General features: G+C 54.9%; 172 protein-coding genes, 6 tRNA genes and 3 pseudogenes. 80 read left to right on the top strand and 101 right to left on the bottom strand.

Going from position 1 to position 205,311, the window contains the following annotated elements; genetic code table 11:
- A pseudogene (locus G491_RS0112895) lies at positions 1-323 on the top strand (IS4 family transposase); the annotation flags it as partial.
- 120 nt (positions 324-443) lie between these two features.
- Here G491_RS0112895 and G491_RS33880 read toward each other — a convergent pair.
- Together G491_RS33880 and G491_RS0112885 are read right to left on the bottom strand one after the other, a co-directional pair.
- On the bottom strand, positions 444-1,703 hold the full coding sequence (locus G491_RS33880; protein ID WP_084511508.1) for a S1C family serine protease: 1,260 nt from the start codon (positions 1,701-1,703) through the stop codon (positions 444-446).
- A gap of 332 nt (positions 1,704-2,035) precedes the next feature.
- A tRNA-Arg gene (locus G491_RS0112885) sits at positions 2,036-2,112 on the bottom strand.
- A 348-nt stretch (positions 2,113-2,460) separates the two neighbouring features.
- Here G491_RS0112885 and clpS point away from each other — a divergent pair.
- The 7 genes from clpS to G491_RS0112845 all read left to right on the top strand — a co-directional run bounded on the left by clpS (position 2,461) and on the right by G491_RS0112845 (position 9,543).
- Complete coding sequence (gene clpS / locus G491_RS0112880) at positions 2,461-2,775, top strand: ATP-dependent Clp protease adapter ClpS (protein WP_015946860.1); 315 nt, start codon at positions 2,461-2,463, stop codon at positions 2,773-2,775.
- Positions 2,776-2,817: 42 nt separating this feature from the next.
- Entirely contained in the window at positions 2,818-5,052 is a 2,235-nt protein-coding gene (gene clpA, locus G491_RS0112875) for an ATP-dependent Clp protease ATP-binding subunit ClpA (RefSeq protein ID WP_028314893.1), read from the top strand.
- 2 nt (positions 5,053-5,054) lie between these two features.
- Positions 5,055-5,756, top strand: coding sequence for a leucyl/phenylalanyl-tRNA--protein transferase (aat, locus tag G491_RS0112870; protein WP_028314892.1), 702 nt, complete (start codon positions 5,055-5,057; stop codon positions 5,754-5,756).
- Between the two features lie 395 nt (positions 5,757-6,151).
- The gene (locus G491_RS0112865) at positions 6,152-6,439 is read left to right on the top strand and encodes a GIY-YIG nuclease family protein (RefSeq protein WP_028314891.1); all 288 of its coding nucleotides are present in this window, start codon (positions 6,152-6,154) and stop codon (positions 6,437-6,439) included.
- Positions 6,440-6,743: 304 nt separating this feature from the next.
- Positions 6,744-7,076 carry a histidine triad nucleotide-binding protein gene (locus tag G491_RS0112860; RefSeq protein ID WP_028314890.1) on the top strand — a complete coding sequence of 111 codons (333 nt, stop codon included), beginning with the start codon at positions 6,744-6,746 and terminating at the stop codon, positions 7,074-7,076.
- Positions 7,064-7,699 (top strand): DUF3786 domain-containing protein, encoded by a 636-nt coding sequence (locus tag G491_RS33875; protein ID WP_051327229.1) that lies wholly within the window; start codon positions 7,064-7,066, stop codon positions 7,697-7,699. Before G491_RS0112860 ends, G491_RS33875 begins: the two co-directional genes overlap by 13 nt.
- Before the next feature lie 812 nt (positions 7,700-8,511).
- Positions 8,512-9,543, top strand: coding sequence for an SAM-dependent methyltransferase (locus tag G491_RS0112845; RefSeq protein ID WP_028314888.1), 1,032 nt, complete (start codon positions 8,512-8,514; stop codon positions 9,541-9,543).
- A 695-nt stretch (positions 9,544-10,238) separates the two neighbouring features.
- Here G491_RS0112845 and G491_RS0112830 read toward each other — a convergent pair.
- The 4 genes from G491_RS0112830 to G491_RS0112815 form a co-directional block, all read right to left on the bottom strand.
- Positions 10,239-10,481, bottom strand: coding sequence for a hypothetical protein (locus G491_RS0112830; RefSeq protein ID WP_028314887.1), 243 nt, complete (start codon positions 10,479-10,481; stop codon positions 10,239-10,241).
- A gap of 118 nt (positions 10,482-10,599) precedes the next feature.
- Entirely contained in the window at positions 10,600-10,929 is a 330-nt protein-coding gene (locus tag G491_RS0112825) for a GGDEF domain-containing protein (protein ID WP_028314886.1), read from the bottom strand.
- Positions 10,930-11,448: 519 nt separating this feature from the next.
- Positions 11,449-12,471: a Fic family protein gene (locus G491_RS0112820; RefSeq protein ID WP_028314885.1), complete on the bottom strand. Its 1,023-nt coding sequence runs from the start codon at positions 12,469-12,471 to the stop codon at positions 11,449-11,451.
- Positions 12,472-12,531: 60 nt separating this feature from the next.
- Positions 12,532-12,617: transfer RNA gene (locus tag G491_RS0112815), tRNA-Ser, on the bottom strand.
- Positions 12,618-12,907: 290 nt separating this feature from the next.
- Between G491_RS0112815 and G491_RS0112805 the strand changes: the two genes are divergently transcribed.
- The 5 genes from G491_RS0112805 to G491_RS33870 all read left to right on the top strand — a co-directional run bounded on the left by G491_RS0112805 (position 12,908) and on the right by G491_RS33870 (position 18,622).
- Positions 12,908-13,585: an START domain-containing protein gene (locus G491_RS0112805; RefSeq protein ID WP_015946850.1), complete on the top strand. Its 678-nt coding sequence runs from the start codon at positions 12,908-12,910 to the stop codon at positions 13,583-13,585.
- Between the two features lie 269 nt (positions 13,586-13,854).
- Positions 13,855-14,853: a potassium channel family protein gene (locus G491_RS0112800; protein WP_028314884.1), complete on the top strand. Its 999-nt coding sequence runs from the start codon at positions 13,855-13,857 to the stop codon at positions 14,851-14,853.
- 35 nt (positions 14,854-14,888) lie between these two features.
- Positions 14,889-15,437, top strand: coding sequence for a P-loop nucleotide/nucleoside kinase family protein (locus tag G491_RS0112795; RefSeq protein ID WP_028314883.1), 549 nt, complete (start codon positions 14,889-14,891; stop codon positions 15,435-15,437).
- The gene (locus G491_RS30670) at positions 15,415-16,341 is read left to right on the top strand and encodes an alpha/beta fold hydrolase (RefSeq protein WP_051327227.1); all 927 of its coding nucleotides are present in this window, start codon (positions 15,415-15,417) and stop codon (positions 16,339-16,341) included. The genes G491_RS0112795 and G491_RS30670 overlap by 23 nt, the downstream gene beginning before the upstream one ends.
- A 40-nt stretch (positions 16,342-16,381) precedes the next feature.
- Complete coding sequence (locus G491_RS33870) at positions 16,382-18,622, top strand: response regulator (RefSeq protein WP_051327226.1); 2,241 nt, start codon at positions 16,382-16,384, stop codon at positions 18,620-18,622.
- 260 nt (positions 18,623-18,882) lie between these two features.
- Here the strand turns inward: G491_RS33870 and G491_RS35465 are convergent, their stop codons facing one another.
- Positions 18,883-19,050, bottom strand: a complete 168-nt coding sequence (locus G491_RS35465) for a hypothetical protein (RefSeq protein ID WP_157468251.1) — start codon at positions 19,048-19,050, stop codon at positions 18,883-18,885.
- Between the two features lie 215 nt (positions 19,051-19,265).
- Here G491_RS35465 and G491_RS0112770 point away from each other — a divergent pair, with 215 nt between their 5' ends.
- The 11 genes from G491_RS0112770 to G491_RS0112720 all read left to right on the top strand — a co-directional run bounded on the left by G491_RS0112770 (position 19,266) and on the right by G491_RS0112720 (position 29,331).
- Complete coding sequence (locus tag G491_RS0112770) at positions 19,266-20,045, top strand: enoyl-CoA hydratase/isomerase family protein (RefSeq protein WP_028314882.1); 780 nt, start codon at positions 19,266-19,268, stop codon at positions 20,043-20,045.
- Positions 20,046-20,083: 38 nt separating this feature from the next.
- Entirely contained in the window at positions 20,084-21,235 is a 1,152-nt protein-coding gene (locus G491_RS0112765) for an acyl-CoA dehydrogenase family protein (protein WP_084511506.1), read from the top strand.
- 142 nt (positions 21,236-21,377) lie between these two features.
- Positions 21,378-22,247, top strand: a complete 870-nt coding sequence (locus G491_RS0112760) for a 4Fe-4S binding protein (protein WP_028314880.1) — start codon at positions 21,378-21,380, stop codon at positions 22,245-22,247.
- Positions 22,248-22,269: 22 nt separating this feature from the next.
- Positions 22,270-23,187: a cache domain-containing protein gene (locus G491_RS30660; protein WP_051327225.1), complete on the top strand. Its 918-nt coding sequence runs from the start codon at positions 22,270-22,272 to the stop codon at positions 23,185-23,187.
- A 1-nt stretch (position 23,188) separates the two neighbouring features.
- Entirely contained in the window at positions 23,189-24,535 is a 1,347-nt protein-coding gene (locus G491_RS0112750) for a uracil-xanthine permease family protein (RefSeq protein WP_028314879.1), read from the top strand.
- Between the two features lie 81 nt (positions 24,536-24,616).
- A complete protein-coding gene (locus G491_RS0112745; RefSeq protein WP_028314878.1) occupies positions 24,617-25,387 on the top strand; it encodes an enoyl-CoA hydratase/isomerase family protein in 771 nt (256 codons plus the stop codon).
- Positions 25,388-25,400: 13 nt separating this feature from the next.
- Positions 25,401-25,799 carry a NifB/NifX family molybdenum-iron cluster-binding protein gene (locus tag G491_RS0112740; RefSeq protein WP_028314877.1) on the top strand — a complete coding sequence of 133 codons (399 nt, stop codon included), beginning with the start codon at positions 25,401-25,403 and terminating at the stop codon, positions 25,797-25,799.
- 26 nt (positions 25,800-25,825) lie between these two features.
- Complete coding sequence (locus G491_RS0112735) at positions 25,826-26,917, top strand: 4Fe-4S dicluster domain-containing protein (RefSeq protein WP_028314876.1); 1,092 nt, start codon at positions 25,826-25,828, stop codon at positions 26,915-26,917.
- A gap of 8 nt (positions 26,918-26,925) precedes the next feature.
- Positions 26,926-27,705: an enoyl-CoA hydratase/isomerase family protein gene (locus tag G491_RS0112730; protein WP_028314875.1), complete on the top strand. Its 780-nt coding sequence runs from the start codon at positions 26,926-26,928 to the stop codon at positions 27,703-27,705.
- A 169-nt stretch (positions 27,706-27,874) separates the two neighbouring features.
- Positions 27,875-28,543 (top strand): TetR/AcrR family transcriptional regulator, encoded by a 669-nt coding sequence (locus G491_RS0112725; protein WP_015946836.1) that lies wholly within the window; start codon positions 27,875-27,877, stop codon positions 28,541-28,543.
- A complete protein-coding gene (locus G491_RS0112720) occupies positions 28,540-29,331 on the top strand; it encodes a TIGR03084 family metal-binding protein (RefSeq protein ID WP_028314874.1) in 792 nt (263 codons plus the stop codon). The genes G491_RS0112725 and G491_RS0112720 overlap by 4 nt, the downstream gene beginning before the upstream one ends.
- A gap of 83 nt (positions 29,332-29,414) precedes the next feature.
- On the opposite strand, the gene G491_RS0112715 is transcribed toward G491_RS0112720, so the two are convergent.
- The 6 genes from G491_RS0112715 to purD form a co-directional block, all read right to left on the bottom strand.
- On the bottom strand, positions 29,415-31,925 hold the full coding sequence (locus G491_RS0112715) for an FG-GAP repeat domain-containing protein (RefSeq protein ID WP_028314873.1): 2,511 nt from the start codon (positions 31,923-31,925) through the stop codon (positions 29,415-29,417).
- A gap of 366 nt (positions 31,926-32,291) precedes the next feature.
- Complete coding sequence (locus G491_RS0112710) at positions 32,292-34,922, bottom strand: FG-GAP repeat domain-containing protein (protein WP_028314872.1); 2,631 nt, start codon at positions 34,920-34,922, stop codon at positions 32,292-32,294.
- Positions 34,923-35,289: 367 nt separating this feature from the next.
- The gene (locus tag G491_RS0112700; protein ID WP_028314871.1) at positions 35,290-37,845 is read right to left on the bottom strand and encodes an FG-GAP repeat domain-containing protein; all 2,556 of its coding nucleotides are present in this window, start codon (positions 37,843-37,845) and stop codon (positions 35,290-35,292) included.
- Positions 37,846-38,323: 478 nt separating this feature from the next.
- Positions 38,324-40,336, bottom strand: coding sequence for a TIGR03032 family protein (locus tag G491_RS35880; protein WP_169829429.1), 2,013 nt, complete (start codon positions 40,334-40,336; stop codon positions 38,324-38,326).
- A 25-nt stretch (positions 40,337-40,361) separates the two neighbouring features.
- Positions 40,362-41,006, bottom strand: a complete 645-nt coding sequence (locus tag G491_RS0112690; protein ID WP_035218770.1) for an L-threonylcarbamoyladenylate synthase — start codon at positions 41,004-41,006, stop codon at positions 40,362-40,364.
- Positions 41,007-41,067: 61 nt separating this feature from the next.
- Positions 41,068-42,837: a phosphoribosylamine--glycine ligase gene (gene purD, locus G491_RS0112685; protein ID WP_028314869.1), complete on the bottom strand. Its 1,770-nt coding sequence runs from the start codon at positions 42,835-42,837 to the stop codon at positions 41,068-41,070.
- Positions 42,838-43,718: 881 nt separating this feature from the next.
- Here purD and G491_RS0112675 point away from each other — a divergent pair.
- Entirely contained in the window at positions 43,719-44,636 is a 918-nt protein-coding gene (locus tag G491_RS0112675; protein WP_028314868.1) for an alpha/beta hydrolase, read from the top strand.
- Positions 44,637-44,698: 62 nt separating this feature from the next.
- Here G491_RS0112675 and G491_RS0112670 read toward each other — a convergent pair whose 3' ends face one another.
- The 3 genes from G491_RS0112670 to G491_RS0112660 are packed head-to-tail and all read right to left on the bottom strand — an operon-like array spanning position 44,699 to position 47,620.
- The gene (locus G491_RS0112670; RefSeq protein ID WP_028314867.1) at positions 44,699-46,096 is read right to left on the bottom strand and encodes a vWA domain-containing protein; all 1,398 of its coding nucleotides are present in this window, start codon (positions 46,094-46,096) and stop codon (positions 44,699-44,701) included.
- Entirely contained in the window at positions 46,093-47,016 is a 924-nt protein-coding gene (locus tag G491_RS0112665) for an AAA family ATPase (RefSeq protein WP_015946826.1), read from the bottom strand. Before G491_RS0112665 ends, G491_RS0112670 begins: the two co-directional genes overlap by 4 nt.
- A 34-nt stretch (positions 47,017-47,050) precedes the next feature.
- The gene (locus tag G491_RS0112660) at positions 47,051-47,620 is read right to left on the bottom strand and encodes a DUF4124 domain-containing protein (protein WP_015946825.1); all 570 of its coding nucleotides are present in this window, start codon (positions 47,618-47,620) and stop codon (positions 47,051-47,053) included.
- A 336-nt stretch (positions 47,621-47,956) separates the two neighbouring features.
- Between G491_RS0112660 and G491_RS0112655 the strand changes: the two genes are divergently transcribed.
- The 3 genes from G491_RS0112655 (at position 47,957) to htpX (ending at position 50,253) form a co-directional block, all read left to right on the top strand.
- Positions 47,957-48,409 carry a MarR family winged helix-turn-helix transcriptional regulator gene (locus G491_RS0112655; protein WP_169829428.1) on the top strand — a complete coding sequence of 151 codons (453 nt, stop codon included), beginning with the start codon at positions 47,957-47,959 and terminating at the stop codon, positions 48,407-48,409.
- 79 nt (positions 48,410-48,488) lie between these two features.
- Positions 48,489-49,208: an enoyl-CoA hydratase/isomerase family protein gene (locus G491_RS0112650; protein ID WP_028314865.1), complete on the top strand. Its 720-nt coding sequence runs from the start codon at positions 48,489-48,491 to the stop codon at positions 49,206-49,208.
- Positions 49,209-49,320: 112 nt separating this feature from the next.
- Positions 49,321-50,253, top strand: a complete 933-nt coding sequence (gene htpX / locus G491_RS0112645; protein WP_028314864.1) for a zinc metalloprotease HtpX — start codon at positions 49,321-49,323, stop codon at positions 50,251-50,253.
- Positions 50,254-50,620: 367 nt separating this feature from the next.
- Here the strand turns inward: htpX and G491_RS33865 are convergent, their stop codons facing one another.
- From G491_RS33865 to G491_RS0112630, 3 genes are all read right to left on the bottom strand, one after another.
- A complete protein-coding gene (locus tag G491_RS33865) occupies positions 50,621-51,793 on the bottom strand; it encodes a glycosyltransferase family 4 protein (RefSeq protein WP_051327223.1) in 1,173 nt (390 codons plus the stop codon).
- 349 nt (positions 51,794-52,142) lie between these two features.
- Positions 52,143-53,180: an ABC transporter permease gene (locus G491_RS0112635; protein WP_028314863.1), complete on the bottom strand. Its 1,038-nt coding sequence runs from the start codon at positions 53,178-53,180 to the stop codon at positions 52,143-52,145.
- Entirely contained in the window at positions 53,177-54,067 is an 891-nt protein-coding gene (locus G491_RS0112630; protein ID WP_028314862.1) for an ABC transporter ATP-binding protein, read from the bottom strand. The genes G491_RS0112635 and G491_RS0112630 overlap by 4 nt, the downstream gene beginning before the upstream one ends.
- Before the next feature lie 298 nt (positions 54,068-54,365).
- On the opposite strand from G491_RS0112630, the gene G491_RS33860 reads away from it, so the two are divergent.
- Positions 54,366-56,903 (top strand): PAS domain-containing hybrid sensor histidine kinase/response regulator, encoded by a 2,538-nt coding sequence (locus tag G491_RS33860; protein ID WP_169829427.1) that lies wholly within the window; start codon positions 54,366-54,368, stop codon positions 56,901-56,903.
- A gap of 659 nt (positions 56,904-57,562) precedes the next feature.
- Here G491_RS33860 and G491_RS0112620 read toward each other — a convergent pair.
- The 3 genes from G491_RS0112620 to G491_RS0112610 are packed head-to-tail and all read right to left on the bottom strand — an operon-like array spanning position 57,563 to position 59,201.
- A complete protein-coding gene (locus G491_RS0112620) occupies positions 57,563-58,177 on the bottom strand; it encodes a hypothetical protein (protein WP_028314861.1) in 615 nt (204 codons plus the stop codon).
- A 13-nt stretch (positions 58,178-58,190) separates the two neighbouring features.
- Positions 58,191-58,520, bottom strand: a complete 330-nt coding sequence (locus G491_RS0112615; protein ID WP_012611168.1) for a hypothetical protein — start codon at positions 58,518-58,520, stop codon at positions 58,191-58,193.
- A 12-nt stretch (positions 58,521-58,532) separates the two neighbouring features.
- Positions 58,533-59,201 carry an RNA polymerase sigma factor gene (locus G491_RS0112610; protein ID WP_028314860.1) on the bottom strand — a complete coding sequence of 223 codons (669 nt, stop codon included), beginning with the start codon at positions 59,199-59,201 and terminating at the stop codon, positions 58,533-58,535.
- A 441-nt stretch (positions 59,202-59,642) separates the two neighbouring features.
- Here G491_RS0112610 and G491_RS36305 point away from each other — a divergent pair.
- Positions 59,643-59,950: pseudogene (locus G491_RS36305) on the top strand (transposase); the annotation flags it as partial.
- A gap of 176 nt (positions 59,951-60,126) precedes the next feature.
- On the opposite strand, the gene G491_RS33855 reads toward G491_RS36305, so the two are convergent.
- The 7 genes from G491_RS33855 to G491_RS0112570 form a co-directional block, all read right to left on the bottom strand.
- Positions 60,127-62,007 carry an ATP-binding protein gene (locus G491_RS33855; RefSeq protein WP_051327221.1) on the bottom strand — a complete coding sequence of 627 codons (1,881 nt, stop codon included), beginning with the start codon at positions 62,005-62,007 and terminating at the stop codon, positions 60,127-60,129.
- A gap of 178 nt (positions 62,008-62,185) precedes the next feature.
- Positions 62,186-63,184 carry a hypothetical protein gene (locus G491_RS0112595; protein ID WP_028314858.1) on the bottom strand — a complete coding sequence of 333 codons (999 nt, stop codon included), beginning with the start codon at positions 63,182-63,184 and terminating at the stop codon, positions 62,186-62,188.
- 32 nt (positions 63,185-63,216) lie between these two features.
- Complete coding sequence (locus tag G491_RS0112590) at positions 63,217-64,038, bottom strand: SDR family oxidoreductase (protein ID WP_028314857.1); 822 nt, start codon at positions 64,036-64,038, stop codon at positions 63,217-63,219.
- Between the two features lie 24 nt (positions 64,039-64,062).
- Complete coding sequence (locus G491_RS0112585; RefSeq protein WP_028314856.1) at positions 64,063-64,911, bottom strand: GNAT family N-acetyltransferase; 849 nt, start codon at positions 64,909-64,911, stop codon at positions 64,063-64,065.
- 22 nt (positions 64,912-64,933) lie between these two features.
- A complete protein-coding gene (locus tag G491_RS0112580) occupies positions 64,934-65,941 on the bottom strand; it encodes an NAD-dependent epimerase/dehydratase family protein (RefSeq protein ID WP_028314855.1) in 1,008 nt (335 codons plus the stop codon).
- Between the two features lie 28 nt (positions 65,942-65,969).
- A complete protein-coding gene (locus tag G491_RS0112575; protein ID WP_028314854.1) occupies positions 65,970-67,694 on the bottom strand; it encodes a long-chain-fatty-acid--CoA ligase in 1,725 nt (574 codons plus the stop codon).
- Positions 67,695-68,041: 347 nt separating this feature from the next.
- On the bottom strand, positions 68,042-69,025 hold the full coding sequence (locus G491_RS0112570) for a peptidylprolyl isomerase (RefSeq protein WP_028314853.1): 984 nt from the start codon (positions 69,023-69,025) through the stop codon (positions 68,042-68,044).
- A gap of 298 nt (positions 69,026-69,323) precedes the next feature.
- Between G491_RS0112570 and G491_RS0112565 the strand changes: the two genes are divergently transcribed.
- Positions 69,324-69,770, top strand: coding sequence for a hypothetical protein (locus tag G491_RS0112565; RefSeq protein WP_028314852.1), 447 nt, complete (start codon positions 69,324-69,326; stop codon positions 69,768-69,770).
- A gap of 43 nt (positions 69,771-69,813) precedes the next feature.
- The gene (locus G491_RS0112560; RefSeq protein ID WP_157468248.1) at positions 69,814-70,158 is read left to right on the top strand and encodes a hypothetical protein; all 345 of its coding nucleotides are present in this window, start codon (positions 69,814-69,816) and stop codon (positions 70,156-70,158) included.
- Between the two features lie 621 nt (positions 70,159-70,779).
- Here the strand turns inward: G491_RS0112560 and G491_RS0112555 are convergent.
- Both G491_RS0112555 and G491_RS0112550 read right to left on the bottom strand, forming a co-directional pair.
- Positions 70,780-71,187 carry a DUF2177 family protein gene (locus G491_RS0112555; RefSeq protein WP_012611159.1) on the bottom strand — a complete coding sequence of 136 codons (408 nt, stop codon included), beginning with the start codon at positions 71,185-71,187 and terminating at the stop codon, positions 70,780-70,782.
- Between the two features lie 81 nt (positions 71,188-71,268).
- Positions 71,269-71,454, bottom strand: a complete 186-nt coding sequence (locus G491_RS0112550; RefSeq protein WP_012611158.1) for a hypothetical protein — start codon at positions 71,452-71,454, stop codon at positions 71,269-71,271.
- A 359-nt stretch (positions 71,455-71,813) separates the two neighbouring features.
- On the opposite strand from G491_RS0112550, the gene G491_RS0112545 reads away from it, so the two are divergent.
- Positions 71,814-72,950, top strand: a complete 1,137-nt coding sequence (locus G491_RS0112545; RefSeq protein WP_028314850.1) for an alpha/beta hydrolase family protein — start codon at positions 71,814-71,816, stop codon at positions 72,948-72,950.
- Between the two features lie 148 nt (positions 72,951-73,098).
- Positions 73,099-73,599 (top strand): thiol peroxidase, encoded by a 501-nt coding sequence (tpx, locus tag G491_RS0112540; RefSeq protein WP_012611156.1) that lies wholly within the window; start codon positions 73,099-73,101, stop codon positions 73,597-73,599.
- Between the two features lie 104 nt (positions 73,600-73,703).
- On the opposite strand, the gene hcp is transcribed toward tpx, so the two are convergent.
- The 5 genes from hcp to G491_RS0112515 form a co-directional block, all read right to left on the bottom strand.
- Complete coding sequence (gene hcp / locus G491_RS0112535) at positions 73,704-75,350, bottom strand: hydroxylamine reductase (RefSeq protein ID WP_028314849.1); 1,647 nt, start codon at positions 75,348-75,350, stop codon at positions 73,704-73,706.
- Positions 75,351-75,411: 61 nt separating this feature from the next.
- Positions 75,412-76,581 (bottom strand): FprA family A-type flavoprotein, encoded by a 1,170-nt coding sequence (locus G491_RS0112530; RefSeq protein WP_028314848.1) that lies wholly within the window; start codon positions 76,579-76,581, stop codon positions 75,412-75,414.
- A gap of 214 nt (positions 76,582-76,795) precedes the next feature.
- Positions 76,796-77,332 (bottom strand): HPP family protein, encoded by a 537-nt coding sequence (locus G491_RS0112525; protein WP_028314847.1) that lies wholly within the window; start codon positions 77,330-77,332, stop codon positions 76,796-76,798.
- Positions 77,333-77,344: 12 nt separating this feature from the next.
- Positions 77,345-77,887 (bottom strand): CBS domain-containing protein, encoded by a 543-nt coding sequence (locus G491_RS0112520; protein WP_248635387.1) that lies wholly within the window; start codon positions 77,885-77,887, stop codon positions 77,345-77,347.
- Positions 77,888-78,005: 118 nt separating this feature from the next.
- Positions 78,006-78,323, bottom strand: a complete 318-nt coding sequence (locus tag G491_RS0112515) for a cupin domain-containing protein (RefSeq protein WP_028314845.1) — start codon at positions 78,321-78,323, stop codon at positions 78,006-78,008.
- A gap of 249 nt (positions 78,324-78,572) precedes the next feature.
- Between G491_RS0112515 and G491_RS0112510 the strand changes: the two genes are divergently transcribed.
- On the top strand, positions 78,573-79,106 hold the full coding sequence (locus G491_RS0112510; protein ID WP_012611153.1) for an FKBP-type peptidyl-prolyl cis-trans isomerase: 534 nt from the start codon (positions 78,573-78,575) through the stop codon (positions 79,104-79,106).
- Between the two features lie 65 nt (positions 79,107-79,171).
- On the opposite strand, the gene G491_RS0112505 is transcribed toward G491_RS0112510, so the two are convergent.
- From G491_RS0112505 to G491_RS30635, 5 genes are read right to left on the bottom strand one after another with little or no spacing between them, the layout of a single operon-like run.
- On the bottom strand, positions 79,172-80,284 hold the full coding sequence (locus G491_RS0112505) for an ABC transporter permease (protein ID WP_028314844.1): 1,113 nt from the start codon (positions 80,282-80,284) through the stop codon (positions 79,172-79,174).
- A gap of 19 nt (positions 80,285-80,303) precedes the next feature.
- A complete protein-coding gene (locus G491_RS0112500; RefSeq protein ID WP_028314843.1) occupies positions 80,304-81,446 on the bottom strand; it encodes an ABC transporter permease in 1,143 nt (380 codons plus the stop codon).
- Positions 81,443-83,386, bottom strand: coding sequence for an ATP-binding cassette domain-containing protein (locus G491_RS0112495; RefSeq protein WP_028314842.1), 1,944 nt, complete (start codon positions 83,384-83,386; stop codon positions 81,443-81,445). Before G491_RS0112495 ends, G491_RS0112500 begins: the two co-directional genes overlap by 4 nt.
- Complete coding sequence (locus G491_RS0112490) at positions 83,383-84,567, bottom strand: beta-barrel domain-containing protein (protein WP_028314841.1); 1,185 nt, start codon at positions 84,565-84,567, stop codon at positions 83,383-83,385. Before G491_RS0112490 ends, G491_RS0112495 begins: the two co-directional genes overlap by 4 nt.
- 6 nt (positions 84,568-84,573) lie before the next feature.
- Positions 84,574-85,257, bottom strand: a complete 684-nt coding sequence (locus tag G491_RS30635) for a TetR/AcrR family transcriptional regulator (protein WP_051327219.1) — start codon at positions 85,255-85,257, stop codon at positions 84,574-84,576.
- 210 nt (positions 85,258-85,467) lie between these two features.
- Between G491_RS30635 and G491_RS0112480 the strand changes: the two genes are divergently transcribed.
- From G491_RS0112480 to G491_RS30625, 7 genes are all read left to right on the top strand, one after another.
- Complete coding sequence (locus tag G491_RS0112480; RefSeq protein ID WP_028314840.1) at positions 85,468-87,030, top strand: acyl-CoA carboxylase subunit beta; 1,563 nt, start codon at positions 85,468-85,470, stop codon at positions 87,028-87,030.
- 1,237 nt (positions 87,031-88,267) lie between these two features.
- Positions 88,268-88,555 (top strand): type II toxin-antitoxin system RelE family toxin, encoded by a 288-nt coding sequence (locus G491_RS0112470; protein WP_028314839.1) that lies wholly within the window; start codon positions 88,268-88,270, stop codon positions 88,553-88,555.
- A complete protein-coding gene (locus G491_RS0112465) occupies positions 88,527-88,883 on the top strand; it encodes a helix-turn-helix domain-containing protein (RefSeq protein WP_028314838.1) in 357 nt (118 codons plus the stop codon). The genes G491_RS0112470 and G491_RS0112465 overlap by 29 nt, the downstream gene beginning before the upstream one ends.
- A 228-nt stretch (positions 88,884-89,111) precedes the next feature.
- Complete coding sequence (gene corA, locus G491_RS0112460; RefSeq protein WP_028314837.1) at positions 89,112-90,152, top strand: magnesium/cobalt transporter CorA; 1,041 nt, start codon at positions 89,112-89,114, stop codon at positions 90,150-90,152.
- Between the two features lie 23 nt (positions 90,153-90,175).
- A complete protein-coding gene (locus G491_RS36300; protein WP_248635385.1) occupies positions 90,176-92,785 on the top strand; it encodes a mechanosensitive ion channel domain-containing protein in 2,610 nt (869 codons plus the stop codon).
- A gap of 84 nt (positions 92,786-92,869) precedes the next feature.
- Positions 92,870-93,772, top strand: a complete 903-nt coding sequence (locus G491_RS0112450; RefSeq protein WP_028314836.1) for a phosphoribosyltransferase — start codon at positions 92,870-92,872, stop codon at positions 93,770-93,772.
- Positions 93,769-94,731: a DNA-processing protein DprA gene (locus tag G491_RS30625; RefSeq protein WP_051327218.1), complete on the top strand. Its 963-nt coding sequence runs from the start codon at positions 93,769-93,771 to the stop codon at positions 94,729-94,731. The genes G491_RS0112450 and G491_RS30625 overlap by 4 nt, the downstream gene beginning before the upstream one ends.
- 23 nt (positions 94,732-94,754) lie before the next feature.
- On the opposite strand, the gene G491_RS33850 is transcribed toward G491_RS30625, so the two are convergent.
- Positions 94,755-98,288 carry a response regulator gene (locus G491_RS33850; protein WP_051327217.1) on the bottom strand — a complete coding sequence of 1,178 codons (3,534 nt, stop codon included), beginning with the start codon at positions 98,286-98,288 and terminating at the stop codon, positions 94,755-94,757.
- 135 nt (positions 98,289-98,423) lie between these two features.
- Entirely contained in the window at positions 98,424-99,473 is a 1,050-nt protein-coding gene (locus G491_RS0112435) for a TRAP transporter substrate-binding protein (protein WP_028314835.1), read from the bottom strand.
- A gap of 475 nt (positions 99,474-99,948) precedes the next feature.
- On the opposite strand from G491_RS0112435, the gene G491_RS0112430 reads away from it, so the two are divergent.
- Positions 99,949-101,265: a hypothetical protein gene (locus tag G491_RS0112430; RefSeq protein ID WP_028314834.1), complete on the top strand. Its 1,317-nt coding sequence runs from the start codon at positions 99,949-99,951 to the stop codon at positions 101,263-101,265.
- A gap of 467 nt (positions 101,266-101,732) precedes the next feature.
- Here G491_RS0112430 and G491_RS30615 read toward each other — a convergent pair whose 3' ends face one another.
- Positions 101,733-102,125, bottom strand: coding sequence for a tetratricopeptide repeat protein (locus G491_RS30615; RefSeq protein ID WP_051327216.1), 393 nt, complete (start codon positions 102,123-102,125; stop codon positions 101,733-101,735).
- Positions 102,126-102,515: 390 nt separating this feature from the next.
- Here G491_RS30615 and G491_RS0112415 point away from each other — a divergent pair, with 390 nt between their 5' ends.
- The 6 genes from G491_RS0112415 (at position 102,516) to G491_RS30610 (ending at position 109,537) form a co-directional block, all read left to right on the top strand.
- Positions 102,516-102,746: a HypC/HybG/HupF family hydrogenase formation chaperone gene (locus G491_RS0112415; RefSeq protein WP_012611138.1), complete on the top strand. Its 231-nt coding sequence runs from the start codon at positions 102,516-102,518 to the stop codon at positions 102,744-102,746.
- An 18-nt stretch (positions 102,747-102,764) separates the two neighbouring features.
- Complete coding sequence (gene hypF / locus G491_RS0112410; protein ID WP_028314833.1) at positions 102,765-105,038, top strand: carbamoyltransferase HypF; 2,274 nt, start codon at positions 102,765-102,767, stop codon at positions 105,036-105,038.
- A 51-nt stretch (positions 105,039-105,089) separates the two neighbouring features.
- Positions 105,090-106,193: a hydrogenase formation protein HypD gene (gene hypD, locus G491_RS0112405; protein ID WP_028314832.1), complete on the top strand. Its 1,104-nt coding sequence runs from the start codon at positions 105,090-105,092 to the stop codon at positions 106,191-106,193.
- Between the two features lie 70 nt (positions 106,194-106,263).
- Positions 106,264-107,274 carry a hydrogenase expression/formation protein HypE gene (gene hypE / locus G491_RS0112400; RefSeq protein WP_028314831.1) on the top strand — a complete coding sequence of 337 codons (1,011 nt, stop codon included), beginning with the start codon at positions 106,264-106,266 and terminating at the stop codon, positions 107,272-107,274.
- A 25-nt stretch (positions 107,275-107,299) separates the two neighbouring features.
- On the top strand, positions 107,300-108,544 hold the full coding sequence (locus G491_RS0112395) for a M48 family metallopeptidase (protein ID WP_248635383.1): 1,245 nt from the start codon (positions 107,300-107,302) through the stop codon (positions 108,542-108,544).
- A gap of 96 nt (positions 108,545-108,640) precedes the next feature.
- Positions 108,641-109,537 (top strand): alpha/beta hydrolase, encoded by an 897-nt coding sequence (locus G491_RS30610; protein WP_051327215.1) that lies wholly within the window; start codon positions 108,641-108,643, stop codon positions 109,535-109,537.
- 571 nt (positions 109,538-110,108) lie between these two features.
- Here G491_RS30610 and G491_RS0112385 read toward each other — a convergent pair.
- The 6 genes from G491_RS0112385 to G491_RS0112360 all read right to left on the bottom strand — a co-directional run bounded on the left by G491_RS0112385 (position 110,109) and on the right by G491_RS0112360 (position 114,971).
- Positions 110,109-111,203 (bottom strand): SGNH/GDSL hydrolase family protein, encoded by a 1,095-nt coding sequence (locus G491_RS0112385; RefSeq protein ID WP_028314829.1) that lies wholly within the window; start codon positions 111,201-111,203, stop codon positions 110,109-110,111.
- Positions 111,204-111,252: 49 nt separating this feature from the next.
- The gene (locus G491_RS0112380) at positions 111,253-112,065 is read right to left on the bottom strand and encodes an energy-coupling factor ABC transporter ATP-binding protein (protein ID WP_028314828.1); all 813 of its coding nucleotides are present in this window, start codon (positions 112,063-112,065) and stop codon (positions 111,253-111,255) included.
- A gap of 58 nt (positions 112,066-112,123) precedes the next feature.
- The gene (cbiQ, locus tag G491_RS0112375; RefSeq protein ID WP_028314827.1) at positions 112,124-112,876 is read right to left on the bottom strand and encodes a cobalt ECF transporter T component CbiQ; all 753 of its coding nucleotides are present in this window, start codon (positions 112,874-112,876) and stop codon (positions 112,124-112,126) included.
- Complete coding sequence (locus G491_RS0112370) at positions 112,873-113,508, bottom strand: hypothetical protein (protein ID WP_051327214.1); 636 nt, start codon at positions 113,506-113,508, stop codon at positions 112,873-112,875. Before G491_RS0112370 ends, cbiQ begins: the two co-directional genes overlap by 4 nt.
- 14 nt (positions 113,509-113,522) lie before the next feature.
- Positions 113,523-114,125: a cobalt transporter CbiM gene (cbiM, locus tag G491_RS0112365; RefSeq protein ID WP_012611128.1), complete on the bottom strand. Its 603-nt coding sequence runs from the start codon at positions 114,123-114,125 to the stop codon at positions 113,523-113,525.
- Between the two features lie 81 nt (positions 114,126-114,206).
- Positions 114,207-114,971, bottom strand: coding sequence for a DUF4198 domain-containing protein (locus G491_RS0112360; protein WP_028314825.1), 765 nt, complete (start codon positions 114,969-114,971; stop codon positions 114,207-114,209).
- A 45-nt stretch (positions 114,972-115,016) separates the two neighbouring features.
- Here G491_RS0112360 and G491_RS35455 point away from each other — a divergent pair, with 45 nt between their 5' ends.
- Complete coding sequence (locus G491_RS35455) at positions 115,017-115,259, top strand: hypothetical protein (RefSeq protein WP_157468242.1); 243 nt, start codon at positions 115,017-115,019, stop codon at positions 115,257-115,259.
- Positions 115,260-115,742: 483 nt separating this feature from the next.
- Here G491_RS35455 and G491_RS30605 read toward each other — a convergent pair whose 3' ends face one another.
- The 11 genes from G491_RS30605 to G491_RS0112300 all read right to left on the bottom strand — a co-directional run bounded on the left by G491_RS30605 (position 115,743) and on the right by G491_RS0112300 (position 133,843).
- A complete protein-coding gene (locus G491_RS30605; protein ID WP_035218744.1) occupies positions 115,743-116,153 on the bottom strand; it encodes a YkgJ family cysteine cluster protein in 411 nt (136 codons plus the stop codon).
- Between the two features lie 29 nt (positions 116,154-116,182).
- Positions 116,183-116,782, bottom strand: a complete 600-nt coding sequence (gene recR, locus G491_RS0112350; RefSeq protein WP_012611125.1) for a recombination mediator RecR — start codon at positions 116,780-116,782, stop codon at positions 116,183-116,185.
- Positions 116,783-116,806: 24 nt separating this feature from the next.
- Positions 116,807-117,121, bottom strand: coding sequence for a YbaB/EbfC family nucleoid-associated protein (locus G491_RS0112345; protein WP_012611124.1), 315 nt, complete (start codon positions 117,119-117,121; stop codon positions 116,807-116,809).
- Between the two features lie 102 nt (positions 117,122-117,223).
- Positions 117,224-119,368, bottom strand: coding sequence for a DNA polymerase III subunit gamma/tau (gene dnaX / locus G491_RS33845; protein ID WP_051327213.1), 2,145 nt, complete (start codon positions 119,366-119,368; stop codon positions 117,224-117,226).
- Positions 119,369-120,293: 925 nt separating this feature from the next.
- On the bottom strand, positions 120,294-121,934 hold the full coding sequence (locus G491_RS0112335) for a tetratricopeptide repeat protein (RefSeq protein ID WP_028314824.1): 1,641 nt from the start codon (positions 121,932-121,934) through the stop codon (positions 120,294-120,296).
- Between the two features lie 792 nt (positions 121,935-122,726).
- On the bottom strand, positions 122,727-124,949 hold the full coding sequence (locus G491_RS0112325) for a tetratricopeptide repeat protein (protein ID WP_028314823.1): 2,223 nt from the start codon (positions 124,947-124,949) through the stop codon (positions 122,727-122,729).
- Between the two features lie 171 nt (positions 124,950-125,120).
- A complete protein-coding gene (locus G491_RS0112320; protein ID WP_028314822.1) occupies positions 125,121-126,077 on the bottom strand; it encodes a metalloregulator ArsR/SmtB family transcription factor in 957 nt (318 codons plus the stop codon).
- A 155-nt stretch (positions 126,078-126,232) separates the two neighbouring features.
- A complete protein-coding gene (locus G491_RS33840; protein WP_051327212.1) occupies positions 126,233-129,562 on the bottom strand; it encodes a hybrid sensor histidine kinase/response regulator in 3,330 nt (1,109 codons plus the stop codon).
- The gene (locus G491_RS0112310; protein WP_169829426.1) at positions 129,559-130,362 is read right to left on the bottom strand and encodes a substrate-binding periplasmic protein; all 804 of its coding nucleotides are present in this window, start codon (positions 130,360-130,362) and stop codon (positions 129,559-129,561) included. Before G491_RS0112310 ends, G491_RS33840 begins: the two co-directional genes overlap by 4 nt.
- Before the next feature lie 334 nt (positions 130,363-130,696).
- Complete coding sequence (locus G491_RS0112305) at positions 130,697-131,944, bottom strand: cation:proton antiporter (protein WP_028314820.1); 1,248 nt, start codon at positions 131,942-131,944, stop codon at positions 130,697-130,699.
- A 378-nt stretch (positions 131,945-132,322) separates the two neighbouring features.
- Positions 132,323-133,843, bottom strand: a complete 1,521-nt coding sequence (locus tag G491_RS0112300; protein WP_028314819.1) for a B12-binding domain-containing radical SAM protein — start codon at positions 133,841-133,843, stop codon at positions 132,323-132,325.
- Positions 133,844-134,285: 442 nt separating this feature from the next.
- On the opposite strand from G491_RS0112300, the gene G491_RS33835 reads away from it, so the two are divergent.
- The 13 genes and pseudogenes from G491_RS33835 (at position 134,286) to G491_RS30575 (ending at position 144,881) form a co-directional block, all read left to right on the top strand.
- On the top strand, positions 134,286-135,002 hold the full coding sequence (locus G491_RS33835) for a MerR family transcriptional regulator (protein ID WP_012611118.1): 717 nt from the start codon (positions 134,286-134,288) through the stop codon (positions 135,000-135,002).
- 266 nt (positions 135,003-135,268) lie between these two features.
- A complete protein-coding gene (locus G491_RS0112290; protein WP_028314818.1) occupies positions 135,269-136,606 on the top strand; it encodes an ABC transporter substrate-binding protein in 1,338 nt (445 codons plus the stop codon).
- A 155-nt stretch (positions 136,607-136,761) separates the two neighbouring features.
- Positions 136,762-137,643: a branched-chain amino acid ABC transporter permease gene (locus G491_RS0112285; protein ID WP_028314817.1), complete on the top strand. Its 882-nt coding sequence runs from the start codon at positions 136,762-136,764 to the stop codon at positions 137,641-137,643.
- Positions 137,636-138,634 carry a branched-chain amino acid ABC transporter permease gene (locus G491_RS30585; RefSeq protein ID WP_012611115.1) on the top strand — a complete coding sequence of 333 codons (999 nt, stop codon included), beginning with the start codon at positions 137,636-137,638 and terminating at the stop codon, positions 138,632-138,634. The genes G491_RS0112285 and G491_RS30585 overlap by 8 nt, the downstream gene beginning before the upstream one ends.
- The gene (locus tag G491_RS0112275) at positions 138,631-139,386 is read left to right on the top strand and encodes an ABC transporter ATP-binding protein (protein ID WP_028314816.1); all 756 of its coding nucleotides are present in this window, start codon (positions 138,631-138,633) and stop codon (positions 139,384-139,386) included. Before G491_RS30585 ends, G491_RS0112275 begins: the two co-directional genes overlap by 4 nt.
- A gap of 1 nt (position 139,387) precedes the next feature.
- Positions 139,388-140,101 carry an ABC transporter ATP-binding protein gene (locus G491_RS0112270; RefSeq protein WP_028314815.1) on the top strand — a complete coding sequence of 238 codons (714 nt, stop codon included), beginning with the start codon at positions 139,388-139,390 and terminating at the stop codon, positions 140,099-140,101.
- A 24-nt stretch (positions 140,102-140,125) separates the two neighbouring features.
- Positions 140,126-141,682, top strand: a complete 1,557-nt coding sequence (locus G491_RS0112265) for a class I adenylate-forming enzyme family protein (RefSeq protein ID WP_028314814.1) — start codon at positions 140,126-140,128, stop codon at positions 141,680-141,682.
- Between the two features lie 98 nt (positions 141,683-141,780).
- The gene (locus G491_RS0112260; protein WP_028314813.1) at positions 141,781-142,299 is read left to right on the top strand and encodes a hypothetical protein; all 519 of its coding nucleotides are present in this window, start codon (positions 141,781-141,783) and stop codon (positions 142,297-142,299) included.
- An 84-nt stretch (positions 142,300-142,383) separates the two neighbouring features.
- A complete protein-coding gene (locus G491_RS0112255) occupies positions 142,384-143,007 on the top strand; it encodes a hypothetical protein (protein ID WP_028314812.1) in 624 nt (207 codons plus the stop codon).
- A gap of 36 nt (positions 143,008-143,043) precedes the next feature.
- Positions 143,044-143,334: pseudogene (locus tag G491_RS36710) on the top strand (MBL fold metallo-hydrolase); the annotation flags it as partial.
- Between the two features lie 70 nt (positions 143,335-143,404).
- Positions 143,405-143,710 (top strand): MBL fold metallo-hydrolase, encoded by a 306-nt coding sequence (locus G491_RS35870; protein ID WP_051327210.1) that lies wholly within the window; start codon positions 143,405-143,407, stop codon positions 143,708-143,710.
- A gap of 83 nt (positions 143,711-143,793) precedes the next feature.
- Complete coding sequence (locus G491_RS0112245) at positions 143,794-144,027, top strand: MoaD/ThiS family protein (protein WP_211239141.1); 234 nt, start codon at positions 143,794-143,796, stop codon at positions 144,025-144,027.
- Positions 144,024-144,881: a HesA/MoeB/ThiF family protein gene (locus G491_RS30575; protein WP_035218703.1), complete on the top strand. Its 858-nt coding sequence runs from the start codon at positions 144,024-144,026 to the stop codon at positions 144,879-144,881. Before G491_RS0112245 ends, G491_RS30575 begins: the two co-directional genes overlap by 4 nt.
- A gap of 129 nt (positions 144,882-145,010) precedes the next feature.
- On the opposite strand, the gene G491_RS0112235 is transcribed toward G491_RS30575, so the two are convergent.
- Positions 145,011-145,958, bottom strand: coding sequence for a 1-acylglycerol-3-phosphate O-acyltransferase, YihG family (locus G491_RS0112235; protein ID WP_028314809.1), 948 nt, complete (start codon positions 145,956-145,958; stop codon positions 145,011-145,013).
- A gap of 106 nt (positions 145,959-146,064) precedes the next feature.
- Positions 146,065-146,835 (bottom strand): SDR family NAD(P)-dependent oxidoreductase, encoded by a 771-nt coding sequence (locus G491_RS0112230; protein ID WP_012611106.1) that lies wholly within the window; start codon positions 146,833-146,835, stop codon positions 146,065-146,067.
- A gap of 239 nt (positions 146,836-147,074) precedes the next feature.
- Here G491_RS0112230 and G491_RS0112225 point away from each other — a divergent pair, with 239 nt between their 5' ends.
- Positions 147,075-147,527 (top strand): Hsp20/alpha crystallin family protein, encoded by a 453-nt coding sequence (locus G491_RS0112225; protein ID WP_012611105.1) that lies wholly within the window; start codon positions 147,075-147,077, stop codon positions 147,525-147,527.
- A 455-nt stretch (positions 147,528-147,982) separates the two neighbouring features.
- On the opposite strand, the gene G491_RS0112220 is transcribed toward G491_RS0112225, so the two are convergent.
- The 10 genes from G491_RS0112220 to G491_RS0112165 all read right to left on the bottom strand — a co-directional run bounded on the left by G491_RS0112220 (position 147,983) and on the right by G491_RS0112165 (position 158,331).
- Positions 147,983-148,711: a hypothetical protein gene (locus tag G491_RS0112220; protein WP_028314807.1), complete on the bottom strand. Its 729-nt coding sequence runs from the start codon at positions 148,709-148,711 to the stop codon at positions 147,983-147,985.
- Between the two features lie 99 nt (positions 148,712-148,810).
- Positions 148,811-149,875 (bottom strand): hypothetical protein, encoded by a 1,065-nt coding sequence (locus tag G491_RS0112215; RefSeq protein WP_028314806.1) that lies wholly within the window; start codon positions 149,873-149,875, stop codon positions 148,811-148,813.
- Positions 149,876-149,929: 54 nt separating this feature from the next.
- Positions 149,930-150,583, bottom strand: coding sequence for a TetR family transcriptional regulator (locus G491_RS30570; RefSeq protein ID WP_051327208.1), 654 nt, complete (start codon positions 150,581-150,583; stop codon positions 149,930-149,932).
- Positions 150,584-150,695: 112 nt separating this feature from the next.
- Positions 150,696-151,559 carry a hypothetical protein gene (locus tag G491_RS0112205; protein ID WP_028314805.1) on the bottom strand — a complete coding sequence of 288 codons (864 nt, stop codon included), beginning with the start codon at positions 151,557-151,559 and terminating at the stop codon, positions 150,696-150,698.
- A 48-nt stretch (positions 151,560-151,607) separates the two neighbouring features.
- Positions 151,608-152,576, bottom strand: a complete 969-nt coding sequence (locus G491_RS0112200) for an alpha/beta fold hydrolase (RefSeq protein ID WP_012611100.1) — start codon at positions 152,574-152,576, stop codon at positions 151,608-151,610.
- Positions 152,573-152,938, bottom strand: a complete 366-nt coding sequence (locus G491_RS0112195; RefSeq protein ID WP_028314804.1) for a hypothetical protein — start codon at positions 152,936-152,938, stop codon at positions 152,573-152,575. Before G491_RS0112195 ends, G491_RS0112200 begins: the two co-directional genes overlap by 4 nt.
- A gap of 773 nt (positions 152,939-153,711) precedes the next feature.
- Positions 153,712-154,590, bottom strand: a complete 879-nt coding sequence (locus G491_RS30565; protein ID WP_035218699.1) for a glycosyltransferase family 2 protein — start codon at positions 154,588-154,590, stop codon at positions 153,712-153,714.
- Positions 154,591-154,619: 29 nt separating this feature from the next.
- Positions 154,620-154,799, bottom strand: coding sequence for a hypothetical protein (locus tag G491_RS0112180; protein ID WP_028314802.1), 180 nt, complete (start codon positions 154,797-154,799; stop codon positions 154,620-154,622).
- A gap of 178 nt (positions 154,800-154,977) precedes the next feature.
- Positions 154,978-156,414: a coniferyl aldehyde dehydrogenase gene (locus G491_RS0112170; protein WP_028314801.1), complete on the bottom strand. Its 1,437-nt coding sequence runs from the start codon at positions 156,412-156,414 to the stop codon at positions 154,978-154,980.
- Between the two features lie 591 nt (positions 156,415-157,005).
- A complete protein-coding gene (locus tag G491_RS0112165; protein WP_028314800.1) occupies positions 157,006-158,331 on the bottom strand; it encodes a GMC family oxidoreductase N-terminal domain-containing protein in 1,326 nt (441 codons plus the stop codon).
- 565 nt (positions 158,332-158,896) lie between these two features.
- Between G491_RS0112165 and purN the strand changes: the two genes are divergently transcribed.
- The 6 genes from purN (at position 158,897) to G491_RS0112125 (ending at position 168,004) form a co-directional block, all read left to right on the top strand.
- A complete protein-coding gene (purN, locus tag G491_RS0112160; RefSeq protein WP_028314799.1) occupies positions 158,897-159,652 on the top strand; it encodes a phosphoribosylglycinamide formyltransferase in 756 nt (251 codons plus the stop codon).
- A 410-nt stretch (positions 159,653-160,062) separates the two neighbouring features.
- A complete protein-coding gene (gene pgm / locus G491_RS0112150) occupies positions 160,063-161,715 on the top strand; it encodes a phosphoglucomutase (alpha-D-glucose-1,6-bisphosphate-dependent) (RefSeq protein WP_028314797.1) in 1,653 nt (550 codons plus the stop codon).
- A gap of 246 nt (positions 161,716-161,961) precedes the next feature.
- Positions 161,962-163,299: an SPOR domain-containing protein gene (locus G491_RS0112145; protein WP_028314796.1), complete on the top strand. Its 1,338-nt coding sequence runs from the start codon at positions 161,962-161,964 to the stop codon at positions 163,297-163,299.
- A 291-nt stretch (positions 163,300-163,590) separates the two neighbouring features.
- Entirely contained in the window at positions 163,591-165,102 is a 1,512-nt protein-coding gene (locus G491_RS0112135) for a sigma-54-dependent Fis family transcriptional regulator (RefSeq protein ID WP_012611091.1), read from the top strand.
- Between the two features lie 54 nt (positions 165,103-165,156).
- Positions 165,157-166,644, top strand: coding sequence for a sensor histidine kinase (locus G491_RS0112130; protein ID WP_084511495.1), 1,488 nt, complete (start codon positions 165,157-165,159; stop codon positions 166,642-166,644).
- Positions 166,622-168,004 carry a sigma-54-dependent transcriptional regulator gene (locus G491_RS0112125; RefSeq protein ID WP_028314793.1) on the top strand — a complete coding sequence of 461 codons (1,383 nt, stop codon included), beginning with the start codon at positions 166,622-166,624 and terminating at the stop codon, positions 168,002-168,004. Before G491_RS0112130 ends, G491_RS0112125 begins: the two co-directional genes overlap by 23 nt.
- A 419-nt stretch (positions 168,005-168,423) precedes the next feature.
- On the opposite strand, the gene G491_RS0112115 is transcribed toward G491_RS0112125, so the two are convergent.
- The 4 genes from G491_RS0112115 to G491_RS0112100 all read right to left on the bottom strand — a co-directional run bounded on the left by G491_RS0112115 (position 168,424) and on the right by G491_RS0112100 (position 171,294).
- Entirely contained in the window at positions 168,424-169,125 is a 702-nt protein-coding gene (locus G491_RS0112115) for a tetratricopeptide repeat protein (RefSeq protein ID WP_028314792.1), read from the bottom strand.
- Positions 169,126-169,231: 106 nt separating this feature from the next.
- Positions 169,232-170,224 carry an adenosine kinase gene (locus G491_RS0112110; protein ID WP_028314791.1) on the bottom strand — a complete coding sequence of 331 codons (993 nt, stop codon included), beginning with the start codon at positions 170,222-170,224 and terminating at the stop codon, positions 169,232-169,234.
- Positions 170,225-170,239: 15 nt separating this feature from the next.
- Positions 170,240-170,671, bottom strand: coding sequence for an SH3 domain-containing protein (locus G491_RS0112105; RefSeq protein WP_012611086.1), 432 nt, complete (start codon positions 170,669-170,671; stop codon positions 170,240-170,242).
- Positions 170,668-171,294, bottom strand: coding sequence for an MBL fold metallo-hydrolase (locus tag G491_RS0112100; protein ID WP_028314790.1), 627 nt, complete (start codon positions 171,292-171,294; stop codon positions 170,668-170,670). The genes G491_RS0112105 and G491_RS0112100 overlap by 4 nt, the downstream gene beginning before the upstream one ends.
- A gap of 493 nt (positions 171,295-171,787) precedes the next feature.
- Between G491_RS0112100 and G491_RS0112085 the strand changes: the two genes are divergently transcribed.
- The 3 genes from G491_RS0112085 to G491_RS30560 all read left to right on the top strand — a co-directional run bounded on the left by G491_RS0112085 (position 171,788) and on the right by G491_RS30560 (position 175,241).
- Positions 171,788-172,348, top strand: coding sequence for a metal-dependent hydrolase (locus G491_RS0112085; RefSeq protein WP_028314788.1), 561 nt, complete (start codon positions 171,788-171,790; stop codon positions 172,346-172,348).
- Positions 172,349-172,817: 469 nt separating this feature from the next.
- Positions 172,818-173,228 carry a hypothetical protein gene (locus G491_RS0112070; RefSeq protein ID WP_028314786.1) on the top strand — a complete coding sequence of 137 codons (411 nt, stop codon included), beginning with the start codon at positions 172,818-172,820 and terminating at the stop codon, positions 173,226-173,228.
- An 846-nt stretch (positions 173,229-174,074) separates the two neighbouring features.
- Positions 174,075-175,241 (top strand): ribonuclease D, encoded by a 1,167-nt coding sequence (locus G491_RS30560; protein ID WP_035218694.1) that lies wholly within the window; start codon positions 174,075-174,077, stop codon positions 175,239-175,241.
- 422 nt (positions 175,242-175,663) lie between these two features.
- On the opposite strand, the gene G491_RS0112060 is transcribed toward G491_RS30560, so the two are convergent.
- Positions 175,664-176,674 (bottom strand): hypothetical protein, encoded by a 1,011-nt coding sequence (locus tag G491_RS0112060; protein ID WP_028314785.1) that lies wholly within the window; start codon positions 176,672-176,674, stop codon positions 175,664-175,666.
- 63 nt (positions 176,675-176,737) lie between these two features.
- Between G491_RS0112060 and G491_RS30555 the strand changes: the two genes are divergently transcribed.
- Positions 176,738-178,228: a sensor domain-containing diguanylate cyclase gene (locus tag G491_RS30555; RefSeq protein WP_051327207.1), complete on the top strand. Its 1,491-nt coding sequence runs from the start codon at positions 176,738-176,740 to the stop codon at positions 178,226-178,228.
- Positions 178,229-178,250: 22 nt separating this feature from the next.
- Here G491_RS30555 and G491_RS0112050 read toward each other — a convergent pair whose 3' ends face one another.
- The 7 genes from G491_RS0112050 to G491_RS0112010 all read right to left on the bottom strand — a co-directional run bounded on the left by G491_RS0112050 (position 178,251) and on the right by G491_RS0112010 (position 186,697).
- Positions 178,251-179,528: an MFS transporter gene (locus tag G491_RS0112050; RefSeq protein ID WP_028314784.1), complete on the bottom strand. Its 1,278-nt coding sequence runs from the start codon at positions 179,526-179,528 to the stop codon at positions 178,251-178,253.
- A gap of 274 nt (positions 179,529-179,802) precedes the next feature.
- Positions 179,803-180,516: an EF-hand domain-containing protein gene (locus G491_RS33820; protein WP_028314783.1), complete on the bottom strand. Its 714-nt coding sequence runs from the start codon at positions 180,514-180,516 to the stop codon at positions 179,803-179,805.
- A 234-nt stretch (positions 180,517-180,750) separates the two neighbouring features.
- A complete protein-coding gene (locus G491_RS0112035) occupies positions 180,751-181,962 on the bottom strand; it encodes an NYN domain-containing protein (protein ID WP_028314782.1) in 1,212 nt (403 codons plus the stop codon).
- Positions 181,963-182,014: 52 nt separating this feature from the next.
- Positions 182,015-182,461 (bottom strand): DUF6918 family protein, encoded by a 447-nt coding sequence (locus G491_RS0112030; protein ID WP_012611076.1) that lies wholly within the window; start codon positions 182,459-182,461, stop codon positions 182,015-182,017.
- Between the two features lie 1,318 nt (positions 182,462-183,779).
- Positions 183,780-184,913, bottom strand: a complete 1,134-nt coding sequence (locus G491_RS36540; protein ID WP_084511494.1) for a toll/interleukin-1 receptor domain-containing protein — start codon at positions 184,911-184,913, stop codon at positions 183,780-183,782.
- A 794-nt stretch (positions 184,914-185,707) separates the two neighbouring features.
- Positions 185,708-186,073, bottom strand: a complete 366-nt coding sequence (locus tag G491_RS0112015) for a hypothetical protein (RefSeq protein ID WP_028314780.1) — start codon at positions 186,071-186,073, stop codon at positions 185,708-185,710.
- 12 nt (positions 186,074-186,085) lie between these two features.
- A complete protein-coding gene (locus tag G491_RS0112010) occupies positions 186,086-186,697 on the bottom strand; it encodes a TetR/AcrR family transcriptional regulator (RefSeq protein WP_028314779.1) in 612 nt (203 codons plus the stop codon).
- Between the two features lie 230 nt (positions 186,698-186,927).
- Between G491_RS0112010 and G491_RS0112005 the strand changes: the two genes are divergently transcribed.
- Positions 186,928-187,620, top strand: coding sequence for a class I SAM-dependent methyltransferase (locus G491_RS0112005; protein WP_028314778.1), 693 nt, complete (start codon positions 186,928-186,930; stop codon positions 187,618-187,620).
- A gap of 208 nt (positions 187,621-187,828) precedes the next feature.
- Here the strand turns inward: G491_RS0112005 and smpB are convergent, their stop codons facing one another.
- The 16 genes from smpB to G491_RS0111915 form a co-directional block, all read right to left on the bottom strand.
- Positions 187,829-188,308, bottom strand: coding sequence for an SsrA-binding protein SmpB (gene smpB / locus G491_RS0111995; RefSeq protein ID WP_028314777.1), 480 nt, complete (start codon positions 188,306-188,308; stop codon positions 187,829-187,831).
- Between the two features lie 25 nt (positions 188,309-188,333).
- Entirely contained in the window at positions 188,334-190,130 is a 1,797-nt protein-coding gene (gene ptsP, locus G491_RS0111990; protein WP_028314776.1) for a phosphoenolpyruvate--protein phosphotransferase, read from the bottom strand.
- An 81-nt stretch (positions 190,131-190,211) separates the two neighbouring features.
- Positions 190,212-190,484, bottom strand: coding sequence for an HPr family phosphocarrier protein (locus G491_RS0111985; RefSeq protein WP_028314775.1), 273 nt, complete (start codon positions 190,482-190,484; stop codon positions 190,212-190,214).
- 815 nt (positions 190,485-191,299) lie between these two features.
- Positions 191,300-192,100, bottom strand: a complete 801-nt coding sequence (locus tag G491_RS0111980; protein WP_028314774.1) for a dihydroorotate dehydrogenase electron transfer subunit — start codon at positions 192,098-192,100, stop codon at positions 191,300-191,302.
- A 71-nt stretch (positions 192,101-192,171) separates the two neighbouring features.
- Positions 192,172-192,951, bottom strand: coding sequence for a peptidoglycan editing factor PgeF (gene pgeF, locus G491_RS0111975; RefSeq protein WP_035218692.1), 780 nt, complete (start codon positions 192,949-192,951; stop codon positions 192,172-192,174).
- 4 nt (positions 192,952-192,955) lie between these two features.
- The gene (rfaE2, locus tag G491_RS0111970; RefSeq protein ID WP_028314772.1) at positions 192,956-193,432 is read right to left on the bottom strand and encodes a D-glycero-beta-D-manno-heptose 1-phosphate adenylyltransferase; all 477 of its coding nucleotides are present in this window, start codon (positions 193,430-193,432) and stop codon (positions 192,956-192,958) included.
- Positions 193,404-194,207, bottom strand: coding sequence for a carbon-nitrogen family hydrolase (locus G491_RS0111965; protein WP_028314771.1), 804 nt, complete (start codon positions 194,205-194,207; stop codon positions 193,404-193,406). Before G491_RS0111965 ends, rfaE2 begins: the two co-directional genes overlap by 29 nt.
- A gap of 19 nt (positions 194,208-194,226) precedes the next feature.
- Positions 194,227-194,985 (bottom strand): ComF family protein, encoded by a 759-nt coding sequence (locus G491_RS0111960; RefSeq protein ID WP_028314770.1) that lies wholly within the window; start codon positions 194,983-194,985, stop codon positions 194,227-194,229.
- A gap of 29 nt (positions 194,986-195,014) precedes the next feature.
- Positions 195,015-195,662, bottom strand: coding sequence for a methyltransferase family protein (locus tag G491_RS0111955; protein WP_051327206.1), 648 nt, complete (start codon positions 195,660-195,662; stop codon positions 195,015-195,017).
- Between the two features lie 30 nt (positions 195,663-195,692).
- Positions 195,693-197,807 (bottom strand): PAS domain-containing sensor histidine kinase, encoded by a 2,115-nt coding sequence (locus tag G491_RS33815; protein ID WP_051327205.1) that lies wholly within the window; start codon positions 197,805-197,807, stop codon positions 195,693-195,695.
- 508 nt (positions 197,808-198,315) lie between these two features.
- On the bottom strand, positions 198,316-199,542 hold the full coding sequence (icd, locus tag G491_RS0111940; RefSeq protein ID WP_028314768.1) for an isocitrate dehydrogenase (NADP(+)): 1,227 nt from the start codon (positions 199,540-199,542) through the stop codon (positions 198,316-198,318).
- Positions 199,543-199,547: 5 nt separating this feature from the next.
- Positions 199,548-200,297 carry a 23S rRNA (guanosine(2251)-2'-O)-methyltransferase RlmB gene (rlmB, locus tag G491_RS0111935; protein WP_028314767.1) on the bottom strand — a complete coding sequence of 250 codons (750 nt, stop codon included), beginning with the start codon at positions 200,295-200,297 and terminating at the stop codon, positions 199,548-199,550.
- Positions 200,294-200,896, bottom strand: coding sequence for a guanylate kinase (gmk, locus tag G491_RS30535; RefSeq protein ID WP_012611059.1), 603 nt, complete (start codon positions 200,894-200,896; stop codon positions 200,294-200,296). The genes rlmB and gmk overlap by 4 nt, the downstream gene beginning before the upstream one ends.
- A complete protein-coding gene (locus tag G491_RS0111925) occupies positions 200,883-201,251 on the bottom strand; it encodes a DUF370 domain-containing protein (RefSeq protein WP_428829356.1) in 369 nt (122 codons plus the stop codon). The genes gmk and G491_RS0111925 overlap by 14 nt, the downstream gene beginning before the upstream one ends.
- A 15-nt stretch (positions 201,252-201,266) precedes the next feature.
- Positions 201,267-202,148 carry a YicC/YloC family endoribonuclease gene (locus G491_RS0111920; protein ID WP_028314765.1) on the bottom strand — a complete coding sequence of 294 codons (882 nt, stop codon included), beginning with the start codon at positions 202,146-202,148 and terminating at the stop codon, positions 201,267-201,269.
- Positions 202,149-202,334: 186 nt separating this feature from the next.
- Entirely contained in the window at positions 202,335-204,149 is a 1,815-nt protein-coding gene (locus G491_RS0111915; protein WP_028314764.1) for a LysM peptidoglycan-binding domain-containing protein, read from the bottom strand.
- 460 nt (positions 204,150-204,609) lie between these two features.
- Between G491_RS0111915 and G491_RS0111910 the strand changes: the two genes are divergently transcribed.
- The 5 genes from G491_RS0111910 to G491_RS30530 form a co-directional block, all read left to right on the top strand.
- Positions 204,610-204,685, top strand: a tRNA-Thr gene (locus tag G491_RS0111910).
- Between the two features lie 18 nt (positions 204,686-204,703).
- A tRNA-Tyr gene (locus tag G491_RS0111905) sits at positions 204,704-204,788 on the top strand.
- Positions 204,789-204,876: 88 nt separating this feature from the next.
- Positions 204,877-204,952 (top strand) — tRNA-Gly (locus tag G491_RS0111900).
- 52 nt (positions 204,953-205,004) lie between these two features.
- Positions 205,005-205,081, top strand: a tRNA-Thr gene (locus tag G491_RS0111895).
- Positions 205,082-205,219: 138 nt separating this feature from the next.
- Positions 205,220-205,311 (top strand): GTP-binding protein (locus G491_RS30530; protein ID WP_035218689.1); only part of this gene is annotated, 92 nt, incomplete at its 3' end.

The following is a 205,311-nucleotide window of genomic DNA, read 5'->3' as shown; positions in this document are numbered from 1 at the left end:
TGTACATGGCAAAGGAGCAGAGCAACAATTTTGATGCATTGATCGCTTGTCATTCTCTGGTCATGATCCGTTATCTTCTGCTCGTGTACATTTTGGGCAAACGGCAAATGACCGGCCCCGTGGGGCCGCTTTTCAGGGAATTGTCCGATGATCAGAATGTATTGGTTGTCGCCCAGTCTTTATGGGAAAAGGTCAAGGAATTGCTTTTGGGATCAAGGCAGGTTCTTTGTTACGGAATTGAGCCTGAAGTCATGAATTACATCCTTGACATTATTGAAAAAACAATAATTGACCAGATGTCTATAGCATCTGCGAAACTTTAGTAAATATGACGCTTTACGCTCAATCACTTCGCGGCGGCAGGTTTTTTATAATAAAAAAGGGCCATCCTTTGTGTAAAGGACAGCCCTTGAAATAATAGCGCTTTGCAAGAATCATTACTCTCACTGCCACTTGATGTTCAAACGTTCTGAAATGGCTTCAACGGGAACGCCAAATGCCAACCCTTCAATTCCAATCCCGGCAATCTTCCAACTGACTATTCCCAGAACTTCACCGTCAGGAGAAAACAAGGGGCCGCCGCTGTTTCCGGCATTCAGCGCAACATCGGTCTGAATATACTTTTTCCCGGCCCATTCTCTATAGCCGCTTATTATGCCTTTTGTGACAGTATAGGATAGTTTCTCGCCTGTGGGGGCGCCCAATGCAAAAACATCCGTCCCAATATTGGAATGAGGACCCAAGTGCATCGATGCGTATTTATACCCTTGTCCGGGAAGACTAATTAAAGCAATGTCCTGTTGCTCATCGAAACGGACGACATTGGCCATAAGTGTGATGCCGGACTTCAAAGAGACTGAGACTCGCTCCAATTCAGATACCACATGCCCTGCGGTGAGCGCCAAACCATCTTCCGAAATCAAAACTCCGGCGCCAACGGTTTCGCCTGCCTTAATAGTAATTACGGATTGCATGGCAAGGTCCAAATCTTCCGGAAGTTTAATTGCTTTTTTCCTGTCACAGTTTATAATGACTGGAGAAAAATCGTTGGGGGTTTCATCCCATTCTTCATGAGGGCTTTGCTTCAAAATTGCAACGAAGCTCGGGTCCGCAAGCAGGTTTTCAAGCGCTCCTCTAAAGGCTGCCTTTACGCATTCAGAGCCAACTGTATACTGCTGTTTACCGGAACCGTCGGTGGTGGTTTTGTACACAACGCTTTCCTTATAGGTATTATAAAGTTGCCATTCTATCGTAAGTTGCGCCTCAGAAAAGTTTCCCGCCAGAGGAGCATATGTGTCGTATTGAATATCTTTGATAGTCCCTCCCAATTGGTATTCCGCTTTGCCTGAGTTATCCTTTCCAAAAAGAAGGTTATCCCCGCCGAGCACGGAATATCCGTATGAAGCCATCAGTTCGGAGGCTATTACTTTAAATTCGCTAGAGGCGACAGCTAAGTCGGACGTCCAATAGTGCCTGTACTGAGGCACTCTTAACAATCCGTCATGATGAGTCCCAATAGTTGCTCCGGATGGAAAACGAACAATTAAACGTTGGAAGGTAACGGTTGCGGAACCTTCCGGGTCAATTACTATAGGCATGCGCGCATCTGTCCTTTTAGGAGTTGTTGCACATCCTGCTAAAAGGCTTAATGCCGCGACAAGTACAAATATATGAACAGCGGAGTTTGTAAATTTTCTATTCATTTAATTTGCTCCATCTTATAAATATGCTGGCGTTTTTGGATGGGTATTAAGGGAATACTGATTGAACTATCAATAAATATCTATAATAATGGAATGTTAAACAGGACTCAAGAGAAAAGAAGCTGTTTTTGGGTGATATTATTTTTTACGCAGCCACAAGATCTAAACAGACCTTGCTGAAGGTACAATCTTAACGGCCCACGACGGCTTTTAAGAATGATATACAGAGATGCCGCTTAATCGTCTATAAGGGATGGGGCTGAGTAAAACCTTGTCAAAATGGCAAAAAAAAGAGGCCATCCTTTTCATAAAAAGGACAACCCCTTAAATAATGGTACGCCCGGCAGGATTCGAACCTGCGGCCTACGGATTAGAAGTCCGTTGCTCTATCCAGCTGAGCTACGGGCGCTTGGATTGATTGTTTAACGATACTTTGACATCCGGCGCCGTCGCACACGAATCGCCGCTTATACATCGTCCCGCGGCGCCGAACCTTCGGTTCTCCCCAAATTTGCCTTGAGCAGACCGATTTCGGACCTGTTCCTATCAGGATTGCCTTGCCCAAGGCAAGTTTTTTCAGGCCCCTAAGCCGAATCGGCAAAAAAATTATCTATCACCCCGAAAAAAATTTGGCAAGAGTAAACAAATCCCCCTAGAATCCGAAGATTGCTATTCCCGGGTTTAACCTTGATTTTTGCCCCAAGCATTCTTAATATTATGGAGGAGATTTTTACGAAACAGAAAGGGAAGACGTAAAATGAGTCCCGATCCACATGAAGATCTCGGCGATGTCCTGACAGAGCCGACCCAAAAAACCGAGCGGCCTCGCATGTTCAAGGTCTTGCTCCATAACGACGATTACACCACCATGGAGTTTGTGGTAGGGGTTTTGCAAAGAGTATTTAACAAGTCCGTGCCCGAGGCCACTCGGATTATGCTGAACGTCCACAACCGGGGCGTGGGAGTGGCCGGGGTGTACACGGCGGAGGTTGCAGAAACTAAGATTGAGACAGTGCATTCCATGGCTCAAGCTGACGGTTTTCCCCTCAAGTGCAGCATGGAGCCTGAGTAAGGGGCTCCCGGTTTTTCCGGAAACAGAGCAGGGAGACGGAATATGATCAGTAAGGATTTGGAAATCGCCATTGGCGCCGCGGTCAACGAGGCCAAACAGCGCCGCCACGAATATTTGTGCACGGAGCATGTGTTGTACGCCCTGTGTCACAATATTGAAGGCATCGACATCATAGAGCATTGCGGCGGAAATGTCGGGCGCATTCTCCAGGAGTTGGAGCGCTTTTTCACAACCAACCTGGAAGCCGTTCCCGGAGAGGGCGAGTACGTCCTTCAGCAGACCCTGGGCTTCAGCCGCCTTCTGCAGCGGGCCATGGGCCACGTGGAGTCCGCGGGCAAGACCTCCGTGGAAGTGGGCGACGTCCTGGCCGCCATGTTTGCGGAAAGGGATTCTCACGCCCAGTATTTTCTGGTCAATGAGGGAATCACCCGGCTGGACGTTTTAAATTACATTTCCCACGGTATATCGGTGCTTGAGGACGATTCTCCGGCCCCGGAAATCGCCCCGTCCTCCCGTCCTCGCAAGGAAAAGGAAAAAAGCCCCCTGGAGGCCTACACAACGGATCTGGTCGCCAAGGCAAAGGAGGGGCGCATCGACCCCCTCATAGGCCGGGCCGACGAGCTGCTGCGCACCGAGCAGATACTCCGCCGCCGCCGCAAGAACAACCCCATATTCGTGGGCGATCCCGGCGTGGGAAAGACCGCCATGGCCGAAGGCCTGGCCCTGGCCATCGCCGAGGGCAAGGTTCCCGACTTTCTGGAAACCGCCGAGATTTACGCCCTGGATCTGGCCGGGCTTTTAGCCGGAACCAAATATCGCGGCCAGTTCGAGGAACGCCTCAAAGGGGTGATCAACGCGGTCCAGCGCAAGGACAACGCCATCCTGTTCATCGACGAAATTCACACCCTGGTAGGCGCGGGCTCCACCACGGGCAGCTCCATGGACGCTTCCAACATCCTCAAACCGGCCCTGGCGTCGGGCGAACTCCGCTGCATCGGGTCCGCCACCTATGACGAGTACAAGGGGCATTTTGAAAAGGACCGGGCCTTGTCCCGCCGTTTTGAAAAGGTGGAGATCGAGGAGCCCACGGTGAATGAAACGGTGAAGATTCTCAAGGGCCTCAAATCCCGTTACGAAGAGCACCACGGCATTCAGTACACCGAAGGCGCCCTGCAGGCCTGCGCCGAGCTGTCCGCCCGGCACATCAACGACCGGTTTTTGCCGGATAAGGCCATCGACGTCATGGACGAAGCCGCGGCTTCCCTGAACATGCGCACTTCGCGCAAGAGAAAATACGTCCGGCCCAAAGATATTGAAAAGATCGTGGCCAAGGTGGCCAAAATTCCGCCCCGCAGCGTGTCCGCGTCCGACCTGGATCGCCTGGGCGCCCTGGAGTCCGACCTGAAAAAAATGGTTTTCGGCCAGGACGAGGCGGTGCAGACCGTGGCCACGGCCATCAAACGCTCCCGGGCCGGGCTGGCTTCCCAGGAGCGCCCTGTGGGCTCCTTTTTGTTCACCGGCCCCACCGGCGTGGGCAAGACCGAGGTGGCCAAGCAATTGGCCCAGACCCTGGGCATCGCCTTTTTGCGCTTTGACATGAGCGAGTACATGGAAAAGCACGCCGTGTCCCGTTTGATCGGCGCGCCTCCCGGCTACGTGGGGTTCGACCAGGGCGGCTTGCTTACCGACGCCGTGCGCCGCACGCCCCATTGCGTGCTGCTGCTGGACGAAATCGAAAAGGCCCACGAAGACATTTTCAACGTGCTTTTGCAGGTCATGGATCACGCCACCCTGACGGATAACAACGGTAAAAAAGCAGACTTCCGCAACGCCATTTTGATCATGACCTCCAACGCGGGCGCCCGGGAAATGAGCTCCGCCGCCATCGGGTTCGGCAAGCAAAACGTGGATTCCGGCGCCAAGGGCAAGCAGGCTTTGGAAAAAGCCTTTTCCCCGGAGTTCAGAAACCGCCTGGATTCCATTGTGACCTTCCACAACCTGGATGTTGCCATCATGGAGCTCATTGTGGACAAGTTCATGAACGAGCTTAAAGCCCAGCTTATGCCCAAGGGCGTGGAATTGAACCTGACTCCCAAGGCCCGCACCTGGCTGGCTCAAAAAGGCTACGACCCCAAATTCGGCGCCCGGCCCCTTGGCCGTTTGATCCAGAAAAGGATCAAGGATCTCCTGGCTGACGAAATCCTTTTCGGCGCCCTGACCGCCGGAGGAAAGGTGCGTATTGGCCTGAAAAAAGACGAATTGACCTTTACCTGGTAGCCATGCCTGTTTACGCACTTTCCGAAGCCATATGCTTTCCGGACCCCTCCCTGGCCAGAGCCGACGGGCTCCTGGCCGTGGGAGGGGATCTTTCCCCCGAAAGGCTTCTCAACGCCTATTGCATGGGAATTTTCCCATGGTATTCCGAGGGCGAGCCCATCCTGTGGTGGTCCCCCAACCCCCGGCTGATCCTCATTCCTTCCAGGTTCCACATGTCATCCAGCCTGAAAAAAACCTTGCGGCAAAAGCGCTTTGCCGTTACGCTTGATACAGCATTTAAAGACGTCATGGCCGCCTGCGCCGCTGTCCGCCAGGACCATGGGGAAGGCACCTGGATCGTGCCCGAGATGGAAAAGGCCTATTGCCGCCTGCACCAGGCCGGCTTCGCCCATAGCGTGGAAGCCTGGCAGGACGGCGAACTGGCCGGCGGCTTGTACGGAGTGAGCCTGGGGCGGGGATTCTTTGGGGAATCCATGTTTTTTAAAAGATCCAACGCGTCCAAGGCGGCTTTCGCCGTGCTGGTGGAATTTCTTACAGCTCATGAGTTTGAGTTTATTGACTGCCAGATGAAAACGCCCCACCTCATGAGCCTGGGCGCCGAGGAAAGGCCCCGCTCCGTGTTTTTGGACATGCTGCACCAGACCCTGGAATTCCCCACGCTCAGGGGGCGCTGGAGCCTGGAGTCCGAAAACGGCCTGGCGTGATGCGGGGGCAAGTATCGCGTCCTCCCGAAATCGATTGATGAGACGCTGGGTCCCCGCTTGCGGGCGATCCTGAAAAGCGGATCTCCCTTGCGGGGATGACGGTCTTAAAAGGCGCAAGAAAGTCTATAGGTCGTGGAATTTGACCCGGCTATTAGCGAAGGCGCATCCACGACCCGTAAAATGAAACGGCCTTCACTCCCCGTCATCCCCGTGGAGCCATGGAGGCGGGATGATTGCGGCTGTTTTGCAATCATCATGACGCAATGGCGTAAACAGGGACCCAGTGTCTTTGTAAGGTCTCTGCTTGCCCGTGTTGCTTTATCAGATCGGTCTTCAACCTCGCTCCAATAGCGGCAACAGGCCAGCGCACCAATGGCCGCATTTAGGAGAGATACTTGAAAGACGCCATTTTTGTTTACATAATGGCAAGCCAAAGAAATGGCACATTGTATATTGGCGTTACTTCCGATTTGAAAAAGCGCGTATGGGAGCATAAACAAGGGCTGGCGCCGGGATTCACAAAACAGTATAGCGCGAAAACTTTGGTTTATTATGAAGTACACGGAAGCATGCATGGGGCTATTAAAAGAGAAAAACAATTGAAAAAATGGAATCGAGCATGGAAAATTGAGCTAATCGAGAAACAAAATCCGTACTGGCTTGATTTATATAACCGCATTTGATGAGACGCTGGGTCCCCGCTTGCGGGCGATCCACAAAGCGGATTTCCCTTGCGGGGATGACGGTCTTAAAAGGCGCAAGAAAGTCTATAGGTCGTGGAATTTGACCCGGTTATTAGCGAAGGCGCATCCACGACCCGTAAAATGAAACGGCCTTCTTTCTCCGTCATCCCCGTGGAGCCATGGAGGCGGGATGATTGCGGCTGTTTTGCAATCATCATGACGCAATGGCGTAAACGGGGACCCAGTGTCATTTTGCATGCAAGGCTGACTAAAATTCACGCAATGAAATCTGAGGAGACCGAGGATGGAACAGGACTGCATATTCTGCAAAATCGTTGTAAAAGAATCTCCGGCCGATATCGTTTATGAAAACGACAAGCTGGTCGTCTTTAAGGATATCAACCCTGAAGCCCCGGTGCATTTGCTGGTGGTCCCCAAAAAGCATATCCGCAGCGTCAATGACATCGAGCCGGAAGATCAAACTTTGGTGGGGGAAATGGTCGCTGCGGCCAAGCTGGTAGCCGCCCAGAAAGGAATCAATGAGTCCGGCTACAACCTTCTTTTCAACGTGGAAAGGGGAGGCGGCCAGATTATATTCCACCTGCACCTGCATTTGTTAGGAGGATGGAAACGGTGACAAACCCGGTTTTGGAAAGGATTTACAGCCAGTTTCTGGAACGCGCGGAAGCCCTGGATTTTACTGATCTGGCCAGGCGCCTTAGCGTGGAGATGGACGAAGACGCCCTGATTGTCCCCTATTTCGACAGCCAATACAGGGTCAGCAAGCAAAGCATTCTGGGGCCGGACTTCCGGGAGCCCGCCCCCATCGTCAAAGCCGTTTTGTGCCAGTACCTCACCCGGTTTCCCCAGTCTCCAAGCCCTTCCGGCGACTGGACCGCGTTTCGCGACCTGCCTGATGGGGATCGATTCGCCGGAGATTTTAGGTCCAGTGTGGAAATGCCTCTGGCCCGGGTCTTTACAGGCAAGCGCCTGGATCTCATGACTTCCTGCGCCGCCATAGGGGGGCTGACGCCCACCCAGGGATTCGATTACGACGCCTCCATGGTTTTTCAGGCCTTGCCCCACATGAACCTGCTTCTTTTATTCAATGATGCAGACGAAACATTTCCCGCAAAATGCCTCCTCCTTTTTGAAGATAACGCCCACGAGCTTTTGGACATGGAAACCTTGTCCGTAGTCGCCTGGCGCTTAGCCTATCTGCTGTTCACCATGTCCGGAATTGAGCTTTCCGAAGAATAAAATACAGGTTTTCCCTTTTATTGTGGCCTATTACACAGGTTTGGGGTGCGCCATTTCAATGGGTTGATGTGATTCTCATAATAGCCCTATTGCCTTAGATCCCGTAAGTTGGCAGATAGGTCGTTTGCCCTCCTGGGGGCCTTTTCCCGGGGCGGCGGACGGTGGAGTCAAACCAACTTAGGGGAGAGACCGCCATGCAAAACATATCAGCAATATTCGGCGTCCGGCCCTTTCTCTACGGCCCTTGCGGCCGCATGGTTTTATTTTTCACTGTCAAGGATTTCATGCCGGCGTCATGCCCCGACTCAGTCAATGGGTTAAAACGCCCGTCCGGAAATTTCCGAAAACGGCCATCCTTAATCAGACAGTTTCAGAGCGCCAGGGCCGAGGAAGACCCTGACCGCCCCTGACCAGGCCTTGAATTAAAAGAATTGAATCAGGCTAAATTTTTTAACGTTTTGTGCCGATTAAACGTGTATACAGGACTGCCTAATGGATCTCCGGACTGGAATTCAAGCTGAATTGAGCAAGATATCAAATAGTTATGCTGATATTGCTTGTGAAAAGATACTGAATCGCGTCCGATTTTTTTCGCCTTTTCGCAACCGCCGCCCTGGTTGGCTCGACTCCTAAAAGAACAGGCGGCGGGAATGCGGCGTTACCGGCTGCAGGAGCGAAAGGCTTGGCGCCTATGTCATACTCTGACTGTCTTGAACATGGCCTGGGGTGCGGCTGGTCAGGATGAAAGTATGGGAGCCGGAAAGAATGCAACGCATGATTTCCAGGCTCATCCCACCCGAAAGGATGTTGCTATGAGTTTATCAACCCAGCTTGCAGAAAGCGGTTTCGTCCCCGGAGCAGCCCTCACTCAGGGAATGCGGATTACGGAAAGAAAACGCCTTACCCATGAAGCCAGGGGAGACGTCCATTCCCTGCAGAGAAACAAGATGTCGCTCATCCGCGCCATGGACCGGTCCCCCATTGTCATGCCTTTGCCCAAAGGCAACGGACATCCTTTTCAGGTCCCCATCGATTTTTACCAAAAGGTGCTCGGTTCTTCCATGCTGTTTTCCTGCTGCCATTTTTCCGACGAAGCGAACTCCCTGGATGCAGCGGAAAGGTCTATGATCGAATTAATAACCAAACGGGCTGACATTCAGAACGGTCAGCGCATCCTGGATCTGGGGTGCGGCTGGGGAGGCCTTAGTTTGTGGATCGCCCGTATGTACCCCGAATGCGACATCATTGCCGTGACCACTTCCTGTCCGCAAAAGGAATACATCAAAGCCCGCGCCCAAGCCTTGAAGCTGACCAACCTCCATCCGGTCACCGTGGATATGCAGAATTTTGCGCCAAGAGGAACTTTCGACCGCATTATCTCCGTGGAATTGTTTAATCACCTGCGCAACTGGCGGGCCATGTTAAGCCGCATATCCCAATGGCTCGGCCCCGACGGACGCTTGTTCCTGCAGATGTTCTGCCATAGAAATTACGCCTATGCATTTGAAAGCCCGGGGCCGAAAAACTGGATCGCCCGGCATTTTTTCCAACGCAGCATCATGCCCTCGGATGACCTGCTCCTTTATTTTCAGGACGATTTGGTCCTGAACGAACATTGGACCCTGTCCGGGCGCCATTACCAAAAGACGGCCCAAGCCTGGGGCGCCAACATGCGCGCTAAAAAATCCGAAATCATGGGCATCATGGACAATGTCTACGGAAAGGATCGGGGCAAGCTCTGGCATCAAAGATGGAGGAATTTTTTCGTAGCCTGCGAAAGCCTGTGGGGCTACGGCCAAGGCAAGGAGTACATGGTCGCCCAATATCGCCTGCAACGGAGATGACCCCTCCGTTTTTATACCATCAATATCCTTTTAACCATCAATATCCCGAACCCTGCCCCAAGTACGGCCGCCAGCCGCTGTCGCGCGGCTGGCCGCGTCGTCAATCCGCCTCATTTGAAAAATCCTGAAAAGGAAAGAAACAATTTTTTAATGAGGTATAGAACCTGCCCAGGACAGGAAAATCCTGCGGCCGAACATCGCATTCACCCTTCTATGCATACAAAGGCAATCTTCAGGGCTTGCCCTACTGGGAAGCGCGCTCCGGGCGCTTCAAAAAGGCGCCCCAAGGGGCGAAGCTGCAATGCATTTTCAGCGCGTCCGGAATTATGGATGCCGCCTTTTATGAAGTGTAGTTGCAGGCCCCCGTGCCTGCCGGGATGCGCTGTGCGCATCCTAAGCGAAGAAGAGGCGATCAGGCAAAATGCAACCCGGGGTGCATCTTTTTGGGGTAGCCCAGGCAGCGTAGTTTGCTGCCTGGGTTGCTTTAGCAACACAAGGTGCGCCCTGGAAAAACATTCAACATTCAGCAAGGCCGGCGGGCGAATGGCGTCGCTTGAATTCCTGTTTTTTTGTGGTTTTGGATGGAACACCCATTCGTTTGAATATCGGGATTCCATTTTGAAAAAAGGTAGTGACTGCTGCTTCTCCTTGTCCGCCCTTCAGGGACGGAGAGTCAATCAACCCGGAGACGAAGACTATGGTAACCCCTTAGTAAACAAGACGACAATAAAAAACACGCTCATGGCAATAAACACGCCGCCGATGGCCTTTACATAACCCGGTCTTGCCGTCAACTGCCTGTCTCCTGCGTAATGAATAAGCGGATATTTGGAATAAAAATTTTTGATTTTCTCAGCGGTTTTTTGGGGACGGACCACGGCGTATATTCCGGCGGCGCCTATAATCAGGCCCCATACAAACACAAAAAATATTTCCATGATTTTCTCCGTCGCTTCTCAAACTCCAATTAATCGGTCATATCTCAAATTATATCATATATATTGCATGGCTTCATACAAGCCGCAATAAAAAAGTATGGGCTCAATCTCGATTATACTAAATGACCACGGGGTTATCCCTCCACGCTACAGTTTGATTCCTTCCCTGATTCTTTGCCGTGTATGGGGCCTCATCAGCCTGTTTTAATACTTGGTCCACCGCGTCTGCGTCATTATTCCATGAGGCCGCCCCAATGCTGACCGTAAAAGCCACCGGCTCCGTGGGGTGGTCGATCCTCAGCTCCGCCATGGCGGTGCGAAGCCGCTCGGCAAGGACCGTGGCTTTGTCCAGGGGCGTTTCCGGCAGCATAATGCAGAATTCCTCTCCCCCGTAGCGGGCCAGGACGTCGCTGCTTTGTAACAGGCTCGTACGAAGGCTCGGTTTCATGACGCATCCTCGTGATGCTATTCAAATGGTATTTTATTTGAGATTACCACACAGAGGTTTTTCTTGAAAATATGAAAACAGGAGAAAATTATAAAAATTAAACGGGATTAACAAGAGGATGGGTTGCTCCGATTTGGGCCTGAATGCCAAACTGCTTTCAAACACGTATTGGATTCGCGGGTAAACCCAAAATGACGCTGGGTCCCGGCTTGCGGGCCGATCCTGAAAAACGGATCGCCCCTTGCCGGGATGACGTGCTGATATGGTAAAGGAAAGCTCGGATGTAGTTTCCTTCTCCCCGGTTATGGTCTAAGCGCCTCCAAGACCATTTTTGCTGCTGAAGCCGATTTTATCCGTCATCCCCGTGTAGGGGGGCGGCGGGATGATTGCTTTTTTTTTGCAATCATCATGACGCACTCCCGGAAACGGGGACCCAGCGTCTTCTTACATCCTGGCAAATTAAATCTTGGGAGCCTGGAGAATGAATATAAAAACTACTCGAATGATAGCAATTGGGTATTACATCGCTGTTAGGGTGATTTCGCCTTTATGAGTTAAGCGATACCTTTGATTCCGGCTGCTTGGCTTGTCCGGGATGGTCATTTTAATAAGCCCGGCTTCCAGGGCGGGCTTCAAATATCTCTCACGGAAAGATTTTCGGTCAGAAAGCCCCAAAGCCTGCTGTAACTCCTCCCTTGTCATGGCGCCCTGCATGATCCGCAGCAGTCGCCCGACTTGGGGGGCGACTTGGGGGGCGACCTGGGGGGTGACCTGGGGGGCGGCGGACGCAACGGCCTTTTGGATCATCTTAAGCATAAAGCAAATGAACGGACCGGAATCAGTTTGGTTTGTGCTTTCCTGGAGGGCGGTGAAATACTCCTGCTGATGATTATAGATCAGGCTTTCCACCGGGATGTCCAGAAACAAGTCATTCCAGCGGTTAAGAATCAGGGTTTGCCATAACCGTCCCAGACGTCCGTTGCCGTCCTCAAAAGGATGGATAAATTCAAATTCATAATGAAACACCGAGCCCGCCACAAGGGGATGCTCCTCCGAATTTTGGAGCCAGAGCAGGAGATTTCGCATAAGGATGGGAACGCGTCCTCCCGGAGGCGCCATATGAACCAACTTATCCCCGGAAACAACCCCCACTCCTTTACTGCGATAAACGCCCGGATTATCTACAAGTCCTGCCATAAGCATCCTGTGGGCTTCCAGGAGGTCCCGTTCCTTGCTTGGGCTCCAAGCGCCAAGGCTTTCATACGCGGCCAAGGCGTTTTTCACTTCCAGGATGTCCTTTGGCGGCGCCAGCACCCTTTTCCCTTCAAAAATAGCGGATACCTGTTCTTCGTTCAGAGTGTTGCCTTCAATAGCAAGGGAGCCCTGGATCGTTTTCACCTGGTTTAATTTTCTCAGTTTCAAGTCACTGGAGGAGCCGTTCAGAGCAGTCAGACGTCCTACTGCTTCACTGATTTCGGCAATCAGGCTGATTATGGCCGGGGTAATGACATAGGGCGGTTGATAGCTGGGATTATCACTCATAATCTGCCGTCGCCAACGTCGCTGCCTGGGGTTGGAGTATCTTGACTTGCATGAAAAGTGTGGCGGAGGGAGTAGGATTCGAACCCACGGGGCTTTCACCCAACGGTTTTCAAGACCGCCGCCTTAAACCACTCGGCCATCCCTCCTTAAATGGGGCCTGCAAAATCAACGCATCCATTATCATTCCTGCCGGTTCCGGTCAACTCCAATTCCCGGCGGGGCTCAATTTTTAAAGGCTTGAATGCACAAAGGGCCAGGGGCTTCCCCAGGTTTTTTTGATAAAATTTACCGGACGTCAAAATAAATGCCGCATTGCGTCAAAAATCCTTGATTTTCCCGCCGCGCCGCGCTAATTTATATTCATCGTCAATACAGCGCCGCAGCCTTGGACGGCGCGCCTTCCAAACAAAATCAAAAAGAACATGAGGCCCCGACTATGAAACATGTCTGCACATTTTCAGCTTTGATGGTTATCATTTGCGCATTTCTCTCCCCTGTTTTCGCGGAAGACGGGGCCTGGCAGTTGGTCAGGGATGAGGACGGGGTGCAAACCTTCTCCCGCCAGGTGGAGGGTACGGATTTTTTGGAATTCGAAGCGGTTATAGAGATATCCGCCAGCGTGGACCTGTTGGATGCAGTTCTGCTGGATGTAGCTAATTATTCCCAGTGGATGGCCAAATGCAATGGATCGGAGCTTGTGGAGACATTGGACGACGGGAGCCTCATGATCTATTATATCCAGGCTTTGCCCTGGCCCTGTTCGGACCGGGACATGGTTTTCAACGCGATCACCACCAAGGACCGGGACAAAGGGATTATGGAGATTCTGCTTCAAATGGACCCGGATGCCGCAGGGGTGGGTCGTGACAAGCGGATTCCCATGAGGACGTTCCAGGGCCGGATATATATGGCCGCCATAGACAAGGACAAAACCGAGGTGCGCTATCGCGTGATTGCGGACCCGGCCGGGACCATTCCCGTATCCGCGGTGAACGCCTTTACCAAAACCATTCCGGAGGGCACGCTTTTGGGCATGAAAAAAATGGCCGTCAAGGAAAAATACATCAAAGCGGCCATGCAAAGCCAAAAGCGGGATTCCGGCAAAAACGGATAGACCGTTGCATCCCCGTATTTTGGATAGGGGGCAAGTCATTGGTTGGCTTTGAAAGCTGTTTGACGCCTCGCCAAGGGCCAACCAAGGACCAGCCCCCTTTGCTGTACCTGATAAATAACCCACCTAATAACCTAAACTCCCTTCAACAAGTATTGCTTTTTCCCCGGTTCTCCTGGTAACATTATCGGGATACCTTATGGGGATTCAAAGGCGTATTGCGCCGTTTGCCCCCCTTTGCATACTGCCAAACCGGGAGGCCGCATTAACGTATGGAACAGGCCAGGCATTTCAGAACCCTCATACTCATGACCGTCCTCGTCATCCTGGGCGGCTCCGTGGGCTTTATGATTATAGAGGGCTGGTCCTTTTTGGACGCTCTGTACATGACCATCATCACCATTTCCACCGTAGGCTATAAAGAAGTCGGCGACCTGGACGAAAACGGCCGGTTTTTCGTCATCATCTTTATTTTTTTCGGGGTGGGGCTTTTTATGTACGCCGTGGCGTTTCTCGCCCAGTTCATGGTGGAAGGGCGCCTGCGGGAGATCTTGGGGAGAAGGAAATTGGAAAATCAGATCAAAAAGCTGAAAAATCACTACGTGGTTTGCGGATACGGCCGCATAGGCAGCGTCCTATGCAAAGACCTGATCCACGGAAGAAAGCAGATCGTGGTCGTGGAGCAGGAGGAAAAACACCTTGAGAGCCTGAATAAGGAAGGGATTCTTTACCTGCTGGCTGACGCCACCAACGAGGAAACCCTGATCCAGGCTGGAATCAAGCAGGCCAAGGGCCTGGTGGCGGCTTTGGGCAGCGACGCCCAGAACGTGTTTGTGGTGCTTACCGCCCGGCAGTTGAATCCCGACCTGTTTATCATGGCCCGGGCCAATGTCCAGTCCTCCATCCCCAAGCTGATGGCGGCCGGCTCCACCAAGGTCGTCTCTCCCCACGACATTGGCGCCAAGCGCATGGCCGAAGGCATTTTGCATCCCAACGTTACGGACTTTCTGGAACTGGCCTCATGCACCACCCAGGACGACATCAACATGGAGGAAATCCCCGTCGCGGAAGACTCCAAACTGGCCGGCGTGGCCTTGTTTGAATCCAATATCCGCAAGGATTTGAACCTCATCATCATCGCCATAAAAAAGTCGGACGGCGCCATGTCCTTCAACCCGGAGTTCTCCGCCATCATCACCCCGGGAGACACGGTCATCGCCGTGGGCAAGCGTGCAAACCTTTCCCAACTGGAAAAAATCCTCAATCCCTGACCCCGCCCGGCCGGGCCGGGGCGCGAAGACGGCCCATGAAGACAGTTTACATCCTCCTCGGACCTAAAGGCAGCGGCAAGTCCCATATAGGGCGCCTCATGGAATCCCGCCTGGGAATCCCCTTTTTATTAACCGAAGACATCTTCCTGCAATTCCAAAAACAGGGGCTGGAAACCCAAGACGTCTACAAAGCGGGGTTTGTGGAAACCGCAAAAACCATTGAGCGATTATTGAAAACCAAATATGCACTGGCCTTTGAAAGTACAGGGGCTTCGCCGCTGTTCTTTGAATTGCTGGAATCCTTGCGGCTGCAATTTGACATAAAATTGATTGCCGTCAGTGCGTCCGCAAAGGTATGCTTAACAAGGATCCGATCCAGGGACGCAGGCGTTCACATGCCTGCAGACGACGCCCTGATAGAAAAAGTGCACCGGATCAGCTCAGGTCCGGCCTTGGATTACGACCTGATTATCCGGAACGAAAACCTGCGGGAAAGCGAGATTGTAGAGCTTTTGCAAAGCGTGACGGCCACGGAGCAGGAGAGGGGGGCTATATCTTATTATGGCGGTGAGCAGGACAGTTAAAAGTTTTGATGGAACGCGGATTCATTACCGGACCGAGGGCGAAGGCCCGGTCATGTGCGCCTGCAACGGCATAGGGGTTTCCACGTTTTTTTGGAATTACCTGGTCAAGTATTTTTCCAAATCCCATCGGGTGATTGTCTGGGACTACCGCTTTCACGGAAAGTCGGGGCCCGGGCCGGATTATGACGGCCTGACCATGGAAACCAACGCCCGGGACCTGCTGGCGGTCCTGGACGACGCAAAAGCGGACAAGGCGGTCCTGCTTGGGCACAGCATGGGCGTGCAGACCATCCTGGAGTTCTACCGGCAAAATCCGGATCGCTGCGCAGCCCTGATTCCCGTGCTGGGGGCTTACGGCCGCCCTTTGGACACCTTTTTGGGAACGGATATATTCAAGTATTTGTTCGCGTTCGGGTTTTATCCCATGTTTCTTTTTCCCGGCGCCGCGCAAAAAGCCGTCCGCACCGGGCTGAAGGTGTTGTTTTCCGATTACGTGGCCTGGCCCGGCGCCAGGCTGACCGGGCTGGTCAATTTTCAGCACATCAGGAAAAAAGACCTGCACCTGTATCTGGATCACCTGAAAACCCTGGACCTCAGGGCCTTTATGGCCATGGCCAAACACATGCAGGAGCATTCGGCCAGGGCGATCCTGCCGGAAATAAAGGTTCCGGTCCTGGTCATCGCCGGGGAGGACGACCTGTTCACCCCCCTGGAAATATCAAAGGACATGCACGGCATGATCCCCAATTCCGAGTTGCTGGTCATTCCCCGCGGCAGCCACGCAGCCCTGGTGGAGCAGCCCGAACTCATGAACTTGCGGATTGAAAAGTTTTTGCGGGAAAGAGTGGAGAACCCTTGCACGCCGCATAAAAAAAGAAAAAAGCCCCGCGTTAAGGGAAAATGAAAAAAACGGGATAGCGCCTTATTGAAAGCTATTGAGACGCATGATTGAAAGGCTGAAAAAATTTCTTAAACCGCCTCTCTCGGGCGAAAGCCGGGATAAGGACTTCTGGAGGGACAGAATCCTCCAGGTGATCCTGGTGGCCGGACTGATCATTGCTTTTTTCGCCCTGATTCCAGCCGCGGTCATGGCGATTCGCGAAGGGCTTTGGCTGATCTTCTTCCTGGACGCGGCGACCTACGCGGCCGGAATTTTCATCCTTGTTTCCAGCCGTCTGGATTTCAGGTTCCGGGCCATAACGGTCGTCCTGCTGATTTTCATCATAGGCCTCTATATAATCGGAAATTTCGGGCTGCTGAGCGGCGGCGCTTTTTGCCTGTTCGCCTTTGCCGTGCTTTCCGGCCTTTTGCTGGGAATAAAGGCCGGCGCCTTCGCCCTGTTGCTCAACGCCTGCATTCTGCTTTTTTTCGGCGCGCTCCAGGGCGGCGGCCATTGGAAGCCGGACCTTCCTTTCTTCCCCACCATGATTAGGGGATGGGTGGCCTGGGCCACCTTCATGCTCATGAACGCCATTTCCACCTTCGCCGCCGCCTCCATGATCAAAGCTATGGAGTTCCTGGCTGACAAAGCCCAGGAGTCCAATAAGGAATTGATGGAAGAGCAGCAAAAACTCATCCGGGAAATTGAGGAACGGGAAAAAGCCGAGGCCGCTCTCAGGGAAAGTGAAAATAGATACCGGTTGCTTGCGGACAACGTGTCGGACGTCATCTGGACGTATGACATGAAAAAAGACAAGATCACCTATGTGAGTCCGTCCGTTTACGCCGCCCGGGGGTACACACCGGAAGAGGTCCTGGAGCAAAGCCTGAATGAAATGCTCACGCTGGTCTCGCAGGAAATGGCTGAAAAGGCCTTAAAAGCAGGGCTGGAAAGGGCGTTTCGGCCGGGAATTGACTCAAAACGCTCGCGAACCCTGGAATTGCAGCAAATCAGCAAGGACGGAACCGTTTCCTGGACCGAAGTGACCACCTCCTTTATTCGAAACGAGGAAGGCAAGCCAATCGGCATGGTGGGCGTCAACCGGGACATCGAGGCAAGGAAAAAAGCCGAAGGGGAACGGCTTCGCCTGGAGCAAAGGCTCCAGGAAGTGCAGAAAAGGGAAGCCATCGGCACCCTGACAGGCGGCGTGGCCCATGATTTCAACAACATCCTGGGCGTTGTGCTCGGCCATGCGGATCTCTTGTTATATGACGTGGATGAGTCGGACCCGCAATATTTCAGCCTTGCGGAAATAAGAAAGGCCGGACTTCGGGCCAGGGATATCATAGCGCAGCTTTTACGGTACACCCGGACCGAGGAGAAAATCCTCGCCCCCCTGGACATCGTTCCCGTCATCCGGGAGTCCCTGAACCTGCTCCGGTTCACCTTGCCGGGCAAAGTCCATGTCCGTATGGATTTTGGAGAGGCCAAGGCCATTATTAACGGGGACGGCGCCATGCTGAATCAGGCGATCACAAACCTTTGCCTCAACGCCTCCCAAGCCATGGAGCAAACCGGAGGAATGCTGGAAATCAGCCTGGAACGGGTGAGCTTGCCGTCCGGGCATCCCTCCCTGCCCCAGGATGTGCGTGGGGGGGACTTCGCCCGACTGGTCGTGGCGGACTCGGGGCCGGGCATTCCGCCGGAGCATGTGGACAGAATATTCGATCCTTACTTCACCACCAAGGAAGTGGGGGAGGGCTCCGGCCTGGGCCTGGCCGTGGTCCACGGCATTGTGAAAAATCACGGCGGATTCATTGCCGTGGAAAGCTCTCCGGGCAAGGGCACGGCTTTCAGCCTGTACTTTCCCATATCCCGGGAATCCGCATCGGAAGAAGGCGCACAAGAGGAGATTACGGACCTGCCTTCCGGCAGCGAGTCCATCCTGTTTGTGGATGACGAGGCCTCCATGGTGGAAATGGCCGAGCAAATGCTTGGAAGGCTGGGATACGGCGTCGTCACCCTTTCCAGTCCGGTCGAGGCTTTGGACATGTTCCGCAATAATCCCTCCAAGTTCGACCTTATCATGACCGACATGAGTATGCCGGAAATGAGCGGGGTGGAGCTTTTTGAAAAAATCCGCCAGGTGGATGAAACCGTTCCCGTGGTGATCTGCACCGGATACAGCAACCAGATCAACGAGAAAAAGGCCCTTGAAATGGGCATGGCCGCATATGTCTCCAAACCCATGTCCATGCACGGCATCGCTTCCACGCTCCGGCAAATTCTCGATAAAAAATCATAGCCCGCCGCCAGTCAGGACTTGCCGCACGCCGGCGCCCGGAGAATTGCCCCGGCCGGTGGATTTGTGTGTGCAGGAAGAAACCCTGGCTCCGCTCCCCATTCCGCCCTTTGGAATTCCCCTGCTGTAAATTCATCCACTCGTTGCAGATGCACGGAGATTTTTGTATACTGTATTCTCGAAACCTATCCCCCGTTTTGTCCGGAGGCCAGGGCGGCAGGGCGGCGCGGCCTATTTTAAAATTGAATAATTTTATCTTGACTTCACTTTTTGAATATTTTAAAAAAATATTCAAGTTCAACGCCGGGGTCAGGGGCTTGACCTTTCCTCGATTCTTCACATCCATCAACCAAAGAGGCGCCATGCAACTTCTTGAAGCCATGCAACTGAGTCTTTGCAAGACGAGCCGCCGGAATTGCGGCTTGGCGCATTGGGCCTCTCCCGAACAAACACACATGGATAAAGGAATGCGGAGCCGCGCAGGCCGCAGCTCTGAGCACGCATTGATAAAACCTGCCGGCTTCCCATTGTGAGCTTGTTTTTTCGGCGGGAGGCCGGTCGCTCCGTAGGCGTTCTTGAATTTGTTCGAGCGCGAATGAAAATTGCGGCGGGCAAGAGGTAAACTTTCAAAAACAGGGGTTAAACAATGGATTCAGGAGACTTGCTGTACCGTGTGGAAAACAATGTGGCCTGGTTGACCATCAACCGGGAGAAAAACCGCAACTCCATCAACGGAGCGGTGATTGAAGGCTTTTTCAAGTATCTGGACGAGGCGGAAAATGATCCGGAAGTGCGCGTGGTTTGCGTGACCGCCGCGGGAAACCGGGCGTTTTGCGCGGGGGCAGACCTTGCAAGCGCCATGGGCGGCGGCGTGGGCAAGGCCCAAAGCGGCAATCAGGCCTATGCGGACTTGCTGAAAAGAATCGCCGGATATCCCAAGCCCACGGTGGCCCGGGTGGCTGGCTCCTGCGTGGCCGGAGGCACGGGATTCATGCTGGCCTGCGACATTGTGATCGCCGCGAACACGGCCAAATTCGGGACCCCGGAGGTGAATGTGGGCTTGTTCCCCTTGATGATCGGCGCCCTGATTTTTAGGAACGTGCCCCGCAAGGCGGCCATGGAGATGATTCTTCTGGGCGACAAGATCACCGCGGAAAAGGCCCTGGAAATGGGCATGCTCACCCGGGTGGTCGCCCCCGAGGATCTGGACGCGGAGGTTGACAAGGTGTTGTCCACCCTGGCCAAAAAGAGCCCCATTGGCATGAAGATCGGGAAAGAAGCCTATTACGCCGTGGATTCCATGGATTTGGAGAGCGCCTTGGATCTCCTATCCGGCAAGCTGTCGGACGTGGCGGCGACGGAAGATGCAAAGGAAGGCATTACCGCCTTTTTGGAAAAGCGGGAACCCAAGTTCACCGGTAAATAGATCATCATCGTATCCAAAGAATATTTAAGGAGGGCAACGTGGCAAAAGATCTGTATTTTAACAAGGAAGCTCAAATGGTCCGCAGTGCGGTCCGCGATTTTGTAAAAAAGGAAATCAATCCCTACGTGGATGAATGGGAAGAGGCAGGGACGACGCCCTTGCACGAACTGTTTAAAAAAATGGGGGACTTGGGATTTTTGGGGATCCGCTACGACCCGAAATACGGCGGACAGGGTATGGACTACTGGGCGGAATGCGCTTTCCTGGAAGAGCTTGGCCGTATAGATTGCGGCGGCGTCGGCATGGCCATCACCGTGCAGACAGGCATGGCCACTCCCGCCATTTACGAATTCGGCAGCGAGTATCTCAAGGAAAAATACCTCATGCCGGCCATTGCAGGCGACATGGTATCCTCCATTGCCGTTACCGAGCCGGACGCCGGTTCGGACGTGGCCGCCCTGAAAACATACGCCAAAAGGGAAGGCGACTATTACATCATCAACGGCTCCAAAACCTACATCACCAACGGCACCCAGGCCGACTTCCTGACTTTGCTGGCCCGCACCAGCGATGACCCGGGATATCATTGCTACTCCCTGTTTGTGGTGCCTACCGATTTGCCCGGCTTTCAAATCAGCAAAAAGCTGGACAAACTGGGCATGCGCTCCTCGGATACGGCGGAGCTCTACTTTGACAACGTAAAGGTTCCGGTCGAAAATCTCATTGGCAAGGAAGGCGAAGGCTTCATCCAGCAGATGCAGCAGTTCCAGCACGAGCGTTTCACTGCTTTGCCCACGGCCTACGTAGGCGTGGAAAGGGCCATCAAACGCACCGCTGAGTATCTCAAGGGCCGCATCGTGTTCGGCAAACCCTTACTGTCCAAGCAGGTGCTCAGGCACAGGCTGGCCCAGTGGATGGCGGAAGCGGAATCCCTTCGCGCCCTGACTTACCACATTGTACGGTTGAAGGAAGCAGGCCAGGACGTCACCCGCGAGATTTCCATGGGCAAGCTCCTCGCCGGCCAGTTGATGAACAAGGTGGCGGACGGATGCCTGCAAATGCACGGCGGCATAGGCTTCATGAACGAAATGTGGATTTCCCGTTACATGCGGGACGCCAAGCTCATTTCCATCGGCGGCGGCGCCAACGAAGTTATGTGCGAAATCATCTTCAAGACTTCCGGCCTGTAAACAACGGCTTTTCAAACGGGCCAAAGGATCCTGCCGGATCCTTTGGCCCTGTCTCAACTATGAGGCCGAGCCCGGCGTCCTATTAACAATTCTATTTTATGCTCGAAAAATCGGTTTGTTCATCACACGCGGGGGGCTGTGGATGAAGCTATTCAAAAGCATTAAAGAGTTTGACGTATTCACTTTTTTGTCGGGGCTGGCAATGCAGCGGCTTTACGGCAGAGACAAAAAACTGCCGAAATTCGTCCGGCGGGCCTTGCTGTTCGGGCCGGAGCATTTTTCCATCCTGGGGCATATTGACTTTTTTCGGAAGAATCTGGCGGTGTTCGACCCGGCCAAGACCAATTTCTCCGTGCTGCCAATCAATCAGGACATCGAAGGCGCCGAAGACCTGGCCTTGCCTATCGAGATTATCGACGACCTTATCGACCGGTCGTCCCATAGGGCGATCCTGAGCAAATGCGTTTGCCGCATGAATTACGATTGCGAAAATTACCCCGTGGATCACGGCTGCCTGTTTTTGGGCGAGTCAGCCAAGGACACGCCTAAAAAGTGGCGGCGCATGGTGACCAAGGAGGAGGCCAAGGCCCACGCCCGCAAAGGCGTGAGTTATGGGCTGGTGCCCATGGTTGGCAAAATCCGCTTTGATAGCGATACCTTGGGCATTCAGGACAAAGGCAAATTGATGACCATTTGCTTTTGCTGTGAATGCTGCTGCCTCAGCCGTTTTTTGGGGCCTCTGCCGCCGGATTTGGTGGATACGCTCCAGCATCCGGTGGAGGGAATCAGTCTGGAAATCACCGACGACTGCATTGCCTGCGGGGAGTGCGTCGAGGTTTGTTACTTAAATGCGCTGGAAATAGTTGACGGAAAGGTTATAAGAAAGGATATTTGCAGAATGTGCGGCCGTTGCGCCGCAGCCTGCAAACAGCATGCGATAAAGATCAAGCTGGACAATCCCAATGTCGTCGATGACGTGGTTGACCGCCTGCTGTCCATCGTCGAGATTTAATCCTTTCCCGGGAGTTAAAGCGTTGAAAAAGGTTCTATGGGGCGCCCTACTTTTGTTGTTAGCGGCGGGGATAGGGTACAGCCTGATCCCTCGGGAGCCTCTGCCGGATTTCTCCGCATACGCCTATCGCGACACCCGGCGCATGCTCACCCTGGTTCACAGAGCGGCGGCCCTGATTGAGGAAAAAGGCGATCAGGCCTTTGAGGACTTCACGGCGGACGAGGACAAATGGACCTTGGACAACGCCTATTTGTACGTCTACGCCCTGGACGGGACCAACCTGTACCACGGCGGCTACCCTGATCTGGTAGGCCGTAACCTGTACGGTTTTACCGATCTCTGGGGAAAAAAGGCCATGCAGATGATCTATCGGGAGACCGAAAACCCCAACAATCCTTTCGGGTGGGTCCATTATATATGGAACGCCCCGGGCAGCCTGCACCCCTTGTGGAAGTCCTCTTGCAACCTGAGGGCGGTTATGCCCAACGGCAAGGTGGTGGTGGTGGGAAGCGGCTTGGACGACTCCCGGGCCGAAGTCGAGTTTTTCAGGATTCTGGTGGACGACGCAGTCGCGCTGGTCGATAGCCGCGGAAAAGCGGCCCTGCCCGTTTTAAAATCCCCCGAGTCCCATTATACCATTCTGGATAACCGGGTTTTCGTCATGAATTTGGACGGCTCCTGCCTTATTTACCCAGGCATGGACATAACGGTGGACGCGTCCCTTTTTGACTATAAGGATTTCACCGGAAGCACGCCGTTGCTGGAATTGAAAAACAGATTGGAAGACGCCGACCGGGCTACGGTGGGCATGTTGTGCCAGCAGCATGCGGGCGAGCACCCTGCAAAAATGAGCATCTACGGCAGGCTCGCCCAAATGGAAGGACAAACGGTCGTCGTGGGAGCCATTTCCCCTTTACCGCAGCCCGCCTGGATGAATTGATATGAGTGCGCCGCAAAACAACATCGTATACGGATTGAACGACGTCCCGCCGGTCAAGGACTTGTTGCTTTTGAGCGTGCAGCAGATGCTGTTGTTGTTCACCGCCGCCACCTTTCCCGCCATGCTGGTCAAGGAAGTGGGGGGGACCATCGAAGAAGCCGGGTCCATGGTGGCTCTAACCATGATCGCCGCCGGGATCGGCTCCGTAATCCAGGCCAGCCGGAACCGCTGGATCGGCTCGGGTTATCTCTGCCCAAACCTGTGCGGCCCTTCGTATATAGCGGTTTCCATGCAGGCGGCGTGGGTGGGAGGCTTTCCGGTCATGCGGGGGATGATCGTCTTCGCCGGCGTGATCGAGATGCTCTTGAGCGGGGTGATCCGCAAGCTAAGGCTTCTTTTTCCGCCCATCATTGTAGGCTTGGTGGTGATGATGGTGGGCGTAAGCGTCATTCCCGTGTCCGTATCCAACTTTTTCGGCGTCAAGTACGCCGGGGACAGCATGGCCTGGCAGGACGTTACCGTGGGCGTGGTCGCCCTGGTGGTGATGGTCAGCGCCAATATCTGGGGCAAGGGCCCCATAAAAATGTTCTGCCTGCTTTTGGGCGTCATTGCGGGCTGGGCTTTGGCCTTGCTGATCATCCCCGAGGCGCTTACGGACATGAACCGGATCGTCCACGAGCCCTGGGCCGCCTTTCCGATCCATGACCTGAGCCAGCTTAGCCTGGGCTTTTCGCTACAGCTCGTTGTGCCCTTTTTGGTGATCTCCCTGTGCGGGTCCCTTAAGAGCTTCGGCAACCTCATCGCTGCGCAAAAAATCTCCCAGCCCGAACTGAAGGAGCTGGACATGAAGCCCATCGGCAAGGGCCTGCTGGCCGACGGTTTCACCACCTCCATGGCCGGACTCATGGGCGGCATGGCCGTAGACACCTCGTCCAGCAACGTGGGCCTGGCCGCTGCCACCGGCGCGGTCAGCCGGTGGATCGCCATTTGCGCGGGCGTCATATTCGCAATTCTGGGATTTTCGCCCAAGCTGTCCACGGCCATCGCCATGGTGCCCGGACCGGTGGTGGGCGCCTGCCTGCTTTTCGCCGTGTCCTTTATGATTCTCACCGGCCTCAAGGAAATGACCGCCGAGCCTTTGGACGAAAGAAAGATTTTCGCCGTGGGCATCGCCTTTATTCTGGGCGTCGGCACAGGCCTGGTTCCCGAGATTTTTTCTCGCATGCCGCATTTTTTGAGGCCGTTTTTCAGCGATCCGTTATCGTCGACCACCATCCTGGCGGTTATTTTATATCAAATCTTTCACGTGGACCAATTATGGGCCAAACTTAAGGAAAAGGAGTCATAAACCAAAACAAATCGTTTGACCATATTATGACGCCCGGAGGGGCGCTGCAATCATGTTTGCAATGTATTTCAGGAGGTGCATATGGGTTCGGATGCTTTTATCGTAGAAAAAATTGACGGCGTGGCTCGCTGCACCATGAACGTTCCCGAAAAAATGAACGCCATGGGCAAGGAGCTGGTGTTCCCTATGCTGGAAACCTTGCCTCAGGTACTTGCCGATGACTCAGTTAAGGTTATAGTATTAAGGGGGGCAGGGGGGAATTTTACGACCGGGGGCGACGCCGACATTCTCGGCGATAATTTGGACCCATTGGCTCTTTGCGACGCCATGAACAAAATCAACGATATTTTGATCATGCTGCACCAGGGGCCTAAACCGGTGATCACGGAAGTGGACGGATTCGCAGTGGGAGGAGGCTTGGGCGTGGCCTTGGCTTCGGACATCACCTACGCCACGGAACGGGCCGTATTCTCGGTCTTTTTCATCCGAATCGCGGCCGTGCCCGACCTGGGCTGCGCCTACTTCCTGACCCAAAGGATTGGGATGGCCAAGGCCCGGGAGCTCGTGTTCACCGCCAAAATGTTCGACTCCCAAAAAGCACTGGACATGGGTTTGATAAATAAGGTATCGCCCCATGAGACCATAGGCGAGGAAGTCATGGAATTAGCGACGAAAATCGCTTCCCGGTCCGCCAAGGCCCTGGCCTGGACCAAACGGGCCATGAACACCGTCACGCAGGTGGATTTACGAACCGCCCTGGATATGGAAGCCCATATTCAACCCCTTATGATCATGAGCGATGATCATAAAGAAGCCATAAGGGCGTTTTTAAACAAAACGCCGCAAACGTAGGGAGACAAAAAACATGAAGATTGCAGTACCCACCAGAGAAGGAAAGATCGACGATCATTACGGCCATTGCGACCATTTTACCGTTTTCACCGTGAACGCCGACAAAAAAATCACGGAAGAAAGCACTGTCGAATCCCCCCAGGGATGCGGCTGCAAATCCAACATTGCACAACAGCTTTCTGCAGAAGGCGTTACCGTGATGCTTTCCGGCAACATGGGACAGGGCGCGGTGGACAAACTCAAGGAGGCCGGAATCCAGGTGGTCCGGGGCTGCGACGGGGACGTTAAGGACGTCCTGCAGCTTTGGCTGGACGGAGAAATCAAGGACTCCGGCATCGGATGCAGCGAACACGGCCATGAATGCGGCCATCAACACGGCGAAACCCACGGGGATTATACTTTTGCAAGCTAACTAAGTTACCTATGAAAGGAGGGGGCATGTCCAAAGACATTTATCAGCAACTGCGTGAACAACTGGACCAATATTCCTTGGGATTTCCGGCCACGGAATCCGGAGTGGAGATCAAAATCCTCAAAAAGATGTTTACGGAAGAACAGGCCGCGATGTACCTGGACATGACCCTCTTCCTGGAAACCCCGGAAGGCATCGCAGAACGCGCCGGCATGGACCCGGAAAAAGTCTCGGCCGTGTTGCAGCAGATGGCCAAGGACGGGCTTATCTTCCGGCATCGCAAAGGCGATCTGGTGCGCTATGCCGCCGTTCCCTTTGTGGTGGGCTCCTATGAATTCCAGTTGAAAAACATGGACGAGGAATACGCCCGCCTGTGCGACCAGTATATGGACGAGGCGCTGCTCAATTTTGATCAGGACGCGGATTCGCCCATGCGGACCATCCCGGTCAACCAATCCGTGGACGGCTCCTTTCCCGTGGCGGCCCATGACAACGCCATGGAAATTTTAAAGCGCCAGAAAAAAATCGCCATCGCCGAATGCATCTGCCGGGTGCAGCAGCATAAAACCGGAAACATGTGCACCAAGCCTTTGGAAGTCTGCTTTGTGTTCGGCAGCCATGCGGACTACTATGTGGAAAACGGTCTGGCCCGGATGATTCCTCTTGAGGAAGCCCTGCAAATCCAGGAAAAATGTCAGGAGTACGGCCTGGTCAACCAGCCCTTTAACGTGGTCAATCCCGGCGGCATGTGCAATTGCTGCGGCTGCTGCTGCGGCGTGCTCCGCGCCTTGAAAAAGCATCCCAAACCCACGGAGATCGTCCTGACAAATTTCCAGGCTGTGGTGGACGCCGAACTGTGCGCAGCTTGCGGAGATTGCGAAGAAAGATGCCAGGTCCTGGCAATTACCTACGATGACGACGGCATCGCCGTGGTTGACGAGGACCGCTGCATCGGATGCGGCCTGTGCGTCACCACCTGCCCGACGGAGGCCATCACCCTCAAGCCGGTTTCCGAAGACCAGTGGAAAACGCCTCCGGCAAGCGAGCAGGAGCTGTTTGCCAGCATATCCGCCAAACGGGGAACCTCCTTGGCGCCCTTGAAAATGGCCGCAAAGTAGGCCGGGGCATGAGCGACTCTCCCGTCTTATTCGAAGCAGCCGACGGCATAGCCGTCATTACGCTCAATCGTCCGGAAAACCGGAACTCCATGAATGCGGAAGTGCTTCCCGCCTTTCAGGAGGCCATGGACCAGGTGCGGGCCCACAAGGGCCTGCGATGCCTGATCATAACCGGTTCCGGCAAGAGCTTTTGCGCAGGCATGGATTTTCACGCCGCTTTTCCGGAAGACGGCGCCTTGCCCAATCAGGTTTTTGAACAGATTTACGCGCCTTTTCTGGCTGTGGCGGACCTCCCCTTTCCGGTGATCGGCGCCTTGAACGGCCACGCCATCGGCGGCGGGTTCGGCCTGGCCATGATGTGCGACATCCGGGGTGCGGCTTTGGAGGGCAGATACGGCGCTAATTTCGTCCGCCTGGGCATCCACTCCGGCATGGCCGTGAGCTATGTGCTGCCGCGCCTTGTGGGCCTGTCCAAAGCCAACGAGTTATTGTTCACGGGCAGGCTTTTCGACGGCGCCGAAGCCCTTGAAATGGGTTGGGCCAGCTACGCCCTGCCCCGGGAGGAAGTGCTGCCCAAGGCTCGTGAACTCGCCCGGGAAATCGCCATGAGCGCGCCCGTTGCCGTGCAAATGATGAAGCGCTCCATATACAAAGGCCTTGATTGGAAGGCGCGGGAAGCCGCGGAATGGGAAGCCCATTGCCAATCCCGGACCTTTGAAATGGAGGACGCCAAGGAGGGCGTCGCCGCCTTGTTGGAAAAACGGCCGCCCAAATTCAAAGGCAGATAAAGGCAAATGGGGTCAAGTCTACGTTTGACGTTTGAGGAGGAAAAAATTGTCTCAAACGTCAAACGTAGACTTGACCCCCTATCTCACGCAAGCACAATCCAATCTTCGGCGTGACTGCAGGTTCACCCAACATTGATGGCATTATTAACCTTTAAAAAATTAAAGAGCTATGCAACCAAAATCCAAAGACAAAACTCCCGGCCCCAGCCGCCGGGAAAGGCAACGTAAAGAGCGCCGACAGGCCATCTTGCAGGCCGCGGAGACCCTGTTTGCGGAACAGGGATACCGTAAAACCCGCATTGAAGACATCGCCGGAAAAGCCGACGTCTCCGTGGGTACGGTTTACGGATACTTCAAGAACAAGGAAGACTTGCTCATGAGCGTGCTGGAGGATATCGGCATGTTTGTGCGCCGCCTTGTGGGCTCGGAGTTTCGCAAGGCCGCCACCACTTTGGAAGGCATTCGTTTGGCGGGAATGGCTTTTTTTGAGGTTCTTTGCGTGCACCATAACGAAAAGCTGGCTCTTTTTTACGATGAACGCATTGGGAACAGCGAACAGTTTCAGCGCGCCCGCAAAGTGTGGTCCGTCCAGATGATCGAGGACGTCAAGGGGGCCATTTTAGTGGTCCAGGAGGCTTCCGGCATGGAGTTTCGGTCCTCCATGTCCGCTGAGATCATGGGCGTTTGCACGGTGGGCATATTCGATCGGCTGGGGTATTTTTACCAACTCAGTCAGATTGACCCCGAGACCCTGAAGACCGTCGGGGAGGAAACTGTCGCCTTTGTTGTGGGAGGAATTCAAAGCCTGATTACCAGAGAGGGAGGGAAGCTGGGATGAAAGATATCTGTAAAGATTTGAAAGCGGAGTACGACGCCCTGGACGCCATTGTCGCCGGACTGGACGACAAGGGCTTGGACCAGGAAACCCCGTTTTTTGGGTGGACCATTCGGGACGAGATTTCGCACATTGCTTTTTTCGATGAGGCGGGCAGACTCTCCGCCACGGATAAGGAAGGATTTCAAAAGCAGATGCAGTGGCTTTTGGAGGGCATCAAGGATTTTGACGACGTGCACAAAAAGGTGCACGCTTTAGGACGCGGGAAAACCGCCCAGGAGCTTATGGCGTGGTGGCGGGAAGAGCGCACCGCGGAGCTTAAGGCCCTGGAGGCCCTGGACCCCAAGGATCGCCTGCCCTGGTACGGCCCGGACATGAGCGCCTTATCTTTCGCCACGGCCCGGCTCATGGAAACCTGGGCCCACGGACAGGACGTGGTGGACGCCCTTGGCGCACAGCGGGAGGCCACGGATCGCCTTTCCCACGTGGCCCATATCGGCTTTATCACCTTTAAATGGGCTTACGTGAATCGTCAGGCGCCCGTGCCCGAAAAAACCGTGCGCGTGGAATTGAAAAGTCCGTCCGGAGCAGACTGGAATTTCGGGGATGAAAACACGGACCAATTGGTCAAGGGCGACGCCCTGGACTTTTGCCTGGTGGTCACCCAGCGCAGGAACGTGGGCGACACGGGATTGGAAGTGGTCGGAGACGTCGCCAAGGAATGGATGGAAATCGCCCAGGCATTCGCCGGACCGCCTGAAACCCCGCCGGCCCTGGGACAGCGGAAATAGCCTTTCCAAAGGCGGTAAGATGCAAAAAATAAAGGGGGCGCCTGGTTTCAGGCGCCCCCTTGTTGATTCAATTTGTCAAAAACTTAGTATCTGGACGGCGCCAAAAACGCCCTGACCTTCTGGGCGCCCCGCCTGCAGGAATCAGCCATGCTCTCCCACAAGGAATTCTCGTGCCGGGCGCCTTCCACGAAGCACAGCCAGTCGTCGTTATGCTTGACGATCTCCAGGGCTTCCTCCACGGTTGCGACATTCCGATAATAGTACAGCTTTCCGTAATAATCTCCCATTATGGCGTCCGGGTCCTGGTCGTTGTCCAGGTCGGCAAGGACCACGGCGCCGGGAACGGTTTTTTTCTTGAACGCGTTAAAGGGATTGGCGTCGTTGAACTGTTCTACAAATTCAGGCTCCGTGGCCGATCCCGTATTGGCAAAATACCGGGGCCCCCAGTTTGGCGCCTCGTCCTTTCTGGCGCCTACAAACCAGCCGTAGCGGTCGCTCAACACCGCGTCCATATCTCCGTCGCCGTCCACGTCCGCAAAGTTCAGGAAGGGCAGATAAGAGGTCAAAACGCCGGACAGGGGGTTGGAGTTCGTGATCACCGTAAAGGATGGACTGATGGGCGTGCCCTCGTTGCGGAAGAAGGAGACCGCCGGGTTGTCGTATTTGGAATAATAGGCGCCGCCTGCAACAAAAAGGTCCAGGTCGCCGTCGCCGTCAATATCCACGAAAGCGGCCTGGGGGAAGGGCGGGAGGTCCCCCAGTTCTGCAAGGGGATTCATTTCACAGTAATCAAATAACCTTGTTTCCGTGACGTATCGCAAAGCATCGAAGGCCCCTGTCCCGCTTATTGGGCCGGAGGGACTATATACATAATCTTGCGTGCAGCCCAGATAGACTTCGCCAAAGCCGTCTCCGTTCAGGTCGGCTATGGCGGGCGCTGGCATATACCAATGCCCTTCGGCGCCCCAGGCGGCGTCATCCCATGAATGGAAGGCGAATTCCGGATCTTCCAAAGACCCCGTGTTTTCGTAGTACTTGATTTGTCCTCCCCCATACAAGACGAGTTTATTAGCGCCCTCAGTTACCATATACATGCCGTTGCGGGCGACAACAGCGTCTGCGTCTCCGTCGCCGTCCACATCTCCCAATGCAAATGCAGGGGTCTTGTAGTCAGGCCCCAGGTTAAAGGGGTTGTCCCCGCGGGACCGCCAGTCCGGCGCCTTGGTTGTGCCGACATTTTTGTAAAAGCGAACCATGGTGTTGCGGGTGAAGTCCACGGCGTAAGACGTGTCCCCGCTTTTTCTGAACATATCGAACAGCCAATAAACGCCGCCGGTGAACAGGTCCTTCTTACCGTCTGCATCGATATCCACAAATGCTGGGTTGCAAAGAGCGCCTCGGCTCATGCGCAGCGGGTTGTCGTCCATGGTGCGCTCCGTGAACGAAAAAGACGTTTTGGAGCCCGTATTCTCGTAATATTGGATGGTCCCGTATTTGTTGCCCACAAAGAGGTCGTAGTCGCCGTCGCCGTCCGCATCCACAAAGGCGGGCGCAGCGCTTCCTCCGAACGCATCGCCGTGCGCATCAATGTATCCGTATGTCTGATCGGTCAGGTAGGCGCTGAGAAGGCCGTGGTTTTGAAATTCGATGGTTCCGGTAAACGGCCCTTTTTTATCAGGCCATTCTCCGCCGTTAATGGTCGTGTTTTCAAAGCTCCAGACGTTGCCGTGATAATCCCCTACAAAGGCGTCCATATCGCCGTCGCCGTCAATATCCACAAAAGCGGGGACGGCTTCGTATGTGCCTGTAAGAATCAGGGGGTTGTAGCCCAGGCTCGCCGTTTTGCGAGAGTTGCTGATAACCCCGCCGTCAAATACAGGATTGGACGGCGTGCCCGTGTTTTCGAAAAAGGATATAATGGAGTCGGCCCCGGAACCGCCGTCCCACGCCTGATGCAACATCGTAAAATGGCCGACGAACGCGTCCATGTCGCCGTCGCCGTCTATGTCCACAAAGGCGGGCGCCGCCCAATCATTGACGCAGGTATTGCTAAACGGGTTGCCTTCTCCGGTTATCTGGATGAACTCAGGGGATTCGGCGGATCCTTTGTTGTTCCAATATTCAATATACCCGTCTTCATCTCCGATAAAGCAATCCATGTCGCCGTCATTGTCAATGTCGACAAAAGCCGGCGCGGCCTGCCATGCCGTCACATCCGCAAGAGGATTGGATCCACCGTAATAAGTAAACCCGAAATCCTCGGCCATGGCCTCGCCAGCGCCAAACAGCAATGCGCCGGAAAACGCCGCCGCCAATGCGCCCCGGGCGATCAGCCTTTTGGCAGATGCTCGGGAACCCTGGGCGGCGAGAATCCCCGCCGCCTGCAATTCCCTGCGGGCGGCGCGGCTGAGATTGTTCGTGGAGGTTATGGGGCTCCGGGTTGTAAACTTGTGGAATTTCCTTTCCACTCCCTTGCCCGTGTTGGCAAAGGCCAAAGCAAAGCCCGAAGCCTTATCGGCAAACAGCACCGACGCGCCGATTTTCGCCAGGGCGCTCGCTGTTTCCTTTGGACTGTCCGCGTTCTCTCTTTTCATAGTATCCACTCCCAATTTATTTTTACCGATAGAATCAATCAAACATGTCCATTGAGACAAGGTTCGCTTCCCAGGGGAAATGGGCGTTGAATTTGCCGCAACAACAGCAGGTTGGCATCCGTCTGCCAGTCCTGTAACTATTTTTTAAATTACCGGAAATAGTTCTATTCGCCTGGTTGGAAAACTGCTTTTTTAGGGAAGAAATTACAACTTAAATAGTGAGTATCATGCTTTTAAGTAATTGGCTAATACTATCTGTGTTCCGGAATGTTTGAAAAACCGGAAATTTACCAAGGAAACAGGGATATGGAAGTGAGGGGAGCCCCATGCGGGGCTCCCCTTGTTACTTAGAATTTAAGACTAAATTTAGTATTTGGAAGGAGCGAAAAACTCCCTGATTTTCCGCCATACGGAGGGGGACTCTGAGCCGGCCGTCTGCACAAAACAGAGGTCGTCGTCGCTCTTGAAAATGGCAGCGGCTTCGTCCACGGTTCTCACATTCCTGAGATATGTGAGCTTGCCGGCCGAATCGCCCACCACGGCGTCCATGTCATTGTCATTGTCCAGGTCGGCCATGACCACGGCGCCGGGGATGGTTTTTTCCGTAGCGATGGCAAAGGGATTGGCGCTTCCCGCCTGTTCTTCAAAAGCCGGGGAGGTTTTGGTTCCCACGTTTTTGAAGTAACGGGCGTCCTGCCAGATCACATCATGGGCGTCGGGCAGTTCCCCGCCTTTTCTCGATCCCCCTTCGCCGATAAAGTACATCATTTTTCTGAACCAGGGCAAGCGGTCCCCCATGACGGCGTCCTGATCCCCGTCGCCGTCAAAGTCGGCGAACGACAAGGTGGGGATAAAGGAGCCCACAGCCCCGCTTACCACCGCCGTCTCCGTGATGAAATCGGATCCTGAAATAGGCGAAATGGTGTACTGGATAATGGAGGCCATGGGATCGAACAGCACCGTGTCGGTGATCAGATTCAAGGTGGGCGTGACGGCGGTGCCGTCGTTGCGGTAAAATGCAACGCCGCCTGAATATTCATCGACAATGCCTGACAGGAAAACGTCCAGGTCGCCGTCTCCGTCAATGTCCACAAAGGCGGGGCTGGGGTAGACGGGTACATATTCCAGGTCTTCCAGGGGATGTTCAATCAGTTCATCAAACATCCGGGTTTCGCCGTTATACACAAAGGATTCGACGCCGCTGGTGCTGGGCATGAGCCCCTTGGTTTCCTCAACGGGCGGCTCCATGATGATGTTATAGTCCGTGTATCCGACGTATACCTCATTGATTCCGTCTCCGTTCATGTCCGCAATGGCCGGAGATGGAAGGAAGCCAATTTTGCTCAATGCGAAGGGATCATCGTCCACGGTATGGATGGCGAACAGAGGAGCGTCCTTATCGCCTATATTTTCATAATAGTTGATAATCCCCCGGCCCATGGGCGGATTTGTTTGCTCACCTTTACTCGGGCCTCCGTAGACATGGAGACCGCCTATAACGGCGTCCAGGTCGCCGTCCCCGTCCACGTCCCCCAAAGCCGGGATGGACATGCTCTCCATGGGACCCAAATTAAAGGGATTGTCGCCCCGGGAGCGGTAGTCCGGCGCCGTTTTAGTTCCCGTGTTCTGGTAGTACCGGATGGAGTTGTTGGAGAGCATTTCCTCCAGGGGGTCCATGTCGGCAAAATAGGGCGCCTTAGGAGACGACAAGACCATTGAGGCGTAATAGGAAGCATATCCGCTGCTCCCTGTAAACAGGTCGTCCAGTCCGTCGCCGTTGATGTCCGCGAAAACCGGCGCCGAAGCTACTCCCGGGTCGACTCTGAAAGGATTTTCGTCCTGGGTACGCTCCTCGAACGAATATCCGTACTTGTCGCCGGTATTCTCGAAGAAGGCCAAGGGCCCATACGCGCTTCCCAGGAGCAGGTCCATGTCGCCGTCGCCGTCCACGTCGGAGAAAGCAGGCGCCGCGTTATAACCGGCGTAAATCGTGTTGGACTCGGAGTCCTGCAAATAGCCCTGGCAGGCAAATTCGATGGTGGCGGTTACCGGGCCTTTTTGGGGCTCCACTTCGCCGGTTATGTTTTCAAAAAAAGCGACATATCCGTAATACCCGCCGACCATGCAGTCCATGTCGCCGTCGCCGTCAATATCCACAAAGGTCGGGGCGGCGTCCCAGAGGTCGCCCACAACAAGGGGGTTGTGATCAATGGCTTTGGTCGTTCCGGAAACCACTATGTTGCTTATGTCGAAAACAGGGGCCTGGGGCGTGCCCTTGTTTTCGAAAAAGCTGATGGAGGACATGTAGTCCGAACTCTTGGTTTCCCAGGTCTGGTAGTAATCCCCTTCCCACGTTCCGACAAAGCAATCCATATCTCCGTCGCCGTCAATATCCACAAAAGAGGGCGTGGTATACCGGAAATAGTTTTCTGTGCCGCTTAACGGGTTGCTTTTCGGCTTAACGAAGACGAAGTTCGGCTGGGTTTTGGCGCCCTGATTTTCCCAGAAGTTGACGTAGCCCTGATAGTCGCCGACGAAGCAGTCCAGATCGCCGTCTTTATCAATGTCCACAAAGGCCGGTTTTGAATATCCTTCCGATGCTTCGGCCAGGGGGTTGGTTCCGCCGTAATAATTCAAGCCAAGGCTGTCCGCCAGGGCGTCGCCCACGCCGCCGCCCAAAATCAGAGCGCCGGAAAAAGCCGCAGCCAATGCGCCCCGGGCGATCAGCCTGTTGGCGGAAGAGCTTGAACCTGCGGGGGTAAGGACGCCCGCCGCCGCCAGTTCCCTGCATGCGGACCGGCTGAGGCCGCCTTTTCGGGTGATGGGTTGAGCGGTTGTGAATTGGTGGACCTTTCTTTCCAAACCAAAACCGGTATTGGTAAAGGCCAGCGCGCAGCCAAATTTCCTGCTGGCGAACAGCGCGGTGGAGCCGACCTCCTCCAGCGCTTTTGCAACATGTTTCGAATCAATTGCTTGGATCTTTTTCCCTTGTTTCATCAAAAACACTCCTTTTAAAATTTACAGCTCCCCCCGAAAAAAAGCATAGTCTCTCGGCGTCAAACTATTTGTACAGATATGGCTTTATAGAATAGATTTCAAAAAAAGTTACAGGAAAAATACGTAAAATGTAAAATTATTTTTAAAAAGCATCTTAATAGTATTATTATATGTAATTTAAAAGATGTTTTTTGGTATGGATATCCTAGTTAGAATCAGGCGGATGAGCGACAAAAAAATAATCTGTAAGCCAAAAGAGAAGATCGCCGGAGACGGCCCCTTTGAAGAAAGGATGAAGTTCCACCCAAAAAAAATCAGGGGCGCCTGAAAACAGGCGCCCCTGAACATTACAAAAAATCAGGGTCGTTTAGTATCTGGAAGGCGCGAAAAACTCCTTGACCTTCCGCCACATGGAGGAGGACTCGGAGCCGGCCGTCTGCACAAAGCAGAGGTCGTCGTCGTCTTTTAATATAGCCAGTGCCTCGTCCACGGTTTCCACATTCCGGTAATAGTAGAATTTACCGTAAATTTCTCCGAAGACTGCGTCCGGGTCGCCGTCGGCGTCCAGGTCTGCAATGGTCGTGGCGCCCGGGAACGTCTTGTCCAAAAATCCCGAGAAGGGGTTGGCGTCTCCGGTTTGCTCTTCAAACACGGCTTCCGTAACGGTTCCCGTGTTTTCAAAGTAACGGGTTCCCAAATCAAATTCCAGGGTCCCGGTGACCACTTCCTCTTTTGTGCCCTGCATCATGGCGTAAAATATTATGGACCAGAAGGAGAACCTGTCGCTCAACACCGCATCGCTGTCCCCGTCGCCGTCCCAGTCGGAGAAGGACAAATAAGGCATAAAAACGCCCGGGACGCCGGTCAGGGGATTGGTGTCCGTAACCAGAGCATAAGTGGGCGTGATGGCCGTTCCCACATTGCGATAGAACATGATATCCGCGTTGTAATAATCCCAGCCGTCTTCGGGCGAAACGCCGGAGATAAAGGCGTCCAGGTCGCCGTCGCCGTCAATGTCCACAAAAGCGGCCTGGGGGTAAATAGGAATGCCTTCCAAGTCATCCAGGGGGTTTTCGCAAAGCCAATCGAACTGCCCTGTGTCGGTCACGTAGGAGAAGGCTTCAATTTCCGCCGTGGGCGTGACTGTTCTCTTTAAAACATTGTTGTAATAAGTGTCATAGCTGACGCCCACATAAACTTCATCAACGCCGTCTCCATTCAGGTCAGCCGTGGTGGGAGCGGGCATGTACCAGTCTTCGTCCCACACCACGCTCCAGGGATTGTTGTACATGGAGTGCTGGGCGAACAAGGGGTTCGTCGCACTGCCCCTGTTTTCAAAATACTTCATGTTTTTGGGCGCGAAATAACTCGGATTGTATTTGACTTCGGCCTTTTTGTTGTATAGGTTGAAGCCGGCGCCCACAATGGCGTCCAGGTCGCCGTCACCGTCCATATCCCCAAAAGTCACGCTGGGCATAAGGGCGGCCGGGCCCAGGTTGAAGGGGTTGTCTCCGCGGGAGCGCAGGTCCGGCGCGGTTGTGGAGCCCACGTTCTGGTAATAACGCAGAAAAATGTTGGAGCCTAAATCCGATAAGGCGGGAAAGTCATCCCCCTCTTCATCCTTGCGGTCATCTATATAATACTCCAAAGGCGAGGCTCCCACAAACAAATCATAGGTCCCATTGCCGTTAATGTCCGCAAAGGCCGGCGCCGCATACATGCCGGGCGCCATTCTCGTCACACTCTGGCACATCTCACGCCATTCCAGAACCATGTTCTGGGCGTCGCCCGTGTTTTCAAAGTACTGGATCGCCCCGTATTTATTGCCCACAAAAAGATCCAGGTCGCCGTCGCCGTCAATATCCGTAAAGAAGGGGACTGCGCAGCCGCCGTAGGCCCAGATGTAAAAACTTTCCTGATCCTTGCTGATGGATGTGGCGTACAGGGGGCCGCGGGCTATGAACTGAATGGCGTCGCTGAGCCAGGTTTTGGTCTGGCTGTTGTCAACGGTCATGTTCTCATAAGACCAGATGTATCCATCTTCCCCGCCGATGAAAGCGTCCATATCGCCGTCGCCGTCAACGTCGGCGAAGGTGGGGGAGGCTTCGTCATCCTGGGTGAAAACAAGCGGGTTGAAGCCCACGGTCTTGCGGGTGTCCGTTATATTGCCCATGGAAAAGACCGGGTTGGTCTTGCTTCCCGTGTTTTCAAAAAAGCTGACGTAGGAGGAACTGCCGCCGTTCTTAACGCCAAAAGACTGATACAACATCTGGTCATGGCCCACAAAGCAGTCCATGTCGCCGTCGCCGTCAATGTCCACAAAGGCGGGAGAGGCCAGATAGGTCAGACCCTCCGTACCGGTCAGAGGGTTGGCGTTCCCCTCGATCAGGCTGAAGTTGGGGCTTTCGGAGGTTCCGTTATTCTTCCAGAACTCAATGTAGCCGTAGCCTCCGCCCACAAAGCAGTCCAGGTCGCCGTCGCCGTCAATGTCAACGAATGCCGGCTTGGCGTCGTAAACCAGCGTTTTGGCCAGGGGGTTGGTCCCGCCGTAGTACTTTAAGCCCAGATCATTCGCCGCCATGGCGTTGTTCAGGCCGCCGCTCATGAGCATGGCGCCGGAAAAGGCTGCGGCAAGCGCGCCCCTGGCGATCAGCCTTTTGGCGGAAGACTCGGATCCCATAGGATTCAGAAGCCCTGCGGCGGTCAGTTCCTTGCATGCCGAACGGCTAAGAGCGTTCTTGCCAGTGATTGGGTGAGAGGTTGTAAACCTATGGGTTTTTCTTTCCACGCCGCGGCCGGTGTTGGTGAAAGCCAGCGCGCACCCCAGGTTTTTGTTGGCGAATAGCACTGTAGCGCCTTTTTGGGCCAGCGCCTCCGCCACCTTTTGCGGGTTTGTTTTGTTAACCTTTTGTCCAGTCTGCATAAAATCAACTCCTAAATTCTCAAAGGTTCGCCCAAGGTGGTAACCGGCAAGGGATGTTCCCCCACGCTCCCGAGCCAATCGATAAGTACGGTTTTCCGCTATAAACTCATGTCCGCCCATAGCGCGGACAATGGTCAATTTATTGTTTCTGTCTATATTTATTATAGCTTCGGGGTCGGAGCTCAGAGTCGGATATATAATTCCGACAGCATATATTACATCGTATTCTAAAAACAATATCATGCCTTTAACTTTCGGTCAAGCAAGCCCGGTCTGAATTAAAAAAAAATAGTAAGCATTTGGCCTAAACACGGTCTATGATTTGCCGCCGGCTTCATGAAAACCTTCTCCCCAACCACTCAAAAAAAAATGGCATGGAAGGCCTGCCTCGCCTCCATGCCATTGTTCAACAAATCAAATTTTACCCATCAATGCAAAGCCTCCGGCCTTGCCATGCGCAGAAACGCCGCCGCCGGCCCTAACCAAGCATCTTGTGCACCATCCGGGCTTCCGATACATCTTGAATATAGGGCCGGAAATTTTTGTCGAAAAATTTCAGCACGGCTTCGTTGCGTACGTCCATCATAAACAGGGCGTTGGGAATCTTGGCCGCCAGCCTGCGCCTGGCCGCTTCAATCATCAGCGGCATGGCCACGTCCTTGCCCCTTAATTCCTTGCTTAGGTACAGGGCGCTGTACTGCAGCGTATCAGGGGCCACCCTGTGGGCGATGCTCCAACCTGCGATTTGACCTTTATGGCGGAGGCCGATGCTGATTTTCGGCTCTATAATCTTCTCCTCCAGAAAAGGGGACAATTCCCTCGGAAACTCGGGATCCTTCATGATGCGCTCCTGGATGTCGCGCCGGTCGTCCTCCGTCAAATCGCCCCAGTCAAACAATTCGCATATATGATTGGGAAACGGCATGTTCAACCATTCCGCCCCTGCAATGGACTTGGTGGTGCTTTTCCCCAACACCCTAAGCGGCTTGGAGGGCGCCCATCCTTGCTTTTTGGCCAGCAGTTCCAGGGCCGTGGCGCCGTCCCAGTTGGTCCGGTAGGTCAGATCCATGGCTTTCAGGCCAAGGTTCCGGAGCACGGCTTCCATTTCCGAAACCAACTTGCCTGCTATGCCCTGGTTCCTGTACGGCGCCGCCACGGCCAGGGATATGATTTCCGCGGAAAAGTTGTCCGGCCGCATTTCCGAAATGCACGCGCCCACAAGGCCCTCGGCATTGGAGGCGGTGACAATGTTCACCTTGCCCGCCGGCGGCAGGCTTTTCCACCTGGCGGACAGCCTGGGATAGGAAAAAGGCTCAAACTTCCGGGCCTCAGACGGGTCAATGCCTGTTTGGGACTCAAATTTGTAATTGGAGGTCTTGTCCTCCACCGGAACATGCCATGTGTGGGGAACATTCTTTTCTTTGCCCAGGTCCCCCGAGTCGATGGTGATGATGTGCCAAATCTCCTTGTTTTTGAGGCCCAAAGCCATGGGCCTGCGAACCTTGGGCAGAATCTGGACGTCGTAAAGCTCCGTGACCACGCCTTCTATCCGCGCCCAATGGGCCACCTCTCCGGTGTTGATATTGATGACCATAAAGCCGCACCAGGGCTCCGCATCCCGGCTTTCCAGCTCATGATCCAGGTCCAGGCCGGTGAACGCCTTGTTCCGGGGCTTGGAAAGGCCTACAATCGCGTAATCTCCGCAAAAAGCCAGGCCGCGCATATATCCCGGGCAAAAAGCCACGGGCTCGAACTCGCCGTTTTTCAGGTTGATGGAGCCAAAATACCCCTTGCCGGAATTGCACAACCACAGTTTGCCCCGGTAATACCGGGGCGAGTGCGGCATGGATAAGCCCTGGGCCACGATCTCGTCGGTCTGGATGTCCACCACCACGCCGCCGTCGTTCCGGCGGTCCCGCCAGCCGGAAACCACGTCCGAACGGCTTACCGCGGTCACGTATTTGGCTTCTCCCTTAACCAGGGCCAGGCCGTTCAAGTGGCACCGGTCCTCGTGGGCCAGTTGCGAAATGAACGGAGGCTGCCAATAGGGCTTGAAGCTGTAACGATCGCTGACCGTGGACAGGCAACTGTACAGGGTGTTTACAAAAATGACGTCCCCGTTTTTGTCCACCACCACGTCGTGGATGTCCAGGTCGCCCGTGGTATAGGCCTTGCGCGGCACATAAAGCCTGTCGTATTCATTGTACAACTCGCCGGGCGCCAGGGCGTTTTCAAAACGCCATAACTGATACCGGCTGCTCATGATTAAACTATCCGGCGTGGCCCATAGACCCATGGCATGGTCGAACAAACGCTCAAAAGCCGACAGGGCGCCGTTTTCCTTCAGCCCCAGAAAGAACAGGCGGCTGCTCTGGTACGTCGTAAAAGCCAGGCTGATTTTTTCCTGATTCAGCCAGGAAAGAAAACCCTGGGAGCAAGTGATTTCAACGGGAGGTTTGTTCTGGCGCTGCTGGGGCGCGACGGGATCCATGTATGTACCTCGATAACCTAAAGAATTATTGAATAACGGTCTTTAATGCGTTGAAAATTTTCTCTTTGGGCGCGGCGCCCTGACGCAAAATAAGCGGAGGGTCCTCCGTGACGTCCACCACCGTGGAGCCTGCGCCTCCGGCGAGTTGCCCGGCGTCCAATGCCAGCGGCGTCCTGTCAAGCACCGCCTGGGACAATTGCCCGAAATCCCCGGCCCCGGGCTCGCCCGACAGATTGGCGCTGGTGCCGGTAATGGGCTCACCCAGGCCTTTGACCAAAGCCCTGGCCACGGGATGGGCGGCCATGCGGATGCCGATTTTCTTCTTGCCTCCCAAGAGCGAGGGCGGCAAAAGGTCCGAGGCGCAAAACACCAGGGTTATCCCCCCGGGCCATAATTTTTCCATGAGAAGCCTGCCGCTTTCAGGAACCTCCCGCACAAGAGGCTTAACCTGATCGATGGAATCCACCAAAATCAACAAGGGCTTGTCGTCCGGCCTGCCCTTGATCCGAAACACCTCGGCAACGGCCTGGGGATCGGACGCCTTCGCAGCCAGTCCGTAAAGGCCGGTGGTGGGAAAAACCACCACCCCGCCTTCCTTTAAAATCCTCACAGCCTGGTTTATCGCCTCGACTTCAGGTTCGGACGAATTCACCGCAAGTGTCCGGGCCATGACAAATACCTTCAAAACATGGGGTCAAATCTACGTTTGACGTTTGAGTCCCTCTAAACCGCTAAAGGGCTTCCACCTTCTTGGCCTTGGCGATGACTTCCTCGGCCATTTTCTCCTTGAACGCCGCCAGCCGTTTGGCGACGGTCTCGTCCCCAACGCCGATAATCTGAGCGGCCAGCACGCCCGCGTTCTTGGCGCCCATCTTACCCACGGCAACGGTGGCCACGGGAATTCCCGGAGGCATCTGAACCGTGGCGAGCAAAGCGTCAAAGCCGGCCAGAGGCGTGGCGTCAATGGGCACGCCGATGACGGGCAGGGTGGTCTGGGCGGCCAATGCCCCGGCCAGATGCGCGGCGGCGCCGGCGCCGGCGATGATGACTTTGATCCCCCGATCCCTCGCCGTGCGGGCGATTTCCGCAGCCCGTTCCGGGGTGCGATGAGCCGAAGCCACGGTCATTTCATAGGGAATGCGCAGCTTGGTCAGCATTTCCGTAGCGCCCTGCATCACCTTCAGATCGGAATCGCTGCCCATGAGGATGGAAACCAAAGGCGCGGGCTTGGCATGCCTGCTGGCCTTTTGTCCGATGTCCTTGCGTTTGTATACGCCGGTCCACTTGATTTTATCCGCGGCCTTGTATGCTTTATCGATGGCTTTATCGATGGTCTCGCCCAGGGCGGTCACGCCAAGCACCCGGCCGCCGGAAGCAACGATTTTTTCGTCCTGCAATGCCGTGCCTGCGTGGAATACAAACACGTCCTTCATGCGTTTGACTGCGTCCAGGCCGGAAATGGGCATGCCTTTGTCGTAAGACCCGGGGTATCCCTTGCTGGCCAGGACAATGCACACCGTAGCCCGGGGATCGATTTCCAGGTTGACCTTGTCCAGTTCTTCCTTGCTCACCGCCTCCATGATTTCCACAAGGTCGGTCTTCAGGCGCATTAAAAGGGGCTGGCATTCGGGATCGCCGAAGCGGGCGTTGAACTCCAGCACCTTGATGTCGTCGCCGTCGATCATGAGTCCGGCGTACAGCACGCCTTTATAAGGAGCGCCCTCGGCGGCCATGGCCTTGACCGTGGGCTTCATGACTTCGTTCATGATCTTGTCGTGCATGTAAGCGTCCACAACCGGAGCGGGGGAGTACGCCCCCATGCCGCCGGTGTTGGGGCCTTTGTCGCCGTCGTAGATGGCTTTGTGATCCTGGGAAGAGGGCAGGGGCAGCACGGTTTTGCCGTCGGTGAAAGCCAGAAAAGAGGCTTCCTCGCCCACCAGAAGCTCCTCGATGACCATTTTTTTGCCCGCATCGCCGAAAGCCTTTTCCTCCATGACCAGATTTACGGCTTCCAAGGCCTGCTTTCTGTTGGTGCAGACCATGACGCCTTTGCCTGCGGCCAGGCCGTCGGCCTTCACCACCACCTTGCCGCCCACCTCTTCGATGTAGGCTTTGGCTTTTTCGATGTCTGTGAAGGTTTTGCCAATGGCCGTGGGAATGCCGTATTTGGTCATAAGAGACTTTGCAAAGGACTTGCTGCCTTCCAGACGGGCGGCCGCTTTGCTGGCGCCGAAAACCATGAGCCCGGCTTTTTCGAACTTATCCACAATGCCTTCAGTGAGGGGCGCCTCGGGACCCACCACGGTCAGGCCAATGGCGTTTTCCTTGGCAAAGGCCAGGAGATTGGGAATGTCCTCCGCGCTGATGGGCACGCACTCGGCCGACTCCGCGATGCCGGCGTTGCCCGGCGCGCAATAAATCTTTTCGACCTTGGGGCTTTGGGACAGTTTCCACACCAAAGCATGCTCCCTGCCTCCCGAACCTATAACCAATACTTTCATTTGCGCCTCCTGTTAAGCCCGTGGGGGGACGGGTTAGGGTAGTAAATCTGATTTCAATTTGAAGTCTTATAGCGAAAACACAGGCCTTTAGCAAGAGCGCCGGAAACGATTTATGACAGGGTCCAAAGGTATTTTCCGGCCTCGTCCCGCGCCGACTCGGCGTCAGGGAAGGGGGCAAATCTACGTTTGACGTTTGAGTACCATGCCAAGGCCAGCCCTGGCATGCAATGCCGGGGGCCGAAGGCCAATAAGGGCGGCCTTGTAGGTTTCTGGAAATCAAAAACCATGTGCGGCCGAAAAGACTTATTCGAAACCGTTTTTTCGTAGTTGGCCGGTTTCCGCGCCCGGTAGTTGCGGGGTTTCCCCGCCCGGTAGTTGCGGGGTTTCCCCGCCGTAGTCGCGCGGTCCCCGCGCCATTGAAGCGAGGGGTTTCCCCGCCGTAGCTACGCTGCTTCCGGCGTTGTGTTCGGCTTCAACCGTGGCGCTGCAACGCCGGGCGGCCCAGGCAAGGTGCTGCTTTGCCTGGGCCGCCCAACATCAGGGTTGGTTTTATACTACCCCTATGGCGGCAAACCATCCAATATCAGGCGCCGCCAGGCCAATAAAGGCGGGCTGTCGGAATGTCGCTATGCGGCCCCGGCGGGATGCTGCTCTGCCGGGGCGCCCATGGATGTGGGGCGGAGCCGGGCCTGCAAGTCAAACTCGCCTTTAACGCTGCTGACGCAATGTAGTTGCGCCCCCCTGTGGGCGCCTTTTGAAAATAACCCAATTATAACTTGATAAAGTCAATCATATGATGCAACATGCCGCCCTTTGGCCCGGGGAGATCAGACCCCCTGGGCCGCACCTTCAGTTTTGAATTCAAACGAAAGACGCGAGCAATGCAGAGTTTACGAAGTCGAGCCATTATATTTTTGTTGAAACATCGCCACTGGTTTTCGCTCAAGCTAAAGGCGGAGGTCATTGATTTTAAAACCCCCATCCGGCAAATGCGGGATAAGGTGGAAAAATCCGCCGCAAGAATGGCCAAAATGCCGGTGGACATGGAAGTTATCCCGGCGGACATGCAAGATCCCGCTGGCGAGATCATCCGCTACAAGGACTCCCAGGACGATTGCATGATTTTGTATTTTCACGGCGGCGGATACGTCATGGGCTCCGTCAAATCCCATCGCGGCATTGTGGCCAAATTCGTCCAGGGAACCGGGTTCAGCGCCCTGTGCTTTGAATACCGCCTGGCGCCCGAGCATCCCTTTCCCGCAGCCCTGAACGACGCCGTCGCCGCCTATCAATGGCTGCTGGACCAGGGAACGGACCCATCCCGCATTGTGTTTATGGGCGATTCCGCCGGCGCGGGCTTGGCTTTGGCGACCCTCCTGGCTCTGAAAGAGAAAGGCCTGCCTCAGCCGGCGGGCGCGGCCGTTATGTCTCCCTGGACGGACGTCGCCTGCACCGGGGCGTCTTACAAAAAGACCGATCCCCTGGCGCCCAAGGGCTCCTTTTCCGTGTACGGAAAATATTACGCGGGCGACACCGACAAAACCAGCCCGCTGATCTCCCCGTTGTACGGAAATCTGGAAGGCCTGCCGCCCTTGTTTTTATCCGTGGGGGAAAACGAACGCGTCCTGGACGATTCGGTGAGGTTTGCCGAAAAAGCTAAAAAAGCGGGCGTGGACGCAACCCTGAAGGTCGGCAAGGGCATGGTCCATTGCTATCCGGTGCTGTCGCCTTTGTTCCCCGAAGCCAAAGAGGCCATGGACGCAATCTGCGCCTTTGTAAAGAGGCGGTTGGGCGAGTAAAAACAAAAACAGCCCAGGCGGTTCCGACTGCCGCCTGGGCTGCTGTTCAATCTGCATTTTTCTTACAACACCAAATCCTTGATGAACTCCATCAACTGATTCAAATTTTGGACCTGGCGGAATTCGTGGCAATACCGTTCGTAGGTGCGCATTTCGCTGTCCCCGGAGTACCAGAACACCTCGTGTTCGGGGTTGAGCCAGATCACCCTCCGGCACTTGTCCCGCATTTGATCCAAAATGTCCGCTTCGGGGTTGGAATAATTGGACCGCCCGTCCCCGATGATGATCAGGGTGGTTTTTTTGTTCAGGATGTCCATGTATTCGCGCTTGAAATGGCGGAAGGTGGCGCCGTAATCGGTCCTGGCCTCAAAGGGAATCCGGTCGCTCCGCAAAACCTCTTCGATGGCTTGGTTGATTTCGTGCTTTTCGAAAATGTCGCTCACTTCGATCAGGCTGTTGATAAAGACAAAGGACCGCACGCCCGTGAAGCGTTCGGACACCGAATACAACAGGTTGAGCATGAACCTCGCCGCAGCCCACACCGAGCCGGATACGTCGCACAGGGTGACCACCTTGCCTTTGCGGGGCGGCTTGGACTTGAATATCAGCTCCACCGGCACGCCTTGATACTTGGAGGCTACGCGGATGGTCTTCTTGATGTCCAGCACGCCGGAGGTTTTCCGGGCGTATCTGCGGCCGATGGTGTCCTTGAGCTTGGCCACCAGATGGTCGATGATGTCCCGCATCTCCTCCACTTCCTTGCGGGAAAGCGACACAAAGGGCTTGTCGCCCAGTTGGGCCAGGTGCTTTTCCGGGGAGGTGGATTTTTTCATGGACGCGTTGTCCGGCCGGGGCTCTTTGGTGAGCATTTCCTGAGCCGTGGCCAGACGCTCGTCAAAGTACTCCCGCAACTGCTGGCGAATCTGGTAGTCGATGGTTTCCGTCACTCCGGGCGATGGGGTGCGGCTTTCCAGAAATTGGGCGATAAGCCCCCGGACGTCGTTAAAGCCCAGCATGATCTGGAGCCTTTTGGCGAGCTGGCCCAGGTTGGAGCCTTTGATGCGCGGGCCGGAGTCCTCGTCCGTCTGCATTTGCTGCAGCAATTCCAGGTACCCCATGGGATTGCCGGCCATGAGGTCCATGATCGCCTGGCTTTCCTGATCTCCGCCCATGTTCTCCTGCAGAAAGTCCAGGATTTCCTCCAGGTGCTGGGCCATGGATTCGGATTTGACGTCCAGGTCCGTCTGCATTTCGTGGAAGAACAGGTGGTACAAGTGGTCGAATTTGGCTTGCTCCCTGCGGCTTTTGACGAAATTCGACCGCAAAAGGATTTTGAACTCCTCCTCGTCCGTGGGATTGGCGTACTGCATCTGATCCAGGCAGTCCAAAACCTCGGACGTGGACACCCTAAGCCCGGCGGCCCGGGTGCATGCGGCGAATTTGAGGACAAGCTGCATCATTGTATGCCGGCCTTTTTAGACATGTCTTCCATGTACTTCATGACTTTTTCCGTGTCCGAGCGGTATTTGGTGATGACGCTCAGGGTGTCCCGGATAATGTCCTGGCTCAAATCGCCCACCTGGAGCACCATCAGGGATTGCGCCCAGTCCAGGGTTTCTGAAATGCAGGGCTTCTTTTTCAAATCCAGGTCCCGGATTTCGCGGATGGCGTCCACAAGCTGTAAAACCAGCGTGTCGTTGATGCCCGGCTGTTTGAGCCGGACGATGCGGGCTTCCAGGTCCCGGTCCGGATAATCGATATACAAGTGGATGCACCGGCGCTTGAGGGCGTCTGACATGTCCCGATAGTTGTTGGACGTCAAAAAAACAAAGGGGATGGCCACGGCCTTCTTGGTGCCAAGTTCCGGGATGGTCACCTGAAAGTCGGAGAGGATTTCAAGCAGAAAAGCCTCGAATTCCGGGTCCGATTTGTCCACCTCGTCCACCAGAAGCACCACGGGCTCCTGGGAGGTGATGGCCGACAGCAACGGCCTGGGCTGGATAAAGCGTTCGGAAAAGAAAGCGTCTTCCTGGGCGGCGATCTTGTCCACGGCGTCGGACAGGGAACTGGACGCTTCGATGACGTCGTGAATCTTGTCCTTGACCATTTGGGTGTACAAAAGCTGCTTGGCGTATTCCCATTCATACAGGGCTTTGGCCTCGTCCAGGCCTTCGTAGCACTGCAGCCGGATCAACTCGCGGTTCAGGCAGCGGGAAACCGCCTTGGCCAACTCGGTCTTGCCAACGCCCGCAGGGCCTTCCACCAAAACAGGCTTGTTGGTGGCGCTGGCCAGAAAGACCACCGTGGCCGCCAGCTTGGAGCATATGTAATCGGCGTCTTCCAGCTTGATTTTTACGTCTTCGACACTTTCAAATAGCATAAATACCTCGAATTCATGAAACCCCCCGTCCGCGCTAATTGTTTCCGGCGGTCAGGGCGTCTATTATATCCTGATGTTCCTCTTCATAGGCCCGGACCCTGCGATCATGATCCCTGGCCTTTTCCGATAGGGCCATAATTTTGTCGTTCACTTCCTGAACCTTGGTGTTATGAACCCGCATGGCGCTTCTTTTTCGTATTCTTTTGCCCTCTTCCGCAAGCGCATTCGCCTCCTCCTGCAGGGCGTCCCTCTCTTCCCTCAATTCCCGGGCCTCTTCATTCAGCCTGTTACGGCCCTCGATATAGGCCTGAATCTCCGCATTGCTCGGCTTTTTCTTTTTCGGGGCGACGGACTGGCCGGGAGGCGCGTTAACGCCCTTCCTCCCGTTTTCGGCCTTGCCGGAGGAAGTCCGTGGAGAAGGCGATGGAGCAACTTCCCTGGTAACCTGCACCTGGGAAGGGGGGACCTCGGCGGCGTCAGGCGGGGCGTCCGAAAACACCAGGTTTCCGTTCTCGTCCCGGTAGGAATAGATCTCCGCAAATCCGTCCTGAGTCCAGGCAAAAAGCAAAAAGGCCGCAAAGGCGCATAGCGCAATCTGTTTCATAATATTCTCCGGCGTAAAGGTTCGCGTGGGAAATCCCCCATTCCATAACGCTCAACATTCTGATCCGGCTTGTATCCTCCCGGAAAGCCGAATATTTCCGGCCGCGGGATTTGAGAATAGTATCATCCGCCCGTCAGCCCGTCAATTGAGTTCCTCAGCTCTCCTTTCACCCTTGTAATATATGTTTCCGCCGCTCCGTTTTGAATAGGCCGGCGCCCTTCGAAAAATCCTTGACAAATTATTTGTCATAATCAAATATTGTTCGTAGCAAATAAATCGGCCCCTGTACAGCCTTTGATATAAACCCCCATAAAAAATAAGGAAAAAATGATCCAAATGCCCGAACTGCAAGAGACGGACTTGAAAAATTACCGCATTTTCCTGCTCATGGCTAAAGTGCAATCCAGAACCTCCCGCTTTTTTAAAAAGGAAATGAAGGCGGCGGGCCTGGAGGTCTCCCTGGCCCAATTGGGAGTCCTGTTCATGCTGGAGAAAAATGACGGCATATCCATGGGAGACTTTTGCGCCCAATTGGAGATGGAAAACTCGGCGCTCACCCGCCTTATGGACCGGCTGGAAAAAAGCGGGTGCGTGGTTCGAAGAGTCAACCCGGAGGACCGCCGCCAGTTCTTGGTGGACATCACGGACAAAGGCAGGGAGCAGGCCGCCCTTGCCAAGCCCATTGTAAGAGCCGCCAACCAAAAGATTCTGGACGGCCTTTCCGGGGAGGAGATTCTTTCGTTTGTGGGCGTCATGAAGTCGTTTTTGGATATTTTTCCCGCGGGATAAATTTTTTGCCTCAATGTTTGACTGCGGCACATATTGTTTTGGAGGATGGAATTCACCCCTAAACCAAAAAGGAGAAGCCATGAATTTCGAATACATAGACATTCAAGTGCAGGACGATCTGGGAATCGTAACCATGAACCGGGCGCCGGAAAACAGGGTCAACGGCCCATTTATTCAGGAGTTGACCCGGGCCTTTCAGGTCGTCAAGGAAAACGCGGACATCAAGGCGGTTATTCTGGCCAGCGGCCTGGAGAAGTTTTTCTCCAATGGGTATGATCTGGACTGGATGGCCGCCAACTATTCAGATATTGAATTGATCCGCGCTCTCCTGGAAGGCGCTTCTTCTTTTCTGGCGGACCTGTGTGTGTTCCCCAAGCCGATCATCGCCGTCATGAACGGCCATACCTACGGAGAAGGCGCCTTTATCGCCGGATGCTGCGACTATCGCATCATGCGCGAGGATCGCGGATGGGTGTGCTTTCCCGAGGTGCACATCAACAAGCCGTTCATCCCTGGCCAGATCGCCATTATGCGGGAAATCCTCTCCCCGCGCGCTTTTCGGGACATGGCCCTTTTCGGCCGCAGATACGGCGGGCCGGAGGCCCTGGAAATCGGGTTTGCGGACCAGATTTCGCCCCTGGAGGAGTTGATGGACCGGGCCAAGGCCATGGCCGGAGAAATGCTGGCGTTCCATCCCGACGCCTTCGCCGAGATCAAAAAGCGCATCCGCTCCCCCCTTGCCGGGATAATCCGGGAGCAGGATCCGCCGGTCATTCAAAGGAACCTCGGCCTCGCTTAAATTCGGCCTGCGACCGGCCGAAATGATCTTGCGCGCCCGTTTTTCATGGTTATTTTTTGCCTGTATAGGCCCGCACTTTGTGCAAGGACCACTTTGAAGGAGGAAATAATTAATGGGCAACCAGATCAAGAGTGTAATGCTTTTAACGGCCATGACGGCCTTTTTACTTATTGTCGGGCAACTGATCGGCGGCAGGGCGGGAATGACATTCGCCCTGATTATGGCCGTGGGCATGAATTTTTTCAGTTATTGGTATTCGGATAAAATCGTCCTGAAGATGTATCGGGCCAAGGAAGTCAGCCCCGGGCAGGCTTCGGAGCTTTACGGGATCGTGCAAAGGCTGTCCTCCAACGCCGGGCTTCCCATGCCCAAGGTGTACATCATCCCCCAGCAGGCGCCCAACGCCTTCGCCACGGGCCGCAACCCGGAGCACGCCGTGGTGGCGGTCACCGAAGGCTTGCTCAACCTCATGAACCGGGAGGAGTTGGCCGGAGTTTTGGCCCATGAACTGGCCCATGTGAAGAATCGGGACATCCTCATTGGAACCATCGCCGCCACCATGGCCGGAGCCGTCATGTTCCTGGCCAGCATGGCTAAATGGGGCGCCATCTTCGGAGGCTTCGGCGGGAATGACGACGACAACCCCCTGGGCTTTGCAGGCATGCTCATCATGGCTATCCTGGCGCCCATCGGAGCGGCGCTCATCCAGATGACCATATCACGCACCCGGGAGTACCAGGCCGACGCCACGGGCGCCCAAATCGCCGGAAATCCCAAAGGCCTGGCTAACGCCCTGGCCAAGCTGGGAGCCTATTCCGGACGCATCCCCATGGACGCTGAGCCCGCCACGGCCCACATGTTCATTGTGAATCCCTTGTCCGGCAAGAGCCTGGCCAGCCTGTTTTCCACCCATCCTCCGCTGGAGGAAAGAATCGCCCGCCTGACCGGAGCACGCCCCCAAAGCGGCGGCGCGCCCAGCGGCCCTAGCAGGACGGCCAGAAACGCCGAAGACAGCGCCAAGGATTTTTGGGACTCCCTGAAATAGCGCTCCACACCATAAAAAATTACCAAGCCCGGCCATGCTTTCTAACCAAGCAGGCCGGGCTTTTTTGTTCAAGGGCATGGGGTCAAATCTACGTTTGACGTTTGAGGCGCCGCCGGGAACGAATGCAGGATTCTGGGAAGGACGACGGGCGGAAACGGCGATTAAAGACTCGTTCCCATGCTGCGCGTGGGAATGCATATGGCAACTATATGAAATCTATGAACTTCAAGAATCGTCACTGATATAAAAACGCCTTTGCCTTCAGTTCCTGTGCAGGTCAAATTACATGTGCTTGCGCACCCAGGCAGGATACTGCTTTGCCGGGGCTACCCTTCGCCGGTTGCGTTCACCATGCATAAGGCTGCGTTTAACGTTTGAGACGAAAAATCTTCTCAAACGTCAAACGTAGATTTGACCCCATGGGTTTTGGTTCGCGGTGGAAGGCGCCGGAATCCCGGTTCCGGGCCATTTGTTCAAACAAATCCAAATGGTCCTGGGCAACGTTTTCCAGTGAGAAACGGCTGTCCCGAATGGATTCCCTGGCCTGATCCGCCAGTTTAGTGCGCAATTCCGGGTCGTGGGCCAAAAACTCCAGCCTTTGGGCGAAGGTTTCCATGTCTCCCACGGGTACGCAAAATCCGTTCACGCCGTCCTCCACCAGTTCGGGTATGCCGCTGGGGATGTCCGTCACTACCGGGACGCATCCGGCGGCCATGGCTTCCAAAAGGGAGACGGGCGTTCCTTCAAAATCCGAGGTCAGGACCAGGGCGTCGTGCTCCACAAGGTGGCGAAGAACCTGGTCGTTGGGCAGGGTTCCTGTCAGGGTTACAACGCCCCGTTTGATTTGCGGCGCCAGGGCGTTTTTTAGTTCTTCGGCCTGGGGGCCTCCTCCGATGATGGTCAGGGAATAGGGGACATGCCTTTGCTCCAGCCTTTCCGTTAAGGCGGCCAAATCCATAATCCGCTTTTGATGCTGAATCAGCCTGCCCGTGTAGATGATGCGCAGGATGGCGCCGGGCCGGGCCGGGCCTCGCCTCAAGGATGTGACGGCCACGCCCGACGGAATGACATGCGTCCGGGAGGCCAGGTCCGGCAGGTCCTCTTGCACCCTGGCTGCGATGGCGCGGCTGACGCACACCACGGCGTTCCATGAGGCGCCCAGGCGCTGCACGTGGTCGTAATGCACCGGATCGTCGCTGTGGACCACCCCGCAGACCATGACTTTTTCCGAAAGGGCGGGGCAGACGCAGGAGTGGTCGAAATCGTAGCCGGGAACGTAAATGCAAGGCGCCAGGCTTTCCAGATAGTTCAGCAAGGCCTTTTGCCGGGCCTTGAGGGTCGCCTTGGGCCTGGCGGGCAGGAAATAAGCCGGGACGTCGTGGGGCGCCGGCATGGGCATGGGGTCGGGCGCCTTGGGATTGGTCAAAAGCAGGCGGGCGTCATGCCCCCTGCGGTTCAGTTCCCGAATCAGGTTGGAAACGGCCGTGTTGACGCCGCTCAGGCCGTAGGTCGGCGAGCTGAATATTACGCGAAACCCCATGATTTATCCGTCTGCGCCAGGGCGCTCCCTTTTGGCAATTCAATCTTTGAGATTGAAAATAAGTTTTTGAAATTTAGAAATTATGTCTGCGCCGCAGACCTGCCTATATACCAGAGCCCGGGAATCATGGTCCCTTCCCCCCTGGCGGGGGAAGGACAGGATGGGGGGGAGTTGCGCGGTCTCCGCGCCGTAGTCGCGAGGTCTCCTCGCTGTATAGAGGTCACCCCCACCCCAACCCTCCCCCGTCAAGGGGGAGGGAGTTTATTGACGCCCGTATTGGAGTTGAAATCCTTATGGTCTTAGGCAAGGCTTCAAATATAATGTGAAAACCATTTCCCAAAATTTGCCTCTAACCGGTCCACTTGAACATCCAGGAGCCCAGGGCCATGAATACGGTGGTGATCAGGGCCAGGATGAGGATTTGGGGTAAAATTTCCGCGAATCCTCCGCCGTAGCTCATGACCTCCCGCATGCCGGACGTCACGTGGGTCAGGGGCAGGACTTGCGAAATCCCCTTCACCCAGCCGGGAGCGCCTTCGATGGAAAACCACACCTCGGACAAAAACATCATGGGCCAGGAAAGCAGGTTCAAAAGGCCGGAGGCGAATTCCTCGTTAGAGCCCCGGGAGGCGATGACCATGGCCAAGGACACATGGGAGGCGCCGCCCAGCATGAACACCGTAATCAAGGCCAAGTACGATCCCTTGCATTGAAACCCGAACATGAGCACGCAGGCGATGTAAACCAGGAGGGTGGAAAACATGATGACCAGAAGCCGCGAGACCACGTGGGCGCTTAAAAACTGGAACGCGCTCAGGGGCGTGGCCGCCAGGCGCTTCAGCACGTTGTTCTTCCTGTACCGGACCACCACGAATCCCACGCCGAACAGGGCGGAAAACATCATGTTCATGCCCAGGATTCCCGGAAAGAGCCAGTCGATGTAATCCACCTGAAAGCCCTCGATGGTCTGCCGGGCGGTATAGTTTTTCAAAACTTCCGGATCGGCCGCGGCGGCTTCCAGAATATCCCCGGCGATGGCCCCTTTAGGCGAGGTGTCCGACACCCAATAGCTTAAAGGCTCTGTCCCGGCCTGGACCGCTATATCCAGCCGGTGCTCCGCCAGCTTTTCCAGGGCTTCGTCCTTATCCGGCATTTCCACTTTGGAGAAAAAAGGCGAGTCCTCCACCTGGGCCGGAAGTTCGTAGGAAAGAACCTCTCCCTGGCTGGGGACGATCCCCATTTTGTAGGTCGGCTCAGCCCCCCGTCCGAATATGGCGGCGAAGCCCGCAATAATCAGGAACGGAAAGGCGATGTTCCAGAACAAGCCCGCCCGGTCCCGGTAAAATTCTTTGTTGCGGGCTGTGAATAAGGCCCAAAATGCTTTCATTCGCGTAACCTGCGGCCCGTGAGGTCCAGAAAAAGGTCCTCCAAATTCGGGCTCCTCACCGTGATGGAATGGAGATCCACCCCAGCCTGAAGCAGCTTTTCAAGGCATCCTTTGATGTCTTTGGTCTGCAGTTGGATGTTGTCCCCTTTTTGGCGAACCCGGATTTTCTTGTCCGCCAGGGTCATGGGATCGATGGTGAAGCTGGACGCCGGCAGGCTGGCCAGGACGCCCTTGCCGTGCTCCAGCAATAAATCGGCCGGGCTGCCCTGGGCGATGATGGCGCCCTGGTCCATGATGGCGATTTCGTCGCAGAGCTTTTCCGCCTCTTCCATATAATGGGTGGTCAGAACCACGGTTTTGCCCTGGGCCTTGATGGTCCGCACAATGTTCCACACATTCCTGCGCGCCTGGGGATCCAGGCCCGTGGTCGGCTCGTCCAGAAAAACCAGCTCCGGGTCGTTGACCAAAGCTAAAGCCAAAAGCAGGCGCTGCTTCTGCCCGCCGGAGATTTTATCGTTAAACCGCTCCAGGATGTCTTCCATCTGGCAGAGCTCGATCAGCTTGTCCAGATCCATGGGGTTTTTATAGAGCCGGGCGAAAGTGGCCAGGGTTTCCCTGACCGTCAAAAACGACAAAAGCGCCGTGGATTGAAACTGGATTCCCGCCTCCTGGGCGAAATCCCTGGTCCGGGGCTTGCCTTTATAAAGCACCTCCCCCGAGGTTTGGGGAATAATGCCTTCCACAATTTCCAGAGTGGTGGTTTTGCCCGCTCCGTTGGGGCCAAGCAAGCCAAAGCAAACCCCTTGCCTTACCCCAAACGACACGCCGTCAACGGCCCTGACTTTGGGATACTGCTTGACCAGGTTGTGAATTTTCATAATATCCATGGCGATCCTCATCTTTTTACCGCTTGCGAACGGAGTTTTAACACAGAGCGTTTTCTTTCGCCACCCCTGCTTTGCCTGGGGCGGGGTGTGTGCTATAATTACCCAGTCTAAAATCGCCGATTTTAAGATTGCCCCCAAAATATCAAAAATCAATGCGTCATGCGGCAGGGCGCCTCCGCCCCAAATTGTTCTTTCGGGTATCCGGCCAAGCCCCTTCATTCGTGACATGGGACCGTTTATGATCCGTCTTGCGGGAAAAAAGATTCAAACCTTTTTTCAAAGGATACTGCCAACCTCCTTGGAATGGGAGACCAATTACTCCCAGGCCAGAATCAAGCTGTTTTTGGTGGTGTTTCTTATAGCCGCAGGCGGGGTTGTGCTGGGTTTTGGAATTCAGGATCTTTTAAACGGCGCCTACAATGCCGCTTTGCCCGCTTTAGCCGCTGTGACCGGATGTTTTCTTGGCCTGTTTTTTATCAACCGGCCTGCAAAAAAGGCCCTTATATACAGAACTGTTTTCGTCCTCTTGCTGGTTCTGTTCGGAGAGGCGGCTTGGAACGGGGGAGACCAGGGCGCCATGGCCTTATGGGCTTTGATTCTGCCTCCCACCTTTTTCTTTTTGTCCGGAAGAGGCGAGGGCTTGCTCTGGACGCTTGGATCCCTGGCGCTGATTACCTGGATCATGCTGGATCCCTGGAATCTGCTGAATTCCCACCAATACACCGAAGGCTTTTTGCTGCGTTTTTTTCTTTGCTTTGTCATTATTAGCGCGATTTCCTGCGCCTCGGAGCTCTCGCGCTATTGGTATCAAACGGAAATGGAGGAGCAGCATCGCAAACTTTTGGAGGAAAAGGTTTTTTTAAAGAACAGCATCTCCCTGCGCATCCAGGTGGAGGAGGCTTTACGAAAAAGCCAGTCTTTGTACGAGCTGTTGACCAGGAACATGAAGGACGTCATCTGGACCACGGACCTGGATTTCCGTTTGACGTACGTAAGCCCGGGAATCCGTCTGTTGCAAGGGTTTACGCCTGAGGAGCTGGCGGACAAGTCCATTGAAAGCATGATGATCGCCGATAGCCTGAACAACGCCGTGAGCGTGTTGACCCGTCTGGCCGAGAGAAAATTCACCCAGTCAGTGGCCCTGGAAACGGAAATGCTGCACAAGAACGGCGGCTCCGTCTGGGTGGAAACCGTCGCCAGCCTGTACCTGGACGACAATGGGAATCCCGCCGGGTTCATCGGCTCCTCCCGCGACATTTCAGACAGAAAAGGCGCGGAAGCCGCCCTCCGGAAAAGCGAGGAGCGGTTTCGTGAATTTGTGGAAAAGGCCCCGGTGGGCATGTTTACCGTGGACTTGCACGGCAAGTTCACCTACATGAACAAAAAAGTCCTGCAGATGACCGGCTACCGGAGCGCGGACATGCTGGGGCGGCAGTTTTACCAGATCGTCCACCCCGAGGATTTGCCTAAAATCATCCGCGCCATGGAGGACGCTGCATCAGGCGTTCGCACCACTCCTTATCTGCAGGCGCGCATTCGAGATTCCGTGGGGAAGATAATGTGGATCGTGGTCACCTCGGAAATGCTGATGGGATATTCCCAAGACGACAAAAGGACGCCCATCGGATTCCAGTGCTTTGTGGAAGACGTGACCGAACGCAAATTTGCGGAAATGGAAAAGCTCCGTTTGGAGCGCCAACTGCGTCAGTCCCACAAAATGGAGGCCATCGGCACCCTGGCCGGCGGAATCGCCCACGACTTCAACAATATTCTGTCCCCAATCATTGGATACACGGAAATGCTTCGCGACACCCTGAAGGGCGACAAAGCCGCGGTCCGGGATTTGAGCGAAGTGCTGAAGGCCGCCCGCAGGGCCAAGGAACTGGTCAGCCAGATTCTTACCTTCAGCCGCAAGTCCGAGGAAAAGCCCCAACTGGTGGCCCTGGCGCCCATCGTCTCGGACGTCCTGAACCTGATTCGGGCCACCCTGCCCGCCACCATTCAGATTCACAAGGACATTGACCTGAGTTGCGGCTCGGTCATGGCCGATCCCACCCAGATGCACCAGGTGGTCATGAACCTGTGCACCAACGCCTATCAGGTCATGCGCCAGACCGGCGGAGTGCTGGAGGTGACTCTTAAGGAGACCCAACTGAAAGAGAAGGACTTGTCCCCCGCATCATCCATCCAATCGGGCCGGTACGCCTGGCTGTCCATCAGCGACACAGGCGAGGGCATGCCGCCGGAAATCCAGGAACGCATTTTTGAGCCCTACTTCACCACCAAGCCCATAGGGGAGGGCACAGGCATGGGCCTGGCCGTGGCTCACGCCATCGTAACCAAGCACCGGGGGGAGATCCGGGTGCAAAGCTCGCCAGGCCGGGGCACGGTGTTCGACGTGTTTATTCCGGTTATGGAAAGCCAGACCCGGGACGTTCCTTTCATTCCCAGCGCCTTAATGCAAAAAGGCGACGAACGGATTATGCTGGTGGAGGATGAAGAGGCTATCCTGGACATGACCCATCGCATGCTGAAGAAGCTGGGCTACAAGGTGACTCCGTTCCAATCCTCCCAGGAAGCGCTGGAGGCCTTCAAAGACGCTCCCCGCGCCCATGACCTTTTGCTGACCGACATGACCATGCCCCACATGACCGGTTTTGAGCTTGCCGTAAAAATACGGGAGATCAGACCCGACATGCCCATCCTGCTGTGCACCGGATTCAGCGACCAAATTTCCGACGAAAGAATCCGGGACTTCGGCCTCACCGAATTCCTCATCAAACCCATTTCCATGCACGTCATGGCAAGCTCCCTCCGCAAGGTCCTGGACTCCTAAGCAAGACTGGGATCAAACTTGCTTTTGATGTTTGAGGTCCGGGCGCCCATGGGACGCGCTGCGTGCGACCTGTGCAGAGCGATCCCTGCAACTACAAATCAGGTTCAAATTATTCTGCGCCATGATCCGGCCAGCCGCGGCATGCAATGCCGGGGGCCGTAAGGCCAATAAGGGCGGCCAGAAGGTTTGTAAATATCGGAGATGTTCTGCGGCCGAAAAGCCTTATTCGAAACCGTTTTTTCGTAGTTGCGCGGTTTCCGCGCCGTAGGGGCGCTGCTTGCCGCGCCCTGTAGTTGCGAGGTCTCCTCGTTGCAGTTTCACGGTCCCCGCGTGCTGTAGTTGCGAGGTCTCCTCGTTGCAGTTTCACGGTCCCCGCGTGCTGTAGTTGCGAGGTCTCCTCGCAGGGCGGCCCAGGCAACGGCAGTATGGCGCCGTGTTGCTTTAGCAACAAAAGGCGCGGCCGGGAGAGATTGCAGGAGTCTTAGTAGGACGGCGGGCGAAAGCGGCGTCCAAAGACTCGTTCCCATGCTTCGCGTGGGAATGCATACGGAACTATTTGAAATTTATGGATTTCAATAAGCCTTGTTGTTTAGGATGCTTTTTAAGGCGTGCAAAAAAAACGGGCCTCCGCGTTTTGCGGAAGCCCGTTTTGATCGATTCTATTCCTCAGAAGCGGGCGGAGCGTCGGGTTGATCCTCCGGCTCCTGTGCGTCCTCGAGAGGAGGCTGAGGCCCTCCGTCCGGCGGTTGAGGCCCGTCCCCGGGAGGTTGAAAACCTCCCCTGGGAGGCTTGGGCCTGTCGCCCGGAGGCTGCATCCCGTCCCTGGGAGGCTGGGGCCTGTCGCCTGAAAACTCAGGGCGATCTCCCGGCGGAGGTTTGGGGCCGCCCTTGCCCGGAGGGCCTGGAGGCGGCCTGCGCATCATGCGCTTTTCGATTTCTTCAAACTTTCTCCTTTGCTCTTCATTAAGCACTTTGCTGATTTGAACGCGATGCTCCTTGAACAGGGCGTCAATCTCGGGAAAATGCTTCTTTTGCAGGTTCATCATGTTTTTCCGGAAATCCTCCAGAATGCTTTTAATCCGGATCTGCTGCTCCTGAGTCAGGTCCAGATCCTCGGTCAAGCGCTCTAATACGAATTTCAGGTGCTTGCCCTGGCGTTCCTCAAAAAACGAAGCCCGCTGGTGTTTCTGGTACATGCCCATGCCAAGCCCTCCTGCTAGGGCTCCCAGGAAGAAAACCAGGAAAAGCCCGGCATACAGTTTTATCGGTTTCATAATCCTTATCCTGTTATTGCATTTGTATGGTCTGGACCAGCAAGTTACCCAGGGAGTCGTCCATCATGGCTTCCACCAACCCGTATTGGGGGGTAAAATCCTGGCTTAACAGAACCAACGTCATGGCCGCAATCAGAACGCAGGCCACCGGGGCAAAGCGCCAGACCATGCGTTCCAGCATCACGGAGGGCCGTTCTTCCACCGCCTCCTTGCGGGGCAATGTTCTAACGGCGTCCATAACCCGGCTTTGCCACTGCGGGCTAAGGGCGGCCTCCTCCCTGTTCCGGTGTACAGCGGATAGGATGGATCTTGTCTTTTCCCAATCCTTGTTTTTCTGTTCCATACCGCCTCCTGCTTATCCGTTATGCCTTTCCAGCAAAACGTTTTCCAATTTTTTTCTGGCCCTGTAACATCTGACTTTCACATTGGCCGTCGTCCATTTAAGGATTTTGGCCGCTTCCCGCCCGGTCATCCCCTCCAGGTAGACAAGCTCCACTACCATGCGGTCTTTGGGGGATAAACGGGCCAGTGCGGCGTCCAGCACCTCCCTGGCTTCCTTTTGGGCGCACAGGCTTTCAAAGTCGGCTGTGGATTCCTCCGCATAGATCTTGTCCAGCCAGTCGTGATGCTCCCGCGCCAGGGCGGTCATGGCGACCTCCTTGGATTTATAGCGCTTTCGCCAAAAGTCGCAACAGGTCTTGACCGCAATGGACGAAACCCATGGCCTGAAACCATCCCTGTTTTTCAGGTTGGCCAAGGATTTATACGCTTTGATGAATACTTCCTGGGCTACGTCCTCCACCTGGTCCTCGGGCACACGGCGGCGCACGATGCTCGCCACCACGTGGGAGTGGGCCTCAAGCAGATGCTCAAAGGAATTCGCATCCCCATTCAGTATTCTTTCAATGATGCGGGCTTCGTCGGTAATGATTCGGCCTCCTGACGCCCCTGGGGCGGGTCTGGACTTCGGCCCGCCTCCTAAAGCTGTTTGCGTCTCACACTCTGTGGATGCCGATTTTAACACAATAACCGCCTGCCGCCCACACAGCCCTTTCCGCACCGGAGAAAAACCCCGCATGCAGCAATGCTTCCGGTTCTATACCACACATGATTTTCCTTGGTTATCGCCCGGGCTCCCACACATCCTGGGTGGGGACAGGGAACTGAAAATTGCACGCGTTAATGGTTGCGCACATCCCTTGGCAAAGGAAGCCCGGGCGCCTAAACCAGCTAAAGTAACGCCATTATTTTTGCTCGGCCGCAATGGCTGCATGCCTGCCTTGCAAATTTCCCGCCGGAGCAGCCAAATCATCCGGCTGAAAGGAACCAGACCCTGAAAACCTGAATCCGGATAGGCCTTCTGTTCAATGAGTCGTCAGCCTGTTTTCACGGGTTACGTTTTTTTGCAAAAAATTTGCATTCACCAGGCGCTAAGGAAGGATGATTATTCAAACGGCATGGATTTGACGGCGGTTTTGCATCTACGGACAATGTCGATGAGGCCAAAAAAAAGGGGCGTGAAGGACCTTTGTTTCGCCAAAAGGCGCGGCATCAAAGTGGCGGACATGCGCCTCAGCGAGTACGTACACAAAAGACTCAGGAAATTCCGTGCAGGCATCGAGTCCGGAATATCCTGGCTCAAGCGCAGTTTTGGATTGGGGCGCTGCACCTGGAAAGGATGGGAGTTCTTTCAAAGTTATGTCTGGGCCGTCGGTGACGGCGGCGAACTTGCTCACCCTGGCAAGGGCAGAGTTGAAAAAACAAGCAGCTTAAACCGGCATCTGGATTGCAGGAATCATCTTCCACAGGGCAGGTGCGCCCGAAAACCTGCGATCTATAGCTTTGGGACATGAAAATCACAGTGCGTGGCTACGACGGCCAGCGGAAAAAGAACGAATGCTGATCAAAGTCCTATCCAGCCTGGGAAATCCAGGATTTATGGACAGACACTATTTGAGGATATCGTGGACTTTTTGGGAGATACTCTGGATGTTGTATGGCTTTTGGACGAAGCCGTTGCAGCCTCTTTCCATGAGTTCGGCCACGCTTCCGTCCATGCTGTAGCCGGAGGAAATGAGGATTTTCACTTCGGGATTGATTTCCCGCAGTTTGCCGAACACCTCCACGCCGGACATCGCCGGCATGATGATGTCCAGCACCACCATTTGGATTTCGTCCTGCCTTTCCTGGTAGATTCTGATGCCTTTCAAGGGATTCTGGGAGCCGATGACCGTGTAGCCCAGGCTTTCCAAAAGCTCCCGGCAAGCGTGGAGCGCCGGGTACTCGTCGTCGATGATCAGAATCAGGCCGGAGCCATTGACAATCGCCGGTTCCTGCTCCTCTTCCTGGGGGAGGTCATTGCCGCTTCGGGGCAGAAAGATTTCAAACCGGGAGCCTTTTCTCATTTGGCTGGTCGCCTGTATGACCCCGCCGTGGTTGTCCACGATGCCGTAAGCCGAGGCCAGGCCCAAGCCGCTGCCCCGGCCCATTTCCTTGGTGGTGAAAAAGGGGTCGAAAATCCGCTTGAGCGTTTCCTGATCCATGCCAGTGCCCGTATCCGCCACGCTGACGGTGACGTAATCCCCCGGCGGCAGATTTCCCGGCGTGGATTCCGGGGCGATGAGGGACCTGTTTTCCGTCTGGATGAAAATATTTCCGCCTTGGGGCATGGCCTGCCAGGCGTTTAAAAGTAAATTGAGCAAAACCTGTTCGAATTGGGTGCGGTTGACGTCGACAACCCACAGGTTGTCCAGAAGATTGAGGTGTATGCTGACTTCCTTTTTGGTTCTTCCGAACATGTGGGCGGTCTTGAGGATAAGCTGATTCAGGTTGCTGGGCTGGGCCTGCCTTTTGCCGCCCCTGGCCAGATTCAGCAATTGGCGCGTCAGTTCCGAGGCGCTTTTGACCAGTTTTTCTATCCCTTTGGCATGCTCGTAATGCTTATGCCCGGGGTCGCTGGTAATCAGGATCAAAGACGCTCTGCTTTGGATGCCCATGAGCAGGTTGTTGAAGTCGTGGGCCACGCCGCCGGCCAGGGTGCCGATGGCTTTCATATACTGGGCGTGGCGCAGCTCCAGTTCCAGGCGGGCGCGTTTTTTCTCCGAAAGCCGGTGCTCCTCCATTTCCAGAGTCAGGTTCAGGTTGGTTTCCTCCAATTCCGCTGTCCGTTCTTCAATGCGTTTTTCCAGCCCGGCGTTTATGGAAAGAACCTTTCTTTGCTCCTCCTTCAAGAGGTAGGAGAGGAAAAAGCTGGCTCTTTCCTTGTATTCCAGAGAGTAGCAGGCGAAAAAACCTATGCCAATGAGGCTGGCGGTGATGACATTGGTGGCGACTATCCGCTCCATAGGCGGATGGAGGAAGAAAAAGGCCGTCAGGTTGTACACCAACGCGATGACAAAGGCGGAAAAGGTGGCCCAGGTGAAACGCGCGCCAATGGCGGTGAAGTTAAAAAAAAGGACCACAATCAGCCCGGCGGAAAACATTTTGGGGGCGACAACCACCATCATGGCTATGATGCTGACTCCCGTGAGAATGATCATGAACGAGATCGCCCCCTGGATGTATTTTGGCTTGAACTTTCGGGAATTGATGACCAAAAGGAAGGCGATAAAAAGGGGGGAGACAACGGCGTATCTGATTAACCACAGGGTTCCTTTGACCTCCGGCGCCCAGTAAAGGTCCATGATGCCGAACAGGGCGTAAAAGACCATGGCCAGCAAACCCGCCACACGGGTCTGGCGCAAGGTAAACTGGTCGTAATAGTTTCTGAAGGGGGCTTCCAGGTGGGCGTGGTCGCCTGTAAATTTCAGGGTCAGGGGCGCCAGCTGCATCTCTGATACGCCTTTAAGACGGCTTAAGCGCATTTGTTTTTGTCCCCCCAATTCCCTAATGCCATGTTGTCGCAGTGTAAAATATCCCGAGCAAGACTAAACAAGGTTTGGCCTCGATGTCAATTCCCTGATCAGCCGGAGGTGAAAATAATGAGAGTAAATCGGAAGGCTTGCCGTACTATAAATCATAGCCCCAAAACCTGAGAAAGTCCGGAAACCGCAGCATGTTGGACTTTTGCCGGTTCCATGGCTTTAAGCTCGTGTAAAAAGGATTGTCCTTGACCATGGAGTCCGAATACGCCTTGTCCGAACCCACAAACAAGTCCAAAGCCATCCAACTCATGAGCAGGCTTTCCCACGGCTTGACGGAGTTTTTTACAAACCCTTTCCTCACCCCGCTTTCATGGAAAAAACTTACGCTTCCTCCCCCGGCAATCTCCAGTTCCCGCAAGCTGTCGGCTGCAATGATGGGGGCTTCCTCCAATGAATCGTTGCATGCATCCAATTCCCGCTCGTTAACCGCGCGAACGTTCATAACCCGATGAATTTCAGGCCGCAACTCAATCAGCAGCCGCTGGCCCTGGTCCGGTGAGTAATGCAGCAGGGCCGGATGGGTTTCTCCATAAACCCTTTGCGGCGCGTCTTCCCAACCCTCCGGCAGGCATTCCTTCGGAAGATGGGTTGTTGGGATGATGGAAAGGTAGCAGCCGCAGGTGTGCACTGTAGTGACGAGAACCGGGCGTTCCTCTTGGTTCAGGGTGATCACGACCAGCAGCCCTGCATTTTTACCGGCCGTGAGAGTGAAAGGAATCAGGGAATAGGGAATCTTGGAAAAATGAATCCGATAAACCAAATTGGTGTAGTCGCCCTTGGATGTGGAGAATTGGGTTTGCCGGACGAAAAAAACCGGCTCCCCGGAATCCGTGTAGACCTGCGGCTTTTTATTTGCGTCCAAAAAGGACTTGGGCCGGCCGATCCTGTTATGCGCTTTGTCCGCGCCCCAGGCCTGGAACACGGGGGCCAGTCGTTCCAGGGCGTCTCCATTTTGCACCGCCGCTCGGTAGCAGATGAAAGGCGTTTCGGGTTTGATGGGAACGTGGTGGGAGCACGCCTGGAACAAAAGGACGGCGGTCAGGCAAAAAACGGCGGACAGAATGCGTAAGGGAGAGGTCCGCATTGCCGCAGCTTTGATCTTACACGTTGGGCGCGTCAAGGCTGTTTACCTTTCCGGGCTTTTTTAATCGCCCTTTTCATAATCCAGTCCACAAGCCCCGGCGCCAGGCGCTTGGCCAGCCAGGACATTTTTCCGTCCAAACCCGGTATGATCAGAAATTTTTTCTTTTTGACGCCGTTGATCAAGGCCTGGGCCACCTTATCGGCTGACAGCACGCAGGCGCTTTCCGAGATGGCCAGGGTCTCCAGCGGCTTGGTGAGGTTCTCCTCCGCAAGCCCTGGAGTGTCCGTGTCCGGGGGGCACAGGACCGAAACGCCTATGCCCTGGCCGTCCAGTTCGCTGCGAAGCGCCTCGGAAAAGCCGATAATCCCGAATTTGGACGCGCAATAGTCCGTATAGCCGAATACGCCTATAAGCCCGGCCACGGAGGCCGTATTGACGATGTGCCCGCCTCTTCCCCGCATGTAGGGCAGGACGGCCGCAATAACGTTCCTTGCGCCGTAGAGGTTGATTTTCATGGTTTCGTCGAACTGCTCGTAGGATACTTCCTCGAAAACCCTGGGCTTTGCCCGGCCCGCGCAGTTGATCAATATATCCGGGACTCCAAACTCCACCGCCGCCTTGTCCATGACTTCCCGCACCTGGGAGTTGTCCGAAACGTCCACGGAGTAAAACGCCGCCTTGCAGCCCTCCCGGCAAAGCGAACCCACGTGTTCGGCCGCGTCCTTTAATTTTTCCTCATTGCGGGCGAACAGGCAGACGCTGGCGCCTTCCCTGACCAGGGATTCCGCCGTGCACAATCCGATCCCGCTTGAACCTCCGGTGATGAAAACTCTTTTGCCGGCCAGCCCCTCCATGCCTGGCGCTCCTTTCCGGCCTGATCAGCCAAGTTCAAAGGATGTCACTCCAAAGACTCCCGAAAGTTTGATGTCCGGGGCATTTTGGGTGTACATGCGCACGGTTTCGAAGGACGGCGCCATCCGGCGCCGCTTGGCGAGATTCATGGCTTCCTGGTTCACGTCCGGGACGTCCAGAAAAAACGGCCCGTTGGGCGTATGCGCAACCAGGGCGCGAAAGATTTCCTCGGCGGTGTTTGCGTCATCCGCAAAAAGCGGCCCGATTTTATAGCCGGAAGAGCAAGACCTGACCACCCCGTATCCTGCCAGGGCGTTGTTGCTTCTGAGCCCATAGGCGAAGATATTGGGCATGGCGAGCCACGCCTTTAAAAAACCCTCCCTGCGCACGGGAAAAAACCGGGAGTCGTATTCCAGAATTTCGTCCAAGGAAAAGGCGCCCAACGGCTCCACGGAGCCCGGCCTGAAACCGCCTCCCACGCCCTCGAACCGGATGTTGTGATACGCGGTCTTAAACCCCGACTTTTCGTAGGTCTTTTCCTCGGCAAGCACTCCGTCCAGGCCTATGTTCCGGCCTCCCAGGTGCTCCATGGCCGCGTTCCAGACCCTGATGCCGCAGCCCTGGCCGCGATACTCGGGCTTGACAATATAAAAGCCGATGAATCCGAAATCCTCCCCGTAGGAAACGGCGGATATGCTGGCCACCATTTCTCCGTCCACGAAGCCTGCAAAATACCCCGCAGGATCCGTCTTGAAAAAGCATTCCGCGTCGTGCACGCCCGGGTTCCAGCCTTCCTGTTTCGCCCAGCGAGCAGCCGTGTCAAGCTCTTTCCTGGTCATGGGCCGCACTTCATACGATTCGGGGGGATTGGGCATGGCTCATCCTTTCGGCTTGTGATCATTTTTGTTTGAGGGATTCGAGATCCAGGGTCTTCAACCAGGCCATGGTCTTCTCGAATCCCTCATTATAACTGATCTTGGGGGTCCAGCCCAAATTCTGTTTGGCTTTTTCTATGGAAAAACGCAAACGGGAGCCTAAATTCTTCACCGTGTAGGTTGTCAAAAGGGGACGATCCGCTTTTTTCAGAAGTTTCCAGACCCTTTCCATGACAACCGCCGCCCCGTAAGCGGCGGGGTAGGGGATGCGCAGGGCCGGCGGCTTGACCTCCAGGGCCAGGGCGATTTTTTTGCTGAAATTCCGGAGGGTGTCGGACTCTCCGTCATGGACCAGATACCCGTTTCCAACAGCCCTTTCATCCTCTGCAATGAGCATCAAAAGGTCCGTCAGGTTTTCAATGTACGTGGGCCAGACCAGGGCGTCCTTTCTCCAAAACAGCATTTCCCTGTTGATTATGGCGTCCGCCAGGAGGGGGACGAAGGTCTTGTCCCCCTCCCCGTAGACCCAGCACGGATAAACCATGGTTGCAGGCAGTCCGTGTTCTTTATAGTACTTCCAGACCAACTCCTCGGCCTTGATTTTATAGTCCGGATAAGGCTCTCCCCAGGGGCTTAAAGAAAAGGTTTCGTCCATGACGACTTCTTCGCTCGTTCCGAACACGTCGTTGGTGGAGATGTCCACAAGGCGGCTGACCCCTGCTTCCAGGGCCGCCTTGCACACGTTTTCCGCCCCCCCGACCATCACCTTTTGAAACAGGCTTTCCGGCGCCCAGTCCGAGACGATGGCCGCGCAGTGAAAAATCACGTCCACGCCCTTGGCCGCCTGCACGACCGAATCCAGGTCCGTAATGTCTCCGGCGAACTTCTCCACGCCCGGCTGATCCAAAACCCCGATCTCCGGGTCGCCGGGCAAGTGGAAAGCCCGGACTTCGTTTCCCCGGGCGAGGTTTTCCTTAAGCAGAGCGCCGCCGATAAAGCCCGTCGCCCCGGTTATGAGCGCTTTTTTCATGCAATCTCCTAAGCCCGCCATGCTTGGTTTAGGCGGATTCCGCCTCCGGCCTGGCCGCTTCGGGATCCCCCGGCATCACAACGTTGGCGCCTTCCAACTCCATGCGCCGCACTTCGCGCCGCATGAGCTTGCCGATGGCGCTTTTGGGCAGCTCATCCACAAACTTGACCGACTTGGGAACCTTGTAGGCGGCCAGCTTCTCCTTGCAATAGCTCATGACCTGCTCCTCGGACAATTCCACCCCGGGATTGCAAACCACCCAGGCCTTGACCGTCTCGCCCCGGTAATCGTCGGGGATGCCTATGGTGCAGGCCTCGGCGATTTCGGGATGCAAAAGCAGGATTTCATCGATTTCCGCAGGATAAATATTGTAGCCGCTGGCGATGATCATGTCCTTTTTGCGATCCACAATGGAAAGATATCCTTCCTCGTCCATGACGCCCACGTCGCCCATGTGAAACCATCCGTCCTTGAGGGCCTTGGCCGTTTCTTCGGGCCGGTTGTAATAGCCCTTCATGACCTGGGGGCCCTTGATGCAGATTTCTCCGGGCTCGCCGGGCGGCATTTCGTTTTCGCCCGTCACCATGTCCACGATTTTGATGTCCGTGTTGGGCAGGGGCACGCCCACGGTTCCCAGTTTCACCTTGCCCTTCCAAGGGGTGCATGTGCCGAACGCCGTGTTTTCCGTGGCGCCGAACACATCGTTGATGACGGCGCCGTGGAGTTTCTTCAAATCGTTGAGCGTGGCCTCGGACAAGGGGGCCGCCCCGCCGAAATATCCCTTGACGCCCGAAAGATCCATCTTCCGGAATTCCTCGTTGGCCAACAGGCCCATAAAAATGGTGGGCACTCCCGGCAAAAAGGTCGGATTGAACTTTTTGATCATGTCGATAATCACGCCGGGCTCCGGCCTGGGCACCATAATGCCGGTCCAAGCATTATAGATGATGAAGTTCTGGCTGACGGAATATCCCGCGGAATGAAAAATCGGATAAATGCCCATAAGCCGCTCGGCGTCCCCATAAGAGATTTCGGGAAACCACGCCTTGAACATCTGAGCCACCGCCGAAAGGTTGGAATGGGTGATGATCGCGCCCTTGCTCACTCCGGTGGTGCCGCCGGTGTATAGCAGGGCCGCTTCGTCGTCCCATTCCGATTGATTGGGAACCGGGTCGTCCTTGTACTTTTTCAAAAGATCCATGAACTGGTACAGGTTCGGGCCGGGAGTAATCTTCCGGTACATGTCCTTTTTTACATAGGGGAAAAGCTGCTTGACCGGAAAAGGCAGAAAATCGTTGATGTGGCAGGTGATGATGTTTTGCACCTTGGTCTTGCTTTTGATCTTCTCCAGCCGGGGCAAGAGCAGATCCAGCGTCACCACCGCCTTGGCGTCCGAATCGTTCAACTGATGGGCCAGCTCCCTTTCCGTGTACAGGGGATTGTTCATGGCCGTCACCCCGCCTATGCGCTGGGTCGCCAGGTTGGCGATGACCACCTGGGGGATGTTCGGCAGGATCATCCCCACCTTGTCGCCCTTTGTAATGCCCAGGTCCATGAGCGCTTTGGCGAACCTGTTGACCATGGAATTCAACTGGGCGAAGGTGATCTTTTTGCCCATATAAATAAACCCGACCTTGTCGGGGTAATCCCGGGCCGTCCTGTCCAGGACTTCCGGCATGGTGATTTTTTCAAACTCAACTTCGTTGGGAGTTCCCTTGGGATACGATTTGTGCCAAACCCTTTCAAAGCCCATTCTTTGCCTCCATTCTCTGATCAAACGTGAAAAAACGCCGAGCCGGCGTTAAAACGCAAGGCCCTACTGGTTAAATCGTCCCGCCGGACCTGTCCGTGCAGGATTGAATTCCAAGGACTTGGGGGGATAGCCTGGTTAAAATTTCAACGACTGGACAAAACCGGGAGCGACCACATCCACTCGAAAAAAGCCGAAAAATCCGACAGGCGGGGCCTTCTCAGTTTTTCGGCGAATTCCGGCTTAAAGTCCTCTCCTATAAACCCTGTGCTGCTGATGCCAAGATGACGCCCATCACCCGGCCGCGATCAACTGGGGGGAGGCGCGGCCGGCTGAAACCCTATTGGATCCTAAGGATTGGCTAAAACTTCAATATCAAACCCTGGCTTTAACTCCGAGGCGAGTTGGTTCAAGGCCTCCACCATCTTCTTCTTCTGCAGGGCGCTTATCAGCCTTTCCTTGACAGTTTCAAACGGGGTGATGCTTTCGGGCCTTTCATCCAAGGCCTTTACAATATGAAACCCGATGTCCGTCTCCACCGGATTTCCTATCTCTCCGGGCTGGAGCTTTAAAATTACTTTCTCCAGGGGTTCGAGCTCCGTGTTTTTCAGGGCGCCCTCGGAGACATATCCCATGTCTCCGCCCTGATCCTTCTCGGGCCCGTCCGAGGCCTCGCGGGCTATGATTGCAAAGGGCTCGCCGCCCTTTTTCACCCTGGCGAGAATTTGCTGCGCCCGGGCCTTGGCGGTTTTTCCGTCAACGCCCTTGGCAGCGTCCTTTTTAATAAGGATATGCCGGACGCGGAGAGCCCGGGGCAAAACAAAATCGTTCGGATTTTCGTCGTAATATTTTTGGGCCTCGGCTTCGGTGGGCGTAAGCAACGCGCCGTACCGCTCCTCGATGCAGGCCCCCATAACCACGATTCTGCCTGCCAGGTCCACGATTTCCCGCTCCGTGGCGTTCATGCCTCTTAAGGCGCTTTGATATTCCGCCAATGACGGAAAACTGGCCTTATAATTCCACACAAACCCGTCAACCAGACGTTTGTCCGGCTCGATGCCCCGCTTTTGGGCGTCCTGAAAAAGGACTTCCATATCAATGACGTTTTTCAGGATTTCTTTTTTTAGGGTTTGAGATTCCGTATGCACATGGGGATTCCGGCTTCCGAACAAAAGGTTTTCCGCCAGGGTTATTTGCCACCCGTAAATGTTTACGCCGTTGACTCTGGCTAAAACTTCGCCCGGTTCGGCCATGCCATGGATAGGGGAAAGAAAAAAGAATAGCAGCGCAGATAAAAACAGGATGCAGACGAACCTAATGACCCCCCCAGGCATTCCAGCGTATTCCTCCGTATGCAAACAGGTTCCAAACATTGGTTTGACACCTATACTATTTTCTTTTGTAAATCGCAAGAACCGAATATGACCCGTGTTCATTTCAATTCAGGTTTTCCCCGCCCATCCCTGGCTTTGTTGATTATATGCCCTGTTACAGTGGCTGGATAGACGCAATCCGGGAGCTTTTGCACAAAAAAACCTTGTCCTAACGGCTTGCATTTGGTGAAATATCGCCTATAAACTTTTCATCAACCAGGGCCGAGACTTTTTAACGTATACCCGAGATCGCGAAGCCATGAATGATAACGGAAGCACTAAAGAGCCTGGAATTGAAATAAGCTCCCAAGAGGCTAAGCCAATAGTCGAGGCCTTTTTAGCAAAATTTAAATCCAAGGATGTCAATATTCCGAGCAACTTGCCTACAGCTTGTCAGTTAAAAGGAATTAAAGATATTGACGTATTAAGGTCATCAAAATTTTTGAATCTCAATAAGATTTACTACTACTTTGATTTTTCAAATCAACTATTTGAAACGCTGCCAAAAGAAATTTTGGAATTTTACGACAGCTTACAGCCCTGGGAAGATTACGACTTCTGCATTTTCGATTCAGGAATGAAGTGGTGTATTGGGGTCACACATAACGATGATGTGATACTTGTTGATCCGGAGAGAATCCTTAACTTTCCATCACCAGGGCTTTTAGAAAACGACGGTAAAAATATAAAAAAACCGGCTGATTGAGCAAGCCCTTTGCAAAGAGTTTCTTTGATATAGCAGGACTGTTTTGGCTGAACAAAAAATGCTACCCACACTGGCAGGATACTGCTCTGCCGGCGCCATCCACGGTAGGTATCATCTATCTTGTTATGTAAGCGAGGAAGGACAGATGAGGTATAAAAAGAGCATAATCTGTTCGGCAGCCCTCGCGGCATTGCTGTTTACATATGCATTTTCATATATTGGATGGAAAAAAGACCATGTAGAAATTTTTACTTCGTCGCAATATTCTGGATCAGGAGAAGAGTTAACGGTCTATTACTTGAGCGTAAATGATGAAAATTGGACTTATTTGCCCGCCATTTGGTTGGACATCTTTTTCGGCGGGGCTGACATATTCACTCAAGAATAGACTTTAAGGAACGATTGCATACTCAGAGTTGGTTTTGCAAGCCCCCTGCCAGGGGAAAGGGGCCTGATAAGATCCCGTTGCGCGGCTTTTTTACACACGGGTGCGGATGGCTTCGCGGTTGTTGGGTTTCGCGGAGCCTTACGTAACGATGCTTTTCGGGTGGCCGCGGCAGCGTAGTTTGCTGCCGGGGTCCGAAGGACTCTTTTTTCAAAAAAAGCAGGGGCTTGTTGATGCTCGAATGAGGCAATAACGTATTTCTCCCCATCCTGGCGTTCCTGCTGGGGGGTAGGAATGTAGGGGCAGGGCTTGCCCTGCTCAAGGGTTGGGGGATCCAACCCCTACACGGGCGCAGCAAGCGGCGCTCCTCAATACAGGCAGGAGAATGGGCAGACCTAAGACGGTATTCTGGCCGATCAATCTCGTCATCCTCGCGAACGCGGGGACCCAGTGTCATTATTGCTTTAAAGACTGAAGACGCTGGATTCCCGACAAGGACGCTCGGGAATGACGACGAAAGAATAGGGACCATTAAAAATGACGGGCTGGGGGACCCAACGCCTTCGCGGGCGCAGCAAGCGGGGCCCCTGAAAACGGGATCGGGGATCTCTGCATGACAACGCATCAGTTAAGCCACTTGACGATAAAAAAACCCGCCGCCGAAACCGCCCCTGTTATGACCATCCCCCAGGCCATGTCTATTACGACCACATCGGCATGCCAACCTTTAAACAGCGCCATGCTAACCAGGTCGAATGTCCCGTAGGTCACCAAGCCGAATAGCATCCCTTTCCAAAGCGCCTCTTTGAAATTATCCCCGGATATTGCCGGGTAAACCACGAAAACCAGCACGCCGCAAACAAAGATCAGGTAGAAAAGGGAGGCGGCAATCCAATTGACTTGGTCGCTGAACAGAGCCCCCATCCTTCTGTGGTAATAGCCCTTGGCGAAAAACCCAACCCAGAGGATGTCTCCTGCCATGTACACCAGAAGGGTGAGCGCATAAGCCGCAAGCGTATTCTTGATCGCCATTGTTCCCCGCCTTAACGTAAAAAATTTTCCAAATTTTTCGAGCCCATGATTGGAAGAAAAAGGAGGCCCGTGTTCTTTCGCTTAGGAATCCTGAATCGGAATATTGCCGGCAAATCGGCCCGTCACGCCATTATCCACGCATTCATCCAGTTGCTCTTCGGTTGCTTCATCCACGTTGGTGAGAGCGTCAATGGGGCAGATAAACTCATTTCCCGCCTTATCCTTTACCCGGACATAGGTTTCCTTGGGAGTATTTTCCTTATTCATGACTGCTCCTGGTAAATTTTTTGAGGTTTGCATGGTCCATGCTTCGGCCTTATCCGTGAAAGCTGTGTTGATCTAATATTTGCATTTTATTCAGAATACGGAGGAAACCGCCTTATGTCAATCAAAACCCTCTTCATTAAAACCTTCCTCACCCGGCCTAGCACGGCCTGCTTTCGGAAGTAAAATCCTATAAAAAGGAATGGTCTTGCCGCGGCGCCCAACGCTTGACCTTGTGATGGGGATACAGTACCATTTCTCCACCGTTCTATTCACAATGATCAGTGCTCCTGCAGCCGGCAAGATATGGTTGATCCGGGCTTTTTTTTGTTATCAAACGTTGAGCCCTGAAAGGTTTTTCCATGGAAGATTTTCAATTTCCCGTAGGGTATCATGATCTCCACAAGGTGAAAATTTTCGATTTCCAGCTAAACCGTTGGCATTCCTGGGGATACACTTCTTTGCAGGACATGAAGGCCGCAGCCGCAAAAATCAGGAAGCTGGACGACTGGAAGGACGCCCTCCTGGCCCGGATGAACATCGCCCTGGAGCAGGGGCGGCTGCTGAACGCCGTGTTCAACTGCCGGGCCGCCGATTTTTTCGTCCATCCCTCGGACCCGGACAAAAAGCGCATTTACGACATGTTCATAGACATGTTTTACAATGACCTTTTTGAAGGCGAATCCCTGGAGCGCGTTTGGATTCCCTACGAAGGGGCGGCCATTCCCGCTGTGCAAATTCCGGCGTCCGGAGATAATTCCAAGGGTCCCATGGTCATCCATGGCGGGTTTGACTCCTATATGGAGGAGCTGCTTTCGTGCGCCGTGTATTTCAGCAACCGGGGTTACGACGTGCTTTTGTTTGAAGGCCCGGGCCAGGGGGCGGCGCTCAAGGAAAAAGGCCTTTATTTGGATTATCGCTGGGAAAAGCCGGTCAAGGCCGTTTTGGATCATTTCGGCCTGGAAGAATGCGCGCTCCTGGGATTTTCCATGGGAGGGTGGTTTTGCTTTCGCGCCGCAGCCTTTGAGCCCCGGATCAAGCAGGTGATCGCTTCCAGCATCGCCTACGACTATATGCAGATCCCTCCCAAAGCCTTGCAGGCGCTGGCCAATTGGTTCATGAAACATCCCCGTCTTACCGAGGTCTCGAGCCGGTGGAAGATGAAGTTCATGCCCCAGGAAAAATGGGGCGTGGAAAACTTCATGTACATCACAGGCAAAAATTCCATCGTGGATCTCTTTCACGAAATGCAAAAGTTGAACGCGGACAACCTCAAGTCGGAGCTGGTGAAGCAGGACGTGCTGATTTTAACCGGCGACGAAGACCATTTCATCCCGCTTAAAATGCATCATATGCAGGTCGCCGCCCTCAAGAACGCCCGATCCGTGGAAGGGCGGATATTCACCCGAAAGGAGCACGCCCAGAACCATTGCATGATCGGGAATACCGGGCTGATGCTTGCCGTCATCAAAGCGTGGCTGGAAAAAGTAAAAGGCTGAATTATTAAGAATGTCATTCATGTTGATAAGAATTATCAATACGGCCCTTGCCACACGGCGGGCCGCTCTTATGTTTTCAGGTAGGTTTTGGACAGGAGCGACATCTTTATCCCCCTGACTGCTTTTCTCACGTGAAAGGAGAAAGACCATGGCTCAGTTTACATTGCAAGGCAACCCATTTGAAACCGTCGGCGAACTCCCGGGCATAGGAACCACAGCCCCGGGCTTCACCCTGACAAAGGTGGACCTTTCGGATCTTTCCCTGGATGAATTCAAGGGAAAGAATGTGCTTTTGAATATATTCCCCAGCATCGACACCGGCGTGTGCGCCATGAGCGTCCGGAAATTCAACGCCGAGGCTAGCTCCCTGGATAACACGGTGGTGCTGTGCGTTTCCATGGACCTGCCCTTCGCCCTGGGGCGTTTTTGCGGCGCCGAAGGCCTGGACGACGTGGTTCCGGTTTCGGCTTTCAGGGCCGGAGGGTTCGGCGACGATTACGGAATAAAAATCGCCAACGGCCCCCTGGCCGGGCTTTTTGCACGGTCCGTGGTGATTATCGATACGGAGGGCAAGGTCAAGTACACCCAACTGGTTCCCGAAACCGGGGAGGAGCCGGATTACGACGCCGCCCTGGCCGCCTTGAAATAGGAACTATTCGTTTTCACGGAATAAATAGAAGCATTCTCCGTGCGGGCGATCAGGCCCGGCGGAATGAACGGGGGGCTGCAAGGCCCCCCTTTGGATTGGGCTTTTTACTTTCCGGCCATCATGGCCGCGATGTCTTCCTCGACGGTTCCGATGGGTTTGATGTCGAATTTCTCCACCAGCACATTGGCCACGGTCGGGGACAGAAAGGCCGGGAGGGTCGGCCCCAGGCGAATGCCCTTGACCCCGAGAAACAGGAGGGCCAGCAGAACGGCCACGGCCTTTTGCTCGTACCAGGCGATGTCATAGGAAATGGGCAGTTCGTTGATGTCTTCCAGGCCGAACACTTCCTTGAGCTTCAGGGCGATCACGGCCAGGGAGTAACAGTCGTTGCACTGCCCCGCGTCCAGAACGCGAGGGATTCCGCCAATGTCGCCCAAATTGAGCTTGTTGTAGCGGTACTTGGCGCATCCCGCCGTGAGGATCACCGTGTCCTTGGGCAGGTTTTCCGCCACCTCCGTGAAGTAGGAGCGAGACTTCTGCCGGCCGTCGCATCCGGCCATCACCACGAAGCGCTTGATGGCCCCGGATTTTACGGCGTCAACGACCTTGTCGGCCAAGGCGAGGACCTGGTTGTGGGCGAATCCTCCTACGATCTTGCCGGTCTCGATCTCCACGGGCGGCTGGCAGGTTTTCGCCAGCGCGATCGCAGGGGAAAAATCCTTGGCGCCTCCGGCCTGCCGGTCCTCAATGTGCTTCGCGTCCGGGTAGTTGACCACGCCGGTGGTGAACAGCCTGTCCAGATAGGTGTTGTCCTTTTTGATGGGGATCAGGCAGTTGGTGGTCAGGACAATGGGGCCGTTGAAGGACTCGAAGTCCTTGTTCTGGTGCCACCACGATCCGCCGTAGTTGCCCGCGAAGTGGTCGTATTTCTTGAAGGCCGGGTAATAGTTGGCGGGCAGCATTTCCCCGTGGGTGTAAACGTCCACCCCGATTCCCTCGGTCTGCTTAAGCAATTCCTCCATGTCCTTGAGGTCGTGGCCCGAGATCAGGATGCCGGGATTGTTACGGACGCCGATGTTCACCTCGGTGATTTCGGGGTTGCCGTAAGCGGCGGTGTTGGCCCCGTCCAGGAGGGCCATGGTGTTGACCGCCGTCTCGCCCGCCTTCATGACCATGGCGATCATCTCGTCCACGGAAAGGTCCCTGGTGGTGGAAGCCAGGGCCTCCATGAGAAATCCGTAGATGTCGTCCTTCTCCTGGCCAAGGATCGCCGCATGGTCGGCATAGGCGGCGATCCCCTTGCAGCCGATGATCAGGAGCTCGCGAAGGGAGCGCACGTCCTCGTTCTGGGCCGCCGTGATGCGGACCTCATCAGACTTGGCCTTGTCCACGATTTCGCCCTTGTCATCCGATGCCCAGGTGACGCAATCCGGGAGATCGCCGGGCAGATCGGCGCCGGCCTTTTCCTTGAGGCCGTCCCGGACCTTTAGCGCCTTCTTGATCCGGTTGATGAGCACGTCGTCGTCCCAGGCCACGTTGCTAATGGTGGTGAAAAGGGCTTCGCAGATGAAGCGGCCCGCCTCCCTGTCCACGACGCCCTTTTCCTTCAGCTTTTCCCCACAGACCGCAATGCCCTTGCAAACGTAGATCAGCAGGTCCTGAAGGTCCGCCGTCTCTTCGGGTTTGCCGCACATACCCTTGACTGTACAACCTTGGTTTTTCGCCGTTTCCTGACACTGAAAACAAAACATGGTCAATTCTCCTTGGTTAAAGTAAAAAAGCAAATGTGTTGGCAACCGGATAATGCCGCCGCTATAACTCTTGATGCCGCTCCGCTATTTGGTCGGCCATTTCCGAAAGGGCCTTCTTTTCCTCGGTTTTTGGGATTCCCTTGCCCAGAACCGGCGGTAAAATTTCCACCTTCAGGTTCGGCAGGGCGGCTGCCACCTGCTCCACCACCTTGGTGCCCCAGCCGTATGAGCCGATGATGGAGGCATACCTTGCCTTGGGCCGTATCAGGTTTGCCAGGGCCGCGGCATAGAGGGCCTTGGGATGCGGGCCGGTGAGCACGGTGGGCGTCGCGATGATGACGGTGGCCGCGTCCACCAAAGCCATGGCTAATTTGCCGATGTCCACCTCGGACAGGTCGAACCGCATCACGTTCACATCGCGCCGGACAAGTTCGTCGGTCAAAAAGTCCACCATCATCCGGGTGCTGCCGTGCATGGACACATAGGGGATGACCACCAGGTTATGAGGCTTGCCCGACGCCCATTCCCGATAAGCGTCCAGAATGAACGCGGGTTCGTCGTACAGGGATCCATGACTCGGGGCGATGAGCCGAATATCATAGGGGGCAAGGCGCTCCAGATGTTTGGCAATAAGTTTGGCAAAGGGCATCATGATCTCGGCGTAATAGCGTTTGGCCGCCTCATAGACCCGGGCCTTGTCCCTGACAAAAAGATCGGTGCTGGCAATGTGGGAGCCGAACAGGTCGCAAGAAAAAAGAATCCCGTCTTCCTTCATGAAGGTGACCATGGTTTCCGGCCAGTGGACCCAGGGCATGTGCAGAAACTCCAGGGTCCGGCCCCCCAAGTCCAGGGTTTCGCCGTCCGCGACGGTTTGAAACCGGTCCTCAGGGATTTCAAAACGGTCCATGAGCATGGCCTTGCATTTTTCCGTGCAAATGGCCTTGGCCTCCGTATATTTTTCCAGGATTGCAGGCACTCCGCCCGAATGGTCCGGCTCGGCGTGGTGTGACACTACGTAGTCGATCCTTTCCACGTTCTGGAGTTGATCCAGAATCTCCGATACCAAGGGAATATCCACGGTGTCGAACAGAACGGTTTTGTCCTGACCCTGGACGAGGTAGGCGTTGTATGTGGTGCCGTCCGGCAAGGGAATCAGGGCGTCGAATAGACGGCGGTCCCAGTCCAGAGAGCCCATCCAGAAGATGCCTTCCTTGATTTGTCTTGGTTTCATTGACTCCTCCTTAATAGCTGACCGGCAGCCGTTTTGATTATTTATAGGCGTCCCTCCAATGCCCCGGCAGGGAATCCAGTGTATTCCAACCCCTCACCGTGTATTTTAGGAGGAAAAGATCATATTGCAATTGCCGTCATGTGTACGATGCTTCCATAGTAAAGGAATTACAGTCATCATGTCCACGTAAACCGGGCTTTTTTTCCGGCATTTTTTACAGCCAGAATTCCGGGTAGCGCCTGCTTTCCGGTATATTGTTTATTATCAGAGCGATCACGAGCATGACGGCCGCTCCAAGACCGGCTGGAACAACCATGTACAGATATCCCAGATCATGAATTTTCGCGCTCCCGATCACCGCAATGAGAGCCGTGGCGCCTCCGGGAGGATGCAGGGTTTTGGTGGCGTGCATAAGAAATATGGAAGTGGATACGGCCAGCGCCGAAGCGATCCACATTTGCCCGGGGAGTAGCTTGTAGGCCGTTACCCCTATGAAGGCTGACAGAACATGCCCGCCTACCAGGTTTCTTGGTTGCGCCAATGGACTCCTGACAGCGCCGTAAATCAATACCGCGGACGCGCCAAAGGACCCTATGATCATCACCTTATCCGTGTTTTCCAAAGCCTGAAAATGAACAAGGGCAACCGCCGCAATACCGAAAAAAGAACCGATCCACGACCAAACCATTTCTTGCAGACTCACTCTCGGGGGACTGACTGTCTCGCCCTTCATTTTTCTAAAGTACTTCATGCACGGCTCCTTTCAAAACACCCTGGCGCAATAGGATTCCACAATGTCCCCGCGTGAAACAATGCCAGCCAGACGCCCCTTGCCGTCAACCACCGGAACCCTGTTGATCTGATGCTCCGCAAGCATTTTGGAAAGTTCGGAGATGGTGTTATCCCTTTGGGCGGTGATTACTGGAAAAGTCATTACGTCCCTTGCGGACTTCTCCCGGATTGGCATGGCGACGCACCCCCGATTGGAAAGGCACTCGGCGATCACGCCCATAAACGAACCATTCTTCTTGCCTCCCATGTTCTCCAGGAAATCCTTTTCGGAAATGATTCCCATGATGAAATTGTCGTCATTCACCACTGGCACGCCCGACACATTGGCTTCTTCCATTACTCTTGCCGTCTCCGACAAAAGGGCGCCCGGCCCGACGGAAACGACATTTCGCGTCATGATGTCTTCGGCCTTAACCAGTCGGGACAGCCTTTCAATGGCATGGCGAAACGCAATTTTGTATATTTCCTGAAAATCCGAAGGCGTGATGTCAATGTAACCGCTTATGGATTTCATGGCGGACAGAATGTCATCCTTCGTCAGTTTTACAGCGGATGAACTAAAAATCCCACACTGGTTGTTAGCGATCATGACAGCGTTCTCCTTGCAAATATGGTTTACACCGGCGGAAACTCTAAATGGGCGGAGCTATGGTCACCAAGACCCGCATGTCGGCGTCCGCCCGAATGCCATGAGGCGCGGCGATGTCGCAAACAAGCATGTCCCCTTTTTTCGCGGGCAGGGTCTTTTCGTTTGCGCCCAGGAAAGCGCCTTCCCCTTCCAAAACCAGAATGGATAGCTGCCCCTCAATATCGTGAGAATGGATGGGAAGAACCTGTCCCGCCTTGAAGTTGAAATTGATGATTTTAAAGTAGGGGGAGTCATGCACCAGAAAATTTGAAACTCCCTTTTCCGAAAAATCGTTGGAATCAAAGATGTTCATGCTTTTCATTGGCTTCTCCTTTGCATAGGTCAAAAAGAGCGGAAGGCCTTTTCCCGCTGGCTTGACTGCATCATACGGTAAACGGCGCTGCGCTTCCTTGACTCAAGTCAAAAAAGTCAAATTTTTTTGGAAAAACAGGTCCGGACGGAATTGCCGATTTTTTTTATTAAAATTCCAAGTCCTTCCTTGACCTCTATTGAAAAGATGCATACATTTTATAGAACTACGTCCTAAATGGATACCAACAAGGAGAATGACATGCAAAACGTGGAAAATGGCAAGTTCGTCTTGGTGCACTACACAGGAACCCTCGGCAGCGGAGAGGTTTTTGACTCCAGCAAGGGCCGTGTGCCCCTGGAAGTGCAGATGGGCGCCGGCCAGTTGATTAGCGGTTTTGAGAAAGCTCTGGACGGCATGGAGCTGAACGAAACCAAAACCTTCACCCTGCAGCCGGAAGATGCTTACGGCGAGAAGAGCGACGAGCTTCATCGGGCTTTTGAACGCTCCCAGATCCCGCCCAACCTGGACCCCAAAGTCGGGGACACCGTGGCCATGCAGGGCCCTGGCGGACAGCCCATTCCCGCCAAGGTTATTGAAGCCGACGAGGAAAAAGTGGTCATCGACCTCAACCATCCCCTGGCCGGCGAAGCCCTGACCTTTGAAATTCAGGTCGTGGGCATCAACGACGCTCCCACCCAGACTCAGGGCGGATGCGGCGGATGCGGCGGCGGAGAAGGCGGCGGCTGCGGCGACGGCGGTTGCGGAGAACCCGGTTCCTGTTGCGGCCACTAAAAAAAGCCAAATAAAGAGCTTTCAAGGGAGACTGATGTTTTCGGGCGTCAGCCTCCCTTTTTTTTCTAATCAATCGTCTTTTGGAATTTCATGATGGCCAGGCTCAGAAAGCCCGCAGCCAGCGCCGCCTGGGCGATCATGGGCTTTATCAGGGACTCCGCGCCCACGCCTTTTAATGCGATGCTATGGAGAATTTGCAGGTACCATCGCATGGGATTGAAGATGGTCGCCGCCTGCACGCCTTCCGGCATGTTGTGAATGGGAAAGATAAACCCGCTCAGCAAGATCGCCGGCACAATAATCAAAAAGGCGGTCAGCAAGGCCTGCTGCTGGGTTCTGGCCGTCACGCTCACCAATAACGCCAAACCCAGATTTCCCGTGATGTACACGCCCGAGCATGCGTAAAGCAGCAACAAAGACCCCTGGATGCGTATCCCAAAGACGAGATAGGCGATGATGAACATCAGGGTCATGGTCACGTACCCCGTGATTAAAAAAGGCAGGGTCTTGCCGATGATGAACTCGCTCTTGCGGATGGGCGTGACCATCACCTGTTCGATGGTGCCGATCTCCTTCTCCCGCACAATGGCCATGCTGGTGAGCACCAGCCCCACAAGAATCAGCATCACCGCAATCAATCCGGGCACGTAATAGAACTTGCTTTCCAAATTGGGATTGTACCAGGCCCGGCCTTCCAGGTTGACGGCGTCGGCGATTTTTCCCGCGACCTTTTCCAGATGCCGGCTGTTGAACAAGGCCGTCACCTGCCCGGCGTAATTCATGATGATGGCCGTGTCATTGCTGAAGATTCCATCGCAAATGATCTGCACTGGAGATTGCTTGCCGGATTTCAAGTCTTCGGAAAAGCCGTAGGGGATGGAGATGGCGGCCAGAACTTCTCCCTTATCCAGCATTTGGGGAAGCCGGGAGTCGTCCCGCAAGGTCACGGCGACATCAAAATATTGCGAGTCCGAAAACCTGGAAATCAGGGATCGGCTTTCCACGGTGTTGTCCCTGTCCACAATGGCGACCTTGATGTTCTTCACGTCCGTGGTCAAAGCCATGGATAAAATCGTCAATTGGACCAGGGGCATGACCATGATGACCATCCGCATGCGCTTGTCGCGGAACATCTGGAGGAATTCCTTGATCAGCATTTGTTTGATGCGTTCTTTCATTGCGCGCCCCTCAATTATGTCAGTCCAGCATAAGCCGGAGTTTTTTATGCGCTAAAATCATCATGGCCGCGGCGTAGATCGTCAGCAACAGCCCGTTTAACCACAGGATTTCCAGCCCCACTCCTTTCAGGTAGATCCCCCGAAGCATGGCGATGAAGTACCTTGCCGGAACAATATAGGTGATTCCCTGGATGGGCAGCGGCATATTGTGTATGCCGAACACAAAGCCCGAAAGCAGCAGGGTGGGCATGTATCCCGACAGAATGGCGATCTGGTTGGCCAGCACCTGGCTTTTTAAGGCGATGCTTAAAAGCAGGCCGAAAAACAAGGCGCCCAGCAAAAAGATGGAGGAGGCCAGAACCAGCAGCCCGGGATTGCCCCGCATAGGCACGTGGAAAATCCACCGCCCCATGGCCACGGCTATGGCCACGTCGGTCAGGCCCACCACAAAGTACGGCATGATTTTGCCGAGAATTAGTTCGGGAACCCGCAGGGGCGTGCTGATCAATTGCTCCATGGTGCCGGTTTCCCATTCCCTGGCCACGGTCACGCTGGTGAGCATGGCGGCGATAACCACCATAACCAGGGCGATGATGCCGGGGATGATAACGTTCCGGCTTCTCAGGTCCGCGTTGTACCAGGCCCGAGGCTCAATGACGGCCTGGCCCGGAGTCGCGCCCAGGCGCTTCCCCGCCATTCTTTTCGTACGGATATTGCTGTTGTATATGAGGCTCAGATTGGTCACGTATCCTAAAGCCAGGCTGGCGTTATTGGTGTTGGCGCCGTCCACAATCACCTGGACGTCCGCGGTTTTGCCTGCCAGGATGCGATCCCCGAAATCCCAGGGAATGACCAGCGCCACAATCACCTGGCCCGTATCCAGGTATTTTTGGATGTCCCGGTAATTGTCCACGCCGTATTTGACGGAGAAATAGGGCGAGCCCTGGAAATGGCTTAAATAGTCCCGGCTTTGGGGGGTGCTTGATTGGTCCCAGACCACCGTGGGCACGTCCGACAGGTCCATGGTCAAAGCCCAGCCGAATATGGCGATCAGAAACACGGGAATGGCTATGGCCAAAGCCAGGCTGCGCCAATCCCGGATCAGGTGAATGAACTCCTTGCGGGCCACGGCCCTCATTCTTTGGAATTTAAAGCCTTTCATGCCGCCCTGCCTTGTTCTTCCTTGCGGTCTTCCAATTCGATGAGGGAAACGAAAACATCCTCCATGCTGGGGAGGATTTTTTCTACACTAAACGAACCCAGGTTTCTTTTTTCCAGCAAATCCGTGATGGCTTTTTTCGCCTTGTCAGGATCGCCCGCCTTCACGTGCAGGCCCGCCCCGAATAAGGCCGCGTCCTGCACTGCATCCATGGCCGCAATGGCGTCGATGACCTCCTGGGGGCGGCGGCATCTTACGTCCAGCACGGATACGTCCAACATTTGGGTCTTCAGCCTGTGGGGCGCGTCCATTGCCACGATGCGGCCTTTGTAGATCAGCGCCAGGCGGTGACAATATTCGGCTTCTTCCATATAATGGGTGGTCACAAAAACCGTTACGCCCTGGCCGGCCATTTCGTAAATCAGGTCCCAGAACTTGCGCCTGCTCAACGGGTCCACCCCGCTGGTGGGCTCGTCCAGAAACACGATGGGCGGCTTGTGCAGCACTGCGCAGGCCAGGGCCAGGCGCTGCTTCCAGCCTCCGGCCAACAGCCCGGTCAGATGCTTTTCCCTGCCTTCCAGCCCGGACATTGCCACGGCCCATTCCTTGCGCTCCTCCAGGATTTTTCCCTTAAGCCCGTATATGCCCCCGTAAAAGTGAATGTTCTCCTCCACGGTAAGGTCTTCGTATAAGGAGAACTTCTGGCTCATATACCCGATGTTCATCTTGATCTGTTCTGTCTGGGTGTTTACGTCCCGGCCCGCGACCGTTCCCTGGCCTGAGCTTGGGGCCAGCAGGCCGCACAGCATGCGAATGGTCGTGCTTTTGCCCGCCCCGTTGGGTCCCAGAAATCCGAAAATCTGCCCCTTGGGCACCGAAAAGCTGATGTTATCCACGGCGACAAAACTGCCGAACCGGCGGGTCAGACCCTTCACCTCCACGGAGTTTTCCTTGCCGTTTTCCGGATTTTCCTCCGCTATGGAAAGGGCCGGGGAGGGCGATTTTTCCTCCGCTTCCGAAACCAGGGTTCTTATGAAAATGTCCTCCAGGCTGGGCGTGATTTTGCGCATGCTTTTGATGCCGACGCCGGCCGTTTCCAGGACGTGCCTGGCCTGGGCCGCGGCGCCGTCCAAATCCTGCGAAACCACATGCACCGTGTCCCCGAACAGGTTTACGTCCCGGGCGACCGCAGCTTTTTCCCGCAGAATATGGTTTGCCAGCCAAGGGTTGGATGTGCGGACGGACAGGATTTTGCCTTCCAGCGGCTTGCAGATTTCGTCGGGCCTGCCTTCGGCGATCAACTTGCCATTATTCAGCAAACCCACCCGGGAGCAGCGCTCCGCCTCGTCCAGATAGGCGGTGCTGACCAAGATGGCGACTTTCTGGGCCAGAAGCCTGTACAGGATTTTCCAGAAATCCCGTCGGCTCACCGGGTCCACGCCGTTGGTGGGTTCGTCCAGCAGCAACACCCTGGGGGTGTGGATGAGGGCGCAAACCAACTGGAGTTTTTGCTTCATGCCGCCCGAAAGGGCGCCCGCCAGGCGTTTTTTAAAGGGCCGCATGTTGCTGAAATCCAGTAATTCGTCCATTTGGGTTTGGCGTCCCTTTTTGGGAACCCCGTACAGGTCCGCGTAAAAATCGATGTTTTCCTTGACCGAAAGATCCGGGTACAGGCCGAATTTTTGGCTCATGTAGGCCAGGTGGTCCCGCACGGGAAACTCCTGACCCGGAAGATTAAAGCCCGCCACGCTGGCGTCGCCTTCCGTAATGGGCAGAATGCCGGCCAGCATGCGCAGGGTCGTGGATTTGCCGGCGCCGTCCGGCCCCACCAGGCCGTAAATCTCCCCGGCCTTCACCTCCAGGCTTAACCCGTCCACGGCCGTCAGATCGTCGAACCGGCGCACAAGGGACCGGGCTTGTATGACAGACGCTGACTGGCTCATTGGGCTATCCTGATGACGGCGTCCGCCGGCATGCCCGGCTTGAGGGCCATGTCCTGGTTGGATAATTCGATTTTCACCCGATACATGAGGTTCAGGCGTTCTTCAAAGGTCTGGACGGACTTGGGCGTGAATTCCGACTCGCTGCTGATAAAACTCAATGTGCCCGGATATTTCTTGTCAGGGTAGGCGTCGGTGGAAACCTCCACCTCCATGCCCAAGCGAATGCGGCCGAGATCCCGCTCGCTTACAAAGGCGCGGAGCCATACCGTGTTCATCTGGGCCAGGGTGACCACGGGAGTTCCAGGGTTCATATACGCCCCCGGCTCGGCGGACTTAGCCAGAATCACCCCGTCAAAGGGCGCTTTCAACAAGGAATCCTGCACCCGTTTTTCGGCGATTTTCACGGCCTCCCTGGCGGACTCCACCCGGGCTTTGGCCTGGGCGATATTCTCCTTGCGTGGCCCGGCTTTGACCAGTTCGTAATCCGCCTCAGCCTGCTCCAAGGCCGCCCGCGCCTGGCGGATCAACTCCTGGCGAGGCCCTTCCTTGACCAGATGCAGGCGCTCATTGGCCGCCTGGACCCGGGCCTTTGCTTCCTCAAAACCCCGTTGGGCAATGTCCATCTGGGTTTCGTAGGTCTGCACGGCCTGAATGCTGATGCCGCCCGACTCAAAAATTTTGAGATACCGCTCGTAATCGGCCTTGGCCAAAGCCACCTTGCTTTCCGCCGCCAGAGCGCCCGCCTTGGCCTGATCCAACGCCGCCGCAGCCTCTTTGATTTCCTGAGCCCGGCTTCCGCTTAATAGCTCCTTGAGCGCATATTCCCTTTGCGAGGCCATGGCCTTGACCTGGGCGATTTCCTCCGGTCTGCTGCCGGCTTCCAATTCGTCAAGAACAGCCTGGGCGTATCCCAACTCCGCCTTGGCCTGCTTAACCTGCAACACATAATTGCTGTCGTCCAGCCGCGCCAGCAAGTCGCCCTTGGAAACGGTTTCGCCTTCGTCCGCCAGCCGCTCCGCTAAAATGCCCGAAAGCTCAAAACCCAGGTCCACCTGCACCACTTCAATGTTGCCGGACATCTTAATCAGGTTGGGATCGTCCTTCTCCCGGAAAAAGAAAGTCCACGTCAAGCCTCCGGCCACAATCAAAATAAGAATGATCAACCGCAATATTTTCTTCATGTCACGCTATCCCTTCCCTGCCCGGACCCGGTCCGACACTGTATCGCCTTCCGCTTCCCGCCGCACGGCGGCCATGCCGCCCAGCGAAAAACGGGTGATGTGTTCAGCCAACTCCTGAACAATGCCCGGTTCATTCAAATCCAATAACTTCAGCCGGGAGAAAATGGGCCGGGCCAGACTATAATAAACGCACTGGCCCACCATGCTAAGCAGGCATTTGGCCGCTTCCTTCTCAGGAACTTTCGGGCCAAGAATCCGCCGGATCAGGTCCATGGCCTGACCGGCTGTTGGGCGGACGAAAGTCTCCACCAGACTGTCCATCACCTTGGTCGGCGCCGCAAGCTCCCTGGCCAAAAGCTGTGACTTTTTCGGGAGACCGCCTTCCTGGGCATGCTCCAGCAAACGATTCAACATGCCTTCCACAAAAAAAGCCAAACGCTCCTCCGGACCGGTTCCTTCCGGAAAGTCCTTTGTAACCGGGAACTGTTCAAAAACGTCGGCGAACAAATGATGGCACAATTCCTTGTACAGCCCTTCCTTGCCGCCGTAATAGTAATTCACCGAAGCTACATTGGCGCCCGCCAGATCGCAAATTTCCCTCACCGTGGCCCCTGCGTATCCTTTTTGGGCGAACACCTCCCCGGCGGCTTCCAGGATTTTGACTTTGGTGCTTTTTTTATCGGTTGTCATGGCAATTCCTTGAATCTTATAGTATTGTTTTAAACAAAAGTTTAAAACATATGTTTAAACCTGTCAAGGCCTGGAAGGCATCATTTTTTCTCTTCCCAGACATTTACATTGGCGGCGGCATCTGCTATGAAAAAAACCGAACGATCGTTCGGAACAATCCGCGGGCTTAAGCCCCTTATAAATCAACGTAGAATCCGGGAGGTAATCGCTGTGGCCTTTGAAAAAGAAATGGAAAAACTGGCTCAAAAACGTGAACAAGCCCTTGCCATGGGAGGGCCGGACAAGGTCGCCAAGCAGCACGCCAAAGGCAGGTTGAGCGCCAGGGAGCGCATCGCCAAACTCCTGGATGAGGATTCCTTTTTTGAAGTGGGCATGTTCAATCATTCGGACATGCCGGGCATGGAAGACAAGACTCCCGCGGACAGCAAGATAGCCGGATACGGAAAAGTCGACGGCCGCCGGGTGATCGTCCTGGCCAACGATTTTACGGTCCTGGCGGCCACCACCAGCCGGGTGGCCGGCAAAAAGGAAACCGAGTTGAAGATTATGTCCGCCAGACGCGGCCATCCTCTTATATATCTGGGGGAATCCGGCGGCGCCCGCATGCCCGACATCATGGGCTCCAAGGGCCTGGCCTCCGTGGGCGGCGGCGGGATGGAAACCTTCTTATGGGCCATGAGCCGCGTCCGCCAGTCTCCCATGATCGCGGGAGTCATGGGCGAGTGCTACGGCATGCCCACCTGGATGGCCTGCCTTGCCGATTTTGTGGTGCAGGTGAAAGGCTCGGGCATGGGCGTTTCCGGCCCCCGGGTTTTGGAAATCGCTTTGGGCGAAAAGGTCACGGACGAAGAATTAGGCGGCTGGCAGGTGCACTCCAAGATTACGGGCATGGCCGACGCCGTGGCCGACAATGAGGAGCACTGTTTTGAGATTATCTCCAGGTTTCTTTCGTACATGCCCTCCCATAATGAAGAATTGCCGCCCATGGCGGAGGTTCCAGAAGGTTCGGGAGAGGAAATGGACACGATCCTGGATCTTTTGCCCGAAAAACGCAATCGCGCCTACGACATGCACAAGATTCTCAAACGCATAGTGGATAAGGACAGCCTGTTCCCCATCAAGGGGGATTTCGGCAAGACCGTCATCACCACCCTGGGCCGCGTGGACGGCCGGGTAGTGGGCTTTGTGGCCAACCAGCCTTCTTTCCAGGCGGGCGCCATGGATACGGACGGCATCGACAAGGTCATCAGCTTTTTGTGCCTGTGCGATTCCTTTAACATTCCCCTGGTTTTCCTGCACGACATCCCGGGCTTTTTGGTCGGGACCAGAGCGGAAAAGAACCGGGTTGCCGCACGCGTCATGAACTACATGAACGCGTTGGCCCTGGTCACGGTTCCCAAGATTTCCATCATCGTCCGCAAGACCTACGGCATGGCTTTCTGGAACATGTGCGGCTCCGGATGCGGCGCGGATTTTCTGGTGGCCTGGCCCACGGCGGAAATGAGCTTTGTGGACCCGCAAATCGCCGCCAACGTGGTCTTCGGCGGCAAAGAGCCTGAAACCAAGCAGGACAAGGAAAAATGGCAGGGCATGGTGGACTCCATGGTGGACGACGCCTCTCCCTTTGGCGCCGCCGGTATGCACACCATTCACGACGTCATCGATCCTGCGCAGACGCGCAATTACATCACCAAGGCATTGGACGTCTGCCTGGATTCCAAGAACGGCGGCGTCAGCGAACACAAGCTGGCCAACTGGCCCACCAAGTTCTAACGCCGACGCCTTTGTATTAATCGATCTTCCTGCAAAGCCCGCTTTCTTACCCGGAGCGGGCTTTGTCTTTTCGGGGCGAGGCAAATGGCTTTCGAGAATTTTTTCCGGCGTTCAAAGGTCAAACGTGGATTTGACCTCATTTATTCGCATGATGAAAATCCAAAATGTCGGGTCGCTGCGCACGGACGTCGTGCTTCTTGAATTTGGATGCGGTAAAGCAGCGTCCTTGGTATTCCGATGGGATTTCACAGCTTTGCGTGACCCGACCTACATAACAGCTTAAAATTTAAGGTGATTTTGTAGGTCGGGTCACGCGAAGCCATGTAGGGGGGATTGAAATCCAAAGGCCCCAGGCCCGCCGGGAATGATAAGGACTCCCCAAATCTCCATGCGGAGCGACCCGACAATTTGCCCTGCCCGTTCTTTGGATTGGCCGAAATTCCCCGATAAACGCACCACCGCCCAAACAGCCCGTCAGTGGGCAGCCCTGGCAGAGCCGTATCCTGCCAGGGCGCGCAAGCGCAAAAGGTGCGACCCGTTAGTTGAAAGAAACTATAGTATTCCTGCGGGCGAGTGTTCCATCCAAAACCAAAAAAAGGGATTCAACCAACGCCATACGCCCGCCGGCCATCCCTGATTTCCATAATCTTCCGGGCCGCGCCTTTTGGCCTCCGGCCCCAGGCATTGCATGCCCGGGCCACCCTGTTTAATGATCGGATTCGGTTAAATGCACTATCTCGGCGCCTATATGCAATGGGCCGTGACGGACCTATGATGTTGGGTTTCGAGTTATGCTTCTTGAATCTCGACTCCATTTTTTGGCAAGAACAGCCTTCCCGCAATTGGAAAATTTTCTGCACTCTCTACCCAACCTACTATTTTTACAGTAAAAGGCGTAGGTTGGGTTGAGCTTGCGAAACCCAACAAAATGCAGCGAAATCCCCAGCAAATTTGCCATCTCCCAAACAGCTCGTCATCCCTGCAATGGCGATCTGCTTCTTTTCAGGATCGCCCGCAAGCGGGGACCCAGTCCTTTTCTTATATATACAAGATGTCCCATATATGGGGCTTAGTGATTTGAAATATTGAGAGAAACGCGAGTAATATTGTCCGAAGCCCAAATGCTTTGTCAAAATGGCAGGGGGGCAGAGGCGAAGATAAAAATCGACCTGATTTGGCTACAGTTTAGGAGATGTTCGCAATACAGCATTGACAATATATCTATAGGAGGTATATTTTGGAGAAAACAGGCTGGGAGGTTTTCTTTTCCGGAAAGGCGAGAAAAGGCGCCGAAAAACTGCCCGGGCGGGCAAGGCAATCCTTGATCGCTCTTGTCCGGGATATTGAAGCCAACGGCCCTGCAGCCGCCGGGTGGCCTAATTACGGCAAGCTGTCCCAAGCCAGGCATCACTGCCATTTGAAAAAGGGTCGGCCCACCTATGTGGCGGTGTGGGAAGTTTTGGACAAGAGAATCCGCATTGTGGAGGTAATCTACGTTGGAACCCACGAAAAAGCGCCGTACTAAAAAGGCCTATGTTCCGATCCGGGCTGTCGGTCCCGCCGAGAACCTGGAGAAGGCCATGGAAGCCCTGGAGTCTCTGGGCTTTACGGAGGTGGAGGAATCCACGCCGTGGCGCGAGGTTTTTTCCGAATATTCCGACGACGAATTGCCGGGCTCCGTCCTGTCCGGCTTGCGTTACCGGGAAGGCCTCACCCAGAAGCAGCTATCCGACCTCACAGGAATCCCCCAAAGCAACATTTCCCAAATGGAGCGCGGCAAGCGCACCATCGGCAGGGAGCGGGCCAAACGCCTGGCCCAGGCCCTCAACGCCGATTATCGAACTCTTTTGTAAAGAATTGCGTCTCTATGTCATACGGATCAAAGGAGGGCTGTTCGTTTAATCTCCGCCATGTTCGACCGCCTTCCTCGTCACTGCCATCCTGATTTTTCCCTTGCCCGGGATTATATATCTTCGTAATATAATGGTTGAAAATCCGAAGCGTCATATTCGCCATACGGGATGGCGCCGTAGCCGCCTATGGCGCCGCTCCAAACTCTTTTAGCCGGGAATCGGAGGAACATGTTTAAAAATCGTGCGTCCAAAAAGGCGGGGCTGCCCCCCGGAACCATGGTCTATGTGGGAAAGGAGCAGGCCGGCGAGGCGACAGTCTCCATGATTCAATACTCGGAGCAGGAAGCGGAGGAAGTTTCCGTGGACGTCCGCAACCTGCAGATAGCGGTTCCTGAGAATAAGGATCGCGTTACTTGGATACAGGTGACCGGAGTGCATGACCTTGCCCTGGTGGAAAATCTGGGCAGGATTTTTGAGCTTCATCCCCTGGTGATGGAAGACATTGTGCACACCATGCAGCGCCTCAAGGTGGAGGATTACGGGGATTACATTTTCGCCGCCATGCGCGCCATGCATCCTTATGACGAACAGATCTGCCTGATCCTGGGGCCCGGCTATGTGATTTCCTTTCAGGAAAATCCCAGCCCTTTGTTTGATTCCATCAAAGAGCGGATCATGAAGGGGAAGGGGCGCATCAGGAGGTTGGGCGCCGGATATTTGTGCTATGCGCTTATGGACATCGTGGTGGACAGCCATTATCATGTGATGGAAAGCATTAACGAAAGATTGGAGGCGCTTCAGGAAAGCGCCCTGGAGGATTATTACGGCGAAACCATCCATGGCATTCATGCGCTGAAAGGCGAGGTATTCCGGTTGCGCAAGTCGGTCTGGCCGCTGCGGGAAATGATCGGGCGCATTCAAAGGAGCGATTCCGGGCTGGTTTCCAGGGAGGTTTCCGTGTTTTTCCGGGACGTCCTGGATCACGCCGCCCAATTGGCGGACACCGTGGAGAATTTCCGGGAAATGCTGGCAAGCATCCAGGACACCCAGCTTTCCAGCCTGAGCAATAAAATGAACGACGTGATGCGGGTGCTCACGGTCATTTCGACCATATTCATTCCCATGACCTTTTTGGCGGGCATATACGGCATGAATTTCAAATATATGCCCGAACTGGAATGGAAGGCGGCCTATCCCGTATTCTGGATTATCGTGATTATCATGGGCCTTGGAATGGTCTGGTGGTTTAAAAAGAAAAAGTGGCTGTAATCAAAGGTGATATGGTGAAAAGCATGATTGCCGGAAAAAATACTTTCCCTCGTCTTTTTTTCCTTGTTGGGGCGTTTCTATCGTTCATTCTGATGGGTTTTCTGGTCTGTCCCGGGGCGGCTTTATCCGGCCCCAATGACGAAGACTCCGCCTTAACAGCTCCTCCGGAAGGCCTGATTGCGACAAAGCCTTCCATCTATGCAGATATGCAGGAAAATATAGGCAAAAGCCAAAAGGAGGTTAAGGCGGAGCGGGAGATGTATAAGGCGCGCCTCACAGCTCTCAAGGACCTGGAGGACGCCAGCCAGTCCGAGCTGAATTCCTATCGCCTTCAATTGGCCGCTTACGAGCAGGTGCTGCTGCTGGACGACGCCCATGTCAACGACTTGCAAAAACTCTATTCCGGCCAGCGCATCGCCTCCTTTAACATTTCCTCCCGCCTGAAAGAGCTCAGGGAGGAAATGGCCAAATACTCCAACGCAAAAAGGCAGGCCCAGGAGCACTTGAGAAGATGGCGGGAGCAGCGCCAGACCCTCGCCAACCAGGCGGGACAGGGAAATCAGGCCGTCGCTCCTCCTTTGGACGAACTGGACGCGTTGCTGGAAAGCCTGGGCGCCCTGGAGTCTTTACTCCAGGAGATAGAAGGGATTTATAACGGCCGCATCGCCTCTTTTGAAGAGGTGAACAACGCCTTTTCCGACTTTTTGCAGCAATTACGAGACAGGTCGGCCCGAACCAAAAACCTGGACGTCTTTCAGAAATCCTCCCCGTTCAGGAGCGTCATCGGCTTTCAGACGCTCTGGGGGGAGCTGGGCGAACTGGCGTTCAAGATTAAGCATCCTTTTCAACAGGAGTATTGGAGCCAAGTGGTCCCTGGAGGCGCACAATTCGTCGTATGGTCAGCGGTGCTTTTTTTCTTTTTCACGCTTGGTTTTGCATACTTGATAGGCCGAAGAGCGCGTAAAATGCTGGACAGCCGGAAGGACGGCATCAACAGGGAGCGGCAAAAGTGGAGCTGGACCGGAATGTGTCTGGTTAATCAAAGCGTGATTCTCGTCTGCCTTATTCTTTTCCTGTTCGGATACGAAAAGATCCATGCCTCCTGGCCTTCCATAACCACTCTTAAGGCGGTTAAAGCGTCCCTGATCGTCTGGCTGGTCACGGGATGGGCGATCTGCCTGGCTCGCATGACTCCGGAACTGCTTTCCTTTTCCATCCCCTTTGACAAGTTTGAAAAAATGGCCAAGATGCTGCGATTTCTTTTGATCGTCTATGCCGTCCTTTGGTGGAATTCGGGCGTGGAAGGCGGCCTGGCCGTGCTCGGCAGGGTAGTCATCGCCGTTTGCGTTATGATTTGGGCGGGCTTGTCCTGGCGATGGACCGTGCGAACCAAAGGCGTGCACGCCGTGGCCAAAGGCCTGGCCCTGACAGGACTTGGAATAGCCCTGGTCGCTCTGATTGCGGAATTTCAGGCCTACGCCTATTTTGCCCATTACTGGCTGGCCTCCTGGGGACTGACGGTCTGGACGGCGCTGGGCGCCTTCGCCTCCTTCGGCGTGCTCCATGAGTGGCGCCTCCAGATCAGGGAGCATGAAAAAAGCGTTCAGGAAGAGCAAAGCGCGGACTCCCGGCCCGTGCGATGGCTTACCATGCGCATGGGCCTTCTGGGCTGGTTTATGGCCGGGTGCTCCCTGCTGTTCGCGGCCTGGGACGTGGATCGTAAAGCCTTTGCCGTGATTTTTGACGTTATCAGCCGTGAAATTGTCATTGGCAGCATTAGCATCAGCATCCTGGGGATTTTGTACGCCGTCCTGGCTCTCTGGTGCACCCACGCCCTCGCCCGGGTGTTCGCCGACCTCTTCAGGAACAAGTTCCTGGCGGACAGCGGCCTGGAGACCGGTTTTCAGGAGTCCCTGACCACCCTGGCTTCCTACGCCATCTGGACCATAGGCATCCTGCTTTCCCTCTCCCTGTTGGGGGTCAGCAGCACGTCCATGGCGGTCGTCTTCGGCGCTTTGGGCATCGGCCTCGGTTTCGGGCTGCAGGCCATATTCAACAACTTCATGTCCGGCCTGATTCTTTTGTTCGAAAGGCCCATCCAGGTGGGGGACATCCTGGAAGTCAACGGAACCTGGGGCGAGGTCAAGAAAATCAACGTCCGCTCCACCGTGGTGCAGACCTACGACAACGCATCCCTCATCATCCCCAATTCCGACATGATCAGCAACCAGGTGACCAACTGGAGCTTCAAAGATCCCAAGGTGCGACGCAATCTTTACGTGGGCGTGGCGTACGGCTCGGACATCGTCCTGGTCCGGGACACCCTCCAGGAAGTGGTGGACAAAAATCCCAGGATCTACAAACGCCCCAAACCGGACGTCCTGTTTACGGATTTCGGCGACAGCTCCCTCATGTTCCGGGTGCGGTTCTGGACCCATGTGGATTATTTTTTGTCCGTGGAAACCGAACTGCGCTTTGAAATCGACCGCCTGTTCCGGGAGCGCAAGATCGAAATCCCCTTTCCCCAGCGCGACCTGCACATCAAAACCGCGGCGGCGTTTAAAGCGATTGATAAGGATAAACTTGAAGACCATAATGAAGGGGTCACTATGACCGATAAAAAATCTGAATAAAATGACAGTTTGAAAATGAGTGTCTTTTGTCGACTCTTTGCGATGTGTGTCTGTTCCTAATTTTGATGCTTAAGGAGAAGGGTGATGGACCTTGATGCCATGCAATATGGGTTTTCCTCTGCCAAAGGGAATACTCCTAAAATTGTTCGCTCCAGAGATCGTTTAGACAGGTATCATTTGAATTTTCCCAGTGAGGATGGCAGTTATTCTTTTTACTTGAAAAAGGATACTTATCCGCAGTTGTTTCAACTGCACCATGGAGACATTGTAGAAAAAGCAGACTGTGGCTGGCATGGGACCAAAATGAAGGGCCTTCGATTTAGAACCTTGTCTGATATGCATCAGGAAATCATATCGAAATGGTGCCTAAGGTTTAACCGGTATGTTTTAATTGGCTTGAATAAACATATTGAGAACGCTTTTAAAAATGAATTGGATTTTTGTATGGCGCTGGATTTTCATGTTGATAAGAAAAATGACAAGCGGACAAAAATAGGGGAGGCAGAGTACTGCATAAAGTACCATGAATTGGATTTGCCTATTGCGGCCCGAAACGATGCAAAGACGTTTCTATTTAAGGAGATGCTTCAAGGCTTATCTGACCTGCCCCCGACAAAGAACTCCCCCATGGTATCCACCATTCCTTCTAATGAACAAGGAAAGAAAAAACTGGCTTGGCGGATAGCAGAAGCACTGGCCAAGGAAAAATCTCTGGACTTTGTCGAGGCGAATCTTCTCTGTGAAAGACAGAGCCTCAAAGGTATAGGCATCAGCGAAAAAATTCCAGTTTGGGATTCCATTTATAAACGTAAAGAGTGTATAAAGGTATCTCACGATGTGGCGGGCGCCTCGGTGGTTGTCATAGACGATCTTTATATGTCAGGTGTGACAATTTGGAGTTATGCTAAATATTTAAAATCACTTGGGGCTGCCCAGGTACTGGGACTAGTTTTAGTAAAGTCCTTGAAAGATACTGGCTATCAATGAATACAGAGATCCTACAGTTTTTATTGGGAAAGGGAGCGGGCGAGGCGGCCTTGAGTAAGCTGTGCCGTTTAGCTGCGCAAGAAGGGCATTCCCATGCGATTTCTGTATGTAATTCCCCAAAAAGGCTCATTGCTGAACTGGGTTTAAAGCCGTCGGTAGCGGATAATGTAATTAACGCTCGACCGGATGCTATGCAACTTGCCAATGAACTGGAGAGAAAGAGTATTGAGGTCCTGTGGATAGGGGGGCCGCACTATCCCGAACGGCTAAATACTATCATGGGCAAAGCCTCCCCGCCGGTCTTGTTTATCCAGGGAAATAGAAATTTGCTGGACGACAAGTCAGTCGGTTTTTGCGGTTCCCGAAAAGCCTCTGATAAAGGAATTCGGATAACCGAACAATGTTCTCAACAGCTTGTCGAAAAGGGCTTTTGCGTGGTGAGCGGATATGCCCATGGCGTGGATATGGCGGCCCACAAAACAGCGTTGGAGTGCGGGGGAACCACTATTATCGTTTTGGTGGAGGGGATATTGCGGTTTCAGGAAAAAGCTCCTGTTAAGAACTTATTATCTAATGGGAATCATTTAATAATTTCACAATTTTCTCCAAGGATAACTTGGAATGGCGGAAACGCAATGAAACGCAATGGGACTATAATCGGGTTATCTGACGCCATGATTTTAGTCGAGTCTGGAAGCAAAGGAGGAACCTTTGCCGCTGGCGAAGAAACGTTAAAGTATAACCGGCCGCTTTTTGTCATCCACTATGCAGAGCCTGGGCCTTCGGCTGAGGCCAACGAGTACTTTATGCAAAAGGGGGGAATTCCGGTGCGGGGCAATAGAGAAGGAATTCCCAATTTAAAGAATGTGTTGGAGATTGCAGAGCAGCAATCCTGGCGGTTTTATTCTAATAATTCCGATTTAAATCAGGAGCAAAAGCACCTTCCTTTTGATGCTTGACCCCCTTACTAATACCCAATTCGTTAAACTATCTGCACCCGGTCCAGATAGATGCGCATTTTTTCCATGCATTCCTTGATGACGTCCAGGTTGCTGGTGGAGGCGGCATCTTTGATCATGGCGCCGATTTTCTGGGCCTCCTCCAGCCCCAGGGCCTTGCTTTGGTCTCGCATTTCCCGGCCCACCTGGCCCGCCTGCTTAAAATCCCCGGCCACGGCAAAGTCCAGCAGATCCTGCATGGTGACGGGCAGAGTTTTTAAATAATGGGCGGCCATGTCCGCCAGTTCCGGGTCCACCCAGGCCAGGATGGGCTCGTCTCCGGCGGGGAAGAAAACCTCGCCAAACATGTTCAGGTCTTCGGGGATGGCGGCCCTTCCTCCTATGATTTGATTCAGGATGGAGGCGATGAGGGCCTTTTTCTTGACCGGTTTGGCCAGGTAGGAGTTGGCGCCGGCCTCCAGGCATTTGGTCTCGTCGTCCTTGCTTGCAAAGATGGTGGTGGCGATAATGGAGGCCCGCACATTGCGGTGCTCCTGCTCCCATTCGCGAATTTTGCGGATGGTCGTGTACCCGTCCATGACCGGCATCTGGATGTCCATGAGCACCAGATCGTATTTTTTGGATTTGAACTTGGCCAGGGCGCGCTCCCCGTTTTCCGCCATGTCCATGTGCCAGGGCGTATCCTTAAGATAAGCGCGGATGACGAACCGGTTGGTTTCCGAATCCTCCACCAGCAGGATGTCCAGGGGAGGCAGGGTCTGGCCGGATTCTTCGGCCATTTCCGCCTGTTTGGTGGCTTTGTTTATGATTTCCAGCAGGGACGCCCGATCAATGGGCTTTTGCACAAAGTGGCTGATTCCCGCTTTGACGGCCCGGGCCATAACGTCCGGGTGGGGGCTTTCCTTAAGCATGAGTATGCAGGCCGGGCACAGGTGCTCCATTTTCACCTGGGCGGCGGTTTCCACCCCGTCCATGCCGGGAATGTCCTGGTCCACGATGATCAGATCGGCCTGCTCCGGTTGCATCCAGGTTTCCTTCAGCAGGTCGATGGCTGAGGGGCCGTCTTCGGCGCCGGTCACACGCGCGCCCCACATGTTGAGGACTTCCCGCAGGGTTTCCAGGTTTTCGGGGTCCTGGTCCGCCACGATGACGGACAGGCCTTTGAGCGGGGAGACCCTGGTGAAAAGGCCGGAGCCCTTGTCCTGCACCCCGAAGCACGCGGTAAAGCAGAAGGTGCTGCCCTGTTCCAGCTTGCTGGAAACCGTAAAGTCGCCCTTCATCATTTCCACGAGTTTGCGGGAGATGGAAAGTCCTACGCCCGTGCCTCCGTAATGATGAAAATCCACGTCGTTGTCTTTGGCCATATGATCGAATAAAGAGGCCAATCGCTTGGAAGGAATGCCGATTCCCGTGTCTGAAACGCAGAACTCGATGACCGCCTGACCGTCCTTTTTGTCGCCTTCCGCAGCGTCTCTTACCGTGACCACCACCTCGCCTTTTTCCGTGAATTTAACGGCGTTCTGCATGAGGTTGTTCAACACCTGCCTCAGGCGGTAGGGGTCTCCAAGCAGGTGGATCGGGGTCTTGGGCGAAACGCTGCACGCAAGCTCCAGATTTTTCTCATGGGCTTTTTCCGCCATGGTTTCACAGGCTTTTTCGACCAATTCCAACAAGTTGAAAGGAATGGTCTCCAGCTTGAGGCGCCCGGCGTCCACGCGGGAAATATCCATGACGTCGCTCACAAGGCTCAGCAGCTGTTCGTTGGCCGATTTCATGAGCTTGATGTATTGGGCTTGCTGCTGGGTCAGGCCGGTTTCATTCAGCAACTCGGTCATGCCGATGATGGCGGTCATGGGGGTGCGCATTTCGTGGCTTAAGGCGGCCAGAAAGCGGTTTTTTTCCTGATTGGCGGCCACGGCCTGATTTTTCGCCAATATGGCGGCCTCGTGCTGTTTGCGCTCTTCAATGTCCTCCAGGCTGCCCTCCAGCATGAGGGCGCCGGTCTCTGTATTTTTCACCAGCGTTGCGGAGATGGATCCCCAGGCCAAAGACCCGTCTTTTTTGTTAAACTGCAGCTCCATTCCCGCAACCTTGCCCCTGGCCTCCAGTTCCGACCTGAAATCGCTGTACTCTTCCGGGCTGAAAAAAATCTCCCGGACGCCCGGCCCCAGTTTTTGCAACAGCTCCACGGGGGAGTCATAGCCGAGAATTCGGGCCATGGCCGGATTGACGGAAATAAAGGAGCCTTCGGAAGCGCACTGAAACAGGCCTTCCTGGGCGTTTTCAAAAATTCCGCGGAATTTTTTCTCCGCGCTTTTTATCTGTTCAATGGCGGTTTTTTCCGTGGTGAAGTCAATGGCCATGCCTTCCACGGACTCGCCTTTATCGGTCAGGCGTGCGGACAGGCGAATCCAGAAAGCGCTGTCATCCACCTTTTTGAACAAGGTCTCGAAGTGCTCCACATCTTCCAGGGAGGCCAGCCTTTCCCTCAGCCTTTCATAATCCGCAGGATCGGCGTAGCGGTCCGGCCCTAAAACAAGGCCTAAAACCTCCTGGCTGGTCTTATAGCCCAGCATGCGTGCAAAACGGGTGTTGCAGGCCGTAATCCCGTCATTTTCGAACCGGGTTTTAAAAAGGCCCACATGGGCGTTTTCGTACAGCCTTTGATAATTGTCCTCGCTTTGGTCCAGGGCGTCCTGAGCCTCTTTGCGCTCCTGGACTTCAATCTGGATTTTATCCTCGGCCCGGGACAGCTTTTCCGACATGGCGTTGAAAGCGCGGGCAAGTTCACCGGTTTCGTCCTTCGCCGTTTCCTCGGCGCGGTGGGAAAGGTCTCCCTGGCTGATGGCCCTGACCGCCCTGGTCAGTCCTTCAATGGGCGCCGCCAGCTTTCTGCCCATGATCAAGCCCAGGAACCCGGCAAGCACCACGGAAAGCCCGAAAACCCCCAGCGCGGTTTTTAAAAAGCTGCGCTGCCGGGCAATGATGCTGCTGGCGGCCACGTCCATGGCCAGAATTCCGGCCACCTCCCCCTGCGAGCTGAAAAAGGGCGCATATCCCTTAAGCCATGTCCCGGATTCATCCGTATACAGTCTTTTGGAAACCACGGGCATCTGCAACGGCTCCCCATTACTGACAAGCTGGGGATGGGGGGAATTGTAAGGCGTGTTGGGAAGGATAGCGTCCCCGTCCCGGCCCCCGCCGTCCACGGCATAGACCAGATTGCCCTGAGGCGTGATGTTCAATGTATAGATGTGGCGCACGTCGGCGCCCCGGGCGCGGATGGATTGCAGAAGCCCTTTGATTTTCTTATAGGACGTTTTATTAACGCTTTCAGGAGACCGGATGGAGGCGTGGTGGTCCCCATCAAGCTGAAGCGCCGCGATGGACACGGTGTCCAACAAGCGCTGCTCTATGTTCTCTCGAAGCTGATTGCTTACGTTGAAATACAGAGCCAGGGTTAAAATGCCGGAAACAACGATAGCCACGGCTGCAAAGCCTAAGGCCAGCTTGGGGCCTAAGCCGTTGGAGCCTTTTTTTTCAACAAAACCGTTCATTAAAACAATCCGTTATCGAGTCTGGCAAAAAAACAAATAGAGCGGGCAAGGGCAGAGTGGTTCCATTGTATGCCAGGCGCGGCCAATCGTAAAGCTTTTTCATGGGTTAGCAAGGGGTTCCGGGCCGAGGCAGGCTTAGGACCGGCCTTCCCTGAACTCTTGCAGCAACTCCATGATTTGATCCAGCACGTCTTCCGGGAAATCCTCGCCCGAGGCTTTGTCCCAGGAGGTCATGGCTCTCTTTTTGAGCTCCTCCCTGACGGCGGGGCTCATCTGAGACTCTTTCACGCCGTATTTTAAGATGGCCTGCAGGCTTTTGGCGTTGGCGTCCCGGGTGTTGTTTATAAAGTCCCGCAAAGACGTGCTCCGGGTGGCTTCAATGCGTTTTTGATGCCCGGGCGGCAATTGGTCCCATGTCTTGGAGGCGATAACCAACAGGCCCGGGGCGTAACGCACTTTAAGGGTGTTGACGTGGGTGAACAAGGTGTATGTCTGGCTGCCCACGACCCACACGGAAGGGGCGATGACCGTGTCCACAATGCCCTGGCGGAGCGCGGAAGGCACTTCCGGCCCGTTCACCGGAACCGGGCTGGCGCCTAAGGAGTCCAGGAATTTCTTCTCCAAAGGGCCGTACCAGGCCACGAATCGGGCTTTTTGGAAATCCTTGATGGTTTCCAAAGGGTATTTCATGGAATAGCACTGGTCAAAATCCTGCTCAAACCAGTATACCAGCTTGAATCCATGGTCCTGGGCGTAGGAGTCGAACACGGGATACATTTTGTCCCGGACGAAATCCACTTCGTCATAATTATTGAACAGAAAAGGAAGCTCCACCACCGTCAGCTCCGGGCAGGCCATGACCGCGCCCTGGCCCGTAATGGCCCCGGCGTCCAACTGCCCGATGCGCATTTTCTTGATGTAGTCCTCTTCATCGCCCATGATGCCGCCGTAATAGGTCTTAAAGGCGATTTCATCGTTGGAGGCCTTTATGATGCCCGGTTTGAGCGTGTTTTCCCATTCCATGGCCCAGCCGATCCCCTTGGGCGCCAGGGTCGCCAGCTTCAAATTGTATTTGGCTTCTTGGGCATAGGACGCTCCCGCCGTAAACGCCGTCGCCAAAAATACTAGGGTCAATACGTGTATACAGAAAAAACTCTTTGAAATCATATTATATTTGTTTCTCATACATCCCCCCGTTGTTGTTTAAGGGACAGGCAAAAACCCCTCTGTCACATGCTGCTTGATCGCCTGACGAAAAAAAACAGAAACAGAGCCAACAGTTGTTGCATGATGCTGAAAAAAATTTATTCAGGAATAACAAATCGAACGTGGAAAAGCAAACCGGAGCGCCGCAAAAGGGCGAATGCCCAAGAGGCGCGGCGGCTTGGCGCTTTGGCTTAAAATAAAGCTTGCCGTCAAAGGATGATCATGATTACTATAAAAAATACCACTTAACCCATAGTATGATAATCTGAACAAGGTTTTATCTTCGGCGGCTCCTCTATCTAAAGACACCTGGTTAAGGAATTCCTATGTTTGAATACTCGTGCTTGCCCTGGGCTGATTGATTCGCGTGGATATTCAATCCTCAATTTTTCTTTTTACAAGGCGGATGGAAAAATGAACCCACAATTTTTATCAATGCTTGGAGGAAATGAAAATGAAAAGTAAAAGATTGGCGCTGTTGATTGTCGCCGCCATCCTTCTGTTGGTTTTGGGATGCGATCTGGAAAAAAAAGAGTTGGAAGAGGTGGCCAAGGATTGGTGCATGACCATCCGGGCCAGCCAGGTAATGCCTATTTATCCTTTAAGCGAGGACGTTCAGCCGGGAGACGTGTTCCTGGTGAAAACGCCCATATCGGAGCAGGTGAAGCAGTGGGGGGAGAAAGGCTATATTCCCCTGGATCTGTCCATTGCAAGGCTGCAAGGGCTGAATTACGAAGAATATTATAAGGATGCTTATTGGAAAGGCGACTACGCAGAGATTCCCCACGACAGACCCCAGCCGAAGGAAGATGAAGCGCAAAAAGAGGGGGATGATAAGGGCGTCAAGGCGCCCGCCAAGGCAAAAAAGGGCGGGGGCGCCCAAGCTGCGCAAAAACAGGTGGAAGCGCCCCGGGCGGCTTTCCCAGGATACAGCTTTCGGGTGAAGCAGGGGCAGTCCATGGCCCTGGCCCTCCCCATCGAGGGGATTCCTTTTTCATTAAGCCTAATGAACGCCTCGGACGTGCGGGGCTCCGTCTCGCTGCTGGACGCCCGGACCTACGGGGTGGACGGCAATGAAGTGTTGAAAAAGCTCAATGTATGGTGGGAAAATGAAGCGCAGGATTCCCTTAAACTGGTGCCTAAACAGATGGACCAGCCCGTTTATTTGAGGGTCGTCACCCGGGTTTTTTATGCGCACCAGCTTAAAGTGGAGCTGTTTCGGACCAAAGGCTTCGGCGCGGGCGTGGAAGGGGGAAAGGAAACCCCGGATAACACGATTTTTGAATTGGCGGTGGCTGATCCGGACAGCCTCACCGAGAAGAAGTTGGAAGCCACCCAAAAAACTTATGATAAACTGCTCAAAACCTTGAGCGACCAACTGGGGGGAGGCCTCATTCCCGGAGGCAGCGCCAAGTTTGTGCAGGCGAGCCAGAGGTCGGTGGGCATGGTTCAGTCTTTTGATGAACCTCTTGTAATTGGCTACAGAGGGTTTGATGTTCAGATTTTCAAGAGCGGCAACCTTAGCGCTCCTATCCCCACTTTTGCCCTTTTCGATGAAAGCGGCTTGGACGAGGCCTCTTTTTTGGATATTAATGAATCCTATTACAACTGGCTGGTCAGGGGTAACAATTATTCCAAAATGGGCGAGTGGCTGCAAGGCAACGGCTATAATATCGACCCGGCAGACCTTTATAGAAGCGGACAAGATAAAATTCTCGAAAAGGCTGACGAACATCTTCATTTCAATGAGTTAAGCAATGCTCCCGAATAAAGGGAGGACGCTGCCAAGGTGTCGGAGCAATGCTTAATTTTACAAAAGGAGGATAGTATGTTGCCTTCGCAAAAGAAAGACGTTTCTCGCAATGAAGTACATAAAAGAGTAAGGTTGATGTTGCTGAACGAAGAAGTTGGCGACGTCACATGCCAGGAGCAGCCTGACGGCAAGTACACTGTCACCCCCCACCCCAAAAAGGAAGGTTAAGGGGGCCTGAGGCTCAGGCACGGGTTTGTTCTATGAAGCGGATCGGTTGATTCCTTAGCCGGGCAGCCTTTCTTGGGATAGCTGCGCCTTGTGGAAGCAATTGCGGAGAGCATCGGGGGGCTATTTCTTTTCGGTTCAGGCAAGGCGGCATTTTTTGGCGGCAGCGGAGCCAGGAGTGATTTTAACGCGAAACCCGGCGCCTCCCGGTTATCAATTGGTAATGAACGTTTCCACTAAATAGAAATTCAGGAACCTGACTAATCCTGCACCACGGGCGCCCATTCTCCGGCCAGGGCGTTCGCCTCGGCCAGTTGCTCCTCCGTCATTTTTGGAGTCAACTGATCCAAAAGGGCCTGGGCATTGGGATAGCCCATATCCTTTGCAATCAGGAACAACTTGCAGCCTTCCACAAAATTTTTGGGAATGCCCCTGCCGTTAGCATGCAGCAGGCCCAGGCGCACCACCCCGCCCATATCCCCTGCTGACGCCGCCTTTTCGTACCAGCGGGACGCTTCCAGATAATTCTTGGGCACGCCTTGCCCGTTTTCGTACATCATGCCCAGCAGGCGTTGGGCTTCGGGGTGACCCTGCGCCGCCAGATTCTTATAGCTTCTGAAAGCCTGCGCATACATATAATGAGGGTTTTTCATTAAGGGCTCCTTGGATCCTAGTTCCCACAAAACTTATTTACTGCCGGCCGGGTTGTCAAGCGGCCGGGGCCGGGAGGATGATAAAGAAGGCTTTTCCGTTTTCAAAAAGGCGCGGACTTCCGGCGGGTCGCCAGGGCGTGGGGCCGGACGAACTTGTTCCATTTTTCACATATATTACCAGCGCTGTGTGCCAATAACGCCTCAATCGGGCGTTTACAAAGGCCCCGGTTTTTCCTCCCGGACAATATGTCGTGCAATAACACTATGTTTATGCTACGGTATAAAAATAGGCCCCATAGGCAGTCCGTGCGCTTTAAGCCTTTTACTATATAAAGCAAGGGGGGCGGCCGGTTAACCCGCTGCCGTAAAGGGGGCCGGGAAAATACACCAATGTGCTTGGCAATACCTTCGAAAATTGTAGACATCCAGGGCGTAGTGGGAACCATTGATCTGGAAGGGGTCACCCGAACCATCAATATGGCCCTGCTGGAAAACGCCCGGGTGGGAGATTATGTGCTGGTCCATGCCGGATTTGCAATCAGCGTGATCGATGAAGCGGAAGCGGCGCAGTCCCTGGATTTAATTCGCGAACTGGCGGAAGCCTCCTTAGCGGAAGGCTGACAAACCGACGGGTTTTGCATGGCCAAAACCATAATAGCTAAAGAGATAGCCGTGGGCGGCATTGTCCAGGGTATTGGCTTTCGCCCCTTTATCTATCAACTGGCCGAACGTTTCGGCCTGACGGGGGAGGTGTCCAATACCTCCGCAGGAGTGCATATTCTCCTGGAAGGCTCTCCCCAGGGCATGGACGGCTTCCTCCGCGACCTCCAGGCCAGGCCGCCTGCTTTGGCCGTTCTCACCAGGGTGGAAGCCCAGGAAACCGCCCCCAGGGGATTCACCCGATTCACCATTACAAAAAGCGAGGCGGGCCCGGCCAGGGCTACGCTGATTTCCCCGGACGTGTCCATTTGCCAGGATTGCCTGAAGGAACTCTTCGATCCCGCAGACAGGCGATACCTTTATCCGTTCATCAATTGCACCAATTGCGGCCCCAGATACACCATCATAAACGACATCCCTTACGACCGCCCCAAGACCAGCATGGCCGGGTTCACCATGTGCCCGGACTGCCAGGCCGAATACGACGACCCAGCCGACAGGCGCTTTCACGCCCAGCCCAACGCATGTCCGGTCTGCGGCCCCAAAGTGGAGTTGCTGGACAACCAGGGCCGGCCGGTCTCTTGCCGGAATCCGTTGGCCAGGGCCGGAGAGTTGTTGAAGCAAGGGCGCATCCTGGCAATCAAGGGCCTGGGCGGATTTCATCTGGCCGCGGACGCAGGAAATTCCCAGGCTGTCAGTCTGCTGCGCCAACGCAAGCTCAGGGAGGAAAAGCCCCTGGCCGTAATGGTCCTCGATGTGGATGCGGCGCGGGAATTGGCGGAGGTCGGCCCAGAGGAAGTGGCCTTGCTCACGGGATTTCGCAGGCCCATCGTATTGCTGAAAAAACGGGCTCCCGAGGCTCTGGCGCCGGAAGTCGCGCCGTCCAATCGGAACCTGGGGGTCATGCTGCCTTACACGCCCATGCACTATGTGCTCATGCAGCACGGCCCGAATGCCCTGGTCATGACCTCGGGCAATCTGAGCGAAGAGCCTATCTGCATTGACAACCAGGACGCGTTAAATCGCCTTGGGAATATCGCGGATTTTTTTCTGGTGCATAATCGGGACATCTACCTGCGCTCCGACGATTCCATCGTGCGGCGCGGGGCCGGAGAAACCCGGTTCATCCGCCGCAGCAGGGGATACGTCCCCACGCCGGTGTTTTTGAAAAACAAGGCCCCGCATATTCTCGCCTGCGGGGCTTTGCTCAAAAACACGGTTTGCCTCACAAGGGGGGATCAGGCTTTTGTGAGCCAGCATGTGGGGGACCTGGAAAACCTGGAGACCCTGGAGTTCTTCCGTCTGACCATCGACCATTTAAAGCGCATTCTGGACATAGAACCCCAGGCGGTCGCCCATGATATGCACCCGGACTATCTGAGTACGGTTTTCGCCAAGGAGTTGGGCCTTCCCCGGGTGGAAGTCCAGCATCATCACGCCCACATTGCGTCGTGCATGGCGGAAAACCAGGTCGAGGGCCAGGTCATCGGCGTGGCTCTGGACGGAACCGGCCTGGGAACGGATCGCGCCATCTGGGGCGGAGAGGTATTGCTTTGCGGGATGAAGGATTTTCATAGGGCGGCCCACTTGTCCTATACGCCCATGCCCGGCGGAAATAAAGCGGTCAAGGAGCCCTGGCGCATGGCCGTCAGCCATCTAAAAGGGGCGTTTGGCAAGGCTTTTCTGGACATTAGGCTCCCTTTGTTGGATACTGTAAGTTGCACCGGGATCCAAACAATCGATCAAATGATCGACCGGGCCATCAATGCGCCTCTTACATCCAGCACAGGACGTCTTTTTGATGCGGTCGCCGCCATTACGGGGTTAAGGTTTAACGCCTCGTATGACGGACAGGCCGCCATGGAACTGGAAATGGCTGCCGACCCTCGGGCGGACAAGCCTTATGAATGGGCCGTAACTGGCGAGGATCCCATGGAAATATTAACCGCTCCCATCATTCGGGGGGCGGCTTTGGACGTGGAAAAAGGCAGGCCGACCGCCGAAGTCGCCGGACGATTTCATGCCAGTTTGATTCAAGCCTTCGCCCATGTCTGCCAAGTCCTGCGGACGCAAACCGGCGTTCGTCAGGTCGCCCTGTCAGGAGGTTCGTTCCAGAACGCCCTGCTGCTAAGCGGCCTGATCCGGGAGTTGGAAAGCCGGGGCTTTAAAGTTTTTACTCATAAGATTTGTCCGGTCAATGACGGAGGCCTCAGCCTGGGCCAGGCCATGGTTGCCGCCGCATCCATAACCTGATACCATAGACGTCACATTTCTTTGGCTGGATGATTCAAATAAGGGGGAGCCATGTCTTATCAAAACCTGGATTCATTTAGGGATCCTGAAGTAGCAAAAACCTTGTCCGGCCTCATTGCGGAGTCCTGCCAGAGCCCCATGCGAATTATGGAGGTCTGCGGAACCCATACGGTATCCATATTCCGCAACGGCATTCGCGACATGCTGCCCGAAGACATCACCTTGGTTTCCGGCCCCGGCTGCCCGGTCTGCGTCACCGATCAAAAGGAAATCGACGACTTCATCCAGCTTGCAAGGAAGAAAAACGTCATTCTGGCCACTTTCGGCGATTTAATGCGGGTGCCCGGCACCCAGTCCTCCCTGCAAAAGCAGCGCGCCCAGGGCCGTAAGGTGAAAGTGGTGTATTCCGCCTTTGACGCCCTGACCCTGGCCGCCCAGAATCCTAAAAAGAAAATCGTTTTTTGCGGCGTGGGATTTGAAACCACGGCGCCGACCGTGGGCGCCTGCATCCTGGAAGCCGACAGGCAAGGTTTGAAGAATTTTTTCATATACTCAGCTCACAAAACCGTGCCCCCGGCCCTGGACGCCTTGATGTCCATGGATACGGTCATTGACGGCTTTATGATGCCCGGGCACGTTTCCGTGATTATCGGCGCTGACGCCTACCTGCCCCTGGTGGAGAAGTTTTCCATCCCCTGCGCCATCGCCGGGTTTGAACCCAACGATATTCTGGCCTCCATCCTCACCTTGGTGCAGCAAAAGGAAGCCGGAGAGTCCAAACTGGAAAACACCTATTCCAGGGCCGTCTCCCCGGTAGGCAATAAAAAAGCCCGAGAGGTTATGGAGCAGGTTTTCGATAGGGTGGACGCCTCCTGGAGGGGATTGGGCGTCATACCCGGAAGCGGTTTGTCCATCCGGGAGGAGTATGAACGCTTTGACGCGTCCAAGGCCTTTGAACTGCCTCCGGCCCGGTCGGCCGCTCCCAAAGGCTGCATCTGCGGCGCCATTCTGACCGGCAAAAAAATCCCCCCCCAATGCCCGAAATACAAGATCGAATGCACTCCCACAGACCCTTTGGGCCCGTGCATGGTGTCCTCCGAAGGCACATGCGCGGCGTATTACCGGTACCACGGGGCGATCACCAAGGTCTATTGATCCTCCCGCGGCGAACTACGTACGGCCCATATTATTGACGGTTAAACTTGTCGACCAAAGAAAGAACACCATGAAAGATCAAAGCATCCTTTTGGACCATGGAAGCGGCGGCAAACTTTCCAACGAACTGATCAACAGCATCTTAATGCCCGCCTTTGACAACGCCATCCTGGAAGCCCAGGAAGACGGCGCCATCATACCGGTCAACCAGGGCAGGCTGGCCTTTTCCACCGACACCTTTGTGGTGGACCCCATTTTCTTCCCCGGCGGCAATATCGGCGATCTGGCCGTCCACGGCACGGTGAACGACGTGGCCATGTGCGGCGGCGTGCCCCAGTACCTGAGCGTGGGCCTGATCATCGAAGAAGGCTTTGAAATTTCCCAGCTCAAGATAATCGTGGCGTCCATGGCAAAGGCCGCTGCGGCCGCCGGAGTCAGGATCGTCACCGGGGACACCAAGGTGGTTCCCAAAGGCGCCTGCGACAAGATTTTCATCAACACCTCGGGCTTCGGCTTTATTCCGGACGAAATAAACCTCAGCGCCTCCCTGGCCAAGCCCGGAGACCGGATCATCCTGAGCGGAAACATGGCCGACCACGGCGTGACCATCCTCACGCAAAGGGAATCCCTGGAGTTTGACGCGCCCATTCAAAGCGATTCGGCGGCCCTCAATACAATGACCGCCGCCATGCTTAAGGCCGCCCCCGGCATCCACGTGCTGCGGGACCCCACGCGCGGCGGGGTGGGGACCACCCTGTGCGAAATCGCCAAAAAATCCAACATCGGCATGAAAATCCGGGAAAAAGACCTGCCCGTGGATCAGTCCGTCATGGGCGTGTGCGATCTGTTGGGCCTGGACCCCCTGTACGTGGCCAACGAAGGCAAGCTCCTGGCAATCGTCCCGCCGGAGCAGGCCGAGGCCGCCCTGGAAGCGTGCAAACAAGACGTCCACGGCAAGAAGGCCCGCTTCATAGGCGAGGTGGTCGCCGATCATCCGGGGCAGGTGGTTATGCAGACGGCCATCGGCGGCGCCCGCATGGTGGACATGCTCACCGGCGAGCAGCTTCCGAGAATTTGTTAACGCTAAATTTAAAAATTGTGGAAAAGTGTTGAACTCCTACGCCTGGATCATATTGATTTTCGTATTGCTGGACTACGCCCTGGGCGCCGCGGCCGGCGTGTTGAACCTGAAAAACATCCGGGACGAACTGCCCGAGGAATTCGCCGACGTCTGGGATAAGGACCGTTACGCCAAGTCCCAGCAATATCTGGCGGCGACCACCCGGCTGGGCTTGGTTTCCTCCACCGTTTTATTGGCTGTTTTGCTTGTTTTCTGGTTTGCAGGCGGATTCAATTTTGTGGACGCCTTGGCCCGGGGCCTGGGCTTTGGGCCGACCCTTACGGGGCTTGCCTATTTCGCTTTTCTGGCGGCGCTGAGCAATATGGTATCCACAGGGTTTTCCTTGTACTCCACCTTTGTGATCGAAGAACGCTTCGGATTCAACAAAACCACCCTCAAGACGTTCATCCTGGATCGAATCAAAATCGCCGCCCTGGCCTGCATATTAGGCGGGCCCATTATAGGCGGCATCCTGTATTTTTTGGGCCATGCAGGCCCCAACGCCTGGCTGTATTGCTGGGCCGGGGTGACGGTGTTCATCCTGTTCATCCAAATGGTCGCGCCCACGTGGATCATGCCTTTGTTCAACAAGTTCCTGCCCTTGGAAAACCAGGAGCTCAAGCAGGCGGTGCTGGATTATACCGATAGCGTGGACTTTCCCTTGGAAAATCTGTTCATGATGGACGGCTCCAAGCGTTCGTCCAAGTCCAACGCCTTTTTTGCGGGATTTGGAAAAAGGCGGCGCATCGCCCTGTTCGACACCCTCATAGAAAAGCACACCATCCCGGAACTGGTGGCCGTGGTGGCCCACGAGGTGGGGCATTACAAGAAGAAGCACATCCTGACCAACATGGTCATCAGCATTCTGCACCTGGGGCTCATGTTTTACCTTCTGTCCCTGTTCATCTCCCGGCAAGGATTGTTTGACGCTTTTTTTATGGAACAGGCCTCGGTTTACGCCGGGCTGCTTTTTTTCGGGCTTTTGTATACGCCGGTGGAAACCATCCTGGGCCTGGGCCTTGGCATGCTTTCCCGCAAGAACGAATACGAAGCCGACCGCTTTTCCGTGACCACCACGGGCGATCCCCAGGCCATGATCAATGCCTTGAAAAAGCTGTCCCGGGATAACCTGAGCAACCTGTGGCCTCATCCCTTTTATGTGTTTCTTGCTTATTCCCACCCCCCGGTTCTGGAGCGCATCCGGGCTATTAAGCAGATTGAAATTCATTAACCGTCCGATGAAATGACGCGTTGCGTTAACGCCTCCGATGTGCTATAGATCCCAATCGCAGGCCATTGATTCCCGCCTGTACGACTCGGAGGAAAAATGCAAGATCATCCCATCCATGGCAAGCCCGGCCCGCTGGGCAGAGTTCTTTTCAGCACACATCCCGTCAATATTTCGTTTCACCGGATAGGATTGGAAAGCGGCAGTGCACTACTTAACCTGCCTGCAGGAACCCAGGTCCGGCCCTTCGCCCCCGCGGGCGTCCCGGCCAGTTATATCTCGGGGCATGGAGACGCCAAAGGCCGCAAAATTCTGTACCTTCACGGCGGAGGCTATATGGTGGGATCCCGCCGCACCCATAAATCCTTGGCCGCCTATCTATCCAAAATCGCCAAGGCCGAATGCGTCCTGCCCGACTACCGCCGGGCGCCCGAGCATCCTTTTCCCGCGGCTCTGGAAGACGTCTACGCTGTGTACCTGGCCATGCTGGATCAGGGGATCGACCCCCAATGCATCGCCCTGGCCGGAGATTCCGCCGGCGGCGGCCTGACCGCAGCTCTGCTTCTGGCTCTCAAGGCCATGGGAAAGCCCCTGCCGTCCTGCGCTTATTTGATGAGCCCTTGGGTGAACCTGGCGGACAATGATCTGCATTTCAAGGCTCCTTTTACCAAACGCACCGACATTGCGGACTGGTTTTGCCATTTCATGTCCCATATGTACGTGGGGCAGTGCGACCCGGCCCATCCCTTTGTCTCGCCAGTCTTCGGAGACTTTCAAGGCCTGCCGCCCCTGTTTGTGACCGTGGGGAAATACGAGCCTTTGTGCAGACAAGCAGAGGAGTTGGCGGAAAGAGCGCAAATGGCCGGGGTGGACGTGACCTTCAAGCCCTATCGCAGCTACGTCCATGTGCTGCAAGCCCTGGCGCCGTTTTCAAAAAGAATCCACGGCCTTCTCGCCAAAGGCGGCGACTTCATTCACGAGCATTGTCCGGCCTAAACAGTGCAGTCTCTGCCTACCAGGCTTCTCGTTCCCATGCTTCGCGTGGGAATGAATATTTAACATTTTGAAATCAAAGCTGTTTCGGGCATCGGCGATGCAACAATAAACCGCCGAAGATATTGGGTGGCCGCGGCAGGGCAGTATCCTGCCGGGGCGCGATAGCGCATTTGGTTCGACCCCTCGGTTGATAGAATCCACCGATGCCATGCGAATGGAAAAGTTGTCCAAAACCAAACAAAAGTCGTAATTCAATCAACTTAATGCGTCCGCCGAACAGTCCCAATTTCTATAATTTATTCGGGCCGCGCCTACTGTTGCTTCGCAACACTGGCAGCAAACTACGCTGCCAGCGCCACCCTAAGATCCTATTCTATCAGCATTGCATGCCGCGGCTGGGGCGGCATTTGTCACTGAGATTGAATTTGATTTGTAGCGGCAGGCCCCCGTGCCTGCCTTGGCCGCGCAATGCGCGGACACATGGAGCCAGCAGGAGGGACGCGGCGGCATTGCTTCATTACTCCAATTTGCTTGAACTTGGTCTGGCGCCGCTGAGCTTTTCCTGTCAATGTTACTCTTTGGCGGTCGCCGGGCTGGACTGCAGCTTTCTTAATACTTCCTGCATCCATTTTGCGGTCACGGCGTGGCCGTATGGGCTGTAGTGGGCGCCCATGCTTTTATAGCGAAGCAGTTCCTTGGGCGCAGTCTTTGAGTCGATGAACATCCTGCGGGCTTCGCCCGGAGGCAATTGGCGGAAGTGGTTTGTAAAATCAAAGTAGTGATAGCCTGCCGCCTCAAGCTCCCTGTTCATGATGCTGAAAAAGGGAAGGTCGGCCTTCATCCCGCCCGCCGTCGGCAATCGCACTATAGCCATAGGCGCTCCTTTAGACTGGGCCATGGCCTGCATCTCCCGGAATACGGCCATGACCGTTACAAGCAGGTCCCTCTGGGTTCGATAGACGCCTTCCGCCTTTTCCCGCCGGATTAAAATTTCACGCGCCTTCCCCGCAGCCTGTACAAGCCCCAGGCCGGACCACCAGGCCGTCTTGCTCCAAAAACCCGGATACGGGTCGGGCGCAGGGGTGTTCATGGTGTGCAGGCGGCCGTCTTCCACCCGCATCCACGGCTTGGGATAAATATCGAACCGGTCCGCGTTCATGCGGCTGATGTCCGCGTCAATAAAGCAGACCACAAGCAGGTCATAGTCGAAATTGGACCATTCCTTGCGATGCCAGAGATGCATCTGGTCCAGGCCGTATCCCCCCTGGCCCATGTTCATGACTTCCAGGCTGGGCCAGGACTCTTCCAGTCTGGCGCAGAACGATTCGTCGTCCCCGACCCCGTAGCCCAGGGTGAAGGAGTCCCCCACGCAGACGACGCGGGTTTTTCCGTCCGGCGCCTTGCGGGCGAAGTCGCGCTTTGCGCGAAAGCCCTGGTTGTTGATGGTAAGGTCCTTGCCCGGCCCGTACATGTCGGGGATGACGATTCCGGGAATGTTGGACCATCCCAATATGGGGTCATGCCTGCAATGGATGTTTTCTGCGAACAAGGCCGGCCCCAGGGAAGCGGCGGCCACAAGCAGGATGCGGGCGCAAATCTCCAGCGCTCCTAAAACAAGCAGCCCCATTAACAGGTAATTGCGGATTGTACGGGATTGTTTTGCCATGACGCCCGCATTGTACCATGGCCTTTTCAGGCGTCAATAAAAAGTCCGGCTATTGGTCGTCTTCGTGGGTGTGCACATGCCCTTCGTGGGCGTGGTCGTGTCCGTCGTGGGGGTGCTCCTGAGCCGCGATCCCGTTGTGCCTGTGAGGCGTTTTTCCCAAGGGATGGATGTGGGTGTGGGTGTGCAGGGCCGAGGAATCGCCGTAATACATGATTTTGCCCTTTTGCATGCCGAAAAAATCCCGGGTGGTGCGGGCCAGAAAATCGTACTCGTGGGAGACGATTAAAAAGGATTTGTCCAGATTGTTCAGAATCTGAATGATGTGCTCGCGCGTGTCCATGTCCAGGCCGGTGGTGGGCTCGTCCAAAAGCAGCACCTCCGGGTCCATGGCCAGGACCGTGGCAATGGAGACCAGCTTTTTTTCGCCGCCGGAGAGCTTGTAGGATATGCGTTTTTCAAACCCCTTCAGGTCCAGGCTTTCCAGGGTTTGCAAGGCGATTTCCTTGGCCTCCTTGGGGGACTTGCCCAGGTTCAAGGGGCCGAAAGCCACGTCTTCCAGAACCGTGGGGGAAAACAACTGATCGTCCGCGTTTTGAAACACGAAACCCAGTTTGGGCCGCATTTTTTTGAAGTCCTTTTCCGACTCCATTTTCTCCCCAAGGATGCGGATGCTGCCGGCGGTGGGCGTCAATAGCCCCATGAGCAAATGGAGCAGGGTGGTTTTTCCGCTTCCGTTATGGCCGATGAGTCCCGCCTTTTGGCCGTAATGGAGATGAAACGAAAAATTCTCCAACACGGTCTTGCCGACCGGATAGCTGAAAGAAATGTCCTTGATTTCAAATATATGGGGATGTGATTCCATTACCGTGGCCCGTCAGGGTTAACCGGTTTGAGCCGGCGCGTTTCAACAGGCCATTGTCCTACAATGTCCATTGCCAGATTGCCAGAAAAAAAATAACCAAAACCAGAAAACCGCCCCAGGCCGCGTCCCGAAAGGTGAACTCCATTTCATCCAGGCAATAGAACTTGCCGGAAAAGCCCCGGCAGACCATGGCCTGATGCACGCGCTCGCCCCGTTCCGCCGCCCTGACCATGAGCATGCCCACAAGATAGGCGTATGTCCGGTAGGTGTGGAGGTTGGTTCCCGGAGAAAAACTCCTGATCCTGGCGGCGCGCACCAGTTGGTTCAATTCCGCTTCCAGCACAAAGATGTACCTATAGGTCAAAAGCAGCAGGGCCGTGAGCTTGACCGGCATTTTCAACCGGTTCATGGCGTGGCCCAAAGTCGCCACGGGCATGGTGGAGAAAAATACGATGGACCACAGAACAATGGCGTTGGATTTCAGCGTGATGATCGCGCAGAGCCGGACTCCCTCCTTGGCCGCAGCCAACGGCCCCAGGTGAAACCACGGCGTTCCATTATACGTGAACGGCAGGACCACCCATAAAAACAGCACCAGCCCGTTCACCAAAGCCAGACGCTTTAACACGGCCAGGGGCTGAAGCCGAGCCGCCAGGGTCATGAGGGCCGCCAGACCCAAGGCGGCGCCCAATACGTCGAACCGGTCCGCCAGGGCCGCAACCACCGCGAACAAGGTCCCTACAATCACTCGTACCCGCGGGTCAAGGCGATGCACGGGGGATTCGCCGAATGCAAAGGTTTCCGCTATCAAGCCTTTTCCAGCTCCTTGATCTTCCGGCGATAATGGAAATACGCCGCTACGCCCGCCAGCCCAAGAATATAGCCGATTCCCCCAAAGACGTCCGAGGCCTGGGGTTCGGTTTCCCTTTCCTGCGCTTCCACCAGCAAACGGGTGATGGGCTTGAGCTTCTTGTCCAAAGCCTTTTCCACGATAGCCTGGATTTCCTTCGAACTGGCGCCCGGCGCCGCCTGAGCGGGAGAGACGGCGGCCGTCCGCACAGCCGGCTGGGCGGCGTCCTCTTGGACGGGCTCCTCATTGGCAGCGGCGACAGGTTCGTCTCCCATGGCTTCCAGGATTTCGTCCTTTGAAACCGTCCAGGTCGCCGCATGACCCATGGTGGCGTCCAGTTCGATCACCAGGGCGGTTTTTTGCGGAATTTTAAAGGAAAACTCGCCCGCGTCGTTGGTAATGCCTTCCAGAAGCAGGTTTTTATCCTCGTCATAGACAAGGACTTTGCCGTTTTTCACCATTTTTCCGCCGGAGAATTTGCTTTCAGTAAAGACCGTATCGCCTTCCACCCAGGCGAAAATATTTACCTTATGAGCGTATGCCATGCCCGTCAGCATGAGGAAAATTCCCAGGCCTGCAAACAGTTTTTTCATGATAGCGCCTTCCGTTATTGGGCGCCGGGAAGCATGCCCGGCTGTACTTTTCGTAAGAATTCAATGCAGATAACCGAAAACACGCCCTCCGTAATCATAATCACGATGTGGGCGCCTAAAACCGCTGCGGCGACTTCGAAGAAGTTTTCCTCCGTCAAAAACAGCGCCAAAGCCACCAGCACGCCGGATAAAAGCACGGAGAAAAAACCGCATGCGAAGGCTCCGGCCATACCCATGGGGCCGCCTTTAGCTACGATCTTGCCGAAAACCAGGTAGCAAAATACAGCGGGCGCCGCCATGACGACCGTGTTGACGCCCAGAGTGGTGATTCCGCCGAACTGGAACAGCACGGCCTGCAGCATGAGAGCCACCGCGATGACGGGAAAGGCCGCCCACCCCAGCAGCAGGCCCAGGATGCCGTTTAAAATCAGGTGCGCGCTGGATACGCCGATGGGAACGTGCACCAGGGAGGCCACAAAAAAACCCGCTGACAAAACCGCCGCCCGGGGGATTTTTTCAAAATCCAGCTTTTTCAATCCGTATGCGGTTCCGGCTATGGCGACGGCCGCTCCGGCCGCCAAAACCGGGCCGGACAAAACTCCTTCGGAAATATGCATGATTCCTCTTTTAAATAGTTAGACCCAGGAAGGTTGTTTACCTTCCCGGGTCTTTCAAATCAATGCAAAAGTCTTGTTTGATTAAAAATCTTCAAACTTCACCCAGATGACGGCGCCCAGTTCCACATCCTTATCCTGGCCTTCAAACTTCAGTTGATAGTCCGCGGTGTTGAGCGCTGCAAATCCCCACCAGCCGGCGAAAGGAGCGGCGTAGGTGAACACGCCGTTGCCGTCAGCCTTGATGGTCTGGGTGACCATATAGTCCGTGGGAGCTTCCTTTTTGCCGTCCTTGTTGTAGTATTCCACTTCCACTTCCGCGTAAGGCACGGCCTTGCCGTCCAGTTTCACGACGCCTTGGAACACGTTGCCCTTGTATTGGGCGAAAGGCTTGGCCAAAGGCACGATTTCCGTCTTGAGGCCCAGTTCATCGTCCCAGCCTTCGTCATCGCCGAAAGCAGCCACAACGGTCTTGGTGTAATGGATGATAAAGCAGTCTTCGGCAGGCTCCCAGTAGGGAACAGGCTCCATAACGAAAGCGTAGGCGCCGGGCCGCTTGATCTGGTATTCGGCTTTCCATGCGGGTTGGTCCATAACCTTGGAGGCTTTCAGGCTTTTGGCCAGGTCCGTGGTTTTGCCTTCATGAGCCACGGTGAACGACTTGGGGGCGACCAGTTCCATGCCGATCAGTTCCATGGGATGGGAGAAGGACAGATCCAGGGTGATGGTGCGGTTGTCATCTTCCATGACCATGTTGTCGGACGGAATCACCATGCCGTAATGGGCGTAGGTGGAACCGCAAAACAAACAGACCAGGGCCAATGCGCTCAGCAAGCAAATTTTCTTCATGTTCTCGCTCCTTAAAAAGTAAGTGGTTTGGTTAAGTATACTGCTATGAAAATAAAGCAAACGCCGTATAAACAAAAAAAAGCCAACCCCTTTTTGCAAAAAGGATTGGCCTTCATGACCGTTATTTATGTATGTGTCGCTGCCGCCCCCGATGTTTCGGGGGGGTGGAAAGACTTCTGTCTTGCCGATTATGTTGGGAATACACCAAAACTTCCCAAAAAAGTCAACCTAAAATATTCACCGCCGAACCGCCCAATTAGAAATCAGCAGCCTCCGGCGGCGGACTGAAAAACAGGAGCCTCCGGCGGCCCGCTTTTGAAAAAGCGGGGCAAAACCTTTTAAATGGCGCTTCGCGCAAAATCAGGGGAGAATAGGGCAGTCATTCCCAAGGGCTCCTCCACCGGTCATTCCAGAGCGTTTTTTGTTGGGAGTCCAGCGTCGCAGTTTTTGGGTAGCCCTGGCAAGGCGGTTTTTTGCCAGGGTTGCGAAGCAACATGGTTTTCGACCTTCTATGTGTTGGGATTCCTGTTAAGCTGAACGGACGGAAGGTATTATCATAATCAATCAAACCAGGGCGTGGATAATCATTATCCGCCGCCGGGCAATCCCGGTTTCAACAAGCCTCAGCGGCCGCCCTTATTGGCCTTGCGGCCCCCGGCATTGCATGCCGCGGCTGGCCTCGGAGATTTTGTCTCTGCAGGACCAATGGGCTCCCTGGGAGGTTCGGTTTGGCCGGGAGATATTCCAGCGAACGCCCTAAAACCGGGGGCATCACCCTTCGTCTTGAATCTCGCCGTTCAGGAGGGCCTGGATGACGGCTTTGACGTGTTCGATGGGCACGTCGGTCTTGCAGCCGGGGCAGCAGGAGGCCATGCGCTCCCAGTTTTTTTCGTCCCTAAGGACGGCTTCCAGGAATGGCCATTTGCGGCACATTTTGGGTTTGACCGGGTGGATGGAGCATTTGTCCGTAAAGAAGATGCATTTGCCGTCTTCTCCTTGAGCCAGGACCGGCTTTCCTCCGGAGAGTTGGCAGTATTCCGCCCTGACCGTCTCAGGCGATTTGCCGATGAACTCGGCGATGGCCTGGATGTCCGTTTCCGTTACGTATGTGCCGCCGTAGCCTTGGCAGCATTTGCCGCACATGGTGCATTCAAAAATGTCTGAAGATTTGAGTTCTTTCAATTCCGATCCAAAATAATATTCCACCCGGCTTATAGGCAGTGCCGGGAGTCCAAGGCCCTTTTAAGCGTCAGAGCGTCTGTGTATTTCAGGTCGCCCCCGATGGGAACGCCCGAGGCTATGCGAGTGATTTTTACGCCCGAGCCCTCGAGGACCTGGCGCAAATAATTGGCTGTGGATTCCCCCTCCACGCTGGTGCCTGTGGCCACAACCACTTCCTTGATTTTTTCCTTTTTCAATCTCTCCACAAGCTCGCGGATGCGCAGGTTGTCCGGCCCCACGCCGTTCATGGGCGACAAACACCCCTGCAAGACGTGATACCGCCCCTTGAACGCCCCGGATTTTTCCAGGGCCACCATGTCCGTGCCTTGCTCCACCACGCAGACCACATCCTGATCCCGGGTCGCGTCCCGGCAGATGTGGCACGGATCCGAGTCGGCCAGGCCGTAGCAGACCGAGCACAGCCGGACCGTTTCCTTGGCTTCGGATATGGACTCAGCCAAAGCCTGGGCGTCCTTGACCGATCCTCTTAAAATATGGAGGGCCAGGCGTTCGGCGGTTTTCTCTCCGATTCCAGGCAGCTTGGAAAGCTGTTTGATCAGATTGACCAGGCTGGGAGGGTAAAAGGACATGAAAGGAAAAACCTCATAAAAAAATTAGAACAGGCCGGGAATGTTCATGCCGCCCGTGAGCTTGCCCATTTCGCCTTGCACCATGTCCTGGCTTTTGTTCAGGCCTTCGTTAACGGCCGCCAAAACCATGTCCTGGAGCATTTCCACGTCTTCAGGGTCAACCACTTCCTTCTCGATCTCAATGGACAGAACCTGCTGCTTGCCGTTCACAACCACCTTGACCATGCCGCCGCCCGCGGAGGCTTCCACGGTCTTGTCCCCCAGTTCCTCCTGGAGTTTGGCCATCTGGTTCTGGAGCTTTTGAGCCTGCTTCATGATGTTGCCCATTCCCTTTTTCATGCATTCCTCCTTGTGCAAATAATGCTGGCGCCAAGCAAAGCCCGGCGCCCCGTTTACTGCGTATTATTTTGGCTCCCGGTTTTTTGGAACCAGGTTCCTATATTATTCCATTTGACGAATTTCTACAACCTTGCCGCCGAAAATCCGCACCGCTTCCTCCACCAGGGGGTGGTTCAACGCCTCCTGCTCCAGTTCCCGGCGCTTTTCCGCCTGGTTCATGACCGGGGCGGTCCGGTTTTCCTCGCTGGGCTCTTCGATGACGAATTGCACCTTGCGGCCGAAGAGGCTTTTGCATACGCCCGTGAGAATCGTCTGATTTTCCGGGGTGTTCAACTGATCCCGCGAAAAAGGCGCGCCGTCGGTTTCCAGGACGAAGCGGCCTTTTTCATATTCCTTTAAACGGCATTTTTCAAGGGTGAGGCCCAGCATAATGCTTTTTTCCTGCACATCCTTGGAAAAAGCCTCCCACGGATCTCCTTCAAACGGCGGCGGCTCCGGCTCGTCCTCTTCAGGCTCCGGGGCCGGTGCAGCCGGTTCTTCAGGCGTTGCAGCCTCCTGGACGACGTCCGGTTGAACCTCCCGGGTTTCATATTGGGGAGGACCGTAGTCCGGCTCCATGTCCGGGATAATGGGCTCGGAGTCGGCCGCAGCGTATGTGGGATCCGGCTCAGGATAATAAGGCGACTCGTCGTCCGACTGATAAGCATCCGAGTCGGCAGCCTGCTCGGGAATGGATTCCTCTTCAGGCTCCGGCGGGGCGCTCTCCACAGGAGCTTGCGGTTCGGGTTCCGGCGCCGCCTGGGGCTCCTCCTCCGGCGGTTCGGGCTCGGGTTCCGGTTCCGGTGTAACTTCCTTTTCAGGCTCCGCCGGCGGCTCCGGTTCGGGTTCGGGCTCCGGCTCAGGTGCAAGTGCTTCCTGCGGCTCCGGTTCGGTCTGAGGGTCAGACGCGGCGACAGGAGTGGATTCCTCGTGTTGAGGCGCCGCTTCCGCTGCGGAAGCCGTTGTCTCTTCCGGCGCAGGAGGCGCGCTTCCACCGCCGGACTCCGGCAGGGCGGGCGCCGGGCCGGATGCCGGGCCGATATTTATAATCTGGTCTTTGGACGCCGGCTGAGAGGCCAGAACCTCCAAGGCGGCGACTAAAGAGTCTATGGCGACGGCCGGGGTGATTTCGCAAATGCGGATCAGAGCCACTTCCAGGGCGAGCCTGGGCTGGGGCGACAGCCTGACCGCGGCCTCTTCTTTAAAAAGCAGGCTCAGGACCTGATTCACAAAAGCAGGAGACGCATTGGCGACCTGCTCCTGCATGGCCTGGATCTCGCCGGGAGGAATGTCCAGGAGCAGGCCGGGATCCCGGACCGTTTTCACCACGGTGAGATTCCGCAGGTGGTCCAACAGGTCGGCCATGACCTGCTTCAGGTCGTATCCCCTGGCGTAAAGTTGGTCCACGGCGGTGAGGCAGGCCGGGACGTCCCGGTCTAAAAGAGCCTGGGCCAGGGCGAACAAGGACTTGCGTCCGGCCACGCCCAAAATGTCCAGAACCTTTTCAAAGGACGCTTCGCCCGTGGAATAAGCCATGACCTGATCCAAAAGGCTCAACGCATCGCGCATGCAGCCGCCGGAGCGCCGGGCTACGGCCCACAAGCTTTGCTCCTCGATGGTGAAGTTTTCCAGCCCCGCCAGTTTGGCCAGATGCCCCACAATGTCGTCCAGGCTGATACGCTTGAAATCGTAGCGCTGGCACCTGGAAAGGATGGTCACCGGAATCTTATGGCTTTCCGTGGTGGCCAGGATGAACATCACGTGGGGCGGCGGCTCCTCCAGGGTTTTCAAGAGCGCGTTGAAGGCGGCCTGGGAGAGCATGTGCACTTCGTCGATGATGTACACCTTGTAGTTGCCCAAAGCCGGGGCGTACTGCACGTTTTCCCGAAGCTCCCGGACCTGCTCCACGCTGTTGTTGGACGCCCCGTCGATTTCAAACACGTCCACCGCGTTGCTGGCTGCGATTTCCTTGCACGAAGCGCAAACGCCGCAGGGCTCGGGCGTGGGGCCGTTCACGCAATTCATGGCCTTGGCCAGAATGCGCGCCACCGTGGTCTTGCCCGTGCCGCGAGGGCCGGAAAGGCACAGGGCGTGGGCCACCCGTTCCTGATTAATGGCGTTTTTCAGGGTTTCGGTAACATGAGGCTGGGCCACCACCTCGTCAAAGGTCTGGGGCCTGTATTTTCGAGCAAGTACAAGATAGGACATGGATTACCTGTAGGACCGCTATCCTGGATGAGTTCGGGAAAAAATAGCTGACTCTGGTTTCATAAACAATTTAAGGCTGGCTATCAAGACTTAGTGGAAAAAATCCGTCCGATTTGCCAAGAATCTTAATTGCTCTTATTCAAAAGTAAAATAAAATCAATTTTTTGTAAAAAATCTGCCGCAGTCCCCACGCCCATCTTTGGGTGGCCCAGGAAGCGTGGTTTGCTGCCTGGGTTGCTTAGCAACACAAGGTGCGACCTGCAAAGATGATAGAAATCGTAAACGTCAGGCGGGCGAAAAACCCGGTTCGAAACCGTTTTATCGTAGTTGCGAGGTCTCCTCGCAGTAGTCGCCGGGTCTCTCAGCCTGTTGTTGCGCGGTCCCCGCGCCCGTAGCCTCAGGGCTTGCCCTGCTCTTTATCCTGTCATTCCTGCCAACGCAGGAATCCAGAGTCCCTGTTTTTCATGAATTCGGGTTGCATCCGTTCTCCCGGCGTTTTTATAAAGGACGCTGGGTTCCCGTTTCCGGAATTTTGTCATGATGATTGCAAACCGCCGTAATCATCCCGCCAAAATTCCTCCACGGGAATGACGGCTGAGGAGATGCGCCTTCCTAAAGCCGCAATTCGGCGGGAAGCGCAGGGGGCAGGGCTTGCCCTGCTTTTGGAGGGTGGCCCAGGCAGCGCAGTTTGCTGCCTGGGTTGCTTTAGCAACACAAGGTGCGACCAACAAAGGCGTTAGAAATCGTAAATGTCAGGCGGGCGAAAAACCCGGTTCGAAACCGTTTTATCGTAGTTGCGAGGTCTCCTCGCAGTAGTCGCCGGGTCTCCCAGCCTGTCGTTGCGCGGTTCCCGCGCCCGTAGCCTCAGGGCTTGCCCTGTCGGCAGTTGCGAGGTCTCCTCGCTATGTGCTCCAAACGGAGTCGTTTACTCCCTGGCCTTTTCCCGCCAGAACGCTTCCCTGCCGGAAATATAAGGATGGGACTCGGACAACTCCGCCTCCTCCCTAAGGGATTTCGCCTTTTCATAATACTTGCGGGCCTCTTCCTCCCTGCCGAGGGACTGGCAGCAAAAGGCGACGGACTCCATAGCCGCAATGGTTTCAGGATGGCTTTTGCCGTAATACTGTTCATAGGCGTTCATGGCTTGAATCATAAGGGGCAGGGCGGATGCAAAATCTCCCTTGTCCACATAGGCGCCTCCCAGCCAGTGCTGGGCCTGCACGGCAAAGATGCTGTTCAGACCAAAATGGCTTTCCTGGAAGTCCAATAACTTCAGGTACGAATCGATGGCCTTATCCAACTCGCCTCGGGAATACAATAGCCGGGACTGGCGCTCCATGGCTTTGGCGTACATATCCGCACTGACCTGGGGATTTTTCTCGCAAATGGCGAAAAGCTCATCCACGACTTCTTGAGCATTGTCGTAGTCCGGCGTTTCAATGTACAGGTTGGCCAGGCTAAGGAGAGCGTTGCATTCTTTCAAGCTGCCCTGGCCGAAAACACGACGGTATATCTCCCGGCTTTGCTGATGGAATTTTTCCGATTCGCCGTATTTGCCCAACCATTGTTTTATCAAGCCCATGGTGCACATTTGGTCCGCCGCAGCAACTTCCAGGAGCCCGAGGTCTTTAGTCTCATTAGGTAATGTTTTTGCCAAAAAATTTTCCGCAGTCAGCAGGGCTTCCTCCTGGCGCGTCATCAGGGCGTATTGGCAATAGTTTGCTCCCCATTCAAATTTTTCAGACCTTAACAAAGGAAGGCCTTTTTTAAAATTTTTTCTGGCCTGCTCATACTCTCCCAAATTGTTTTGGGCGTTGGCAATGCCCGTCAAGGCCCGTCCGTAGATGAGGCTATCCGTCCGGCCCGCATCTTCTTCGATTGCTATCGCCTCGCCATAATACGTTTTGGATGCAACATAGTCGGACGCCAAAGAAGAGGCGGACCCCAAAGAACAATACGTCCCGGAAATTTCTTCATGCTCAGGCCCCAGAACGTCAACCTGCAAGGACAGAGCCTCTTTATAATAATCCCGGGCTTTTTGGGGACGGTTATAAACGATCATTATGCCGCCTAATAATGAAAGGTCTTCTATGACTTTCTTAGAATGGGATCCCAGTCGATTTTTATTTACGGCAATGGCGTTGAGATAGCATTGCTCCGCTTTGTCAATGTTGTTCCATTCCACAAATAATGAAGCTGAAAAGTCCCAGCACCGGGCGATTCTTTTGTCATCCGGTCCAAAGGCCTTTGTTAAAATTTCAATCGCCTTATCCCGCCTTTGCTCCACTTCATCCATTCGGCCCCGTGCCATGGACACTCCGGCGCAGGCAAGATAGGCATATGCCATGTCCTCGGATTCCGGTCCTTGTTCCTTTGCGATTTTTTCCAGCGATTTTTGGCACTCTGGCTCCTGTTCCGCCAGTTCTTCCAGGGAGGTTTTTTCCTCTTCTTTCGCTGCTTGATTACTCGCAGAGGCTGCACAGGAAGCCAACACGCAAATCAAGATAAACGTACAAGCCAAGCCAAGAACCTTGTCAAATCGCGATCCAATACCATGGGTCGTCATGGCGTTTCTCCTAATATCCAGTGCATCGAGGATAAAAAAAACTAAACAAAACGGATTATTGTTGGATGAATGGCATAATATTACCGTGATTCCATTGGATTATCAAGGGGATTTTGTTGATTATACCAGGCGGTGGGTTAGGGGGCGCCGCCTCAATGCCTGATTCGATACATAGGGAGCAGGACTTGCTTTACTATTGCCTGTCATTCCTGCCAACGCAGGAATCCAGGGGCATCCGTCTTCCCGGCGTTTTTTGAAAAGGCTGGGTTCTCGTTTTCAAAATTTTTTCAGGATGATTGCAAACCGCCGTAATCATCCCGCCAAAATTCCTCCACGGGAATGACGGCCAACGGGGCGCCGCTTTCAAGCCAAGGCCGGGGGGGGAACGATGCAGACTCCGCGCCTGCTCTGCGTGTGCAACCTTTACATGCCCAACTTCTCGTTCCCATGCTTTGCGTGGGAATGCATACGAAAGTATCTGAAATCAAACCTGTTTCAAGGATTGGGTAGGCCTTTCGACGCAAGAAACGCTCAACTTGAATAAACGCCATTCGCTCGCCGGTCGTTCCCGATTTCCTATTTCTCCCAGGCCGCACCTTTTGTCCTTACGGACCCAGGCAAAAAACAGCCTTGCCTGGGCCACACTCTTTAGAAATTGCTCCGGCTCGCGGCGGACAACCGGTCTTTGCATCTTCCCTGGCCAAAATCAGGCGCCGCTTGCTGCGTCGGCCGTAATTGCGCGGTCCCCCCGCCTTTAGCCGTGAGGTCTCCTCGCCGCATTTGCGGGATTGTTTACTCCCTGGCCCAATTCCTCCAAAATTTGCCTAAACCCGAGGTGAAGACGGGCGTGCTGGAGGGATCAATCTCTCCTTGAATGGCGGCTGCTTTGTCAAAGTAGCTTTGGGCCTGCTCGTCCTCGCCCATGGCCTTGTAGCAAATGGCCATGTTTTTGTAGATTACTCCGGTTTCGGGGTGGTCCGGGCCAAAGGCGCCTTCCATCACGGATTGGGCTTTTTCAAAACTGACTACGGCGTTTTCATAGTCGCCTGTTGCGGCTTGGATAATGCCCAGGCTGTTGTATGCGTCCCCTATATTATAGTGACCGGAGGAAAGGGCGATTTCATAAATGGCGACCGCCTTTTCCTGGCGATCCTTAGCTTCCTGCAGGCGTCCTGTCGCAAAATAAATATCCGCCAGCAGCGCCTGGGCGTCGCCAATTTTTTCACGGTATTCACCCAAGTTGTACTCTAAAATTTGCAGCGCCTGTAGGGCCTTTTCCTCCGCCGGTTCGTACTCCCCCAATTCCATGTGTCCGATAGCGACGATTAGGAGGGTGTCTCCGAAGTTGGGGGATTTCCCTCTTAGTTTGTCCTTTTCAATGTCCACCACCTTTTCCAGCATGGCCATGGCTTTGTCCGCATCGCCGTCCGCCATGATCAGGAGCGCCAAACGGGTTGTCAAAAAGCACGAAAAAATGCTTTTCCGTCCAAATTCCCGGGAGCAAATCTCCAGGGCGTCCTCAAGGATCGGCCTGGCCTCCCCGTATTTGCCTTCACTCATATATTGCCAAGCCACTCCAATTTGGGTCAGGGCCGTCAACGCTTCGACTTCTCCATACAAAGACTTCAAAACCTCCAGCGACTTTTTATAGGAATTGACGGCTTCAGAGTGTTTTGCCTGCCGGAACTCCAAATTCGCCTTTTGGAGAAGTGTTTCACCTTGCAGCCGAAGCCCAATTTTTGAATTTTGACTGAGGATGGCGGACGCCCGCTCCAATAGCTCTTCCGCCTGGTCAGGCTTGTTGACGGCTATGTGCAGTCTGGCCAATTCCAGCATGGCGGTGCATGCATGGATGTTATTTTCCCCCAAATGCCTTGCGTAGATACGAACGCTTTCCGTCAGGTTTTTTTCCGCTTCTTTGAATTCGCCCAGCCGGACCTGTATGACGCCCAGTTTGTATAGATTGGCCGCATAAAACCGGTTGTTTTTGCTTGGGAGCAGGTCTAACGCGGCAATATACCCTTTTTGGTATATTTCAGCCCGCGCCAAAACCTTGGGAGAGATGTTAAATAAGGCGCAATTCACATATGCGGCTTTATAGGCGGGGGATTCCTTATCCAGTTTGGTCAGGGCGAAGACGGAATGATACCTTGCCGATTCGTTTTCCCCCGTGTTTAAGTATACAACCGCCAACCCCGCATAAGCCTTTGCTACAATCTGATTTAACCCGATATATTTCGGAAATTCTATTTTATAGGCCGTCTCAAAACATTTTTTCGCACTGCCGTAATCCGCCAAATGGAGGTATGACTCCCCCAAGGCGCAAAGGGCTCGTGCAACATCGCGGTCTCTGGGACCGAGTATTTTTATTCGCGCCTTCACAACCTTTTGATAATACTCTTCCGCCTCTTCAAACCCGCCGAACAGGACGAGAGCGTCCCCCAATGTTAAAACGTCTTCCACATAGGCGGCCTCGATAGTTTCATTCCGGCTTTCCGACAGAGCGCAGACTTTTTTATAGCACTCCATCATGTTTTCAAAATCGGCGGCGGCCTCGTAGTTCTTTCCTGCTATATGCCAGTAATGCGCCATGTCCGGATTGTCCGGCCCCAGGAGCTTTTCAAATACGGCCAAAAACCGGTTCTGCCGGGCTTCCATTTCATCCCAGTTGCGCATTTCAGCGCACACGGCGCTGCCGGCTATGAGCATGTAGCCCATTCCAGGAGATTCCGGCCCCTGATCCGCGGCTATCTCCGCCAGCCGTTTTTGGCAAATGCTTTCATACCCTTCCAGGTTCCGGTCCGGATTCTCTTTCCAGGTTGCAATAAAGGGGTATTCTCCTTTAAAGCCTTCCTGCATCAAAAAAGGGCCATAGTCGTATTGGAGGGGGGGCGCCTTGGCGCCCGAACGGCCGAAATTCGTCCCGCTGGCGCAGGCGAAAAAAAACGACGCCATCAAGGCAATAGTGATCGGAAATAGAACTTGCTTGAACACCCTGGAACGAGACATGGACATAAGGCTTTCCCCATTTTCCCTGAACAATAAATCAGATCCGAGTTTGATTTTTCAAATCTTAAATAATGCTATATCAATACCGCGATTAATCTGATTTTTCAAGGAGGAGTTGCAGAAACAACAGGGGGAATATGGCGTCAGCCTCACGTCCTGAGGTCAAACAACATTTGTTTACCGCGTCTTGGGCGGCCGATTGTACCCCTTGTCTCCGTACGGCTGGAGCTTTTCCAGCCACAGGTCCAACAGGATCTCCACCTCTTTGGCGTAGTCGAAATTGGCGTCCTTGCTTTGCTCTATGGACTCCAGAATTTCAAAGGTGAAGGCCTCGGCCCCGAGTTCCTTGTAGTCCTTCAGCAATTCTTCGTTCCGATGGGAGCCCAGCTTCAACTCCGACTGATGGCGCCTGACCAGGGCCTCCACGTTCAGGCTCCCGGCCAGAAAAACCTTGCCGTTGACCGTGTTGGTTATTTTGCATATTCCGGGCGCCCTGAACGCCTCCATGTACTCTCTTTTCAGCGCTTTGCGTTTGTCCATTTTCTTTTTCCTTTTCCTAATTCCAGGGGAGGCCGCTTCCCGACTATCAGGCAGCCAATAAACCCCATCCTCCCGTTCTAAAATTCCGTTATCCGCCATTTCCCGGCGGACCGTGCAATGATCCTCATAGGCGTTTTGGATCAGGGCGTTGATCTCCGGCTCGCTGTATGTGACTCCCGGCTTAAACCGTTTCGCCAGTTCCTCCAGCACAACCAGCCTTTTTTTATATTGGGCGGGCAGCCTTTTCAGGCGGCCTCCTTCGAAAAAGGCCGCGATGATTTTTTTCCGGTAATCCTGTAAGCGCCGATCCTGCACCCCCGCCTCCGGGTTGCGAAAGCCGACCAAATGCCGGAGGCTCAGGTCAAAAACCTCCTCCCGCACGAAATAGACCACGTAATACTGCTCCTTTTCCTTGCCGGCCAATCCGGCGGCCTCCAGCTTCTTTAAATGATGGGAGGTGGTGGACACGGCCAAATCCAGCCTTTGGGCCAGCTCCTCCACGTATTGGGGCCTTTCAAGCAGGGCGTTGACGATTTTCAGCCGGGAGGGGTCGGCCAGCGCTTTCAGGATGTTGATGCTTTGCTGCAAGTCCATGTGTTTCGCCCCTTATTTTGATTCGATATATATCGAAATAAAGTATAAAGACGGATGGGAGGGATGTCAATCTGTTTTTATGGATATCGAATTAAGAATTTTCCCGAACAAGGATGGTCGGCGCCGCGATGGGATCCGGCAAGCCGGTTTTTTGATCAGACCTTGGCTTCGTCCAGAGCTCGGCGCACCATTTGAGCCACCTCCCTTTTGATGGCCGGTTTCATGATCAGGCCTTTCACGCCCAGCACATCCAGCCGATCCGGGGAGATTTTTTCACTATAGCCGGTGCAGATGATGATTGGGATGTCCGGTCTAATTTCCAGAATGGCCAGAGCCAGTTGATCTCCGGTCATGTGGGGCATATTCATGTCCGTCATGACCAGGTCAAAGGCCTGGGGATTCTGTTGAAAGGTTTGCAGCGCCTCCCTGCTGCCTATCCGTGTGGTTACCCGATACCCCAAACGTGTCAGGGTTGTCTCCTGGATTTTCGCCACAGGGGCCTCGTCATCCACCAGCATGATCCTTTCGGTTCCAAAGGGGCAGGGCTCCTGCTCCGGCTGTTCTATGACTTTTTCAGCGTCTTTGTGCAGGGGCAGGCTGACGGTGATGGCGGCGCCTTTGCCCGGTTGGCTGTCTATTCTGACGCCTCCCTTGTGCTCTTTTACGATCCCATGGATGACCGCCAAGCCCAGGCCGGTCCCCTTGCCTTTTTCCTTGGTGGTGAAGTAGGGGTCGAAGATTTTATCCCGGATCGCCGGATCGATTCCGCATCCATTGTCTGCAACGGTAAGCTCTGCATAAAATCCGGGCAACAGGTCCTGCTCTTTCAGGTCATCGCCGAACAGCGGCTTTTCTTTCAAGCTGACCTTGATGATTCCTCCCGATTCTTCCACGGCATGGTAGGCGTTGGTGATCAGGTTCATGGCAATCTGGTGAATCTGAGTGGGGTCTGCCTTGACCAGTCCGCAATCCGGCTGGATGTCCTGCAGGATTTCAATGTTGGACGGGATGGAGGAGCGGCTTAATTTGAGGGCCTCTTTGATCACTTTTTGCAAGCGTATGGGAATCATCTCGTGCTCGGACTGCCTGCTGAAAGCGAGGATTTGCCGGACAAGGTCGCTCCCCCGTTTTCCTGCCTTGTGGATCTCCAGGATGCTGTCCCGGTCCTGGCTGTCAGGCGTCATATCTTCCAGCATCATCTCTGAAATGCCGACGATGGGAGTGAGAATATTGTTGAAATCATGGGCTATCCCTCCAGCAAGAGTGCCGATGGACTCCATTTTTTGGGCCTGCATCAGGCGGGTTTCCAGCCTGTTGCGTTCAGCCTGGGCCTGTTTGCGGTCCGTGATGTCCAGAATGGTGCCGACCAGACCCGCGGTTTCTCCTGTCCGGTCTTTGAACACAGCCCGATAAAAAACAATATCGCGCAGTTCATCCAAGGCTGTGGCGATTTGCATTTCGAGGATTTGTATGCCCCCGTCCCGAAAAAGCTCGATATCCTTTTGATGCAAAAGCTCCGCCGCATCAGGCGGATAGAGATCAAAAACGGTCTTGCCGGCAAGTTGCTCAATATCTTGCCCGAAAAAATCCAAATAGGCTTTGTTAAAACCCAGAAAAAAACCTTCCTTGTTTTTGTAGCAGACAGGAACCGGGATGGCGTCGAGCAGTATATTCAGAAAGGACTCGCTTTCGCGCAGAGCATCTTCCGATTTTTTCAGTTCGGTCAGGTCAAAGCCCGAGGCGATGACGCACGACTGGTCCTGAATCCTTACCACATCTCCAAACCATAGAACGGGAACCCTCTTCCCGCTGCGGGTTATGATGTCCACGGGAAGGTTATGGGCGTAACCCTTTTGCTTTAACTCCTTGATAACCAAATCCCTGTCCATGTTCTGCCAGAGTGCCAGGTCTTCAGCCTTTTGGCCGATCAGGTCCTCCCTTTCCATTTCCAGCATGTCCAGGAACAACTGGTTTGCATCCAAAAACCTCCCTTCCTCCAGAGTGGAGATGGACTTGATGACCGGGCTGGAGTGGAACGCCTTGTAGAATTTTTCTTCGCTTTCCCGGATGGAATCCTGGGTTCGCTTGAGTTCGGTGATGTCCCTGCCGTTAACGGCGACGCCTGTGATCTTCCCTTGCTCCCTATGGGGCGTGTAGGTGATGTCCATGAACCTGCGGCCCCCGCCGGCAAACTCAAACCATTCCTGGTACCGTGCGTTTTCGCCCCGCAGGCATCGATCGATTTGAGGCTTTACAATGCTTTCAAAAACCTCCTCGCCCACGTTCTCGGCCACTGTGCGGCCCACAAGCTCTTCCCTGGTTTTTTGAGTCAGCGTTAAGTACGAATCGTTTACAATCACATATCTGTAGCCGCGATCCACCAGCGAGATGAAATCCGTTGTGGCGGACACGATGTTTTTGTGCGCCAGCAGGTTTTCCTGGAGTTGTTTTTTTTCGCTGATATCGGAGTAGGCCACAACCACGCCATAGTTCTCAAGAGGTAAGGGCGTCGCCGTCACATTGAGCCACACCACGTTCCCTTTTTCCCGCAGGATTCCTAATTCCTGGTTTTTCACCAGCCGTTTTTCCCGTAATGCAATGACTGATGCAAATTCTTCGGGGGGCATGTCGGTTTTGTCAGGCCGGATGATGCGCCAGTTTTCTCCGTCCAGGGAGCGTTGTTCGTGCTCATGTTTGGGCACCCCCAGGAGTTGTTCCGCCTGTTGGTTGGTTTCCATGATTCGCCCTTCAGAATCGGAAACCGTAATGCCCAAAGGAAAGGAGTTGAATAGCGTCCGGTATTTTTCCAGGCTTTCCTGAAGCCTTTTTTCGCTTTCCCTGATGGCGGCCTCCCTCCGGGCCAGTTTGCCGGAAAGATGCTTGACGGAATTGGCGATTTCCTTCATTTCCAGGCCCTTGCCGGGGGAAAAATCCCTGGAATAGGCGCCGTCCGCAATATCCTCAATGCCCTGGAGCAGATCTCCCATGGGATCGGACAGAAGGGTTCGCACCACCAGAAAGACCTGCAAGATGGAAAACAACAAAACCGGCAGCAGGATGGTGAGCGCGGTCATCAAGGTGCGCTTCCATATGGGCCCGGAATCAAAAGGCGCAAAGGCCACTTCCACCGCGCCGATCACCTCGTTCTTCATGACCACATTACGCCTGAGCACTTGGGTTCCCTGCGCCTGCTCCTTTCCTGAGGATAGATGGAATTGCCCTGATGCATCCCATATTTTCAATGCCTTTATATAAGACATTTGAAAAGCGGCTGCGGCCATGTAATCAAGGGCGGGCTCGTTGTAGGTCCATAGATCAATCGCAATTTTTCCGGCGATGAAGTCCGCCTGCCGGGCCATATTCTCCTCATACGCCTGCTTGTCGGTCTGAACCAGATAGTAGGAGAACAGTCCTCCCGTAAGTAATCCCAGAATCACAATGATGGCGCACAGCCTGACCGCAATGATCCTACTGATGGATTTCAAAAGTCATTCTCCTTGGGGGGCGGGGTTGCCATGGATTCAAGCTCCTGGAGCAGCTTGTTCAAGGTTCCGTCAGCTTCCATGGCATGGAGCGCTGCTTCCAAAACAGGCGCCAGGTCTTTATGGCGTTTGTGCAGGTAGGGGTATAGCGGGGACTCGGAAACCACAAACTGCGGCTCTATTGCCTGTAAATACGGATGCTTTTGCTGGAGGCCCTTCAACAGCGCTTTGTTGACGATTCCCGGGCCTCCCAGGTAGGCCTGAATCCGGCCGCCGCCGAGCATGAAAAACGCCTGCTCCGGCATTGACAAGGCGATTTTGTTTGCGTTGGGAAGGGGCTGCAACAACTCCGCCGCCTTTTTACTGCCCTCCAGATATCCGACCATCCAGCCTTTTTGCACCGCGGCCTCCAGAAGCGATTCCAGGCTGTCGATTCCGGCCAATTCCGATGTTTCGGCGAAGATGATATGCTGCACCCTGTAGTGGCAGGCCTTAATTTGAATGAGGTTGGGATGCCCGGCCCTTTCCAGGCCTGCTATTCGGGCCGCAAGTCCGTCATACACGCCGGCATTGGCATCCAGGAGGCATCGTTTTTTGGGCAACTCCACAATCCTGTATGCCGCCCCGGTCCGGTTTTCCAGTTCCTGAAAAACCATTTTAAGATAGCTGGTGAGGACGGCTTCTCCCTCTGGCGTGGCAATTGTCAGGATTTCTACGCCGGGGCCCTCCGCCCCTAAGGCCGCACCCGGAATGATCCAGCCTGTCAGAAGAAAAAAAACAAGCAATAAGCGGCATGGATTCATTTTGGCTCGTTTCATCCCCGATAAGGCCCGGCAGTACAAGGGCCCGGATCCGTAGAAATCGAAAGGCATTGCATCACCCTGTGAAGTTTTCCGAAAGAGGGGTCTGAACGCACTGTGAAAAGTCCCGGAGAACTCAAGCTGCGTGTGTGTATCCCCATAATGAATGCAAAATAAAATTTTAACATAGGGGCGGGGATCAGAGCCAGTTTTTTATCCGGCCGGTTGAAAGGAAAGGGGATAGGCTTCACGCGGAAAGCCGTACAAGATTCCTTGGCGGCAATGCGCCCGTCAGCGAAGAAACGCCGTCACGCCCAAGGATTTGTGGGGGGCAGGGTCAATCTTTCGGCGGTGCGGATTTTCCCGACTGGACCAGACGCTTGATGGTCAGGCCCTGGACGAGGATGGAGAAGACCACCACGGCGTAGGTCATGGTGAGGATCAGCTCCCGGTTGCATTCCTTGGGCAGGGACAGGGCCAGGGCCACGGAAATGCCGCCCCGGAGGCCTCCCCAGGTCATGATGGATATGGCTTTGGGGGCGAAAGGGCGCCATTTTTTCATGACAAGGACCGGGCCTCCCACGCTGATGAACCGGGCCAGGAGCACCAGGGGGACGGCCAGGATTCCGGCAATGAGGAATTCGCCCTGAAATGAGAGGATAAACACTTCCAGGCCGATGAGCACAAAAAGGAGGGCGTTCAATATTTCGTCGATCAACTCCCAGAAGGTGTCCAGGTTGTCCACGGTTTCTTCGGACATGGCCAGGCGGCGGCCGTGGTTGCCGATGAGCAGGCCGGAGACCACCATGGCGATGGGCCCGGAGATGTGCAGCTTGTTGGCCAGGGCGTATCCGCCCAGGACCAGGGCCAGGGTGATGAGCACCTCCACCTGGTAATTGTTGATGGAGGAAAGGAGCCTGAATGCGATGTATCCGGCGACCAGCCCCAGGGCGATTCCTCCCAGGACCTCCTCTCCGAACAGGGCCAGCACATGGCCGGGGGAGACATGCCCGCTTCCCGCGGCGATTTCCAAGAGCACCAGAAAGACCACCACGCCGATGCCGTCGTTAAACAAGGATTCCCCGGCGATTTTGGTTTCCAGGGTTTTGGGCGCCCCCGCCTTTTTAAGGATCGCCAGGACCGCAATGGGGTCCGTGGGCGAAATCAGGGCGCCGAAGAGCAGGCAGTCCACAAAACGCAAGCCCATGTGGAAAAACGAGGCCGCATAATAAAAGGCGCCTCCCACCAGGAATGTGGAGGCCAGGACTCCCAGGGTGGCGAAAACCGCCACCTCCAGCTTCTGGGCGGCCAGGTCGTCCAGGTTTACGTGCAAAGCGCCGGCGAAAAGCAGCAGGCCCAGCATGCCGTTCAACAGCACCGTGGAAAAGTCGATCCCGCTCACCAGTTGATCCGCGTAATGGGCGACGGGCAGGCCCATGCCTTCCAGCAGAATCAGGGCCAGGGACGCCGCCAGGGACAGAAGCATGAGCCCGATGGTCATGGGAATGCGCAAAAAACGGTGGTTTATGTAAGCAAGGGCCGCAGCCATGCTGATGAGAATGGCGATGGTGTTCAAGGCTTCCATGGCGCTGTATCCTATTCAAAAAAATGAGCGGGAATCTGATCCGTTAAATGAAAAGATGCAAGGCAGGATAGCATCAAGCACCGGGCGGCGCAAGATTTTAGGGGCCTAAAAAAGCCCGGGAAAGGCGGCGGCAAGCGGCCTTTCCCGGGCGAACCATGAAACGCTCCGAGGCGCGGTGAAAATAATGTGCAAATGGCGGCCTCGCCTCAGAGAATGGGGAACTGCATCGGCGCTCCGCAAGGAGCAATGACCCAAATGATAAATACCCTTAAACCCTTGACCCAATGTAGTTCCGTGACTGCATCTACCACGGGATCAGGGGGATTGGCAATAGAAAAATATCAAAATATAATGGTTTGAATTGTCATAAATAAAAAATCAGGCCGCCTCCTGGGCTTTTACCATCTGTCGTGTGATTTTGTGAAAGTGATGGCCCACGATGGAAAATTTGACCGCCTCGGAAAAGGTCCTCCGATTCTTCACAAATCGGGTGGTTATGAACTTAAGGTATTGATATCCATAGGGAGTGAAAGGCTGTCTGGCCAGGGACCGGAGGAGCATCATGATTTCCCGGAACTTCACTTCCCGCATGGAAAGGGAAGGGTCTCCAACGTTATCCAGTAACTTGCTGCACCGATCGAAGTAATTTTTCAAGTTTTTATCGTATATTATTGACAATAATTTCGTATAGGCTTGTTCCAGGGTTGCTGCGTCCATCTTGGTCCGGAAATTGGCTGTCGTGTTGTGGGTGTTGTTGCCGTCGCTCACCCGGAGCAGACGCCCCTCCCGCTCCAGCCGGCTGTGCAGCTCCGTGCCCGGCAAAGCCGTGAGGATGCCCACCATGGCCTGGGGAATGCCCGTCTGCTGGATGAAGGCGGCCTGGCGCTCCACGATATCCTCGGTGTCCGAGTCAAATCCCAGGATGAATCCGGCCATGACTTCGATGCCGTACTCCTGGATTTTCATGACGGCCTGGGCCATGTCGCATTTCAGGTTTTGGGTTTTTCCGGTTTCGGCCAGGGCTTCGGCCGAAGGGGTTTCAATGCCGATGAACACCTCGTTGAACCCGGCGGCGGCCATGCCCTGGAGCAGGGCGTCGTCGGCGGCCAGGTTGATGCTGGCCTCGGTGAAAAAGCGGAAGGGGTATTTATGGTCCTTTTGCCACCGGAACATGGCCGGCAGCAGCTCGGTTTTGACCCGCCTTTTGTTGCCGATGAAATTGTCGTCCACCACAAAAACCGGGCCGCGCCAACCCTGGTCGTGGAGGGTCTGCAACTCCCGGATCATGCTTTCCGCAGGCTTCAGGCGGGGCTTATTGCCGTACACCTTCCAGATGTCGCAGAACTCGCAGTTGAAGGGGCAGCCTCGGGAGTACTGAACGCTCATGGACGCGTAGGAGTCCATTTTCAGCAGGTCGAACCGGGGCGCCGGAGTCTGGTCCAGAGAGGGCCTTTCCGGCGGCGGATACAGCCGTTTGGCCTCGCCCGCCTGGAAATCCTCCAAAAATCCCTGAAAGGAGTTCTCCACCTCGCCCAGGACGAAATGGTCCACGCCGGTGATTTCCTTATGGCTGGAGCCTGCGTAGGGCCCTCCCGCAATTACGGGCTTGCCCGCGGCCCTGGCCAGGGCGACGACCTCTTCAAACGAATCCTTCTGGATAATCATGGCGGAGACAAACACCGCGTCCGCCCATTCCAGATCCTTTTTCCGGAGCTTTTCGATGTTCAGGTCCACCAGCTTCAGGCTAATCTCCCGGGGAAACATGGCGGCCAGGGTGATCAGCCCCAGAGGGGGCATGGAGCTCTTTTTCCGGACAAACCGGAGAGCGTGCTTGAAGCTCCAGTAGGTGTTGTCGGGAACCTTGGGATAAACCAATAAGGCGTTGGTAAGTCTCTTCATGGCATGGACTCCTGTCTTGCTCGATTGGGGGAATAGATATGTACGCCGTGCTTACAAGCAAGATAAGCGAGTTCCTTCGCCCTGTACACCCCTGACCGATCCTTTTACATTTGTTTTACAAGCCGTGCGGGGTTCCTTTAGTTGATGGCAAGATATTTTTCAGGATAAATGTAAAACAAATGTAAAAGTTGGAGTTGCGGGGGGGCTGGAGATTTCAATCAGATGGGAGGAAAAAAGGCGGGCTGCTAACCTGCTAAAGTGTATATCAATACTATTTGATATATACGTAACTGAATAATTATACTGCTATTTTTGAGGTATTGAATAATTTGTCTTGACAAGCCGGGGCCGACGGCCTTAAGCTGATTCCAAAGACTCGCGATAGGCATTTCACCAATCTGCACACACTGTTTCCGCCGTTACTTTTTTTAAGGAACCATTCATGAAAATCAGCGAATTGGCCAAGGCGGCCGGAGCGCCCAAGGAAACCATTCATTTCTACATCCGGGAAGGCCTGCTTCCCAAACCCCGGAAAAAGGCCCGCAATGTTGCGGAGTACGACGATTCCTACATCGAACGCATCAAATACATCAAAGAATTGCAGGACAAACATTTCCTTCCGTTGTCCGAGATCAAAAAAATCGTCAAACGCTGGAACAAAGGGTCTCCGGTCCAGGGGGCGGTTCTCCAACTGCAAAGCGAGTATTTCAGCGCGGTGGAGCGCCTTTTGCCCGGGGAAATCAAGGGAGAGGAGAATTTTCGCAAAGCCACGGGGCTGAGCGAAAAATGGCTGGTCAAGGTGGAGGAGTGGGGCGTAATAACGCCGGAAACCATTGACGGAGAAAAGGTGTATTCCCAGGACGACGTGTCTCTGGGCAAGGTCATTTGCGACATGGGCCGGGTGGGGCTGGGGCCCAAGGACGGATTCGATCCCGAGGCCCTGCGCCAATACAAGGATGACTTCCGGGGTCTGGCCTCCAAAGGCAACAAATACTTTTTCGACGCCCTATGGAAAAAGGTGGACGATGAATCCTTTCACGCCCGGGCCCAGCAGGGCATGGAGATCATGAGCATTTTCTATTACCACCTGTACCGGAAGCTGGCCAAACAGACCTTTGCGGAAGAAATGGAAAAACGGCGGAGCGAAAGCTCCGAATAGACTCCTTCCAAAACCCGGACGTCCTCACGGCGCCCGTGAACCAACCTGAACCATTCCCCCGAATCGCACGGGGATGCGTATATAAATGGATAAAAGGCGCTTCGGCTTAGGCCGACCAGGCCGGACGCCTGTATAGTGCGCAGCGCGCCAAACCGGATTAAACACTAACATTGTGAAAAAAGGAGGAGCTTCAGGATCGGAAATTAGATTATTCGACGCTTTTTTCTTACATTCAGAGACTTCAACGAACACGCAAGGAGGTTACAATGCAAAAGACATTAAAGGCCGTTTCCTTTGCCGCCTGTTTGTTCCTGGCCGCCTCTCTGTTTTTGGCAGGCTCGGCGTTGGCCGAAAACGCTTTTAAGATTGAAGATATGTCGGACATGTCGGACTTTGATCCCAACAACTTTCAAAACCCAACCGGAGATACATTCAAAATCGGCCTGCTCCAGATTTTCAGCGGGCCGGGCGCCGGAAACGGCGAATTGTTCTGGCTCACCACCGCCTGGGTCGCCCATGACATTAACAAACGGGGCGGCATCATGATCGACGGCAAGAAAAAGCTCATTGAAGTCATCAAGGGCGACGTCATGGGCAAGCCTGCAGCCACCAAAAAGGCCGCCGAAAAACTGGTTCTGGAGGACAAGGTGGACGTCCTGTGGGGCACCTCGGGCAGCCATCTGGCCCTGGTCATCCAGAACGTGGCCGAACGTTATAAGGTCATCTTCCATCAGTCCCTTTCCATGTCCGATTCCCTCATGGACGAGAAAAACTTCAACAAGTACACCTTTCAAACCATGTGGACCACCAACCAGGTCGGGGAGACCACGGCGTATTTTTACGCCCAGCGCAAAAAAGAAAAGAAATTCTACATCATCTGCCAGGACTACCTCTTCGGCCACTCCCTGGCTGACGCCTTCAAAAAGGGCCTGGCAAAATACTATCCCGAGGCCGAAATTGTGGGCGAAGACTACCACCCCCTGTTCGCCAAGGATTTCGCCCCCTACCTGACCAAGGCCAAAGCCTCGGGCGCGGAAGTCATCTTCACAGGCGACTGGATGCCCGACGGCGGCAACCTGGTCAAACAAGCCCGCCAACTGGGAGTGGACCTGCCCTTCGCCAACATTTTCATTGACGAGCCCAATTCCCTCGCCGCCATCGGCCCGGAAGGCACCAAGGGCCTGGTCAACCTCAATCAGCACATCGGCGATAAAAACAACAAAAACGGCATGGCCTTCGCCAAAAAATGGAACGACCTGTGGAAAGACAAATGGTCCGCGCCCTACAACACGCTCCTGTATAAGTGGCCCGGCGGCACTCTGGGGTATGCACTGGAAAACACCTATTGGATGCTGGACGTGTTTGAGAGGGCGGGCTCCTCGGATCCCGAAAAGGTCATCAAGGTCTGGGAAGGCGACGTGTACTACACCGCCGACGGCAAGCGGCTTGAAATGCGCGCCTGCGACCACGTGACCATCCGCGACACCTACGCTACGGAATACGTGTATCCCAATCCCTGGTTTGAAGAAATCTCCTCCGGCGATGAGGTCTTTGTCATTCCGGCTGAAAAATCCATGCCCGTCAAGGGAGGGAATTGTAAGTAGCCGGACCGGTCGAATAAACAAACACGTTTGAACCGCCCTGACAGTCGCAATTCGGCGTCATCCTCAAGCCGCTCCCCCCTCCGGCCATGCCCGGGGCGGGGGATCCGGCGCCGTACACACAGTTTTCAGCTTTAATTTTTTGGAGGACATATTCCATGAGCCCGGTAACGGCAATGTATGTGGCCCAGGCCATTCACGGACTGACCTACGGCATGCTTTTGTTCCTGGTGGCGTCCGGCCTGACCCTCATCTTCGGCATGATGGGCATACTCAACCTGGCCCACGCCTCGTTTTTCATGCTTTCCGCGTATTTCTGCTACCAGGTGGTCGCCTGGACGGACAGCTTCTGGATCGCCCTGATCCTGGCCCCCCTGGGGACCGGACTCATCGGCGTCTTCGTGGAAAGATTTTTACTGCGCAAGGTGCAGCAATACAACCTGGGGCACATTGGCGATCTGCTGCTCACTCTGGGCATTTCCCTGGTCATCGCCGAAGGCGTGAAAACCATCTGGGGCACGGAAAGCCATCAGGTGGTCATCCCGCCCTCTCTGGAGGGCCTGGTTTCCGTGGCCGGGCTGGAATACCCCATTTACCGGCTGTTCATCATCGGGCTGGCTGCGGCGATTTTATCCGCCCTGGCCTTCATCCTGTACAAAACCCGCCTTGGCATGATCATCCGGGCGGCGGTCTCCGACGCCGACATGGTCAGCGCTTTGGGCATCAACATGCCCCGGGTGTTCATGTTCGTGTTCGGCGTGGGAACGATCATGGCCGGCGTGGCCGGGGTGGCTGCCGCGCCCATGCTCACGGTGTTTCCCGGCCTTGCCGACCAGATCGGCCTGGACGCCTTTGTTGTGGTGGTCGTGGGAGGCTTCGGCAGCCTGTTCGGCGCCGTGGTGGTCTCTCTGTTTTTGGGCGAATTGAACGCCTTCGGCATCCAGTTCATACCCAGGTTGGCGCCGGTTTTGGTCTTTTTGTTCATGGCCCTGGTGCTTTCCTTCAAACCCATGGGATTTTTTGGAGAACGCGATGATTAAATCCAAACGCAATCTTGCCTTGTGGGTTGTCTTCCTGGCTGCGGCGGGAATTGCTCCCCATGTGTTGGGCATTGTCAAAACCAATGTGCTGGTGGAACTGGCCGGGTTCGTCCTGTACGCCGTCAGCCTGAACCTGCTGCTATCCTACACCGGGGTGCTCAGCTTCGGCCACGCCCTGTTTTACGGGGTGGGGGCCTATACCACAGCCCTCCTGCTGTACCACGTGGAAGGCTTTCCCGTGATCGGCGCTTTGCTTTTAAGCGGCCTTGCCGCCGGCGTCATAGGCCTGATCCTCAGCCCTCTCCTGGTGCGGGTGACGGGAACCGCCTTCGCCATGCTCACCCTGGCTTTCGGGCAGCTCATGTTCATCCTGTGCCTCAAGTTCCGGGAAGTCACGGGCGGCGAGGACGGCATTGCCGGATACGACGTCCCCAACCTGAACATTCCGGGGATCGCCTCCTTCGACATGCTGGACCCCACGGTCTTCTACTATTTCGCCCTGGCGGTCTGCGTGATCGGCGTCCTCATCATGTGGTACATCACCAAAACCCCCCTGGGGCAAGTGGTGGTGGGCATCCGGGACAACACCCTGCGGGTGGATTACCTGGGCTATAAGGTGCCCCAGACCAAGGCCATCGTATTCGCCGTGTCCGGCTTTTTCGCCGGCATTGCAGGCTCCCTGTTCGCCTTGTTCCAGGGGATCGTCTCCACGGACGGAGTGCTGCACATTATGGTGTCGTTCTATCCCATCATGGCTATCCTTATCGGCGGCATAGGCACCTTTTTCGGCCCCATCCTGGGCTCGGGCGTCCTCATTGTCCTGGAAGACCTGATCATGCGGTACACGGAGCGGGCGGAGCTGATTACCGGCCTCCTGTTTATCGGCGTGGTGCTCTACGCCCCCGGAGGCCTCCTCTGGCTGTGGCGGGGCCTCATGGCCAAGCTGTTCGGTAATAAATCCCAGCCCGCGTCCGAGGAGGTGGAGGCATGAGCGAAAACATCCTGGAAACCATCAACCTGTTTTACGACTACTCCGGCCTGCAAGTGCTGACAGGCGTGGATTTGCAGGTGGAAAAAGGCGAACGCCACGCCATCATAGGCCCCAACGGGGCGGGCAAGACCACCCTGTTCAATGTCATCACCGGCATGTACTCCCCCAGCCGGGGCAAGGTTATGTTCAAAGGCAAAAACGTAAGCGGCTTCAAGCCCCACAAGCTCTCCCGCCTGGGCATGGGCCGGTCCTTCCAGATAACCAGCACCTTCCACAACCTTTCCACATTCCAGAACATCCGCATGGGCGTGCTCTCCCGCATGGGCATCCGCTTTAATATGTTCAACCGGGTGGACAAGATGGAGGAGGTCACCAGGGAAACCAACGCCATCCTGGAGCGGATCAACCTGAAAGAGGAAACCCACGCTCCGGCCGACGCCCTGTCCTACGGCAAGCATCGTTCCCTGGAGGTTTCCCTGGCCATGTCCACGGACCCGGATCTGGTCATGCTGGACGAACCCACGGCCGGCATGAGCCGGGACGAAACCCATAACGCCGTGGACCTCATCCGCAGGCTCACCGAAGGCAAGACCATGGTCATTGTGGAGCACGACATGGACGTGGTTTTTTCCCTGGCCGACCGCATTACCGTGCTGCATCACGGCAAGGTGCTGGCTGTGGGCAAGCCGGACGAAATCCGGAACATGAAAGAGGTCAAGGACGCCTATCTGGGTCACAGGAGGGAGGTGTAGCGTGTTTTTGGAAATCAAGGATTTGAATACCTATTACGGACCCAGCCATGTGCTTCAGGGGATTTCCCTCAACGTGGAGCAGGAGGAAATCGTCGCCCTGTTAGGCCGCAACGGCATGGGAAAGTCCACCACCCTGAAATCCGTCATGGGCATGGTCAAGCCCAAGTCCGGTAAGGTGGTTTTCCAGGGCGCCAATATTTTCGGCAAGCCTCCCCATAAGGTGTCCATGGCCGGCATAGGCTACGTGCCCGAGGAACGGAGGATTTTTCCCAACCTCACCGTGGAGGACAACCTGCGCATAGGCGTCAAAGGCGGGGTGGTGGACGAAAGCAACCCCAAAGCCTGGACCCTGGAGAAAATCTATGAGGTTTTTCCCTCCCTGAAAAAACGGCGAGACAATAAAGGCGCCAACCTCTCCGGCGGAGAGCAGCAAATGCTGGCCATAGGCCGGGCGCTTATGGGCGCCCCGTCCCTGCTTTTGGTGGACGAACCCACCGAAGGCCTGGCCCCCATCATCGTGGACGCGGTCCGGGACGTTTTGGAGGAAATCAACAAGCGGGGCGTTTCCATCCTGTTGGTGGAGCATAACCTGGAAGTGGCCATGAGCCTGGCCCACAGGGTGTATCTGATGGGCAAGGCCCACATCGGATTCGTGGGAACCGTGCAGGAACTGGACGACAACCCCGAAGCCCGGGCCCAATACCTGGAGGTTTAAAATCGAAAAGGGAGGGTAGGAATCATGCTGGAACGCGCAGGATTAAACATTGCCGGTTCGGTAGGGACCCATGCCAAATATCGCGGAAGCCGCATCGCCTTTAAATGCGGAGACCGGCAGGTCACGTGGGGCCAGTTCGACGCCAGGGTGAATCAGGCGGCAAACGCCCTCATCAAGGCGGGCCTGAAAAAAGGCGATAAGGCCGCTCTGTTGTCCTTGAACTGCATCGAAGCCCTGGAAATCATGTGCGGCGTGCTTCGGGCCGGCGGGGTGATCGTCCCTCTCTCTCCCATGCTGACCTCCGGGCAACTGGCCTTTTTGACCCAGGATGCGGGCGCAAAGTTTTTCTTCTGCACCTTTCCCCTCCAAGGCCTGGTGCAGCCGGTTCTGGATCAACTCAACGGCATCCCCCAGGAGCGGCGCATGGCCGTGTTCTTTGACGAGGAAGGGTGGACCCCTTACGAAGACTTTTTGTCAGGCGCCTCGGTAAACCACGTGTACGTACCGACCCAGGATCAGGACGAGGCAGTCATCATTTATTCCTCGGGAACCACCGGCCTGCCCAAAGGCATTGTGCACACCCATTTCAGCCGCACCATGCTTGGCATGGCCGGCGGCCTGGAATTCCGCATTCACAGCGGCTCCACCATGCTCATCAACACGCCTTTGTTCACCAACGCCACCTGGGTCATGCTGTTGGGGTCTATGGGCGTGGGCGCCTTGGTCATCCTGTTGCCGACTTTTTCTCCCGAGGCCTTTTTTCAGGCCGTGGAACAGGAAAAAATCACCCACACCTTTTTGGTGCCCACCCAGTATCACGTGATCCTGGATCACCCGGACTTTGACAAGCACGACCTGTCCAGCCTGGAGATCATGGTGTCCATGGGATCGGCCTTGCCCTTGCCGGTCAAAAAGCAAATCCTCCAGCGCATGGGCAAGGGGCTGATCGAGTTGTACGGCCTGACCGAAGGCGTGGGAACCACCCTCAAGCCCGAGGAAATCGAGGAGAAAACCGGCTCCGTGGGCACGCCCATCTCCGGTACGGAAATCCGCATTATCGACCATGAAGACAAGGAGCTTCCCTTCGGCGAAATCGGCGAGATCGTGGGCATCAGCTCCGGGCTCATGAAAGGCTATCACAACAGGCCCGACGCCAATGCGGAAATCATCTGGAAGGACGAGTTCGGCAGGAGCTTCATCAAGACAGGCGACATCGGCCGGTTTGACGAGGACGGCTTCCTGTACATCCTGGACCGGAAAAAGGACATGATCGTGTCCGGCGGCATCAACGTGTTCGCCTCGGATATCGAGGAGGTATTGATCCAGCACCCGGACGTCAACGAAGCCGCGGTGGTGGCCATCCCCCATGAAAAATGGGGCGAGACTCCCCTGGCCCTGGTCATTCCCTATCCGGACGCCAAGGCCCGTGAAGACGAGATAATGGGCTGGGTGAACCAGCGCCTCGCCAAGTATCAGCGCTTGGCCAGGGTGGAGTTCCGCCGGGAGGATTTCCCCCGCAACGCTCTTGGCAAAGTCCTCAAACGCCAGCTTCGCGAACCCTATTGGAAGGATCAAGCCTGATTGACATTTTCATGAAAATCCTATAGCCCGTTTATGGAAAGAGCAATTATTTTTTGCAACCATCCATAAACGGGTTTGTAGTCTATTGAGTCATGCTAATGAATCTATTCAAAAAGAAAAATGCTGCAGCCAAGGCATCGAGCGAATTTGTCTGTAATGTGCGTTTGGACAGGAGCGAAATCAAACGTTTGTTTATTTGGATTTTTCCTTCACTGCTAATTCCTTTGTTGCTTTATAGCTTTTTTGATCGCGACGGTCTGACAGTGTTGGAAACCGTTTTTGTTTCTTTGGGGACATCGCTATTCGCGGCGTTTTTTCTGTTTTTTTTAGCAGTCGTCGACGATTATACAAAAATATACAAAGGTGGAATTGTCGTCTACGATTCTTCGCGTCGTTGCTTAGTGAGCATGGGATGGCACAACATGGTTAAAGTGCGGAGCGAGTCCATGTCGGGGTTTCAAGTCATAGCCATCAAAGGGAGGGACGGCCGGGTGATCAAAATGATGCAAAACATAAAGGACAAAGAAGCCGTTGCGCAAACAATCAAAGATCTTGCCGGGCCGGATAATCCCCTGTATCTTTTTTTACGGGAAGAATTGTTGAAATCAAAAGGGTAGAGTATTGGAATGTCGGATATATGGGTTTTACGAATGATTGCTTTCCCTCTGCTATTAGCATTAATGGCTATAGGAGGATGTGACATGGGGGCGAAGAAGCCGGATTTCCGTCTTGTGGACGGAGTACAAGTTACTTCTTTGAAAGGAATCAGCGAAGGCTACTCAGAGCATTTGACCGATAAAGGCTTCTATATGTTCACCATTAACGTGTCTGCCGAGAACATTCCAAGTCTTTTTCTCAGTCTTTCCTCTCTCGTGCGGGAACCCGCATTTTTTCTGGTTGAACTTGGAGCAAATGAGGCAGAGGAGAAGGAATTGCGAAGAAATGCTTCGGATCCATTCCATAAGAACGTCTACTATCTCGATGATATCGACTTTATGAGAGCGAAGAAGGTATTTTTGTCGAATGAACGCCTTCTTGTCCATGATGGCATGGTCAATTTCGGTTTTGGGTCGCATAATGGATATGACGAGGTTTTTGTCGGGGGGTACAAAATCTTTGAGATTTATACCGATTCACCGGAGAAATATCGGCGCAAACTCGCAGAACTTGGCGTCCCTCAAACTTTGACCCGAACCGTCTGGGACAACTTTGATAAAGACTCGCCTGGAACACGGAACGCTTTAGCGGAGGAGCCAACAATTTGGGATATGCTGGATCAGATGATGTCGGAAGGTTTTTATCGCGCCGAAATCAGAGAAGACTAACGGGATCTGTAAAAGGAATTGTTTATTGAGGAAGCCATGACCGAACCTGAAAAAACAATGGATATCAAAACTCTGGCCGTGGGGGCTTATCAGGCCAATTGCTATATCGTCGCCTGTCTGAAAACCATGGAGGCCGTAGTCATCGATCCGGGCGCGGAAGAGGCCCGCATCGCCGCCGCCGTCAAGATGATGGGATGCAATGTCAAAATGATCCTGGCCACCCACGGGCATGGCGACCACGTAATGGGCGCCAAGGGCTTGGCGGACATGTTGAACGTCCCCATCGCCATGCACGAGGACGACGTCAGTTTTTTCCAGGGAATTTATATGGATCGGCCGCCCAGCCAAAGCTCACGATATCCCCAAACGGACATCCAGTTCAAGGACGGCCGGATTTTTGAAATCGGGGGGGCTTCAGTTCAAGGTGCTGCACACGCCCGGGCATTCCCCCGGCTCCTGCTGCTTTTTATGCGGGGACTATTTATTCACAGGCGACACCCTGTTTGTGGAAGGGGTGGGCCGCACCGACATGGGCGGCATGACCCTGCAGGATCTTTTGAATTCCGTGGAAAGCAAAATCCTGCCCCTGCCGGGCGAGACCATTATCCTGCCCGGGCACGATTACGGACCGGCGCCCACATCCACCATCGCCAGGGAAAAGGCCAACAATCCTTATATCCGGGACTTTCTTTTGGACAAATAGGCGCTGCCCCTACTCTCTTTGCCTTGACCCCACGTTCGGATTTGGGCCATGATATGCAGGAACAATAATCTGTAGGAGTCATCATGTCCCTGGAAATTCAATTAAAACTCTTCGCCACCCTGGCAAAATACACGCCCCCGGACCCGGATCATTTTCCCATCCAGGAAGGGGAAACCGCCGCTCAGGTGCTTGAAAGGCTGAACGTCCCCCTAAAGGAGGTCAAGCTGGTATTCATTGACGGAGTCCGCAAGGACCTGAACTGGGCGCTGACCGGGGGCGAGCGGGTGGGGATTTTTCCGCCCGTGGGAGGTGGATGATGGCGGACCTCAGCCAGTCTTTGGTATACGCCTCTTATCAGGGAACCCATCCCCAAACCGACCCGCGCCGCCTTATTAAAGACCGCGAAATAGGGCGCATCGCCGAGGAATTCGGGATCAGCCGCATTGAGGCGGAAATCGCCGCCTTGGAGGCGGAAATCGCCCCGGCCCGGTACGTCCGCAACATGGCCGCCCTGGACTGCAAGGACCAGATTCGCCTGCTGAAATCCCGGGCGGCGATTATCGGTTTAGGAGGTCTGGGAGGATACGTCGCCCAGACCCTGGCCCGCTCCGGCGTGGGCAGCCTGGTTCTGGTGGACGGGGACGTGTTCGAGCAAACCAATTTGAACCGGCAGGCCTTCAGCACCATTCGCACTTTGGGGGAAAACAAGGCGGAAGCCGCCCTGGAGAAGATTCGCAAGATGAATCCCTCGGTGAATCTGGAATGGGAAGGGGTGTTTCTGGATAAGGACAACGCCGAGGCCATCCTACAAGGCGCGGATTTGATCATGGATTGCCTGGGCGGGCTGGATAACCGGGTTCTTTTGCAACAGACTGCCCGGGATTTGGAAATTCCCCTTATTTCAGCCGCTTTAGCCGGATTCACCGGCCATGTGACCGTGGTGTTTCCTGGGGATCAGGGCCTTTTTCCCGTCATAGGGAGGGAGGACGATTCTTCGGGAGAAGGCGTGGAAACCGACCTGGGCTGCCCGTGTCCGCCGGTGATGCTGGCGGCAAGCATTCAATGCTCGGAAGCCGTCAAGGTGCTGACCCGCAAGGGACAGGCCCTGCAAAACAAGCTCCTGGCCTTTGACCTGCTGGACAACACCTTTCAGGTCTTTGACCTCTCCTGAGGCGAGAGGATCGCTTTCCTGCTCTTTCCGTATATAACGCTGGATCCCCGGCAGGTTTCTCTCCCCGATAAAAAAAGCCCGGCCTTCTGGGCCGGGCTTTCTATTAATCGAATTATGGCCGGAGCTTTGTCATCCCGCGGCCGCGGCCGGCTCCTCGTTCGTGTCGGCGGCTTCCGGGCCCTTGCCTTCCTGGCTCAGCAGATCGTCCAAAAGGGCGTCCTTTTCCACCCACAGGTCATTGACCCATTTTTGAAACCGGGTCCGGAACAACTCGTCCTTAAAGTAGTCGCCCTGCACCTCTTCCGCAATGGGCAGGGTTTCCACCCGCACGGTGATTTTGGCGATGCGTCCGCACAGATAATCCCAAAAGCTCTTGTCGCCGTAGGGATAGGCGATGGTCACGTTCACCAGGGAGTGCAGCTGGCCGCCCATGGCGGCCATGACAAAGGCGATGCCCCCGGCCTTGGGCTTCAATAAATGCTTGAACGGGGAGTTCTGGCGATCGTGCTTTTCTTGGGTGAAGCGGGTGCCCTCCACATAGTTGACGATGGAGACGGGCATCTTCTTGAATTTTTCGCAGGCCTTCTGGGTGGTTTCCAGGTCCTTGCCTTCCAGATGGGGGTTCTTTTTCAGGAAAGCCTTGGAATAGCGCTTCATAAAGGGAAAATCCAACGCCCACCAGGCGATGCCCATAACAGGCACCCAGATCAGCTCCTTTTTCAAAAAGAATTTCAAAAAGGGAATTCTGCGGGAGAAAATGGTCTGCAGCACCAGGATGTCGGTCCAGGATTGATGGTTGGAGATCACCAGATACCAGTCCTTGCTTTTCAGGGAATCCACTCCCTGGACGTCCCATTTGATATTATTGATAAACCGGCCGTTGAACGCGTTGACAGCCACCCATCCCGAGGCGATATATTTTAAGATGACGGCGCAAAATGTCCTCCAGACGTCTATGGGAATAATCAGCTTGAGGATGGAGATGGGAACCAATAAGGAGAAAACAACCAAGGTGTTGAGTCCAAGCAGAATGCAATGGATGCACCCGCGCATCGTGGCAGGCAGAAAACTGAGCATAATCCCTCGCTTTAGGTAAGCGGCCTTTTTGCTGCAAAGGCCATGCAAGGCCAAAGAGGGATTAGCCGGAAGGCCTCCAGGGGCCTCCCGGCGCCGCTCTTTGACTTTAGAAATTGATGTACGCGCCGTCTATGATCACCATGTCGCCGGAGTGGTAGGCGCTGGCGTCCGAGGCGAAATAAACGGCTATCCCCCCGAAATCCTCCGGTTGTCCCCACCTTCTGGCGGGAATCCGGGGCAAAACCTTTTTCTGGAATCCTTCGGTCTCGAACCAGCCGTCCGTAATGCTGGTTTCGATCCAGCCCGGAATAATGGCGTTAGCGCGGATTCCGTATTTTCCGTATTCCACGGCAAGGCCCCTGCACATGGAAAGAAGCGCACCCTTGGTGGAGGCGTAATGCTCGCCCCTCGCCATGCCGGAAATTGCGGAAAGGCTGGAAGTGGCCACCAAAGACCCTCCTTCGCCCCTCTCCACCATATGCTTGGCGGCGGCCCGGAAGGTGTAAAACACGCCGTCCAGGTTGATGCTCATGATCTGGTTCCACTCTTCGGTGGTGGTTTTGTGGAACGGGGTTCCCCGGGCGCCGACGCCGGCGTTGGCGAAGCAGGCGTCCACCTTGCCCAGCTTGTCCACGGCCTCGGCAAAGCAGGCTTCCACCTGCTCTTCGTTGGAGACGTCGCACTGCAGGGCCAGGACCTTGGTTCCAAAGGCCTTGAGCTCTTCCTCGGCCTTGGCGTTGGCTTCGGGCTTCCGGCCCCAGACGCAAATATCCGCGCCCGCCTGGGCCATGGCCTTGGCCATTCCCAGGCCAATGCCGCCGTTCCCGCCGGTCACCAGTGCAACTTTTCCTGTCAGATCGAACATAGACACCGCCATAACAACCTCCTTGGTAGCAGCATTTACCTTGTTCAGGAAACGCTTAATAATGATTTTACATTTCTTTTACTTTTGTCATCTGCAACACTGTACTCTTGTCAAAACCCGCGCCTCGACGCAAGCAGGAAATGGAAAAACAACGCCCGAACTCTTGACGCACCGCCTCCCGTGCTTACCTTATTTGCGAAGAGGAAGGCCTTCAACCTCTTAATATGACTGCAATAAGGAGGTTTTGCATAATGAATGGACTGCTGCCGTTGATTTCAGGAAGCTACAACCTGAGACAGCCGAATTTCAACACACTGGATAAACTTCTCCTGCGCAAGAGCCTGTTGGATAACCTGGGCGGCGCCCGAGCCAAAGAAGCCTGGAGCCCGGCCATGGACGCCGTGGAGCGGGAAAACGACTACGTCATCCAAATGGAAGTCCCGGGCATGGAGAAAAAGGATATCGACATAACCATCGACCAGGGCGTGCTCACCGTAAAAGGCGAAAAAGGCCGTGAAAACGGCGAGGATGATGTCAGGCTGCACATTGGGGAAAGGCGTTACGGCGCTTTCACCAAGGCCGTGAGGCTGCCCGAATCCGTGGACGCGGCCGCCGTAACCGCAACCACCAAAAACGGGATTTTGACCATCACCCTTCCCAAAGCGGAAGAGGAAAAACCCAGGCAGATTAAGGTGGGAGTATAACTTTTAGCCGGATTTTTAAAGGTTTTGCATCAAGCTCATTTGCATCATCGCTAAACAAAAGGCGCCGGGACGATTAACCCAGCGCCTTTGTTGTTTTTAGGCGATGGGGTCACCCATTTTAGGCGATGGGGTCAAATCTACGTTTGACGTTTGAGAGGCCAGCCCCGGCATGCAATGCCGGGGGCCGTCAGGCCAATAAGCGCGGCCTAAATGGATTGTCAAAATCAAGAGCGTCCGGCGGACGGTTATTCTCGGTTAAACCCTCGTTACCATGCTTTGCGTGAGAATGAATATTATAACATCTTGAAATCAAATCTATTACAATCAACGCATCAGGTTGACTTATACTCCGGTATGCATTCCCACGGAGACCATGGGAACGAGAAGAAATTATCTTTAACGCCCCATAAAACAATGGTGTTGCGTCCCCCTGAAATCCTGCGGCGGCGCTCCCGTTAACCGTTAAACAAATCCTTTAAAGAGATATCCAAATCAATTTCCACGGGTAAGGGCTTTTTCACGGTAATGCCGCAATCCAGCACCCCTTTCACCGGAGCGTTGATCACCGCATCCAGGGGCAGATTTCCGTTGATGACAAAATCCAAAGGCGCGTCCACGGTTTGATTGATGGACACGGGCAAAGGCTCCTGAAGCATGACCATCAATTCGTTGGGAATCCGGATTTCCTGGTCCAGGGGCACGTCAATGTCCAGGGGCACGCTGCCTTTGACAGGCACGGTCATGGTCACGCCCAGAACCTTGGCTTCGAATTCCGTGTCTATGGGGATTATCGCGCGCACCTTCACCGTGTCCTTCAGGCGCAGGGGCTGATCCAGCATCACTGGGAAAGTCTTGTTTAAAGGTATCAGAAAGGTTTCCTTGATGGGAATCCTGACCACCGAGGTCACAGGGAACTGGATGGGAATGTCAGCCTCAATCTTAATGGGGAACTCGTGGTCTATGGCGGCGTCCACCCGAAAGTCCTCGGTGAATGTGATGGGTAGGGATTTTTGGAGGTGCACCTGCCATTCCTTAAGCTGGGACAACTCCCGCCACATAAGCCCCAGGGCGGCGATAAGCACAATCGTCAGGATGGGGAAAAACAACCTGGCTGCGCCCCCCTTGGATTTTATCACGCTGGATTTATGGGATATTTCTTCTGAATCGCTTCTGTGGTGCCGCATGGCGCAACTCCCCTGTCCGGTTTTACCGGCCTACCCCTCCGAGCAAAGACGGCGTACAAAGCCTGAACGCCGCCTGGGTGTGTTTTTTAAAGCGTTATCTTAGGCCAGCAAATCTTTGGCGGCTTTGGATTGATAAAAGGCTTGCAGGCGCTGGCGGACGCGTTCCTCCAGATATCCGCTGGTTTTGGCCTTGGCCAGGATGGGCGCCAGGAATTCCATAATTTCCAAAATGACCATGTCGCTGGTTACGCCCACGTCCTCCAAAAGCACGTCCATTTCCTTGTCGCCGTATTTTTCAAAAAAGTAGTGCACCAGTTCGGTGTACGTCTTTTTAAAATATTCGGTTTTGCGGAACTCCATCCAGAACTCGTAGCCGATGACGATGAAATCCTCCATGTCGTCCGCGTCGATGTTGCTGTAGTGCTCTTCCAGGGTCAGGCTCGCTATATGGTCCCAGGTTCCGTCGCTGATGCCCGCAATGCGGTCTCCGTCCAGGAATCCCATGAGGAACTCCTCGCTGTCGTGGATGGCCGTTTCCACCTGAGCCTCGATGCGCTCCTTGATCTGGGCGTCGATGGCGGGTTCCAGGCTGGGCGCGGCCATGCGCACGGCGCCCTGGCCCATTTTAATGAGCGAGGACAACCCGGGCATCTTTTGCACGAACAGGTTTTGCTGCAGCACGAATTCCTTGGCCACGGTGTATATGGCGTCGGCGATGAGCCTGGAATAGGCCGGGTTCCGAACGGTCCTCTTGATGGCCGCCATGCGGACCCGGTCCAGGCTGGAGGCCTTGTCCACAATGGCGTCAAAGGATTTCCGGGGAATGATTTCGTTCAGGGTGGTTTCCGCGCTGTGTTTGGAAGCGATGACCATGCGGCTCATCTCGCCGATCAACTCGGTCAGGCCGCCGGCCACAGGCAGTTCCACCACGTTTCTTTTCATAACTCCCAGGACGCGATCCGCCGAGGCGAGCTCCTTCAGGCGGATTCCCTCCAACCATTGGAAGGCTGCCTCCACCTCTTCCCGGACGGTTTTTTCAATGCCTTTGGGAGTAAAGCGCCGCATTTCGAACTGAACGTGGGCGTCCAGCAGTTGGGCGGCGAGGTCCGGGCTTTGCTTGGCGCCGGACGCAGTTTTGGGACTGTTTTTTTTCTTGGTCGTCATGAAGCCGTTTCCACCGGATAGGGTTGAAAAAATATCTGGGAAAGCCAGCCGGCCTTAAGAGAGCAGGGCGCCCAGAAGCATAAACACGCACTCCCGGGCCGTCCGCGCTTTGGCCTCGGGCCATGCATCGGATTCCCGGCAAAGCGTTTCCTGGGCTGCAGCGGCCGCCAGATTCAGCATGGCCATGGCCAGAGCCGGGCCGTTTTCCCGGTCTTCGCCGAAATCCATGTCCAAAGAGTCCATCCGCTCCCACAAGGCCTGGGCGGATTTTTCAAACTCCTGGGCGGCCGATTCCCGCAAGGCTCGGGAACTGCCGGTTCTTTCCTGGAAAAACAGGCGAAACAGGTTTTGATTTTCGGCCGTTACTTCAAAAAAGCACTCAACAAAAGGAGAAACAACGCCCTCTAAGGCTTCGGCGATCTGAGCCGGCTCGGCGTTTTTGCCCGGTGCGGCGTATTCCATACCGTCCAGGGCCTTTTCCAAAGCCGGATGCAAAAGCTCTGCAGCCTGGTCCACCAGGGCCAGCCCCAGTTCGTCCATATCGCGGAAATGGCGATAAAACGAAGTGGGCGCAATGCCCGCCTTACGCGCCACGGACCGGAGGCTCAAGCTGGCGTAACCCTCTTCCGCACTGAGCTGGAGAGCCCCTTCCATCAAACTTTGGCTGACGATCCGACGCTGGCGTTTTTGCTCTTCCTTAAAACCCATAGGTCCTTGTTTGCTTGGTTTTTCAACCGGTATGACTAATGCGAGGTTTGACATCCTTTATTTTCCATTTGTAACAGATTCTCATTGGAACTTCCAGAGTATTTATCGCGTTTTAAACCCCTGCGCCGCGCTCGATCAGCCGTTGCATGCGCCTGCCCGCCAACAGCGTTTTCACCTTGTCGGTCATGAGGTTCATTTCCGCCCGGATGCGTTCGGCCTCCACGTTCAGCATGAGGCTGCACTCTCTTGCGCTGAGGATTTTGAAATCCTTTTCCGTCATACTGGGCGTGTAAAGCTGAGCCAGGGCTACGTAGTTATCCAGCTTTTTATACGGCGGCAATGTCAGGTTGACGCCCCGCAGCCCAAAGGTATTGGGCAGGGACAATCCCAAAGGCAGCCTCAAGCGCCGGTTCCAGGTCTCCGCGCCCTGGTGGGCCGCCAAGACCAGGTTGGCGTTGGACCGGATGGCCGCGGCGATCATGCCTCTTGACCTAAACGGCCCTACGTATTCCTTAAAGGAAAGAATGCTGTTGGCGCCTTCCGGCGCCGTGCCCGTCACCTGAATCCTGCCGGTCTTCAAAAGCCCGGTCAGGTGATCCACGGTTTTCACCTCCGTGGGCGTCCCCAGAACCCGTTTGTAATACTCCTTGAACCCCGGCACGAGAAACACCGCCTTGTGGGGAACCATGCCGCCGATCAAATCGCCGCACCCGGAATCCACATAATGCTTGCTTACCAAGGCCAAAATGGGAACCCAGGCCAGTCCCGGTCCGTGAGAAGCAATGATCACCACAGGCCTGCCGTTTTCGGGGATCAAGGCTTCCCCGTTATGCAATTCCGCCTGCTCCACAAGCCGGTTCAAAACAAAATCGTAAAAGGGCTGCATTTCCTTCAAGCGGACGCCCATGCCCTTGCCGCTTTCAAACGCCACGTTTTTTTTCTCGCCCACCCCCGGCGTATCCGGTCCTTGTTTCATTGTCCCCCTCCGAACTATCTGATTCCAAGTAATCTTTTTTTTGTCCCCTTAACCCGGATTTCCCGCGAGCAGGGACCCCTCGTCCATCTTGTTTGTTTCCAATATGCTTGGGCGCGCCTGCTCCGGCGCCCCGGCAATGTACTCCACATGGCAGTACGGCGTGTCTCCCACCTGAACAATGGGGACGTCCTTCATAAAATCCAAAATCGCTTTGGCCGTATCTACGGGCTTTTCCTCCTGGGGCATGTGTCCGCACTCCGGCAAAACCACAAAGGTTCCGCTCCCCATGTTCTGTTCCAATAGCTGTTGGCCGTAATGCAAGGGAATCCAACGGTCGTCCTCGCCCCATATCACCAGCACCGGCGCCTTGACCGAATACCCGTCGCCCATGAAACGCAGGAACGGCTTGGGATCCATGGCCCGGGCCGCCAGGGTCTGTGCGTACAGGCAGCCGGGAGACCGTAAAGGCTCGTAATAGGCCTGCACCTTTTCCGGCGTGACGAACCTGGGGTTGTAAAACACCTGTTTGAGGTAATACCGCACCACTTCCCGAGTCACGACCAGGCCGGCCAGACGCGGCGCCAGGGGAAAATGAGAGAGCCGGATGATCAGAGGGTGGGGGATGTCGTAAGGCGCCAGGGCGTTAATCAGCACCAGCTTGCTCACTTTTTCCGGATACACCAGGGACATGAGCGACGCGATGCCCCCGCCCAACGAATTGCCCACAATCACGGCCTTTTCCAGGCCCACGGCGTCCATCCAGTCCACCACGTCCTCCATGAGGCTGAACGGGTCGTACTTGCCGCTTTTGGGCTTTTCGGAATAGCCGAAGCCCTTCAGATCCAGGGCCCACACGTTATAGCCCTGCTTGTGAAGGAGGGGCGCCATCTCCTGCCAGGTGTAGGACGAGGACGCGAATCCGTGAATCAAAAGCACGTCCTCTCCTGGGCCGGGCAGCTCCGTATAATGAATCCGCACCCCATTCACACGCACGAATCGATCCCATAACAGATTCATTTATCGCCTCCCCGGCCGCATGCGCTCCGTTTTTTTGCGGCCAAACGCAAATGTCCGAAATGGCTGTAGCATGACGCCAGCAGCGGATAATCCGGCTCCAGGGGGTCCTGGTTATGGCGGACTTCCTGCTCCAGCCGGATGCCCAGGCGGGAAGCGGCCTGGCCTTCCTTGCCGTAAAAGCAGCGTTTTGAACCCGCCGCCCTTTCCGGGCGGGGAGGCGCCAGGGCTTGGCGAAGCCGTTTCCAGGAGCGTTTAAGGTCCTTGGCGCTTCCAAGCGCGTGGAGGTTGTTTTCCGGTTTAAGGGCGTTTTTCAGCAGTTCGCTGGCCCGGCTTTCGATATGGTTTAATAATTGTTTGCTCATATGTTCCTCCATTTGTATGGACAGATTTCAACTCACTTGTGCGTACAAGTGTACGCACAACCTTGCATCCTGTCAAGACGTTTTTTTCGCCGTGCGTAAAATTTTTTCCCGTGGAGGATAAAAAAGGGTGAGCCCGTTAAAAACCCGTTCCCATGCTTTGCGTGGAAGTGTATATGGAACTATTTGAAATCATGTCTGTTTTTCGGACCAAGGCTGCTGCTGCAACCAAGGGTGGCCCAGGCACAGCAGTACCGTGCCTGGGCGCGCAAGCGCAGTAGGTGCGACCCGTAAGTCGTTAGAAGCCATGAGGTTACAGCGGACGAACGTCCTATCGAAAACCAATATTAAACGCAGGGATTCAACGAACTTCATTCGCCCGTCGAACATCCCCAATTCCAATCCTATTTCCCGGCCGCACCTTTTGTTGCTAACGCAACCCAGGCAATACACTACATTGCCTGGGCCACCCAAAAACGGGCAGGGCATGCCTTGCGGCGAGCTTTTTCCACTCGTATTGGATGAATGCGGCGTGCAGGGACAGGCCCCTGCGCCTGTCTAAGGGATACCCTGAAGCAGATACAGTTAAAAGAATCCTCAAACGTGGGAGGGCAGCCCGGGCAGAGCAGTATCCTGCCCGGGTGCGCAAGCACATGTCGTTCGACCCGTCAGGCCGCAGAAATCCGATGCGTTGGGTCGAACCGACACTTATCTTGGAACGAACATCCCGTTCCCATGCTTTGCGTGGAAGTGTATGTGGAAATATCTGAAATTGATTAGATTTTAAAAGAGGAAAGAAAATAATTCAGAGAGGACTTGCGAATCAACTTCTCGGAAAAACCGTCTCGCCCCGGCCGGACAACCGTCCGTCCCAAAGAAATAGCCCAGGAGGCCAGGCCTTCCAAGGGCCTTGCTCTGCCGTGGATCTTTTCTGCAGCGTACCGGCAATTGCCGTGCATGGCGGCTTTGTTCAAAAAATATTCCCGCGTCATGCGGTCCGGGGTCATAAAATGCGTAACGCTGAGGCAGGGGTCATAGACCACGGGCAATCCCGCCTTTTCCAGGCGCAGCATGATTTCCAGGTCTTCGCTGTCGCCAAGACCCTTACCCGAACGGCCCAGGCCGGTGTGGAAGCCTCCGATTTTTACCAGAACCTTTTTGGGAAAGGCCATGTTGGTTCCGTACAGGATTTGAGGATATCTGAGAAAACGCCTTTGCGGGCCGTAGTCCAGCTTGTTGCACCAGATTTCCAGGCGCGGCGTGAACCAGGGCGGCGGCGTTTCAACGCATCCCACCCGGATGAGGCCTCCGGCCGCGCCCAGATTGGGGACGTCATGGAGCAGGCTGTCCAGGCTTCTCAGGTATTGGGGATCCAAAACCGCGTCGTCGTCCACATAGATGATGAAATCGCCCTCGGCTTCTTTGATAGCCCTATTTCTTGCGTGGGAAAGGCCCTGGCGGGTTTCCTTTACGATGCGCAGGCGCGCATGCCGGGAAGAAAGATTCTCCAGCACGGCCGCCGTCTTGTCCGTGGAGTTGTTGTCCACCGCCAGCACTTCATAGTCCGGGGCGCCTTCCTGATCCAAGGCCGCCAGGATGGACCGCTCCAGGATGTCGCTTCGATTGTACGTGCAAACGGCGATGGTGTATGTCATGACCGCCCCTCCGGCGGCTGAGCAAATGTTTATTTTTCGATAAAGGGCAGCCGGCAGGCTAGCCCCACAAACATGGCGGCCAGGCCGTTCTTTTTACCGTCGTTGACCGTGTGGCCCATAATAAAGGCGATGTCCGGCCCGGGGGCCAGATTCAAAAGCAAAGCGGCTGCGAAAAACGACGTCCCATGGGCCAGGCTGTATTCCAACATGATGCAAATTCCGAAAAATAAGATGGTTCAGGCCAATGCCTTGTCGGCCGACATCATAAGGCCTGCCGCCTGCAAAGGCAAGGGGCGACTTTTTTCGCGTTGTCTGTTCTGCAAAAAAAAACGCGGGCGCCGGTGGGGGCCGGCGCCCGCGTTTTCCATAATAGCTGTAAGGAGCAATTTACAGCTTGTCGATCATAAACCGCAGGGCTTTTTCAAAACCCGCGCTGTACGGCGCCCGGATCATCCGGGTGCTGCACGGGCTGCCCTGGAAGAACACCCCCCGTTTGTTGGAGAATGCGTCGAATCCTTCCGGGCCGTGATACGAGCCCATGCCGCTGAATCCCACGCCGCCGAAGGGCAGATCGTCCTGGGCCACGTGCAAAAGCGTGTTGTTGATGCACGTACCTCCCGCCTGGGTCATTTTCAGGACCTTTTGCACCGATCTACCCTTGTTGGAAAAATAGTACAAGGCCAAAGGCTTGGGCCGGGCGTTAACATAAGCAATGGCCTCGTCCAGGGTGTTATAAGGCACAACCGGCAGGATCGGCCCGAAAATTTCGTCCTGCAGCAGGATCATGTCGTCCGTGCCGTTCAAAACAATAGTAGGCGCGATTTTTTTTGCGGCCGGGTCAATCTCCTCATTGGCTGGATTTACCCGGATCACCTTGGCGCCTTTTTCCTCCGCATCCTTAATGGCGTGATGCAGGCGGTCGAAATGGCGCGTCGTGATGATGGACGTAAAGTCCGGGTTGTTCTCCAAAGTAGGATAGCTTGTGCGGATGGCATTTTCAAAAGCCTCCACAAACTGGTTCACCTTGTTTTTCGGAACCAGTGCATAATCCGGGGCGATGCACGTCTGTCCGGCATTGAAGAATTTCCCGTGGGCGATCCTGTCCGCCGCCGCCTGGACGTCAAAATCCTGGCCCACGATGGCCGGAGACTTGCCGCCCAACTCCAAGGTCACGGGCGTCAGATTTTCCGCCGCCGCCGCCATGACCTGCTTGCCCACGTTGGTGGAGCCGGTAAAGCATATGTGGTCGAAGGGCAGCCGCGAAAACGCCGAGCCCACGCCCGGGCCGCTGAAAACCACGCTCACCTTGTCGGGCGGAAACAGGGCGCCCAGCAGATCCTTCAAGCATTGGGAGGTCCGGGGCGTAAACACCGACGGCTTGAGCATGACCCGGTTTCCCGCCGCCAAAGCGCTCAGCGTAGGAACCATGGCCAGGTAAAAGGGATAGTTCCACGGTGATATAACGCCCACCACTCCCAAAGGCTCCATGTACACCTTGGCTTTGCCGGGCATATACAGCCAGCCCACGCTCCGTTTGCGCGGCTTCATCCATTTTTTCAAATGCTTTTTGGTGTAATGCACCATGGACAAGGTGGTGTTGATTTCCGCAATCAGTATTTCGTGACGGGAGCGGGAGCCGAAATCCTGGACCATGGCCTCCACGATTTCGTCTACGCGCTGGCCGATGGCCGTTTCAATTCGTTCCAGTTCTTTGATGCGTTCCTGGTATGAGGTGGGCCCTTGGGCGATGAAAGCGGCTTTTTGCGCTTCCATAATTTCCACCATGGCCGCGACGCTGGGATTGGGTTTGCGGGCTGTGGTCATGACGACTCCTCATGTGCGTCTGGGTTGGAATTTAATGGAGCGGGCCTACGGGTCCTGCCTCGCCCCCTTTTTAATGACCCATGGTCATTTAGCTGTCTTCAATTTAATTGACCTTGGGTCATAAATCAATGAAAAAAATACGCTGTTTCAATAAATTCTCCAATAAATGACCCTTGGATATTAAATATTAACCATGAAATCTTAAAAAATCAAGCAAGTATTATGCGTTATTTCTTGCTTTCAAAACGGCGCCGCGGATAAAGGAATTCGGCCGTCGCCCCGGTACACTCGTTCCCATGCTCCCGCGTGGGAATGCATACGGGGGCTGCATAGGGGCTAATGCTTTCCACTATCTCAACAACCGCGAATGCGCGGCCGGATTCCTCGAATAACTCCAACGCAGAGCCGCCCAACCTGCACCTTAATTTTTGGAGGCGTAGGTTAGGTTGAGCTCCGCGAAACCCAACAAAATTGGGTTGTTATATGGATTCGATCTGGAGGGGTGTTATTGCTGAAACCGGAAACCCACAGCTTCCAGCCTTTCCCCTTTGGCAGCGCCTCTTCGCAGGAGCGCCATGTCATCGATCCAAATCAGGCGGCTTGTTTTTCCTCGGACTGAACCCCTTCCGCTCCCGCCAAATGGGCGCCCAGGCGTTTGGCCAGGCCTATGAGCGCCAACGTGGGAGGCAGGCCCCATGCTTCGGGGATCACCGAACAGTCGCACACGTACAGGTTGTCGTATTGGGTCCGGAGGTTGGAGTCCACCACCTCGCCCAGTTTGGCCGTGCCGCCGGGATGGGCTGCGATGTACCATGTTTTGTACACGGCGGTGGCGCCCGCGTTTTTCAGGATGCCCTTGGCCCGTTCAAAGCCTTTGTTCAGGCTGGCCTTGTCCGACCTGGCCAGGCGTTTGTTGACGATCCCGCGCTTGGTGATTTCGCCGCCCAAAGAGTCCCGGGCCTTGATCATGATCCCCAGGGTGTTGCGATGATTGATCGCGCCGCCCAGTTTGAGCACCTGGGCGCTGAAGGCCATGTGCATCATCTGGTGCAGGGTCATGTCGGTCATCATGTAGCCTTCGTCCTTGATGTGCACCCCGGCGGCCATGGGCATTTCGCCCGCGCCTTCCATGCCCGGAACCACGCCGATAGCCACGAACAGGGGGTCGAAAAAGAAATTATAGCCCGCTTCCTTGATGCCTGCGGTCCGTAAAAGCATGGGCGTGCCGATGCCTCCGGCGCTGACGATGATTTTCGGCGCGTAGGCCTTGTACACCTTGCCGTTCTTTTTAAAGGCCACGCCTACGGCCTTGTTTCCGTCCATGAGAATCCGTTCGGCCTTGGCCCGGTTCAAGAGCCTGGCGCCGTTGCGCACCGCTTCCTCCACATACCAGCGGGAGGACCACTTGGCCCGGTTAGGGCACCCGTAATAGCACTTGTAGCAGTTTTTCTCGCAGTTTTCCTGAACCAGGTACTTATCCAGGTTGTTCCAGGAGTACCCAAGATCCCGGGCGCTTTCACGAATCAGCAGGGATTGGGGCGCCATATACGCGTCGTCGATCTTCCGAATAGGCAACTCCTGACGGACATCGGCGGTTATCCGGGATAAATCCACCCCATAGCGCCGGAACATGTCGTGATCCGGTTCAAAAGCCGTGCCGCAATACACGACCGACCCGCCGCCCGTGGTAATCCCCCGGGCCATGGCCAGCCCTTCGGTGGTGAAAAGCATGCCCTTGCCGGGAGTTCCCAGAATATCCACGGCTTGGGGCAGGGTTCCCTTCAAAGGCTCATTGCCCCCCCATTCCAGAATCAATGGCTTTTGTCCGGCTAACGAAAGCTCCCTGGCCAGGGTTCCCCCCCCGGGGCCGGACCCGATGATGATTGCGTCGAACTCCTGCTTGTTGGCGTTTTTCATGGAAATCTCCATTTGGTGAGTATAAAAGGACAGGGATGTCGCAGGCGGAATAGCGTATTGGCAACTATATCCTTTGCGACGCACTGCGTCAATGTCTTTTTTAATCGATCGGTCAAAATTTTCCTCCCACCGCCGGGAAAATCCCTTTGATTGACCCCCGGCCGGGGTTCTGATAGTTCTGAATATGATTTGAAGAACGCCTTTGCTTCGTGCCGCTGCTTTTGCCAGTCAGAGTCGGGACGCATTTTTTTCCCGCTGACTTAAGAGATTGGAACAGGCGTGAAGAAAGTCAACGGCAATGCCGACGCCCGGAACTCCCTCCCCCTTGACGGGGGAGGGCTGGGGTGGGGGTGAGTTAACGCGTAGGCAAACAATCCCCCCCATCCTGTCCTTCCCCCGCCAAGGAGGGAAGGGACGAAGATTGACGGGCTTCCGTCTCGGGACTTTCCTGAGCCGTTGACTTATCCATGCCGCCTCGATCCGTCATCCTGAGCCGCGAAGTGGGCTTTATTAATTTGAGATCGCGTCCCCGGATATTTCTGAAACGGATGCAACGGGAGAGAAAATGGCGGAAAAACTGAAAATAGGCGCCCTGATTTCGGGCGGAGGAACCAATCTCCAGGCAATCATCGACGCGTGCGAGGCGGGGGAAATCAACGCGGAGATCGCGTTTGTAGGATCGGACCACCCCGGCGTCAAGGGTCTGGACCGGGCGGCGAAGCACGGCATCCCCAGCTTTGTCATGGAATACGGCCCGATTTTGAAAAATCCGGAAGACTACCCAGCGGCCCCGGGCCTGGACCTGGACGACGTGATTTCCAAACAGCATCTTTTTTACGGGGAGGGCGCTCTGGAGCGGGCTGAACCCTATTGTGCGGTTCGCGCCGTGGCCGAGGCCCAATTGCTGAAGGAAATGGACAAGTTTGAGTACGACGTCCTGGTTCTGGCCGGCTTCATGCGCATTTTCACTCCTTATATTATAGATAAAATCAACAAGGGGCATGACCTTCCCAGGATTATGAACATCCATCCGGCCCTGCTTCCGGCCTTTCCCGGCGTGGACGGCTATGGCGACACCTTTAAATACGGCTGCAAGGTGGGCGGCTGCACCGTGCATTTTGTGGATTACGGCGAGGATTCCGGCCCCATCATCGGCCAGAAAGCCTACACCATCGATCCGGGAGACACGGAGGCGGACATCCGAAAAAAAGGGCTGGAGCTGGAATGGCGGCTCTATCCCGAGTGCATCGGGCTTTATGCGGACGGCCGCCTGTCCCTGACAAAGCGCGGCCGGCGCACCGTAGTGGAAGTGAGCAAATAACTGTCCCACAACATTTTGGATCAGCCTGATTCCTTGATTGACGCAAAACAGGCGGGCGGATTATCCTTTTTCTAACAAAAGGCTTGTATAGGAGAAATATAAAAGGGGCAATCTCGGCCGTTCCAACATTTTGGCGCCGCCCTCTGTCGGGGCTGGCTATCAAGGGGCGCCCCAGGCAATGCCGTTTTTTGCCTGGGCGCAAGGCGCAGAAGGTGCGACCGGGAAAGATTGCAGAAATCAGGCAAGGACGGCGGGCGGCAGCCTGCGGTTACAACCTCGTTCCCATGCTTCGCGTGGGAATGCATATGGAAGTATTTGAAATCCAAATCTTTCCATTAATGGTAAAGCATCAGGAAACCCTTTGCCATTGAGTTTTCCCCTTTCATGATTGCTAATTTGGAGGGTTTGACATGGCTTTGCATGCATTGGCCGGAAAAAAGGCCCCAAGAGATATATTGGAAAACATCCCCAGGCTGGTGACCGAATATTACGCGTCCCGGCCGGACCCGACCAACCCCTTGGAGCAGGTTTCCTTCGGAACCTCCGGGCATCGGGGCTCCTCCAAGTCCAGGAGCTTCAACGAGGACCATATCCTGGCCGTATCCCAGGCCATTTGCGAGTATAGGGCCTCCCAAAAGATTACAGGGCCCTTGTTCATGGGCATGGACACCCACGCCCTGTCCGAACCGGCGTTCGTCACGGCCCTGGAGGTGTTCGCCGCCAACGGGCAAAAGGTCGTCGTTCAGCAAGGACGGACCTACACGCCCACGCCGGTCATCTCCCACGCCATCCTGGTCCATAACCGGGCGGGCCGGGGAGGAACCGCGGACGGCGTGGTCATCACCCCGTCCCACAATCCTCCGGGCGACGGCGGATTCAAGTACAACCCCCCGGAAGCCGGGCCTGCAGGCGCGGAAATCACCAAGGTCATCCAGGATCGCGCCAACCGGATCATGCAAGGAGGGCTTAAGGAGGTCAGAAGGATTTCCTTTAAAAAGGCCATGGCCTCGGACTTTGTCACGGAAAGGGATTATCTGGCGCCCTACGTGGACGACTTGAAAAACGTCCTGGACCTGGACGCGATTTCCAATGCGGGCCTGAAAATAGGCTGCGATCCCCTGGGGGGCTCGGGCCTGTATTTCTGGGAGGTTATCGCCTCCAAATACAAGATGGACATTCAGGTGGTCAATCCGGTCCTGGACCCGGCCTTTGGTTTTATGACCGTGGATAAGGACGGTAAAATCCGCATGGACTGCTCGTCGCCTTACGCCATGGCCGGGCTGATCGGCCTGAAAGACGATTTCGACATCGCCTTTGGCAACGATCCGGACTACGACCGCCACGGCATTGTGACAAAAGGCTCCGGCCTCATGAATCCCAATCATTACCTGGCAGTGGCCTGCTGGTATCTTTTCGCCAATCGCCCCGGCTGGAAAGCCTCGGCCGGCATCGGCAAGACCCTGGTTTCCAGCTCCATGCTGGACAGGGTCGCCCAGGCCCTGGACAGGCCCATCTGCGAAGTCCCCGTGGGCTTTAAGTGGTTTACGGACGGGCTTATCAGCGGAGACTTCGGCTTCGCTGGAGAGGAAAGCGCCGGCGCCTCCTTCTTACGCCTGGACGGGAGCGTCTGGACCACGGATAAGGACGGCTTTATCATGGATCTGCTGGCGGCGGAGATCACGGCCAAAACCGGAAGCGATCCCGGCCAGATATACAAGGATCTGGAAGACAAATTCGGAAGCCCCCTATACAGCAGGGTGGATGCGCCCGCTTCGGCCCGGCAGAAAAACGTGCTCAAAGGCCTTACCCCGGACATGGTGGAGGGAAGCGAGCTGGCCGGGGAAGCCATTGAGGCCAAACTCACCAACGCCCCCGGCAACGGCGCGGCCATCGGCGGGCTGAAGGTCGTCGCTAAAAGCGGCTGGTTTGCGGCACGGCCTTCGGGAACCGAGGATATATACAAGATCTACATGGAGAGTTTTAAGGGCGAAGACCACCTGAAAATGATCCGGGAGGAAGCCCAGGCCATGGTCGCCAAGGCGTTCAAGGCGGCGGGCGTTTAGGGCGGCGCGAGGTTTTTAGGGCGGTGTTCTTTAACTGCATTTTGGCTTTTTCATGTAAAAGGGCAGGGGGAGCTTCACGTCTTTTAAGTCGAAAAATGTGATTTGAATCACACAACAGCTGGAAAACCTACAAAATTCCGTCAATAACATTGACTTTGCCGGCCTGTTTTCGTATACTTTCAATCCGTAAAGCGCTTTTTCGATCTGTTGTAATCAATCACATTCCATAAAGGTTCGGGGGATAACATGAAGAAATCATCAGCCATCCGATATATTGCTATGGCAATTGCCTTTCTCGTGGTTGGCCTGACGCCCTTGACAACCTGGGCTGCGGACCAGAGCCGGGTTGACCTTCTTCTGGAAAAAGGACTCTTGGCCTACGACTCCAAGCAATATGCCCAAGCTATTGATTATTGGACGGAATCTTTATCCATGGATTCCTCCCAGTATAAAGTCTATTACAACAGAGGCATGGCGTGGTTCAGGCTTGGACAGACCCAACAGGCTCTGGAAGACTTCTCCCAGGCTATCGATAAAAAGCCGGATTATTCCCGCGCATACACCTCCCGCGGCTACCTGTGGAACAAAATCGGCCGGTTTGAAAACGCCAAGGCCGACTATATCAACGCCCTGACTTACGCACCGGACCTGCCGGACCCGTATTACCAATTGGCGCGCATCTACGCCCTGTGCCCCGTGGAAAAATACCGGGACGGAGAACAGGCCGTCATGTGGGCCTTGAAAGCCCAGGAACTGAGAAACGATCCTGACACCCTGATGCTGCTGGCGGCGGCTTACGCCGAAAACGGCGCCTTCACAAAGGCCGTGGCCGCCCAGGAAGAGGCCATCAACTGGCTTCGCCGCGAAAACATGGTCTATGAACTGGAAAGCGCCCAGGCTCAGTTGGTGCGCTATAAGGAAAACCGCCCCCTGATCGATTCAACGGTGGCGGAAGAGGAAATCGAAGCAACTTACGCGGAAGCGCCCAAACCCGCGCCTGCACCGGCCCCGGCGCCCAAACCTGTTCCGGCTCCAGCCCCTAAACCCGCCCCCGCCCCCAAACCCGCTCCGGCGCCTGCACCGGCTGTTACGCCGGCGCCCGTGGGCCAGGGAAGCTACTATGCGGCTCAGAATTATCCCTATGTGATTCAGGTGAGCGCTTACAGGGACAGGGACAAAGCCAATGACGTAGCCATGGATCTCAGGCAGAAAGGCGACGTCGCCTACACCTGCCGCGCCGACATTCCCGAAAAAGGAACCTGGTACAGGGTTTTCGTAGGCTTCTATCCTTCCAAAAACATCAGCATGGACGCTGCTGCAAGTCTTAAAGCCAGAAACTTCACTTATTCCCTGGTCAGAAAAAAAGCCTGGACCGTTTCCGTGGGGGATTACTCCAATGAGCAGGCCCTGAAAAACATGGAAAAGGCGCTTCTGGAACAGGGATACCTGGCTTATCGTTTGAACGGAAGCTCAGGCAGCGCAACGCGTCTGGCCATCGGCGCCTACGCCACCGCCAATGAAGCCGCCCAAATGAGCAAGGAAATCGAAAACGACGGATTTCCCGTTCAGGTGGTGAAGCGCTAGCCCGGTCACATCATCCATAGATTTCATCAAAGGGGTTGGAAAGCGCTTTCCAACCCCTTTTATTCGGGAGACATCCTTTATATTATCGATAATATGGAATAACTCCATCAAAGTCCGCACTTTATCCTTAAAAACGAAAAAATCCTTGAAAAATACAAAATTGTACGATAAATTCCAACCAGTCGGCAATTTTGTGGAAAAGCCGGAGCCGGAAAGGCCCCGGCGCTTTTTTTCTGAACCGCCGGAAATATTCCGGAGAAACCCAACCAAAACGTATTTTTAAAGGTAATCATGAACCAGGAACTGTCCTGCCTGCACGATATAGCAATCGCCCTGTCCGAATCCGATCTTCGGCCCTCCTTATACAAAGCCCTGGAACTTCTCTCCACGTCCATGAAAATGGATCGCGGAGCCATTACGATAATGAACCCGGTGCAGCATGAAATCCGCATCGAGGCGGCCCACGGCATGTCCGCGGGCGCCATCCAAAAGGGAAGATACAAACCCGGCGAAGGCATCACGGGCCGGGTGATTCAAAGCGGCAAGCCCACCATTGTGCCGAAAACCAGCCAGGAGCCCTTGTTTTTGGACAAGACCGGGCATCGGAAAGCTGACGACGTGGAATACTCCTTTATTTGCGTGCCCATCACCAAGGGCAAGCAGGTGGTGGGGTGCTTGTGGGTGGACAGGCCCTACGACCCGGAGTACAACCTGGACAACGCCCTCCAGGTGCTGACCATTATTGCGGCCATGGTGGCCCAGAGAGTGGCCAGCCTGGAAACCCTCCAGTGGGAAAAGGAAGCCCATAAAGAGGAAAGCCGCCGCCTGCGCCAGGAATTGGGGCAGCGCTACAGCATCACCAATCTGGTGGGGAACAGCAACAAGATGCGGGAGGTCTTCCAGATGATCTCCCAGGTTTGCAAGAGCAACGCCACGGTGCTCATTCGCGGCGAGTCGGGCACGGGCAAGGAGTTGGCGGCCACGGCCATCCATTATAACAGCTCCCGGGCGGACAAGCCTTTCGTCAAGGTGAATTGCGCGGCCCTGCCTTCCAACCTGATCGAGAGCGAGCTTTTCGGCCACGAAAAAGGCGCGTTTACGGGCGCCATCCGGCAAAAGCCCGGTAAGTTCGAATTGGCCAGCAAGGGCACCATATTCCTGGACGAAATCGGGTCCATCAACCTGGACGTCCAGGCCAACCTCTTGCGGGTTTTGCAGGAAAAGGAATTCGAGCGGGTGGGAGGCATCAAGACCCTGAAGGCGGACGTTCGCGTCATAGCCGCCACCAACCGGAACCTGGAGCGCGCGGTGGAGGACGGCAGCTTTCGGGAGGACTTGTACTACCGCCTGAACGTCTTTCCCATTTACATGCCGCCCTTGCGCCAGCGTAAGACCGACATCCTTCTTTTGGCCGAGTATTTTGTGGAAAAATACTCCAAGGAAAACAGCAAGGAAATCCGGCGGCTTTCCAGCCCGGCCATTGACATGCTCATGCAATACCACTGGCCCGGCAACGTGCGCGAATTGGAAAACTGCATCGAGCGGGCCGTGGTGCTGTGCGACTCCGGCGTCATTCACGCCTTCCATTTGCCGCCCTCCCTGCAGACGGCGGAAGAGTCGGACACCTGGCCGGGCCGCGGCCTGGACGAAGCCGTAGAGGCCTTGGAGCGGGAAATGATTGTCGATGCGCTGAAAAGCACCCGGGGCAATACGGGCAAGGCCGCTGAGATTCTCAAGTCCACACCCCGGAAAATCGGGTACAAGGCCCACAAATATCAGATCAATTACAAGGACTTCCGCTAGCCGGGAATCCTTTTTTCAAGCCGCGGGGAATCAACCCTGGCGCGGGATTTTTTCATGAGTTCCAAAATCGGGAACAGTAATAATTCAGATCAGCATTCCCGGCTCCAAGGGCGCTCCGCAGCCACCAGGGTGACGGTCAAGCCCGTCAGGCTGGTGCAAAACTTCACATCCCTGAGCCTGGTTGTGATTTTTCTGGCCACCCTTATCCTGTCCATGGTCCTGACCCAGAACGCCCGGACCGTGCTCATGCAGAAAAACCAGGATTACGCCGCACTCATCGCCAATAACCTCAACCACCAGGTGTTTTGGCAGTACGTCTATCCTACGGTCAAACAATTCGGCAGGATCAACCTGTACAATGAGGCTGAGTTCGGTCTCCTGGACAGCGTGGTGCGCCACACCCTCCATGGCTTTAACGTGGACGTGGTCAATATTTATAACGAGGAAAATCAGGTCCTGTACAGCTTCGACCCGGACCTGATCGGAAAAAAAGTCACCCTGGGCCGGGAATACAACATGGCCCTGAAGGACGTTTCCAGCTCCAAGCTCATGCAAACCGGTTCAGGCTGGGGCATTTGGCTGGGAAGGCCCGAAAGCACCATTTTAAAAACCTATTCTCCGTTTTGCATCAGGCATCCTGAAACGGAGGAAATGATCAAAATTTACGGCGTGTTTGAGATCGGAATCGACCTCTCCAACGACTACAGAACCATCTTCAACTTCCAGCTCATGGTGGTGGGCGTGTCGGCCACCGTCATGCTCCTGCTGTTTCTGGTGCTCCGTTTTTACGTGGGGCGCGGCGAGGATTTTCTGCTGCAAAGAGCCGAAGAACGCCTTAAGCTCGAAGAGCAGCTAAGCCGCGCGGAACGCCTGGCCTCCCTGGGCGAAATGGCTGCGGGCGTATCCCACGAAATCCGAAATCCCCTGGGAATCATTCGAAGCTCCGCCGAACTCCTGGGCAAACGCTATGACGGCCCCAACAGGCAATTGCTGGAAGTCATTATTGAAGAATCCACCCGTTTAAACGACATTATTACGGATTTTCTCAACTTCGCACGGCCCACCGAGCCCCGGTTTCAGGAATGCAGCGTGGCGGGCGTACTTGGGAAAAACCTGGCTTTCCTGGCCCCAAGGCTCAACCAGGACGGATACCACGTGGAGCAGGAGGCGCCTTCCGACCTGCCCATGGTCTGGGCCGATCCCAATTTGCTGTATCAGTCCTTTTTGAACATCCTGATCAACGCCATGCAGGCCATGCCGGCAGGCGGAACCGTGTACGTCAAAACCCGGATTCAAGGGGAAAAGCTCTCCGTCAGCTTTACGGATGAGGGCAAAGGGGTGACGGACGAGGCCATGAAAAAAATCTGGAATCCCTTTTTCACCACCAAGGAAAGAGGTACCGGATTGGGCCTGTGTGTGGTACGGAATATTATTGAGGCCCACGGTGGAAGCGTGACCATAGAAAACTCCGAAGACAAGGGCGCCTGCGTCCGGGTGGAACTCCCCATAGGAACACGTGATGGAAACGATTCTGATAGTTGACGACGAAAAAAACTACCCCCCGCTTCTGGCCGCCGTTTTGGGCGACGAAGGATACGAAACCCTGACGGCCAACAGCGGCTTGGAGGCTATCCAAATCCTGGAAGGCTCGGACGTGGACCTGGTCCTCACCGACATGAAAATGCCGGGCATGGACGGCATGGAGCTCATGGAGCGCATCAAGACCCGGGATCCGGACCTGCCGGTGCTCATGATGACCGCCTACGGCACCGTGGACATGGGCATGGCCGCCATGGAAAAGGGCGCCTATTCCTACATCTGGAAGCCTTTCCAGAACGAGCAGCTTATTCTCTTTGTCAAACAGGCTCTGGCCATGTACCGGGTGGTCCAGGAAAACCGCCTGCTCAAGAATGAACTGGGCGACAGATACTCCTTTGGAAACATCATTGGCAAAAGCCCGGCCATGATCAACATCTTCGACACCATCGTCAAGGTGGCGCCCACCAACGCCACCGTCCTCATCCAGGGGGAGTCCGGCACAGGCAAGGAAATGGTGGCCAAGTCCATCCACTTCAACTCCCATCGCAAAGACGCGCCCTGGGTGGCGGTCAACTGCGCGGCCCTGGCGGAATCCATCCTGGAAAGCGAACTTTTCGGCCACGAAAAAGGCGCCTTCACCGGTGCGGCGGCCATGAAAAAAGGCCGTTTTGAACTGGCTGACGGCGGCACCCTGTTTTTGGACGAAATCGGCGAAATTTCCTCCTCGCTCCAGGTTAAGCTCCTGCGCGTACTCCAGGAAAAAACCTTTGAAAGGGTGGGCGGGGTCAAACCCATCGAGGTGGACATCCGCCTTATCGCCGCAACCAACCGGAACCTGAAAAAGGAAGTGGAAAACAGCGCCTTCCGCGAAGACCTGTTCTATCGCCTCAACGTCCTGCCTATCCAGCTTCCGCCCTTGAGGGAGCGCCAAAAAGACATCCCCCTCCTGGTGGACCACTTTTTGCAAAAATACGCTTCAGGCCCCAGCGGTGAATCCAGGGTAAGAAAGGTGCACCCGGACGTCCACAGGTTGTTCCAGGAATACGCCTGGCCCGGCAACGTGCGTGAACTGGAAAACGTCATCGAGCGGGCCATTATTCTGTGCAACTCCGACGCCATCTCCGTGAACGACCTGCCCAGGGAGCTGACCCGCAGCGTGTCCAACACCCTGCACATGGAAGGCATCCCCGTGGACGCCACCCTGTACGAAACCCTGTCCATGGTGGAGCAGGCCATGATCAAACGGGCCATGCTCATGTCGGACAACGTGCAATCCCACGCCGCCCAGATTCTGGGAATCGGGAAAAGCGGCCTGAATCAGAAGATCAAAAAGTTTGGCCTGGACTTTGGTTTAAAAAGTTGAATTTCAAAATGCTAAATAATTTTAATAGTTTATATGCTCTGGGGGAGCCCTTGAAATTTTGGTTCAAGATTTTGAACTCGGCTGCTTTTGATTTTTATTCAATAAAATCAAATGTTTGTTGCTTTTGCCCGATTTCGGGTTCATAAATGCGAACGCAGGGGCTTGGAAAAGGGCCTTTGCAAGGGCGATTTAACAGAGGCCTTGGCAAGAGAATGAAAAAATTTTAGAGAATTTTTTTAAATAATTTAAAAGAGTTGTATTTTTATAGGGAGGAAAGGGTAAGAAAAAAATCTATTTGGCAAGGTGCTTGCAATTACTCAGGACAAACGGAAAAAACATCCGTTTTCCTCCTTTTTCCTCTTTATAAAGGCCGGCCGCATAAAATGCGGCCGGCCTTTATAATTGTGGGGCCTAAAATATCAGCTTGCGGAGGCAGCCAGCTTCTCCTCGACCATCTGCGCATAAGCGGAGTCCGGATAGTCGGCTGCAAATTTCTCGTAGGCCTGAACGCTCTTGTCGGCGTCGCCCTTGACTTCGTAAATGCGGGCTACGGCCAGGGCGGCTTCTTCCTTGCCCAATCCCATTTTGACGCCCAAAACCTTGTTGTACATTTCCAGGGCCTTGTCGTAGTCCGCCGTTTGTTCATAAGCGTAGCCGAGCCCCAAAAGCGCCCGGCTGCTTTCAATGGGATCTCCGGAAAGGGCTTTCAGGCTCTTGTTCCACCATTCAATGGCTTCGTCGTAGTTGCCTGCGTCATAGGCGGTCTGGCCCACCATGAGCGTGGCCAGCTTGCCGGCGTCCGTCCCGGAGTACTCCTGGGCGACGTTTTTGAAATCCTCGTTGACGGCTACAGCCGCTTGCTTGACGTCCGAACTGGTGGTCATGATGCCGGCGTATTTAGCCTGGGCGGCGGAAAACATGGTGGACGCCTTGCTCTCGGTCCGGGCGGAAAACACGGTCCAGCCCGAAATGATGACGACAAGCAGCGCCACAATAACGCCCGCTGTGTACAGTTCCTTTTCATGGTCCCGGCACCAATTGACCACCTTACCGGTCATAGTGATGAATTCATCGGGCTCGTTCAACAGTTCCTTGCGTGAAATGCGTTTTGCGTTTGCCATTCTTTCCGTCCGCGTTGTGAGAAATAGGTTAATGGGATTTTAAAAGGTTTACACGCCCGGTGGTCTGCTGGTCAGGCCAGTAGCCCAGTTGGCCGCCTTATAATCGCTAATCAATGAGCGCCTTGATCCGGCGCCATCCCTCTTCCGGTATGCCCGCTCCCAACACCTGGCACACCTCATGGCCGCAAGCCGATCCAATCCGGCCGGCTTTTTCCATGGAGTATCCGTTGACCAGGCCGTACAGGAAGCCCGAGGCCCACAAATCGCCGGCGCCGGTGGTGTCGCACACCTGGCCGCCGCATTGGGGCTCCACCCTGGTCATTTCCCCCTGATTCAGGATGTAGCTGCCCCGCTCGCCCACTTTCAGGACGCCGATTTCGGATTTTTCGCCCAGCTTTTTCAGGGCGGCTTCCTCGTCTTCCAGGCCCGTATAGGCTTTGGCTTCATCCTCGTTTGCAATGAGAATGTCAACGTATTTGTCCACCAGGTCTTCCAAAAAGTCCCGGGCGTGCTCCACCACGGTGAAGGCCGCCAGATCCAGGCAGACCCTGGCGCCGGCCTTTTTCGCATTGGACAGGGCCGCCGTGATGAGGTCGCGGTTGAACAAAAGGTAGCCTTCCACCAGGACCACGGAGGCGTCCTCGAACACGTCCTCTCCGACCTCATGGGGCTCCAGGCTGCTGGATGCGCCCAAATAGGTGAGCATGGAGCGCTGGGCGTCCGGGGTGACGATGGACAAAACCCGCCCCGTGGGTTGATCCGACCGGATGATGGAGGGGTGGACGTTCTTGCTTTTCAGTTCATTGATGAGCTGGCTGCCCAAAGGGCCGCTGCCCGTCTTGCCCACAAAGCGTCCTGCGCCTCCCAGGCTGGCCACGCCCACCACGGTGTTGCAGGCCGAGCCTCCGGGAACCAGTTGGGGCGGCGTTGCAAAAGAAGGCAGCAGGCCGTCTATGTGCGAGCCGTCCACGTAAACCATGCCGCCCAAGACTCCGCCAGCCTTCTCAACAAAGGAATGATCCTCGTGCCCCAAAATATCCATGAGGGCCGAGCCTACGCCGACAACGACGCCGGCGCCTTGTTTCTTATTGAATTCCATAACCTTAAATCCTCTCTACCAAACCAAAGACGCGTGGATCCATCCCACAACTCCCGACACATGCTCCACTTTGATCCATCGGCCTTTGGTCGTAAGGACTTTAAATGGAACTCCCGCCTCCACTATGGCAACTTTTTTATTATTGGTTCCCGGGCCGGAGCGCACGTTGCATTTATCTTTGGTGGTGATCACGGACTTAACGTCGTCCAGCAGGTTTTTATGGAGCCAGCCCGCCTGACCGTCCACGTCCGTAAAACGGCACCAGTCGTTGACGCAATCCTCCACCAGGACCGGAAAATACCGCTCCACCCGAAAGATGATATCGTAATTGGTCCCCGGGCCGGACCGGATGTTAGCTTTGTCTACGGCCACGGACATTCTTTTGGCGAAAGCCAGGCCGGGCATTAACAAAAACAGGACAGCCAGGGTGCATACTATTTTCTTCATTTTTCCAACACCACCACTTCGCAAACCCCGTCCAGGGCGGCCTTGAACTTGTCCGCGTCCTCCGAGGTTCCGACAATTCCTCCGTAATGCATGGGAATGGCAATCTGAGGCATGATTTTCTTGGCCGCCTCCACGGCTTCGTCCCATGTCATAACATAGGTGCCGGAGACGGGCAACAGGGCGATGTCCACGTCCAGGGCCCCCATTTCCGGGATGAAGTCCGTGTCGCCCGCGTGATAGATTTTGACGCCGTTATAGGTAATGACAAAACCCACCCAGCCGTTGCCTTTGGGGTGAAAATCCTTGTTGATGTTGTATGCGGGAACCGCCGCGACGGTCACGTCCCCGATTTCCACGGAATCGCCGGGAGCGACCACCCGGACGTCGCCGGAGAGCTTGGCGGCCGAGTCCTTTTCCGTCACGATGACCGTGCCGGGCTTGACCACCTTGGCCGCGTCATCCACGGAGCAATGGTCAAAGTGGTCATGGCTGATCAACAGGATGTCGGCCTCAACCGCGCTTTCCAGTTCGTAGGGATCGATGACGATGTTCTTGTCCCCGGCCTTGATGAGAAAGCCGTCGTGGCCAAGCCAACGGATGTTGGAAACCATTTCCCTGATCATGGTGCACCTCCTGGATTTTTTTCGGAATTGCGCCGCGCCTGCATGCAAAAAGGCGGGCCGCAAAACTCCGTTTCTTATCGGCTATAGGGCGTCCCGGTGAACTTAATGCACATGGCCTTGGGAGTCAAATACTTTGTCCTGAATCAGGCGCTCCAGGCCATGGATTTTCCTGTCATTCATCAGGGTTGGAAACCGGACAGAGCGAATGCCGCCTTATTTCTTGCGGGAGGAATTGAGTATAGCCGATCCAGGTTGTTCCGTATTCGGTGCATTCTTGTTGCCTGCACCCAAGAACAATGATATTACCATGGAATTGACGCATTCAGGGGTATTTGCTTCGTAGGTCGGGTCACGCGAAGCCGTATAACGGAATATACCTTGTGATAATGCCGTGTTGCCGATGCCGAACAAAAAACAAAGACAATCCGTGCGCAGCGACCCGACGTTTGTTCAAGCGTCAAACGTGGATTTGACCCCATAAGAAGGCCGCCCCATGAGCCCAATCACCCATTTGCTCATAAGCTGGTCCATTGCCAACGCCGCGAAGTTGGAGAAGCGGGACCGGTTTTTGGTGACCATGACCGGAGTCCTGCCCGACGCGGACGGCGCGGGCATCGTGGTGGACTACGCCATGCGTTTTACGTCCCATCCTACGGATTTCTGGACCCAATGGCATCATGTCCTTGGGCACAACCTGGGGTTCGCCCTTGCCCTGACCATTGCCGCAGGGTTTGCGGCCCAACGGAGATTTATGACGGCGCTGCTGGCTTTCACCGCCGTGCACGTTCATCTGGCCTGCGACATCCTGGGCGCCCGGGGGCCTGACGGGGATCAATGGCCCATCCCCTATTTGTCGCCGTTTTATCAGGGCCTGAATCTGTCGTGGGAGGGTCAGTGGGCGCTGAACGCCTGGCCCAACTTTGTGATCACGGGCGTGTTTTTGTGCCTCATGTTTTGGATCGCAGTCAAACGGGAAGCCTCTCCCTTGGAATTTGTCTCCCAACGCGCCAACCAGGCCTTTGTAGAGACCTTAAAAACGCGATTCGCCAAATAGGCCCGGGCGTGAATGAATAGGCGCCCCTGTATCCTTCAAAGGGACAGAATATGCATCTTAAAACCGTGAAAAGCTATCTCAGAAGCGCCCAAATATATACACATTTAGGTTTAATCTATCTGATTATGCTCATTCTGTTTCCCGAGAGAATCCCCGGAGAATTTAGGGAAGAAGCGTCGGCTCTTATTTTATTGCTGCTCATAATAGAAGTGCATCTCGCGCGGGCAAACAAGATGCTCAAAACAACGATGCATTCAAAAGACTCTTTGCCTGGGGACCAGCCGGATGACAATGATGTTTGAATCCTTTATCCTGCTTGTAGATTTGCCTTTGCATCCTTCCGTGTATTCCGTGCTTTCCGCGGCTAAGGCCCCTTAAGTTTATTGACGCAGCCGAAAAAGTGTGAAAAGAAACAATAATTACCCGTATAAATGGCGTATTTGTCAATCGAATCCACGAGGAGGCTGCAATGTACACGTGCAAGCATTTTGCGATTCACGAGCTTGTCCCGCCTAACGTATACAAGGAACGCGGGGAAAAAGCCTGGCAACTGCTGGACGACCGTTTGCTCATGACCCTGGACAAGTTGCGGGAGCGCTACGGCAAAATGACGGTCAACAACTATCACTGGGGCGGCGACAGGGAATGGAGCGGGCTCAGGACTTCGGACAGCCCCTATTACAGCCCATACAGTCAGCACAGCTTCGGCCGGGCGGCGGACTGTTTGTTCGGCGCCGCCTCCGTGGAAGCGGTGCGGCAAGAGATTCTCGCCAATCCCGACGACCCGGATTTCGCCTTGATCGGCAGCCTGGAGTTGGGCGTATCCTGGCTGCATTTTGACGTCAGGAACTGCGACAGGATCATGACCTACAGGCCTTAATCAAAAGGGCGGACGTAGGGCGCCCCTTGTGGATGCCTTGGGCGCGCACAAAGCGCGTGCAGGATTGGCGCGGGGGCCTGCAACTACAAATCAAATCCAACTTTTGTCATGTTTGGAAGCGATGCGGCTTCGGGGCTTGCTCTGCTTTTCTTTGTTTTTAAAATCTGTTGTAGATAGATGAATATTAATTGTTTTCAGATTCTTATGTATGCATTCCCACGCAAAGCATGGGAACGAGAAGTGCGGCGCAATTATTTGGTCAGCCGCGGCATGCAATGCCGGGGGCCGTCAGGCCAATAAGACGACCTGGGCGCCTCTTAAACCCTTTGCACTATGGCGAACCTGCGCCGTTTCCAACACCCGAATTCTATCTGCTTTTTGGGGACGCCAATCCTTCTTGGATTCGAATTTATTCCAAGGCCGCCCTTATTGCGCTTCGCACCCTGGCAGCCAAAAACGCTGCCACGGCTGGCCCTCTTGAAACTCACCGCCAGTAATAAACGCCGTCTCGCCAATATTTGCCTATAGCTTTTGGTTTTCTGCGGCCTAAAGGTTTAATTTACGAGTCTTATTGCGGCTCCGAAAGATGTTCAGCAATAGCGAACCTCGCGGTCCCGCCCTTCCATTTTCGGCCGCAAAATTGTTCCTTAAAACTCGCAAAAAATTAGTCGTTTGCATACACCCTTGACACCATAGGCTTAATAATGATTAAAATAGATGATTTAGACTTCGGGAAAACCGCTAGTCATTCTTGGAGACTTTTGTTTGATTCCCAAAAAACCATAAAGAAAGCCCCGGTTCGACGCAGGCCGAATTCGGAGAAAAAACCATATATTGCAAAACAAGATGCCGAAAAAACCTGTTCCCCATAAACCCGAAGACCCTGATTTTGTTCTAATCAATAATGATAACGCTTTGGCGGAATTAACCCAAAGCCTGCAATCGCAAAAATGCATCGCCGTGGACCTGGAAGCGGATTCCATGTTCCATTACCAGGAAAAGGCCTGCCTGCTGCAAATTACTTCCAACGGTTTGAACTATATTGTAGACCCCCTGTGCGACTGCGACGTCAAGGCTCTGGCGCCTATCCTGGAAAACGACGAAATCCAGAAGATCTTCCATGGAGCGGATTACGACGTGCGCTGCCTGTTCCGGGATTTTGGCATTGAACTCCACAACCTGTTCGACACCCAGGTGGCCGCCCGTTTTCTGGGAGAGCCCCAAACCGGCCTGGCGCCGCTTTTGGAAAGCCGGTTCGGCGTGCAGCTGGAAAAGAAATACCAAAAGAAAAACTGGTCCCTTCGCCCCCTGCCGCCCGAAATGATGGCCTACGCCGCCAACGACACCGTTCATCTTTTGGAACTGGCCGAGATCCTGAAAAAGGAACTGGTGGAAAAGGACCGCCTGTTCTGGGTGGAGGAGGAATGCGAAATCCTGACCCACGCCCGGCCCATGCCGCCCAATGACGGCCCCCTGTTCCTCCGGTTTCGCGGCGCCGGCAAGCTGGATCCCCGAAGCCTCCAGGTGCTGGAAAACATCCTCCACGTCCGGGACGACCTGGCCAAAAAATGGAACCGGCCTTTGTTCAAGGTTTTGGGCAACACGCCCATCCTGGAAATGGCCCAAAAGCGCCCGCTCAACACCAAAGGCTTGGTGTCCCTCCACGGATTTTCGCCCAAACAGGCCAAGATGTTCGGACACGAACTCATCCGGGCAATCAAGGCGGGCAAATCCGTGCCTGATGAAAAACTGCCCTCCTACCCGCGGAAAAAACGGCCGCCCCTGAACCCCAAGGCTCCCAAACGCGCCAAGGTCCTCAAGGACTGGCGGGAGAAAATGGGCGAGGAACTGGGCGTGGAATCCTCCGTGGTGCTCACCAACGCCCAAATCCAGGCCATGGCCTCCAACAAGCCGAGATCCATCAGGGAGCTTGACGAATGTCAGGAAGTCCGGCAATGGCAGAAAAAAGTCTTTGGCCAAACCCTGGTGGAGCTGCTTAAAGCTGTGCCCTGAACCGCCTGAAGAGCAAAAAACGAAAAGATAAAACTGCGAAAAGCGAAAAGCAAAACAGTTTGCCTCCGGCGGCAAACTTTTGAAAAAGTTTGATCAAAACTTTTTAAATGGCGCTTTGCGCAGGAGTTCATGGACCAATAACAGGGCGCCTATGGGCTCGTTCCCATGCTTCGTGTGGGAATGTATATATAAGAATCTGAAAATAAATCAGATTCATCTATCGCATACGGATTTAAAAACCAAAAAAGCACGGTTTCATACAAATTTCCCGTCCGTCGGCCTCTCTTAATTCCTGCAATCTTTTGCGGTCGCGCCTCATGGCCTGCGGCCCCAGGCAGCAAGCAGCGCCCCTACAATCCCGCCATGCTTCTTATCCGTCATTCCCGAGTGCAGTTATCAGGAATCCAGCGTCCTCCCTTTTTTTAACGAGGTGCAAAAGCCAGGATGGTTGTGGGCCATTTGTCCGTGACCAGAAGATATCCTCTGTCGTCCAATGGCGCGATTCCCTCCCAGTTTCTCGGCTTGCCCGTGCGGTTGATGAGGGTCATGGGCGGCTCCGGCCGTTTGGCTATGGCCTTTCCGTCAAAGGAGAAAAAGACCAATTGCTCCACCGGCCCTTTGGGGTCCGGGATCGGGTCCAATGTCTTTTTGTCTCCGGGAAAATAATAATTGACGGCCGTCAAAGGTTCGCCCTTCCTCCAGGCCGTGATGTCCGTAATTCGGTATTCAGCCGGAGGGAAGGGCAGGGCGCCCAAATAACGGAGCCCGGACTCCCCGTAGATATCAAAAACCTGGACTTGGGGCGAAGGGTTGTCATGCAATCCGTTGGCCTCGTATATGGCGTAGACCTTTCCGTCCGCGGTGAATATCGCTTCGTAGGCTTTGTTGGATATTTGCACGGGCATGGGGATGGAAGTCAGGCTTTTTTCGTCCAGGGTTATGTGCGTCCCTTCATTTTTAAATCGCCCCCGAATCAGAAATCCCAGCATGCCGTCCCGGCCGTGCGCCTCAATGGAGAAAACCGCCTCATGGCCTGAAAATGCGATGGCTTCAAAACCCTGCCAGCCGCGCCTGCCTGAGATTTTTTCCATCGCCTTTTTGACGGATGCCATGTCAAAGGAGATTTGCTCGGGCCGGATGGGTTCGGAAGCGGTTCCGTTTAGATATGACAAAATGCGGGTTTTGGGGATTGCGAACAGGCTGGGCGAGCCTTCATGCTTGAATTTTTCAGGGTATTGGGGCAACAGAATCAGCCGCTCCATATGCCAGTCCATGCCGGAGAACTCGGCCTTGGGGGAGGACGCCGGGCCTTCCAGGGGGATTTCCTTGACGCTGGCCGCCTGGGCGGGGGGGATCTCATCCGCAAAAGCTCCTGCAGGCAAGAGCAGAAAAAGGATCGCCGAAAAGATCAACAGGGGGAATGCTTTTTGCATAATTCACCTTTACCACTTTACGGACCCTTGAGGCCCTGCACCGCCGGAAAGACGGGAAAGAATATGCTGCGGAAAAAAAATCATTTGATTGCCATTGTCACTGTTCTCTTGATCTCAGGTTTTGTGGTCACCACCCTGGCGAACTATTACGTCGTGCGGGAGACCGTCCGAAAGCAAATCGCTGAGAATGAACTGCCCCTGACCAGCGATAACGTATATTCGGAAATCCAAAGGGACCTGCTTAGCAGCGTGTTCATTTCGTCCCTCATGTCCACGGACACCTTTGTGCGGGACTGGCTTATCCAGGGGGAGCGGAACTCCGATCAGATTACCAATTATCTTAATGAAATCCAGCAAAAATACAACACGTTCACCAGTTTTTTGGTTTCGGAGCAAACCGGCGTCTATTATCACTCGTCAGGGCCTTTAAAAACCGTCAGCCCGGAAGAGCCGCGGGACAAGTGGTACTACCGGGTGCGTAAGATGAAAACCGATTATGAGATCAACATAGACCCGGACCTTGGCAATAAAGACGCCATGACGATTTTCGTCAATTACCGCATTTATGACTACGACGGCAATTTTATCGGCGTCACCGGGGTGGGCCTGACCATCAGCGCTGTCAAAAAGCTCATAGAGCGATATAAGCTGCAATACGGCCGGGAGATTTTTTTCCTGAATATGAAAGGCCGGCTGATGCTTCACGGCCGGGAGTTTTCCGACCATGAAAATAGTCTGTTGGATATGAACGATATGGCGCCTCTCGTGACGAAGGCTTTGAAAGTCCGGGACGGGGCCTTTACCATGGACGGAGGCTGGGGGCCGATTCTGTATAATGTCCGTTATATACCCGAATTTGATTGGATTTTGGTCGTAGGACAGTCCGAGTCCGGCGCTTTACGCCAAATTCACAATGCCGTGGTCGTTAATCTGTTTATATACGCCTTTGTAACCATCATTGTCCTGATATTGGTCAACCTGGCCATATCCTATTATCAGAAACGCCTGGAAGAAATGGCGTCCACGGACAAGCTCACCGGAATTTATAACCGTCAGGCCTTTGATATATTGCTCAGCCAGGCCATAAAAGAGGCCGGCCGCCGTGGCGATCCGCTTTCCCTGATCATGCTGGATCTCGATCATTTCAAGCAAATTAACGACTCATTCGGGCATCTTGCCGGAGATGCGGTTTTAAAGAACCTGGTCAAAAACATGGAAAGAAGCGTGCGGAAGTCTGACGCACTAGGCCGTTGGGGAGGGGAGGAGTTTATGGCGCTTCTTCACGGCTGCACGCTGGACGACGCCTTTTTGATTGCCGAAAAAATCCGTATAGCGGTCGGTTCCAGCGTGACCACTTATAATCAGTTAGCCATACAAGCCGCGGTCAGCATTGGCGTGGCCCAATATCAGGAGTGCGAAAGCCCGGAAAGCCTGCTGAATCGGGCGGACATAGCCTTGTACAAAGCAAAGGAAGGCGGGAGAAACCGGACGGAAAAGCACACCGGCGAGCCTTCGGACTGCCTTTTAGAAAACGCTTCCAATAAAGACGGCTAAGCCGTTTACGGATTGGCTCCTGTTATTCTTTCGCCGCTGCAATTCCTTCCTGGACGTCCACTTTTATCAGCAGGAGGCCGCCAACCACAAAAAAGACAATCAGGGAGAATATGGAGAGCCGGCTTTCCCCGGCGAAATTGCTGACGGCGCCGAAGACCAGAGGTCCGGCGATTCCCGCCATTTTGGCGCTGGAGGAAAAAAAGCCGAAAAACTCCGAGGCCTTTGCCTTGGGCGTCATGGCTGCGTACAAGGACCGCGACAAGGCCTGGCTGCCTCCCTGCACCGTGCCCACGAGACCGGCCAGGATGTAGAAATGCAGCGGCGTGCTCATAAAATATCCTGCAATGCATATGATCACGTATACTCCCAGGGCGATGAGAATGCAGGCTTTGGCGCCGATTCGATTGGCCAGGGCGCCGAATGCGATGGCGCAGGGCATGCCGATAAACTGGGTCAAAACCAGGGCGCCGATAAGGTGGGTCATGCCAATGCCGATTTCGCTGCCGTAGGCCGTGGCCATCTTGATGATGGTGCCTATGCCGTCGTTGTACACCCAGAAGGCCGCCAGAAAAATGAGCAGCTGCTTATATTTTTTGATGTCCCGGAATGTTGCGGCGAGCCTGGCGACTCCTTCTCCTATGGGAATTTTGGAGGTGTTTTTCACATCCCTGGGCGGTTCAGGCACGTTTTTCAGTAAGGGAATGGAAAACACGCCCCACCAGACGCCCACGGAAAAAAAGGACGCCCGGACCGCAAAGCCCACGCCTTCCATGCCGAACCAATGCGGCTTGGTGACCATGAGGGCGTTGATCACCAGCAATAGCCCGCCGCCCAGATATCCCAGGGCGTATCCCCTGGCGGAGATCGTGTCCACGTCCCCTTCTTTGGCGATCAGGGGCAACAGGGATTCATAGAAGACATTGGCGCCGGCGAAGCCTACGTTTCCGCCCATGAACAGCAACCCGGCCAGGAGCCATGTGTCGTCTCCCAAAAACACGGCGGCGCAGGTGCAAATGACTCCCAGGCCCGCGAACAAGCCTACAAACAGCTTTCTGCGCCCCATGTAATCCGCCATGGCGCCCAGCAGGGGGGCGCTGACAGCCACAATAAACAAGGCGGCGGCGGCAAAATAGCCCCAGGCGGCCGTTGCGCCGGCTGGTGTGAAGCCCGCCTTAACCGCGGCGGCGTGGAAAAAAGGCGGATACATGGCCGCCATCATGGTGGTAGCAAAGGCGGAGTTGGCCCAGTCGTACATGCACCAGGACCGGACGATCTTCTTGTATTCCTTGGAATCAGACACGGTGTAGTCCCTTTCGAAATAGAGGCCAGCCAGAACAAGGAAGGATTTGGATAACGCAAAAAGATATACAGGAGCCCGGCGGGAAGGTAAAGGGGTTTCCTCTCACGGCGGGCGTGCCAGGCCGCGTAAGCCTTTGTTGATTGAAAGGGGGGAGGGGAAGCCGCCGCCGGAGAGGATCGGCCGGTCCCCGAAAACTTGCGACAGTTGTCCTTCGCAACCGGAATTGGGAAAAACTCCGTGCGCCGGCGGAACTGCTTGTTAAAGCCCGGCCTTCCTATGCCGATAGGTTGACGGAATTTTGTCCTTTTCCGTACGAGCCGTAAATAACGGATTTTTGATGCACCTGCATCCAGGCTCTTAAATTAAGGCCTGCGGCCGCTTCCCTGGCGTCCACAAACCCGTCCCCATTCGCGTCCAAAGGGTCTGATTCTTCGGTTGACGTTTCCTCCTGCACTTGCGCGGTCTCATTCGCCCCCGCCTGCTGACCGCCGCTCATGGCCCCCGTCATGTGGGGAGGCGGGCCGTCCGGCCTTCCCGCCTCAAGTTCCTCCAGGGAGAGAACGCCGTCGCCGTCCGCATCCAGCTCCGCGATGATATCGGGAGCAATCTCGCCTGCTCCGTCCATTTCATCCATGGCTTTTACAAAGGCCGCAATCTCGGATTCGTCCAGTTCCCCGTTCTTGTCCGCGTCGATTTCCCCGAAAAGCCCCATGAGGGCGCCTGGAGGAAGACCGCCGGACCTGCCGGCGTCGAATTCCTCCCGGGTCAGGAGGGCGTCGCCGTCCGTGTCCAGTTCCGCAATCAGATCGTACGCGCTGAGGGAAGGCCCCGCGCCTTCCGGCATTTGGGAGGCGAAGGTTTCCAGTTCGCTCATCTCCAAGACGCCGTCCTCATTGAAGTCGATCCGTTCAAAGGGGCTTTCCGGCTTTTCCGGCTCCATATCCTGGGCGATCAAATAGCTTGCACCGCTATTGATTCCGCGTATCATTTTTTCACCTCCTTTCTGTTTTGAATTCGATTTTGATATGTATCAAATTTGGCGCCATTTAGATATATATTTGAAATAAAACAGTATTTGGGTTTAGTCATGCAGAAGATGCATGGCGAAATTTTGCCGGGGGGAAAATTCGTCCAGAAAAGATTGCCGCTTTGGAAGGAATAAAAAAAAGCCCCGGCCGCTTGGTTGCGGCCGGGGCTGGGGATTCAATAATGGCTGAGTTGATCACTCTTCCCAGATGGACAAGCTGCTGGCGTGGGAGAAATTCCTCTGCTCTTCCTCCTCGGTGGGCTGCCGATCCTCGTCCTCTTCCTGGATCTCGTCCTTTTCCTGTATCTCGTCCTGATCCGGGGTTTGGTCCTGATCCTGATAGGAATCCTCCTCCTCATCAAAATCAAGGCCTTGAGCCTTGGCCGCCTCTATCTGGCGCCGCCTTTCTTCTTCCAACTCGTCCTCGATGTCGAAAATTTTGGGCTTCCGGTCGGCATTGCCCACGGCGGCCACGCGGGTCACGTCCAGGGCGCACTCGCCGCGATCGTTCATTCCCGGGATGTATTCCACTTCGTCGTATTCGCACAAATCGTCGAATTCCACGTCCAGCAGGTTGGTGCGATGGAAAAACATGTTCTTGCCTGGCGTGTCCGTGCGGATGAAGCCGTAGCCGTCCTTGAGGCTCTGGATGGTGCCGCGGCGCTTTTCAGCTTGGGGCGGCTTTTCCCAAGGCTCCGCTGCGGGAACTTCCGCGGGAAACTCGCTTCGGCTGTACGCAGAGCCGCCGTTGCTCCCCGAGTCGGGCCTGACGAACAGGTTATGCACCACCGGGTCGTTGCGCCGGGTTTTATCGTCAATCAACGTATGCATGAGAATGGGATAGGTCACCTGATCCAGCAGGTTCACGGAGGTGACGGTGCGGCGTTTGTTGTTTTGATTGTCCGTGTATTCAAAGTCCCAGCCCAGGACCATGATGCGGGTTCCCAGGGTGTTTATCTTGCGGATCAGGGGCACGTAATCTCCGTCTCCGGCGATGAGAACCACTACGTTAAAATGCTTGAGCACGGTCAGTTCAAAGGCTTCCAGAGCCAACCACACGTCAATGCCCTTTTCTCCCCTGGCGCCCAAGGGCAGGTAATGGGTTACAATGCCTTCGCGCATGAGGATTTCGTCAAATACGCGTTCGGACATGAGCACCTGACGCTGCTCCGCTTCCTGGGCGCCCAGGCGTCCGCGAAAATAATGGGCGTCCACCACCTGGCAGTACCTGGGATCCACGCCTTCGGATTCCGCCACCTGGCTCTTGATGAATTCATGAATTCCCGCAACGCTGAGGCGGGCTCTCCGTGGATGCACGTATTTATAATAGTTGCTTACGTGATAGAAAAAGTTTCCGTCGTAGAAGACTCCAATACGGGTGAGCTTGGTCTCAGGGGCCTGCAACATGGTAGATTCTCCAAATCTTACTGATGGGCTGAATGTTAATTGATGGGGTTAACTAATCCATATATTTCATGGTCACGGCCGCCATGTCGGGTATGGCCGCGGTTACATGCTTTTTTGCGATTTTGCGAACGCCTTTGTACACTTTCACAACTACTTTTTTGTCTGCGTGCTGAATGACTTCGTCCGTGATTTCCAGAAGCTGGTCCGCCACGGCGGGGGAGCGGCCTTCGATCCATACATGAAAAGGCGCCTTGGCCCCGTTTTCGTTATACTCTTCGTAATGTCCATCCAGGACCGTCATGAAGGAAGGCAAAAGGATTTCCACCACTTCTTCAATATATCCGGGCTTTACGCCTTTCAATGCTTTGTAGGCGGTCTTGATGACCATTCCGGAAGGACCGGAAGTCCGTTGAACCTGGTTGCTGATGAGCGCCATATAATCGGATACCACTTGGGTGTGAATTTCATCGTTCAACATAACATCGTACAAAACGCCCATGAAAACACCTCCGAATCAGGCGAGCAAAACAGTCCGAAAAAGCAATTTGTTATTTAAAAAGCATGGTTGCAAATCAATGGGAATAAGACAAATCAACCGGGATTTCACTGACCAATAAGAAAAACAGCATTCCCTTAGGCCGATAATGTTCAAACTTTACAAGATCATCTTAGCAGGCAGATTATGGCAAGGCAAGCGATTATTGCAACAAGGTTGTATAACCATATTTATTTATTTCCATTAACAATTCCCGCCGCTCTTAAATGCATAAAATTGCAAGCCCCCGGCGCCGCGTTTTAAGAAAAAATACTATTAGGGTGAAATATGGGCGATGGGGGCCGGACGGGAAATAGGTGACCGAATCATATTTTTAGAATTCGTGAAGCCATGTAAGCGCACTGTTTGCTGGTCTTTTTGAACGCGCATCGCGCGTCCATTGCATGCCGCGACTGGCCGGTGAATCGCACCCCATTAGGTTGCATTTGACCCGTAGTTTCAGGGCTTGCCCTGCCCACATACCGTCTTGCCGCCACACCTGAGGTGTAGTTGCAGGCCCCGGCGCCTGCTCAGGACGCGCAACTACAATGAAGACTGAAGCGCCTCGCCTCAACGGTTTTAGGCGGTTGGCGCGGCAAAAGCTGGATGGCCTCAGGCCAATAAGACGACCTATGAAGACGCCGACCCCGACGGACTGCCTCAAGTCTAAACCGATCATCAGAAAGGGTGGCCCAGGCAACGGCAGTTTGTTGCCTGGGGCCGCAGGCCGGAAGGCGCGGCCGGGAAGGATTGTAAGAATCGGGGGTGGCTGGCGGGCGAATAAAGTTGGTTGAAATCTCGCAATTATTTTGTTTTGAGGGGCGGCCTTTTGCGGAAGATAGCCGGCTTTCAAGGTCTGAAAGGTTTTACTTCATGTCGCTACGCAACCCAGGCAGGATGCTGCTCTGCCTGGGCTACCCACGGACAGACTCTTATGGATCGATTAAGCTATGCAGGCGCACTGCTTGCTGCGTCTTTTGGGCGGCCGACGCGCGTCCCGGGCAGGGCAGGCCTTGCAGCAAATTCAGCCAATGCGGCGCGACTAACCGGCCAGCCGCGGCATGCAATGCCGGGGTCCGACAGGACAATAAGGCGACCGAAAGGAATTTGAAGTCCTGCTCTGCATGGCGCGCCCTTTATATTCCCAACATCGCTAATTGATCGACTGTGAACATTGATATGCTGCCTAAGGCATTTCCCCGCCTGTCATTCCCGCGTGCTTTTGGCGGGAATCCAGCGTCGTTATGATTTTTCTCCATGGGGGCGCCTGGCTGCCATGGATTTATGCATCCCTTTTCAAATCCCGAAGCAGTTTTTCAAACTCCTTTTGAAAGGAATCATGATCCTTCCAATTGGAAAAATCCGGGATGTAAAACTCCCGCACCTCGTCGGCCATGTCCGAGCCGGTATTGACGTCAAAGCATTCCCATTCCTTGATCCTATTAAAATCCACAATGGATATGGGAAAGAGCTTTTGCTTGCCGGTTTTGTCCATGGCTTTGCGGGTGCGTCTGATTTCCGTCTCCACCCATTTGGACCCCATGCTGTTTTCGGACAAGCACAACAGGGTTTTGTCGTGCACCCGGATGGCGGAGTCTATTTGATCGTACAGCTTTTTGCCCCCCTGCATATCGTGGGGCGCATACCAGCAGCGAACCCCGGAGCTTTGGAGGGCGCTGTGCAGCCTTTCTGCAAATTCTTCGTCTGCGTGGGAATAGCTGATAAAGCAGGAATAGATGTCCAGTTTTTGGCCAACCAGGGAGCGCATGTACTCAATAAAATTGTCGGGAACGCCGCAGCCACGGAGAAAAACCTCGGGGATGTTCCCGCCTGATTTGTAAATCGTGTCCAGGCCGATGGAAGATGGGCCATTATGTATGCAGTTTTCTAACCCTTTTGCGCCCTTTAGATCCACGCAGGTAATTATTGTGTAACCGAATTCCGCTTTTTTAAAGTCAGCACCTGAAAGGTTCACGCTGTTGAGATTTGCTCCCTGGAGGTCTACCTTCTCAAGGTTGGCTCCAGTTAGGATGGCACTTTCAAAATTAGTATCCTGGAGGTTGGCTCCCCAAAGATTAGAGTCTTGAAGGGTAGCAAACTTAAGATCGCTTTTTGAAAGGTTAGCGCCAAGGAGATTGGCATTTTGAAGTTGGGCAAGAATGAGATTAGCGTCAGGAAGGTTTGCATGTTGGAGATTGGCAGAATTGAAGTTTGCGCTGTGGAGGTCAGCGTGTAGAAGATTGGCATACGATAGGTCCGCCTCCTGGAGACGGACGTCTCTAAGGTTAGCATCCTTGAGGTTGATGCCTTTGAGATTCGCTTGCCGTCCTTGTTTTTTATTTGTTTTTAACCACGTTTGGTGTTGTTTAAGAATGTGTTGGAGTTCTTCGTCTGAGATTTCTCGGTATTGGGCCATAGGGTTGTCTCCAAGGCATTGGCGTGACTAAAGCAATTGTTGTTTGGATGAAATTCATCTTTGCTGATGAGGAAATTTTGTAATGGAAAGGGGCTTAAACGTCAATAAGGAGAGTAGGTTAATGCTGCAAGATCCTGTCGAGCAATGTTTCAAGATGACGGAAGGATGACTCTGGATTCGCGATAAGGACGCTCGGGAATGACGGGTGAGTAAAGAGCCGCCAGAGTATGGGCAGCCCCGGCAGAGCGGTATCCTGCCGGGGTGCGCAAGCACATGTGGTGCAAAGCCGTGTTGTGTTTGAAGTCAGGAGAGAGTCTCCCAACCAAGAAATAAAAGCATGATGTCAACCAGCATTGTTAGCCCGTTGGACATTCCTGGCTTCTTCAATCGTTCGAGGTCGCGCTTGTTGTCCTATCGGACTCCGGAATGGCGTGCCGGGGCTGGCCATGATGGTTAATCTCGCCCTATCTCATGCATTAATCCGTCATGCCTGGGGCGACCCCAAAAAGAACAGGGCAAGCCCTGACGCTACATTGCTTCTTGAATCCGTTAAGGATGAAGTCAACGTGTAGCCGCAGGCCCCCGTGCCTGCTCAGGACGCGCGTTGCGCGTCCTCAAAGGCGCCCATAGGGGGGCGCAGCTACAATGAAGCCTGAAGAGTCCCTATTTTAGGATTAAGGGTGGTTCTATCAGAGCAGTATCCTGCCGTTGATGCGTTACGTGCGCCCCAGGACTACTTGCCTATTCTCTGGGGCAGTGCAAACCCCACATTCGATACCGTTGCCAACCGTTTTTTACGCCGCTGCAAACAGGCAGCCTGCGATGGCGAAAAACACGATCCAGGCGACGTGCTTGCCTTTGGTCCAGGCCAGGATCATGACGCCGGTCACAACGAAGGTTATGATGTACGCGTACATGGACAGCAGGTTTTTTCCGTTGGCGCCCTGCATGTCCAGGATGGCGGCGGCCATGCCCCACCACGCCACGGTGGTGATGTGCCAGGCGAAGCGAAGGATGTTCTTGGTCAAAGGCGCCCGTTTGAAAATCACCACGTTGGGATCTTTCAGCAGCGGGCCTATCAAAAACCTCTCCCCCAGGTAGGAATGGGCCAGGGCGATGAGGACCAGCAAAACGGCGGCGGTTATCAGCAATGGACTCATGATATTTCTCCTTTATTTCTCCGGTGATTTTAAGGCCTGCCAAGCCGCGGACACGATTTCCTCGGCAGCGATTTCCGGGGGCGTTTGGGCCCGGCCGAAGACCCAAAACCGGGTGTATTCCTGGCAAGGCCCCAACAGCAAGGTTGCGTAAAGATCGGGCGGCAGGTCGCGAAGAGCCCCCGCTTTGACATGCCTGCGAATGAAGGCCCACAGGGCGGGGTAGGTCTGCTTGTTTTGCTCCTCTAAGGCGGTTTCCGCGTCCTGCATAAAGTCCGCATGGCGCATGACCACCAAATATCTGGCCCACTCGGGATTGGCCTCCATCCAGGAAAATTGATACTCCACCACCTTGCCCAGGCCTTCCCAGGCGCCGGGATTTCCCTCCAGGGCTTTGAGCAATCCCTCTTGAAAATCGGCCACGCCCTCCACGTACACTGCCGCAGCCAACTGCTCCTTGTTTTTGAAATGGTGGTACACGCTGCCGTAGGAGGAATTGGCCCGGGTGCGGATTTCCTCCATGGTGGAGTCGGTGAATCCTTTTTCGTTAAAGCATTGGAGCGCAGCCTGGATGATCAGTTGCTTTCTATTTTGCGTTTTTTTATAGGGCGCGCGTTTTTTAGCCATGGTTGTCGCCTCCTTGAATTTAAATAATCAATCTAAATTTAAAATCTGTCAAGAGAATTCCTGCCATGCCGACGGGGTAAATCCTTTGGCAGCCAGCAAGGGGCGGACATGGCGGGCCTTGCAATCCTATGGGCTTTGGGTTTAAGTGGTTTATGCGGGAGGCGGTTTTTTTGCCTGCGCCTGGAATTGTATTTTTTGAAAACCTGTTAAAAATTAGGGCATTATAAAAGATGACAATCGACAAGGACTTTAATCAGTCGGCGAAATACTATGATGAGTGGGTGGAAAAGGCCTTGCCTTGCTTTCATGAAATCTTTTCCGCGGCCATGGAAATCATTCCGTTTCCCAAAGGCGCCAACATCAAGGTTTTGGATCTGGGGGCGGGGACGGGCCTGTTTTCCAGGTTCGTCCTGGAAAAATATCCCAACGCCCAATTCGTCCTTTTGGATGTTGCGGATAAAATGCTTAAGGTCGCGGAAGAACGTTTTCACGGCCGCATCAATCAGTTTGAGTTTGTCATTGATGATTACAGAAATTTGACGGCTAAAAATTTGGGGCGGTTCGACCTTGTTATAACCAGCCTTTCCATCCACCACCTGGAGCACTCCGAAAAGGCGCAGCTTTTCAAAGACGCCTTTGACGTTCTGAATGACAACGGGATGTTCATCAACATTGATCAGATAAAGGGCGAAACCGACTTTCTGCAGAAATTGTATTGGGACAACTGGCTGGAAAAAGTCCGGAAAAAAGGGGCGGCGGAAGAGCAGATCCAGGCGAGCATCCAAAGAAGAAAGGATTACGACAAGGACGCCTTGGTTTTCGACCAAGTTCAGTGGTTGAAAGAGGCCGGGTTTTCCAATGTGGATTGCATATACAGAAGTTTTTTCATGGGACTGTTTTTCGGCGTGAAGCAGACAGGTTAGGATCTTGCGCGAAGCGCCATGGAAAAGTTTTTGATCGAACTTTTTTGCCGCGTTGCGGCGTGTGGAAAAGAAGTCGGCCGACGGAGGCGCGCAGTTATGCTGTTGGCCGACGGAGGCGATCTTTACACAAAAAAAAAGGCCGGGCGCCTGTTTTAGCGGGCGTCCGGCCTTTTGGATTTTCAGAAAGATATGCGGCGAAGATGGAAAGCTAGTAATCCCCCTTGCCTTTGTCCTTTTTGATGCGGTCCATTTCGCGTTTGCTTTCGCGCTTTTTGATGTCCTGGCGCTTGTCGTAGGCTTTTTTGCCCCGGGCCAGGGCCAGGGTGACCTTGGCTTTGCCCCGGGAGAAGTACACTTCCAGGGGGATGAGGGAAAAGCCCCGCTCATTGATTTTTCCGGTCAGGCGTTTGATTTCCTGTTTGTGCATGAGCAGTTTGCGAATCCGCAGAGGCTCGTGGTTGTTGTAGTAGGCGAAAGGATATTCGCTGATGTGGAACTGGTGCAGCCACAACTCGCCATTTTTCACCCGGGCGTACGAATCCTTAAGGTTGGCCCGGCCTTCCCGGAGGGATTTGACTTCGGTTCCGGTGAGCACCATGCCCGCCTCAAAGCGGTCGTCTATATGGTAATCGTGCCTTGCCTTGCGGTTTTGGCACACTAGTTTTGTATGTTCAGGCCTGTTGGACATGGGTTAAGTCCCCTTGATTATAAGGTTACTCCGGCTGATCCTGGGGCGCGTCCTGTGCGTAGAGAGGATGCTGAAACACCAAGTCGCCGTAGGTTCCGGTTATTAGGTCTGCGATTTCGTCGGCCGTGGGGAGCTTGAGGGCTTCTTCCAGCAGAGCCTGGCATTGGCCGTGATCCAGGGAGCGGACGACGCTTTTGACCACGGGCACGGCCTGGGGGTTCATGGAGAATTCGTCGAAATCCATGCCCATGAGCAAGGGGATGTGCAAGGGGTCGGCGGCCATTTCCCCGCACATGGCCATACGGATGCCTGCGTCCCTGGCGGTTTCGGAAACCCGTTTGACCATGCGCAGCACGGCGGGATGCAGGGGTTGGAACAGGTGGGCCACGTTTTTATTGCCCCGGTCCACGGCCAGGGAATACTGGATCAGGTCGTTGGTGCCGATGGAGAAGAAATCCACATGGGGCGTGAAGAGATCCGCGCACACGGCGGCGGAGGGCACTTCAATCATCATGCCGGTTTCCACGTCACGGCCGAATTCCACGTTGTGGCTTTCCAAATCCTGCCGGACTTCCCGCACAATCTGGTTAACGGCCAGGATTTCCTCCACGCTGGAGATCATGGGGAAGAGCAGACGGATTTTGCCGTGGGAGGCGGCCCGGAGGATGGCCCGAAGCTGGGTGCGGAGAATTCCGGGATGGCGCATGCAAAACCGGATGGCCCGCTGGCCCAGGGCCGGGTTGTCTTCGTGGGGCGCCATAAGCCCCTTGGCGACCTTTTCGCCCGCCACGTCCAGGGTGCGGATGGTGACCGGCTTGCCCTCCATAAGGTCCACGGCTTCCTTGTAGTTTTCGAACAGCTCTTCTTCCGTGGGCAGGGCCCGGCGGTTCATATACAGGAATTCCGTGCGGTACAGGCCTATGCCGTCCGCGCCTTTGTCCTTGACCGACACCACTTCTTCCAAAAGCTCGATATTGGCGCTGACTTCCGTGGTTCTCTTGTCCAGGGACGTGGCCGGTTCGTGACTGAATTTTGAAATTTCAAACAGGTGGTTTTCGTATCGGGCCTCAGCTTCCGAGTAATCCACCAGAGTGTTTTCATCCGGGTTGACGATGACCAGGCCGGCGATGCCGTCTACGATGATGACGTCTTCCGTGTGAATCTGGGTTGTGGCGTTCCCCAGGCCCAGCACCGCGGGCAGTTGGAGGGTGCGGGCTACGATTCCCGTATGGGAGGTGCGGCCGCCCCGGTCCGTGACGAATCCCTGGACCCATTCCACGCGGATCTGGCTGGCTTCCGCCGGGGAAAGGTCGGGCGCCACCAGGATCACGCGCTTATGGATGGTGTCGATGCCTTTGTCGTCGTTCCCCACCAGGTTGCGCATGACGCGTTCGTACACGTGAAATATATCGCTGGACCGGTCCCGGAGGTACTCGTCCTCGATTTTGTTGAAATTATGGGTCAGGCGGTCCACGGTGATTTTCAGGGCCCACTCAGCGTTCACCTGCTGCTGTTCAATGGTCTCAATGGTGCTGCCGAAAAACATTTTGTCCTTCAGGACCGCAAGATGGGACTCCAGGATAAAAGACTGCTGGGAGTTGTCCTGCTGCATTTTTTTGATCAGCAGGGAGATTTCCGTTTCGGATTTCTTAACGGCCTGCCGCATGCGGGCGGACTCTTCCGTGACATCCTCTTTCCGGACAGGGTACTTGCGCACGACTTCCATTGAGTTCGTGCCCACAAGATAAGCCTGGCCGATGCATATGCCAGGGGCGGCCGGAATGCCATGGAGCGTTATTTGTTTTTTTTCTGATTCAGGCATTGTAAATGTTTTTTGGCGATTCATTGTTTTCGGCCCGGGGGGGTCTCGCTGGGACAGAGTCGGGCCATGGGCTCTGCGGACCTAATATTCTCCAAATCCGTCCTCGACCAGTGCGGCCAGTTCCTCCAGGATTTCCGCGTCCGAGGCTTCCTGGACGGCGATGGAAATTTCCATGCCTTGGGCGGCGTGGGGCGCCAGCATGAGCATGTCCAGAATGTCAGTGGCGTCGGCAGTGTTTCCGCTGGCGCTTAAAAACACGGCGCCCTTGGCCTTGGAGGCCGTCTTGGCCACCATGGCTGCGCATCGGGCGTGGAGGCCCAGTTCGTTTTTGATGATCAGCGTAACTTCCTGCATAGACTCGTTGCGTTCCTGGTTCATTGGCATTCAAAACATAATAAATTAGCACCGATCCGTGCCCATGTCAAACCATGCGGCGCCCTAAAAAAACGGCGGAAAATCGGGTTCAAGCCTGGAGGCAATCGGCTGGATGTCATTTAATAATAGGGGCTCTTTCCCGGGTGTCAATCCAAACCGGCGGTTTTCCCTCTTCGGTATATGTCAATCAAACCGGATATGGCCAGCTTTGCCGCCCGCCTCGCGACTCTGCCGCCCTCGCCTGCGTCTGTAATCCAGGGGCGCGACCGAACCGGTCCCGCCTTTTGAAAAAGTTCATGGACCGGAAACCGCAAAACCACGCCTGATATCAGTTCTTTTAATCGGAAACAAGGGCGGAGTTCTTGATTTGTTTTTTGGGGCCCAAAAAGGGGCGTTCGGACGGCGCATCAAGGCGTCATCATTGGAACAGTTCTGTTTACTCACTTCTTAAGATTGCCCTCAAAAAACTGTCGGATGAACCTGCGAACAAAGACACAGGCTTCAACCAGGCGAAGCGGCATTTCTTTCGCCTGCCTATTAAGCAGGAAAAACTTAACGCAGAACCATCCGACCTTCTAAAACTTGTGCGGCGCAGGTTGGATGGAGCTTGCGAAACCCAACAAAATGTCGGTTTTTTGCAGGCTTATCTCCATGGCCGTCATCCCTGTAAGCAGGGACCCAGCGCCCTTAAGGATTTTATTCGGAAGACAATCAGTTGTTTGAACGCAACTTGGCGTCAGCCACAGGGAGAAGCAGAGAAGAGGGGGGCGTCCTCCATCTCATTCATATGCAATTCAACTCCACAACAGCTTGGCGTCCAGGACCGGACCGTCCATGCAGGCGTGCAGATGCTTGGCCTGGCCTTCCTTTTTAGGCAGGGCGCACCCCAGGCAGGCGCCCATCCCGCAGGCCATGGCGGCTTCCACGGAAACCTGGCAGGGGGTATTATGCTCCTTGGCCATGGCGGCGACCGCCTTGAGCATGGGCATGGGGCCGCAGGTGAAAATTTGCCTGGCTGCATCTCCCTCCAAGGCCTTGTCCAGCAGGGCCGTGACCAAGCCCTTGGCGCCCAGGCCTCCGTCTTCGGTGGCTGCCTGCACTTCCAGGCCGATCTGCTCGAACACGTCCCGGCATAGCACGTCGTTGGCCGTCCTGGCGCCCAACAGCACCTTGCATGAAACCGGGCTGAACTCCTGGGCCAGATACCTGGCCAAAAACACCATGGGGGCCGTACCAATGCCTCCGGCGACAAGCAGGCATTCCTCCGTGTCCGTATTCAACGAGAATCCTTTGCCCAAAGGCCCCAGCACCTGCACTGTCTCTCCGGGCGTTTTCCGGGATAGAATTCGGGTGCCTTCCCCGATCACGACAAACAGGATGGTCAGAACCCATTTCGCGTCGGCTCCTTCTTTCACGTCATGGACGCAAAAGGGCCTGCGCAGCAATGGCTGTATGGAGTCGCCGGGGCTGACCATCACAAACTGGCCGGGCGCCGAGGCGCAGGCGATGTCATTGGCGGCCAGTTCCATGCGAAAATATCCAGGCTGGATTTCCTTGTTTTCCAGGACCAGGGCGGTTGTGTCGAATAATTTCAAGGCATGCTCTCCCGTTAAGTAGAATTAACCCCTTAAGATTAGCAGAACCCGGTTTGTAAGTCGATACTCTTTTACGCGGGCTTGAGTCCTATGACTCCGGCGAAGCGGCCCGATGCATGGCTCGCCCTGTACGAGAAAAAATGCTCCGGCGTGCATTTGGTGCAGATGTTTGCGCAGTCGATGTTTCGGCCTTCCAGTCCCGCCGCCGTCAGTTGGTCGCGGGTGACGGCCCAAAAGTCAAAATGGTCCTTTTCGTCTTTGTACTTCCAGAATTCCTCGGGAATTTCCGTTCTATAATGGATGAACTCCGCGCAACAGGCGCCCAGGGAAGGGCCGATGGCGGCGATCATGCCGGCAGGGTTGCATCCAAAGGCTTGGACCATGGCTTCCACGGCGTGAGCCGCAATATTCTGCAAGCTGCCCCGCCACCCGCTATGCACTGCGCCCACCGCCTTTTTTTCGGGATCGTAAAGCAATATGGGCTGGCAATCGGCCACGGCGATGGCGCAAAACACGCCGGGCAGGTTGGTGACTATGGCGTCGGCCTCCAGGTTCGTCTGCCAAAGCGGGTCCGAGCTTGGATCCGGCTTCGAGTCTAAGACGACCACCTCCTTGCCGTGCACCTGCTTGACGAAAGCCAGGCGATCGGCGCCCATGGCCCGGGCAATGGCCAGCCTGTTTTTCGCCACAAGGTCCGGATCGTCGTTCACCGCGGTTCCGATGTTCAGGGAGGCCAATTCCCCCTGGCTGACTCCTCCGTGCCTGGAAAAAAAACCGTGATCAATCTCGTCAAAGCGGCTCAGCCCCGGAGTGCGCACCAGTTGGGTTCCGTTTTTTCCCGGTTCCAGCATGGCCCTACCCCTGATCCAATATTTTTTGGATGATATTAGTGGTGGAAGCGCCTTCCGCCAGATCCACCCTCACGACTTTGCCTCCAGCCTCTTTGACCTCCCTGGCGCCGATGATCTGGTCTTCGGGCCAGTCCGCGCCCTTGACCAAAACCTGGGGCATGACGGCCAGGATGAGATCCAGCGGGTCCGGCTCGTCAAACAGGGATATAAAATCAATGGACTCCAGGGCGGCTAAAACCTCGGCGCGTTCCGCTTCGGGAACAATAGGGCGTTTGGGGCCTTTGATTTCCCGCACGGACCGATCCGAATTCAGGCCCAGAACCAGGACGTCGCCCTGGCTTTTGGCCTCGGCCAGATAGCGCACGTGGCCCACGTGGAGGATGTCAAAGCATCCGTTGGTGAAGACCACGGTTTTGTTTTTCGCCTTGGCTTTTTCAACAGCTTTAATCAGTTCATTTTTCGACAATATTTTCGAGATCATAAGCCTCCGGAATTCGATGTTCCAGGCAGGGGATTCTGGTGCGAAAGTCCTTCACTTCATCCAGGTTAAGGGCGGCCGTCAGCAAAGTCTCCCCGCCTCCGGCGCCGGCTATAACCTCGCCCCACGGGGAAATGACGGCGGACCGGCCTCCGTAAACAAGCTCCGGATCCTTGCCGCACCGGTTGCAGGCGATGACAAAGGCCTGGTTTTCCACGGCCCGGGCTTGCAGCAGCACGTCCCAATGCCTGATTCTCACGGCGGGCCATTGGGCGGAGACGATCAGCACGATCGCCCCTGCCAGGACCAGAGCCCGGCTTTGTTCGGGAAAACGCAGGTCGTAACAGGTGAGCAGACCGGTTTTTCCCCAGGGAGCGGCCGCCAGCACGGACCGGGCGCCCGGCTCAAACTCGCCTTCGCCCGCCGGAGTGAACCGGTGCACCTTGCGATATTCAGCCTGCACGCTTCCTTTTTCGTTGATGTAATAGTGGGTGTTGTACACCCCTTCGGGCGTCAGTTCCGGCATGGTTCCTGAGACGGCCAGGTTAAGATTCTCCGTCAGGCTGCATAATTCGTCCAGGACGGCGGGCGTTTGGGCGGCGTGCTCCTTTAACGCGGAATAATCAAACCCGCAGGACCACATTTCCGGCAGCACGGCCAGGTTGACGCCCTGGTCCGCCAGATCCTGGATCGCCCGCCTGACGTGGTCGATGTTTGCCCGGGGATTTCCCAGCTTGACGTCGAATTGAACAAGGCCGATTTTAGGTTTTTGCACCATGTTTCCTTTTTAAAAAGAATTACCGCACCACCACCGCCAGGGTGAGGACGTCCACTTTTTTTGCGCCGGCTTTCAAGAGCGCTTTGGCGCACTCGTTGGCCGTGGCGCCGGTGGTGAAAACGTCGTCCACCAGGAGCACGGTTTTGCCGCGAACCAAATCCGGCCTGACCACGGCAAAGGCGCCCCGTATGTTTTTGGCGCGCTCTTTGGCTTTGAGCCCGGCCTGGGTTTGGGTCCAGCGCACCCGGGCAAGAGCCCCGGCTTCCACGGGCGGAAACTGTCCATTTTTCCTTCCCCAATGTTTTACCAGAACAAGGGCCTGGTTGAAACCCCTTTGCCGCAGCCTTTTTGCGTGCAAAGGAACCGGGACGGCCAGGTCCGCGCTTCCTGCGCCGTAATGGTTTAGGTACGCTTGCTCCAGCATGCCGCCCATGGGCGCTGCCAGGGCGGTCTTTTGATTGTACTTCAGGCGATGGATGGCGGTGCGCAAGGGGCCGTCGTAGACGCCCGCGGCCCGGGCCTTGTTGAATCGGCTTTTCTTTTCCAGGCAGCCGCCGCACAAATGGTCCGGCCCTTCGGGGGAGACAAAGGGCATGCCGCATTTCAGGCATAACGGGGAGGCCGCGGGGGTGTAATCCATCAGACAATCCGGGCACAGGAATTTGGGAAGAGGGGAGGGCGGAGCTTCGGGGATGAACTCCCCGCACGCCGCGCATTTGGGCGGATACAGAGCGTCCAGAAAAGCGTTTTTAAGAATTTTGACGGATGCAGTCAGCATGGCTTCGCCGCCGGAAGGATTTATCCCCGCTACCAGATCAAGGGGGCCAAACGTTTTTTATTGTCGCAAAACTCCTTGTAGCCGGTCAAATCGGCTAACGCCGCTTCCTCCACGCGAATCCGGGAGACTATGGCGGCGATCAGCAAACACAGAAAAACCAGGCTGGGAAGGGTTCCGAAAAAAAGAACCACGCCCATATGGGCCAGGATCATGCCCGAGTAGGCCGGATGACGCACCCACCTGTAGGGGCCGGTTTGGATGACTTGGTGTTCGTTTCGAATGCGCACCCGATGGGAGTAAAAGGCCCCCAATTCCCGGACCGCCCATTGGCGGAACAAAACCCCGGAGGCGAAAATCAGCAGACCCAGGACCATCCAGGGGGACCCCTCCTGCCATGGCGTGGAAAAGCCCAGCGCCGTCAGGATGACTCCGCCCTGGGAGAAGGCGTACCATTCCAGGGTTCCTTTGTCCTTTTCCGTTTTGCCGGCCTTTTTATCGCGCACGGACGTCCCGGCCTCCACAATCAGCCACAGGATGTATGCCGCGGACATAAGAAGGCCAAGGGAGAGGGCCGGTCCGCTCCAATGGCGGTATTTTAAAAAGGAGAAAAAGCAAATGCCCAGGATTAGCACGGCGGACATTAGAAAGGGGGAAAGGCCCTGCAGGTCATTTTTCATAACAGCCTCTTAGGGGGCGCGATGGGGAGGTTAGGGGCGGTCCAGGGCTTCACGCAAGGCCATTGCGAGATCGCGAATCACAATGGGCTTGTTCATCGTGACGTTTATGCCCACGCTGTCGATGATATGACCGGTGGTTCTTTCGCTGAATCCCGTGCACAGCACCACAGGCAGGTCCGGCCGGATTTCCTTGCATTTTTGCGCAAGCTGGATGCCGGTGAATCCCGGCATGGTCAGGTCGGTGAACAAAGCGTCGTAAGCATGGGGATCGGCTTTGAACAAGGCCAGGGCGTCGGTGGATCTGGTGGCGCATTCAGCCGTGTATCCGAGCCGTTCCAGCATGCTTTCTACCATTGTTACCATCATTTCCTCGTCGTCCACCACCAGGATTCTTTCATTTCCGTGGGGAATGGCGTCCAGGGGCTCCAAGTCCACTTCAGGTTCGGCGGATTGCATGACGGGCAGCAGGACATGGAATGATGAGCCTTTGCCGGGCTCCGAATAGACTTTGACGGCGCCGTTGATGCTGGTGACAATGCCGTGCACCACGGAAAGGCCGAGCCCGGTTCCTTCCTCTTTGGCTTTGGTGGTGAAATAAGGCTCGAAAATTCGCTCCATGGTTTCCCGCTCCATACCCCTGCCCGTATCGCTGATGGCCAGGCGCAGGTGCTTGCCCTCCATGAGATTGGGGAACAGGGACAGATCCGGCGAGTGCACTTCCATCTCCCGCAGGCTGATATCCAGGGAGCCGCCCCGATCCTGCATGGCGTGGAGCGAATTGGTGCAGAGATTCATGATGATCTGGTGAATCTGCGTGGGGTCGGCCAGGACCGGTCCGCACTTTTCGTCGATCATCTGGGAGATGTTGATGGTGGACGGAAAGGAGGAGCGGATGAGCTTGATGGATTCCTTGATAATGCTCTGGATGCGCACCGGCCCCATTTCATGCTCGGCGCCGCGGCTGAATGTCAGGATTTGTTTGACCAGATCCCTGGCGCGGTAGCTGGCTTTGAGAATGGCCTCCAGGCCGTCATGGGGCCTTTGCTCGCTGATGGCCTCGTCCAGCTCCATTTCCGTGTAGCCGATGATGGGCGCCAGGATGTTGTTAAAGTCGTGGGCGATGCCCCCGGCCAGGGCGCCCATGGCTTCCATTTTTTGGGATTGCCTGAGCCTCAATTCCAGGGCTTTGGTCTCTTCCCGGCTCCGTTTGTCCCGGATATGATTCCATAAGGCCTGGGCGAAGAGGGTCAACTGGCGAACGTCGGATTCGTCGTAAGGCTCTTCCTTGTTGGCCACCCCCACGATGGCTATCATGGCTTCCCGATCGAAAATAGGAACGCTCATGTGCCTGCGGATGGGAATGTGGCCCTCCGGATAGCCCTTTTTTAAAGGATGACTGGGGTAGTCGTTGTGGATCTGGGGAACGCCGGTTCTGATGCAGTCGGCCCATATGCCCGCCTCATGCAAGGCGTATTTATGGTCCCGGGGGGCTTTGCATTGATTTCTGACGGATTTGGACCAGGTAAAAAGCTCAATATTGACCTGATCCTGGTTCACAAAGTGGAAGTAGCCCCCTTCGCTTTCCGTGAGGAGTACGGCGTCCTCCAGGATCTTTTGGATCATTTCCTGTTCCGAGGAGTTCTCGAGGGTTTTCAGGTCTGACAAGGAAAGCAAGGCTTCCAGGCGGGCTTCATCCAACTTCAGCTTTTTCTCGGAAGCGCGCCTGCGGGTGATGTCCGTGAGGAAGCCGGGAAAGCATTCAACGCCTTCCTTGGTTTTGTCCTTAACCGCGGAAAAGGAAACTTCCAGAAGCGAGCCGCGCTTGCTTTGAAACTCCAGTTCAACATCAAAGACAAACCCTTCGGTTTGAAGCGCCGGAAGCACTTCCTTCGCCGCATGCATGCGGGATTCGGGGCTGAGAAAATCAAGCAAGGGGCGTCCCAGGACTTCGGCCCTGGAAAGCTCCAGGTTGACAAGCCAATAGTCATTGACGCTGATGATGTTCCCCTGGACGTCCAGGGCCTGCATCATTACCGGAGTCTTGTTGTAAAGCGTTTCAAACACGGCGCCATCATCCTGTGCACGGCCTTTTCCCCCGGATCCTTCCAGGTGATGGGGGAATATTTCAACCCGGGCCCGCTTCATGGCTTCTCCACCCTTTGACAATTATTCCGCACTTTGACAGGTTGTTGTTCAAGGCGACGGTAAAATTACCGAATACGGAAATAAATCAAAAAACAAGAAAAATGACTTAGGAAAAACAGCATGCCCTTTTGGGTCCGATGCTTTCGCCGCCTTTCCGCCTGGGCTTCACCGCCGGCAAAGGGCGGAATTCCGTTTTCCCATGGGTTTTACCTGAATCGGTGCTAAAAGGCTTTTAATACCAATAACGAAATGGTTGTAATAGGAATTTCTTTTTTTTTCAAGTAAGTTATTGGCTTGAGGGTGTGAGTCTCGTCACACATCAAAGTACTGGTGCGGGGTATGGCCATTGCGTGTGTGTTTGCAGAAACCGGACTTTACAGGCGGCGGCCATTGAAATATTGTTTTTTTTACGTGGGTAAGACAGATAACAACTGGTATATTTTTGAGAGGGAAAAGAAAGTCGAAACAAACATGGGCCTGGCATAATGCCAGGCCCATATCTGAAAAATTATGATAAATTCTCCGCCAGAGCCTTGGCGAATTCGGAGCATTTCACCTCGGTCGCCCCGGGCATCTGCCGGGCCAGGTCGTAGGTGACCCGCTTTTGGCTGATGGTTTTCGCCAGAGCTTTATGCAGGGCTTCGGCGGCCTCCTCCCATCCCAGGTAGGTCAGCATCATGGCGCCGGAGAGAATCAGGGAGCCGGGGTTGACCTTATCCAGGTTGGCGTATTTGGGTGCGGTTCCGTGGGTGGCCTCGAACACGGCGCAGCCGTCGCCGATGTTGGCGCCGGGGGCCATGCCCAGTCCCCCGACCTGGGCGGCCAGGGCGTCGGAGATGTAGTCGCCGTTCAGGTTGGGCGTGGCGATGACGTCGAATTCGTCGGGCCTGAGGAGGACTTGCTGGAAGAGCATGTCGGCGATGCGGTCCTTGATGACGACCTTGCCTTCGGGGCGTTTTCCGTCAAAGTCGTCCCAAAGCTCCTGTTCGGTGATGGTTTGGTCGGCAAAGCGTTCCTTGGCGACCTCGTAGCCCCATTTGGCGAAGGCGCCTTCGGTGAACTTCATGATGTTGCCTTTGTGCATGAGGGTGACGGAGGCGCGATCATTGGCGATGGCGTATTCAATGGCCATGGCCACCAGCCTTTTGGTGTTTTGGGCGCTGATGGGCTTGATGCCTATGCCGGCTTTTTCCGGGACTTTAGAGCCAAACTCCCTGGTCAGAAAGGCCGCCAGCTTGTCGGCTTCTTCGGTTCCGGACTCGAATTCGATGCCGGCGTAAAGGTCTTCGGTGTTTTCCCTGAAAATCACCATGTCCACCTTTTCGGGCTCCCGCACCGGGCTTGGCATGGGCGGGATGTATCGGGTGGGGCGCACGCAGGCGTAGAGATCCAGCAATTGGCGGATGGCCACGTTGACGCTGCGGATGCCGCCGCCCACGGGCGTGGTGAGGGGGCCTTTGATGGCCGCTACGTGCTCCTGGATGGCGTCCAGGGTTTCCTGGGGCAGCCATTCGCCGGTCTGGTTAAAGGCCTTTTCTCCGGCCAGGATTTCCTTCCAGACAATGTGTTTTTCGCCCTTGTAAGCGTATTTAACTGCCGCGTCCAGGGCCAGTTGGGTCGCCGCCCAGATGTCCGGACCGGTCCCGTCCCCTTCTATAAAAGGAATAATCGGGTCGTTAGGCACGTTCAACGTTCCGTCATTCGAAACCGTGATTTTCGTTCCTTGCATTGTCATTTTTATTACCCTTTCGACTTGACTGACATTCTGCGTTGGCGCATGACCTCATACATGGAAAGCGCGCCTGCAACTGAAGCGTTCAACGACCCCAAGGGGCCTGCTTGGGGAATGGAGACCAGTTGGTCGCATTCCTTTCTTACCAGGGGCCTGAGCCCCTTGCCCTCGTTCCCGACAACAACGGCGGCGGGACCGGTCAGGTCCGCCTCCCAGACTGTGCCGGAGGCCCGGGCGTCCAGGCCGAAAAACCATACTCCCTGGTCCTTGAGGTATTGCATGGATCGGACCAGGTTGACGACCCTGGCTACGGGCATGTGCTCCAGGGCGCCGGCGGAGGCTTTGGAGACCGCCGGGCTTAACGGAGACGAGCGTTTGTCCGGCATGATCACGCCGTTGACGCCCGCGCACAAGGCGGTGCGCATTAAAGCGCCGCAGTTTTGCGGGTCGTTTATTTCATCCATAAGCAAAAAGAACAGGGGCTGTTCGCCGCCCGCCTTTTTAACGAGCGACTCCAGGGCTATGGGCTTAAAAAGGCTGACCCTGGCCGCCACTCCCTGGCCGCCTCGGTCCTGGCCTTTAAAAAAGGATTGATCCGGGGTTTTCACCTCAATGCCGCGCTCCCGGGCCAGAGAGAGGATTTCCTCCTTGCCTTCGCCGGTTCGGGATTCCGACACGTAAACCGCCTGGAACTGCCTTTTTCCCGCCAAAAGGGCCTCGCGCACCGGGTGCATGCCGTATAAAAGTTCGGTTTTCATGAGCGCCGCTCCGCCTCCGGGCAAGGGGGAGGCGCTCCGTATTGCAGCATCACGCCTTCCAGTTCGCTGATGGCCGTCTCCAGGTCGTCGTTCACCAATATATGTTTATACAGGCTCCTTTTGTTCATTTCGCCCTTGGCGTTTTCCAGGCGTTGGGCGATCACTTCCGGTGCGTCGGTTCCCCGGCTTGAAAGCCGTTGCTCCAAAACCTCCATGGAAGGCGGCATGATGAACAGGGTGACGGCCTCGGGAAAGCGTTTGAGGATTTTTTCCGTGCCCTGGACGTCGATGTCCAGGAGCACGAAGCATCCCCGGTCCAGGCAGCGGGCGATAAACCGGGCGCTGGTGCCGTAATAATTGCCATGGACTTCGGCCCATTCGGCCCACCGCGCGTCCTCAATGCCTTGGAGGAAATCCTCCTTGGACGTGAAATGGTAATCCACGCCGTTTTTTTCCCCTTGCCGGGGAGGGCGGGTGGTGTGGGACACCGAATAGGCCAGGTTGGGCTGTCTTGCGCACAGGGCCTCCCTGAGGGTGGACTTGCCCGCTCCGGAGGGGGCGGACATGATAAATAGTTTGCCCCGGCTATTCGGGCTCATTATGCGTTCCTTCCTCTTTCTTGTCCTTGACCGCGGCGTAGCGCTGGGCCAGGGTGTCGGCCTGAATGGCGGACAGAATCACATGGTTGGAGTCCATGACCAGGATGGCCCTGGTTTTTCTGCCGCATGTGGCGTCCACCAGCCTGCCCGCTTTCTTGGCCTCGTCCTTCAGCCTCTTCATGGGCGAGGTATTGGGCGTGACTATGGCCACCACCCGGTGCGCCGCCACCCGGTTGCCGAAGCCGATGTTCAACATGGGGTCGGGCCTCAGTCCGGTCAGGTACTGGCGTTTGTTTTCAAAATCCCGTTCGGCCTTTTCCCTCTCCGCCTTATCCCGCGCTGCCTTCTTTTCCATAAATTCCCCCGGGCCTTATTCCACGTTTTGGACCTGCTCCCGAATTTTTTCCACTTCCGCCTTGGCGGCCACAACCACGTGGGACAGCCCCGCATCCGAGGATTTGGAGCCCATGGTGGAGAACTCCCTGTGCAGTTCCTGCGCCAGGAAGTTAAGCGACCGGCCCGGAGGCTCCTCCTGGTCCAGGATATCCCTGAACTGGGCGATATGGCTTCGGGCGCGGACGATTTCCTCCGTGATGTCCGATTTATCCGCCAGGAAAGCAGCTTCCTGGGCCAGACGGGCCGGATCCAGATCGGCGGCGCCTTCCAAAAGGGCGGCCAGGCGCTCCTTGAGTTTTTCCAAATGAACCTCGGGCTGGCTCGCCGCCATGCTGGAAACGGACTCAAGGGATTCCTCCAGCTTTTTCAGACGGCCTAAAAAATCCTCATACAAGGCCGCGCCTTCGGTCTCCCGCATGGAGGACAGGGTTTCCAGGGCCTGGCTCAATGCCTGCTCCAGCAGGCTCCAGTCCGACTCCAGGTCCGGCTTGACCGAGGAGGCGTTGATTACCCCGTTCAGACGAATGATGCTGTCTATGGGGATGGGGTCGGACAGGCCCAGGGCTTCGTGGACCTCCTTGACGGCCTCGTAGTAGTTTCGGGCCAGGGCCGCGTCCGCCTCGTAAACCTGGGACGAACCTCCCTGGCTGCGGACTTCCACGGTCACGTCCACCCGGCCGCGGCTGACGCTTTGGCGGATGCGGTTTTTGATTTTTTCCTCCAGGGCGATCCAGGGCCTGGGCATGCGCACGGCGATCTCGCAAAACCGGTGGTTCACGGACCGGATTTCCACGGAAATGGTTTTGTCGTCGCCTTGCGCTTCCCCTCTCGCAAACGCGGTCATGCTGTGTATCACGTCAAGACTCCTGTCTTTGGTGTTTTTATATCAAGCGCCGGGCTTTGGTGCCTTCCGGCTAAAATCATTCATTATACCTTGTTGTTCGGCCGGCGTAAAGGAGCAACAAAAGGGCGGCGCCGGGCCGCGGAATTAAAAAAGCCCCGGGGCGCCGGGGCTTTTTTATTGGAATTATTTGCTTTTGGCCTATTTGACCAGAATTTTTTGTCCGGGATAGATGGTGGACTTCATGTGCAGGCCGTTCAGGGCCAGGAGCTGTTTCAGGCTCATGCCGTGCTTCCGGGCTATGGTGGAGGGCGTATCGCCTCTTTTGACGACATAGGTTCTGGACCCGGAGGCGTTTGTCTGGCTTTTGCCGGGTATGGTCAGTTTTTGCCCCACAGACAGGGTGGTGGTCTTAAGGTTGTTGGCTTCCTTAATGTCGTTGATGGTGCTGCCGTACCTCTGGGCGATGTTCCACAAGGAGTCGCCCCGCCGCACAACATGCTCGGCCGGCGTGGAGGCGACGGGCTGGGAAGCAGCCGGAGCGCTGTAGCCCCGCCCGATGGGCACTTTCAGGGTTTTTCCCGCCACGATGCGCGTGCTGTGCATGCTGTTGGCCCGTTTGATCTTGCTCACGCTGGTTCCGTATTTTCGGGCGATGGTGGACAAGGTCTCCCCTCTGCGGATGCGGTGCAGCACGTAGGCGTCCTGGGGAAATGCGTACTTGGAGATGCGGTCGATGCTGGCCAGGAGGTCGCTGGATTTTCCCGGCGGCACCTTGAGATCGTAAGGCTTTTCCGGGGTGATTTGATACCTGAGCTCCGGGTTCAGGTCTTTGAGGGTCTCCTTGCTCACGCCGATGGCCGAGGCCACGTGGTTCAGGTGCACCTGTTTGTTGATGGACACCGTTTCGTACTCCAGGGGCGGGTAGGGGACTCCCAGATCCATGCCGTATTTTGCCGGATCGTTGATGATGATCAGGGCCGCCAGAAACCGGGGGACGTACCGGGCCGTTTCCCGGGGGAGCATCTGGTACAGGTCCCAGAAGTTATCCAGGTAGTTGACGTTCTGGCGCTGGATGACTCGAAGCACCCTTCCTTCCCCGCAGTTATAGGCCGCCAGACAGGTGGTCCAGTCTCCGAACATGGAGTGGAGTTCCTTAAGGTAGGCGATGGCCGCCTGGGTGGATTTTTCCGGGTCCATGCGTTCGTCAACGTAGCGGTCGCGGGAAAGGCCGAACTTGTAGCCCGTGGAAGCGATAAACTGCCACATGCCCAGGGCCCGGGCGCTGGACAAGGCTTTCACCTTGAATCCGCTTTCTATCAGAGGCAGCCACGAAAGCTCCTCGGGCAGGCCGGCTTCCTTCAGGGCTTCCACTATCTGGGGCCTGTACTGGCCGGAGCGCTGGTAGGAGGCGATAAAGAAGTTTTTCTCCCTGCCGGTGAACAGCTTGATTTCAGCCTCAACATATTTATTCATATCCAGGGGAATGGCGTTGTGATTTCCCGTAGCGGCCGTGAACCGGGAGGTGTAAATTTCAAGCATGCGTTTGGAAATGAGAAAGCGAAGGTCTTCTTTGGCTTGAAGCACTCCGGGGGCGCCGTTGTCCGATTCAATGGACAGCAGCATGGCGTAGGCCTGGTCCAGAGCGTCAATGGCCTGATCCAACTCCCCTTTTTGCCAGTAATCCTGCGCCGCCTGGCAGGAGGCCAGGGCTTCATCCAGGATCTGTTGGGCGTCCTTTTCGACAGGGGTGGGGACGGGCTTGCACTGGTAATCGGTGGCAGCGAACTTGGCCGGTTCGTCAAGACCGCCGTTGGTCATGAGTTCATGGGGGGCGACCTCTTCCACTTCTTCCACTTGCGCTATTTGCCCCGGTGTGGGAAGCGCCGCGGATCCGGATTCAGAAGCCTCGGACATACGCGCGCGGGCGGGGGAAGTATTGACCTGGGCCGAGGGCGCAACGCAGCCGGCGGCGCCAACTATCAAGCATAACAACGAGATAAACGTTTTTTTCATATAGTTAATTCACATGTCTTGGGAAAAGTCCGAGACCGGTCGGCCTGTCGGATTTCGAGGTTATGAAGGATTTCCGTCTCATAATTGGATTCATTTATCAGCGCCGCCTAGGCTTGTCAAGGACGCCCTATTGTGAAAAAAAATTAACAAAAAGTGAATTAGCTGTTTACAAGGCCTATTATTCGATGTTAATGCAACGCCCGCTACGGAGAAAACCGCGACGGAGCTTGATCGGTTCGGATTTCATCTTTAGCGGGCCGGACCAGGAGGCTTGTAAAACGCCCCCGAAAGAATCGGTCAGGCTGGACATCCGGAGCAGCAGACGTCCAATGCCTGATTTTTTGATCGCTCGAAGTTTTTTTGCATTTTTTGCTTGCACTAATCAAAAAATGGGTGTAAACAAAATGATTTCGGAGCGAGGGCCAACGCCGTAAGGCGGGGCTGATTCCGGGCCGAGTGCGCCAGCGTAGCTCAGCTGGTAGAGCTACTGATTTGTAATCAGTGGGTCGGGGGTTCGAGTCCCTCCGCTGGCTCCAAAGGTATGACAATAATTTGGTGGGGTTCCCGAGTGGTCAAAGGGAACAGACTGTAAATCTGTCGGCGACGCCTTCGGAGGTTCAAATCCTCCCCCCACCACCACTCATAGCCAGTCCTGCGTAGGAGGACGCTGAAACCGTACTACGCAGTCTCGGCCAATGAAGACATAAAAGGCCCTCCGGGAATTCAGGCGGGAGTAGCTCAGCTGGCAGAGCTCCAGCCTTCCAAGCTGGATGTCGCGAGTTCGAATCTCGTCTCCCGCTCCATAATTCGCCTGGAGTGAACAACGGCCCAGGCCGTGAGGAAAAAATGGTTTCAGCCCGCGTAGCTCAGTCGGTAGAGCGCTTCCTTGGTAAGGAAGAGGTTCATCGGTTCGATTCCGATCGCGGGCTCCACCTTTTTTCAGGCGGGCGGCATGTAGAATCTTTGCATTTTTGGAATTTGCAGCTAACGAAAAGACACTCTTTACGGTTTAGGGCGCCTGGTCGTCAGGTTTGCCGGACCAGACTGAAAAACCACGGGAGGAAGGTATCATGGCCAAAGCGAAGTACGAACGCACCAAGCCCCACGTAAACGTGGGCACCATCGGGCACATCGACCACGGTAAGACCACTCTGACTGCGGC

Origin of the sequence: Desulfatibacillum aliphaticivorans DSM 15576, from assembly GCF_000429905.1 — a bacterium.
Classification (GTDB): Bacteria; Desulfobacterota; Desulfobacteria; order Desulfobacterales; family Desulfatibacillaceae; genus Desulfatibacillum; species Desulfatibacillum aliphaticivorans.
Note: the sequence above shows the minus strand (reverse complement) of the source record. Positions and strands in the feature narration are given on the sequence as shown.

Bases quoted from the DNA above. Each gene is read 5' to 3' on its own strand.
- G491_RS33880 (WP_084511508.1), bottom strand. From the start codon at position 1,703: ATGAATAGAAAATTTACAAACTCCGCTGTTCATATATTTGTACTTGTC.
- clpS (WP_015946860.1), top strand. From the start codon at position 2,461: ATGAGTCCCGATCCACATGAAGATCTCGGCGATGTCCTGACAGAGCCG.
- clpA (WP_028314893.1), top strand. From the start codon at position 2,818: ATGATCAGTAAGGATTTGGAAATCGCCATTGGCGCCGCGGTCAACGAG.
- aat (WP_028314892.1), top strand. From the start codon at position 5,055: ATGCCTGTTTACGCACTTTCCGAAGCCATATGCTTTCCGGACCCCTCC.
- G491_RS0112860 (WP_028314890.1), top strand. From the start codon at position 6,744: ATGGAACAGGACTGCATATTCTGCAAAATCGTTGTAAAAGAATCTCCG.
- G491_RS33875 (WP_051327229.1), top strand. From the start codon at position 7,064: ATGGAAACGGTGACAAACCCGGTTTTGGAAAGGATTTACAGCCAGTTT.
- G491_RS0112845 (WP_028314888.1), top strand. From the start codon at position 8,512: ATGAGTTTATCAACCCAGCTTGCAGAAAGCGGTTTCGTCCCCGGAGCA.
- G491_RS0112830 (WP_028314887.1), bottom strand. From the start codon at position 10,481: ATGGAAATATTTTTTGTGTTTGTATGGGGCCTGATTATAGGCGCCGCC.
- G491_RS0112825 (WP_028314886.1), bottom strand. From the start codon at position 10,929: ATGAAACCGAGCCTTCGTACGAGCCTGTTACAAAGCAGCGACGTCCTG.
- G491_RS0112820 (WP_028314885.1), bottom strand. From the start codon at position 12,471: ATGAGTGATAATCCCAGCTATCAACCGCCCTATGTCATTACCCCGGCC.
- G491_RS0112805 (WP_015946850.1), top strand. From the start codon at position 12,908: ATGAAACATGTCTGCACATTTTCAGCTTTGATGGTTATCATTTGCGCA.
- G491_RS0112800 (WP_028314884.1), top strand. From the start codon at position 13,855: ATGGAACAGGCCAGGCATTTCAGAACCCTCATACTCATGACCGTCCTC.
- G491_RS0112795 (WP_028314883.1), top strand. From the start codon at position 14,889: ATGAAGACAGTTTACATCCTCCTCGGACCTAAAGGCAGCGGCAAGTCC.
- G491_RS30670 (WP_051327227.1), top strand. From the start codon at position 15,415: ATGGCGGTGAGCAGGACAGTTAAAAGTTTTGATGGAACGCGGATTCAT.
- G491_RS33870 (WP_051327226.1), top strand. From the start codon at position 16,382: ATGATTGAAAGGCTGAAAAAATTTCTTAAACCGCCTCTCTCGGGCGAA.
- G491_RS35465 (WP_157468251.1), bottom strand. From the start codon at position 19,050: ATGCGCCAAGCCGCAATTCCGGCGGCTCGTCTTGCAAAGACTCAGTTG.
- G491_RS0112770 (WP_028314882.1), top strand. From the start codon at position 19,266: ATGGATTCAGGAGACTTGCTGTACCGTGTGGAAAACAATGTGGCCTGG.
- G491_RS0112760 (WP_028314880.1), top strand. From the start codon at position 21,378: ATGAAGCTATTCAAAAGCATTAAAGAGTTTGACGTATTCACTTTTTTG.
- G491_RS0112750 (WP_028314879.1), top strand. From the start codon at position 23,189: ATGAGTGCGCCGCAAAACAACATCGTATACGGATTGAACGACGTCCCG.
- G491_RS0112745 (WP_028314878.1), top strand. From the start codon at position 24,617: ATGGGTTCGGATGCTTTTATCGTAGAAAAAATTGACGGCGTGGCTCGC.
- G491_RS0112740 (WP_028314877.1), top strand. From the start codon at position 25,401: ATGAAGATTGCAGTACCCACCAGAGAAGGAAAGATCGACGATCATTAC.
- G491_RS0112735 (WP_028314876.1), top strand. From the start codon at position 25,826: ATGTCCAAAGACATTTATCAGCAACTGCGTGAACAACTGGACCAATAT.
- G491_RS0112730 (WP_028314875.1), top strand. From the start codon at position 26,926: ATGAGCGACTCTCCCGTCTTATTCGAAGCAGCCGACGGCATAGCCGTC.
- G491_RS0112725 (WP_015946836.1), top strand. From the start codon at position 27,875: ATGCAACCAAAATCCAAAGACAAAACTCCCGGCCCCAGCCGCCGGGAA.
- G491_RS0112720 (WP_028314874.1), top strand. From the start codon at position 28,540: ATGAAAGATATCTGTAAAGATTTGAAAGCGGAGTACGACGCCCTGGAC.
- G491_RS0112715 (WP_028314873.1), bottom strand. From the start codon at position 31,925: ATGAAAAGAGAGAACGCGGACAGTCCAAAGGAAACAGCGAGCGCCCTG.
- G491_RS0112710 (WP_028314872.1), bottom strand. From the start codon at position 34,922: ATGAAACAAGGGAAAAAGATCCAAGCAATTGATTCGAAACATGTTGCA.
- G491_RS0112700 (WP_028314871.1), bottom strand. From the start codon at position 37,845: ATGCAGACTGGACAAAAGGTTAACAAAACAAACCCGCAAAAGGTGGCG.
- G491_RS35880 (WP_169829429.1), bottom strand. From the start codon at position 40,336: ATGGATCCCGTCGCGCCCCAGCAGCGCCAGAACAAACCTCCCGTTGAA.
- G491_RS0112690 (WP_035218770.1), bottom strand. From the start codon at position 41,006: ATGGCCCGGACACTTGCGGTGAATTCGTCCGAACCTGAAGTCGAGGCG.
- purD (WP_028314869.1), bottom strand. From the start codon at position 42,837: ATGAAAGTATTGGTTATAGGTTCGGGAGGCAGGGAGCATGCTTTGGTG.
- G491_RS0112675 (WP_028314868.1), top strand. From the start codon at position 43,719: ATGCAGAGTTTACGAAGTCGAGCCATTATATTTTTGTTGAAACATCGC.
- G491_RS0112670 (WP_028314867.1), bottom strand. From the start codon at position 46,096: ATGATGCAGCTTGTCCTCAAATTCGCCGCATGCACCCGGGCCGCCGGG.
- G491_RS0112665 (WP_015946826.1), bottom strand. From the start codon at position 47,016: ATGCTATTTGAAAGTGTCGAAGACGTAAAAATCAAGCTGGAAGACGCC.
- G491_RS0112660 (WP_015946825.1), bottom strand. From the start codon at position 47,620: ATGAAACAGATTGCGCTATGCGCCTTTGCGGCCTTTTTGCTTTTTGCC.
- G491_RS0112655 (WP_169829428.1), top strand. From the start codon at position 47,957: ATGCCCGAACTGCAAGAGACGGACTTGAAAAATTACCGCATTTTCCTG.
- G491_RS0112650 (WP_028314865.1), top strand. From the start codon at position 48,489: ATGAATTTCGAATACATAGACATTCAAGTGCAGGACGATCTGGGAATC.
- htpX (WP_028314864.1), top strand. From the start codon at position 49,321: ATGGGCAACCAGATCAAGAGTGTAATGCTTTTAACGGCCATGACGGCC.
- G491_RS33865 (WP_051327223.1), bottom strand. From the start codon at position 51,793: ATGGGGTTTCGCGTAATATTCAGCTCGCCGACCTACGGCCTGAGCGGC.
- G491_RS0112635 (WP_028314863.1), bottom strand. From the start codon at position 53,180: ATGAAAGCATTTTGGGCCTTATTCACAGCCCGCAACAAAGAATTTTAC.
- G491_RS0112630 (WP_028314862.1), bottom strand. From the start codon at position 54,067: ATGGATATTATGAAAATTCACAACCTGGTCAAGCAGTATCCCAAAGTC.
- G491_RS0112620 (WP_028314861.1), bottom strand. From the start codon at position 58,177: ATGAAACCGATAAAACTGTATGCCGGGCTTTTCCTGGTTTTCTTCCTG.
- G491_RS0112615 (WP_012611168.1), bottom strand. From the start codon at position 58,520: ATGGAACAGAAAAACAAGGATTGGGAAAAGACAAGATCCATCCTATCC.
- G491_RS33855 (WP_051327221.1), bottom strand. From the start codon at position 62,007: ATGCAGCTGGCGCCCCTGACCCTGAAATTTACAGGCGACCACGCCCAC.
- G491_RS0112595 (WP_028314858.1), bottom strand. From the start codon at position 63,184: ATGCGGACCTCTCCCTTACGCATTCTGTCCGCCGTTTTTTGCCTGACC.
- G491_RS0112590 (WP_028314857.1), bottom strand. From the start codon at position 64,038: ATGGAGGGGCTGGCCGGCAAAAGAGTTTTCATCACCGGAGGTTCAAGC.
- G491_RS0112585 (WP_028314856.1), bottom strand. From the start codon at position 64,911: ATGCCCAATCCCCCCGAATCGTATGAAGTGCGGCCCATGACCAGGAAA.
- G491_RS0112580 (WP_028314855.1), bottom strand. From the start codon at position 65,941: ATGAAAAAAGCGCTCATAACCGGGGCGACGGGCTTTATCGGCGGCGCT.
- G491_RS0112575 (WP_028314854.1), bottom strand. From the start codon at position 67,694: ATGGGCTTTGAAAGGGTTTGGCACAAATCGTATCCCAAGGGAACTCCC.
- G491_RS0112570 (WP_028314853.1), bottom strand. From the start codon at position 69,025: ATGCCTGGGGGGGTCATTAGGTTCGTCTGCATCCTGTTTTTATCTGCG.
- G491_RS0112565 (WP_028314852.1), top strand. From the start codon at position 69,324: ATGAATGATAACGGAAGCACTAAAGAGCCTGGAATTGAAATAAGCTCC.
- G491_RS0112555 (WP_012611159.1), bottom strand. From the start codon at position 71,187: ATGGCGATCAAGAATACGCTTGCGGCTTATGCGCTCACCCTTCTGGTG.
- G491_RS0112550 (WP_012611158.1), bottom strand. From the start codon at position 71,454: ATGAATAAGGAAAATACTCCCAAGGAAACCTATGTCCGGGTAAAGGAT.
- G491_RS0112545 (WP_028314850.1), top strand. From the start codon at position 71,814: ATGGAAGATTTTCAATTTCCCGTAGGGTATCATGATCTCCACAAGGTG.
- tpx (WP_012611156.1), top strand. From the start codon at position 73,099: ATGGCTCAGTTTACATTGCAAGGCAACCCATTTGAAACCGTCGGCGAA.
- hcp (WP_028314849.1), bottom strand. From the start codon at position 75,350: ATGTTTTGTTTTCAGTGTCAGGAAACGGCGAAAAACCAAGGTTGTACA.
- G491_RS0112530 (WP_028314848.1), bottom strand. From the start codon at position 76,581: ATGAAACCAAGACAAATCAAGGAAGGCATCTTCTGGATGGGCTCTCTG.
- G491_RS0112525 (WP_028314847.1), bottom strand. From the start codon at position 77,332: ATGAAGTACTTTAGAAAAATGAAGGGCGAGACAGTCAGTCCCCCGAGA.
- G491_RS0112520 (WP_248635387.1), bottom strand. From the start codon at position 77,887: ATGAAATCCATAAGCGGTTACATTGACATCACGCCTTCGGATTTTCAG.
- G491_RS0112515 (WP_028314845.1), bottom strand. From the start codon at position 78,323: ATGAAAAGCATGAACATCTTTGATTCCAACGATTTTTCGGAAAAGGGA.
- G491_RS0112510 (WP_012611153.1), top strand. From the start codon at position 78,573: ATGCAAAACGTGGAAAATGGCAAGTTCGTCTTGGTGCACTACACAGGA.
- G491_RS0112505 (WP_028314844.1), bottom strand. From the start codon at position 80,284: ATGAAAGAACGCATCAAACAAATGCTGATCAAGGAATTCCTCCAGATG.
- G491_RS0112500 (WP_028314843.1), bottom strand. From the start codon at position 81,446: ATGAAAGGCTTTAAATTCCAAAGAATGAGGGCCGTGGCCCGCAAGGAG.
- G491_RS0112495 (WP_028314842.1), bottom strand. From the start codon at position 83,386: ATGAGCCAGTCAGCGTCTGTCATACAAGCCCGGTCCCTTGTGCGCCGG.
- G491_RS0112490 (WP_028314841.1), bottom strand. From the start codon at position 84,567: ATGAAGAAAATATTGCGGTTGATCATTCTTATTTTGATTGTGGCCGGA.
- G491_RS30635 (WP_051327219.1), bottom strand. From the start codon at position 85,257: ATGACAACCGATAAAAAAAGCACCAAAGTCAAAATCCTGGAAGCCGCC.
- corA (WP_028314837.1), top strand. From the start codon at position 89,112: ATGTTTAAAAATCGTGCGTCCAAAAAGGCGGGGCTGCCCCCCGGAACC.
- G491_RS36300 (WP_248635385.1), top strand. From the start codon at position 90,176: ATGATTGCCGGAAAAAATACTTTCCCTCGTCTTTTTTTCCTTGTTGGG.
- G491_RS0112450 (WP_028314836.1), top strand. From the start codon at position 92,870: ATGGACCTTGATGCCATGCAATATGGGTTTTCCTCTGCCAAAGGGAAT.
- G491_RS30625 (WP_051327218.1), top strand. From the start codon at position 93,769: ATGAATACAGAGATCCTACAGTTTTTATTGGGAAAGGGAGCGGGCGAG.
- G491_RS33850 (WP_051327217.1), bottom strand. From the start codon at position 98,288: ATGAACGGTTTTGTTGAAAAAAAAGGCTCCAACGGCTTAGGCCCCAAG.
- G491_RS0112435 (WP_028314835.1), bottom strand. From the start codon at position 99,473: ATGAGAAACAAATATAATATGATTTCAAAGAGTTTTTTCTGTATACAC.
- G491_RS0112430 (WP_028314834.1), top strand. From the start codon at position 99,949: ATGAAAAGTAAAAGATTGGCGCTGTTGATTGTCGCCGCCATCCTTCTG.
- G491_RS30615 (WP_051327216.1), bottom strand. From the start codon at position 102,125: ATGAAAAACCCTCATTATATGTATGCGCAGGCTTTCAGAAGCTATAAG.
- G491_RS0112415 (WP_012611138.1), top strand. From the start codon at position 102,516: ATGTGCTTGGCAATACCTTCGAAAATTGTAGACATCCAGGGCGTAGTG.
- hypF (WP_028314833.1), top strand. From the start codon at position 102,765: ATGGCCAAAACCATAATAGCTAAAGAGATAGCCGTGGGCGGCATTGTC.
- hypD (WP_028314832.1), top strand. From the start codon at position 105,090: ATGTCTTATCAAAACCTGGATTCATTTAGGGATCCTGAAGTAGCAAAA.
- hypE (WP_028314831.1), top strand. From the start codon at position 106,264: ATGAAAGATCAAAGCATCCTTTTGGACCATGGAAGCGGCGGCAAACTT.
- G491_RS30610 (WP_051327215.1), top strand. From the start codon at position 108,641: ATGCAAGATCATCCCATCCATGGCAAGCCCGGCCCGCTGGGCAGAGTT.
- G491_RS0112385 (WP_028314829.1), bottom strand. From the start codon at position 111,203: ATGGCAAAACAATCCCGTACAATCCGCAATTACCTGTTAATGGGGCTG.
- G491_RS0112380 (WP_028314828.1), bottom strand. From the start codon at position 112,065: ATGGAATCACATCCCCATATATTTGAAATCAAGGACATTTCTTTCAGC.
- G491_RS0112370 (WP_051327214.1), bottom strand. From the start codon at position 113,508: ATGAAAAAACTGTTTGCAGGCCTGGGAATTTTCCTCATGCTGACGGGC.
- cbiM (WP_012611128.1), bottom strand. From the start codon at position 114,125: ATGCATATTTCCGAAGGAGTTTTGTCCGGCCCGGTTTTGGCGGCCGGA.
- G491_RS0112360 (WP_028314825.1), bottom strand. From the start codon at position 114,971: ATGAAGAAAATTTGCTTGCTGAGCGCATTGGCCCTGGTCTGTTTGTTT.
- G491_RS35455 (WP_157468242.1), top strand. From the start codon at position 115,017: ATGAAAATAAAGCAAACGCCGTATAAACAAAAAAAAGCCAACCCCTTT.
- recR (WP_012611125.1), bottom strand. From the start codon at position 116,782: ATGTCCTTTTACCCTCCCAGCCTGGTCAATCTGATCAAACAGCTTTCC.
- G491_RS0112345 (WP_012611124.1), bottom strand. From the start codon at position 117,121: ATGAAAAAGGGAATGGGCAACATCATGAAGCAGGCTCAAAAGCTCCAG.
- dnaX (WP_051327213.1), bottom strand. From the start codon at position 119,368: ATGTCCTATCTTGTACTTGCTCGAAAATACAGGCCCCAGACCTTTGAC.
- G491_RS0112335 (WP_028314824.1), bottom strand. From the start codon at position 121,934: ATGACGACCCATGGTATTGGATCGCGATTTGACAAGGTTCTTGGCTTG.
- G491_RS0112325 (WP_028314823.1), bottom strand. From the start codon at position 124,949: ATGTCCATGTCTCGTTCCAGGGTGTTCAAGCAAGTTCTATTTCCGATC.
- G491_RS0112320 (WP_028314822.1), bottom strand. From the start codon at position 126,077: ATGGACTTGCAGCAAAGCATCAACATCCTGAAAGCGCTGGCCGACCCC.
- G491_RS0112310 (WP_169829426.1), bottom strand. From the start codon at position 130,362: ATGAATCCATGCCGCTTATTGCTTGTTTTTTTTCTTCTGACAGGCTGG.
- G491_RS0112305 (WP_028314820.1), bottom strand. From the start codon at position 131,944: ATGGAAGCCTTGAACACCATCGCCATTCTCATCAGCATGGCTGCGGCC.
- G491_RS0112300 (WP_028314819.1), bottom strand. From the start codon at position 133,843: ATGAAGAGACTTACCAACGCCTTATTGGTTTATCCCAAGGTTCCCGAC.
- G491_RS33835 (WP_012611118.1), top strand. From the start codon at position 134,286: ATGAAAATCAGCGAATTGGCCAAGGCGGCCGGAGCGCCCAAGGAAACC.
- G491_RS0112290 (WP_028314818.1), top strand. From the start codon at position 135,269: ATGCAAAAGACATTAAAGGCCGTTTCCTTTGCCGCCTGTTTGTTCCTG.
- G491_RS0112285 (WP_028314817.1), top strand. From the start codon at position 136,762: ATGAGCCCGGTAACGGCAATGTATGTGGCCCAGGCCATTCACGGACTG.
- G491_RS30585 (WP_012611115.1), top strand. From the start codon at position 137,636: ATGATTAAATCCAAACGCAATCTTGCCTTGTGGGTTGTCTTCCTGGCT.
- G491_RS0112275 (WP_028314816.1), top strand. From the start codon at position 138,631: ATGAGCGAAAACATCCTGGAAACCATCAACCTGTTTTACGACTACTCC.
- G491_RS0112265 (WP_028314814.1), top strand. From the start codon at position 140,126: ATGCTGGAACGCGCAGGATTAAACATTGCCGGTTCGGTAGGGACCCAT.
- G491_RS0112260 (WP_028314813.1), top strand. From the start codon at position 141,781: ATGAATCTATTCAAAAAGAAAAATGCTGCAGCCAAGGCATCGAGCGAA.
- G491_RS0112255 (WP_028314812.1), top strand. From the start codon at position 142,384: ATGGGGGCGAAGAAGCCGGATTTCCGTCTTGTGGACGGAGTACAAGTT.
- G491_RS0112245 (WP_211239141.1), top strand. From the start codon at position 143,794: ATGTCCCTGGAAATTCAATTAAAACTCTTCGCCACCCTGGCAAAATAC.
- G491_RS30575 (WP_035218703.1), top strand. From the start codon at position 144,024: ATGATGGCGGACCTCAGCCAGTCTTTGGTATACGCCTCTTATCAGGGA.
- G491_RS0112235 (WP_028314809.1), bottom strand. From the start codon at position 145,958: ATGCTCAGTTTTCTGCCTGCCACGATGCGCGGGTGCATCCATTGCATT.
- G491_RS0112230 (WP_012611106.1), bottom strand. From the start codon at position 146,835: ATGGCGGTGTCTATGTTCGATCTGACAGGAAAAGTTGCACTGGTGACC.
- G491_RS0112225 (WP_012611105.1), top strand. From the start codon at position 147,075: ATGAATGGACTGCTGCCGTTGATTTCAGGAAGCTACAACCTGAGACAG.
- G491_RS0112220 (WP_028314807.1), bottom strand. From the start codon at position 148,711: ATGCGGCACCACAGAAGCGATTCAGAAGAAATATCCCATAAATCCAGC.
- G491_RS0112215 (WP_028314806.1), bottom strand. From the start codon at position 149,875: ATGACGACCAAGAAAAAAAACAGTCCCAAAACTGCGTCCGGCGCCAAG.
- G491_RS30570 (WP_051327208.1), bottom strand. From the start codon at position 150,583: ATGGGTTTTAAGGAAGAGCAAAAACGCCAGCGTCGGATCGTCAGCCAA.
- G491_RS0112205 (WP_028314805.1), bottom strand. From the start codon at position 151,559: ATGAAACAAGGACCGGATACGCCGGGGGTGGGCGAGAAAAAAAACGTG.
- G491_RS0112200 (WP_012611100.1), bottom strand. From the start codon at position 152,576: ATGAATCTGTTATGGGATCGATTCGTGCGTGTGAATGGGGTGCGGATT.
- G491_RS0112195 (WP_028314804.1), bottom strand. From the start codon at position 152,938: ATGAGCAAACAATTATTAAACCATATCGAAAGCCGGGCCAGCGAACTG.
- G491_RS30565 (WP_035218699.1), bottom strand. From the start codon at position 154,590: ATGACATACACCATCGCCGTTTGCACGTACAATCGAAGCGACATCCTG.
- G491_RS0112180 (WP_028314802.1), bottom strand. From the start codon at position 154,799: ATGTTGGAATACAGCCTGGCCCATGGGACGTCGTTTTTCGCAGCCGCT.
- G491_RS0112170 (WP_028314801.1), bottom strand. From the start codon at position 156,414: ATGACCACAGCCCGCAAACCCAATCCCAGCGTCGCGGCCATGGTGGAA.
- G491_RS0112165 (WP_028314800.1), bottom strand. From the start codon at position 158,331: ATGAAAAACGCCAACAAGCAGGAGTTCGACGCAATCATCATCGGGTCC.
- purN (WP_028314799.1), top strand. From the start codon at position 158,897: ATGGCGGAAAAACTGAAAATAGGCGCCCTGATTTCGGGCGGAGGAACC.
- pgm (WP_028314797.1), top strand. From the start codon at position 160,063: ATGGCTTTGCATGCATTGGCCGGAAAAAAGGCCCCAAGAGATATATTG.
- G491_RS0112145 (WP_028314796.1), top strand. From the start codon at position 161,962: ATGAAGAAATCATCAGCCATCCGATATATTGCTATGGCAATTGCCTTT.
- G491_RS0112135 (WP_012611091.1), top strand. From the start codon at position 163,591: ATGAACCAGGAACTGTCCTGCCTGCACGATATAGCAATCGCCCTGTCC.
- G491_RS0112130 (WP_084511495.1), top strand. From the start codon at position 165,157: ATGAGTTCCAAAATCGGGAACAGTAATAATTCAGATCAGCATTCCCGG.
- G491_RS0112125 (WP_028314793.1), top strand. From the start codon at position 166,622: ATGGAAACGATTCTGATAGTTGACGACGAAAAAAACTACCCCCCGCTT.
- G491_RS0112115 (WP_028314792.1), bottom strand. From the start codon at position 169,125: ATGGCAAACGCAAAACGCATTTCACGCAAGGAACTGTTGAACGAGCCC.
- G491_RS0112110 (WP_028314791.1), bottom strand. From the start codon at position 170,224: ATGGAATTCAATAAGAAACAAGGCGCCGGCGTCGTTGTCGGCGTAGGC.
- G491_RS0112105 (WP_012611086.1), bottom strand. From the start codon at position 170,671: ATGAAGAAAATAGTATGCACCCTGGCTGTCCTGTTTTTGTTAATGCCC.
- G491_RS0112100 (WP_028314790.1), bottom strand. From the start codon at position 171,294: ATGATCAGGGAAATGGTTTCCAACATCCGTTGGCTTGGCCACGACGGC.
- G491_RS0112085 (WP_028314788.1), top strand. From the start codon at position 171,788: ATGAGCCCAATCACCCATTTGCTCATAAGCTGGTCCATTGCCAACGCC.
- G491_RS0112070 (WP_028314786.1), top strand. From the start codon at position 172,818: ATGTACACGTGCAAGCATTTTGCGATTCACGAGCTTGTCCCGCCTAAC.
- G491_RS30560 (WP_035218694.1), top strand. From the start codon at position 174,075: ATGCCGAAAAAACCTGTTCCCCATAAACCCGAAGACCCTGATTTTGTT.
- G491_RS0112060 (WP_028314785.1), bottom strand. From the start codon at position 176,674: ATGCAAAAAGCATTCCCCCTGTTGATCTTTTCGGCGATCCTTTTTCTG.
- G491_RS30555 (WP_051327207.1), top strand. From the start codon at position 176,738: ATGCTGCGGAAAAAAAATCATTTGATTGCCATTGTCACTGTTCTCTTG.
- G491_RS33820 (WP_028314783.1), bottom strand. From the start codon at position 180,516: ATGATACGCGGAATCAATAGCGGTGCAAGCTATTTGATCGCCCAGGAT.
- G491_RS0112035 (WP_028314782.1), bottom strand. From the start codon at position 181,962: ATGTTGCAGGCCCCTGAGACCAAGCTCACCCGTATTGGAGTCTTCTAC.
- G491_RS0112030 (WP_012611076.1), bottom strand. From the start codon at position 182,461: ATGGGCGTTTTGTACGATGTTATGTTGAACGATGAAATTCACACCCAA.
- G491_RS36540 (WP_084511494.1), bottom strand. From the start codon at position 184,913: ATGGCCCAATACCGAGAAATCTCAGACGAAGAACTCCAACACATTCTT.
- G491_RS0112015 (WP_028314780.1), bottom strand. From the start codon at position 186,073: ATGAGTCCATTGCTGATAACCGCCGCCGTTTTGCTGGTCCTCATCGCC.
- G491_RS0112010 (WP_028314779.1), bottom strand. From the start codon at position 186,697: ATGGCTAAAAAACGCGCGCCCTATAAAAAAACGCAAAATAGAAAGCAA.
- G491_RS0112005 (WP_028314778.1), top strand. From the start codon at position 186,928: ATGACAATCGACAAGGACTTTAATCAGTCGGCGAAATACTATGATGAG.
- smpB (WP_028314777.1), bottom strand. From the start codon at position 188,308: ATGTCCAACAGGCCTGAACATACAAAACTAGTGTGCCAAAACCGCAAG.
- ptsP (WP_028314776.1), bottom strand. From the start codon at position 190,130: ATGCCTGAATCAGAAAAAAAACAAATAACGCTCCATGGCATTCCGGCC.
- G491_RS0111985 (WP_028314775.1), bottom strand. From the start codon at position 190,484: ATGCAGGAAGTTACGCTGATCATCAAAAACGAACTGGGCCTCCACGCC.
- pgeF (WP_035218692.1), bottom strand. From the start codon at position 192,951: ATGCTGGAACCGGGAAAAAACGGAACCCAACTGGTGCGCACTCCGGGG.
- rfaE2 (WP_028314772.1), bottom strand. From the start codon at position 193,432: ATGATCTCGAAAATATTGTCGAAAAATGAACTGATTAAAGCTGTTGAA.
- G491_RS0111965 (WP_028314771.1), bottom strand. From the start codon at position 194,207: ATGGTGCAAAAACCTAAAATCGGCCTTGTTCAATTCGACGTCAAGCTG.
- G491_RS0111960 (WP_028314770.1), bottom strand. From the start codon at position 194,985: ATGCTGACTGCATCCGTCAAAATTCTTAAAAACGCTTTTCTGGACGCT.
- G491_RS0111955 (WP_051327206.1), bottom strand. From the start codon at position 195,662: ATGAAAAATGACCTGCAGGGCCTTTCCCCCTTTCTAATGTCCGCCGTG.
- G491_RS33815 (WP_051327205.1), bottom strand. From the start codon at position 197,807: ATGAAGCGGGCCCGGGTTGAAATATTCCCCCATCACCTGGAAGGATCC.
- icd (WP_028314768.1), bottom strand. From the start codon at position 199,542: ATGACAATGCAAGGAACGAAAATCACGGTTTCGAATGACGGAACGTTG.
- rlmB (WP_028314767.1), bottom strand. From the start codon at position 200,297: ATGAAAACCGAACTTTTATACGGCATGCACCCGGTGCGCGAGGCCCTT.
- gmk (WP_012611059.1), bottom strand. From the start codon at position 200,896: ATGAGCCCGAATAGCCGGGGCAAACTATTTATCATGTCCGCCCCCTCC.
- G491_RS0111925 (WP_428829356.1), bottom strand. From the start codon at position 201,251: ATGGAAAAGAAGGCAGCGCGGGATAAGGCGGAGAGGGAAAAGGCCGAA.
- G491_RS0111915 (WP_028314764.1), bottom strand. From the start codon at position 204,149: ATGAAAAAAACGTTTATCTCGTTGTTATGCTTGATAGTTGGCGCCGCC.